General features: G+C 63.4%; 162 protein-coding genes and 4 tRNA genes (1 of these 166 only partly in view). 80 read left to right on the top strand and 86 right to left on the bottom strand.

Annotated features, from left to right (window positions below):
• Positions 1-81: 81 nt before the first annotated feature.
• From istB to DIC66_RS08010, 8 genes are all read right to left on the bottom strand, one after another.
• Entirely contained in the window at positions 82-912 is an 831-nt protein-coding gene (gene istB, locus DIC66_RS08040) for an IS21-like element helper ATPase IstB (protein ID WP_117175856.1), read from the bottom strand.
• Positions 905-2,428, bottom strand: coding sequence for an IS21 family transposase (gene istA / locus DIC66_RS08035; protein WP_117175934.1), 1,524 nt, complete (start codon positions 2,426-2,428; stop codon positions 905-907). The genes istB and istA overlap by 8 nt, the downstream gene beginning before the upstream one ends.
• 91 nt (positions 2,429-2,519) lie before the next feature.
• Positions 2,520-3,152 carry a hypothetical protein gene (locus tag DIC66_RS22885; RefSeq protein ID WP_147321268.1) on the bottom strand — a complete coding sequence of 211 codons (633 nt, stop codon included), beginning with the start codon at positions 3,150-3,152 and terminating at the stop codon, positions 2,520-2,522.
• 136 nt (positions 3,153-3,288) lie between these two features.
• Positions 3,289-4,251, bottom strand: coding sequence for a helix-turn-helix transcriptional regulator (locus DIC66_RS08030; protein ID WP_117175854.1), 963 nt, complete (start codon positions 4,249-4,251; stop codon positions 3,289-3,291).
• Between the two features lie 247 nt (positions 4,252-4,498).
• Complete coding sequence (locus tag DIC66_RS08025) at positions 4,499-5,767, bottom strand: type II toxin-antitoxin system HipA family toxin (RefSeq protein WP_117175852.1); 1,269 nt, start codon at positions 5,765-5,767, stop codon at positions 4,499-4,501.
• 3 nt (positions 5,768-5,770) lie between these two features.
• On the bottom strand, positions 5,771-6,244 hold the full coding sequence (locus DIC66_RS08020) for a helix-turn-helix domain-containing protein (protein ID WP_117175850.1): 474 nt from the start codon (positions 6,242-6,244) through the stop codon (positions 5,771-5,773).
• A gap of 116 nt (positions 6,245-6,360) precedes the next feature.
• Entirely contained in the window at positions 6,361-6,765 is a 405-nt protein-coding gene (locus tag DIC66_RS08015; protein ID WP_117175848.1) for a type II toxin-antitoxin system VapC family toxin, read from the bottom strand.
• A 9-nt stretch (positions 6,766-6,774) separates the two neighbouring features.
• Positions 6,775-7,068 carry a type II toxin-antitoxin system Phd/YefM family antitoxin gene (locus tag DIC66_RS08010; protein ID WP_158558869.1) on the bottom strand — a complete coding sequence of 98 codons (294 nt, stop codon included), beginning with the start codon at positions 7,066-7,068 and terminating at the stop codon, positions 6,775-6,777.
• A 25-nt stretch (positions 7,069-7,093) separates the two neighbouring features.
• Between DIC66_RS08010 and DIC66_RS08005 the strand changes: the two genes are divergently transcribed.
• Together DIC66_RS08005 and DIC66_RS08000 are read left to right on the top strand one after the other, a co-directional pair.
• Positions 7,094-7,240 carry a hypothetical protein gene (locus tag DIC66_RS08005; protein ID WP_233505828.1) on the top strand — a complete coding sequence of 49 codons (147 nt, stop codon included), beginning with the start codon at positions 7,094-7,096 and terminating at the stop codon, positions 7,238-7,240.
• A gap of 95 nt (positions 7,241-7,335) precedes the next feature.
• A complete protein-coding gene (locus DIC66_RS08000) occupies positions 7,336-7,998 on the top strand; it encodes a helix-turn-helix transcriptional regulator (RefSeq protein WP_117175844.1) in 663 nt (220 codons plus the stop codon).
• Positions 7,999-8,092: 94 nt separating this feature from the next.
• On the opposite strand, the gene DIC66_RS07995 is transcribed toward DIC66_RS08000, so the two are convergent.
• Positions 8,093-8,593, bottom strand: coding sequence for a GNAT family N-acetyltransferase (locus DIC66_RS07995; RefSeq protein WP_117175842.1), 501 nt, complete (start codon positions 8,591-8,593; stop codon positions 8,093-8,095).
• Complete coding sequence (locus DIC66_RS07990) at positions 8,586-8,855, bottom strand: type II toxin-antitoxin system TacA family antitoxin (protein WP_117175840.1); 270 nt, start codon at positions 8,853-8,855, stop codon at positions 8,586-8,588. Before DIC66_RS07990 ends, DIC66_RS07995 begins: the two co-directional genes overlap by 8 nt.
• Before the next feature lie 168 nt (positions 8,856-9,023).
• Between DIC66_RS07990 and mutS the strand changes: the two genes are divergently transcribed.
• The 4 genes from mutS (at position 9,024) to DIC66_RS07970 (ending at position 15,102) form a co-directional block, all read left to right on the top strand.
• The gene (mutS, locus tag DIC66_RS07985; RefSeq protein ID WP_199534683.1) at positions 9,024-11,627 is read left to right on the top strand and encodes a DNA mismatch repair protein MutS; all 2,604 of its coding nucleotides are present in this window, start codon (positions 9,024-9,026) and stop codon (positions 11,625-11,627) included.
• 97 nt (positions 11,628-11,724) lie between these two features.
• A complete protein-coding gene (locus tag DIC66_RS07980; RefSeq protein WP_117175836.1) occupies positions 11,725-13,374 on the top strand; it encodes a methyl-accepting chemotaxis protein in 1,650 nt (549 codons plus the stop codon).
• 76 nt (positions 13,375-13,450) lie between these two features.
• Complete coding sequence (locus DIC66_RS07975) at positions 13,451-14,278, top strand: proteasome-type protease (protein WP_117175834.1); 828 nt, start codon at positions 13,451-13,453, stop codon at positions 14,276-14,278.
• 23 nt (positions 14,279-14,301) lie between these two features.
• Positions 14,302-15,102, top strand: a complete 801-nt coding sequence (locus tag DIC66_RS07970) for an alpha/beta fold hydrolase (protein ID WP_117175932.1) — start codon at positions 14,302-14,304, stop codon at positions 15,100-15,102.
• Between the two features lie 7 nt (positions 15,103-15,109).
• On the opposite strand, the gene DIC66_RS07965 is transcribed toward DIC66_RS07970, so the two are convergent.
• From DIC66_RS07965 to DIC66_RS07945, 5 genes are all read right to left on the bottom strand, one after another.
• Positions 15,110-15,934 (bottom strand): undecaprenyl-diphosphate phosphatase, encoded by an 825-nt coding sequence (locus DIC66_RS07965; RefSeq protein WP_117175832.1) that lies wholly within the window; start codon positions 15,932-15,934, stop codon positions 15,110-15,112.
• A 29-nt stretch (positions 15,935-15,963) separates the two neighbouring features.
• Entirely contained in the window at positions 15,964-17,088 is a 1,125-nt protein-coding gene (locus tag DIC66_RS07960) for an ABC transporter permease (RefSeq protein ID WP_476705499.1), read from the bottom strand.
• 107 nt (positions 17,089-17,195) lie between these two features.
• Positions 17,196-17,945 (bottom strand): ABC transporter ATP-binding protein, encoded by a 750-nt coding sequence (locus DIC66_RS07955; RefSeq protein WP_117175828.1) that lies wholly within the window; start codon positions 17,943-17,945, stop codon positions 17,196-17,198.
• A gap of 6 nt (positions 17,946-17,951) precedes the next feature.
• A complete protein-coding gene (locus DIC66_RS07950) occupies positions 17,952-19,256 on the bottom strand; it encodes an efflux RND transporter periplasmic adaptor subunit (protein WP_117175826.1) in 1,305 nt (434 codons plus the stop codon).
• A 92-nt stretch (positions 19,257-19,348) separates the two neighbouring features.
• A complete protein-coding gene (locus DIC66_RS07945) occupies positions 19,349-19,798 on the bottom strand; it encodes a YidB family protein (RefSeq protein ID WP_117175930.1) in 450 nt (149 codons plus the stop codon).
• 188 nt (positions 19,799-19,986) lie between these two features.
• On the opposite strand from DIC66_RS07945, the gene DIC66_RS07940 reads away from it, so the two are divergent.
• From DIC66_RS07940 to DIC66_RS07930, 3 genes are all read left to right on the top strand, one after another.
• A complete protein-coding gene (locus DIC66_RS07940) occupies positions 19,987-20,577 on the top strand; it encodes a hypothetical protein (RefSeq protein WP_117175824.1) in 591 nt (196 codons plus the stop codon).
• A 208-nt stretch (positions 20,578-20,785) separates the two neighbouring features.
• Positions 20,786-21,979, top strand: a complete 1,194-nt coding sequence (locus DIC66_RS07935; RefSeq protein WP_117175822.1) for a branched-chain amino acid ABC transporter substrate-binding protein — start codon at positions 20,786-20,788, stop codon at positions 21,977-21,979.
• A gap of 79 nt (positions 21,980-22,058) precedes the next feature.
• Positions 22,059-22,298: a hypothetical protein gene (locus DIC66_RS07930; RefSeq protein WP_117175819.1), complete on the top strand. Its 240-nt coding sequence runs from the start codon at positions 22,059-22,061 to the stop codon at positions 22,296-22,298.
• 121 nt (positions 22,299-22,419) lie between these two features.
• Here the strand turns inward: DIC66_RS07930 and DIC66_RS07925 are convergent, their stop codons facing one another.
• A complete protein-coding gene (locus DIC66_RS07925; RefSeq protein ID WP_117175816.1) occupies positions 22,420-23,550 on the bottom strand; it encodes a DUF2157 domain-containing protein in 1,131 nt (376 codons plus the stop codon).
• Positions 23,551-23,617: 67 nt separating this feature from the next.
• Between DIC66_RS07925 and DIC66_RS07920 the strand changes: the two genes are divergently transcribed.
• The 8 genes from DIC66_RS07920 to DIC66_RS07885 all read left to right on the top strand — a co-directional run bounded on the left by DIC66_RS07920 (position 23,618) and on the right by DIC66_RS07885 (position 28,728).
• Complete coding sequence (locus tag DIC66_RS07920) at positions 23,618-24,571, top strand: glutaminase (RefSeq protein ID WP_117175813.1); 954 nt, start codon at positions 23,618-23,620, stop codon at positions 24,569-24,571.
• Positions 24,572-24,597: 26 nt separating this feature from the next.
• Positions 24,598-26,430, top strand: a complete 1,833-nt coding sequence (locus tag DIC66_RS07915; RefSeq protein ID WP_117175811.1) for a glutamine--tRNA ligase/YqeY domain fusion protein — start codon at positions 24,598-24,600, stop codon at positions 26,428-26,430.
• Positions 26,431-26,478: 48 nt separating this feature from the next.
• Positions 26,479-27,096, top strand: a complete 618-nt coding sequence (locus tag DIC66_RS07910) for a nucleotidyltransferase domain-containing protein (RefSeq protein ID WP_117175809.1) — start codon at positions 26,479-26,481, stop codon at positions 27,094-27,096.
• The gene (locus DIC66_RS07905) at positions 27,080-27,508 is read left to right on the top strand and encodes a hypothetical protein (protein WP_117175807.1); all 429 of its coding nucleotides are present in this window, start codon (positions 27,080-27,082) and stop codon (positions 27,506-27,508) included. The genes DIC66_RS07910 and DIC66_RS07905 overlap by 17 nt, the downstream gene beginning before the upstream one ends.
• A gap of 48 nt (positions 27,509-27,556) precedes the next feature.
• On the top strand, positions 27,557-27,754 hold the full coding sequence (locus tag DIC66_RS07900) for a DUF2283 domain-containing protein (protein WP_117175804.1): 198 nt from the start codon (positions 27,557-27,559) through the stop codon (positions 27,752-27,754).
• Positions 27,755-27,970: 216 nt separating this feature from the next.
• On the top strand, positions 27,971-28,204 hold the full coding sequence (locus tag DIC66_RS07895) for an addiction module protein (RefSeq protein ID WP_117175801.1): 234 nt from the start codon (positions 27,971-27,973) through the stop codon (positions 28,202-28,204).
• On the top strand, positions 28,201-28,497 hold the full coding sequence (locus DIC66_RS07890) for a type II toxin-antitoxin system RelE/ParE family toxin (RefSeq protein WP_117175798.1): 297 nt from the start codon (positions 28,201-28,203) through the stop codon (positions 28,495-28,497). The genes DIC66_RS07895 and DIC66_RS07890 overlap by 4 nt, the downstream gene beginning before the upstream one ends.
• 39 nt (positions 28,498-28,536) lie before the next feature.
• Positions 28,537-28,728 carry a DUF2283 domain-containing protein gene (locus DIC66_RS07885; protein WP_117175795.1) on the top strand — a complete coding sequence of 64 codons (192 nt, stop codon included), beginning with the start codon at positions 28,537-28,539 and terminating at the stop codon, positions 28,726-28,728.
• On the opposite strand, the gene DIC66_RS07880 is transcribed toward DIC66_RS07885, so the two are convergent.
• The gene (locus tag DIC66_RS07880) at positions 28,729-29,649 is read right to left on the bottom strand and encodes a M14 family metallopeptidase (RefSeq protein WP_117175792.1); all 921 of its coding nucleotides are present in this window, start codon (positions 29,647-29,649) and stop codon (positions 28,729-28,731) included.
• On the opposite strand from DIC66_RS07880, the gene DIC66_RS07875 reads away from it, so the two are divergent.
• The 3 genes from DIC66_RS07875 to DIC66_RS07865 all read left to right on the top strand — a co-directional run bounded on the left by DIC66_RS07875 (position 29,648) and on the right by DIC66_RS07865 (position 31,237).
• Positions 29,648-30,253 (top strand): DUF924 family protein, encoded by a 606-nt coding sequence (locus tag DIC66_RS07875; RefSeq protein WP_420820484.1) that lies wholly within the window; start codon positions 29,648-29,650, stop codon positions 30,251-30,253. The genes DIC66_RS07880 and DIC66_RS07875 overlap by 2 nt on opposite strands.
• Before the next feature lie 9 nt (positions 30,254-30,262).
• Positions 30,263-30,481, top strand: a complete 219-nt coding sequence (locus DIC66_RS07870; RefSeq protein WP_117175787.1) for a DUF3820 family protein — start codon at positions 30,263-30,265, stop codon at positions 30,479-30,481.
• A 114-nt stretch (positions 30,482-30,595) separates the two neighbouring features.
• Entirely contained in the window at positions 30,596-31,237 is a 642-nt protein-coding gene (locus DIC66_RS07865; RefSeq protein ID WP_117175784.1) for a phosphoribosyltransferase, read from the top strand.
• Between the two features lie 38 nt (positions 31,238-31,275).
• Here DIC66_RS07865 and DIC66_RS07860 read toward each other — a convergent pair.
• From DIC66_RS07860 to folC, 9 genes are all read right to left on the bottom strand, one after another.
• A tRNA-Asp gene (locus DIC66_RS07860) sits at positions 31,276-31,352 on the bottom strand.
• A gap of 93 nt (positions 31,353-31,445) precedes the next feature.
• Positions 31,446-31,521 (bottom strand) — tRNA-Glu (locus DIC66_RS07855).
• A 57-nt stretch (positions 31,522-31,578) separates the two neighbouring features.
• Positions 31,579-31,654: transfer RNA gene (locus tag DIC66_RS07850), tRNA-Ala, on the bottom strand.
• Between the two features lie 77 nt (positions 31,655-31,731).
• Complete coding sequence (gltX, locus tag DIC66_RS07845; protein ID WP_117175781.1) at positions 31,732-33,147, bottom strand: glutamate--tRNA ligase; 1,416 nt, start codon at positions 33,145-33,147, stop codon at positions 31,732-31,734.
• Between the two features lie 3 nt (positions 33,148-33,150).
• Positions 33,151-34,374: an O-succinylhomoserine sulfhydrylase gene (locus DIC66_RS07840; RefSeq protein WP_117175779.1), complete on the bottom strand. Its 1,224-nt coding sequence runs from the start codon at positions 34,372-34,374 to the stop codon at positions 33,151-33,153.
• Positions 34,375-34,417: 43 nt separating this feature from the next.
• Positions 34,418-35,920 carry an amidophosphoribosyltransferase gene (gene purF, locus DIC66_RS07835; protein WP_117175777.1) on the bottom strand — a complete coding sequence of 501 codons (1,503 nt, stop codon included), beginning with the start codon at positions 35,918-35,920 and terminating at the stop codon, positions 34,418-34,420.
• A 10-nt stretch (positions 35,921-35,930) separates the two neighbouring features.
• Entirely contained in the window at positions 35,931-36,434 is a 504-nt protein-coding gene (locus tag DIC66_RS07830; RefSeq protein ID WP_117175775.1) for a CvpA family protein, read from the bottom strand.
• Between the two features lie 3 nt (positions 36,435-36,437).
• Entirely contained in the window at positions 36,438-37,241 is an 804-nt protein-coding gene (locus DIC66_RS07825) for an SPOR domain-containing protein (RefSeq protein WP_117175773.1), read from the bottom strand.
• A 27-nt stretch (positions 37,242-37,268) separates the two neighbouring features.
• A complete protein-coding gene (folC, locus tag DIC66_RS07820; RefSeq protein ID WP_117175770.1) occupies positions 37,269-38,579 on the bottom strand; it encodes a bifunctional tetrahydrofolate synthase/dihydrofolate synthase in 1,311 nt (436 codons plus the stop codon).
• Between the two features lie 39 nt (positions 38,580-38,618).
• Between folC and DIC66_RS07815 the strand changes: the two genes are divergently transcribed.
• The gene (locus DIC66_RS07815; RefSeq protein WP_117175928.1) at positions 38,619-38,990 is read left to right on the top strand and encodes an arsenate reductase; all 372 of its coding nucleotides are present in this window, start codon (positions 38,619-38,621) and stop codon (positions 38,988-38,990) included.
• Here the strand turns inward: DIC66_RS07815 and DIC66_RS07810 are convergent.
• Together DIC66_RS07810 and DIC66_RS07805 are read right to left on the bottom strand one after the other, a co-directional pair.
• A complete protein-coding gene (locus tag DIC66_RS07810; RefSeq protein ID WP_117175767.1) occupies positions 38,981-39,409 on the bottom strand; it encodes a type II toxin-antitoxin system VapC family toxin in 429 nt (142 codons plus the stop codon). The two genes, DIC66_RS07815 and DIC66_RS07810, sit on opposite strands and share 10 nt — an antisense overlap.
• Positions 39,406-39,657 carry a type II toxin-antitoxin system Phd/YefM family antitoxin gene (locus DIC66_RS07805; protein WP_117175764.1) on the bottom strand — a complete coding sequence of 84 codons (252 nt, stop codon included), beginning with the start codon at positions 39,655-39,657 and terminating at the stop codon, positions 39,406-39,408. Before DIC66_RS07805 ends, DIC66_RS07810 begins: the two co-directional genes overlap by 4 nt.
• A 164-nt stretch (positions 39,658-39,821) precedes the next feature.
• On the opposite strand from DIC66_RS07805, the gene ppnP reads away from it, so the two are divergent.
• Together ppnP and argG are read left to right on the top strand one after the other, a co-directional pair.
• Positions 39,822-40,142 (top strand): pyrimidine/purine nucleoside phosphorylase, encoded by a 321-nt coding sequence (ppnP, locus tag DIC66_RS07800; RefSeq protein WP_117175761.1) that lies wholly within the window; start codon positions 39,822-39,824, stop codon positions 40,140-40,142.
• A 17-nt stretch (positions 40,143-40,159) separates the two neighbouring features.
• Positions 40,160-41,503 (top strand): argininosuccinate synthase, encoded by a 1,344-nt coding sequence (gene argG, locus DIC66_RS07795; RefSeq protein ID WP_117175758.1) that lies wholly within the window; start codon positions 40,160-40,162, stop codon positions 41,501-41,503.
• 7 nt (positions 41,504-41,510) lie between these two features.
• Here argG and DIC66_RS07790 read toward each other — a convergent pair whose 3' ends face one another.
• The 4 genes from DIC66_RS07790 to murB form a co-directional block, all read right to left on the bottom strand.
• A complete protein-coding gene (locus DIC66_RS07790) occupies positions 41,511-44,930 on the bottom strand; it encodes a response regulator (protein ID WP_147321267.1) in 3,420 nt (1,139 codons plus the stop codon).
• Between the two features lie 31 nt (positions 44,931-44,961).
• Positions 44,962-45,705, bottom strand: coding sequence for a substrate-binding periplasmic protein (locus DIC66_RS07785; RefSeq protein ID WP_117175753.1), 744 nt, complete (start codon positions 45,703-45,705; stop codon positions 44,962-44,964).
• 116 nt (positions 45,706-45,821) lie between these two features.
• Positions 45,822-46,796, bottom strand: a complete 975-nt coding sequence (locus DIC66_RS07780; RefSeq protein WP_117175750.1) for a complex I NDUFA9 subunit family protein — start codon at positions 46,794-46,796, stop codon at positions 45,822-45,824.
• Between the two features lie 17 nt (positions 46,797-46,813).
• Positions 46,814-47,887, bottom strand: a complete 1,074-nt coding sequence (gene murB / locus DIC66_RS07775; RefSeq protein WP_117175747.1) for a UDP-N-acetylmuramate dehydrogenase — start codon at positions 47,885-47,887, stop codon at positions 46,814-46,816.
• 36 nt (positions 47,888-47,923) lie between these two features.
• On the opposite strand from murB, the gene DIC66_RS07770 reads away from it, so the two are divergent.
• Genes DIC66_RS07770 through DIC66_RS07760 form a run of 3 tightly spaced genes read left to right on the top strand, consistent with a single transcriptional unit; the run spans position 47,924 to position 50,094 of the window.
• Positions 47,924-48,409 carry a YajQ family cyclic di-GMP-binding protein gene (locus DIC66_RS07770; RefSeq protein WP_117175745.1) on the top strand — a complete coding sequence of 162 codons (486 nt, stop codon included), beginning with the start codon at positions 47,924-47,926 and terminating at the stop codon, positions 48,407-48,409.
• Between the two features lie 9 nt (positions 48,410-48,418).
• Entirely contained in the window at positions 48,419-49,108 is a 690-nt protein-coding gene (locus DIC66_RS07765; protein ID WP_233505827.1) for a retropepsin-like aspartic protease family protein, read from the top strand.
• Between the two features lie 17 nt (positions 49,109-49,125).
• The gene (locus tag DIC66_RS07760; protein ID WP_233505826.1) at positions 49,126-50,094 is read left to right on the top strand and encodes an HD-GYP domain-containing protein; all 969 of its coding nucleotides are present in this window, start codon (positions 49,126-49,128) and stop codon (positions 50,092-50,094) included.
• Between the two features lie 41 nt (positions 50,095-50,135).
• Here the strand turns inward: DIC66_RS07760 and plsY are convergent, their stop codons facing one another.
• Genes plsY through DIC66_RS07745 form a run of 3 tightly spaced genes read right to left on the bottom strand, consistent with a single transcriptional unit; the run spans position 50,136 to position 52,409 of the window.
• Positions 50,136-50,771, bottom strand: a complete 636-nt coding sequence (plsY, locus tag DIC66_RS07755) for a glycerol-3-phosphate 1-O-acyltransferase PlsY (RefSeq protein WP_117175922.1) — start codon at positions 50,769-50,771, stop codon at positions 50,136-50,138.
• Between the two features lie 44 nt (positions 50,772-50,815).
• Positions 50,816-51,301, bottom strand: a complete 486-nt coding sequence (locus tag DIC66_RS07750) for an aminoacyl-tRNA deacylase (RefSeq protein ID WP_117175743.1) — start codon at positions 51,299-51,301, stop codon at positions 50,816-50,818.
• A 40-nt stretch (positions 51,302-51,341) separates the two neighbouring features.
• Positions 51,342-52,409 carry an aldo/keto reductase gene (locus tag DIC66_RS07745; protein ID WP_117175740.1) on the bottom strand — a complete coding sequence of 356 codons (1,068 nt, stop codon included), beginning with the start codon at positions 52,407-52,409 and terminating at the stop codon, positions 51,342-51,344.
• Positions 52,410-52,571: 162 nt separating this feature from the next.
• On the opposite strand from DIC66_RS07745, the gene DIC66_RS07740 reads away from it, so the two are divergent.
• The 6 genes from DIC66_RS07740 (at position 52,572) to DIC66_RS07715 (ending at position 61,071) form a co-directional block, all read left to right on the top strand.
• Positions 52,572-54,371, top strand: coding sequence for a methyl-accepting chemotaxis protein (locus tag DIC66_RS07740; RefSeq protein ID WP_117175737.1), 1,800 nt, complete (start codon positions 52,572-52,574; stop codon positions 54,369-54,371).
• Positions 54,372-54,449: 78 nt separating this feature from the next.
• Positions 54,450-55,970, top strand: a complete 1,521-nt coding sequence (locus DIC66_RS07735) for a DUF4118 domain-containing protein (protein ID WP_117175735.1) — start codon at positions 54,450-54,452, stop codon at positions 55,968-55,970.
• Positions 55,967-56,653, top strand: a complete 687-nt coding sequence (locus DIC66_RS07730) for a response regulator (RefSeq protein ID WP_117175732.1) — start codon at positions 55,967-55,969, stop codon at positions 56,651-56,653. Before DIC66_RS07735 ends, DIC66_RS07730 begins: the two co-directional genes overlap by 4 nt.
• A 105-nt stretch (positions 56,654-56,758) precedes the next feature.
• Positions 56,759-58,636, top strand: a complete 1,878-nt coding sequence (locus tag DIC66_RS07725) for a potassium transporter Kup (protein WP_117175729.1) — start codon at positions 56,759-56,761, stop codon at positions 58,634-58,636.
• Positions 58,637-58,721: 85 nt separating this feature from the next.
• Positions 58,722-58,955 (top strand): hypothetical protein, encoded by a 234-nt coding sequence (locus tag DIC66_RS07720; RefSeq protein ID WP_117175727.1) that lies wholly within the window; start codon positions 58,722-58,724, stop codon positions 58,953-58,955.
• 25 nt (positions 58,956-58,980) lie between these two features.
• A complete protein-coding gene (locus tag DIC66_RS07715) occupies positions 58,981-61,071 on the top strand; it encodes a putative bifunctional diguanylate cyclase/phosphodiesterase (RefSeq protein ID WP_199534682.1) in 2,091 nt (696 codons plus the stop codon).
• A gap of 19 nt (positions 61,072-61,090) precedes the next feature.
• On the opposite strand, the gene DIC66_RS07710 is transcribed toward DIC66_RS07715, so the two are convergent.
• The 8 genes from DIC66_RS07710 to DIC66_RS07675 form a co-directional block, all read right to left on the bottom strand.
• Complete coding sequence (locus DIC66_RS07710) at positions 61,091-61,600, bottom strand: ureidoglycolate lyase (protein WP_117175724.1); 510 nt, start codon at positions 61,598-61,600, stop codon at positions 61,091-61,093.
• A gap of 32 nt (positions 61,601-61,632) precedes the next feature.
• Positions 61,633-62,535 carry a MurR/RpiR family transcriptional regulator gene (locus DIC66_RS07705; protein ID WP_117175721.1) on the bottom strand — a complete coding sequence of 301 codons (903 nt, stop codon included), beginning with the start codon at positions 62,533-62,535 and terminating at the stop codon, positions 61,633-61,635.
• A gap of 27 nt (positions 62,536-62,562) precedes the next feature.
• A complete protein-coding gene (gene hydA / locus DIC66_RS07700; protein ID WP_117175719.1) occupies positions 62,563-63,981 on the bottom strand; it encodes a dihydropyrimidinase in 1,419 nt (472 codons plus the stop codon).
• Positions 63,978-65,219 carry a cysteine desulfurase-like protein gene (locus DIC66_RS07695; protein ID WP_117175716.1) on the bottom strand — a complete coding sequence of 414 codons (1,242 nt, stop codon included), beginning with the start codon at positions 65,217-65,219 and terminating at the stop codon, positions 63,978-63,980. The genes hydA and DIC66_RS07695 overlap by 4 nt, the downstream gene beginning before the upstream one ends.
• 6 nt (positions 65,220-65,225) lie before the next feature.
• A complete protein-coding gene (locus DIC66_RS07690) occupies positions 65,226-65,960 on the bottom strand; it encodes an amino acid ABC transporter ATP-binding protein (protein ID WP_117175714.1) in 735 nt (244 codons plus the stop codon).
• 80 nt (positions 65,961-66,040) lie between these two features.
• The gene (locus DIC66_RS07685) at positions 66,041-66,712 is read right to left on the bottom strand and encodes an amino acid ABC transporter permease (RefSeq protein ID WP_117175711.1); all 672 of its coding nucleotides are present in this window, start codon (positions 66,710-66,712) and stop codon (positions 66,041-66,043) included.
• 60 nt (positions 66,713-66,772) lie between these two features.
• Entirely contained in the window at positions 66,773-67,564 is a 792-nt protein-coding gene (locus tag DIC66_RS07680) for a transporter substrate-binding domain-containing protein (protein ID WP_117175710.1), read from the bottom strand.
• 223 nt (positions 67,565-67,787) lie between these two features.
• A complete protein-coding gene (locus DIC66_RS07675) occupies positions 67,788-68,687 on the bottom strand; it encodes a LysR family transcriptional regulator ArgP (protein WP_117175708.1) in 900 nt (299 codons plus the stop codon).
• 81 nt (positions 68,688-68,768) lie between these two features.
• Here DIC66_RS07675 and DIC66_RS07670 point away from each other — a divergent pair, with 81 nt between their 5' ends.
• Both DIC66_RS07670 and DIC66_RS07665 read left to right on the top strand, forming a co-directional pair.
• The gene (locus DIC66_RS07670) at positions 68,769-69,404 is read left to right on the top strand and encodes a LysE/ArgO family amino acid transporter (RefSeq protein ID WP_117175706.1); all 636 of its coding nucleotides are present in this window, start codon (positions 68,769-68,771) and stop codon (positions 69,402-69,404) included.
• A gap of 9 nt (positions 69,405-69,413) precedes the next feature.
• The gene (locus tag DIC66_RS07665; RefSeq protein WP_117175703.1) at positions 69,414-70,052 is read left to right on the top strand and encodes an FMN-binding negative transcriptional regulator; all 639 of its coding nucleotides are present in this window, start codon (positions 69,414-69,416) and stop codon (positions 70,050-70,052) included.
• Positions 70,053-70,120: 68 nt separating this feature from the next.
• Here DIC66_RS07665 and DIC66_RS07660 read toward each other — a convergent pair whose 3' ends face one another.
• On the bottom strand, positions 70,121-71,944 hold the full coding sequence (locus tag DIC66_RS07660; RefSeq protein ID WP_117175700.1) for an acetate--CoA ligase: 1,824 nt from the start codon (positions 71,942-71,944) through the stop codon (positions 70,121-70,123).
• Between the two features lie 25 nt (positions 71,945-71,969).
• Here DIC66_RS07660 and DIC66_RS07655 point away from each other — a divergent pair, with 25 nt between their 5' ends.
• Entirely contained in the window at positions 71,970-72,872 is a 903-nt protein-coding gene (locus DIC66_RS07655; protein WP_117175697.1) for an alpha/beta fold hydrolase, read from the top strand.
• 121 nt (positions 72,873-72,993) lie between these two features.
• Positions 72,994-74,049 (top strand): extracellular solute-binding protein, encoded by a 1,056-nt coding sequence (locus DIC66_RS07650; protein WP_117175694.1) that lies wholly within the window; start codon positions 72,994-72,996, stop codon positions 74,047-74,049.
• Positions 74,050-74,052: 3 nt separating this feature from the next.
• Here DIC66_RS07650 and DIC66_RS07645 read toward each other — a convergent pair whose 3' ends face one another.
• On the bottom strand, positions 74,053-75,711 hold the full coding sequence (locus DIC66_RS07645; RefSeq protein WP_233505825.1) for an ABC transporter permease: 1,659 nt from the start codon (positions 75,709-75,711) through the stop codon (positions 74,053-74,055).
• 84 nt (positions 75,712-75,795) lie between these two features.
• On the opposite strand from DIC66_RS07645, the gene DIC66_RS07640 reads away from it, so the two are divergent.
• The 11 genes from DIC66_RS07640 (at position 75,796) to DIC66_RS07585 (ending at position 86,899) form a co-directional block, all read left to right on the top strand.
• Complete coding sequence (locus DIC66_RS07640; protein ID WP_117175691.1) at positions 75,796-76,896, top strand: ABC transporter ATP-binding protein; 1,101 nt, start codon at positions 75,796-75,798, stop codon at positions 76,894-76,896.
• 35 nt (positions 76,897-76,931) lie between these two features.
• Positions 76,932-78,036, top strand: a protein-coding gene (prfB, locus tag DIC66_RS07635; RefSeq protein ID WP_117175688.1) for a peptide chain release factor 2 whose coding sequence is annotated in 2 segments (ribosomal slippage) — positions 76,932-77,012 and positions 77,014-78,036 — 1,104 coding nt in all. Because the reading frame shifts where the segments join, the coding sequence is not laid out codon by codon here.
• 97 nt (positions 78,037-78,133) lie between these two features.
• Positions 78,134-78,805, top strand: coding sequence for an HAD family hydrolase (locus DIC66_RS07625; RefSeq protein WP_117175685.1), 672 nt, complete (start codon positions 78,134-78,136; stop codon positions 78,803-78,805).
• On the top strand, positions 78,789-81,485 hold the full coding sequence (pepN, locus tag DIC66_RS07620) for an aminopeptidase N (RefSeq protein WP_117175682.1): 2,697 nt from the start codon (positions 78,789-78,791) through the stop codon (positions 81,483-81,485). The genes DIC66_RS07625 and pepN overlap by 17 nt, the downstream gene beginning before the upstream one ends.
• 136 nt (positions 81,486-81,621) lie before the next feature.
• A complete protein-coding gene (locus DIC66_RS07615) occupies positions 81,622-82,632 on the top strand; it encodes a class 1 fructose-bisphosphatase (RefSeq protein WP_117175679.1) in 1,011 nt (336 codons plus the stop codon).
• A gap of 13 nt (positions 82,633-82,645) precedes the next feature.
• Positions 82,646-82,721, top strand: a tRNA-Thr gene (locus DIC66_RS07610).
• Between the two features lie 114 nt (positions 82,722-82,835).
• The gene (locus DIC66_RS07605) at positions 82,836-83,057 is read left to right on the top strand and encodes a hypothetical protein (protein ID WP_117175676.1); all 222 of its coding nucleotides are present in this window, start codon (positions 82,836-82,838) and stop codon (positions 83,055-83,057) included.
• A 212-nt stretch (positions 83,058-83,269) separates the two neighbouring features.
• On the top strand, positions 83,270-84,274 hold the full coding sequence (locus DIC66_RS07600; protein ID WP_147321266.1) for a hypothetical protein: 1,005 nt from the start codon (positions 83,270-83,272) through the stop codon (positions 84,272-84,274).
• Complete coding sequence (locus DIC66_RS07595) at positions 84,244-85,530, top strand: hypothetical protein (RefSeq protein WP_158558866.1); 1,287 nt, start codon at positions 84,244-84,246, stop codon at positions 85,528-85,530. The genes DIC66_RS07600 and DIC66_RS07595 overlap by 31 nt, the downstream gene beginning before the upstream one ends.
• A gap of 25 nt (positions 85,531-85,555) precedes the next feature.
• Positions 85,556-86,311, top strand: a complete 756-nt coding sequence (locus DIC66_RS07590; RefSeq protein ID WP_117175668.1) for a hypothetical protein — start codon at positions 85,556-85,558, stop codon at positions 86,309-86,311.
• 60 nt (positions 86,312-86,371) lie between these two features.
• Positions 86,372-86,899: a GNAT family N-acetyltransferase gene (locus tag DIC66_RS07585; RefSeq protein ID WP_117175664.1), complete on the top strand. Its 528-nt coding sequence runs from the start codon at positions 86,372-86,374 to the stop codon at positions 86,897-86,899.
• 64 nt (positions 86,900-86,963) lie between these two features.
• On the opposite strand, the gene ybgC is transcribed toward DIC66_RS07585, so the two are convergent.
• Positions 86,964-87,377, bottom strand: coding sequence for a tol-pal system-associated acyl-CoA thioesterase (gene ybgC, locus DIC66_RS07580; protein ID WP_233505824.1), 414 nt, complete (start codon positions 87,375-87,377; stop codon positions 86,964-86,966).
• 76 nt (positions 87,378-87,453) lie between these two features.
• Between ybgC and DIC66_RS07575 the strand changes: the two genes are divergently transcribed.
• Positions 87,454-88,701 carry an MFS transporter gene (locus DIC66_RS07575; RefSeq protein WP_117175917.1) on the top strand — a complete coding sequence of 416 codons (1,248 nt, stop codon included), beginning with the start codon at positions 87,454-87,456 and terminating at the stop codon, positions 88,699-88,701.
• A 31-nt stretch (positions 88,702-88,732) separates the two neighbouring features.
• Here DIC66_RS07575 and DIC66_RS07570 read toward each other — a convergent pair whose 3' ends face one another.
• Positions 88,733-89,332, bottom strand: a complete 600-nt coding sequence (locus DIC66_RS07570) for a response regulator (RefSeq protein WP_233505823.1) — start codon at positions 89,330-89,332, stop codon at positions 88,733-88,735.
• 151 nt (positions 89,333-89,483) lie between these two features.
• On the opposite strand from DIC66_RS07570, the gene DIC66_RS07565 reads away from it, so the two are divergent.
• Positions 89,484-90,254 carry a YdcF family protein gene (locus DIC66_RS07565; protein WP_117175655.1) on the top strand — a complete coding sequence of 257 codons (771 nt, stop codon included), beginning with the start codon at positions 89,484-89,486 and terminating at the stop codon, positions 90,252-90,254.
• Here the strand turns inward: DIC66_RS07565 and DIC66_RS07560 are convergent.
• The gene (locus DIC66_RS07560; RefSeq protein ID WP_117175652.1) at positions 90,251-91,570 is read right to left on the bottom strand and encodes a hemolysin family protein; all 1,320 of its coding nucleotides are present in this window, start codon (positions 91,568-91,570) and stop codon (positions 90,251-90,253) included. The two genes, DIC66_RS07565 and DIC66_RS07560, sit on opposite strands and share 4 nt — an antisense overlap.
• A 24-nt stretch (positions 91,571-91,594) precedes the next feature.
• Between DIC66_RS07560 and DIC66_RS07555 the strand changes: the two genes are divergently transcribed.
• Positions 91,595-92,446, top strand: coding sequence for a symmetrical bis(5'-nucleosyl)-tetraphosphatase (locus DIC66_RS07555; protein WP_117175650.1), 852 nt, complete (start codon positions 91,595-91,597; stop codon positions 92,444-92,446).
• A gap of 56 nt (positions 92,447-92,502) precedes the next feature.
• Here DIC66_RS07555 and DIC66_RS07550 read toward each other — a convergent pair whose 3' ends face one another.
• The 13 genes from DIC66_RS07550 to DIC66_RS07490 form a co-directional block, all read right to left on the bottom strand.
• Positions 92,503-94,047: a DEAD/DEAH box helicase gene (locus tag DIC66_RS07550; protein ID WP_117175915.1), complete on the bottom strand. Its 1,545-nt coding sequence runs from the start codon at positions 94,045-94,047 to the stop codon at positions 92,503-92,505.
• Between the two features lie 211 nt (positions 94,048-94,258).
• Positions 94,259-95,164, bottom strand: a complete 906-nt coding sequence (gene ypfJ / locus DIC66_RS07545) for a KPN_02809 family neutral zinc metallopeptidase (RefSeq protein ID WP_117175648.1) — start codon at positions 95,162-95,164, stop codon at positions 94,259-94,261.
• A 129-nt stretch (positions 95,165-95,293) separates the two neighbouring features.
• Positions 95,294-95,866, bottom strand: a complete 573-nt coding sequence (gene dcd, locus DIC66_RS07540) for a dCTP deaminase (RefSeq protein WP_117175646.1) — start codon at positions 95,864-95,866, stop codon at positions 95,294-95,296.
• Positions 95,867-96,243: 377 nt separating this feature from the next.
• Positions 96,244-97,587 (bottom strand): guanine deaminase, encoded by a 1,344-nt coding sequence (guaD, locus tag DIC66_RS07535; RefSeq protein ID WP_117175643.1) that lies wholly within the window; start codon positions 97,585-97,587, stop codon positions 96,244-96,246.
• A 72-nt stretch (positions 97,588-97,659) separates the two neighbouring features.
• Positions 97,660-98,781 carry a BMP family ABC transporter substrate-binding protein gene (locus DIC66_RS07530; protein WP_117175640.1) on the bottom strand — a complete coding sequence of 374 codons (1,122 nt, stop codon included), beginning with the start codon at positions 98,779-98,781 and terminating at the stop codon, positions 97,660-97,662.
• A gap of 123 nt (positions 98,782-98,904) precedes the next feature.
• Entirely contained in the window at positions 98,905-102,393 is a 3,489-nt protein-coding gene (locus DIC66_RS23750; RefSeq protein WP_158558865.1) for a PAS domain S-box protein, read from the bottom strand.
• 190 nt (positions 102,394-102,583) lie between these two features.
• Positions 102,584-103,621 (bottom strand): adenosine deaminase, encoded by a 1,038-nt coding sequence (locus DIC66_RS07520; RefSeq protein ID WP_117175913.1) that lies wholly within the window; start codon positions 103,619-103,621, stop codon positions 102,584-102,586.
• 5 nt (positions 103,622-103,626) lie between these two features.
• The gene (locus tag DIC66_RS07515; RefSeq protein WP_117175634.1) at positions 103,627-104,631 is read right to left on the bottom strand and encodes an aromatic ring-hydroxylating dioxygenase subunit alpha; all 1,005 of its coding nucleotides are present in this window, start codon (positions 104,629-104,631) and stop codon (positions 103,627-103,629) included.
• An 84-nt stretch (positions 104,632-104,715) separates the two neighbouring features.
• Positions 104,716-105,870, bottom strand: coding sequence for a BMP family ABC transporter substrate-binding protein (locus DIC66_RS07510; RefSeq protein WP_117175632.1), 1,155 nt, complete (start codon positions 105,868-105,870; stop codon positions 104,716-104,718).
• A gap of 49 nt (positions 105,871-105,919) precedes the next feature.
• On the bottom strand, positions 105,920-106,843 hold the full coding sequence (locus tag DIC66_RS07505; protein WP_117175630.1) for an ABC transporter permease: 924 nt from the start codon (positions 106,841-106,843) through the stop codon (positions 105,920-105,922).
• The gene (locus DIC66_RS07500; protein WP_117175911.1) at positions 106,843-107,913 is read right to left on the bottom strand and encodes an ABC transporter permease; all 1,071 of its coding nucleotides are present in this window, start codon (positions 107,911-107,913) and stop codon (positions 106,843-106,845) included. Before DIC66_RS07500 ends, DIC66_RS07505 begins: the two co-directional genes overlap by 1 nt.
• A complete protein-coding gene (locus tag DIC66_RS07495; protein WP_420820483.1) occupies positions 107,906-109,528 on the bottom strand; it encodes an ABC transporter ATP-binding protein in 1,623 nt (540 codons plus the stop codon). The genes DIC66_RS07500 and DIC66_RS07495 overlap by 8 nt, the downstream gene beginning before the upstream one ends.
• Positions 109,529-109,544: 16 nt before the next feature.
• Positions 109,545-110,477: a LysR family transcriptional regulator gene (locus DIC66_RS07490; protein ID WP_117175628.1), complete on the bottom strand. Its 933-nt coding sequence runs from the start codon at positions 110,475-110,477 to the stop codon at positions 109,545-109,547.
• Between the two features lie 85 nt (positions 110,478-110,562).
• Here DIC66_RS07490 and xdhA point away from each other — a divergent pair, with 85 nt between their 5' ends.
• The 7 genes from xdhA to DIC66_RS07455 all read left to right on the top strand — a co-directional run bounded on the left by xdhA (position 110,563) and on the right by DIC66_RS07455 (position 121,125).
• On the top strand, positions 110,563-112,092 hold the full coding sequence (gene xdhA, locus DIC66_RS07485; RefSeq protein WP_117175625.1) for a xanthine dehydrogenase small subunit: 1,530 nt from the start codon (positions 110,563-110,565) through the stop codon (positions 112,090-112,092).
• Positions 112,089-114,428, top strand: coding sequence for a xanthine dehydrogenase molybdopterin binding subunit (gene xdhB / locus DIC66_RS07480; protein WP_117175624.1), 2,340 nt, complete (start codon positions 112,089-112,091; stop codon positions 114,426-114,428). Before xdhA ends, xdhB begins: the two co-directional genes overlap by 4 nt.
• Positions 114,429-114,529: 101 nt before the next feature.
• Positions 114,530-115,396: a response regulator gene (locus tag DIC66_RS07475; RefSeq protein ID WP_117175621.1), complete on the top strand. Its 867-nt coding sequence runs from the start codon at positions 114,530-114,532 to the stop codon at positions 115,394-115,396.
• A 14-nt stretch (positions 115,397-115,410) separates the two neighbouring features.
• Positions 115,411-116,136: an ATP-binding protein gene (locus DIC66_RS07470; RefSeq protein WP_117175617.1), complete on the top strand. Its 726-nt coding sequence runs from the start codon at positions 115,411-115,413 to the stop codon at positions 116,134-116,136.
• A 34-nt stretch (positions 116,137-116,170) separates the two neighbouring features.
• A complete protein-coding gene (locus DIC66_RS07465) occupies positions 116,171-116,737 on the top strand; it encodes a carboxymuconolactone decarboxylase family protein (protein ID WP_117175614.1) in 567 nt (188 codons plus the stop codon).
• Complete coding sequence (locus DIC66_RS07460) at positions 116,734-118,020, top strand: sensor histidine kinase (protein WP_117175611.1); 1,287 nt, start codon at positions 116,734-116,736, stop codon at positions 118,018-118,020. The genes DIC66_RS07465 and DIC66_RS07460 overlap by 4 nt, the downstream gene beginning before the upstream one ends.
• Positions 118,021-118,041: 21 nt before the next feature.
• A complete protein-coding gene (locus DIC66_RS07455) occupies positions 118,042-121,125 on the top strand; it encodes an ATP-binding protein (RefSeq protein ID WP_117175608.1) in 3,084 nt (1,027 codons plus the stop codon).
• 6 nt (positions 121,126-121,131) lie between these two features.
• Here the strand turns inward: DIC66_RS07455 and DIC66_RS07450 are convergent, their stop codons facing one another.
• Positions 121,132-121,794 (bottom strand): Crp/Fnr family transcriptional regulator, encoded by a 663-nt coding sequence (locus tag DIC66_RS07450; RefSeq protein ID WP_117175907.1) that lies wholly within the window; start codon positions 121,792-121,794, stop codon positions 121,132-121,134.
• A gap of 217 nt (positions 121,795-122,011) precedes the next feature.
• Here DIC66_RS07450 and DIC66_RS07445 point away from each other — a divergent pair, with 217 nt between their 5' ends.
• The 3 genes from DIC66_RS07445 to DIC66_RS07435 all read left to right on the top strand — a co-directional run bounded on the left by DIC66_RS07445 (position 122,012) and on the right by DIC66_RS07435 (position 124,409).
• Positions 122,012-123,448, top strand: coding sequence for an 8-oxoguanine deaminase (locus tag DIC66_RS07445; protein WP_117175606.1), 1,437 nt, complete (start codon positions 122,012-122,014; stop codon positions 123,446-123,448).
• Between the two features lie 328 nt (positions 123,449-123,776).
• Complete coding sequence (locus DIC66_RS07440) at positions 123,777-124,121, top strand: hypothetical protein (RefSeq protein ID WP_117175604.1); 345 nt, start codon at positions 123,777-123,779, stop codon at positions 124,119-124,121.
• A 36-nt stretch (positions 124,122-124,157) separates the two neighbouring features.
• Positions 124,158-124,409, top strand: coding sequence for a helix-turn-helix domain-containing protein (locus DIC66_RS07435; protein ID WP_117175602.1), 252 nt, complete (start codon positions 124,158-124,160; stop codon positions 124,407-124,409).
• Between the two features lie 39 nt (positions 124,410-124,448).
• On the opposite strand, the gene DIC66_RS07430 is transcribed toward DIC66_RS07435, so the two are convergent.
• Both DIC66_RS07430 and xdhC read right to left on the bottom strand, forming a co-directional pair.
• Positions 124,449-125,678 (bottom strand): urate hydroxylase PuuD, encoded by a 1,230-nt coding sequence (locus DIC66_RS07430; RefSeq protein WP_117175600.1) that lies wholly within the window; start codon positions 125,676-125,678, stop codon positions 124,449-124,451.
• Between the two features lie 42 nt (positions 125,679-125,720).
• Positions 125,721-126,503 (bottom strand): xanthine dehydrogenase accessory protein XdhC, encoded by a 783-nt coding sequence (gene xdhC, locus DIC66_RS07425; protein WP_233505822.1) that lies wholly within the window; start codon positions 126,501-126,503, stop codon positions 125,721-125,723.
• 183 nt (positions 126,504-126,686) lie between these two features.
• On the opposite strand from xdhC, the gene DIC66_RS07420 reads away from it, so the two are divergent.
• Positions 126,687-127,196: a hypothetical protein gene (locus DIC66_RS07420; RefSeq protein ID WP_117175598.1), complete on the top strand. Its 510-nt coding sequence runs from the start codon at positions 126,687-126,689 to the stop codon at positions 127,194-127,196.
• Positions 127,197-127,420: 224 nt separating this feature from the next.
• On the opposite strand, the gene uraH is transcribed toward DIC66_RS07420, so the two are convergent.
• Complete coding sequence (gene uraH, locus DIC66_RS07415) at positions 127,421-127,774, bottom strand: hydroxyisourate hydrolase (RefSeq protein ID WP_117175596.1); 354 nt, start codon at positions 127,772-127,774, stop codon at positions 127,421-127,423.
• 79 nt (positions 127,775-127,853) lie between these two features.
• Here uraH and DIC66_RS07410 point away from each other — a divergent pair, with 79 nt between their 5' ends.
• The 9 genes from DIC66_RS07410 to DIC66_RS07370 all read left to right on the top strand — a co-directional run bounded on the left by DIC66_RS07410 (position 127,854) and on the right by DIC66_RS07370 (position 137,531).
• The gene (locus DIC66_RS07410; protein WP_117175594.1) at positions 127,854-128,501 is read left to right on the top strand and encodes a GntR family transcriptional regulator; all 648 of its coding nucleotides are present in this window, start codon (positions 127,854-127,856) and stop codon (positions 128,499-128,501) included.
• Between the two features lie 22 nt (positions 128,502-128,523).
• Complete coding sequence (gene puuE, locus DIC66_RS07405; protein WP_117175591.1) at positions 128,524-129,474, top strand: allantoinase PuuE; 951 nt, start codon at positions 128,524-128,526, stop codon at positions 129,472-129,474.
• 21 nt (positions 129,475-129,495) lie between these two features.
• Entirely contained in the window at positions 129,496-131,268 is a 1,773-nt protein-coding gene (gene uraD, locus DIC66_RS07400; RefSeq protein WP_117175589.1) for a 2-oxo-4-hydroxy-4-carboxy-5-ureidoimidazoline decarboxylase, read from the top strand.
• A gap of 473 nt (positions 131,269-131,741) precedes the next feature.
• Positions 131,742-132,971: a M20 family metallopeptidase gene (locus DIC66_RS07395; protein WP_117175586.1), complete on the top strand. Its 1,230-nt coding sequence runs from the start codon at positions 131,742-131,744 to the stop codon at positions 132,969-132,971.
• A gap of 86 nt (positions 132,972-133,057) precedes the next feature.
• Positions 133,058-133,927, top strand: a complete 870-nt coding sequence (locus DIC66_RS07390) for an outer envelope protein (protein ID WP_117175584.1) — start codon at positions 133,058-133,060, stop codon at positions 133,925-133,927.
• A 132-nt stretch (positions 133,928-134,059) separates the two neighbouring features.
• Positions 134,060-135,091, top strand: a complete 1,032-nt coding sequence (locus tag DIC66_RS07385) for an ABC transporter substrate-binding protein (RefSeq protein ID WP_117175582.1) — start codon at positions 134,060-134,062, stop codon at positions 135,089-135,091.
• Positions 135,091-135,924, top strand: a complete 834-nt coding sequence (locus DIC66_RS07380; protein WP_117175580.1) for an ABC transporter ATP-binding protein — start codon at positions 135,091-135,093, stop codon at positions 135,922-135,924. The genes DIC66_RS07385 and DIC66_RS07380 overlap by 1 nt, the downstream gene beginning before the upstream one ends.
• A 9-nt stretch (positions 135,925-135,933) precedes the next feature.
• A complete protein-coding gene (locus DIC66_RS07375; protein WP_117175578.1) occupies positions 135,934-136,701 on the top strand; it encodes an ABC transporter permease in 768 nt (255 codons plus the stop codon).
• Positions 136,701-137,531 carry an urease accessory protein UreD gene (locus DIC66_RS07370; RefSeq protein ID WP_117175575.1) on the top strand — a complete coding sequence of 277 codons (831 nt, stop codon included), beginning with the start codon at positions 136,701-136,703 and terminating at the stop codon, positions 137,529-137,531. Before DIC66_RS07375 ends, DIC66_RS07370 begins: the two co-directional genes overlap by 1 nt.
• A 14-nt stretch (positions 137,532-137,545) precedes the next feature.
• Here the strand turns inward: DIC66_RS07370 and DIC66_RS07365 are convergent, their stop codons facing one another.
• The 10 genes from DIC66_RS07365 to DIC66_RS07320 form a co-directional block, all read right to left on the bottom strand.
• Entirely contained in the window at positions 137,546-137,968 is a 423-nt protein-coding gene (locus tag DIC66_RS07365; RefSeq protein ID WP_117175572.1) for a hypothetical protein, read from the bottom strand.
• A gap of 12 nt (positions 137,969-137,980) precedes the next feature.
• Positions 137,981-139,807, bottom strand: coding sequence for a putative bifunctional diguanylate cyclase/phosphodiesterase (locus DIC66_RS07360; RefSeq protein WP_147321265.1), 1,827 nt, complete (start codon positions 139,805-139,807; stop codon positions 137,981-137,983).
• Positions 139,785-140,270, bottom strand: a complete 486-nt coding sequence (locus tag DIC66_RS07355) for a chemotaxis protein CheW (RefSeq protein ID WP_117175568.1) — start codon at positions 140,268-140,270, stop codon at positions 139,785-139,787. Before DIC66_RS07355 ends, DIC66_RS07360 begins: the two co-directional genes overlap by 23 nt.
• Before the next feature lie 12 nt (positions 140,271-140,282).
• Positions 140,283-142,490, bottom strand: a complete 2,208-nt coding sequence (locus tag DIC66_RS07350) for a methyl-accepting chemotaxis protein (protein WP_117175566.1) — start codon at positions 142,488-142,490, stop codon at positions 140,283-140,285.
• Entirely contained in the window at positions 142,487-144,757 is a 2,271-nt protein-coding gene (locus DIC66_RS07345) for a chemotaxis protein CheA (RefSeq protein ID WP_233505820.1), read from the bottom strand. The genes DIC66_RS07350 and DIC66_RS07345 overlap by 4 nt, the downstream gene beginning before the upstream one ends.
• Positions 144,754-145,038 carry a hypothetical protein gene (locus DIC66_RS07340; protein ID WP_117175565.1) on the bottom strand — a complete coding sequence of 95 codons (285 nt, stop codon included), beginning with the start codon at positions 145,036-145,038 and terminating at the stop codon, positions 144,754-144,756. The genes DIC66_RS07345 and DIC66_RS07340 overlap by 4 nt, the downstream gene beginning before the upstream one ends.
• Before the next feature lie 30 nt (positions 145,039-145,068).
• A complete protein-coding gene (locus DIC66_RS07335) occupies positions 145,069-145,434 on the bottom strand; it encodes a response regulator (RefSeq protein ID WP_117175564.1) in 366 nt (121 codons plus the stop codon).
• Positions 145,431-145,841, bottom strand: a complete 411-nt coding sequence (locus tag DIC66_RS07330; protein ID WP_117175563.1) for a response regulator — start codon at positions 145,839-145,841, stop codon at positions 145,431-145,433. The genes DIC66_RS07335 and DIC66_RS07330 overlap by 4 nt, the downstream gene beginning before the upstream one ends.
• 105 nt (positions 145,842-145,946) lie before the next feature.
• A complete protein-coding gene (locus DIC66_RS07325) occupies positions 145,947-146,594 on the bottom strand; it encodes a response regulator (RefSeq protein WP_117175562.1) in 648 nt (215 codons plus the stop codon).
• Positions 146,591-148,426, bottom strand: a complete 1,836-nt coding sequence (locus DIC66_RS07320) for a PAS domain S-box protein (protein ID WP_147321264.1) — start codon at positions 148,424-148,426, stop codon at positions 146,591-146,593. Before DIC66_RS07320 ends, DIC66_RS07325 begins: the two co-directional genes overlap by 4 nt.
• 92 nt (positions 148,427-148,518) lie before the next feature.
• Here DIC66_RS07320 and DIC66_RS07315 point away from each other — a divergent pair, with 92 nt between their 5' ends.
• Complete coding sequence (locus tag DIC66_RS07315) at positions 148,519-150,813, top strand: sensor histidine kinase (protein ID WP_117175557.1); 2,295 nt, start codon at positions 148,519-148,521, stop codon at positions 150,811-150,813.
• A gap of 27 nt (positions 150,814-150,840) precedes the next feature.
• Here DIC66_RS07315 and DIC66_RS07310 read toward each other — a convergent pair whose 3' ends face one another.
• The gene (locus DIC66_RS07310; protein ID WP_233505819.1) at positions 150,841-154,383 is read right to left on the bottom strand and encodes an EAL domain-containing protein; all 3,543 of its coding nucleotides are present in this window, start codon (positions 154,381-154,383) and stop codon (positions 150,841-150,843) included.
• 130 nt (positions 154,384-154,513) lie between these two features.
• On the bottom strand, positions 154,514-155,032 hold the full coding sequence (locus DIC66_RS07305; protein WP_117175552.1) for a chorismate--pyruvate lyase family protein: 519 nt from the start codon (positions 155,030-155,032) through the stop codon (positions 154,514-154,516).
• Positions 155,033-155,103: 71 nt separating this feature from the next.
• On the opposite strand from DIC66_RS07305, the gene DIC66_RS07300 reads away from it, so the two are divergent.
• From DIC66_RS07300 to DIC66_RS07275, 6 genes are all read left to right on the top strand, one after another.
• A complete protein-coding gene (locus DIC66_RS07300) occupies positions 155,104-155,433 on the top strand; it encodes a plastocyanin/azurin family copper-binding protein (protein ID WP_117175550.1) in 330 nt (109 codons plus the stop codon).
• On the top strand, positions 155,430-155,879 hold the full coding sequence (locus tag DIC66_RS07295) for a c-type cytochrome (RefSeq protein ID WP_158558864.1): 450 nt from the start codon (positions 155,430-155,432) through the stop codon (positions 155,877-155,879). Before DIC66_RS07300 ends, DIC66_RS07295 begins: the two co-directional genes overlap by 4 nt.
• 20 nt (positions 155,880-155,899) lie before the next feature.
• A complete protein-coding gene (locus DIC66_RS07290; RefSeq protein WP_117175546.1) occupies positions 155,900-156,931 on the top strand; it encodes a cytochrome-c peroxidase in 1,032 nt (343 codons plus the stop codon).
• 10 nt (positions 156,932-156,941) lie between these two features.
• The gene (msrP, locus tag DIC66_RS07285) at positions 156,942-157,823 is read left to right on the top strand and encodes a protein-methionine-sulfoxide reductase catalytic subunit MsrP (protein WP_117175544.1); all 882 of its coding nucleotides are present in this window, start codon (positions 156,942-156,944) and stop codon (positions 157,821-157,823) included.
• A 66-nt stretch (positions 157,824-157,889) separates the two neighbouring features.
• Entirely contained in the window at positions 157,890-158,522 is a 633-nt protein-coding gene (locus DIC66_RS07280; protein WP_158558863.1) for a protein-methionine-sulfoxide reductase heme-binding subunit MsrQ, read from the top strand.
• Positions 158,519-160,111, top strand: a complete 1,593-nt coding sequence (locus DIC66_RS07275) for a methyl-accepting chemotaxis protein (protein WP_117175540.1) — start codon at positions 158,519-158,521, stop codon at positions 160,109-160,111. Before DIC66_RS07280 ends, DIC66_RS07275 begins: the two co-directional genes overlap by 4 nt.
• Here DIC66_RS07275 and urtE read toward each other — a convergent pair.
• The 5 genes from urtE to urtA all read right to left on the bottom strand — a co-directional run bounded on the left by urtE (position 160,104) and on the right by urtA (position 166,395).
• Entirely contained in the window at positions 160,104-160,796 is a 693-nt protein-coding gene (urtE, locus tag DIC66_RS07270; protein WP_117175538.1) for an urea ABC transporter ATP-binding subunit UrtE, read from the bottom strand. The genes DIC66_RS07275 and urtE overlap by 8 nt on opposite strands.
• 579 nt (positions 160,797-161,375) lie before the next feature.
• Entirely contained in the window at positions 161,376-162,257 is an 882-nt protein-coding gene (urtD, locus tag DIC66_RS07265) for an urea ABC transporter ATP-binding protein UrtD (protein WP_117175535.1), read from the bottom strand.
• Positions 162,254-163,360: an urea ABC transporter permease subunit UrtC gene (gene urtC, locus DIC66_RS07260; RefSeq protein ID WP_117175534.1), complete on the bottom strand. Its 1,107-nt coding sequence runs from the start codon at positions 163,358-163,360 to the stop codon at positions 162,254-162,256. The genes urtD and urtC overlap by 4 nt, the downstream gene beginning before the upstream one ends.
• Positions 163,357-164,919 (bottom strand): urea ABC transporter permease subunit UrtB, encoded by a 1,563-nt coding sequence (gene urtB / locus DIC66_RS07255; RefSeq protein ID WP_117175532.1) that lies wholly within the window; start codon positions 164,917-164,919, stop codon positions 163,357-163,359. The genes urtC and urtB overlap by 4 nt, the downstream gene beginning before the upstream one ends.
• Before the next feature lie 213 nt (positions 164,920-165,132).
• Positions 165,133-166,395 carry an urea ABC transporter substrate-binding protein gene (gene urtA, locus DIC66_RS07250; protein WP_117175530.1) on the bottom strand — a complete coding sequence of 421 codons (1,263 nt, stop codon included), beginning with the start codon at positions 166,393-166,395 and terminating at the stop codon, positions 165,133-165,135.
• A 235-nt stretch (positions 166,396-166,630) separates the two neighbouring features.
• On the opposite strand from urtA, the gene DIC66_RS07245 reads away from it, so the two are divergent.
• The 3 genes from DIC66_RS07245 to DIC66_RS07235 all read left to right on the top strand — a co-directional run bounded on the left by DIC66_RS07245 (position 166,631) and on the right by DIC66_RS07235 (position 169,274).
• Positions 166,631-168,169: a methyl-accepting chemotaxis protein gene (locus DIC66_RS07245; RefSeq protein ID WP_117175528.1), complete on the top strand. Its 1,539-nt coding sequence runs from the start codon at positions 166,631-166,633 to the stop codon at positions 168,167-168,169.
• Positions 168,170-168,537: 368 nt separating this feature from the next.
• Positions 168,538-168,948: a VOC family protein gene (locus DIC66_RS07240; RefSeq protein ID WP_117175526.1), complete on the top strand. Its 411-nt coding sequence runs from the start codon at positions 168,538-168,540 to the stop codon at positions 168,946-168,948.
• A gap of 113 nt (positions 168,949-169,061) precedes the next feature.
• Complete coding sequence (locus DIC66_RS07235; RefSeq protein ID WP_117175524.1) at positions 169,062-169,274, top strand: type II toxin-antitoxin system HicB family antitoxin; 213 nt, start codon at positions 169,062-169,064, stop codon at positions 169,272-169,274.
• A 73-nt stretch (positions 169,275-169,347) separates the two neighbouring features.
• On the opposite strand, the gene DIC66_RS07230 is transcribed toward DIC66_RS07235, so the two are convergent.
• The 4 genes from DIC66_RS07230 to DIC66_RS07215 form a co-directional block, all read right to left on the bottom strand.
• The gene (locus tag DIC66_RS07230; RefSeq protein ID WP_117175523.1) at positions 169,348-169,638 is read right to left on the bottom strand and encodes a VF530 family protein; all 291 of its coding nucleotides are present in this window, start codon (positions 169,636-169,638) and stop codon (positions 169,348-169,350) included.
• Positions 169,638-172,631: a methyl-accepting chemotaxis protein gene (locus DIC66_RS23745; protein WP_420820482.1), complete on the bottom strand. Its 2,994-nt coding sequence runs from the start codon at positions 172,629-172,631 to the stop codon at positions 169,638-169,640. Before DIC66_RS23745 ends, DIC66_RS07230 begins: the two co-directional genes overlap by 1 nt.
• A gap of 79 nt (positions 172,632-172,710) precedes the next feature.
• Complete coding sequence (locus DIC66_RS07220; protein ID WP_117175520.1) at positions 172,711-173,688, bottom strand: response regulator transcription factor; 978 nt, start codon at positions 173,686-173,688, stop codon at positions 172,711-172,713.
• Positions 173,672-176,901, bottom strand: partial view of a hybrid sensor histidine kinase/response regulator gene (locus tag DIC66_RS07215; RefSeq protein ID WP_117175900.1) — the 3' portion only. 148 nt of this gene lie beyond the right edge of the window; 3,230 of the gene's 3,378 nt are visible here — the last part of the coding sequence; its start codon lies off the right edge, out of view; its stop codon occupies positions 173,672-173,674. Before DIC66_RS07215 ends, DIC66_RS07220 begins: the two co-directional genes overlap by 17 nt.

Raw genomic sequence — 176,901 nt, 5'->3', positions numbered from 1 at the left:
GGCAAAAATACAGAAAGGGGAAGCTCCAGATGTAGACTTATCCACAATCGAGTAGCCAAAAATACCTTTAAACCGTGTGGCTCAAAATTCGACTGCAAACTGGCTCAGATTGACGCTGGAATCAACAGATCTGCGGGACTGTTCCCTTGATTTGATCTTGCCCTTGGCTTCTTTAGAGCTGTGTCGGAAGCGGTATGACTCATTGCCTGTCTCGACGATGTGGCAGTGATGGGTAAGCCTATCGAGCAATGCCGTAGTCATCTTTGCATCCCCGAACACGGCAGACCACTCCGCAAACGTCAGGTTGGTGGTGATCAGAACGCTGGTGTGTTCATAGAGCTTGGACAGCAGATGGAACAGCAAGGCGCCGCCCGCTTGGCTGAATGGCAAGTACCCCAACTCATCCAGAATGACCAAGTCCATGCGCATCAAACTCATGGCTATGCGTCCCGGAATGCCTTTGGCCTTTTCGTGCTCCAACGCATTGACCAGATCCACTGTCGAGTAGAACCGCACACGCTTTGAATGGTGGGTCAAGCCAGAGATTCCCAGTGCGGTTGCCAAGTGGGTCTTACCGGTGCCAGGTCCACCAATCAGTACAACGTTCTGCGCGTCCTCTGTGAAGGTCAGGTCTGCCAGCTTCTTGATGAGCGCCTTGTCGACTTGCGATACGTCGAAGTCGAAGCCCGCGAGGTCCCGATGGATCGGGAAGCGTGCAGACTTCATCTGGTGGGTAATGGAACGCATATGCCGGTCCACATCCTCTGCCTGGAGCAAATGCTCGACCAGCCAGCGTGAGCTCTGAATTGCTGAGCCACCATCTTGTTCCATGAGGTCGGCCCAGGCAGCGGCCATACCATTCAACCTCAGGGCCTTGAGTTCGCTCTGAACGTTTCGTTCTGAATCATGCATGGAAGACTCCTTGATCATCGTTATGGGTTGGGCGCAGGCGGTCGTAGCGTGCGGTATCGGCTATGGGAAGGTGGGTCAATTGCAGAGCAGTCTGTGCATGCTCCGGCACCGGTGGCGCATTCAGCCGCGCCAGTACATTGCGCACATGCTCGGCACTGACGCTCCCGTTGGGTGTGGCCCCTTCAAGCACCAGATCCACCGCCACCAGGACCGCATCCAATCCGGCTTGTGGGACGGTGGCCAGCACCTGTGCCATCGTGCGGTCCCCTCCGGGGTGTCGCAGCAGCGATTTGCGCAACCGCTGCAATGACGCAGGAAGATCCAGAAACGGTGCCCCGTTTCTCAATGCGCCGGGCTTGCGTTGCACCAATTCGATGTAGTGCTGCCAGTCGTATGTCGTCTGACCGCTGCCTGGAGTTCTGGCATGACTGGCGATGATGGTTTCCGCGCAGGCAACATCCACCCGGTTCGGATACAGCCGGGTGCTCACCAGGTGCCCCGCCCATTCGCAGGGAACGGAGTAACGGTTGCGTGCCACCGCAACCAAGCAGGTGCTGCTGACCCGCGCAGGCTTCTCCACATAGCCATCAAAGAGCACCGGTATAGACATGAGATGGGGGCGCTCGAGCTCCAGCATTTCTGCCACAGTGAATTGCTTGTGGATGGGATGCACCGTATCCGCCCAGATGGAGTGGCATCGTTCTCCGAGCCAGGCGTTGAGTTCAGCGAATGACCCAAAGCGTCTGGTGCCAGCCTCAATCCAGATCCGCCTGCGGCTGTCCTGAACGTTCTTCTCCACCACGCCCTTCTCCCAGCCTGACGCCACATTGCAGAAGTCCGGATCAAACAGGTAATGACTGCACATGGCAGAGAAGCGTGCATTGACAATGCGGCCCTTGCCCTTCTTGACCTTGTCCACCGCCGTCTTCATGTTGTCGTAGATGCCACGCCTGGCAATACCACCCAACGCATGGAATGATCGGGTATGCGCGTCGAACAGCATCTCGTGACCCTGGCCAGGGTATGCCACCAGCCAGAAGGCACGACTGGCACATAGCTTCAGATGGGCCACCTGCATCTTGTAAAACACCCCGCCAACCAGCAGACCCTCTTCACTCCAGTCGAACTGGAATGCCTCGCCGAGCTCGAAGCTCAGCGGAACAAAAGCCTTGGTGGGATCCTTGACACTTTCCTCTCGCCAAGCACGAATGAAGGCAGTAACTGCGCTGTAGCCGCCTCGGTAGCCCTGCGCCTGAATCTGCGCAAACAGCGCCTTGCCGCTGCGCCGTGCGTGCTTGGCCCTATGCGCATCCGTACGCAGCGCTTGCACCAGCACGGGCTCAAATGGCGTGAGCTTGCCATCCGCCTGCTTGCGTTGGTACTTCGGGGTTATGTCGCCGGGGGCTTTGAGCCACTTCTTGACCGTGTTTCTGGCCAGTCCCGTCCTTCTGCAAATCTCTCCGTCAGAGAGTTGGTCGCGCAACTTCATGCGCCGCACCTTGCCAATCATGTCCATGGTGATCACCTTTTACATCCCTGCTGAAAGTTTCAGCAGAGCAGTGGAACACCCCTGTCAATTTTGGATCGGCACTCTCAGTTTCAGACTGTCAATTTTCGGTCAGCGGCAACATGCCTCCATCAACAATTTCGGTAAAGTCTACAGTTAATGCCTCTCGTCCACTGCGAGAAGTTAGCGCGTCCTGAAACCTCTGAATATCCCAAATGTGGAATTCCGCAGGAATTCCTTCAATAGACACTGCAGGCCAGTCGCGAACACGATCACTCAGAATTGCATCAGTTGCGAGATAAAGTCGAAACCTCGATATAGATTGCTTATGATGCAATAAAATCGATGAAAAGTCAGTTGCGGGATCCTCGTCGGCAGGTAAATGGTCATCGTGTCCGGCCAAGGCTTCATCAATGAAATTTGTAAGTTTGGAGAATTCGATTTTCGCTGAGGTTTGAGTTAAAGTATCAGGCTCTGTGCGACCATAAAAATTCGCAATAATAATGCGGAATGACCCGTCTGCTTCATCAATTGAGTAACCGTCTATTCCAAGATTCCTACGTCGAGTGCCTATTCCACGATAAGGGCACGGTGTGAAATCGACAAATTCCTCCGCCTCTTCCAGCATACGCCCAACAATTGCAACAAATCCATTCTGACGATCGTCTTCCCCAAACTCACGCAGTGACTGTGAAACAACATCGTTTCTAAAAATCTGTAGACCTTGATCCAAAACAAACTCCTTTAACTTATAACATAATTTGCATTAATAATGTCGCAACTCGATTGCGAATAAAACTATGCGAAAATTATGAAAAATCCATTGATTTATTAACGAATAGATATTCATTCAAGACAAAAAGTAAATATCAAACATACTTCCCCACGGCCTCCAAAAACCCCTTCTGCACCTTGCTCCGCAACCCCTTGGGCTCCAGCACCTGCACATCCGCCCCAAAGCGCATGATGTCCCCCACCAGCTCGCGGTCATCGGCGTACGGAAACGACAGCAGGTAGCTGCCGTCCGCCTCAAACGAACTCTCCTGCAGCGGGTGCCAGGATTCACCGGCCACCCAGCGCGCACGCTCGGGGGTGAAGCGCAGCTTGGCCCAGTCTTGTGCGGCACCGTTGAAGATGCCATAGCCGCTGCCCAGGGCCTGGTCTATGTTTTTGGTGCTGACCTCTTTGGCGGCGGTGTCCAGCACTTCAATCTTCTGGATGGCGTCTATGCTGAAGCTGCGCACGTCGTCGCGCAGGTGGCACCAGGCGTCCAGGTACCAGTTGTCGCGGTAGTGCACCAGGCGCTGGGGCGAGACTTGTCGCTCGGTGGTGATGCCGTTCTGGCGGTTGAAGTGCCAGATCTTCAGGCGCTTGCGGGCCATGGTGGCGGCGGCCACCACTTCGAATGATTTGGCCTGTACCACGCGCTTGCCGGCGTGGACGATGCGTATGCGCTTGGCTACGTCCTGGCTGGCCAGGCCGTGCTTGTCCATGAGCTGGTTCAGGCGGCTTTGCAGGGGTTTGAGTTTGTTGCCCAAGAGGCCGGGCTCCAACTGCTCCAGCAGTTGCTGGATGGTGACCAGGGCCAGTATTTCTTCCTGGCTGAACCACAGGCCGGGCAGTTCGTTGTCGGTGTGGGCGTCTTCAAGCAGGTAGCCGCCCAGGTCGCGGTCAAAGCGGATGGGCACATGCAGCTGGTCGCGCAGCTTGGCGATGTCGCGCTTGAGGGTGGCGCGCGACACTTCCAGCGCGGCCATCAGCTCATTGGCAGACACAGCTGTGCGGCTGCCCAGCAGGCTTTTGTATCGGTATAACCGGACGACTTCACTCATGCCTCGCGTACCTTGCTTCTAATGGTTTTTTTTGCATCTTAATGCGTGCACATGACGCACGGCCCGGTGTGTATGGTGGGTGACGCACTGGCAGCTGCTGTGCGATGTATCAAAGTGGGGCAAGTTTGTGCCAAGGCGTGTGCGTGGCGTGGGCTTGGGGGCCTGTGCTTATGGCCAGCGATGCGGGGTTTGGGGAGGCGGGACGGGGCTCGTGTGGTGAGCCTGGGTGCGTCAGCTTCACCCGGCCCTATCCCGCCAACCCAAACGCTGGTGCCATGCGTTCCTGCTCGCTTGCGCTCAGGCCCAGGTGTGTAGCCAGCTTGGGCCACTGCTGAACGATGGCCCGGCTGTTTGCAACCACGGTCTTGGCCGCCTTTGCGCTTATGCGGAAATAGGGTGCCACGGAGAGTGCCAGGTCCAGATCCAACGCGTTGTCGGCTTCGCTGATGTTGAGCTTCAGGCCTTGTGAGCCGGGTACGGGGTTCATGTCATACGCACCGGACAGACGCCACCCTTTGCCTGACACCAGGATGCAGCCGTGGTTGCGCAAGTGGTCATCGGTATTGGACACAAGCTGGTTAAACACAATGCGCGACCACAACTCTCGCAGGTCGGCATCGGTCTGCGCGCCATGGTCCATCAGCACGCGGGCGATTTCCAGATAGCTGACACCGGTCGACTCGTCGTCACCGTCCTTGTGCCCGGTGAGTGTCATGGCGGATGCGAAGTGCAGGCGTCGGCCCTCTGCCGTGCGGTCAAAGCGCTTTACCAGGAAAGTATGGTGGCGGCTGGCAAAACGCCGCGCCATGGCGTCAGGCACACGCAGGCCGCAGGACTGGGCCAGTGTGTGCACCACCAGCTCCCAGGCGCCAACATCGTGGGTGTCATGCACGCTGGGAAACTTGGCGATCCACAGGTGGCCATCCGGGTCGACCACGCTGGCCTTTGGCCTTGCGCCGCCCAATGAGCCGCCAGGCGCCAGCAGCATGCGCAACCAGCTGTCGCCACCTGCCGCGGTGTTGTCTTCATCACGCTCCAGCGCCAGGCTTGCGGCTTCGAGTTCGCGCAACTGCACAAACGGCGGCGCGGCCACGCCGTGACGGTCGTCTACGAAATCGCCTGCGTCGTCCGGCCGCAGCCGCAGGGCACCTACGCGGAAGGCGTCATGCACGCCCAGCAGGTAATCTGATTCGTGCAGTCGCACGGCTTTGCCAACCAGCCCGGAACGCTGCTCACGTTCCAGGCGGCGGCGCATAAGCAGGCGACCCCAGCGGTCGGGGCTGGCATCCGCAAAGACGCCGAAGTTGGTATGGCCTTGGGGCGGGTGTTGTCGCCCCTGAAAGAGGCCGAGCCTGGGGTCAAGATACAGCTTGCTCAGGGCTGGATGCGAGAGAGCGGCCGCATCGAACGCAAACTCAAAGATTTCGCGGCCAGCACCGCGCTGCACGTGCAGCAAGCCCAGGCGAAGTGGTGCGGGCAAGTCGCTCCAGTCGGCATATACAGCAATGGTGCGCATGGCTTAGCGGCCTTTGGGCTTGGGTATTGGCGCGGGTGTGGGCACGTCTAAAAGCCCGGCCAGTGCCGCGGAACTGGAGAAGCCATTCTTTGCCACCCAGCTGTGTTCGGGTGGGGTGGGCTTGACGCGCTGTGACACTGCAGTTGTCTTTGCAACCGGGGGCGCAACGCTTGCGACCTTCTTGCGGGTGGCGGGCAAGCGTGCGTCCTGCAACTCCCGCCCTTGGGTGTCAGCATGGGCCAGCAGACCGAGATCGCTCTCAAGGCCAAGCACCTGCATGACAGACAAGTAGGCACCCATGGTCACGCCGGGGCCACCGCGCTCCAGGCTGCGCAAGGTCATGGGGGACATACCGGAGCGCTCAGCCACCTGCTTGGCTGTCAGCCGCCGCCGCTGCCGCGCCAGCCGCAAGCGTTCACCAAATTGCTGCAGCAGGTTGGCTGTGGAAGGAAGCAAGGGGGCGGTATTCTTGGCCATAGCGTCAATATTTTATCTATATTGAAAATAAATAGCCACTTTATTGACACTATTTGCCTGAGGACGCTTGCCGTGTGTGGACTCTGTCCGTCCCCTACGGCAGGGTGCATCGCCTCTCACTCAAACGGATTGACCACCTGTATGGCGCAGCCCACAAAGTCGCGCACATTGCGGGTGGCCAGCACCAGCTGATGCTCCAGGGCGGTAGCGGCTATGAGCATGTCGGGCGCGCTGCGAACGATGCCCTGGGCCTGGAATTGGCCACGCAAGACGCCCCCGCGCTGCGCAATCGAGGCCGTGACAGGGTAGACCGCGTGCATGCGTTCCACCATGGCATTGAAGAGCGCAAGCTTGCGCGTGTGGGGTTGCCAGGCCAGGCCAAAGTGCGCTTCCTCCAGGGTGATGGCGGAGATGGCCAGCAGCTCCACCGATTGCAGCCAGCGCATGACCTGCGCATCGGGTGTCTTTTTGACAAACTCGCTGATGACGTTGGTGTCAGCCAGAACGATGGTGGTAGCCATGCCGCGGCCTTAGCTCGGGTCTGCAAAGGCGTTGGCGCGCTGCCACGCGCTTGACCGCGTGCCTGCCTCGGCCCCGGCCAAGCCGGTGTCGTCTTCTGGCGCATAGGTCTGGCGCAGTTGCTCCAGCTGGCTGTAAAAGCTCTGGGCAGGCGGCTTGCCTGCGGCCTCGCTGTGCTGGAAGTAGTCGGCAGAAACAAGCACCGCCACCGCCTTGTTCCGGTTGGTGATGACCTGCGGCTGCTGCTGAGCGGCTGCAATCAGGGCGGACAGTTGCTGGCGGGTCTGGGCAATGGAGATAGACATAAACTTCCTTTTATGTACATGGAATATGTACATTTTAGGTTTTTATCGCAATTTCGTGCAGGACATAGAGCAGGAGCGCAGTTCCGGCAGCGTGCAGACCATGAACCGCATCTTCGGCATGCTGGGCCTGAAGCTGGGTGTGGCACGAACCTCGATAGATTCACCGACATGACAGGTCATTCGCGCAAAAAGGCAGCCTAAGGGCCTCCGGTGATATGACCAACAAAATGGACACTTTTATTATTAATTGTCCAATATAATGGACATATGAGCACCTACTCCGATACTTCCACCGTACTGGATCGCCAGTTGCTGCTGCAACTCGGCGCGAGGCTCAAACGCCTGCGCAAGCAGCAGGGATCATCCAGCGTAGCCATGGCCCAGCGCGTTGGCATATCGCGCACCACACTCGGTGCCGTGGAGGCAGGTGATCCCGCACCATCGATTGGCACCTACCTGCGTGTGATGTCGGCACTGGGTGTATCCGGCGAGCTGGCGTTATTGGGCAGTGGCGCACTTCAAACCGGGCAACCAGTAGCCAAGGCAACCTCCAAGCGCTCAGCGCCGCCGCTGTCCCTGGTCGTTAAGGCGGCTGATGGTGCACACGACGTTCAGGATCTGCAGAGCTTGATGCTGCACAAAGAGGCGGTTCGCCTGATCCAGAGTGATCCCGCGCTGCTTCAAAAGGCCACTGCCACCCTGGATAGGTGGCGCAGTTCACCAGACAAGCGCTCCCAATTTTTGTGGGACGAGTGGTCGGTGATATTGCACCGTCACGATTGGCGCCGCGCCTTGAGCAACTCCCGCCGTGCCAAGGAGCTTAGGCAGGCATCACCCTTGCCAAGCATTTTGCCGCCCGAAGTGCGCGAAAACGTTCTGGCGCAAGTGCGCTCGCTCAAGCAGGGTATGGAACTTGGTGGCCCAACATGAATCGGCAGTACGTGGAACGAGAGGCCATGCGCTTGGCCACACATTGGGCTCCCCCCAAGCCGACACCCTGGCCCCACTTCGCTGCGCGCTGCACCTACTGATTTGTCAGGCTCAAGCCTAGCGGCAAGTAAAGGGTCATGGGCGCATCCATACAAGGGATGAAACCGTATTGCTCGTAGAAGAACTTCGCTTCTTCATCTTTCGCATCCACCAGCAGCGCGTAGGCACCAACCAGGCTACGGGCATGCAAACACCTGTCAACGGCACAGCCAATCAGAATCTCGCCCAATCCGGCTCCACGACTTTCAATAGCGCGTGCCAGGCGCCCCATGCGAAAGCAAGGCACGGGGTAGCGGGGCAGCTTCTTGCGTTCGGTGTCACTGAGTTGTTGAACATCTATTTGTGCCGCACTGAGCGTGTAGAAACCCAGTATCTTGCTTGGCGCCGCGTCATCAACAATCACGAAGACGGTGTTGATGCCTTTTGAACTCTGCTGCGCTGCATATTTGTGCAAGAAATCATCGAGAGCCGACACCCCACAATGAAAGCTTGCGCGATCGTGCACCCTGACATCAAAAACCTGCTCTTCAAGCACGCTTGACCTTTGCCACTGCCTTCAGCGCACCCTGCAACGCCGGGTTAGGCTTGAACGCGCCATGGAGCGCTGCGTTGAAGGCAAGAAAATCTCTTTTGGAGAGCGTTACCCGAGACTCCTGCTCCAACAGGGTTTGAGCTTTCTCTTTGGCCGCACTGCGGACAAAGCCGGCCATCGTTGTGCCCATAAGGCTTGCCGCACGGGAGAGAAGGTCCTTGTCCTCGGCATCAAGCTTTAGATCAAAACGGGCAACTGTGGCCATGGCAACTCCAAAAAAATCATACGGTATTTTGCCGTATCAAATCAGGGTGGTCAACTTGAAGAAGCAGAGCGACTGCTTCGGACTTAAGCGCGCATTCGCCGCTGGGTAAAGATGCTGCGGGACCAGGGCTACGACATTCCAAGGGCGTGAGCGGATAGACTCCCTTTGATGACCGAAGACCTGAAGCAACACACACCCATGATGGCCCAGTACCTGGCCCTCAAGGCGGACTTTCCGGACACGCTGCTGTTCTACCGCATGGGTGACTTCTACGAGATGTTTTACACGGATGCCGAGAAGGCCGCGCGCCTCTTGGACATCACGCTGACCACGCGCGGCCAGTCGGCGGGCCAGCCCATCCAGATGGCCGGTGTGCCCTTTCATGCGATGGAGGGGTATCTGGCCAAGCTGATTCGCCAGGGCGAGTCGGTGGCGATTTGCGAGCAGATTGGCGAGGTGGGTGGCAAGGGGCCGGTGGAGCGCAAGGTGATGCGCGTGGTGACACCGGGCACGCTGACCGATGCCGAGCTGCTGAACGAAAAAACCGAGTCCATGCTGATGGCCGTGCACCAGGGCCCACGCAACCGCTGCGGCCTGGCCTGGCTGTCGGTGACGCAGGGGATCGTGTTCCTGGCCGAGTGCGCGCCCGACGCGCTGGGCGCGTGGATCAGCCGCATTGCGCCCAGCGAGCTGGCCTACAGCGCCACCGTCACCACCAGCTTTGAAGAACGCCTGAAGCGCCTGCGCATGGGCACTTCCGTATTCCTGACGGCCCGGCCCGAATGGCAGTTTGACAGTGCCCTGGGCCAGACCAAGCTGCTCTCCGCCCTGCAGGCTGCAAGCCTCACGAGCTGGAACGCACAAGACCTGCCGCTGGCCCATGCCGCAGCGGGCGCGCTGTTGGCCTATGCCGAGCACACGCAGGGCCGCACGCTCACCCACATCAGCAGCGTGCAGGTACAGCGCGACGATGCTTTGATAGACCTGCCTGCCACCACGCGGCGCAACCTGGAGCTCACACTCACCCTGCGCGGCGAGGACTCCCCTACCCTCTTCAGCCTGCTCGACACCTGCATGACCGGCATGGGCAGCCGCGCCTTGAAGCGCTGGCTGCTGGAGCCCAAACGCGAGCGCACCGAGGCCCGGCACCGCCTGCACGCCATTGCCACCCTGCACACCGGCCCCAACGCCAACCTGTGGCAGAGCCTGCGCCAGCAGCTCAAGGGCTGTGCCGATGTGGAGCGCATCACCGCCCGCCTGGCCCTGCGCCAGGTGCGCCCGCGCGAGCTGGTGGCGCTCTTGAACACACTGCAAAAAACCCAGGCGCTGTCGCAGCATCTGCAGGGCCTGGACGGCCAGCTGCAGGCCATTGCCACCGACCTGCTGACGCCCCCCGAATGCGCCAACCTGATTGCCGCCGGCATTGCCCCTGAGCCGGCCGCGATGGTGCGCGACGGCGGTGTGATTGCCAGCGGCTTTGATGCCGAGCTGGACGAGCTGCGCGGCATCCAGACCAACTGCGATGCCTTCCTGCTGGACCTGGAGGTGCGCGAAAAAGCGCGCAGCGGCATCCCCAATTTGCGTGTGCAGTTCAACCGTGTGCACGGCTTCTACATCGAAGTCAGCACAGGCCAAGCCAGCAAGGTGCCCGAGGACTACCGGCGCCGCCAGACCCTGAAAAACGCCGAGCGCTTCATCACCCCGGAGCTCAAGGCCTTCGAAGACAAAGCCCTGAGTGCGCAGGACCGCGCACTGGCGCGCGAGAAGTGGCTGTTCGAGCAGGTGCTGGACCAGCTGCAGGCCTTTGTGCCCATGCTGACCCGCACAGCGCAGGCCCTGGCCGCGCTGGATGCGCTGTGCGCACTGACCGAGCGCGCGCTGACGCTGGACTGGTGCGCACCGCAGTTTGTGGAGCAGCCCTGCATAGACATCACGCAGGGCCGCCACCCGGTGGTGCAGGCGCGGCTGGCCGAGTTGTCCAGCGGTAACTTCATCGCCAACGACACCCGACTGGGCGCCAAGCAGCGCATGCAGATGATCACCGGCCCCAACATGGGCGGCAAGTCCACCTACATGCGCCAGGTGGCCCTCATCGTGCTACTGGCCAGCATGGGCAGCCATGTGCCGGCCACGGCCTGCACGCTGGGGCCCATAGACGCCATCCACACCCGCATAGGCGCGGCCGATGACCTGGCCAATGCCCAGTCCACCTTCATGCTGGAGATGACCGAGGGTGCGCAGATCCTGCACGCGGCCACGCCACAAAGCCTGGTGCTGATGGACGAGATAGGCCGCGGCACCTCCACCTTTGACGGCCTGGCGCTGGCCTCGGCCATTGCCACGCAGCTGCATGACAAGACGCAGGCCTTCACCCTGTTTGCCACGCACTACTTCGAACTCACCGAATTCCCGGCCACGCACCACGCAGCGGTGAACGTGCATGTGAGCGCGGCCGAGGCCGGGCGCGACATTGTGTTCCTGCATGCGATTGAGCCCGGTCCGGCCAGCAAGAGCTATGGCGTGCAGGTGGCGCGCCTCGCCGGCATGCCTGCAGCCGTGCTCAACCAGGCACGCCACACGCTGGATGCGCTGGAGGCCAACGCCACCGCTTCGCAGCGCCAGGTGGATCTGTTTGCTGCGGCGCCGGTGGCTGAAGTAGCTTCGGTGTCAGCCGTTGAAGCAGCCGTGGCCGCACTCGACCCGGATGCCATGAGCCCGCGCGAAGCGATGGATGCGATCTACCAACTCAAGGCCCTGGTGCGCACCGTTTGAAGGCCTTGCTGCGCACGGATATGGGGCTGCTGTAGGGGCTGTCGTTGGCAGGCTGAAAAAAGGCGCTTTTTGCTGATGTGCGTCAATAACAGACCGTATGATGAAGTGGCGGTTCAGTCACTGGAAGCTGTACCGGCCACCTCCCCACATACATGCGACACAGAAAGAGGCTGCCATCAATACGCTCAACAACCTGAGAATTTCCACGCGCCTCACGGCCACCTTTGCCATGCTGGTGGCGGCCATGCTGGTCATTGCCGTGACCGGCGTATTCCAGATGGGCATGATGTGGCGCAACGCCGATGAGATATCCACTCTGTGGCTGCCCAAATCGGTATCGGTGAACAAGATGGGCTCGCAGCTGGCCAGCTACCGCATGGCCGAACTGCAGTTTGTGATGAGCACGGTGGACAGCGAGTCCGACGAACTGCAGAAAAAAATGGCCAAGGGCCTGGCGGCCTTCCAGGCAGACAGCAAGGCCTTTGGCGAGCGCATTACCGATGACAACGAGCGCAAGCTGTTTGACAGCTTCATGGCCGATTGGGCGGCCTACCTCAAGATCCACGAGCAGGTGGTGTCCCTCACCAAGCAGTTCCAGGCAGACCAAGGCAAGCGCCTGCTCAACACCACGGCCGAGAAGCTGTTCGTCAAGGCCACGGCCACACTCGACCAGTTGGTGGACATCAGCCAGAAGGGGGCCACCGACGAGGGCGCCAACATGGTGACCAGCTACAACACGGCGCGTGTGGCCATGCTGGTGATTGCCGCCCTGGGCGTGGGCCTGGCAGCAGTGGCGGCCACGGTGCTGATCCGCTCTATTACCAAGCCGCTGTCAGAAGCCGTGCAGGCCATTGAGCGCGTGGCTGGCGGTGACTTGAGCGTGGCCATCAACGCCACCACCAAAGACGAGGCAGGCCAGCTGCTCACCGCGCTGAACAACATGCAGCACGGCCTGATTGAGGTGGTGAGCAAGGTGCGCCACGGCTCGGAAAGCGTGTCTGCCGCCAGCGAAGAAATTGCCTCGGGCAACCAGGACCTGTCCAACCGCACCGAGCAGCAAGCCACCGACCTGGAGCAGACCAACGCGCACATGAACCGGCTCAGCGGTGCTGTGGCCGAGAACGCCGAGAACGCGCGCCAGGCCAACCAGCTGGCACAGGGCGCATCAAACCTGGCGGTGCGGGGTGGCGAAGTGGTGGGTCAGGTGGTGGAGACGATGAAGGGCATCAACGACTCTTCGCGCAAGATCTCCGACATCATCAGCGTGATTGACGGCATTGCTTTCCAGACCAACATCCTGGCGCTGAACGCCGCAGTGGAAGCAGCGCGTGCCGGCGAACAGGGGCGCGGCTTTGCGGTGGTGGCCAGCGAGGTGCGTTCCCTGGCCGGGCGCTCGGCCGACGCGGCCAAGGAGATCAAGAGCCTGATCAATGCCAGCGTGGAGCGCGTGGAGCACGGCAGCACCCAGGTGGGCCAGGCCGGGCAGACCATGACCGAACTGGTGGAGGCCATCAAGAAGGTGGCCAGCATCATGGGCGAAATCAGCGAGTCCAGCCGCGAGCAGGCCGCAGGCGTGCAGCAGCTGGGTGCATCCATGTCCAACATGGACCAGGCCACGCTGCAAAACGCGGCCATGGTGGAAGAAATTTCTGCCGCAGCCAACACGCTCAGGCACCAGGCCACCGATCTGGTGGAGGCGGTGTCGGTGTTCAAGGTGGGGCGCGGCGGCTACCTGGCGCTGGGTTAGGGCCAAGCCCCGTGGCCGTCAGGCGCTCGCCTGACGCGCTCGCCTAAAATCAGCGTTTTGTATACGAATCCGCTTCATGACTTATTGCGTCGCCATCAAACTCAACGCCGGCCTGGTGTTCCTCTCCGATTCCCGCACCAACGCGGGGCTGGACCAGATCAGCACCTTCCGCAAGATGATTGTTTACGAGAAGCCGGACGACCGTTTCATGGTGCTGCTGTCGGCGGGCAACCTGAGCATTTCGCAAAGCATCCGCGAAATTTTGCAGGTGGAGCGGCTCAAGGACCACGACGAAGACGAAGGCGTGACCATCTGGAACGCCAAGAGCATGTTTGATGCGGCCCGCGTGCTGGGGGCAGCCATCCGCAAGGTGCATGACCGCGATGCCGGCTCGCTGCAGCAGTCGGGGGTGGACTTCAATGTCTCGCTGATTTTTGGTGGCCAGATCAAGGGCGAAGGCATGCGCCTGTTCCAGGTGTATTCGGCCGGCAACTTCATTGAAGCCACGCCCGAGACACCCTACTTCCAGGTGGGTGAGTCCAAGTACGGCAAGCCGGTGCTGGACCGCGTGATCACCCCCACCACGCCGCTGGACGAGGCCGCCAAGTGCGCACTGGTGTCCATGGACTCCACGCTCAAGTCGAACCTGTCGGTGGGCCTGCCCATGGACATGGTGGTGTACGAGGCCAACAGCTTCCAGACCGACAAGGTGGTCTGCATTGACGAGAACAACCCCTACTTCAAGATGCTGCACGGCAGCTGGGGCCAGAAGCTGCGCGAGGTGTTTGACAGCATCGAAGACCCGACCTGGGACGGCGCACAGACCGAGGTGCCGCTGATGGTGCCCACGGCGCGCAGCCTGCCACTCAAGAAGATCACTACCCCTGACGAACGGCTGATCTAGACCTTGCAAGGGCGGGCGCAGTGATTGTTTTCTCCCACGCCAATAGTTTCCCGGCCAGCACCTACAAGGTGCTGTTCAAGAGCCTGCGCGGGCGCGGCTTTACCGTGCGGGCGCTGGAGAAGTTTGGCCATGACCCGCTCTACCCCGTCAGCAGCAACTGGCCGCATCTGGTGCGCCAGCTGTGCGCGTTCATGCAACAGGAGGCCGAGAAGACAAGCCAGCCGGTCTGGCTGGTGGGTCACTCGCTGGGCGGCTACCTGAGCTTCATGGCAGCGCTGCGCTTGCCGCAGCTGGTGCGGGGCGTGGTGCTGATTGACTCGCCCCTGCTGGGCGGCTGGAAATCCAGCCTGGTGGGGTTGGCCAAGCGCACGAACATGGTGGGCTCGTTCTCGCCCGGTGCGGTGAGCCAGCGCAGGCGCAACAGCTGGGCCAGCACGGATGAGGCCTTTGCCCACTTTCGCAGCAAAAAAGCCTTTGCCCACTGGGACGAGCAGGTGCTGCGCGATTACGTGAACTTTGGCACCGAAGAAAAAGGCGGCAAGCGGGTACTGGCCTTTGACCGCCTGGTGGAGACCGACATCTACAACGCCCTGCCCCACAACCTGGAGCGCCAGCTCAGGCGCCACCCGCTGCAGTGCCCGGTGCACTTCATTGGCGGAACCGATTCCGAAGAGCTGCGCCGCGTGGGCACCCGGCTCACGCAAAAGGTGACACAGGGCCGCATCAGCATGATCGAAGGCAGCCACCTGTTCCCCATGGAGAAGCCGGTGGAGACAGCGGCCGCCATCGAAGCTGCTATTCGCGCAATGGAAAACGCGGCTTAAAACAGGCTCATGCCGTCCACTGCACCGTGCCCGTCCAGGCCGTAGCCAGCACCACCAGGCCAAAGGCAATGCGGTAGTAGGCAAAGCCCACAAAGTCGTTGGTGGCGATGAACTTCAGCAGCCAGCGTATGCACAGCCAGGCCGAGGCAAAAGACACCAGCAAACCGACGCCAAACAGCGGCAGATCGGCCATGCTCAGGAGTGCGCGCTCCTTGTACAGGCTGTAGGCGCCCGCCCCCACCAGCGTGGGGATGGCCAGGAAGAAAGAGAACTCGGCTGCCACCTTGCGTGACAGGCCCAAGAGCATGCCGCCGATGATGGTGGCGCCGCTGCGGCTGGTGCCGGGAATCATGCCGATGCACTGCACCAAGCCTACCTTGAGGGCGTCCAGGCCGGACATGTCGTCGATGTCATGGATGCGCGGCACCGGCTTGGCCACCTTCTCCACCCACAGGATGATGAAGCCGCCCACGATGAAGGCACCGGCCACCACGGGCGGGTTGAACAAATGCTCCTTGATGACCTTGTACACGGTAAAGCCCACCACAGCGGCGGGCAGAAAACCGATGAACACATTGGCCGCAAAGCGCTGCGCCCGTTTGCTGTTGGGCAGTGTGACGATGGTGTTGCGGATCTTTTCCCAGTACACCAGGATGACCGCCAGAATGGCGCCGGTCTGGATGGCGATCTCGAACACCTTGGCCTTTTCGTCATGGAAGCCCAGCAGCGACCCGGTAAGAATCAGGTGGCCGGTGCTCGAGATGGGCAGGAACTCGGTGAGCCCCTCCACAACACCCATGATGGCGGCCTTGAACAGCAAAACAATATCCAAAATTCACTCCCTAAATAACCGGTAAAAAACTACTCGTAGCGCAAGGCCTGAATGGGCAGTAGTTTAGAGGCCCTGTGTGACGGGTAAAAACCGAAGAACACGCCCACACAGCCCGAGAAACCCACCGCCAGCAAGACCGAGCCCAAGCTCAGGCTCACCTGCCAGCCGGCAAAGGCACCCACACCCCAGGTAGCGGCCGCGCCCAGCGCCACGCCGATGGCGCCGCCAATCAGGCTGAGCGTGACCGCCTCAATCAGGAACTGCGCCAGGATGTCGCGCCCACGCGCACCCACAGCCATGCGCAGGCCGATCTCGCGGGTGCGCTCGGTCACGCTGACCAGCATGATGTTCATGATGCCAATGCCGCCAATCAAGAGGCTGATGCCGGCCACGGCGGCCAGCAGCAGGGTCATGACGTGGCTGGACTCTTCCTGGGCCTGCAGGATCTCGGTGAGGTTCTTCACCACAAACGGGGCATCGCCGCCGGGGGCCACCTTGAAACGCTGGCGCAGCAGGTCGGTGATGCTCTGCTCCACGGCCTTCATGTCCTGGCCGTCGCGCACCTTGACCGATATCGAGCCCACGCGCTTCAAGCGGATGCTGGCGTCACCGCCCCAGATGCGATTGCGCAGGGTGGACAGGGGAATCATGATGGCGTCGTCCTGGTCCTGGCCCATGGAGTTCTGGCCCTTGGGCGACAGCACGCCGATCACCGTCATGGGGATGTTGCGCACGCGCACCATCTTCTCCACCGGGTCTTCCTCGCCAAACAGTTCGCGTGCCACGGTGCTGCCTATCCAGGCCACCTTGGCCGAACCGGCCAGTTCGGCCGCATCAAAGGGGCGCCCGCTGGCCAGGGGCCAGTCACGCGCCTCCAGGTAGTCATTGGTCACACCGATGATGCTGGTGCTCCAGTTGGCATTGCCATAGACCAACTGGCCGTTGGCGCGCGAGGTGGGTGCTGCCACCTGCACCTCGGGGATCTCGAAGGCAATGGCCTGCGCGTCTTCCTCGGTGAGGCGCTGGCGTGTCTGCGCGCCCAGGCGCACCCCCGCCTGCGACACGCCACCGGGCATGACCAGCATGATGTTGGAGCCCAGGCCCTTCATCTGCTCCTGCACGCGGTCGGTGGCGCCGCGGCCCACGGCAATCATGGTGATGACTGCGGCCACGCCGATGATGATGCCCAGCATGGTGAGCACGCTGCGCAAGGCGTTGGCGGCCAGGGCGCGCAGGGCGCTGCGTAACGCAGCAAAGATGTTCACCCCCACGCTCCACCGCTGCGCGCTTCGCTGCAGACGTCCTGCACGATCTGCCCGTCCTTGAAGACCAGGCGGCGCCGGGCCCAGGCGGCAATGTCGGCCTCGTGGGTGACCAGCACCACGGTCATGCCCTGTTGGTTGAGCCCGGTGAGCAACTGCATGATGTCTTCACTGGTTTGCGAGTCGAGTGCCCCGGTGGGTTCGTCGGCCAGGATCAGCTGCGGCTGGTTCACCAGGGCACGGGCAATCGCCACGCGCTGCTGCTGGCCACCCGAGAGCTCGGCCGGTGTATGGCCCATGCGCTCACCCAGGCCCACGCGCTGCAGGGCCTGCTGCGCGCGCTCGCGCCGCTGGGCCGGTTTGATGCCGCTGTAGACCATGGGCAGTTCCACATTCTCCAGGGCCGAGGTGCGCGGCAGCAGGTTGAACTGTTGGAACACAAAGCCGATGCGCCGGTTGCGAATGGAAGCCAGCTGGTCCTGGCCCATGGCCTGGACCGCCTCACCGGCCAGGTGGTAGGTGCCGGAGCTGGGCAGGTCCAGACAGCCCAGGATATTCATCAGCGTGGACTTGCCCGAGCCCGAGGCGCCCATGATGGCCACGAAGTCACCCGCGGCAATGTCCAGCGACACATCGCGCAGGGCGTGCACCGTCTGGCCAACGCCTGCGCGCTGCTGCGCGGCCGTGCCCATGGTGTAGGTCTTGCTGAGGTGACGGGCCTGAATCAGCACGCTGTCGGGTGTAGCCATGGCCGCTTAAAACGGGGGCCGGGGGCCGCCCGGGCCTGCCGTGCGCGGTGCCGCGCCGCCCGCTGCAGACTTGGTGCCCACAATCACTTCAGCCCCTTCGGCCAGTTCTGCGGTGGCCCGGGGGTCGGCCAACAGCTCGGTCATGCTGCCGTCGCTCACACCCTGGCGCACGTTCAGGGCCTGGGGCTTGCCCTGGGCATCGAGCACATAGACGCGGGCACGGTTGGCGCTGCGCCCGGTCTCCGAGGCCTGCGCCTTGGGCGGCTCCACACCCGCAATGCGCATGCGCAGCGCGGCGTTGGGCACCTTGAGCACATCGGCGCGCTGTTCGGTGACGATGCGCACATTGGCCGTCATGCCGGGCAGCAGCAGGCCTTCGGGGTTGGAGAAGCCCACCACCGCCACATAGGTCACCACATTGGCCACGTTGCTGGCGGCCTTGCGCACCTGGCGGATCTGGCCGTCAAAGGTCTGGCCAGGATAGGCGTCCACAGTGAAGCTGGCTTTCTGGCCGGTGCGCAGGCGGCCCACATCGCTCTCGTCGATGGCCGCTTCCACCTGCATGTCGCGCAGGTTCTGGGCAATGATGAAGAGCTCGGGGGCCTGCAGGCTGGCGGCCACGGTCTGGCCACGCTCTATGGTGCGCTTGATGACAATGCCGTTCACCGGCGAGGTGATGCGGGTGCGCGCCAGGTCAATGCGCGCCTGGGCCAGGGCTGCTTCGCGCTGGGCCACGCCAGACTCGGCCGATTTGACGCCCGCCTGCGCCACGCCCACCTGCGCCTGCACGGCCTTGAGGGCCTCGCGGCTGGTGTTGACCAGGGCGCGCGCCTTGTCGGCCTCGCTCTGGGCGATGAACTGCTTCTCCACCAGGCTCTGCTTGCGGTCCAGGTCGCGCTGGGCTTCAGCCAGGTCCACCTGCGCGCGCGACACCTGCGTCAGCGCTGCCAGCAGGTTGGCCTGTGCGGTGGCCACGGCGGCGCGCGCAGCGTCCACATCGGCCTGGGCCGAACGCACGCGGTACTCGAAGGTTTCGGGGTCTATCTGGGCCAGCAACTGGCCGGCTTTGACTTCGGAGTTGAAGTCCACCAGCAGGTCGCGGATCTGGCCGCTGACCTGGCTGCCCACCGTGACCAGGGCCACCGGGTTGACGGCACCGCTGGAGGCCACGGTGGCCTGCAGGTTGCCGCGTTCAATTTTGGCGGTCCGGTAGGGGACTGCGTCGGACGCGGTGCGCTGCATCCACCAGGCCGCAGCGCCTCCTGCCAACGCGATCGCTACAAGGGCACCCAGCCAGACTCGTTTGTTCATGCCCGTATTGTAGAAACCGGCCCTTCGGCCCAGCGCCCGAAGGGCTACCCCGCAGTAAAGCCGGGGTAAAGGTCCATGGGCCCGTGGCGCGATCAGCCTTTGAGCAAACCGCCCAGCATGCCCATCAGGTCGCCACCGTTGCCCAGGCCTGCCGCCGGTGCCTGGCCATTGGGGGTGAGCTGATCCACCAGGCCTGGGAGCACGCCAGAGAGCTGTCCGGCCAGGGCACCAGGGTCCACACCAAATTTGCTGGCCAGACCCGAGAGCGCATCACTGCCCAGCACGCTGCTGAGTTGCTCACCCGAGATAGCCTGGTTGGCACCGGTGCCCACCCAGGAGGCCACGACGTCGCCCAGGCCTGCCTGCTGAAACTTGGCGATCAGGCCTTGCAGGCCCCCGTTTGCACCGTCATTGCCCAGCAGGCTGCTGGCCGCTTGCAGCAGCTCGGGCTGGTTGCCCAGCATGCCCAGCAGTCCGCCCAGGCCCTCGCCGCCCTGTTGCTGTCCACCCACTGCGCTCAACACGGAATCCAGTAAACCCATGGCCATACTCCTTCAAAAAAATAGGAGAAAACAGTGTGCCACAGCATTGTGTCAAAGGGTGTGCACCCCTGGGCACCCCTGGGCACCCCGTACGGTGCGGGCGCACTGTGGTGCCGCAAGGCCGGGCGGCAATGGGTTTAAAGTCGGGCCCATTGCAAACAGGACATTGAAGTCAGGAGAGCACCGACATGGCGATTCAATACACCAATATTTCCAATGTGCTGCCCGAAACCAAGCTGCGCATGTATCCCACCAAGGTGATCAACATCATCGGTGGGCCGGGTTGCGGCAAGTCCATGTTCTCGGCAGCAATCGTGTTGTATTTGCACCTGCACGGCAAGACGGTGGAGACCATTCCCGACCACGCAAAGGCCCTGGTGTGGCAGCGCAACTTTGAAGTGCTGAAGAACCAGTACTTCATTGCCCAGCGCCAGTTTGAAATGCTCAACCTGCTCGATGGCCAGGTGCAGTTTCTGGTGACCGAAAGCGCGCTGCCGCAGATGCTGTACTACAACGAAAACTACGAGCCCAACATCTGCGATGTGGCAAAGACCCGCACCCAGATGCTGGAGTGGCACCGCATGCATGACAACGTCAACATCCTGGTGGAGCGCGGCGACAAGCGCTACGTGCGGGCCGGACGCTTTCAGGAGGAAGAGCAGGCTGTGGCGATTGACCTGGGCATTCGCACCTTGCTGGACCGCGAGGCCATCCCCTACACCGCCCTGTCGCCAGACCTTGAGGCGATCAACGCGTTTGCGGCGACTTTGCTGGCCTGAGCGACTGCGGTGAACGCAGCGGCACCCGCATGGCATGCTTGTTGCGTTGATGTTTTCGGCCCATGGCCGGATGGGAATGCTGCTTATACTGCTGCTTTCGGGCTTGGACTAGGCTAAAGCCCTATACCCATGCGTGAAAAACTGCGTTAAGTTCCCTGCTGTGGACATGTAATTCACAATTTTGTATCAATTAAATACTGGAGTTTCTATGCAATTCAAAGTGAAAAGTGCTTTGACCGTTTTGGCAGCTGCTGCCCTGCTGGTGGCTTGTGGCAAAAAAGAAGAAGCCGCTGCGCCTGCAGCCGCTCCCGTTGCTGCTGCACCCGCAGCCAATGTTGTGAAGATCGGCCACGTTGGTCCTACCAGCGGCGCCATCGCCCACCTGGGCAAGGACAACGAAAACGGCGCGCGCATGGCTATTGAAGAACTCAATGCCGAAGGCGTGATGATCGACGGCAAGAAAGTCACTTTCGAGTTGATGGCTGAAGACGATGCTGCCGATCCCAAGCAAGGTACCGCAGTGGCCCAGAAGCTGGTCGATGCCAAGGTTGCCGGCGTGATCGGTCACCTGAATTCGGGCACCACCATCCCCGCTTCCTCGCTGTACAGCGCAGCAGGCATTCCCCAGATTTCCCCCTCTGCCACCAACCCCAAGTACACCCGCCAAGGTTTCAAGACCACCTTCCGCGTGGTGGCTGATGACACCCAGTTGGGTGGCACGCTCGGCAAGTACGCTGTGGGCACCCTGAAGGGCAAGTCCATCGCCGTGATTGATGACCGTACCGCTTACGGCCAGGGCGTTGCAGAAGAGTTTGCCAAGGCTGTGGAAGCCGCTGGCGGCAAAGTGGTAGCCAAGGAGTTCACCACCGACAAGGCGACCGACTTCAATTCCATCCTGACCACCATCAAGGGCAAGAAGCCTGATGTGGTGTTCTTCGGCGGTATGGACGCCGTGGCCGGCCCCATGCTCAAGCAAATGAAGTCGCTGGGTATCAAGGCGAAGTTCATGGGCGGCGACGGCATCTGCTCCTCAGAACTGGTCAAGCTCGGTGGTGACGCCATTGCTGACGACCAGGTCTTCTGTGCTGAAGCCGGTGGCGTTGAAGGTGAAGGCAAGGCCGGAATGGAAGAGTTCAAGACCAAGTTCAAGGCCAAGTTCGGTACCGAAGTGCAAGTGTATGCACCCTACGTGTATGACAGCCTGAAGCTCATGGTGGCTGCCATGGTCAAGGCCAACTCTTCTGACCCTGTGAAGTACCTGCCGGTTCTGGCAGCTACTGCCGATTACAAGGGCGTGACTGGCCCCATCAGCTTTGACGAAAAAGGCGACATCAAGAATGGCGCTTTGACTCTGAAGACCGTTCGCGGTGGCAAGCTGGAAACCCTGGCTGTGATTCGCTAATCCATTAGCCTTTCGCCAGAAAGAGAGCGCGCCTGACAAGGGCCCGCTCTCTTTTTTTTGGGGTTATATTTTCAAGACCATGAAGCACCACGTCATCCGTACCACACGCCTTTTTTGCCTGCTGGGGCTACTGCTTGCTGCCTGTGCGCAATTGCCCGCAGCCATCAAGGATTTGAACTGGAAAGACCGTTGGGGCGACCGGGGTGAACAGGTGTTGTCCAGGGACTATGCGATGTGCCAGGAACTCGTCGAACAAAGGCGCAGCCTTCTGTCTTCGTGCATGGCCGCACGCGGCTGGTACTGGGACGAGGCGCTCTAAAAAAAATGCCCTCAACCTCCTCGGCTTGAGAGCATTGAATCACTTTAGTCAGCATATATCGTACGCCTGATTGGCGGGCACTGCCATCAGTGTTTTCACATGCCCACCACGGCACTCCAACTCAGGCGGATGTGTGCCCCTTCAGGGGCAACAGGCGCCCCAGGCGTGCCTGAATATCGGCTTCATGGCGCTGCCACCACACGCCCAGGGCCACAAAGCCCAGACCCAGCAAAGTCAGTGCGAACGGAAACAGCAGGCTGTCCTGAAACACGCGGTGTGCCAGGTAGCCCAGATAACCCGCCACGCCCAAGGCACCCAGCACGGTGAACACGCGCCGCCCAATGACGGCTCCGCCAAAGACCAGCACCACATTCAGCAGGCAGTAGGCAAACTTGCCCCACTCGCTGTCCGAGTCGCGCAGGCTCAAAGAGCCCCAGAACATGATGGCGCCAAACAGGTAGAGCCAGAAGGCGAAGTCCTGCCGCGCCTCGGTGTCACGCGAGCGGCGGCTGCGCACATCCACCCACAGGGCCAGTGCGCAGGTAGCAATACCAAACACCAGCGACACATCGCGCGTGAACTGCCAGTCAAAGCCCTCGTTTTGCATCAAGGCGTTGGCCACGTCCATGCTCATGTACCAGACGGTGACCGCCAGCGGCATCACCATATAGGGCAACCGGTAACGCCACAGCATCACCGCGCCTGCCGCCAGCGTAGCGAACTCAAGTGTGAGCCAGCGCCAGTTGATGTGCGTGTGGTAGGCCGAAAAGCGGCTGTCACCCCCCGGCGGCCACAGGCCCAGAAGGTTTTGCACGCACCACACAATCAGTGGCACCAGCACCACCGCCAGCGTGGCCAGAATGCCGGCTGGCACCACCAGGCCGCGCACCTTGAAATGATCGGCCACTTTCAGGCAGGCGATGAGATAGGCCAGCGCAATGGCCAGCAGGCCACCCGCGCCCAAACGCTCAAACCCCAGCGTCATGAACAGCGACATGGCGCCTATGGCCACCAGGCCGCCGAAGTAATACAGCACGTTGGTGAAGCCGAAGGCAGGGCCGGTGGCCCACGGCGTGGCGCTTGCCGATGGCAGGGTGCCTTGTGTGGCGGCCCGGAGTTGCTGTTCGGCGGACCAGCGCTGCCACAGCGCCTGGGCCTGCGTGGTCGTTACCAGACCGTCGCTTGCGGCGTCCTGCAGGTCCTGCCAGCGCAGGTTCACCTGCTCTTGTGCTGAGGGGGTGGATTCAGTCATGTGCTTGGTGCATCGCTGCTGTGGTTCTGGCGCATGTGTACCACAGCGGCCCTCCTAGAATGCAATCATGCTTCCTGCCCACCTCGCGCCCACGCTGTCCGCCGCACTGGACCAGATCCACACCGAAGCACAGGCCCTGTTTGGCCAGGGCCACGTTGCCGACTACATTCCGGCCCTGGCGCGTGTGCCGCCGCGCCAGTTCGGCATGGCGGTGGCCCTGACCGATGGCAGCACCTTTGCCGTGGGTGATGCGCAGACGCCCTTCTCCATCCAGAGCATCTCCAAGCTGTTTACCTTTGTGCTGGCCCTCAAAACCCAAGGTGATGCGTTGTGGTCGCGTGTGGGCCGTGAGCCTTCGGGGGCGGCCTTCAATTCCATGGTGCAACTGGAAACCGAGCACGGCATACCGCGCAACCCCTTCATCAATGCGGGCGCGCTGGTCATCACAGACATTCTTACCACTGGCTACGCCCACCTGGACTACGCGCTGCTGGGCGCCATGCGCCGCCTGACCGACGACCCTGCCCTGAGCTGGAACGTGGCAGTGGCCCGGTCCGAGCGCGAGACCGGGCACCGCAATATGGCCCTGGCCTATTTCATGAAGAGCTATGGCAACTTTGTGAACCCGCCCGAGCTGGTGCTGGACAACTACTGCCGCCAGTGCGCCATTGAAATGAGCTGCGCCCAGCTGGCCCAGGCCACCATGTTTCTGGCCAACGGCGGCCGCGACCTGGGGCGCGACGGCAGCCCGGACGAACACATGCTGAGCCCGGCGGACACGCGCCGCGTCAACGCCCTGCTGCTGACCTGTGGCGCCTACGATGCCGCCGGCGACTTTGCCTACCGCATCGGCCTGCCCGTCAAAACCGGGGTGGGCGGCGGCATTGTGGCCATCGCACCCGGCATGGGCACGGTGGCCGTCTGGTCACCCGAACTCGACGCCAAGGGCAACTCGGTCTTGGGTGCTTTTGCGCTGGAGCGGCTGGTGCAACTGACAGGCTGGCACTACGCCAGCGCCTGAGCTTGGGGCACGTCTAAAATCAATGCATGAGTACGCCCCCCACCAACGCCAACACCGCAGCCGCTGCGGCCACTGAAACCGTCAAGCCGAGCAACTTCCTGCGCCAGATCATCGAGTCCGATCTGGAAAAAGGCACCTACGCCACACGCCGCTGGGCCGGCAGCCCCGGAGACGCCGCGCACCACGCCCAAGGCCAGCCAGACCCTGCCAAGATCCGCACCCGCTTCCCGCCCGAGCCCAATGGCTACCTGCACATAGGCCACGCCAAGAGCATCTGCATCAACTTCGGCCTGGCGCGTGACTACGGTGGTGTGTGCCACCTGCGCTTTGACGACACCAACCCCGAGAAGGAAGACACCGAGTACGTCAACAGCATCATCGACTCGGTGCGCTGGCTGGGCTTTGACTGGGTGCAGATCGGCCAGGCCGCAGGTACCGCCGCGCCCTACCAGGCCAGTGACTACTTCGGCTTTATGTACCGCGCCGCCGAGCACCTGATTGAAGCCGGCCTGGCCTATGTGGACGAGCAGACCCCTGAAGAGATGCGCCTGAACCGCGGCGACTTCGGCAGACCCGGCGTGGACAGTCCGTTTCGCAGCCGCACCCCTGCTGAGAACCTTGCACGCTTTCGCGAAATGCGTGACGGCCAGCACGCCGACGGCGCCATGGTGCTGCGCGCCAAAATCGACATGGCCAGCCCGAACATCAATATGCGCGACCCGGCCATCTACCGCATACGCCGCGCCACCCACCACAACACCGGCGACACCTGGTGCATCTACCCGATGTACACCTACGCGCACCCCATCGAAGACGCGCTGGAACAGATCACCCACAGCATCTGCACGCTGGAGTTTGAAGACCAGCGCCCGTTTTACGACTGGCTGATGGAGCGCCTCTGCGAAGGCGGCCTGCTCTCCAGCCCGCCACCCCGCCAGTACGAGTTTGCCCGCCTGAACCTCACCTATGTGATCACCAGCAAGCGCAAGCTGGCGCAACTGGTGTACGACCACAAGGTGAGCGGCTGGGACGACCCGCGCATGCCAACAATAGTCGGCCTGCGCCGGCGTGGCTACACGCCAGCAAGCGTGCAGCTGTTTGCCGAGCGCATTGGCGTGACCAAGAGCGACAGCTGGATTGACTACTCCACCCTGGAAGGCTGCCTGCGGGAAGACCTGGAAACCAAGGCCCACCGCGGCATGGCCGTGCTCAACCCGGTCAAGCTGGTGTTGACCAACTGGGACGAGGTCATGGGCGCCGGCCACCTGGAGCCCTGCACCCAGCCCGCCCTGCCCCACGCGGCGGAAGGCGTGGAAGTACCCACGCGCCACTTCACCATCGGCAAAGAGGTGTGGATTGAGCGCGAAGACTTTGAAGAAGTGCCCCCCAAGGGCTACAAGCGCCTGTTCCCGGGCAACAAGGTGCGCCTGAAGGGCGGCTATGTGATCGAGTGCACCGGCTGCACCAAGGACGCGTCCGGCACCATCACCGAAGTGCTGGCCACCGTGGTGCCCGACACCAAGAGTGGCACCCCCGGCAGCGACCTCGTCAAGGTCAAAGCCGCCATCACCTGGGTCGGCGTGGCCAATGGCGTAGCCGCCGAAGTGCGCATGTACGACCGCCTGTTCCTGGATGCGCAGCCCGATGCCGGCGGCAAGGACTTTATCGAGAGCCTGAACCCCAACAGCCTGAAGACCATCACCGCCATAGTGGAGCCCTCACTGGCAAATGCAGTGGCCGGGCAGCAGTTTCAGTTTGAGCGGCATGGGTACTTCGTGGCGGACCTGAAGGACCATGTGCAGGGGGCGAAGGCAGTGTTCAATTTGGCGGTGGGGTTGAAGGATTCGTGGGGGAAGTAACTTCCCAATAAAAACCCCAATTCAGGTATCATTAAACCTAATTTGGGTATGACTACCATTCCTCACGTTCAAACCACACCTGCCGACGCCCTCTTCCCCAAGGTCCGGCAACGGGTGCTGGCCGTGCTGTTTCTCTCACCAGACCGCAGCTTTTACGCCAACGAGATCATTGCTCTGGCTCAGTCTGGCACAGGGGCTGTGCAGCGCGAACTGGCTTCGCTGGTGGAGGCCGGGCTGGTCAGCGTGCGCAAGCAAGGCAACCAAAGACACTACCAAGCCGAGGCATCGGCGCCCGTGTTTGGCGAGTTGCGTGGGCTGGTGCTCAAAACCATGGGGCTGGCCGATGTGTTGCGCGCGGCCCTGACACCCATTGCCGGGCAGATCGCACAGGCCTTTGTGTTTGGCTCGATGGCCAAGCAGCAGGACACGGCGCAAAGCGATGTGGACGTATTGATCGTCAGCGCTAACCTGGGCTATGCCGAGGTGTTTGGCGCCTTGGAAAACGCCAGCACCACGCTGGGCCGCAAAATCAATCCTACGCTCTACACCCCCGATGACTTTGCGCGCAGGGTGGCGCAAGATAGTGCCTTCATCAGTCGCGTCATGCAGCAGCCAAAGATCTGGCTGATAGGCCAGGAGAAAGCGGACCATGAGCCAAGCCCTTGAGAATCTGTGTGGCCCCGGCAAACCATTGAAAGCCGAACCGCCCGATGCGCAGGAAGTTGCCGGTCTCATGCGCACCGGTGCCGCTCGGCTTGTCGATGCGCGCAACAGCGGCCTGGCAATCGAAAGTCGATTTGACCTGGCCTACAACGCCGCGCACGCCTTGTGTCTAGCCGCTTTGCGCCGCATGGGTTACCGGGCCAGCAATCGCTACATCGTGTTTCAGGTCTTGCCAGATACCTTGAATCTGGGACCGGAAGTCTGGCGGGTACTCGACCTGTGTCACAACCGGCGCAATCTGGGCGAATACGAGGGGCTTCTGGAAATTGATGAACGCTTGGTTAGCGATCTGATTGCGGCCACGCAACGGGTGGCAGATACCATTGGTAGCGCGAAGTCGCTGTCGCTGGATTGAAGAAGGCACAACGGTTCACAATGCCTTTCCAGGCCGGAGGTTCAAGCCATGAAGATCTCGTACGACAAAGCGACCGATTCGCTCTATATCCACCTCGCAGATCGGGCCTCGGTGGACTCCGATGAAGTGAAGGACGGCGTGATATTGGACTTTGGTGCCCAGGGCGCGCTGGTGGGGATTGATGTGCAACACGCCAGCCTGCGCGCTGACTTGCACGAACTCTCTCTCGAAAATACCGTTTGGTGAATTGACTGCTGCGTGAGCGTTGCGCATTTCAGCAGATCCTGGTGAGCGTGTGGCCAGCAGTAACGTTTCCCGGCTGGTTTGTAGAGCCCTTCGATAGCAGGGCCGCCGAAGCTTGGGTGCTGGAGCCGCGCGCCCTTGCGTGAGCCACCTAATTCGCAAACTGAAACTGCAGCGCTATAGTGGAGTTCATCTCTTCCCTATTTCACCGGAGTTCTCATGTCGCAAGCCGTTGAAGCATTGAGCGCCCAAGCCACCATGCTGCCCCCCGAAGAGCGCATGGAAGTGGTTGAGCGCATCCTGGACAGCTTGGTCCCGCCCGATGTATTGCTTGATGCGCTATGGGCTAAGGAGGCAGAAGACCGGCTTGCCGCCTATCGGCGCGGAGAAATCAAGGCGGTGACTTTGTCGGAAGTAATCGCCAAGTACCAAGTCAACGCCAAGCCTGCATGAGCGTCCGCCTTCTGGAGCCGGCGCAGGCCGAGCTTGACGAGGCCATCGACTGGTACGAGGTGCAAGCGCCGGGCTTGGGCGATGCCTTCCTGATCGAAACCCTCAAGACCATCCAGCTCATCGAACAGTTTCCAACGGCATGGCATCCACTCACAGCTCAGATTCGCCGATGCCGCCTGCGGCGATTTCCCTACAGCGTGATCTATACGCGCGATGGCTCTGAGCTATTGGTTTTAGCCATTGCGCACCAACGCCGCAAACCCAACTATTGGCAAGGCAGATTGAACGTTTGAAAGTGCCGGCTGCGCCTTGCACCACTGGGAGCCATCACCATGAACAGCATCTATTTTGAAAAGGACGACATCCTGCAAATCCGCGTGTCGGACAAGCCCCTCGTTCGAGAAGATTCGCAGGATTGGCACACCCATATCAGCTACGCCGAGGACGGCACAATTGTCGAAATTGTGCTGCTGGACGCAAAAAAAGAAGGCCTCATGCAGATGAAGTTTCGGCACGCACCCTGACTACGCCCTGGCCAACACAAACTCCAACCCCGCACACACCGCCGCCACCTGCGCCTGTATGCATTGCTCCGGCGTGGCGCGCGGGCTGTCGGGGTAAACCTCGGTGGTGCTGGTGTAGCGCGCACCGCTCACGCTGGCGCACAGGCCCAGTTCTTCCATTGCATAGCGAATCACGCCCTCGGCGAACAGCGGTGAGCCCAGAATTTCGTTCTGGCTGTCGGCAGGCGCAATGTGGGTAACGCGCTGCACTGCCTCCATGAGGGCCTGCTGGAATTCCGGCTGCGGGTTGCCAGTGTCGTCCACCAAATAGAAGCCATCAGGGATGGTGTCGGGCTCAAACGGTTTGCCGTCGCGTGCGGCTACTGCAGGGCGGTATTCGGATTCGTCGGTGTCGGTGGTTTCGTGCAGGTCGATGTGGGCTGCAAACTGGCCACGCAGAGGGGCCACCAGGCGCATCAGGGCGGCGGACTCCTGCGCCGGGCTGTCAGCGCGAAAGGAGCGGTTGGGATCTATGGCGTCAAAGTTCCAGCGCTGTATGCGTTCATACGACCAGGGACTCACGCACGGCGCCACCAGCAGATTGACCCGGCCCGCGAAGCGTGCGGCGTGCTCTTCCACAAAGCGCAGGGCACCGTGCACGCCGCTGGTCTCGTAGCCGTGCACTCCACCCGTCACCAAGACGGCGGGCAGGCCGGGCTGCCAGTTGCGGCTGCGGATGGCAAAGAGAGGGAAGCGTTCGTCCGCATAGACCACCTCACCGTAGGGCTCCACATCGAAGCGGCTGCGCAAGCCTTCCACGCGCTGCAGCACCTCGTCCGCATAGCTGCGCTGGCGCACTTGGCGTGCGCGCCACTGGGCCCGCTCTGCGTCGCCCCAGGGCTGGCCGGGCGTACCTATAGGGTAAAAGTGGGAATCGCTCATGGTGCTGCTAACAGGTGGTGGTGGAAGGGAACGGAGGCATTGCGAATCGGCTATTCTGCCTGCCATGCAGCCCCACGACATTCTCCATTTCTGGTTCGAGGCACTCAGCCCCAAACAGCACTTCAGCAAGGACACAGCACTGGACGCGCAGATCGCCGCGCGCTTCGGCTCAACGCTGGAAGCGGCCGCGCGCTGTGAGCTGTTTGCGTGGCGCACCAGCGCAGAGGGGCGTCTGGCAGAAATCATCGTGCTGGACCAGTTCTCCCGCAACATCCTCCGCGACACGGCTCACGCCTTTGCCCAGGACCCGTTGGCGTTGGCCCTGGCACAAGAGCTGGTCTGTAGCGGCCAGGACCACAGCCTGCCGCTCGCACAGCGCTCCTTTGCCTACATGCCCTATATGCACAGTGAGTCGGCGCTGGTGCACACGCAGGCCGTGCAGCTGCTGGCCCAGCCAGGCCTGGAAGACACGCTACGCTTTGAGTTGCTGCACCAATCCATCATCACGCGCTTTGGCCGCTATCCCCACCGCAATGCCGTTCTGGGGCGCGACTCGACGTCAGAAGAGTTGGCATTCCTGAGCGGACCCGGATCCTCCTTTTAAGACCTCTCCATGCAAGCTGAAGACCTGCAAAAACTCGTCATCATGGCCATGCCCTTTGGCAAGCACAAGGGCATGCTGCTGGCCGACCTGCCCGGCAACTACCTGACCTGGTTTGCCCGCGAAGGCTTCCCCAAGGGAGAGCTGGGCCGCCTGCTGGCCCTGATGCACGAGATTGACCACAACGGCCTGTCGGACCTGTTGAAGCCGCTGCGTGGGTCGGGTCGATAGCCTTGCGATGTCGGCATTGGCCAACCATAGGCTCGGCTCATTAACAGCAGGCAGTCGCTGGAAACATTTGACAATGCGCAACCCGTCAGCCTGGGTCGGACGCATAGTGCATGCATGTTCCGTGACCGCACCGAAGCCGCGCAATTGCTGCTGGAAGAGCTACAACCATACAAGGGTCTGAACCCGCTGGTGCTGGCCATTCCGCGTGGCGCCGTGCCCATGGGGCGGTGCATTGCCGAAGGCCTGGGCGGCACGCTGGATGTGGTGCTGGTGCGCAAGCTGCGCGCGCCTCTGCAGCCCGAGCTGGCCATAGGCGCCATCGACGAAAACGGCTGGACTTACCTCACCGAACATGCCACCCACCATGATGTGTCGGCCGACTACATCGCCCAGGAAAAGCTCATCCAGCTGCAAACCCTGCGCGCACGCCGCGCGCAGTACACGCCAGGACGTTTGCCGACTGCAGTCCAGCACCGCATCGTGATCGTGGTGGATGACGGCCTGGCCACCGGCGCCACCATGGTGGCAGCCTTGCATGGTTTGCGCGCCCAACGGCCAGCCAAGCTGGTGTGTGCGGTGCCTGTGGCGGCGCCCACAGCGGCCACAAAAGTCCGGCCGCTGGTGGATGCGTTGGTGTGCCTGAAGATCAGCCCGGACTTTCAGGCTGTGGGGCAGTTCTACAGAGACTTCCGGCAGGTGGAAGACGAAGAGGTGATCGCACTCTTGAATGGAACCCGACAGGCGCTGGACCAATGAAAAAGCCGCCTGTCTTGCGACAGGCGGCTTCTCAATTTTGGCGGAGCGGACGGGACTCGAACCCGCGACCCCCGGCGTGACAGGCCGGTATTCTAACCAACTGAACTACCACTCCTGGTAGTGGAAACTTCTGCTCTTGCGAGCCAAGAATCTTTCTTGCGAAAGACCGTTTCCAACTTGTGCCTTGCTATGCATTGCTGCACAAACCTGGCGACCCCACGGGGATTCGAACCCCGGTACCTACCGTGAAAGGGTAGTGTCCTAGGCCTCTAGACGATGGGGTCTTAACCTTGGACTTCCGAAACTTTACGCTCACGAAAATCAACTAACTCTCGAAAAATTGGTGGAGGTAAGCAGGATCGAACTGCTGACCTCTTGCATGCCATGCAAGCGCTCTCCCAGCTGAGCTATACCCCCCAAAAAACTTTCGTTTTTCTGCAAGAACTCTTTTGAAGTTTTCGCATTTCCCGAGCCTCGAATTATAGCGTGAAAAATTAGCCTGCTACAAGTTTCGCGATTACTTTTTGTTTTTCCAGCAATTCGATCACGGCATCGAGCGAGGGTGTCTGTGGCGTACCCAGCAAGAGCACGCGCACGGGCATGGCCAGTTGCGGCATCTTCAGTGCGCTGGCCGTCAGCACTTCCTTGATGGCAGCAGCAATGGAGGCCTTGTCCCACGCGCAGTCTGCAAGCTTGGTGGCCAGCAGTTGCAGCGCGGGTTTGACGGAGTCGGTTACGTGCTGCGCCAGCATGTCGGCCTCGGGCTGCACATCGACATAAAAACGCGCCACCCAGTCGGCCAGGGCCACGGTGGTGTCGCAGCGGTCTTTGAGCAGATCGCACAGGCGCGCCAGACGGGCGTCGGACGTGATGCCGCGCTTGGCCAAATGCACGTCCACCAAAGGCGCCAGTGCATCGCCGGCCATGGCCTTCATGTGCTGGGCATTCACCCAGCGCAGCTTGGCTTCGTCAAACTGCGCAGCACTCCGGCCCAGGTGGTCCAGGTTGAACCATTGCAGGAACTGTTCACGCGAAAAGATTTCGTCATCGCCGTGGCTCCAGCCCAGACGCGCCAGGTAGTTCACCATGGCATCGGGCAGATAGCCTTCTGCGGCGTATTGGGTCACGGGCTTGGCGCCGTTGCGCTTGCTCATCTTCTCGCCCTGCTCGTTGAGCACAGTGGGCAGGTGGGCATAGACCGGAGGCTCTTGGCCCAGCGCCCGGAAGATGTTGATCTGGCGCGGCGTGTTGTTCACATGGTCGTCACCACGGATCACGTGGGTGATCTGCATGTCCATGTCGTCCACCACCACGCAGAAGTTATAGGTGGGTGTGCCCACGGGCTCACCCTCGGCTGCCGGGCGGGCAATCACCAGGTCATCGAGTTCGTCGTTGCTGAACTCCACGCGGCCCTTGACCTTGTCGTCCCAGGCCACCACACCGCCCTGCGGGTTCTTGAAGCGCAGCACGGGGCGCACGCCCTCGGGAATGGCGGGCAGGGTCTTGCCGGGCTCGGGGCGCCAGGTGCCGTCGTAACGCGGTTTCTCTTTGTTCTCCATCTGCTTTTCGCGCAGGGCGTCGAGCTCGGCCATGGACATGTAGCAGGGGTAGACCAGGCCTTGGGCCTGCATCTGCAGCAGCACTTCCTTGTAGCGGTCCATGCGCTGCATTTGGTAGAACGGGCCTTCGTCGTGGTTCAGGCCCAGCCAGGCCATGCCCTCCAGGATGACGTCCACTGCAGCCTGCGTGGAGCGTTCCACATCGGTGTCTTCAATGCGCAGAATGAAATCGCCGCCGGTGGAGCGGGCAAAGGCCCAGGGGTAGAGTGCCGAGCGGATGTTGCCCAGGTGGATAAAGCCGGTGGGCGATGGCGCAAAGCGCGTGCGGGTCTTGGTGGCAGTAGTGGTCATGTCTTAAGCGAGGGTGGGCAGGCTGTTGAGCCCGCGCAGCAGGTCGGTCTTCAAATCTTCAATATGGTCCAGGCCCACGGCCAAGCGGATCAGGCCTTGGCCCACGCCTGCGGCCTGGCGCTGGGCTTCCGTGAGGCGCCCGTGCGAGGTGGTACCGGGATGGCAGATGGTGGTCTTGGTGTCGCCCAGGTTGGTGGTGATGGAGCAGACCTTGGTACTGTCAATCACGTGGAAGGCGCGCAGGCGTGCATCATCCGGGCCAGAGGCCTTCACATCAAAAGACACCACCGGGCCACCCAGGCCTGACTGCTGGCGCATGGCCAAGGCGTGCTGCGGGTGGCTCTTCAAGCCGGGGTAATAGACGCGCGCCACCTGCGGCTGCGCCTCCAGCCAGGTGGCCAGTGCCAGCGCATTGGCGCAGTGTGCCTGCATGCGGATGCCCAGCGTCTCCATGCCCTTGAGCACCACCCAGGCATTGAAGGGCGAGAGCACCATGCCAGCGGTGCGGGTGATGGGCAGAAAGACTTCGTCCTTGTGCTTCTGGCTGCAGCAGATGGCGCCGGCCATCACACGGCCCTGGCCATCCAGGTACTTGGTGCCCGAATGGATCACAAAGTCCGCACCCATGGTGGTGGGCTTTTGCAGCACCGGCGTGGCAAAGCAGTTGTCCACCGCCAGGAGCGCACCGGCTTTGTGGGCCACATCGGCCAGGGCCTGGATATCGCACACATCGGTGAGCGGGTTGGTGGGGGTTTCGGCAAACAGCAGTTTGGTGTTGGGTTTGACCGCAGCCGCCCAGGCTTCCACGTCGCCCTGTGGCACATAGGTGGTTTCCACACCGAACTTGCCGAACTCGCCACTGAACAGCCGGATGGTGGAGCCAAACACCGACTGCGAGCAGATCACGTGGTCGCCCGCGCGCAGCACGCCCATGCCCAACAGCAGGATGGCGGCCATGCCGGTGGCAGTGCCAATAGCGGCCTCGGTGCCTTCCAGGGCGGCCAGGCGCAGCTCCATGCTGCTGACCGTGGGGTTGCCCACGCGGGTGTAGGTGTAGCCCTCTTCTTCCATGGCAAAGCGGCGGGCTGCAGAGGCCGCGCTGGTCTGGATGAAGCTGCTGGTCAGAAACAGGGCTTCGGAGTTCTCGCCGTATTGGCTGGGCTCCAGTGCGGTGCGCAGGGCCAGGGTGTCGAGGTGCAGGCCTTCGGGCAGTTCTTTTTGCGTCATAACAGGGCTATCCGTAATGGGTCTTGGCTATCAGTCTTCGTGCTTAATTTTCATGGTTCGGCAGGGCCAGGCGCGAGTTGTCTTCCATGCCTTCTTCGCCGCCCACGCGGCTGGCACCCAGGCGGGTGATGTCGGCGTCGGTGATGTCGCCGGTGACGTACACGCCGTCAAAGCAGGAGGCATCAAAACCGGCCAGGTTTTTGTTCAGGGAGCCGATGGCTTTCTTCATGGCGTCCACGTCCTGGTAAATCAGGGCGTCGCAGCCGATGATTTCGCGGATCTCTTCCACCGTGCGGTTGTGCGCCACCAACTCATTGGGGGTGGGCATGTCGATGCCATACACGTTCGGAAAGCGCACCGGGGGCGCGGCGCTGGCCATGTAGACCTTGCGGGCACCGGCGTCGCGGGCCATCTGCACGATCTCGCGGCTGGTGGTTCCGCGCACGATGGAGTCGTCCACCAGCAGCACGTTGCGGCCCTTGAATTCGCTGGCAATCACATTGAGCTTCTGGCGTACCGACTTCTTGCGCACGGCCTGGCCCGGCATGATGAAGGTGCGGCCCACGTAGCGGTTTTTCACAAAGCCTTCGCGGTAGGGCAGGCCTAGCAGTTGGGCCAGTTGCGCGGCACTGGGGCGGCTGGATTCGGGGATGGGAATCACCACGTCGATTTCATTCGGCGGCACGGTGGAGACCACGCGCTTGGCCAGCGTCTCGCCCAGGTTCAGGCGCGCCTGGTAGACCGAGATGCCGTCCATCACCGAGTCCGGGCGGGCCAGGTAGACGAATTCAAAAATGCAGGGGTTGAGCGAGGGCGCGTCGGCGCACTGCTGTGCATGCACCTTGCCTTGCAGGTCGATGAACACCGCCTCACCCGGGTTGACGTTTCGGTCAAACAGATGGCCCGTGCCTTCCAGTGCCACCGACTCGCTGGCCACCACCACATTGCCTTCGTCATTGCGGCCCATGCACAGGGGGCGGATACCGAAGGGGTCGCGGAAAGCCAGCACGCCGTGGCCGGCAATCAGGGCAATCACCGCGTATGAGCCCTTGACGCGCTTGTGCACATTGCGCACGGCGTCAAACAGGTCTTGCGGCTGCAGGTCTGCACCACGCGTGGTGCGCTCAATTTCATGGGCCAGCACGTTGAGCAGCACCTCGGAGTCGCTCTCGGTGTTGATGTGGCGGTGGTCGGTAACGAACAGCTCGCTCTTGAGTGCGTGGGCATTGGTCAGGTTGCCGTTGTGCACCAGCACAATGCCAAAGGGCGCGTTCACGTAAAAAGGCTGCGCCTCTTCTTCGCTGAAGGCATTGCCCGCCGTGGGGTAGCGCACCTGGCCCAGGCCGCAGTTGCCGGGCAAGGAGCGCATGTCGCGGGTGCGAAACACATCGCGCACCATGCCCTTGGCCTTGTGCATGAAGAACTTGCGTTCCTGCTGCGTCACGATGCCGGCGGCATCCTGGCCACGGTGCTGCAACAGCAGCAAGGTGTCATAAATCAACTGGTTGACCGGTGCGTTGCTGACAACGCCGACTATTCCACACATGGTTTATTACTCAGGTAGTAGGTAAATATTTTCCGAACGCTTGCGGCAGCACGGGCTTGAGGACGCCCAGTGCGGCAGTGGCCCATTGGGCGCCAATTGATGCCTGCCAGGTGGGCGAGGTCTTGAAGGGGGTCATGCCCACCACCACGGTAGCCGCCAGTATCAGCACCACGCCGCGCAGCAGGCCAAACAGTGCGCCCAGCAGGCGGTTGATGGCGCCCAGCCCCACGGCCGAGAGCAGTTTGGAGACCACAAAGCCAATCAGCGCACCGGCAAACAGTGTGGCCACAAACACCAGCACAAAACCGGCGGCATAGCGTGCGGGCTCGGAGGCTTGTGCCATGGGCAAGAGGGCTGCGGCCTCCGGGGCAAACCATTGGGCCAGAATGAAGGCGGCAACCCAGGCGACCAGGGACATCACCTCCACCACCAAGCCGCGCCAGGCACCCACCAGCAGCGAGACCAGCAGGACCGCGAGACAGATCCAGTCCAGAGGCGCTAGAGCGGCAAGCACGGATCAGAGTCCCAGGATGGCTGCAGGCAGGTCAAGCTTCTTGATCTTCTCGGCGGCTTTTTCAGCGTCGCTGCGTTTCTCGAACGGACCCACGCGCACGCGGAATTTCTTGCCCTCGGGGCCTTCGACCACCTGTGCATACGTCTTGAGGCCGGTCTTTTCCACCTTCATGCGGGCCTCGTGGGCGCGGGCGGAATCGGTAAAGGCACCAAACTGCACGATGAAGCGGCCGGTGGCTGCGGCCTTGTCGCCAGCTTTGTCCGTGGACTTGTCGGCGGCCTTTTCGGCGGGCTTGGCCAGCACTTTGGGCTCGGGCTTTGGCTCAGACTTGGCAACCGGCTTGTCCTCTGCCTTGGCAGCTGAAGGCGCAGCAGCGGGCTTGGAGGAGGAGATGATGACCTCCTCCTTTTGCTGCTCCTTGGGCACGGGCTTGCTGTCCTTGGCTGCGGAAGTCACGGCACCGGCAACGGCACCAGCGGCACCACGCGAGGCATCTGCGCCCGGCGCAGCAGCCTGGGTCGATGCACCGGAGGCAGCCACCTCGGTTTGTTTGGCCTCTGTCACCGGGTTGCTGGCCACCAGGGGCTTGACCCGGGACTTGTCCGGAATGTCGATGGGAATATCCACCGCGATGGGGCGCGGCTGGTTGTCAAACAGCAGGGGAAAACCGACCACTGCGGCCAGCACCAGAATCGCCGCGCCCGCCAGGCGGTAGCGCGCGCGCCTGCGCATGGCGTCCACGCTCTCGGGGGCCGGAGCGCTTGCCTGGGATTCCCCGGCAGCTTTGCGAAGTTTGAAAAATGCCATGGATGCGCGACAAGCGGGATTGGTGGTTTATGAGCCCAAGTGGGTGGCATGCAGCCGGGGTATGCCCTCTTGCAAGATGCCGCCCACTGTGTAGAAGGACCCGAAGACGACGATTCTATCAGCGGGGTCTGCGGCAGCGATGGCCGCTTGCAGCGCCTCAGCGGGCGAATCAAAGGCCAGCGCCGTAGCGTCCTTGCGGGTGTTCTGGGCCTCCCAGGCGGCCTTGAGGGCCGCGCCGCTGGCAGCGCGTGCGGTGGGCAAATCGGTGAAGTACCAGCGGTCCAGCACTGGGCCAACCTTGGCCAGCATGGGAGCCAGGTCCTTGTCGGCCATGGCGCCGAACACCGCATGCGTGGTGGGGAAGAAACCCATGGCATCCAGGTTGGCCGCCAGGGCGGCTACCGAATGCGGGTTGTGCGCCACGTCCAGCACCAGGGTGGGCTGGCCCGGCACGATCTGGAAGCGCCCAGTCAGCTCCACAAAGGCCAGGCCGTTGCGCACCGCCTGGGCCGTCACCGGCAGGCGCTCCCGCAGGGCGGTGAGCGCGGCCAGCACACCGGCCGCGTTGACGAGTTGGTTGGCACCGCGCAGCGCCGGATAGGCCAGGCCGCTGTAACGCCTGCCGCGCCCGGCCCAGCCCCATTGCTGCTTGTCGCCGGAGATATTGAAGTCCTGCCCCACGCGCCACAGGTCAGCACCCACTTCCAGCGCGCGGTCCAGCACGCTTTGCGGCGGCATGGGGTCGCTCACCACCACCGGGCGGCCGGTGCGCATGATGCCGGCCTTCTCCAGGCCTATGGTCTCGCGGTCGTTGCCCAAGAGTTCCATGTGGTCCAGGTCGATGCTGGTGATGATGGCGCAGTCGGTATCGATGATGTTCACGGCGTCCAAGCGCCCGCCCAGGCCGACCTCCAGAATCGCCACATCCAGCTTGGCCAGGGACATCACATGGAAGATGGCCAGGGTGCTGAACTCGAAATAGGTGAGCGACACCACCTCCCCCTGCACCCGCGCCTGCTCCACCGCCGCAAAGCCCTCCACCAGCGCATCGGCCTGGACCGGCTCGCCGTTCAGGCGCAGCCGCTCTTCAAAGTGCACCAGGTGCGGCGAGCTGTAGACGCCGGTCTTGTAGCCCGCCTGGCCCAGGATGGAGGCCAGCATGGCGCAGGTGGACCCCTTGCCATTGGTGCCGGCCACGGTGATCACCGGGCAGTCAAAGCGCAGGCCCATGCGCTCGGCCACGGTGCGCACGCGCTCCAGCCCCATGTCGATGTTCTTGGGGTGCAGTTGTTCGCAGTAAGACAGCCACTCGGGCAAGGTGGTGAAGGTTTGAGTCATAGCCCGGAATTGTCGCCCACCGGCATGCGCAATGGCATGATGACGGCCATGAAAACCATTCAGCTCTACGGCATTCCCAATTGCGACACCGTCAAGAAGGCGCGCGACTGGCTGACCGCACAAGGCCAGGACTACACCTTCCACGACTACAAGAAACAGGGCGTGCCCCTGGACCTGCTGCCCGGCTGGCTCAAAGCCGTGGGCCGCGACACCCTGATCAACCGCAAGGGCCCGACCTGGCGCAAGCTGGATGCGGCCCTGCAGGCCTCGGTGGTGGACGACGCCTCGGCGATTGCCGTGATGCAGGCCAACAGCAGTGTGATCAAGCGGCCGGTGGTGGTGTGGAGCGACGGCGCCATCACGGTGGGCTTTAGCCCAGAGCTGTTTGCCCAGCGCCTGAATCAGGCCTGACCCGGCTCCCAGGGGTTGAGTAGGCTCAGCCCCAAGCCTGCGAAGTCCCGCACATTGCGGGTGACCAGCGTGAGGTTGTGGTGCAGCGCCGTGGCGGCCAGCAGGCTGTCAATGGCTGGCAATGGACGGCCCGCAAGGGCCAGCAGACAACCCCACCGATCTGCCACAGGCCCGTCCACGGCCAAGATCCTGCCCAGAAAAAACGTGGGCAAATCCACTTCCAGCCAGTCGCTCAGGGCCTGCCGCCGCGCGGCATCTACCTGACCCAGGCTGGCAATCCCCTTGCGGATTTCACCCAGGGTCAGCACGCTCAAAAAAAGGGACTGCGCGGACCGCGCGGCAAACCAGGCCACCACCCGTGGTTCGGGTTGCCTGCGCCGCAACTCGGAGAGCACATTGGTGTCCACCAGATAGCTCACAGGGCAAGCTCGCGCACCGGGCTGGTATCGCGCTCCAAATCGAGCTCATCGAGCCCCACCAAAGGAGAGGCTTGCATGAACTCCGCCAGGGAGCGGGCGTTGCCGCTCAGTTGATCAAACAGGTCACGAGAAACCACCACCGCCACCGATTTGCCGTGCACGGTGATGTTTTGCGGGCCGTCCTGCTTGGCGCTTCGCACCACGTCCGAGAAGCGCGCCTTTGCCGTCTGCATTTGCCAGGATTGCATGGAACCTCCAAATTCTGATCTGACAGGTCAGAATTTAACCGAAATAGGGCTGCCTGTGTTGCGCCTGCCTTGCACACCCTCCCTCACTGACTGATGCGCGATAGGCGCTGCCACGTGGACATAAAATGGTGGGCTATTCCCACCCTCTGTCTTCACCTTTCCCCATGACCACCACCACCCAATTCGACAACGTCTCCCTCACCACCAAAGCCAATGTGTACTTTGATGGCAAATGCGTCAGCCACAGCTTTACCCTGGCCGACGGCACCAAGAAATCCGTGGGCGTGGTGCTGGCCTCCAGCCTGACCTTTGGCACGGGCGCTGCCGAAATCATGGAATGCGTGGGCGGCGGCTGCGAATACAAGCTGGCTGGCACCGATGTCTGGGTCAAGCAGTCCGAGGGCGATCGTTTCAGCGTGCCGGGCAACTCCAAGTTCGACATCCGCGTGGCTGAGGCCTACCACTACATCTGCCATTACGCTTAAAGCAACACCGCACACCCATGTCCAACACCATTCTGCAAAACACCCCCGTCGGCCAAAAAGTCGGCATCGCCTTCTCTGGCGGGCTGGACACCAGCGCCGCCCTGCACTGGATGAAGCTCAAGGGCGCCCTGCCCTATGCCTACACCGCCAACCTGGGCCAGCCCGACGAGGCCGACTACGACGAGATCCCGCGCAAAGCCATGGAATACGGCGCCGAAAAGGCCCGCCTGGTGGACTGCCGCCCGCAGCTCGCTGCCGAAGGCCTGGCCGCGCTGCAAAGCGGCGCCTTCCATATCTCCACCGCCGGCGTCACCTACTTCAACACCACGCCGCTGGGCCGCGCTGTGACCGGCACCATGCTGGTCTCTGCGATGAAGCAGGACGATGTGAACATCTGGGGCGATGGCAGCACCTTCAAGGGCAATGACATCGAGCGCTTCTACCGCTATGGCCTGCTGACCAACCCGGCGCTCAAAATCTACAAGCCCTGGCTGGACCAGGCCTTTATTGACGAGTTGGGTGGCCGCGCCGAAATGTCGGCTTTCATGACCAGCCACGGCTTTGGCTACAAGATGTCGGCCGAAAAAGCTTATTCGACGGACAGCAACATGCTGGGCGCCACCCACGAGGCCAAGGACCTGGAAAACCTCAACAGCGGCATGAAGATCGTCAACCCCATCATGGGCGTGCCCTTCTGGAAAGACGACTGTATGGTCAAAGCCGAAGAGGTGTCCGTGCGCTTTGAAGAAGGCCGCCCCGTGGCCCTCAACGGCGTGGAATACCCCGACCTGGTGACGCTCATTCTGGAAGCCAACCGCATTGGCGGACGCCACGGCCTGGGCATGAGCGACCAGATCGAGAACCGCATCATCGAGGCCAAGAGCCGCGGCATTTACGAGGCCCCCGGCCTGGCCCTGCTGTTCATCGCCTACGAGCGCCTGGTTACCGGCATCCACAACGAAGACACCATCGAGCAGTACCGCGACTCCGGCCGCAAGCTCGGACGCCTGCTCTACCAGGGCCGCTGGTTTGACTCGCAGGCCATCATGCTGCGCGAAACCGCCCAGCGCTGGGTGGCGCGCGCCATCACCGGCACGGTGACGCTGGAACTGCGCCGCGGCAACGACTACTCCCTGTTGGACACCGAGTCCCCCAACCTGACCTACGCGCCCGAACGCCTGAGCATGGAAAAGGTGGAAGACGCGCCTTTCAGCCCGCTGGACCGCATTGGCCAGCTCACCATGCGCAACCTGGACATTACCGACACCCGTGCCAAGCTGGGTATTTACGCCAAGAGCGGCCTGCTCTCGCTGGGCCAGGACGGCGAGTTCCTCAAGCTGGGCGACGACCGCCAGCCGTAACGGCCACCTAGCCCTTCTCGGCAGCCAGCGCTGCCGGACCCGCCGCTGGCAGATCCCCGATGGCCTGTGCAATCAGGCCGTCGGCCTCGTCAAAATCAAACTGCTCCAGCGCCAATGACACCGCGCGCAGGGTGCTCTCCAGCACGGTGCCCTGCGCATGGGCCAGCAGTTGCACCGCCAGCTCACAGGCCTCGCCGTCGCTGGCTTGCACCTTGTCTTGCAAAGACTGCAGTTGCGGGCGCAACCTGTCCACACTCCACACGGTTGCAGCCGGGCCAGATGCTGCAGCCTGCAGCCGTGCCAAGCCCGTGGTGACGGTCTGCAGTTCCCGCAGCACTTGCGTCTGCACTGCCAGCAAATCCCCTGGCGCGTCACCGCGCTGGCAGGTGGCCTCCAGAGCGGCGGCCAGACGCTCCAGCGCCAGCGCGCCTATGGTTCCCGCCGTGCCCTTGAGCGTATGCGCCAGGCGGGTTGCACTTCCGTAGTCGCCGGCTTGCAGCGCATCCTGAAACTGCACCGCAAAGTGCGCATGGCTGTCCCGAAAACGCAGCAGCATTTTCAGGTACAGGTCGGCACGCCCGGCAGCCCGGGCCAGACCCGCAGCTTGGTCGATGCCGTCCAGCTCTTGCGGGCCCATGGGCTGCGGCGCCGCTGGCTGGAACAGGTCGGGCAACAGCTCGACCTCGGGCCTGCGCCCGGGGGTGACCCAGCGCGCAATCGTCTGGAACATATCGCTCACATGGATGGGTTTGGAAATGAAGTCGTTCATGCCGGCTTCCAGCACCTTTTCGCGGTCACCGGACATGGCGTTGGCTGTCATGGCAATCACGGGCAGCTGGGCCCAGGCCGGGTTTTGCCGCAGCAAGCGCGTAGCGGTGTAGCCATCCATTTCGGGCATCTGGCAGTCCATCAGCACGCCATCAAAGGCCGCGTCTTGCGCCAGCAGATCCAGCGCCTTTTGCCCGTTGTCAGCCACCACCACGCAGACACCGGCCAGGGTCAGCAGCTCCACCGCCAGCTCCTGGTTCATGAGGTTGTCTTCCACCAGCAGCAGGCGTGCGCCGCGCAGCTGCGACATGGCCTGTGGCGAACTTGGTACCGAGACCGATTGCACCCGGCTCACCAGTTCGTCCTTGTTCAGCGCCGCGCCCACGGCCTCCAGCAACGCCAGGGGCGTCAGCGGCTTGGTGGCAATCGCCGCCACGGCCACACCGGTCTGGGCACAGGCCCGGTCCACCTCTTCGCGTCCAAAGGCGCTCAGCACCAGCACGGGCGGGGCATCGGCCTGCTGGCTACGCATGCCTTGCACACAGGCCAGGGTGTCGGTGGCGGGCATTTTCCAGTCCATCACCAGCAGGTCAAACGGCCTGCCGTGGATACTGGCCTCCTGCACCCGGGCCAGGGCCACATCGGCCTCAGCCACTGTGCTCACCCACAGGCCGAGTTGCTCCAGCATGCCGGCGATGATGTCCTGCGCCACCGGGTTATCGTCCACCAGCAGCACGCGCAGGCCGGCCAGTGAGCGCGCCACCAGCGTGCGCGAAACGCTGGCACCGCGGGTCCGGCCAAAGGCCGCAGTGAAGTGAAAGGTAGAGCCCTGGCCCGGCGCACTCTCGACCCAGATGCGTCCGTCCATCATCTCCACCAGGTTCTTGGAAATCACCAGCCCCAGCCCGGTGCCGCCAAAGCGCCGGGTGGTGGAGGCATCGGCCTGGCTGAAGGACTGGAACAGGCGGGCGCATTGATCGGCACTCATGCCGATGCCCGAGTCCTGCACCGAGAAATGCAGGCGCACTTCGTCGCGGCTTTTGGACTCCAGCTCCACCCCCACCACCACGTTGCCTGCCTGCGTGAACTTGAGGGCGTTGTTGCCCAGGTTGATCAGTATCTGCCCCAGGCGCAGCGGGTCGCCCAGCAGTGCGGCAGGCAGCTTGGCGGGCATTCTGAAATGCAGCTCCAGGGCGGCGTCCGTCACCTTCAGGCTCAACAGGCTGGCCAACTGGGTCATCACGTCTTCGAGCCGGAATTCAATGCGCTCCATGGTCAGCTTGCCCGCCTCAATTTTGGAGAAGTCGAGGATGTCGTTGATGATGCCCAGCAGGTTGACCGCCGCGCGGTTGACCTTGTCCACATAGCCACGCTGGCGCGTATCCAGGTCGGTGCTCAGGGCCAGCTGGCTCATGCCAATGATGGCGTTCATGGGGGTGCGGATTTCGTGGCTCATATTGGCCAGGAAATCGCTCTTGGCGCGGGTGGCGTCTTCGGCCTTTTCCTTGGCGTCCAGCAGGGCCTGGGCCACCTGGCGCCGCTCAGACACATCCACCACCACACCCAACAGATTCACCAGCCGCCCGGATTCGTCGCGGATGGCAGTCACGGCCACATCCACCCACAGCACATGGCCCTGCCCGTCCAGGTAGCGCTTCTCCAGGCGGTAGCTGTCGAGTTCGGCCCGCAGCAGCTGCTTGCGGCACTCCGTCTCCTGGGGCAGATCCTGCGGGTGCGAAAAGTCCAGGTAATCGCAGGCCTGGCACTGCTGGGCACTGCGCCCCAGCATGTCAGTCAGGCGGGTGTTGAAGCGCAGTAGCCGTCCATCCAGATCGGCAAAGAAGATGCCGTTGCTGGCGTGCTCAAAAATGGTCTGGAGATGCGCCTGGTTTTCATTGAGCGCGCGGGTACGTTCCTGCACGCGTTGCTCCAGCCCGGCGTTTTGCCCGGCGATGACCCGCTGGCTGTGCGCGACTTGCTGCACCAGCTGGTTGAAGCCGCTTTGCAGGGTCAGCATCTCCAAGCTGGCCGCAGGGTCCATCTGGATCGGCCGGTCCACACCGCCCTGCACCATGGCCGACACCTTGCCCGCAAAGGCCGTCAGCGGCTTGACCATCAGCGACTGCACCAGCAGCAACACGATGCCGCCCAAAAAAACCATTTGCACTGCAATCGACACAACAATCCCCTGGCCCACCGAGACCAGGCGCCTGAGCACAATCGCCTGGCTGGAGGCCAGCTGCAAAGTGCCCACCTGCTGCTGCGCGCCGCCCGAGTTCTGGTGCGCAAGCGGCATGGTGGAAGACAGCGGCACGTAGCCCACCGACGGTGGCTCCAGGCGGCCCAGCTCCACTTCCACCTTGCCGTCTTCATCCAATATCTGGACAAAGGCCACGAAGGGATGCTCGCTCAGGCCCACGGCAATCGACTTCAGCAGGGGCCTCTGCACATCCCACAGCGCGGTCTCTGCACTGGGCGCCGAAGTCTTGACCAGATAGACCAGGGTGGACTGCACCTCCTCCCGGATGCGCCCGTACTCCACATGCAGTTGCAGGCCGGTCACCACGGCCACCAGCAGCAGGTAGGCCAGCAACAGGCGCTTGAGGAACAGCCGCCCCAAGGGCTGTGCGCCAGCTGCAGTGGGTGGATCAGGTGCCAAGGTTTCTGGGCTTTAAGCCAAAAAAACGGGGCTACTTCTTGCAACCCATGGGCTCAATCACGCCCACCTTGAAGCGCTGGAAAAAGTCGGGGCGCTGATACAGCTTGAAGAGGGCCTTGTCGAACTTCTGCGCCAGCGCACGGCCCTCCTCGTTGTCGTGAAAGGCCCAGTACACATCCTGGCGCGAAACCGGGCGCTTGTAGTCCACCTGCATGTCGGCAAAGGCATTTACGTTCTGAAAGGCGCGCGTGCCGGAGGCTTTCTCCACCACAAAGGCATCCAGGCGCCCCTTCATCAGCTTTTCCACGTTGGCCTCGTCGCTCAGCGCCATCTCGAAGCCAATGTCCTTGCGCTCCAGCACCTCCTTGACATACGGATAGCCCTGCGTCAAGCCCACCCGTTTGCCCTTGATCTCGTCCAGGGTGCGCCAGGCCGGCTTGCCTTTTTTGGTGAAGACAAAATCTTCCTTGCAGTTGAAGCTGCCCTTGGTGCGCACCACCGGGTGGTCGGGCGGAAAGAACACGTCGAGTGCGGGAAACAGCACCGTGCTCTTGCCCTGCATAAAGCCCTCAATGGCGCGCGGCGGGGGAGAGATTTGGATGTCGATATCGAGCTTTGCTTCCTTGGCAATGGCCAGGGTCAGCTCGACAAAGTGCCCCTTGGTGGGGCTCTCGATGTGGCCGGGTATGGGAAAGCCGGCCACGGATATTTGCGCCAGGGAAGCCTGTGCAATGCCCATCAGGAAGATGCCCAGAAAGCGGTTTTTGGCACGCATGGCTGACCTCTATGTATTATTGAGTGTGCAATTCTAGGCACGCCCACACATTTAAGTCAAAAGCCTGCAAGCGGCAGGCAGCCCGGGTTCAGCGCCCCGGGTTCAGCGGCTTTGCCTCAGCGCCAGTGGGAGCGCAGGCGCACACCCAGCAGGTCATGCCAGGGCGAGCCCTGTGCCAGGTAGTCACGGGCTATGGGCACCAGGGCTGCAGCCTGGATGCCCAAGGACTCCAACCCGGGCATGCCGGGTGTGGCCACGCTGGGCAACTGCATGGAGGCCAGGTTGTCGCGGCTCAGCAGGGGCTCGCCGGGTTTGAACTCCATCAGGCGGGCCTGCAAGGCACCGGCCCAACGCGGCAGGCCAATCACCGGGCGTCCGTGGCCGTGGTTCACGCCAGCCAGCCTGGCTGCGGTTTCCACCAGTTGCCTCAGGGTAAAGACGTCAGGGCCACAGGCCTCCAAGGTGAGCAGGCCCGCAGCTTGGCGCTCCAGGCTTTTCACCACGGCACTGGCCACATCTTCCACCCACACCGGCTGGAAGCGCGCCTCGGCTCCAGCCAGCGGCATGCAGGGGAACACCTTTTGCAGGCTGGCAAACATATTGAGGAATTTGTCCCCCTGGCCGAAGATCACACTGGGCCGCAGAATCGTCAGGGCCAGCTTGCTGCAGGTGGCCATGAGGACGGCCTCACCCATGCTCTTGCTGCGCAAATACATGGAGGGCAAGGCACCCGGCTTCTGCGGGTTGGCGCCCAGTGCGCTGAGGTGCACCAGTTGCCCCACACCGTTGCTGAAACAGGCATCGGCAATTTTTTGCGGCAACTGGGTATGCACTTTGTCGAAGGCCGCTTGGTTGCCATGCAGTATGGCCACCAGATTGACCACCGCATCATGGCCCGCCATGACCCGCGAAAGTGCAGCGAAGTCATGCACATCGAGTTCCCGCACGGTGAGGGAAGGAAGGTGCAGCAGGTTGCGCGCGTTGTTGCGGCGGCGCGTGGCCACCGTCACCGTCCAGCCCGCGCGAATCAGCTTTTCACAGACGTGGGAGCCAACAAAACCAGTGCCGCCAAGAACAAGAACGTTTTTCATAGCCGCACTGTAGTCGTTTACAGCACAACTGGCTCGGGTTCCAGCAATATCCCGAAACGCTCGTAGACGCTGGTCTGAATTGCCTTGGCGAGTGTCATCACTTCACCGCCCGTGGCGCCCAGGCCATTGCTGCCCGCACCGCGGTTGACCAGCACCAGGGCCTGCTTTTCATACACCCCGGCCTGCCCTACCGACTTGCCGCGCCAGCCGCAGGAATCAATCAACCAGCCCGCGGCCAGTTTGACGGCACCATCGGCCAGCAGGTAATGCACCACCTTGGGATCGCGCGCAATGATGTCGGCGCACTGCTCGGGGCTGACGGTGGGGTTTTTGAAGAAGCTGCCAGCATTGCCAATCACTGCCGGGTCCGGCAGCTTGGCGCGCCGTATGGCACAGACCCAGTCAAAAATCTGCTGCGCCGTGGGGTTGGGGCACTGCTGCTCGGCCATTTTCTTTTCCAGATCGGCATAGCCCAGCACCGGCTTCCAGACTTTGGGCAGGGCAAAACGCACCCGCAAAATCAGGGCCCGGCCCTTCAGGCCCAGCGCCTGGTGCGGGGCGTCACTGGCAACGCTGCTGGCGTGCTTGAACACCGAGTCACGGTAGCCAAAGGCGCACTGGGCCGCATTGAGCGTGAACACCTGGCCGGTTTCCAGGTCCATCGCGTCCAGGGATTCAAAGCGGTCCTGCAGTTCCACACCATAGGCACCCACGTTTTGCACAGGCGAGGCGCCCACGGTGCCCGGAATCATGGCCATGTTCTCCAGCCCGGGGTAACCCTGCTGAAGCGTCCAGGCCACGAAGTCGTGCCAGTTCTCGCCCGCACCGGCCTCCAGGATGAAGTGTCGGGCGGTCTCCTGCAGCAGGCGCCGGCCAGGAATTTCCACCTTCAGCACCAGCGGTTTGACATCACCGGTAAGCACGATGTTGCTGCCGCCGCCCAGTACAAACTTGGGTTGTGCCGCCCATTCGGGGTCGGCCAGCAGCGCCAGCAGGTCCGACTCCTCGCGAATGCGCACCAGGCTGTGGGCCTTGGCGACGATGTGGAAGGTATTGAGCGGCTGGAGTGGGACGTTTTTCTCGACTAACATGGCAGGATTGTCTCACCGCATTTTTTGAGTACCCCCATGCCCTCTTTTGACACCGTCTGCGAACCCGATTTGACCGAAGTAAAAAACGGCGTAGACAACACGACCAAGGAAATTGGCACCCGTTTTGACTTCAAAGGCACCTCCGCCAGCATCGAGCTCAAGGACAAGGAAATCACCTTGATTGGCGATGCCGACTTCCAGCTGCAGCAAATCCTGGAAGTGCTGCACAACAAGCTGACCAAACGCAATGTCGATGTGCGCTACCTGGACAAGGGCGATGTGCAAAAAATCGGTGGCGACAAGGTCAAGCAGGTCATCAAGATCCGCAACGGCATCGAGACCGAGATCTCCAAAAAAATCCAGCGCCTGCTCAAGGACAGCAAGATCAAGGTGCAGGCCGCCATCCAGGGCGATGCGGTGCGCGTCACCGGCGCCAAGCGCGACGACCTGCAGGCCGCCATGGCGCTGATCAAAAAAGATGTGGCCGATGTGCCGCTGAGCTTCAACAACTTCCGCGACTAGGGCACCTTGGTGAAAACACTTGCGCTGCTGGCCCTGATGCTGCTCATGCCGCAGGCCCGGGCGCAAGCGCAGGCGCAGGCACCTGTGCAGGCTGTGGTGCAGGTACCGACGCAGACCACCGTGAGCCTGGTCGGCATGCTCGGTGGCCGCGCCCTGCTGATTGTGGATGGCGCGCCGCCGAAGTCCGTGGCCACAGGTGGTGTGTACAAGGGTGTCAAGGTCATATCCACCGACGGCGATGGGGCCGTACTGGAAATTGCCGGCAAGCGCCGCAGCCTGCAGGTCGGTGACGCCCCGGCCAGCGTGGGCCCCAGCACCGACCCGGCCGCCGGCACCAAGGCGGTGCTGACGGCCAGCAGCGGCGGGCACTTCCTGGCCCAGGGCCAGATCAACGGCAAGGCCGTGCCCATGATGGTGGACACCGGGGCCTCGCTGGTGTCGCTGAGCGTGCAGGAAGCCCAGCGCCTGGGCATTGACTACAAGGCTGGCACACCCGCACAGGTGAGCACCGCCAATGGCGTGATCCCTGTGTGGCGTGTCAAGCTGAGCTCGGTGCGTGTGGGTGACGTGCTGGTGTACGACGTAGACTCGGTGGTGACCTCCGGCTCCATGCCCTATGTATTGCTGGGCAACAGCTTTTTGGCGCACTTCCAGATGACCCGAACCAATGACCAGATGGTGCTCGAAAAGCGCTACTGAACCATCCCGAATTTCCCATGTCTGCCATGCCCGTCAAGGACGAAAACGAATACGAAGACCTGTTGGCCGCCTGGTCCGACCTGGAGTCCGGCCTGGGCATTATTTTGGGCAGCCCCGAGAACACCCAGCAGTTTGCGCACCGCGTGCTGCAATACGACCGCTGGATGCAGGCCCTCATGCAGCGCGACCCGGATGCCGGCCTGTACCTGCTGTTCCAGCTGGCCAGCAATTCACCGGTGGGCTACAGCGCCTCCCACTCCCTGGTGTGCGCCGTGCTGTGTCATTTGATGGCCCGGGAATTGAACCTGCCCATCAAGGAACGCGAAAGCCTGGTGCACGCGGCACTGACCATGAACGTGTCCATGACCGCCATGCAGGACCTGCTGGCCAACCAGAGCGAGCGGCCCAGCGGCCAGCAGCAGGAACTGATCCGCGTGCACCCGGTCAAGAGCGCCATGCTCCTGGGCAACATGGGCGTGCGCGACGAGGACTGGCTTGAGATCGTGGGCGGCCACCATGACAACCGGGTGGATGCGGGGGACTTCCGAAGTGTTGCACCCGCCGTGCGCCTGACCCGCATTCTGAAGATGGTGGACCGCTACGCGGCCATGATCAGCCCGCGCCTGTCACGGGCCGGACGCAGCGCCACGGAATCGGCACGCACGGTGATGGCCAACACATCGGCCAAGAGTGATGAAATCGGACACGCCCTGATGCGCGTGGTGGGCCTGTGCCCACCCGGCACCTTTGTGCGCATGGACAGTGACGAACTCGGCGTGGTACTGCGCCGCAGCCCCAAGGCCAATATGCCCTTTGTAGCCATTGTGGGCGGGGCCGACGGCCACCTGCTGCCCACGCCGCGCCTGCATGCCACGGCCCAGGGCGCACCCAGCATCCGCTCGGCATTGCCCGCCTCCGGCGTGCGGGCCCAGCTCAACCACTACCAGATTCTGGGTCTGAGCCACCAGGCGACGTCGAACCTGTAGACACCTGAGAAGTGCGGCTTGCGCGCCGCACGCAGGTGCTCTCAGGCGCCCTTCTTCTTCTGGCCCAGGCGGGACTCGGTGCCCTTGAACAAACGGCTGATGTTCTCTGCATGGCGCCACACCAACAGGCCCGACATGAGTGCCATGGACAGCACCACGCGGTTGTCTGCATACCAGGCCACGCCATCGCCAAACACGTAGTACACCGGTGCAAACACCGCCGCCACCAATGAGGCAAGCGACGAGTAGCGGAAGAAGAAGGCCACGATCAGCCAGGTGGCGCCCACCGCCAGGCCCAGCCAGGGGTTGATGCCCACAATCACGCCCAGCGCCGTGGCCACGCCCTTGCCACCAATGAAGCGGAAGAACACCGGGTACAGATGGCCCAGAAACGCCGCCAGCCCCACCAGTGCCAGCGTGCCCTCCTGCAGGCCGTAGGGCGCGCCAACCCACTTCACCAGCACCACCGGCAGCCAGCCCTTCAGGGCGTCGAGCAGGAGCGTGATGATGGCCGCAGCCTTGCTGCCCGAGCGCAACACGTTGGTTGCACCGGGATTCTTGCTGCCAAAGGTGCGCGGGTCATTCAGGCCCATGGCGCGGCTGACAATCACGGCGAATGAGAGCGAACCCAGGGCGTAGGCCGCCAGGGTTGCCAAGAGGGGGTACACAAATGCAATCGATTCCAAACCAGGTTCTCCTGTAAGCCAGTGAAGTGCCGCCGCTAGTCGGCCAGCGCGCACTGTACCTTTTTTGCTGCGAGCAGTTCCAGGCAGACCTGCGGGTCGAGCCCGACCAGATAGCCGCGCCGCCCGCCGTTGATGAGGATGCGCGGCAGCTCCAGGATGCTTTCCTCAATGAACACCGGCATGGACTTGCGCGTGCCAAAGGGCGAGGTGCCGCCCACCAGATAACCACTGTGGCGATTGGCCACCTCGGGCGCACACGGCTCCACCGACTTGGCACCGATCTGGCGCGCCAGATTCTTGGTGGACACCTTGCGGTTGCCGTGCATCAGCACCACCAGGGGCTTGGCGTCCTGGTCCTGCATGATGAGGGTCTTGACCACCATGAAGGGGTCCATGCCCAACACCTCGGCACTGTGCTGGGCGCCGCCATGCTCCAGGTACTCATAGGGGTGCTCGGTGAACACCACTTTATTGGCCTTGAGAAGCTGGGTGGCCGGGGTTTCAGAGACGTGTTTTGCCATGCCCCTATTTTGCGGCCAATGGCCGCCCGGCAAGGCGCCTTCAGGCCGCCGGGTCGCGAATGTCCCAGCGCACTGCGTCAATCTTTTGCAGCAGTTCTTCGGGCAGCGTGGTGCCCCAGGCGTCCAGATCCTCATCGAGTTGCGCCAGTGAGGTCACGCCGATGATGGTGCTGCGCACCTGCCACTTGGTATAGCAAAAGGCCAGCGCCATCTGCGTGGGTGTGAGGCCGTAGGCACGGGCCAGGGCGTTGTAGCGGCGCGCTGCCTCCAGCGACTCGGCGCGGCCCCAACGCTGCTTGCGCACAGATTCGTATTTGGCAATGCGGCCCTGGGCCGGCGCATCCGGACCACTGGTGCCCGACACATCGTATTTGCCGGTCAGCAGGCCAAAGCCCAGGGGCGAATAGGCCAGCAGCGACACGTCCAGATGGTGCAGGGTTTCGTCCAGCGCGTTTTCCAGTGCGCGGCTGATCAGGCAGTACACGTTCTGCACCGTGGCAATGCGCGGCAGGCCGTGCTGCTCGGCCAGGCGCACAAACTCGTGCACGCCATAGGGGGTTTCGTTGGACACGCCAATGGCGCGTACCTTGCCGGCCTGCACCAGGGTCTGCAGGGCTTCCAGCTGCGCATGCATGGAGGTGAGCCCCGCATGGTCCTTGGACGGGTCGTAGTACAGGCCGCCAAACATGGGCACGTTGCGGGTGGGCCAATGAATCTGGTAGAGGTCGATCACATCGGTCTTGAGGCGCTTCAAGCTGCCCTCGCAGGCGGCAATGATGTCAGCGGCCGTCAGGTCGGGGCTTCCACCGCGAATCCAGGGCATGCCGCGCGAGGGGCCCGCCACCTTGGTGGCAAGCACCAACTTGTCACGCGCACCGGGGTTGTTGGCCAGCCAGCTGCCGACGATTTTTTCGGTGGCCTGAAAGGTCTCGGCCTTCGGAGGCACGGCATACATCTCGGCCGTGTCGATGAAGTTCACACCGCGCTCCAGCGAGCGGCTCAAGATGGCATGGCTGTCGGCTTCGTTGACCTGCTCACCAAAGGTCATGGTGCCCAGACAAATGGGGGTGACCAACAGGTCGCTTTGGCCAAGGGGAACAAGATTCATGGGAATGTGTGGATGGGTGTGAAAAATGCAGGGCTTTGCATGTCAGTATCCCATGCATAGCGGTGCTGTGCAGGGATAACCCTTGCTGGTCCATCGGCATAAACACATAGCATTAGTTCGTTGTTGCAACTATTTCCAAAAATACAGGAAGGCAGTCCCTCCGTGAATCTCTCCCATCTCAAAATCAGCTCCAAACTCGCCCTCGGGTTTGCCAGTGTGCTGGCCCTGACCCTGCTGCTGGGAGGCCTTGCACTCACCCAGCTGTCCAACCTGTCCGTCAAGACCGAACAGATCGCCACCAACAACCTGCCCAGCGTGCAGTACACCGCGGCCTTGAGTGGACTGCTCAATGGCATACGGCGCGCCGAGGCCTTGCACCTGTTGGCCTCCGACCCGGAAGTCAAGAAGCTTCAGGAAACCCAGATTGCCGGCATGCGCAAGCAGATGGATGTGCTGGATGCCAAGGCGGGGGCCGTCTTCAATGCGGATGTTGAAAAGAACGCCTTTGCCAGTTCCAAAAAGAACCGCGACGCCATGTTTGCCGCCGGCGAGAAAATGATGGAGCTGTCCCGCGTGAACAACGCCAGCATGGCCGAAGACATGTTCAAGGACCAGGTGGGCAAGCCCTTTGAGGCCGCTATGGCCGACATGGAAACCATACGTGACTTCAACTCCAGCGAAGCCGATCGCGTGTGGGCTGAAACCCAAAAAGTGGTGGCCACCGGCAAGATCACCGTGATTGCAGCACTGCTTGCTGCCCTGGCCATTGGCGCGGCGCTGGCCGTGCTGATTTCACGCGCGATCACCAAACCCATTAACGATGCCGTGCGTGCGGCCAAGGAAATCTCCAATGGCGACATGACGCACCCGCTGCATGCCAATGGAACCGATGAGGTGGCCGAGCTGCTGCAATCCCTGGAAGCCATGCGCCAAAACCTGTCCCGGGTGGTGACCCAGGTGCGCCTGGGCTCGGAGGGCGTGGAAGTGGCCAGCGCCGAAATTGCCCAGGGCAACCACGACCTGAGCGCACGCACCGAGCAACAGGCCAGCGCGCTGGAGCAGACGGCGGCCAGCATGGAAGAGCTCAGCGCCCAGGTCAAGCACAACGCCGACAGCGCACGCGAAGCCAACCAGTTGGCGGCCAACGCCTCCACCGTGGCCGCACGGGGTGGTGATGTGGTGGGCCGGGTGGTGGACACCATGAAGGAGATCAACACGTCTTCCCGCAAGATTTCGGACATCATTTCCGTGATCGACGGCATTGCCTTTCAGACCAACATCCTGGCGCTCAACGCGGCGGTGGAAGCCGCCCGTGCCGGTGAACAGGGGCGGGGCTTTGCGGTGGTGGCCTCCGAGGTGCGCTCACTGGCCGGACGCAGCGCCGAAGCGGCCAAGGAGATCAAGCAGCTGATCAATGCCAGTGTGGAGCGCGTGGAGCAAGGCACGGCTTTGGTGGACGAGGCCGGCTCCACCATGACCGAAGTGGTGGGCTCCATCCGCCATGTGACGGACATGATGGGCGATATCAGCTCCGCCAGCAACGAGCAGGCCCTGGGCGTGGCCCAGATCGGCGAGGCCATTACGCACATGGACCAGGCCACGCAGCAGAACGCCGCGCTGGTGGAACAGATTGCCGCAGCGGCCAGCAGCCTCAAGTCCCAGGCGGGCGAGCTGGTCAACACCGTATCGGTCTTCAAGCTCGATGCCACGCAGCAGCAGCAGTACAGAACTGCGCCGCACGCAGTGGCCCACACGCCACCCACTGCCCGACTCTCCCAGCCTGCGCGGGCGCACCAAATAGCGCCTCCGCGCGCCAAGCCCCGGGCAGTGGCAGCCGCCGCGCCCAGGGCTTTGCCCGCTGCAGCCAAAGCCCTGCCCAAGCCCGCCGCAGCGCCCAGCCGGGCCCCGGCCCCCGCCCCGGCCGCCAGCAAGGCCAACGACGACGAGTGGGAAACCTTTTAGACCACTTGGTCCCCTCAGGGCCTACAGGGCCAGCGCCCTGATGCAATCCTGATACGGCTGGTGCTACGCTGCGCCACCATGCCAGCACACACCCTGTCCGACCCGCACCGCCAAGCCCTGAAAACCTGGGGCTTGGTAATGGCCCTGATTGCTGCCGCCACCCTGGGTGGCTTTGCGCTGGACAGTCAGATATCGCTCACCAGCCAGGCCATGTTTTACGTGCTGGCCGTGGTGATTGCGGCCTACACCCTGAAGCCCCTGCCCTCGGTGGTCTGCGCCGTGGGTGCGGTAACCGCCTTCAACTTTTTCTTTGTGCCGCCACGCTGGACGTTTGCGGTGGACAGCCAGGAGCACCTGATTGCCCTGCTGACCATGCTGGTGGTGGCCCTGGTGATCAGCCGCCTGGCCTCCCGTCTGCGGCGCGAGGCCAGCCTGGCCCGGCAAAGCGCCCTGCGCTCCCAGCAACTGCAGGAGCTGGCCACGGCACTGGCCGTTACCAGCGCAAGTGCTGAGGTGGTCCAGCTGGGCCAACAGGCGCTGGACGCCAGCTATGACGGACCCAACACGCTGGGCATCCTGCGCCCCGATGGCTCGCTGGACACCGGCTTGAGCACCAGCGCCAAGCTGCAGGACGGCCTGCGCAGCTGCATCCGCGAGGCCGCCACCCTGGGCCCTGGCACCGGGCGCTGGCCCGGCCTGAACGCTTGGTACCTGCCCTTGGGCAGCGTGGGCCAGATGCAGGGCGCGGTGTGCATTGAAAACATCCATGCCGACGACACCGTGGGGCGCGAACATGCGCAGGCCCTGTGCGCCCTGCTGGCGCAAACGCTTTCGCGCATCAAGATGGCCGACGCCATGCAGGCCTCGCAGGCCGAGGTGCACAGGCAGCAGGTGCAAAGCACCTTTCTGGCGGCCATCTCGCACGACCTGCGCACGCCGCTGGCGGCAGTCGTGGGCGCAGCCTCGGCCCTGCAGAGCCAGGGTGACAAACTCCCGGCGGGCGAACGCGCGCGCCTGCTGGACAGCATTGCCAGCGAGGCGGCCTACCTCTCCCACATCACCGAGAACACCTTGCAATTGGTGCAGCTGAGCAATGCCGCCGCTCCCGTGCAGCGCGGCTGGGAGTCCATGGAAGAAATCGTGGGCGCCGTGCTGGGCCGCATGCGCCTGCGCGATACCAGCCACCGCATCAGTGCCAAGGTACCCAAGAACCTGCCCCTGATCGAGGTGGACCCGGTGCTTGTCGCCCAGCTGCTGAGCAACCTGCTGGACAACGCCATGCAGTACAGCCCCGGCCCCATCGACCTGCAGGTGCAGGCCTCTCCCCCAGAGTGTCCCACCCAGATGCAGGTGCTGGTGAAAGACCGCGGCACCGCCATACCCCAGGAGCAGCACGCGCAGCTGTTTCAGCCCTACGCCCGTGGCGACCAGGGCCACGCAGGTGGCCCACGCGGTGCCGGTCTGGGCCTGGCCCTGTGCCGCGCCATCGCCACCGTGCATGGCGGCACGCTCACACTCTTGGCCCGCCCGGGCGGCGGCAACTGCTTTACCTTCAGCCTGCCGGTGAATCCGCAACAACCTCTTGGAGATGTGCCATGACCCTGCGCCTCCTGGTGGTGGAAGACGACCGCGAGATCCGCGCCATGATGCAGTCCAGCCTGGCCGTGGAAGGCTTTGAGGTGCAGACCGCCGTCACTTTGAGCGAAGCCCGCGCCCTGTTGCAGCACAGCCTGCCCGATGTGGTGGTGCTGGACCTGGGCCTGCCCGATGGCGATGGTCTGGAGCTGGTGCAGCACATTCGGCGCCAGCACAGCCTGCCCATCCTGATCGTCTCGGCGCGCCACCAGGAGGCACAAAAAATCCGCCTGCTCGACGCCGGTGCCGATGACTACCTGACCAAGCCCTTTGCCGTGGGCGAATTGCTGGCCCGCATCCGCGTGGCCCTGCGCCACCGCGGCACCGCGCTGGCTGCCGCAGTAACCACCCACGACCTGGACGATCTGCACATCGACCTGGCCACGCGCACGGTGCAGGCCCAGGGCCAGTTGCTGCACCTCACGCCCACCGAGTTCAATCTGCTGGCACGCCTGGTGCGCAGTGCGGGCCGGGTGGTAACGCACCGGCAACTGCTGGCCGATGTGTGGGGGCCGGAGTACACCGAGCACACCCACTACCTGCGCCTCTACATGGGCCAGCTGCGCGCCAAGATCGAGCGCGACCCGGCCGAGCCGCGCCACCTGCTGACCGACACCGGCGTGGGCTACCGGCTGGCCATCAGCTGAATGCTGAAGGGTTTGGCCGGGTTTTGTTTTGCCCGGGACAGTCCTTATGTGTTCCTGATGCACCGGGCAGCACAGTCAAGGCTTCTTGACTTTGGGACAGCGGCTATGGGCACACAGGCACAGCGGGACAGCGTGGCGGCACTCACCTTGGGGGCGCTGGGGGTGGTGTATGGGGACATCGGCACCAGCCCGCTGTACACCATGAAGGAAGTCTTCAACCCGGCCATGGGCATTCCCCTGGACCCGTTGCACCTGATCGGCGTGGTGTCCACCATCTTCTGGGGCCTGATGATGGTGGTCACGCTCAAGTACGTGATGCTGATCCTGCGCGCCGACAACCGGGGTGAAGGCGGCATCATGGCGCTCACCGCACTGGCTGCACAGGCCGCTGGCAGCACCGCCACCAAGCGCACCATCCTGTTGCTGATCGGCGTGTTTGGCGCGGCCCTGTTTTATGGCGACAGCGTGATCACCCCGGCCATCTCGGTACTCAGCGCGGTGGAAGGCCTGGAGGTGGCCACTCCGGCCTTCAAGCCCTATGTGCTGCCCATCTGTGCGGCCGTGCTGGTGGCACTGTTTGGCATGCAGCGCTTTGGCACCGGCGTGGTGGGCAAGCTCTTTGGTCCCATCATCATGGTGTGGTTTGCCGTGCTCACGCTCACCGGCCTGCAGCAGATTGCGCAGCAACCGGCCATCCTGGCCGCGCTCAACCCGCTGGAGGCACTGCGTTTTCTATCCTCACAAGGCTGGCATATTTTTGTGGCCGTGGGTGCCATCGTGCTGGCCTTTACCGGGGCTGAGGCGCTGTACGCCGACATGGGCCACTTCGGCAAGCGCCCCATCCGCATGGCCTGGCTGGGCCTGGTGCTGCCGGCGTTGGCCATCCACTACATGGGCCAGGGCGCGCTGCTGATGCGTGACCCCGGCGCCCTGGAAAACCCCTTCTACCGCATGTTCCCACAGGCCTGGCTGCTGCCCGCTGTGGTGCTGGCCACGGTGGCCACGGTGATTGCTTCGCAGGCCGTGATCTCGGGCGCCTACTCCATGACCAAACAGGCCATGCAACTGGGCCTGCTGCCGCGCATGCAGGTGCACTTCACCTCCGCCAAGGAGGCCGGGCAGATCTACATGCCCGGTGTGAACTGGCTGCTGCTGGCAGCCGTGCTGCTGGCGGTATACGGCTTTGGCAGTTCTTCGGCCATGGCCTCGGCCTACGGCATTGCCGTCACCGTCACCATGCTGATCACCACCTTGCTGACCTTCTTTGTGGTGCGCCATGGCTGGCACTATCCCCTGCCGGTGGCGCTGGCAGCCACCAGCGTCTTTCTTGCGCTGGACCTGTTGCTGGTGGCCTCCTGCTCCATCAAGTTCTTCCAGGGCGGCTGGTTCCCGCTGCTGCTGGGCTTTGGCATCTTCACCGTCATGGCCACCTGGCGGCGTGGCCGCGCGTTGCTGATCGAGAGCATCCGCCACGACGACCCCGACCTGCTGCCCTTTGTGACCGCCCTGTCGCAGGACAGCGTGCACCGCGTGCCGCGCACGGCTGTCTATGCCGTGGCCAACCCCGGCACCGTGCCCCAGGCGCTGATGCACAACCTCAAGCACAACCAGGTGCTGCACGAGCGCAACCTCATCCTTACGGTGGTGTTCCATGACGTGCCCTGGATACCGTTCAACGAACGCGTGGAGGTGCACAGCCTGGTGCCGGGTTTCTGGACTGTGCAGGTGAACTACGGCTTCAAGAACACGCCCGACATCCCCAAGGCACTGGAGCTGTGCAAGGCGCACGGCCTGTCCATCAACCTGTTTGAGACCTCGTACTTCCTGAGCCGCGAGATTGTGGTACCCACCAAGGGCTCGGGCATGGCCCACTGGCGCGAGACCCTGTTCGCCCTGATGTCGCGCAATGCGGGCAGCGTGGCGGGCTTTTTCCGCCTGCCCAACAACTGCGTCGTGGAGTTGGGCACGCGGGTGCAGATCTAGCGCCCCCACAGCAAACAGGGTACGCCCCTGCTATGACCCGGAGTCGGCGACAATCAGCCTGCAGATTTTGCGAACAGGGAGACGCATGGTGGACTTCACAAACTTCAGTGCCGTAGTAAACACCCCGCTGGGATCGGCGCTAGCCTGCCTGCTATTGGTGCTTGTGGTCTTCTGGATCACCTACAAGGTCATCCGCGCGGCTGTGCGCGACGGCATCCGGGAAGCCGGCCTCTACTCCAACCGTGCCATGGCACAGACCGGGCGCAAGCAGCTGGACCCCAAGTACGATTTTGTGTACACGGAGCCCCGTCCAGAGTGAGCTCTTTGATTTAGGGGCGCCGACAGTGGAACAACTGCGCAATTTGCAGGACATTCTGGACGGAACGGGTGCGGGCACCTGGGACTGGGACGTCAACACGGGTGCGCTACAAGTCAATACCCGATGGGCCGAAATTCTGGGCCTGACGCGCGAGGCCATGCAACCCGTCACCTTTGACAAATGGAAAGCCCTGGTGCATCCGGATGACTTCCCCCTGACCGAAGCCGCCATTGCGGCCCACCTGGCCAAAGCCACAGTGCGCTACGACTGCGAATTCCGCATGCGCCATGCCAGCGGCCACTGGATCTGGATCCACTCCAGCGGCCAGATCAAGGCCTGGAACCCGGACGGCTCGGCGCGCAGAATGTTCGGCACCTACATGGACATCACCGAGCGCAAACAGGCCCAGCTTCAGCTCATCGAAAGCGAGCGGGCGCAACGCCGGCTATACGAGGCCACACCGGCCATGCTGTACTCCATCAACCGGTCCGGCCGGCTGCTCAGCGTGAGCAATCTGTTTGCCCAGACGCTGGGCTACAGCCGTGAGGAAATGCTGGGGCAAAAGCCCACCGCCTTCATGACACCCTCCTCGGCGCAGTTTGCGCAGGACACCGTCTTCCCGCACTTCCTGCAAAGTGGCTCCATCCGCGACGTTCCCTACCAGCTGCTGCGCCGCAACGGCGAGGTCATGGACGTGCTGGTGTCGGCCGAGCTGGAGCGCGATGCCCAGGGCGCGCCCGTGCGCAGCCTGTCGTGTGTGACCGACGTCAGCCAGATCAAGGCCCACCAGGCCGAGCTCGACCGCGTGGCCAATTTCGATGCGCTGACCAACCTGCCCAACCGGCGCCTGTTGTCCGACCGCCTGAAGCAGTCACTGCTGCGCTCGGACCGCACCGGCCAGACCACTGCCATCTGCTTTCTGGACCTGGACGGCTTCAAGGCCATCAACGACCAGTTCGGCCACAGCGTCGGCGACCTGGTTCTGGTGGGCGTGGCCCAGCATCTGGGCACCGTGCTGCGCGCCGATGACACGCTGGCGCGCCTGGGTGGCGACGAGTTTGTGCTGCTGCTCTCGGAAATCCACTCCACCAGCGAGTGCACCCAGATACTGGAGCGCGTGCTGGAGACCACGCGCCTGCCCATACAGGCCGAGGACCAGCAGATCAGCCTGTCGGCCAGTATTGGCGTGAGCCTCTACCCCAGCGACCGGGCCGACCCCGACATCCTGCTGCGCCATGCCGACATGGCCATGTACCAGGCCAAGCAGGCGGGCAAGAACCGCTACCAGCTGTTTGACACCGAGATGGACCGCGCCGCGCAAAGCAACCGGGCCTTTCTGGACGAGATGGAAGCGGCCCTGCAGAGCCGTGAATTTGTACTGTTCTACCAGCCCCAGGTGGACCTGCAGAGTGGTGAGGTCCTGGGGGCCGAGGCCCTGATACGCTGGCAGCACCCCACACGCGGGCTGCTGCCGCCCGGTGCATTCCTGGCCTGCCTGAATGGCAGCCACCTGGAGGCGCCCTTGGGCGAATGGGTCATGGAAACGGCGCTTACCCAGCTGCGCAACTGGCAGGCGCTGGGGCTGCACACCCGGGTCAGCGTGAACATCAGTGCCAACCACCTGCTGCGCGCCGACTTCTGCGAGCGCCTGGCCCAGACCCTGGCGCGCTACCCCGACGTGGCGGCCTCGCGACTGGAGCTGGAGGTGCTGGAAACCGCCGCCATTGGCGAGATGCGCCAGGCCGTTGACATCCTGCACAACTGCATGGAACTGGGCGTACGCTTTGCGCTCGATGACTTCGGCACCGGCTACTCGTCGCTGACCTACCTGCGCCAGCTGCCGGTGCACACGCTCAAGATTGACCAGAGCTTTGTGCGCGACATGCTGGTGGACCCGGACGACCGGGGCATTGTGCGCGGCATCATCGAACTGGCCAAAGCCTTTGACCGGCAGATAGTGGCCGAAGGCGTAGAGACCATGGCCCACGCGGTGGCGCTGCGCCAGCTGGGCTGCCACCACGTGCAGGGCTATGGCATTGCCCGGCCCATGCCAGCGGCGCAGTTCCCGGACTGGTGCGCGGAGTGGTTGCGCTCCGGTGCGTGGGCGCAGGGCTGAGCGGCATTCAGCGCCCGGCTCAGTTCCATACCCACAGCAGGGCGTTCTGCACATCGACCTCGTCCAGATTGGAGTGGCCCGCAGCGCCCGCGCGGTCCAGCACCAGAAAGTCGGACGGCCGCTCCAGCGCAATCAGCGGGTGGTGCCAAACACCTCTGGCGTAGTTGACGCCCTGCCCGGGCCCGGCCCGAAAGCAACGGATGGCGCCCAGATCCAGCACCGTATCAGGCGGCGCCACCACCACCAGAAACGGCAGCTCGCTCATGGCCACAAAGGCCTGGCTGCCCAGCGGGTGGCGCTCCATGATGCTTAAGCGCATGGGCAGGCTGCGCGGGCGCGCCTGGAAAATACTCACGCACACCGCCCCGCCCTCTTCGCCCACGTCCACACGTGCCAGGTCGTGAAAGCGCGTGGCAAAGCCCTGGTTGATGGCAAAGGTTTTTGCGTCCGCTCGTGCCGCAATGACATCGCCAAAGGGCGCAAAGGCCTCAGGCGTCAGGGGCTCAATGGGCAGGGTGCGTGGGGTCATAGGTGGGTTGGGGGCTAAAGGCGGCAGGGCATTCAGCAGTCAATGCTGCCCAGGTCCAGCGCCTCGGCCTCGGCCCGTGCTGCAGCCCCGGCCTTGCCGCGCGGCTTGCGCTTGCCAAAGGCAATGCCCATGGCCAGCGTCTGCACCAGGCAGAAGGCCGAGGTGAGCGAGCGAAAGCCCTTGAGCTCGGCGTCATTCACTTCCAGCACCAGGTCGGCATTCTTGGCCAGCGGGCTGAGCACGCCGTTGGTAATCACCAGCAATTTGGCGCCTTGCGCCTTGGCCTGGGCACAGACCGTGAGCGTGTCCGGGGCATAGGGCGGGAAGCTGATGGCCACCAGCACATCCTGCGCATTGGCCACAGCGGCCTGCTCGGCCACGCTGCCGCCCTGCGCGGTGATCTGCACCGCCGGCTGCTTCACGCGGTTTAAGGCGTAGGCCAGGTAGGCGGCCAGCGCGTAGGAGCGGCGCAGGCCGATCACATGCACCAGGCGCGCGCCCTGGATCAGGGCAATGGCTTTCTGGAGCGGCAGGGCTGCGGCATCGGCCTGCAGGTGCTGCAGCGAAACAATGTTGGCCTGGCTGAAGGCCTGCAGCACGGCCACCGGATTTTGCGGGTCGTCCAGCGAGAGCTCGCCGCCAAAGTGGCGGATACGCTCGCTGTGCGTGGGCTTGGCGGCCTGCTGGAGTGGCGCGCGAAACAGCCGCTGCAAGTCCGAGTAGCCCTCAAAGCCCAGCGCCTTGGCCAGGCGGATGAAGGCGGCCGGTGCGATGGCCGACTGCCTGGCCACAGAGGCAACCGGGTTGAGGGCGATGTCGTTGGGGTGCTCCATCGCGTAGTTGGCAGCATCGCGCATGCGCGGCGTGAGCTGTTCGCTCTGTTGGCCTATCAAGGCACGCAGGCCTTCCAGCGTGCTCGGTTTTGCTGTTTTCATGGACCGATGATAGGGGAGGCAAAGGGCTTAGAAGGCACGCACCTCGCCGCGCTTGACGAACTGGCCCATGCCCTCGCGCCCGTGCCAGTGCTCGCCGTCCACAATCAGGTTGCCGCGCAGAAACACTTTTTCGACCCGGCCCTGCAGGCTGCGGCCTTCGAGCAGGGTGTGGTCGCAGTTGCTGTGCAGGTGCTTGGCGTGGATGGTCTGCGACACGTTCGGGTTGAACAGCACGATGTCGGCGTCGCTGCCCACGGCCACTGTGCCCTTTTTGGGGAACAGGCCGAAGAGCTTGGCCGGTGTGGTGGAGGTCAGCTCCACAAAACGGTTGAGCGACAGTTTGCCCTGCATCACGCCGATGTCGAACAGGCTGACCAGGCGCGTCTCTATGCCCGGTGCGCCATTGGGAATCTCGGCAAAGTTCTTGGTGCCGCGCAGCTTGGAGCTGCGCAGGCCCAGATGGCCCTCCTTCATGCAGAAGGGGCAGTGGTCGGTGGCAATCACCTGCAGATCGTCATAGCGCAGGGCACGCCACAGGTGCTTCTGGTCGTCGGGCTTGCGCAGCGGCGGCGTCATCACGTATTTGGCGGTCTCGAAGTCGTCGTTGTCGTACACCGAGTCGTCAAACAGCAGGTAGTGCGGGCAGGTCTCGGCAAACACGGGGATGCCTTCGGCGCGCGCACTCACGATGTGCTTCAAGGCGTCGTTGCTGGACACATGCACAAAGTAGATGGGCGCCTGCGCCAGCTCGGCCAGGCGGATGCCGCGGTGCGTGGCCTCACCCTCCATCAGCGAGGGGCGGGTGAGCGCGTGGTAGCGCGGCGAGGTGTGGCCGGCCTCCAGCGCCTCCTTGATCAAGAGGTCAATCACCGTGCCGTTCTCGGCATGCAACGCGACCATGCCGCCGTCCGCGCCCACCTGGCGCAGCATGCGGAAGATGGAGGCATCGTCGGCCATCATCACGCCGGGGTAGGCCATGAACATCTTGAAGCTGGTCACGCCTTCAAAGTGCATGGCGTGGCGCACATCGCGCAGCACCTGCTCGTCCACGCGCTTGATGATCACGTGCAGGCTGTAGTCCACATTCACCTGCGACTCGGCCGAGCGTTGCGCCCGCGCAATCGCACCCAGTGGAGAATCCAGTTCGGTCTGCAGCGCAAAGTCCACGATGGTTGTGGTGCCGCCAAAGGCCGCGGCCTTGGTGCCGCTGGCAAAGGTGTCGGTGGTGATGGTCGGGCCAATCACGTTTTCCAGGTGCACATGGGTGTCCACGCCGCCGGGCAGCACATACAGGCCGCTGGCGTCGACCACGCGTACATCGGGCCCCACCTCAATGCCCTTGCCTATGGTGTGAACCTTGCCGTCCTGCAGCAGCACATCGGCCACGTAGTCGTCGCTGGCGGTGATGATGCGGCCGTTGCGGATCAGGGTGGTGGTGTGTGTCATGCGATGGCCTCCTCCAGGTGATGAATCAGGTGGGCAATTTCAGTCGTGGTGTTGTAGTGGGCAATCGACACGCGCACCACGCCGCCGCGGTCCTGCAGGCCCAGGAACTCAATCAGGCGCTTGGCATAGAAGTCACCAAAGCGGATGCCAATGCCAAAGCGGTCGGTGTGGCGCACCACCGCCTCGCTCTGCATGCCGTCCACCATGAAGCTGATGGTGGGCACACGCCGCCCACTCTTGGTGTCGGGCAGGCCGATGATGCGCACATTCTTCTTGCTGCGCAGATAGGTCAGCAGCTGCTCGGCCAGCAGGTCTTCCTGCTTTTCAAAGGCATCGAAGGCGGCCTGCATCTTGACGCGCGCACCGCCCACTGCCCCCAGGCGGGCACCTACGTCTTCCAGGTAGTCGCTGATGCCGATACAGCCATAGGACAGCTCATAGTTCACATTGCCGGGCTGCAGCTTGTAGGGGATGGTGTCATTGGAGATGAAGTAGTGGTTCAGGCTGGCCAGACTCAGCAGCAACTCGCGCCGGCCCCACAGCACGGCGAAGTGCGGCCCGAACACCTTGTAAAAACTGAACACATACAGGTCCGCCCCGCTGGCCTGCACATCCACCAGCCGGTGCGGCGCATAGGCCACGGCATCCACGCACAGGCGTGCGCCCACGCCATGCGCCAGCTCCGCCACCTGGGCCACGGGGTTGATGGTGCCAAGAATGTTGGAGGCATGCGTCATGGCCACCCACTTCACTTTGGGGGACAGCAGGGCCTGCAGGTCGGCCAGGTCCAACTCCAGGGTATCTGGGTTCACATTCCAGAAGCGCAGCACCGCACCGGCGCTTTGCAGTCGCAACCAGGCGCCGATATTGGATTCATGGTCGGTATTGGTGACGATGATCTCGTCGCCGGCCTGGATGCCGGGCAGGATGGCCTGCGTTACCTGGAACATCAGCGCCGTGGTGGCCGCACCCATCACCACCTCGTCGTCATGCGCCGCGTTGATGAGGGTGGCCACCGAGCGGCGCGCCGCCAGCACGCGTGCACCCGCATCCTGCGAGTGGGCGTAGCTGGCGCCCAGCTGCACGCTGCTGGTGAGCAGGTAGTCGCGCACGCGGTCGCCCACGCGGCGCAGCACCTGCGAGCCGCCTGCGTTGTCCAGGTAGGCAAAGCCGTTGGAGAGCGCCGGGAACTCGGCGCGCACATGGTCGAGGTTGAGGGGGATGGTGGTGGGCGTCATGCGGTTTCAGTGTTGGAGAATGGCCTTCAGGAAGGCCTGGGTGCGCGGCTCCTGCGGCGCGTTGAAAAAAGGTTCGGGGCTGGCCTGCTCGACAATGCGCCCAGCGTCCATGAAGATCACGCGGTCGGCCACGCGGCGGGCAAAGCCCATTTCGTGCGTGACCACCACCATGGTCACACCGCTCTTGGCCAGGGCCTGCATCACGTCCAGCACCTCGCCCACCATCTCGGGGTCCAGGGCCGAGGTGGGCTCGTCAAACAAAATCACCTTGGGCTCCATGGCCAGGGCGCGGGCAATGGCCACGCGCTGCTGCTGTCCGCCCGAGAGCTGGGCCGGAAACTTGTGCGCGTGGTCAGCCATGCCCACACGCGCCAGCAGCTCCTGCGCGGTGCGGTGGGACACCTCTTTGGACAGGTGCTTCACCCGCAGCGGCCCCAGGGCCACGTTGTCCTGCACCGTCAGGTGCGGGAACAGATTGAAACTCTGGAACACCATGCCCACCTCGGCGCGCACCTGCGCCAGCCCGGCGCCGCGCTGCACTGCGATGCCGTCCACCAGCACCACGCCGCCCTGGTATTCCTCCAGCAGGTTGATGCAGCGAATCAGCGTGGACTTGCCCGAGCCCGAAGGCCCGATCACCACCACCACCTCGCCGGCCTTTACTGACAGGTCTATGCCGTGCAGCACCTGGATGGCGCCGTAGGACTTGCACAGCCCCGTGATGTGGATAAGCGGATGCATGGTGTGCCCTGGGCCTGTGCGGTTGCGGTGTGATGGGAATGGGGTTGGGGTGTGCGGTGTGGCGCAGTGCTGCGGTGCGCTCAGCGCGTGCTCTTTCGGTGGCGGTCTTCGAAGTAGCTGACCAGCCGCACCAGCGGCAACAGCAGCAGCAGGTACAAGAACGCCGCGCCAATCAGCGGCGTGGGGTTGGCCGCCAGGGCCTGGGCCTGCGTGGCCTGCTTGAGCAGGTCCGGCATGGCCACCACCGAGGCCAGGGCCGTGTCCTTGAGCACGTTGATGCAGTTGCTGGTGAGCGGTGGCACCACGATGCGTATGGCCTGCGGCAACACCACATAGCGCATGCTGCTGAAAAAACCCAGGCCGATGGCGTCTGCCGCCTCGAACTGGCCCTTGGGGATGGCCTCAATGCCAGCCCGGAAAATTTCGGCCGTGTAGGCGCACGACACCAGCGTGATGGCCGTGGCCGCCGAGGTGAAGGAGGACAGGCGTATGCCCACAAAGGGCAAGGCGTAGTACACCAGCACCAGCAGCACCAGCAAAGGGATGGAGCGCAGCACATCGATGTAGATGCGCGCCACCACCTGCACCGGGGCAGGCCCATACAGCCGGGCCAGCGCCATCAACAGGCCCGACACCATGCCGGCTGCAATGCTCACCAGCCCCAGCAGCAGGGTTATCCACAACCCCTCCAGCAAAGCGGGCAGCGCGCCCACGAATACCGACCAGTTGAAGAAGGTCTCAATCAGGCTCATGGGGCGTTGGCGTGCTGGTGGTTGTGCGAATGCTGCGGACTATACGGATTGCTGGGGCAATCAGAGCTTGGGCACGTCCATCACCTTGACGCTGGAGGACGCGTCAGGCGGTGTGCTGCCAAACCACTTCTTGTGGGTGGCGGACACAAAGCCTTCCTTTTTGAGCGTGGTCAGGATGTCGTTGATCTTGGCAGCCTCGGCAAAATTCTTGGCAAACATGAAGGAGTAGCGCTCGTTGGTGGGGATGCGGGCCACCACCTTGTACTGGGGCTTGTCCTTGATGTAGTACTCCACCGCCGGGATGTCGCTGATGTAGCCATCAATACGACCGGCAGCCAGGTCCAGCATGGCGGGGGCCAGGCCTTCGTAGCGCGAGATCTTGGCAATCTTCAGCTTGGCCGTGTTCTCGGTGGCGTAGATGTCACCGGTGGAGGCGGTGTCCACACCCACGGTCTTGCCGGCCAGGTCTTCGAGCTTGTCGATCTTGGTGGTCTTCAGCACGGAGAGCGACTGGTCGCTGTCATAGTAGGGCTGGGCAAAGGCCAGGGACTCCAGGCGCTTGGGCGTGATGGTGATGGAGGACACGGCGATCTGGATGCGGCCGGACTGCACTGCGGGGAACAGGCCGTTGAAGGGGATGTTCTCGATCTGCACGGTCTTGCCCGCGCGCTTGGCCACTTCGTTGACCAGATCGATCTCGAACCCCACAAACTTGCCCGATGCGTCCTGGAACTCCCAGGGCACGTTGCCGATATTGGCACCCACCACCCAGTCGGCAGCGAGCGCGGAACCCGCGCCACCGACGGCGGCAACGGTTAGCACCAGATGTGCAGCAAGACTCTTGAACTTCATAGCGTTTACTCCCGATAACGTTGACAAAAGTGGCAGCGCCGGTGGCACCGGCGGCCTTGGACCATTGCATGCGCTGCAGGCGCGTGCCGCAGTGTCCTGAATGGATGCGCAACGATAGCAAAATGAAACGTTTAAATCAAGTAATTATTTTTTGAATCGTTTGCTCCAATGTGGTGCCAGCCGCACGGGCTGCGTGCGCCGTGCACCAGTTCTGCCCAGCCGCTCAATGGTGCAGCGCCTGCTGCGCCACTTTGGAGACGCTGCGCCACAGGGCATCGAGCTCGGGCAGCGGGATGCGGGCCTGCTGCCAGTACAGCGGCACATCCAGCCGGCGCTCGGGCACCAGTTCCACCAGCCGGCCGGACTGCAGGTGCGCCTGCACCAGTGCCAGCGGGTTGAGGCCCCAGCCAATACCGGCCAGGCTGGCATCCACAAAGGCCTGGGTGGAAGGCAGGCGGTGCACCGGCAGCGCCAGGTCACGCCGCAGCAGGCGCTTGACCCACTGCTCCTGCAGCCGGTCGTTGCGGTCAAACACCAGGCTGGGCGCCAGGGCCAAAGCCTCTGCGCTGACGCCCCTGGAAAACCAACGCCGCACAAAGGCCGGGCTGGCGGTGGCGCAGTAGCGCAGCAGGCCGAGCTTGCGGCTGCGGCAGCCCTGCACCGGCGTTGCCAGCGAGGTGACAGCGGCCAGCACATGGCCACGGCGCAGCCAGTCGCTGGTCTTGTCCTGGTCGTCCACCTGCAGGTCAATCAGCGGGTTATGGTCTTTTGCAAAGTCCGCGATGGCCGCCACAAACCAGGTGCCCAGGCTGTCGGCATTCACGGCAATGCGCAGGGTGGCATAGGTGCCGCTGGCGTCGTCGGCGGCGAGTGCGGGCAGGTCGCGGCGCAGGCCGTCCTCCAGCAGGGCCACAGTGTCGGCGTGGCGGCACAGGCGGGCACCGGCCTCGGTGGCGGTGCAGGGCTGGCCGCGCACCACCAGCACCGTGCCCACGCGCTCTTCAATCAGGCGGATGCGCTGCGACACCGCCGAGGGCGTGAGGTGCAGTGCGCGCGCTGCGCGCTCGAAGCTGCCTTCGCGCACCACCATGGCCACGGTGGCCAAAAGAGAACTGTCCAGCATGAAAGCCCCTCATGAAAGTTGCTGATTCCAAGTTAGCACAATTCATGCTGCTTGCGGCGTTGGTGCGGGGATACTCGCTGCATGGACATCTCTTTGGCCGGCACCTCCTTCTTCACCGGCCTGAGCCTGATGCTCTCGCTTATCGTCGCCATTGGCGCGCAAAACACCTTTGTGCTGCGCCAGGGCCTGCGCCGCGAGCATGTGCTGGCGGTGGTTCTGGCCTGCGCGGTGCTCGATGCGCTGCTGATGGTGCTGGGCGTGAGCGGCCTGGCGGCCTCTCTGGGCGATTCGCCGCGCCTGCTCAATGGCCTGGGCCTGGTGGGGGCGGTGGTGCTGGCGGTGTACGGTGTGCTGGCCCTGCGCCGCGCCATTGCGCCGCAGGTGCTGCTGGCCCACACCGACGGCCTGCCTGCGCCCCGGGGCCGCGTGGTGATGCAGGTGCTTTCGCTGAGCCTGCTCAACCCGCATGTATACCTGGACACGGTGGTGCTGGTGGGCGCCGTGGGGGCCCGGCAGCCCGCGGGCCTGCAGGGTGCGTTTTTGCTGGGCAGTTGCCTGGCCAGCCTGCTCTGGTTTGCCGCGCTGGGCTTTGGCGCGCGCCTGCTCACCCCGCTGTTTGCCCGCCCTGCCGCCTGGCGGGTGCTGGACCTGCTGGTGGCTGCGATGATGTGGGCTGTGGCCTGGCCGCTTGCCAGGCAAGGTTTGACCCTGTTTTAGGAACACCCCATGTACCTGCCTGCCCACTTTGCCGAAGAGCGCCCACAGGCGCTGCACGACCTGATTGCCACGCACCCGCTGGGGGCGCTGGTCACCCAGGGCCCAAGCGGGCTGGATGCCAACCACCTGCCCTTTGAGCTGGACCCGGCCGCAGGCAGCCACGGCTTGCTGCGGGCCCATGTGGCGCGCAACAACCCGCTGTGGCAGGAGCTGCAGGACGGCGCCGGGGTGCTGGTGGTGTTCCAGGCCGAGCAGGGCTACATCTCGCCCAACTGGTACCCCAGCAAGCACGAGACCCACAAACAGGTGCCTACCTGGAACTACCGCGTGGTGCATGTGCACGGGCGCCTCTGTATCCATGACGACGAACGCTATGTGCGCGGCCTGGTGGCGCGCCTGACGCGCGCACACGAGGCCCGCGCCCAGGAGCCGCGCCCCTGGAAGATGACGGACTCAGACAGCGGCTACATCGACGGCATGCTGAAATCCATCGTCGGCATCGAGGTGGAGATCAGCCGCATGGTGGGCAAGTTCAAGCTCAGCCAGAACAAGGAAATGCGCGACCGCCAGGGCATGGTGGAACAGTTGCAGGCGCGTGGCCAGGACGCTCTGGCAGAAGCGGCGCAGCAGACGCTGCCCAAGGGCTGAAGTAGCGCGGGGCGCGGAGACCGTGCCGCCACGCGCGTCCCTGCGCGCACGGTTGCGGGCGCCGGACTTCAGGCGTCGGGTTCGCCCCGCGCCCGCGCCTCTTCCTGCAGCCGCAGGACGCGGCGCTGCACTTTGCCGGTGGTGGTCATCGGCAGCGCGTCCACAAACTCGATTTCCTTGGGGTACTCATAGGGCGCCAGCATGCCCTTCACATGCGCCTGCAGCTCCTGTGTGAGCTGCGCCTGCAGGGCGGTGCGCGCCCGGGTGCTGTTGCCACACGCAGCCAACGCGTCAGGCGCCAGCACCACATAGGCCTTGACCAGGGAACCACGCCCGGCATCGGGCTTGGGCACCACGGCGGCATTGGCCACGGCCGGGTGCTTGACCAGGCAGTTCTCGATTTCGCCCGGGCCTATGCGGTAACCGGCAGACTTGAAGATGTCGTCCGAGCGGCCCTGGTACCACAGATAGCCCTCGGCATCACGCACGGCCAGGTCGCCGGTGCGGCACCAGTTGCCGGTGAACTTGTCTTGGGTAGCCGCCTCGTTCTTCCAGTAGCCCAGAAAGAAGATGGGGTCGGGGTCACCGTGTACATCAAAGCGGTTCAGCGCCACGTCTCCGGCCACACCGGTCGGGCACTCCACACCGTCCTCGTCAATCACCGCCACCCGGTGGCCGGGGTAGCCCATGCCCATGCTGCCGGGCCTGGGCGGCCAATGCAGGGCGCAATTGCCCACGATGTAGTTGATTTCCGTTTGGCCAAACATTTCATTGGGCGTGACACCGAGTTGCTGCTCGCAGTAGCCAAACACCGCGTCGCCCATGGCCTCGCCCGCGCTCATCAGGGCTTGCAGCTTCAGACCATATTGCTGCTGCACCGTCTTGCGCGCGGTGCCGGGGCAGGCCTTCATCATGGCCTTGATGGCCGTGGGGAACAGGAAGGTGTGGGTCACGCCGCAGCGTCCCAGCAGTTGCAGTGCGCCCTGCGGATCAAAGCGCTCGGCCTGGGCCACGATGGTGCAGCCAAAGTACAGCGTGGGCAGTAGCGCATCCATCAGGCCGCCGGTCCAGGCCCAGTCGGCCGGGCTCCAGAACACGGCCCGGGAGTCGGCATTGGCCCGACCGTCAAAGCCAAACCAGTTCTGGCTGCTGACAAAGCCGCTCAGGTTGCCAATCAGGGCGCGGTGGGCCAGCAGGGCACCCTTGGGGTTGCCGGTGGTGCCGCTGGTGTAGATGAGGATGGCCGGGTCATCGGCGGTGGTGGCTACCGGCAGGTACCGCGCCGACGAGCGGGCCAGTGCCTCGGCGTAGTTGACCTCGTCTACAGAGCGGGTGTTCTCGCGGCGCCCCACGCCAATCACGGTTTGCAGCTGCGGGCAATCGGCACGCAGCAGTTGCAGCGAGGGCAGCGCCGTCTGGTCGGCCAGGGCCAGCACGGCCTCGCTGTTTTGCAGGCGGTAGCCCAGGGCCTCGGGGCCGAACAGCATGGAAAGGGGCATGGCCACGGCGCCCATTTGCAGCACCGCCATGTAGGCCACGGCCGTCTCGAAGCGCTGCGGCATGACGATGGCCACCCGGTCCCCCCGGCGCACGCCCAGGGCCACCAGCAAATTCGACAGGCGGTTGGCCTGCTCCTGCAGTTCGGCATAGCTGTGGGCGCTTTGCAGGGCGCCGTCGGCATAGCAGCGGATGGCGACGCGCTGCGCGGTGTCCGGCGCCTCTGCCCAGCGCTGGCTGCAGACCTGGGCGATGTTGAAGACTTCGGGCACCTGCCAGCGAAACTGGCTGTGCAAACGCTGGTAGCCCGCAGGCAAGTTCCCTGTGTCGGACTTCACGGGCGTTGTGATGGAGGCTGGTGTATTGGCGTTGTCGCGGACGCTACGGGTGGGCATGGCGCTTCTCCTTATGATTGCCTGAATGTACCAAGTCCAAGTCTCTCCCAAGTCCGAATGTGTCCCCCTTCGCGGCCTCAACTACCACGTGCAGGTCTGGGGCACGCCCGCAGTCGGCCGCACACCACTGGTGATGGTGCACGGCTGGATGGATGTGGCCGCCAGCTACCAGTTCGTGGTGGACGCCCTGGCCGCCGACTACTACGTGATTGCCCCCGACTGGCGCGGCTTTGGCCTGACCGAGGTGCCGCTTGCCGACCATTTTGTGTTTGCCGACTACCTGGGGGATCTGGACTTTCTGCTGGACCACTATTGCCCGGAGCAGCCCGTGAACCTGGTGGGCCACAGCATGGGCGGCAACATCGCCATGCTGTACGCCGGCGTGCGGCCAGAGCGCGTACGCCGCCTCATCAACCTGGAGGGCTTTGGCATGCCGCGCACCGTGCCCGCCCAGGCGCCCGGACGCTATGCGCGCTGGATGGATGAGCTCAAAGGCCTGCACCAGGGCCAACGCGAGATGCGTGGCTACGCCAGCCTGGAGGATGTGGCCCACAGGCTGATGAAGACCAACCCGCGCCTGGACCCGGCCAAGGCCGAATGGCTGGCGGGCCACTGGGCACGCCAGAACGCTTCAGGCCAATGGCAGATCCTGGGCCACGCCGCACACCGCTTGAGCAGCGCCCAGCTCTACCGCGTGGACGAGACGCTGGAAATCTTCAAGGCCATCACCGCCCCCACCCTGTGCGTGGAGGCCACGGACAGCGACATGGGCGGCTTCTGGAAGGGCGCCTATTCGCTGCCCGAGTTCCATGAACGGCTCCAAGCCGTGCCGCAGTGCACGGTGGCGCAGATTGCCGAGGCGGGCCACATGCTGCACCACGACCAGCCAGAGCAGGTGGCTGCACTGATCGAGCAGTTCATCGCGTAGGCGCCACCCGGGTGCGTCCCCGGTGGCCCTGCATTCCATGGGGTTGATCGATCGAGGACGGGGATTTCATTACAATGAGAATCATTCTTATTTAAAACCCCTCGACCTTCACACCCGGAACATGAAAAGACTCTTCTCCAATGCGCTCGCAATCGGTGGCCTGCTGGTGGGCAGCGCCCTGCCCCTGTCCAGCCTGGCCCAGGACAAGGTACTCAATATCTACTCGGCACGCCACTACCCCGGCGATGCCCAGCTCTACGCAGGCTTTACCCAGGCCACCGGCATCCAGATCAAGCGTGTCGATGCCGATGACGCCGGCATCCTGCAGCGCCTCAAGGCCGAAGGCAGCGCCTCGCCCGCCGATGTGATCCTGCTGGTCGATGCCTCCCGCCTGTGGCGGGCCGAAATCGATGGTCTGTTCAGCCCGGTGCAGTCCAAGCTGCTCGACGCTGCCATACCGCAGCACCTGCGCGGCAAGGCCAGCCCCGAGGGCACACCCTGGTTTGGCTTCAGCACCCGCGCCCGCGTGGTGGTCTACAGCCGGGCGCGCGTGCCGCGTAACAACGTGGACACCTACGAGGAGCTGGCCGATCCGAAAAACAAGGGCCTGCTGTGCACCCGCTCGGGCTCGCACCCCTACAACCTGAGCCTGTTTGGCGCGGTGACCGAGCACCTGGGCGCCGCCGCGGCCGAAACCTGGCTGCAGGGGCTGGTCAACAACATGGCGCGCAAGCCGGTGGGCGGCGACACCGACCAGATCAAGGCCGTGGCCTCTGGCGAATGCGGCGTGGCACTCACTAACACCTACTACCTGGCGCGCCTGATGCGCAGCGACAAGCCCGAAGACCGCGCCGTAATGGACAAGGTGGGCGTGGTGTTTCCCAACCAGGCCAGCTGGGGCACGCACATGAACATCGCCGGCGGCGGTGTGGCGCGCTACGCGAAAAACAGCGGATACGCGGTGCAGTTCCTGGAATACCTGGCCAGCCCCCAGGCGCAGGCCTACTTTGCCGACGGCAACAACGAATGGCCGGTGGCCAAGGGCGTGAAGATGGGCAACCCGGTGCTCGAGAGCATGTCCGGCGGCGGCTTCAAGTCCGAAACCATTCCGGTCAGCGTGGTGGGCATGAACCAGGTCAAGGTACAGCAGATGCTGGACCGCGTGGGCTACAAATAAGCGCTACGACTTGCTGTTGAGCGCCCGGCTCAGCAGCACCACCGGAATCAGCCCCACCAGTACCAGCGCCAGGGCCGGCAGCGCGGCCTCGCCCAGGCGTTCGTCGCGGGCCAGCTGGTAGGCCACCACGGCCAGTGTGTCGTGGTCAAACGGGCGCAGCACCAGGGTGGCGGGCAGCTCCTTCATCACATCCACAAACACCAGCAGGGCGGCCACAATGGTGGAGCGCTGCAGCAGCGGCCGATGGATGCGCCACCACAGCCCCCAGCCGCCCACACCCAGCGTGCGGGCCGTGTCGTCCAGGCTGGCGGGCAACTGGCTGTAGCCGCTTTGCACCGTCTGCAGCGCCACCGCACTGAAGCGCACCAGGTAGGCCCAGGTAATGCCCAGCACCGTGGTGCTGATCCAGCTACCCACGCCCCACTGCGGATACTGGCCCTGCAGCCAGCCCACCGGTATCAGCAGCCCGACCACCACCACCGCGCCGGGTATGGCATAGCCCATGCCGGCAATCTGCACCACGCCACGGTTCAGGCGGTTCGGGCGGCGGCGCAGCGCAAACGCCAGCGCCAGCGCCAGCGCGGTGGCCAGCACGGCGGTGATGGCGGCGAGCTTGAAACTGTTGAAGCTCCAGTACAGAAAGCCGACCCACGGCAGCGGCGCATCCGGCTGCCCCCAGGCCAGCAGCAAGGGGCGCAGCATGCACAGCACCGGCAGCACAAAACCCAGCAGCACCGGCAGCACGCACAGGCCCTGCACCAGCCAGGCCCGGCCTCCCTGCAACACGATGGGGCGGGCCTCGGCCGAGCTCTGGCGTTGCCCGCGGCTGCTGGCAAAGCGCAGGCGCCGCCGGGCATGGCGCTCCAGCTGCAACAGGCCCGCCACCACCAGCAGCAGCATGGTGGCCAGCTGGGCTGCGGCAATGCGGCTGTCCAGCGCCAGCCAGGCCTTGTAAATGCCGGCGGTAAAGGTCTGGATGCCGAAGTAGCTCGACACGCCATAGTCGGCCAGGGTTTCCATCAGAGCCAGCGCAATGCCGGCCACAATGGCCGGGCGCGCCAGCGGCAGCGCCACCGACACGATGCGCCGCCGCTGCGAAGCCCCCAGCAGGCGCGCGGCCTCCATCAGGTGCGCAGCCCGCTGGTTCAGTGCCGCGCGTGCCAGCAGGTACACATAGGGGTAGAGCGTGAAGATAAAGACGAGTGCTGCGCCGCCCAGGCTGCGCACCTCGGGCAGCACCCGCCCCTGCAGCGACAGCACTGAGCGGATGGCGGTCTGCGCCGGCCCGCTGAACTGCAAAAAGTCGGTATAGGCATAGGCCACCACATACGCCGGCATGGCCAGCGGCAAGAGCAGCGCCCACTCCAGCACGCGCCGCCCCGGGAAGGCAAACAGCGTCACCGCGCACGCCGTGGCCGCACCCAGCAGGCCCACGCCCACGGCCACGGCCCCACACAGCACCAGCGTGGTCAGCGCGTACTCTGGCAGAACGGTGGCGACCATCTCGCCCAGCAGCTGGGCGCTGACAGCATCCCACTGCAGCACCGCCATGGCAATGGCCAGCACCGGCAGCACCACCAGAGCGGCAATCAGCAGCAGGGGCAGCGCCTGTAGCCATTGCCAGCAGGTGCCCAGGAGAGGCCGGGAGGGTATTGGGAACACGGGTGGGCTGACGGTTTATTCGAGGGTGCGCTTGGGTGGGGCTGCGGGCAGGCTGCGGCATTGTAAGCACCTACAATTTCTGCCATGTACCTTGAACTCCAGCAACTCCGTGTCCAGTACGCCGGACAGGCGCAGCCCGCTGTGCAAGACGTCAACTTTGGGCTCAAGGCCGGGCAGATCGGCGTGCTGATCGGCCCCTCGGGCTGCGGCAAGACCACGCTGCTGCGCGCCATTGCCGGGCTGGAGCCCATTGCAGGCGGCCATATTGCGCTGGGCGGCGCACACGTCAGCAGCCCGGGCAGCTCCGTTCCGCCCGAATTGCGCCACATGGGCATGGTGTTCCAGGACTACGCCCTGTTTCCCCACATGGATGTGGGCCAGAACGTGGCCTTTGGCATCCACCAGTGGCCCACCGCGCAGCGCCGGGCCCGGGTGGCCGATGTGCTGGACCTGGTGGGCCTGGATGCGCAGCGCAGGCGTTACCCGCATGAACTCTCGGGCGGACAGCAGCAGCGCGTGGCACTGGCCCGCGCGCTGGCGCCGCAGCCCAAGCTGCTGCTGCTCGATGAGCCCTTCTCCAACCTGGATGTGGATTTGCGCGAACGCCTGGCCCAGGAACTGCGCACCATCCTGAAAGAGGCCGGTGCCACCGCCCTGTTTGTCACCCACGACCAGCTGGAGGCGTTTGCGATTGGCGACCTCATTGGTGTGATGCACGAGGGCCAACTGCACCAGTGGGCCGACGCCTACACGCTCTACCACCGTCCGGCCACCCGCTTTGTTGCCGACTTCATCGGCCACGGCGTGTTCGCCCCGGCCCTGGTGGCGCTGCACGAAGAAAACGGCGTCACCCACAAGCACGTGGTCACCGCGTTGGGCGAACTGCATGGCATATCGCAGGACGAACAGGAGCGTCTGGCGCTTGGGCCCTGCGATGTGCTGCTGCGCGCCGATGACATCGTGCACGACGACCAGGCACCGACACAGGCCCGCATTGTCACCAAGGCGTTTCGCGGCAACGAATTCCTGTACACACTGCAACTGCGCACCGGCGAGACCCTAATGGCCCATGTGCCCAGCCACCACAACCACCAGCCCGGCGAGTGGATCGGCATCCGCCCAGAGGTGGACCACGTGGTGACATTTGCCAGCCAGTCCGCCAGCGGGGGCGGGCAACTAAAATAGCCAATTAACCCAGAATAATCTTTAGGAACCCGATCATGGAAGCAGAACGCATCAACCTCATTGGCACCACGCTGGCCAACCTCAGCTCCCGGGCCTCCGAGCTCCGGGGGTATCTTTGACTACGATGCCAAATCCGAACGCCTGCGCACTGTCAACGCCTCTCTAGAAGACCCCAGCGTCTGGAACGACCCCAAGCGCGCCCAGGAGCTGGGCAAGGAAAAGAAGATGCTCGACGGCGTGGTGGTCACGCTGGACCAGCTGGACAGCGAGCTGTCTGACAACACCGAGCTTTTTGAGATGAGCAAGGAAGATGGCGACGAGGCCGGCCTGATCACTATCGAGGGCGAGACCGCCAAGCTCGCGGAAATCATCCAGGGCCTGGAATTCCGCCGCATGTTCAACAACCCCGCAGATCCCCTGCCCTGCTTCCTGGACATCCAGGCTGGCGCCGGTGGTACCGAGGCCTGCGACTGGGCCAGCATGCTGCTGCGCCAGTACCTCAAATACGCCGAGCGCAAGGGCTTTACCGCCACCGTGGAAGACCTGACCGATGGCGACACCGCCGGCATCAAGGGTGCCACCATCAAGATCGAGGGCGAATACGCCTTTGGCCTGCTGCGCACCGAGACCGGCGTGCACCGCCTGGTGCGCAAGTCGCCCTTTGACTCATCGGGTGGCCGCCACACCAGCTTTGCCAGCGTGTTTGTGTACCCCGAGATTGACGACACGATCGAGATCGACATCAACCCGGCCGATGTGCGTGTGGACACCTTCCGCGCCAGCGGCGCCGGTGGCCAGCACATCAACAAGACCGACTCGGCCGTGCGCCTGACCCACATCCCCACCAACATCGTGGTGCAGTGCCAGGACGGACGCAGCCAGCACAGCAACCGCGACGTGGCCTGGAAGCGCCTGCGCTCGCGCCTGTACGACTTCGAGATGCGCAAGCGCCAGGCCGAGCAGCAAAAGCTCGAAGACACCAAGACCGACGTGGGCTGGGGCCACCAGATCCGCTCTTACGTGCTGGACAACAGCCGCATCAAGGACCTGCGCACCAACGTCGAAGTCTCAGCCACGCAAAAGGTGCTGGATGGGGACCTGGATGTGTTCATTGAAGCCTCGCTGAAGCAAGGGGTGTAGCCATGAGCGAACGATCGAGCACCGCCGGGCCGCCCCAAGGTGCGAGGGCCCCCTTGGGGGGCAGCGCAGTACACGCAGTGACAAGCGTGGGGGCCACATGATCCAGGCCTTGATCTTCGACATGGACGGCACCATGGTCGACTCCATGCCCTCGCATGCCGAAAGCTGGCTGGTGCTGGGCCAGCGCCACGGCATCCGCATTGACCTGCCCGAGCTGATGCGCCGCACCACCGGGCGCACCGGGCTGGAGTGCATCCGCATCCTGTTTGAGCGCGACATGGCCGATGCCGAGGCCCTGGCCTATGTGCACGAAAAAGAAACCATTTACCGCGAGCTGTTTGCGCCCAAGTTTGCCGAGGTACAGGGCTTCAGCGCCTTTGCCGAAGCCGCCCGCGCACGCGGCCTGCACATCGGTGTGGGCACAGCCGGGGACAAGCACAACATCGCCTTTGCCTACGCCAACCTGAAGCTGCGCCCCCTGCCCACGGTGGCCGTGGGTGGCGACGAAGGCCTGCCGGGCAAGCCCGAACCGGCCATCTTTCTGGAAGTGGCGCGCCGCCTGGGCGTGGCACCGGCCCACTGCATTGTGTTTGAAGACGCCCCGCTGGGCATTGAGGCCGCACGCCGCGCCGGCATGCATGCCGTGGGCATTGGCAGCGGCCACAGCGCCGAGGATTTGGCTGGCCCCCACGTGCTGGCCTATGCCCGCAATTTCACCGAACTGACCGATAACAATTTCCTGGAGAGACACCATGTTGCAAAGCTTTAAGGGCGACGGGGCCAACGCGCCCGTGGCCATTCAGCGCGAAGCCTACAGCGCACCGGCCTTCTGGATTGACACGGTGGACCTGTGCTTCGACCTGGACCCAGCCAAGACCCGCGTGCTCAACAAAATGACGCTGCGCCGCAACCCCGACGTGCCCGCGCAAGCCCTGCGCCTGGACGGCGAAGAGCTCAACCTGGCGCGCGTGCTGGTCAACGGCGCGGGCACCTCCTTCAAGATGGACGGCGACAAACTGGTGCTGGAAAACCTGCCCGAAGGCACTGAGCCCTTCGCGCTGGAAATCTTCACCACCTGCCTGCCTTCCAAGAACACCAAGCTGATGGGCCTGTACGTCAGCAACGACTCCTTCTTCACCCAGTGCGAGGCCGAGGGCTTCAGGCGCATCACCTACTTCCTGGACCGCCCGGATGTGATGGCCAGCTACACCGTCACCCTGCGTGCCGACAAGGCCAAGTTCCCGGTGCTGCTCTCCAACGGCAACCTGGTGGAGCAAGGCGAGTTGGAGGACGGCCGCCACTTTGCCAAGTGGGTGGACCCGCACAAAAAACCCTGTTATTTATTCGCCCTGGTGGCCGGGCAGCTGGTGTGCCGCGAGCAGCGCATCACCTCGCGCGCCGGACACGACCATTTGCTACAGGTCTATGTGCGCCCCGGCGACATGGACAAGACCGAGCACGCCATGAATTCGCTCATGGCCTCTGTGGCCTGGGACGAGGCCCGCTTTGGCCTGCCTTTGGACCTGGAGCGCTTCATGATCGTGGCCACCAGCGACTTCAACATGGGCGCCATGGAGAACAAGGGCCTGAACATCTTCAACACCAAGTACGTGCTGGCCAACCAGGCCACCGCCACCGATGTGGACTACAGCAACATCGAGAGCGTGGTGGGCCACGAGTACTTCCACAACTGGACCGGCAACCGCATCACCTGCCGCGACTGGTTCCAGCTCTCGCTCAAGGAAGGCCTGACGGTTTTCCGCGACCAGGAATTCAGCCAGGACCTGTGCGCTGAAGCCAGTGCCCGCGCCGTCAAGCGCATCGAAGACGTGCGCGTGCTGCGCACCGCGCAGTTCCCCGAAGACGCAGGCCCCATGGCCCACCCGGTGCGGCCCGACAGCTACATCGAGATCAACAACTTCTACACCGTCACGATCTACGAAAAAGGCGCCGAAGTTGTGCGCATGATGCAGACCCTGACCGGTCGTGCAGGCTTTGCACGTGGCATGAAGCTGTACTTCGCGCGCTTTGATGGCCAGGCCGTCACCTGCGACGACTTTGCCCAGTCCATTGCCGACGCCAACCCCGAGTCGCCCCTGGCCACTCTGCTGCCGCAGTTCAAGCGCTGGTACAGCCAGGCCGGCACACCGCGCGTGGCCGCGCGTGGCGAGTACAACGCTGACGCCCAAACCTACACCCTGCACCTCAGCCAGAGCTGTGCGGCCACACCGGGCCAGAGCGAGAAGCAGCCCTTTGTCATCCCCCTCAGCCTGGGGCTGGTGGGTGCTGCCAGTGGTGCCGCCCTGCCCCTGCATGGCACAGGCAGCGCCGGCGAAAACCATCTGTTTGTGCTGACTGAACAGAGCCAGTCCATCACCTTCGACAACGTGGCTGAGGAGCCCGTGCCCTCCATCCTGCGCGGCTTCTCGGCCCCGGTGGTGCTGGACTTTGACTACAGCGACGCGCAACTGCTCACCCTGCTGGCCCACGACACGGATGCCTTCAACCGCTGGGAAGCCGGGCAGCGCCTGGCCCTGCGCAGCGCCACTGCCGCCCTGGCTTCGGGCACAAACGGCCCGGTGCTGAATGCCGCCTATGTAGAGGCCATGCGCGCCGTGCTGCGCCACCCCACGCTGGATGCGGCCTTCAAGGAGCTGGTGCTCACCCTGCCCTCCGAGACCTATATAGCCGAGCAGATCACGCTGGTGGAGCCGCAACGCATCCACACTGTCCGTGAAAGCATGCGCTTGCAACTGGCCAGCGAACTGCATGCCGACTGGGAGCAAACCTTTGCCGACCACCAGGACAACGGCGCCTACAGCCCGGACCCGCTCAGTAGTGGCCGCCGCGCACTGGCCGGCATGGCACTGAACTTCCTGTGCCTGGCCGCCGTGGCATCGGGTGATGCACTGTGGCCCGGCAAGACGCTGCAGCGCTTCAAGGATGCTGGCAACATGACCGACCGCTTCAACGCCCTGCAGGCCCTGGTGGGCAGCGGCCACGAACTGGCAGCCCCGGCGCTGGCGCGCTTTCACAGCCTGTTCAAAGACGAGGCCCTGGTGCTGGACAAATGGTTTGCGCTGCAGGCCGGTGCGCCCGACCGCGGCGGCAATGTGCTGCCCGCCGTGCGCCAGCTTCTGGCCCATCCGGACTTCAACCTGCGCAACCCCAACCGCGCGCGCAGCGTGATCTTCAGCTACTGCAGCGGCAACCCCGGCGGCTTCCACCGGGCGGACGCCGCAGGCTATGTGTTCTGGAGCGAGCGCGTGATGGAGCTAGACAGCTTCAACCCGCAAGTAGCCGCCCGCCTGGCCCGCGCCATGGACCGTTGGAAGCGGCTGGCCGAGCCCTACCGCAGCGCCGCCTGCGAAGCCCTCAAACGCGTGGCCGCCAAGCCCGACCTCAGCAACGATGTGCGCGAAGTAGTCGAGCGCGCATTGGCGGATTAATGCCCCCACGCTTGTCGCTTCGCGTACTACGCTGCCCCCCAAGGGGGCGCGTTTTGCCGTTCGGCGCTGGCCGCCAAGCGGTCCAGAAGCCTTGGGGCGGCCCGGCGGCAAAACCTATCTAACTTAAGGGAATTTCATGTCACCCAAAATTTCACTCACCCGCTACCTCGTCGAAGAACAACGCAAGGACGGCGCCATCCCCGCGCAGCTGCGCCTGCTGCTGGAGGTGGTGGCGCGCGCCTGCAAGAGCATCAGCCTGGCCGTCAACAAGGGCGCCCTGGGGGGCGTGCTGGGCGTGTCCGAGGCCTCCAGCGAAAACATCCAGGGCGAGATCCAGAAGAAGCTCGACATCATCGCCAACGACGTGCTGATCGAAGCCAACGAGTGGGGCGGCCACCTGGCGGCCATGGCCAGCGAGGAAATGGAAGGCATCCACGTGGTGCCCAACCGTTACCCGCAGGGCGAATACCTGTTGCTGTTTGATCCCCTGGACGGCTCCAGCAACATCGACGTGAACGTGAGCATCGGCACCATCTTCAGCGTGCTCAAGAAGCCCGAAGGTGCGGGCGTGTCCGAGCAGGACTTCCTGCAGGCCGGCGCCAAGCAGGTGGCCGCGGGCTACTGCATTTACGGCCCGCAAACCACCCTGGTGCTGACCGTGGGCAACGGTGTGTCATTGTTCACCCTGGACCGCGAGCAGGGTTCGTTTGTGCTGACCCAGCGTGACCTGAGCATTCCGGAAGACACCAAGGAATTTGCCATCAACATGAGCAATATGCGGCACTGGGACGAGCCGGTGAAGCGCTACATCGACGAATGCCTGCAAGGCAAAGAGGGCCCGCGCGGCAAGGACTTCAACATGCGCTGGATTGCCAGCATGGTGGCCGACGTGCACCGCATCCTGACCCGCGGCGGCGTGTTCCTGTACCCCTGGGACAAGCGCGAACCCAACAAGCCCGGCAAGCTGCGCCTGATGTACGAAGCCAACCCCATGGGCTGGATCGTCGAGCAGGCCGGTGGTGCCGCCAGCACCGGACGCGAGCGCATCCTGGACCTGCAGCCCAAGCAACTGCACGAACGCGTCAGCGTGATCCTGGGTTCCAAGAACGAGGTGGAGCGCGCAGCCAGTTATTTCACGCCGGTATAATCGCTGGCTTAGTGCCGCTTTAGCTCAGTTGGTAGAGCAGCTCCTTCGTAAGGAGAAGGTCGACAGTTCGATTCCGTCAAGCGGCACCATCAGACACAAGGGCTCACTGCTATTTATTTGGCAGTGAGCCCTTTCTCTTTGGGGCACACGCGGGCCATGCGCTTTACAAAGACAGCGTCAAGTTGTCACATCCACCCCGAATAATGAAGCCATCCAACGCAAAACCAAAGAACAAGATGGCCACGAAAAACATAGCAATCGACCTGACCAAGCACCTCATCGCCTGCGGCGTAAAAATCATCGCGCTGCCGGGCGGTTTTGTGCAGTTGATGGGCAAGTACGGCAGTGTCTTTCTGACGCATGACATCACCACGCTGGGGCCCCGGCAACTGGAACAACTTTGCGGGGATGTTGCGGTTAGCTGATGGAGGGGCTGCTTCTGGCAGGGCCCAAGCCACTGCCCGCTCTCGAATCTCTTCCAGCCTGCGCACCAGCCTGATGGCGCGGCTTGGCGGGAATGCCGCCTGGCAGCCATAGCCACACCCAACACGCTCTTCACAGCATTGCGAAGCGTTGCCGCTCCCCTGAAGCAGCATCGGCTTGCCTGTAGACTGCTACCCAATAGCAGATACCAAAAATGAAAAGAATCAGATTGATTGCCCCCTTGGCGGGCGCTCGCGGGTCTCGACCCACCGTCTTTTCCAGGCTTGTTGCCAGTGCAATGGCCACGTTTGCAGCCATTCCCTTTGCAGCATCGGCCATCACGTTTTCAGAACCCGCGTCCGTGGGCTGGACTTGGATGGAAGATGTGGAGTCGGGTTGTGTTGCCAAGCTGGAAGCGCACAACAAAATCTACGTGGGCAATTGCGCCAACCGCATTCCCCATGGCAGAGGTGTTTACTTTGAGAACACCAAGCTGCTCTCTGCGCGGCTGAACAACGGCAAGCTCTACAAGACGGAGCCCTACCAGCCCAACGATCCCGACCTGGCGCGCTTCCTGGATAAGGCCCAGTACATCGCGTCGTTTCATTCCATTTTTCTAGTCGGAGATGAATTCCAGAACCTGTTGCCTGGCCCGCAGGACTCGGCCGTCTACAAGCTGGCAACCCGGTTCATCGGGCAATACCAGACCACCGCCCAGAACGACGATCTGGCACAGGCCAGGTTGAAACAAGAGTCCGCCAAACAGAATGGCTTTGCCCGTGCCTACGCAACGGTGAGCAATCAGCAGGAATCCGCTTTGGCGGCCCGGATGTTGCAGGACTGGCAGGGGCAATTGACCGCGGAGCAAGCGGAACAAGTCAAAACACTGCGGTCAAACTTCGAAAGACAGGAGCAGTTGGCCCGGGACAAGCGTGCACGGGAGGACGCCGAATACGCCAAGCGGCGCGCACAGGAGGAGGAGCAGCGACTGGCCTATCGCCAAAGCCGTATCAAGACAGCTTGCAACGGTTTCTACCCTGGTTACGTAGCGCGCTACAACCGCGGAGGCTTTCTGGGTACGCCGGATCGCTATGTGGTGCGCTACCTCAATGCTGCAAGAAGCGCCGTCACCATCGAAGGGACCGACTCGGGTAACTCCCTGGCTTACGGACAGATGTTGGAGTTGTCATGCATCGATTTACTGGAAAGAACCGAATGAAATTTGCAAGGTATTGGCTTGGCGTATTGATTGCCGTGTTGATGGCACTTCCCGGAGCGGGGCATGCCTACGACCTCGTCTTGCCGGGCTGCAAACCGGTGGGTGACTGGAAGCCTGTTTTTGGCAAATGTGATGCCAATGGCGTACTCACGGGAACCGGCGGCGCACTGTTTTTCAATATGTTCGTCAAGGGCCAGTTTCTGGACGGCCTGCCGGACGGGAAGCATGACTTCTATCTGGGAAGCTCCACCTTTTTGTCCGAGCTGAACAAGTCGGCCAGTAGCGAGATTGCGAACTGGGATGCCTTGCTGCTCAAGAATCCGCGTATTGCCGAGGTCAGTGGCAATGCTCCGTCCAACAAAACGGAGTGCCCAAGCAATACGGAATGGGGCCTGAGCAACTGTGCGGCGCAAATGGGACGGAATACGTTTTGCACGATCCATTTCGCAAAAGGCGAACTTGTCGCCAAAGCCATCGCCTGCAACCTGAGCAAGCCAGACGTCAATGCGTACGGCAGCGAGAGTTTGAACTTCACGATAACGCCCTTTGACGGCAAGCTGCGCATCCAACTCTATGACCAACAAAGAGACCCCTTGAGTGCCCGTAGAGACAAAGACGTCATGATTGTGGCGGACGTCCCCACCCTTTCCATTACCTATCGAAAAGGTGAGGGTGCGCGGGCGAAGATGGTGGCACGCTACAAGGGAAATGCAGATTCGGTCGAGATCGGGCGCAACTTGTCCATCAAGGGCTTTCTTGGCGACTATGAGGAAGAGAAATTTGAGCCCAAAGGCAAACTGGGTCAGACCGTAAACTCCGTGTCCCAAGGGGCAGAGGCAATCAACGGCTATTTCAATGTGAGCTGCGTGGGCTTGGACAATTGCCGTTTGGACCTCCTGCTCTACAAGCCGACAGGAGCATCTGTGGATAACCGATACCTCACGACCCACACCCTGGACGGCAAGAAATTCCAATACGTAATGACCGAAAACGCAGGCCGCGGTGCCAAAGGCATGGGGAGTCTTTCAAATGGATACGTCTACTACTTCAAATCCCCTGACGGCATGGAGTTCGACGGATCAGTGGGTGCCTGCCCAGGCGGCGGCAAAGCATCGATGAAAAGTATCGGAGCCAGCGTGAGCGCCGGCACTGCCGCCTATCTGGACATTCGCCCCGTGTGCGGAAAAGTAACCGCGCCCAATGGACAGAGTTTCACCGGAAAATTCAACGACGAAGGAAAACCGGTTTTAAATTGATGTCCCGAAGCGCATCGAAACCCGCATGCAACACACACCCCCTCCCTGGATAGCCCTCTGTGCCCTGTGCTGTCTGCTCGCCCTGCCCGGCTGCAGCACGCAAGCGCCAAGAGCCGACGCAGCCCGTGCACCTGCCAGTGCCGAAGCCCCTGCGCCAGACCTGGATGCGGTCTACGGCCCCTTGATTGGCAACGCAGATGCGCGGGTCTACCGGCTCAACCCGGAAGCTTCTGTGGTGCGCATCTACGCCTTTCGCGGAGGCGGCGCGCGCCAGTTCGGCCACAACCATGTGCTGTCAGCGCCCTTGGCCAAGGGCTTTGTGGCGCTGGCACAACCCGGGCGGGATGACGCACGCTTTGACCTGGAGTTCCGCCTGGAGGACATGGAAGTGGACAAGCCCGAGCAGCGCAGCGCCTTGGGCGAGGCCTTTGCCTCGGCCATAGGTCCAGCCATGGTGGCGAGCACGCGCGAGAACATGCTGGGAGAGTTCGGCCTGCAGGCCGGGCGCTATCCGCTGGTGCACGTGGCTTCGCTGCGGGTGGTGGGTGAGATGCCCAAGCTGTCGGCGCAGATTGCCGTGGACTTGCATGGCCAGCGCCACACGCAATGGGTGGCGCTGACGGTGGCACAGACGCCCACGGGCCTGCAGGTGCAGGGTGCCCTGGTGCTGCTGCAAACCGATTTCGGCCTGCGCCCCTTTTCCATGCTGGGCGGGCTGCTGGCGGTGCAAGACCCGCTGGTGCTGGAGTTTGTGCTGCAGGCCGTGCCGGTGCGCCCTTGAGCCGCTCCGCCGCGCTCACGGCATGTGCCACCTCAAGGGCATGACGCATACTGATCAACCATGACCAACCCCCAATTCATCCTCGCTGATGCAGCGCTGCATCGCAAGCAGCTCATTGAACTCAACATCGAATACCTGGGTTGGGTGCTCGATGGCTTCGGGAAGATCACGGGCAAGTCCGGCGTAGACATGCTGGGTATGGACGTAGCGTCGTATGTGGAGAGCACGGTGAACAAGGTGTGCGGTGATGCACCACCGCGCGGGGCCTTTTATTTGGTGGAATTCGATGGCGCACTGGCTGGTATGGGCGGTTTGCGCTTTGTCCGCGATGGCGTGGCCGAGGTCAAACGCATTTATGTGCGCCCGGCCTTTCGGGGCAAGCGCCTGGGTGACGCCATATTGCAGCGCATCCTCAGCGATGCAAAGTCGTATGGCTACCAGCGCATGGTTCTGGACACGGCGCCTTTCATGCAATCCGCTCAGCGCGTCTATGAGCAGCACGGTTTCCTGGACCGCCCGCCCTATGACGAAGTGGAGGCCCCCAAGGAATTGCATCCCTTCATCCGGTTCATGGAAAAGTCCTTGTAGGCACTTATTGCCAGCGCCAGGGATTGCCACAGGCGCTTGCAGCCGCGTGGCAATCGCCCATGCTTCACAAGCGGGCGCTGAGCTGCTCCGGTATGCGGCAAGGCTTGAGTGTGGAGGCCCGCACGCAGCCCACACGCACCTGCCCCTCGGCCAGCAAGGTGTCGCCGCGCCAGGCCTGCTGCTGCAGTTGCAATGAGGCGCGGCCCCGCTCGGTGACCTTGACGGTGATGGTGAGCAGGTCATCCAGCCGGGCCGGTGCCAGATAGCGCAGCTGCACCTCGGCCACCACGAAGATGCAATCGGCCTGGGCCTGCAAGGCACTTTGCTCCAGGCCTAATGCGCGCAGCCACTCGGTGCGGGCGCGCTCAAAAAATTTGAGGTAGTTGGCGTAATACACCACGCCGCCTGCATCGGTGTCTTCCCAGTACACGCGCACGCTGTGGGGAGTGGTCTGCGAAGTATTGCCTGTGTCTGTCACGGTAATGGCCTGCCTTTCAAAGGCCTCCATTATTTGCCAGCGCCAGCCGCTGCAGCGATGCGATACTGGCCAGCCCATGCCAGATAGCCAACCCCTGCCTCCCACTGCCGACAGCGCATCAGCACACGCCACGCCCGGCGTGCTGCAGTTCGCCACCATTGCCGGGCTGGAGGCGCTGGTGCGGGGCTCCACCCTGGCTGTCTTTCCGCTGCTGATGTACCGCGCCTGGGGTGATGCGCAGGTGGTGTCGGAGCTGTACTTTGTGGTGGGTGTGCTGTCGCTGCTCACGGCTCTGGGTGTGCCCCTGCTGGCGCAGCGCCTGCAGCGCCGCTGGGTGTATTGCGGCGGGCTGTGCCTGTATGTGCTGTCGGCCGCCTTTGGCATGCTGGGCGGCAAGTGGATGGCCGTGGCCCTGCTGTGCAACACCATGGCGGCGGCCACCTCCTTTGTCTGCTTCAACGCCTATGTGCTGGACCATGTGGCCAAGACCGAGTTCGCGCGGCTGGAATCGCTGCGCATGTTTTATGGCGGCCTGGGCTGGGTGCTGGGGCCTGCCCTGGGTGTGCAGCTGCTGCCGCTGTGGCATGGCTCGCCGTTTCTCATGGCGGGGCTGGGTGCCAGTGCCATCCTGTTCTACATCTGGAAGATCCGTCTGGGCAACGGCCGTGTGATGCTGCGCCAGGCGCGGGGTGCGGCGCACCCCTGGGTTTACCTGCGACGCTTCTTCCGGCAGCCGCGCCTGATTGGCGGCTGGCTGTTTGCGGTGATGCGCTCCTGCGGCTGGTGGTTTTACTTTGTCTATGTGGGCATCTTTGCGGTGGAGCACGGGCTGGGGGACAACGTGGGCGGCATTGCCACCTCGCTGGCCAATATGGGCCTGTTCGCAGCCCCCCTGCTGTTTCACTGGGTGCGGCGCCATTCCCTGCGCCGGGCTATGCGCACCGGCTTTTTGCTGGGCGGAGTGTGCTTCATCCTGGCCACGCTGCTCTCGCCGCTGCCCTGGGCCACCATAGGGGTGCTGCTGCTGGGGTCCTATTGCCTGGTGCTGCTGGACGTGTGTGCAGGCCTGCCGTTCCTGATGTCGGTAAAGCCCTCCGAGCGCACGGAAATGTCAGCGGTGTACTCCAGCTTCCGGGACGTGTCGGGCATTCTCTCGCCGGGGTTGGCCTGGCTGGTGTTGCAGTTTGCCGGCGTGTCGGCGGTATTTGCGGCCGGCGGATGTGCCCTGCTGCTGGCCTGGATCATTGCGGGGCAGTTGCATCCGCAGCTCGGCGTTCCGGGCACCCAGCGGGTGCGTGCCGGGCGCCCCGGGCAGGGCGGCTAAACCGTCAACCAGCGTCGCCGCAGTCGGCCACTCAGGCGCCCGCCAGGCGTTGCAGGCGGTCGCTGAAGTATTTGTGCACCAGCGTCTCCAGCTTGACGTAGTTGACCGGCTTGTGGAAACAGGTCACGCCCTCTGGCAGGCCGCCACGGGCCTCGATGTCTTCGCTGCTCAGGGCCGAGATAACCAGCAGCTTGAGGTTGCCAAAGCCGGAGCCGGGTTTCTTGAGGGCGCGCAGCATCTCGAAGCCGTCCATGCCGGGCATGACCAGATCGGACACCACGATGTCGGGGCGCATTTCACCAATGCGCACCAGCCCTTCAAAACCGTTGGTGGCGGTAAACAGCTCCACCGGAAAATCCCAGGATGCCACCACGCCGTGAAACAGACGCAGCAGCACCGGATCATCTTCGACCAGCAAAAGTCTGAGTGCAGGATGTGTGGGAGTGGTGGTGGCGGTGCCCAGAGGGACCAGATCGTTCTGGCGCTCGGCCATCAGCTTGTCAACGGCACTGCGGGCAATACGCCTGTGGCCCCCGGCCGTACGCCAGGCTGGCAGCACACCGGCTTCAACCCAGAGTTGCACGGTTCGAACCGCAACACCCAAGGCCTCACCCGCTTCGCGGGTTGTCATGACATCTGCATTGGCAGGAGTTTTGCGCATAAACCGTTTCTATTGATTTGTTCCGATTTTATCGGCAGCCCGGGCCAGGGGTGACAGGAGACTGCATCGAGGCAGCGGATCGGACTTGCGTGGCTGCTAGCATCGCTGCAAAGGCCTCTTCATGCAACTGCTTTCCAAGTTACTCAATCTGCTGGCCCAGCCCCTGAACGCGGTGCTGGCCCTTTTGCTGCTGTCCCTGCTGGTGGCCAGGTGGCGCCCGGCCTGGGCGCGCCGCGCCAGCCTGGCGGCCATGGGCCTGCTGTTGCTGCTGGGCCTGCAGCCTGTGCCCGACGCGCTGCTGGGCCAGCTCGAAACTCAATACGCCGAGATGGCGCCCGATGCCGATCTGCGAGCCTACGCTGGCGTGATTGTTCTGGGTGGCGCCCTGGAGTCCGGGCGTGTCAGCCAGTACCACACACAGCCCTTGCTCAACGGCAGTGCCGAGCGCCTGACCATGGCCGTGTCACTTTGGCGACGCAACCCGGGTCTGCACCTGGTGTTTACCGGCGGCGAGGGCGAGTTGTTTGGCAGCGGCCCCAGCGAGGCCGAACGGGCATTGCAGTTTTTTGACAGCATGGGTATTCCCCGGCAAGCGCTGACGCTGGAGTCACGCTCCCACAACACCTATGAGAATGCCGTCTTCACGCGCGAGTTGCCGGGTGTGGATGCCAGCAAGTCCTGGCTGCTGATGACCTCGGCCTGGCACATGCCACGCTCCATGGCCACGTTTCAAAAAGCCGGCTGGGACGTCACGCCCTACCCGGTGGACTTTCGCACCGGAGGCAGCACACCGTGGACCAGCTACTCCCTGAGCGCTGGCGCAGACCGTTGGGAGATGCTGCTGCACGAATGGCTGGGCATTGCCGCCTACCGCCTCAGCGGGCGCCTTTAGGCAGCGGGGTCGCCCGGGGGCGGCTTGAGCGCCAGCGCCTGCACCTTGTCAATGCGCCTGCCCTCCAGAGCGGTGACCTCGAACTGCCAGTGCGCACAAGTGACTTTTTCACCGCGCTCGGGCATGCGACCGGACACTGTCATCAGCAGACCGGCCAGCGTGCTGTAGCGGCCACGGTCTTCCTGCGGCAGTTCCTGCTCAATGCCCAGCCGGGCCTTGAGTTCGGCCACCGGCATTTGCCCCTCCAACAGCCAGCTGCCGTCGGCCTGGTGGATGGCCCAGGCCTGGTCGTGTTGATCGGGTTTGAGTTCGCCAGTAATGGCTTCGAGCACATCCAGCGGCGTGATCAGGCCCTGCACCACGCCGTATTCGTCCACCACCATCACCATGCGCGCGGCCTTGGTGCGGAACTGCTCGATCAGCTCCATACCTGTCAGGGTTTCCGGCACAAACACGGCGGGCTCCACCAGTGCGCCCACCCCATAGGGATAGCGCACACCGCGCTCCAGCAGACGGGCCACGCTGACCACACCCACCACATCATCGAGTGAGCCGCGGCACACCGGGTACCAGGAGTGCGCACCCTTGTCTCCGGTGCCACTGGCCTGCTGCAGGGCATCGGCCACGGTGCTGTTGGCGTCCAGCCAGGCCATGTCGGCGCGCGGCAGCATCATGGAGGTCAGGGTGCGGTCATCCAGATGGAACACATTGCGCACCATCTGGTGCTCGTGCACCTCAATGATGCCGGCGTCCACACCGTCTTCCAGGCTGGCGGAAATCTCGGCTTCGGTCACCACGCGGTTGTCGCTGGTGTCGATCTGCAGCAGGCGCAGCATGCCGTGGGTGCACAGCGACAGCAGCCGCACAAAGGGCTTGGCCACCAGGGCCACCCACTGCATGGGGCGCGACACCAGGCGCGCCACCGCCTCGGGGTAGAGCTGGCCTATGCGCTTTGGCACCAGCTCGCCAAACAGGATGGTGATGAAGGTGATGCCAGTCACCACCAGCGCGGTGGCGCTGGCACCCGCGGCCTTGTGTGAAATATCGAATGACTTCTCCAGAAACGCCGCCAGCCCATCACCAAAGGCCGCTTCACCCACCACCGCGTTGAGCATGCCAATGCTGGTAATGCCCACCTGGACAACCGACAAGAATTGCGTGGGGTTGCCCAGCAGATCCAGTGCGGCCTGCGCGCCCTTGTCGCCTTCTTCGGCCATGGTCTGCAGCCGCACCTTCTTGCTGGCGGTGAGTGCCAGCTCCGACATGGCAAAGGCGCCGTTGAGCAGCGTGAGAATCAGAATAACCAGAAAGTCCATGCACCCTTAAGTGAAAATGCGTTCATGTCACTTTACCTTATCGGCGATCTGCAGGGTTGCGATGCGCCCCTGCAGCGTCTGCTGCAAACCATTGCCTTCTCACCCAGCCGTGACACCCTGTATTTTTTGGGCGATCTGGTCAACCGCGGCCCCGCATCGGATGCCGTGCTGCGCCGCCTGATGGGCTATGGCGCCTCGGCCCGCTGCCTGCTGGGCAACCACGACCTGCATTTGCTGGCCGTCTCGTATGGGGTGCGCAAGCCCGGGCGCCGGGACACGCTGCAAGGCATTCTGGACGCGCCCGACCGCCACGCCATGCTGGAGTGGCTGCGCCACCAGAACATGGCCATCCAGGAGCGCTGGGGCGGCCAGGACCTGTTGATGGTGCACGCCGGTGTGCTGCCCGCCTGGACTGCCGACCAGACGGTGCAACTGGCGCGCGAGGTGGAGGCCGCCCTGCGCTCTGCCGATGTGGCCGCCTTCTTCGCCACCATGTATGGCAATGCTCCCGACGCCTGGGATGACCGCCTGCAGGGGCCCGAGCGCCTGCGCGTCATCGTCAATGCCCTCACCCGCATGCGTGTGTGCACTGCTGACGGCCACATGGAGTTTGCCTTCAGCGGCAAGCCCGAGGCCGCACCGGCTGGGTACCTGCCCTGGTTTGAAGTGCCGGGCCGCCAGACGGCCCATACCACCGTGGCCTTTGGCCATTGGTCCACGCTGGGCTGGCTGGGCCGCACGGACGTGCTGTCCCTGGATACCGGTTGTGTATGGGGTGGTGCCTTGAGTGCGCTCTGCATTGCGCCGCGTGCACAGGGCTGGGACAGCGAACTGATCCAAGTGCAGTGCGAACAGGCACAAGCCCCCGGCGACTGAAAGCAAAAACGGACCTTGCGGTCCGTTCTCTGGCAACGGGCTGGACGCCCGTTTGCTTATTCCGCCTTGAAGAGTGCTGCCACCTTGCGCTTGGGCTTGATGTTGGCCGAAATGCTGCGTGTGGCCGTCTTGGCCGATGCTTCCCAGGAGGGTGCCGCGTCGGCAGCAGCGCTGGGCTCGTAGGGCTTGTCAAAGAAGGGGTCGCGCGAGGCGGGCACCGGGCGTGCATATTCTCGGCGGCCTTCGTTGCCACCTTCGCGGCGGCCATCCCCCCGGCCGCTGCTGCGGGACTCGCCACGCGCATCACCACGCGAGTCGCCTCGGCCTTCGCCGCGCGGCTCATTGCGTGAACCGCTGCGGGGTGCGCTGCGGCCGTTGTCGCCACCTTCGCTGCCGCCGTCTTCGTGGTACATGCGGCGGCCGTCGTTGATGCGGCCCTGCTTGCGGATGTCGGGCTGGTCTTCGTCAAACTCCATCGCCTCGATCTCGATCTTGGTCTTGATCAGCTTCTCGATGTCGGCCACCAGGCGGGCGTCGTTGCCGCCACCCACAAAGCTCACCGCCAGGCCAGACGCTCCGGCGCGGCCGGTGCGGCCGATGCGGTGCACATAGTCTTCGGCGTTGAAGGGCACATCGAAGTTGAACACTGCCGGCACGTCCTTGATGTCCAGGCCGCGCGCGGCCACATCGGTACACACCAGCAGGTCGACTTCGCCCTTCTTGAAGGACTCCAGGGCTTTGAGGCGCTCGTCCTGGCTCTTGTCGCCATGCAGGGCAGCAGTCTTCAGACCTTCGCGCTCCAGCGAGCGGGCCAGTCGGGCACAACCGAGCTTGCTGTTCACAAACACAAAGGCCTGCTTCATGCCGCGCGTCTTCAATATTTGATGCAGGGCGTGGCGCTTGCCGTCTTCATTGACGCTGTAGAAATGCTGCTCCACGGTGGAGGCCGTGGCGTTGGAGCGCGCCACCTCGATCGTCACCGGGTTTTGCAGGTAGCTGCTGGCCAGGCGCTTGATCTCGGGAGAGAAGGTGGCCGAGAACAGCAGGGTAATGCGCTGCTTGGGCAGGTAGGACAGGATGCGCTGCAGGTCCGGCAGAAAGCCGATGTCGAGCATGCGGTCGGCCTCGTCCAGTACCACGTACTCCACCTGGTTCAGGACAGCAGTCTTGGCTTCGATATGGTCCAGCAGGCGGCCCGGTGTGGCCACCAGCACCTCGACCCCGGCCTTGAGCTCCAGGGTTTGCGGCTTCATGTCCATGCCGCCAAACACCACGGCGCTGCGCAGGTTGGTGTACTTGGCATACAGCTTGACCTGCTGCGCCACCTGGTCAGCCAGTTCGCGTGTGGGCAGCAGCACCAGGGCGCGCACCGGGTGGCGTGCGGGCGAGGTGGAGGGGTTCTCGTGCTTCATCATGCGCTGCAACAGCGGCAATGCGAAGGCAGCAGTCTTGCCGGTGCCGGTCTGGGCGGCGCCCATGACGTCACGGCCGGACAGCACCACGGGAATGGCCTGGGCCTGGATGGGGGTCATGGACTCGTAGCCCATTTCCGCCACGGCGCGGGCCAGGGGGGCTGCCAGCTGAAGCTGGGCAAAGGCCATGACCGGGGTTTCGGTGGTCAGGTCGTTGCTGGTGGCGCTGGGGGTGACGGCGGTCTCGGCAACTGCAGGGGCTGCGGGAGTGGCGGTCTCAGGGGGGGAATTCAGTTCAGTATTCAAGTCGGTACGGCATAGCCAAACGTTGCGCTATCCATCCGATAGCAGGGCGCCCCAAGGGTCTGGGGCAAACCCTTATTATCCGCCATTGCGCGCTTTACAGGTTGCGACTGGCGAAAGTGTCGCAGTTTTTCACGGTGCCGCTCTGCAGTCCGGCATCAAACCAGTGTTGGCGTTGGGCGCTGGTGCCGTGGGTAAAACTCTCGGGCACCACGCGTCCGCCACCTGCGCCCTGCAGGGCGTCGTCGCCAATTTTGGCAGCGGCATTCATGGCCTCGGCCACGTCCCCCGCGTCGAGCAACTGGCGTGCAGACTGGGCATGGTTTGCCCAGACGCCGGCCAGGCAGTCGGCCTGCAGTTCCAGGCGCACGCTCAGGGCGTTGTACTTTTCCGGGCTCACCTTGCTGCGCATTTGCTCCATCTTGGCGCTGATGCCCATCAGGTTTTGCACGTGGTGGCCGATCTCGTGTGCAATGACATAGGCCTGGGCAAAGTCGCCGGGCGCGCCCAACTGGTTCTTCAGGGTTTCGTAAAAGCCCAGGTCGATATAGACCTTGTGGTCGGCCGGGCAGTAAAACGGCCCCATGGCCGACTCGCCCTGGCCGCAGCCCGTGGCCCTCGCTCCGCGGAACAGCACCAGATGCGGCTTCTCGTAGGTCTTGCCGGACTTGGCGAACACATCGGTCCAGACGTCTTCGGTATCGGCCAGCACGGTGGACACAAAGGCAGCCATGCGGTCATCGGCCGGTGGGCGCTGCGCGGGTTGCTGGCTGACCTGCCCGGCCGGCATGCTGCCGCCGTCGAGCATGCCCAGCAGGGTCAGCGGGTTGATGCCCAGCGCCCAGCCACCCAGCAAAGCCACCACCACCACGCCCATGCGCAGGCGACCACCCAGCAGCGCGCCGAGCAGGTTGCCGCCGCCTCCGCCGCCCATGCCACCCCCACCGCCGTCCGAGCGGCGGTCTTCCACGTTGTCAGACTGGCGGTTGCCTTCCCATTTCATGGAATTCCTTTAGAAGCCAATTGGTTCAGCTTGATGAAAAGGTTTTCCCGCCGGGCCGCCCCAAGGGAAAATGCGCCCCCCCGGGGGGCAGCGACCCACACAACGTGGGGAAGCGTGGGGGCAAACATCCTAGGCCTTGGGCAAGGTCACGCCGACCTGGCCCTGGTATTTGCCGCCGCGGTCCTTGTAGGAGACTTCGCAGACGTCGTCCTTGTCGCTCTCGAAGAACAACACCTGGGCGCAGCCTTCACCGGCGTAGATCTTGGCGGGCAGCGGTGTGGTGTTGGAAAACTCCAGCGTCACATAGCCTTCCCACTCGGGCTCGAAGGGGGTGACGTTGACGATGATGCCGCAGCGCGCGTAGGTGCTTTTGCCCAGGCAGATGGTGAGCACATTGCGCGGGATGCGGAAGTACTCCAGGGTGCGGGCCAGCGCAAAGCTGTTGGGCGGGATGATGCAGACGTCGTCATGGAAGTCGACAAAGCTCTTCTCGTCGAAGTTCTTGGGGTCGACCACGGTGCTGTGGATGTTGGTGAAGACCTTGAATTCCGGGGCGCAGCGGATGTCGTATCCATAGCTGCTGGTGCCATAGGAGATGATTTTGTTGCCGTCACGTTGACGGACCTGGCCCGACTCAAACGGTTCAATCATTCCGGTGGTTTCGGCCATATGGCGTATCCACTTGTCGCTCTTGATGCTCATGGGGCTCAACTCCTAAGTTGGAGTCGATTGTAAGCACCGGGTGCGGGTGAGAAGCCCTTGCTCTGGCCTGCACCTGGCGGCAGGGGCGCGGGGTGTCTGCGCGGCCTCATACTGCGGGTACGCACAAATCGGCCGCGCAGACACCCCACACCCCTGCAAGAAGTGGCGTGGTCGAACAAGTGAATCATGCAGGGAAATGGCGGACGCTTGAAGTGGCTTGGTTTTGGGGGGTTAAAAACTCCCCCTCACCGCTGTACCACTGCTCGCCGGTGTGGGGATTGCCGGGGGCCGATTTGTGCGTACTCGCAGTATGAGGCCCCCGGCAGTCCCCACACCGGCAGGCCCACCCAGCAACGGTAGCCCAAACAATGGCAGCGTTAAGAGGACAGACCCTGCGAAATAACCGTGCGCTCCACCAGCCGGTCATCCCCCAACACAATCATGGAGAACAGCAGCTCATCCAGGCTGGCAGCAACCGAAGTCTTGCGCGCCAACAAAGGCGTGGCCTGGGGGTTGAGGACAACAAAGTCCGCCTCGCAGCCTGGCAACAGATTGCCCACCAGCGCCTGGCCGTCCGCGCCCTTGACACCCAGCACCGCACCGGCACCGGCAGTGTGCTGCCACCACAGTTGCTGCGGTGACAGCGACAGGCCCTGCTTGGTCTGGCCCTCGCGGCCCACGTAGTAGGCCGCCAGCATGGTGTGAAACGGGCTGAAGCTGGTGCCCCCGCCCACATCGCTGGCCAAACCGTAGGTAAAGCCCGCGCGGTCGGCACCGGCGTAGTCAAAGAAGCCGCTGCCCAGAAACAGATTGCTGGTCGGGCTGACCGCCGCACTGGCGCCGGTGTCGCGCATCAGGGCGCGGTCATCGTCGTCGAAGTGGATGCAGTGAGCGTAGACGGCTCGCTTACGCATCAGGCCGAAGTCGGCATAGGTGGCCAGGTAGCTGCGCGACTGGGGAAAGAGTTCGCGCGCCCAGGCAATCTCGTCCTTGTTTTCGGCCACGTGCGACTGGATCCACACATCACCATGACGCGCGGCCAGTTCGCCTGCGCCGCGCAATTGCGCGTCGGTACTGGTGGGCGCAAAGCGTGGCGTGATGGCGTAGCCCAGGCGGCCCTGGCCGTGCCAGCGCTGGATCAGGGCTTCGCTGTCCAGCAGGCTTTGCTCGGTGGCATCCACCCGGCTGCCAGAAGCAGGCTGGTTCAGCAGGTCGGCGGGGGCATGGCGGTCCATCAGGCACAGGCCGGTGATGAGGCGCAGGCTGCGTCTTTGCGCTTCTGAAAACAGCGCATTGACCGAGGTGCTGTGCGAGGTGGCAAAGGCCAGTGCAGTGGTCACGCCATTGCGCAGCAGTTCATCCACAAAGAAGGTGGCGGACTCGGCGCTGTACTCGTTTGAAGCAAAACGCTTCTCTTCAGGAAAGGTGTAGTTCTCCAGCCAGGGCAAGAGGCCGCTGGCGGGTGAGCCGATGACGTTGGTCTGGGGGAAGTGCACATGCAAATCCACAAAGCCCGGGGCGATGATGCGCCCGAGCAGGTGCTCGGTCGGCACCTGGGCAAAGCGCTCTGAGAGTGCGCGCCAGCTGCCAATGGCCTGCACCACCTGCAATCCAGTGGAGTCAGGGCCCACCACCAGCAGGCCGTCTTTTTCAAACAGGGCTTTGGCTGGCCCTTCGCTGTGGGGGGCAAACCAGAGGAGGGAGGCGCGGTAGGCTTTCATGGTGTCAACTTTAATGGCAGTTGGGCCCCGCGCCATAGTGGGCTTTGTATATTGCTTATGCAAAGCATCTGGTCAGTGGCTGAGCTTGCCCTGCACACCGGCCACCAGCCAGTTCATGCCCAGAATCTTCTCGTCGCTCAGGGTCTGGCCACGGGCAATGACTTCGTGGCCCTCGTTGTCGCGGATGGCCTCTCTGGCATGGAAGGGCTGCAACTTGCCTTGGGCCATGGCCTTTTGCGCAGCGAGCACCTCGGCGCGCACGGCCTGGGGCACCTTGGGGCCGAAGTCGCCCACGCGGATCATGCCCTCCTTCACGCCACCCCAGACTGCACCGGGCTTCCACGTGCCGTCCAGCACGGCCCGGGCGCGGGCTGTGTAGTAGGCACCCCACTGGTGGGTGACGGCGGCAATCTGTGCGTCGGGCGCGATGCTGCGCATGTCGGAGTGGTAGGCAATGGCCATCTTGCCGCGCTCTTGGGCTGCCACCATGACGGCGTTGGAGCCGGTGTGGAAGGTCACCACATCCACGTTCTGGTTGAACAGGGTCATGGCGGCGTCGCGCTCGCGCGTGGGGTCAAACCAGGCATTGAGCCAGACCACCTTGACCTCCGCTTTGGGGTTGACGGAGCGCATGCCCAATGTGAAGGCGTTGATGCCCTGCAGCACCTCGGGGATGGGGAAGCCCGCCACATAGCCCGCCAGGTTGGTGCGCGTCATGCGCCCGGCGGCGATGCCGGCCAGGTAGCGGCCCTCGTAGTAGCGGGCATTGGCCACCGACACATTGGCCGCCGTCTTGTAGCCGGTGATGGACTCGAACCGGACGCCCGGAAACTCCTGCGCTACCTTGAGCGTGGGCTCCATGTAGCCAAAGCTGGGGGTGAAGATCAGGGTATTGCCCTGTTGGGCCAGGTCGCGGATCACGCGCTCGGCGTCCGGCCCCTCGGCCACGTCTTCCACATAGGTGGTTTGCACGCGGGTACCCAGGGTGGCCTGCACGGCTTTGCGCCCTTCTTCGTGCTGGCGCACCCAGCCCATGTCGGTGAGCGGCGCGACATAGACAAAGCCGATTTTCAGCGGCGCCTTGTCAGCGCTGCCGGGGGCAGTGGCTGGGGATGTGGTTTGGGAAAAAGCACCCAGGGGTGCGAGTGCAATGCAACAAGCGGCCACGGCTGTGGCTGCGAGGTTTTTAAACATGGTAGTCCTCTACATGGCTCCGAAGTACAAAAGGCAAGGCCCGCCGGAGCAGCGGGCCTTGTAGCGATTTTAACCCCGCAGTGCGGGGCCCGAAGCCGGGTTCAGTTGCGGCTCAGGCCCAGCTCAGGCAACTTGCTGCTCCGACAACTCCAGCGCTGCATTCAGGGCCAGCATGAACTCGTCCACCTTGATGGGCTTGGTCAGGTAGCGCAGGAAGCCCGCCTCCTGCCCCTTCTTGATGTCGCGTTGCATGGCGTTGGCACTGATCGCCAAGGCCGGGATGTGGCGGGTCATGGGGTCTTCGCGCAGCAGCTTGAGGGTCTCGAAGCCGCTGATGCCGGGCAGGTTGATGTCCAGCAGAATCACGTCCGGCAAGGCCGCACGGGCCAGGGCGATGCCTTTGAGCCCGTCGGTAGCCGTCAGCAGGCGGATCGAGGGGTAACGCTCCACAATCTTCTGCACCAAAGTCATATTGGCAGGGTTGTCTTCCACATAGAGCAGGGTGCGTGCCTTGGCTTGACCGGGCGCAGGCGGCAAGGACAGCGTCACCTGGCTGCTGTCGAGCAGCATCACAGGCGCGTCCACACAGGGCAGCTCAAACCAGAACACACTGCCCACACCCACGGTGCTTTGCACGCCAATGGCGCCGCCCATCAGCTCCACCAGCTGCTTGGCCACCACCAGGCCGATGCCGGTGCCTTCCACGCCGCTGGCCTCCTGGCCCAGGCGGTTGAAGGCCTGGAACAGCTGGGCCTGCTGGTCTTCCCGCAGGCCCAGGCCGGTGTCGCCAATGCTCACGCGCACAAAGCCGTTGGGCTGCATCACACAGCTGACCTCCACCCTGCCCTGTGCCAGGTTGTACTTGATGGCATTGGTCAGCAGATTGATGAACACCTGCTTGAGCCGGGTGTTGTCGGCCATGACATAGGGCGACACATCGGCCGAGGGAAACACCATGCCAATGCCGCGCTGCTGGGCCATGGGCTCGAACATGCTGCGGCATTCCGCCAGCACCGAAGCCAGCAGCACCGGCTCACTGGACAGCTGGATGTGGCCGGACTCGATCTTGGTCAGGTCCAGGATTTCGTTGATGAGCTTGAGCAGGTGCCAACCCGCGCGCAGGATTTGCGAGATGCTGGCCAGCTGCCGCTCGCTGGGCGGCGGCGACTCGGACTCCATCAGCTGGGCAAAGCCCAGAATGGCATTGAGCGGGCTGCGCAGCTCGTGGCTCATGCTGGACAAAAAGTCCGACTTGGCCAGGTTGGCTTTTTCAGCCAGCGAACGGGCGCTCTCCAGCTCCACCGTCTTCTCCTGCAGCACGCGGTCGAACTCCTTGCGCTCGGTGACATCGCGGGCCGCGGCGAACACGCCTTGCAGGGTGCGCTCGCGGTCATAAAACGTGGTGGCGTTGTACGACACCACGGTCTCGCGGCCATCGCGCGAGCGTGCCGTGAGCTCGTAGTTGCTGAGCTGCTTTTCGCTCAGCACCCGGTTGATGCCCGCCTCGGCCCGCTCGGGGTCGGTGAAGTGGCTCTTGAAGGGCGCGCCTATCAACTCATCGCGGGTGCAGCCGGTGAGCACTTCCATCTGCTTGTTGACGTCGGTGATGATGCCCTGCGGATCGGTGGTCATGATCGGGTCCACATTCGACTCGAACAGCGAACGGGTGTAGTACTGCTGGTCGCGCAGGCGCTGGGCCAGCAACCTCTGCTCGGCCTCGATCTGCTTGCGCGCGGTGTTGTCGGTGCCGATCAGCAGGTAGCCAATGATGGCACCCTGGGCATCGCGCAAGGCGGTTACCGACACCATGGCGGGCAGGCGGCTGCCGTCCTTGCGGATGTAGGTGAGCTCGTAAATGTCCTCGATGCCGCGCGAGGCCTTGAACACCAGGGCCTCAAAGCCGGGGGCAATCGGTGTACCCAGCTCGGTGCTCAGGGTCTTGGCACGGGCAACCACCTCCAGCGGGTCGGAAATTTCTGCCGGGGTGATCTTGTTCACCACGTCGGCTGCGGCATAGCCCAGCATGCGCTCGGCCCCTACGTTGAAAATCTGGATCACACCCTGGGCATCGGTGGCAATGCTGGAGAAGTTGGCGCTGTTGAAGATGGCCGCCTGCAAGGCGCCGGAGCTGCGCAAGGCGTCATCAGCCATCTTGCGCGCCGTGAGGTCGCGCAGGATGCCGGTGTAATGCAGCTCGCCACCCAGCCACATTTCCCTGAGCGACATTTCCAGAGCAATCGGGCTGCCATCCTTGCGCCGCCCCTGTGCTTCGTGCAGCGTGGCCGCAAGCGGTGCGGGCTCGCTGCCATCTTCCGCCGGGCCGCTCAGGGGGACATCGCATGCAGGCGCCGCGAATGCCGGAATCAGATCCCGCACGCTGCGCCCGACCATCTCTTCTGCGGTGTAGCCAAACAGCTGCTCGATCGAGGGGTTGACCGTCTCCAGCTGGCCGCTTTGCGCCTGCATGGTGAAGATGCCGTCACCCACCGTGTTGAGTATGGTTTGCAGCAGGGCTTCGCTGTCGCGCGTGGCCTGCTGCAGGGCGTATTCGGTGGTGACATCGCGAAACACCAGCACCGCACCGATCACTTCCCCATTGCGCGTCCGTATCGGCGCGCAGCTGTCGGCAATATCGTATTCACGGCCATCGCGTGCAATCAGCACCGTGTGGTTGGCCAGCCCCTGCACCGTGCCGTGCAGCAAGGCGTCCAGCACCGGGTTGGTTACCTGCAGGCGGGTGGTCTTGTTGACGATTTTCAGGATGGTCTCGATCTTCTGCCCGCGGGCCTCGGCCAGGGGCCAGCCGGTCAGCTGTTCAGCCAGCGGATTCAGGCTGGTCACGCAGGACTGTGCATCGGTGGTGATGACGCCGTCGCCAATGGAATTCAGTGTCACCGAGAGCTGCTCTTCGCTGATCTGCAAGGTCTGGTTGGCGGACTGCAGCTGCAGGTTCAGCCGCTCCTGCTCCTGCAGCAACTGCTGGGTCTGGCGCTGCAGGAACTGGCGGTACACCAGATAGGCCAGGCTCAGTGCCGCCAACAGGCCCAGTACGCTGCCTGCCACGATCAGCGCAAACATGCGGCGCAGGCTTTGCTGGTACTGCGCGTCATGCTCCGCCAGGGCCGCGTCTTCTATCTGGTTCAAGGTCCGCATGTGGCCGCGGATCGCATCCATCAGCCGCTTGCCTTCGCCGTTGGAGATCAGCGCCAGCACCTCGGCATTCTTGTGTGCGCGCCGCAACGCAATGCCCTGCTTCAACAGGGCCAGCTTGGCGTCCACCAAGGGCGGCAAGGCCTGGACTTCCGTCAAGGCCGTGTCCACCAGCACCAATTGCTGCAACAGCTGCAGTTGCGCATCCAGGCCATCCCGCACCGCCAGATAGGGCTGCAAAAAGGACTCATCGCCGGTGAGCAAAAAGCCGCGCTGCCCGGTCTCGGCATCCTTGAGGGCGGAGAGGAAATCGTCGCCGGCCGACATCACGGCCAGGGTGTGTTTCTCGGCCTGCGCAGTGACGCCAATCTGCTGGTACACCCAGAACGACAGCGCGATGCCCGAGCACAGCAGCAGAGCGGTGGACAGCAGCGCCGCCCACAGGGTTTTGGTGAGTTTCATGGCGCGGTGCGGTGGGGGTGGTGAGTCATTGCTGACCTCTGAATTGCGCGAAAACGCAAGACCGCATCGCGCTGCCGTCGGTGCAGGGCGCACCTTTGCAGCAAGGTCCATCATCACACAACCGCGGCACCCGGGCCCACAATAGTTTTGTGCGCCCGGGTGTGCAAGGCCTCAGGCGCCGTGCACTGGCCTAAAAAGTCTCAAACAGCGCGTCCAGCTTGTCCATCTGCAGCGCCCGCTCGGCAGCGCCAATAAAGCTGGCCTCAAAGCTGTTGCGCGCCAGCTGGTAAGCCTGCTGGCTGCCCAGCTGCAGGGCAGCAAAGGTCTGGGTGAAGTTCTCGTTCATGTAGCCGCCAAAGTAGGCCGGGTCATCCGAGTTGATGGTGGCCACCATGCCGGCTTCCAGCATGCGGCCAATGCTGTGCTGGGTCAGTGACGGATAGACGCGCAGCTTCAGGTTGGAGAGCGGACACACCGTGAGCGGTATGCGGTCCTGCGCCAGGCGCTGCATGAGCGCGGCATCGGTCATGGCCTGCACGCCGTGGTCTATGCGCTCGACCTTGAGCACATCGAGCGCACTCCAGATGTAGGCCGCAGGTCCCTCCTCGCCTGCGTGCGCCACCAGGCGGTAACCCAGCTGGCCGGCGCGGGCAAACACCCGTGCAAACTTTTCCGGCGGGTGGCCCACCTCGCTGCTGGCCAGGCCTATGCCCACAATTTTGTCGCCCAGGGGCAGCACCTGCTCCAGGCATTCAAAGGCTTCCGCTTCGCTGAGGTGGCGCAGGAAGCACAGGATGAGGGAGGCCGTCATGCCGAATTGGGCGGGCGCGTCCATGCAGGCACGGTGCAGGCCATTGACCACGGTCTCGGCGCTCAGACCGTGGCCGGTGTGGGTCTGGGTGTCGAAGAACAGCTCGGCATGCGTCACGTTGTCAGCCTGCGCGCGCTGCAGGTAGGCGCAGGCCATGTCGTAGAAGTCCTGCTCGGTCTTGAGCACCAGGGTGCCGGCATGGTAGATGTCCAGAAAGCTCTGCAGGTTGTCGAACACATAGGCCTCGCGCACGGCCTGCGCGCTGGGCCAGGCCAGGGGCACGCGGTTGCGCTGGGCGAAGGCAAACATCTGCTCGGGCTCCAGCGAGCCCTCGATGTGCATGTGCAGCTCGGCCTTGGGCATGGCACGCAGCAGCGCGGGCATGCGCTCAAGGGGTACGGGTTTGACGGTGCGCACGGGCTTCATGGGATGACTCCAAAGGTAATGGCTTGTTGGCTGAGATAGCGGCGGTAGGCGGATGACGCCTTGTCGGCAGCGGTGTGTACTTCGGCGCGCAGGTCCAGCGGCAGGCGCTTAGGCGCTTGCGACTCCAGCACCGGCTGGTCCTGGGTGAAGATGGTGTGCTGGAAGTCGCGCAGGGTCTGGTCGGGCGAGGCAAAGTCTGCCACGGCCAGGCGGAACCAGACACGGCTGCGCTCGGGCCCTAAAGGGCAGATGAAAAGGGCAATGGATTCGCGGTAGCCGGCTGCCCCCACACTGGCGGGCAGGCTGGACGGGTCGGGTATCTTGGTGAGCACCGCCGCATAGGGCGCGGTGACCTCGTAGGTGTACTCCACCTGCGCGGCTGTGGTGGAGTGCAGGTTGCTCTTGGGCTGCATGGCCCTGCAGCCGGTGGCACGGATGCCGGTGGGTGTGTTTTGCACCTGGTAGTCGGCCATCTGCGCCGCATCGCGGCTGCCCAGCCAGTGCTCGTGCACAAAGCCGAAGTGCGCCATGTCCAGAAAATTTTCCACAAGGCGCGGGGCACTGGTGGCTACATCGTATGGGCCGCAGTTGAGCTTGCGCAGCTGGGCATCGGCCTCGGCCGCAAAGGCCGGGAAGGTGGGTGCATGGGCGGCGTGCGAGGCGGCCATGCGCACCCACACCAGCCCATACTGCTCCAGGCACACATAGGTGCGGGCGGCGTGGCTGGCCGGGGGCACAAAGTCGGGCAGCGCGGGCACATGCACGCACTGGCCGCGGGTATCAAACTGCCAGCCGTGGTAGGGGCACTCCAGCCGTCCCTCACAGACCCGGCCCAGCGACAGACGGGCACCGCGGTGCGGGCATTGGTCGGCCCAGGCCTGCACCGCGCCCAGGCGGTCGCGCCAGAGCACCAGGGGCTGCTCCAGCAGTTCGACGGCCAGGGGCGCGTCCGCAACGGACGCACAGAGGGCCACCGGATGCCAGTGTTCTTTTTCAATCATGGGTGAAGAATAGCTGCGCTGGGAAAGAATGGACGAAATTGAAAAGGGCCGCTCGAGGCGGCCCTGCGTCACTCACCGGCTGGCTTATTTGCCGCCAGGGATCTTGCCTTCCACGCCCTTGACGTAGAAGTTCAGGCCACCGAGGAACTTGTCATCGGCGGCTTCGTCCTTCTTGATCTGGACCTTGCCGGTGTTGTCGGTGATGGGGCCCTTCCAAATGACGAAGGTTCCGTCCTTCAGACCGGCCTTGACTTCATCCACTTTGGCCTTGGTTTCAGCGGGCACGTCTTCGGCAATCGACACGATATCAATCGCGCCTTCCTTCACGCCCCACCAGCTTTGGCCGGTGGCCCAGGTGCCATCGAGCGCGTCCTTGGTGGCCTTGATGTAGTACGGGCCCCAGTTGATGACGGCAGAGGCCAGGTGGGCCTTGGGGCCGTAGGCGGTCATGTCGGAGTCCCAGCCAAAGGCGCGCTTGCCCTTGTCCTGCGCGGTCTTGAGCACGGCGGGCGAATCGGTGTTCTGGAACAGCACGTCCGCACCACCGTTGATCAGGCTGGTGGCGGCTTCGGTTTCCTTGGGTGGGTTGAACCACTCGTTGACCCACACCACCTTGGTCTTGACCTTGGGGTTGGAGCTTTGCGCGCCCAGGGTGAAGCTGTTGATGTTGCGGATGACTTCAGGGATTGGCACCGAAGCCACCACACCCAGCACATTGCTCTTGGTCATCTTGCCGGCAATCACGCCGGCCATGTACGCGCCCTCATAGGTGCGGCTGTCATAGGTGCGCATGTTGTCGGCGGTCTTGTAGCCGGTGGCGTGTTCAAACTTCACGTCCTTGAAATCGGGGGCAACCTTGAGCATGGTTTCCATGTAGCCAAAGGTGGTGCCGAAAATCAGCTTGTTGCCCTGGCCTGCCATGTCGCGGATGACGCGCTCGGCATCAGCCGACTCGGGCACGTTTTCCACAAAGGAAGTGGCGATCTTGTCGCCGAATTCTTTTTCCAGCGCCTTGCGGGCAGAGTCGTGCGCATAAGTCCAGCCACCGTCGCCCACCGGGCCGACGTAGGCGAAGGCGATCTTGAGAGGTTCGGGCTTGGGCGCCGGAGCGGAGGCCGCCGGTGCGGGAGCAGCCACGGGTGCGGGCTCTTCCTTCTTGCCGCAACCCACCAGGGCAGCACTGGCCACGGCGGTCAGGGCTGCCAGCTTCATCAACGAACGTTTCTGCAAATCTGTCATGGGATTTCCTTCTGAAAAATAAAACGGAGGGGGGTAACGGTGAAAAAAATCAGGAGCCCGGGTAGAACGGCTTGCCAATGGCAGCGGGCATGTTAATACGAATCCAGCGCGGGTTGCGTGATATCAGCGCCAACACCACGATGGTGGCCAGGTAGGGCAGCATGCTGAGCAACTGACTGGGGATATCCACCCCAATGCCCTGCAGGTGGAACTGCAGCATGGTCACGCCGCCAAACAGGTAGGCGCCCAGCAGCACGCGCGCCGGGCGCCAGGTGGCAAAGGTGGTCAGGGCCAACGCAATCCAGCCCTTGCCGGCCACCATGCCCTCCACCCACAGCGGCGTGTAAATAATCGAAATATAGGCACCGGCCAGGCCGCACAGGGCCCCACCCACCATCACCGCGCCCAGGCGGATCCAGCGCACCGGGTAGCCCAGCGCGTGGGCCGACTCGGGGCTTTCGCCCACGCTGCGCAGAATCAAGCCGGCGCGGGTGCGGTAGAAAAACCAGACCAGGGCACCGGCAAACACCACCGTCAGGTACACCAGCGGATGTTGGCGAAACAGGGCCGGGCCAAAGAAGGGGATGTCGGTCAGGAAAGGAATCTCGAACTGCGGCCGCTCGGGCATTTTTTCCTGCACGTACGTGATGCCGGCAAAGGCCGAGAAGCCCGCGCCAAACAGGCTGAGCGCCAGGCCGGTGGCGTACTGGTTGGTATTGAGCCAGATCACCAGCACCCCAAAAATGGCGGCCATGAAGGCGCCTGCGGCAATGCCGGCCATGAAGCCCATGACATCGCTGCCCGTGGCCACCACCGTGGCAAAGCCGGCAATGGCTGCGCACAGCATCATGCCCTCGGCACCCAGGTTCACAATGCCGGCCTTTTCGTTGATGAGCAGGCCCAGCGAGGCAATCGCCAGCACCGTGCCCGCGTTCAGCGTGGCGGCGATCAACAGGGCGTAGGACGCGTCCATTATTTGGCTCCTGCGGTGTGCTTCCACACCAGTCGGTAATTCACCAGCGTGTCACAGCCCAAGAGCGTGAACAGCAGCAGGCCCTGGAACACGCCGGTAAGGGACTTCGGCAGCCCCAGGCGCGACTGCGCCAGCTCACCACCGATATAGAACATGCTCATCAGAATGGCCGAGAACATCATGCCCACCGGATGCAGCCGGCCCACATAGGCCACGATGATGGCGGCAAAGCCGTAGCCCGCGGGCACATAGGGGGTGAGCTGGCCAATCGGGCCGGCCACTTCCAGGGCCCCTGCCAGACCGGCCAGACCGCCAGAAATCAAGAACGCCGTCCACAGCGCACCGCGCGAAGAGAACCCGGCATAGCGCGCCGCCGCCGGTGCCAGGCCACCCACCTGCTGGGCAAAGCCGGCACGGGTGCGAAACAGAAATACCCACATGCCCGCCACGCCCAACAGGGCAAAGAGCACGCCAATACTCATGCGCGAGCCGGTAAACAGGCGCGGGATGCGGGTGATGGCCTCAAAGTTCTTGGTCTGCGGGAAGTTGTAGCCGTTGGGGTCTTTCCAGGGGCCATACACCATGTAGCCCAGCACCTGGATGGCCACATAGACCAGCATCAGGCTGACCAGGATTTCGTTGGTGTTGAAGCGGTCTTTCAAGAACGCCGCAATGCCGGCCCAGAACATGCCGCCCAGAATGCCCGCCATCAGGATGGGGATGACGATAAGCGTGCTGCCATCCTTCTCGGCCAGCAGGGCCACGCCGCTGGCGGCAATGGCGCCCAGCAGGTACTGGCCTTCGGCACCGATGTTCCACACATTGGAGCGGTAGCACACGGCCAGGCCTAGCGCAATCAGCAAAAGCGGCGTGGCCTTGACCACCAGCTCGCCCAGGGCGTAGCCGCTTTTGAGCGGCTCCCAGAAGAAGATGAGCAGGCCGCGGACCGGGTCCTTGCCCAGCAGCATAAACAGAATGACGCCAATGACCACCGTGCACAGCAGGGCCAGCAAGGGTGAGCCGTAGCTCCAGAATTTGGAGGGTTGGGGGCGGGCTTCGAGCTTAAACATGGTGCTGTTGCCCCCCACGCTGCGCCGCTGCGCGGGTCGCTGCCCCCCCGGGGGGGGCTGCCCCGCCTTGGGGCGGCCCGGCGTCGGGGCCCTGCTCTTCTTCCCACAGGCCGCTCATCCATTCGCCAATCTTTTCCACCGTGGCCTCAGCCATGGGCACCGAGGGCGAGAGCTTGCCGCGTGCGATCACGTGCAGGCGGTCGCTCACCTCGAACAGTTCTTCCAACTCCTCACTCACCACCAGCACGGCGCAACCAGCGTCGCGAAGGGCCAGGATCTCGCCGCGGATCTGGGCCGATGCGCCCACGTCCACACCCCATGTGGGTTGCGAGACGATGAACAGCGTGGGCTTGGCATCGATCTCGCGCCCGACAATGAATTTCTGCAAATTACCCCCGGAGAGCGAGCGGGCCACCGCGTTGGGTCCACCGGCCTTCACATTGAAGGACTTGATGATGCGCGCGGCATGGGCCTCGAGCTTGCCGACCTGGATCCAGCCACCGGCAAACTTCGGATACGAAATGGAGCCGGTGCGCGTGAGCAGCAGGTTGTGCGCCAGGCTGAGCGTGGGCACGGCGCCGCGCCCCAGGCGCTCCTCGGGCACAAAGTGCAGGCCCAGCTTGCGCCGGCTGCCCGGGTGCAGGGCCGACACATCCCGCTCGCCCATGCGGATGCTGCCCACAGGCGCGCGGCAGTCTTCCCCCGAGAGGGCATAGAGCAATTCTTTCTGGCCGTTGCCCGACACCCCGGCTATGCCCACCACCTCACCGGCGCGCACCTCCAGGCTGATGCCGTCCAGGTCCACGCCGAACTGGTCTTCGCGTTCCAGGCGCAGGTTGCGCACGCTCAGGCGGCTCTCACCCGCCTTTTGCTTGCGGTGCTCCAGCTGCGGCGGCTCGGCACCAATCATCAGACGCGACAGCGACGCATTGCTTTCTTCCTGCGGGTTGCACACACCGGTGACTTTGCCCCCGCGCAGCACGGTGCAGGCGGTGCAGAGTTCGCGGATTTCATGCAGCTTGTGCGAGATGTAGAGAATGCTGCAGCCCTCGGAGGCCAGCTTTTTGAGGACCACGAACAGCTTTTCCACCGCCTGCGGCGTCAGCACCGAGGTGGGCTCGTCCAAAATCAGCAGCTCCGGGCGGGTGAGCAGGGCGCGGATGATTTCCACGCGCTGCATCTCGCCCACGCTTAAAGTGTGTACCGGGCGGGCCGGGTCAATGTCCAGACCGTACTCCTCGGCCTTGGCGAGGATGCTGGCCGTGACCTGCTCCAGCGACTCGCGCGCCAGACCCAGCCAGACGTTCTCGGCCACGGTCATGGTATCAAACAGGTTGAAGTGCTGGAACACCATGCTGATGCCGTTGGCGCGCGCCTCCTTGGGGTTGCGGATCACCACCGGCTGGCCGTTCAGCAGCATCTGGCCGGCATCGGGCTTGATGGAGCCGTAGATGATCTTCATCAGCGTGGACTTGCCCGCGCCGTTTTCGCCCAGCACGGCATGGGTCTCGCCAGGCATCACGGTAAGCGACACATTGCTGTTGGCCACCACGCCGGGGTAGGCCTTGGTGATGCCGGTGAGCTGCAGTCTGGCGTGGGGCGCGTGCATTGTCATCGTGTTCGGTGTCCCGTTATTGTTTCTTCAGAGAAGCTGCGGCGGACTTTACACGCTCGCGCAGCCAGCGGACTGACTCGGAGGTGTGGCTGCGTTCATGCCAGAGCTGGTAGTACATCATCTTTGGAAAAGCAATCGGACTGGGCAATATCGTGACCGGCAGGGTTGGCACAAAGCGCTCGCAATACTGGCGGCTGGTGGTCAGCACCAGCAAGGTTGATGCCACCATGGCCGGAATCAGCCCAAAGTACGGACAGCGCGCCGCGATGCGGCGCTGCAGGCCCAGGGTGGCCAGGTGTGCGTCAATAAAACCCTTGGCCCCGGGATGGGTCGCGCCGGGCGCGATATGTTCCACCTCCAGCCAGGACGCCTGGTCCCAGCCGCGGCGCACCGCCGGGTGTTTGTTCGATACCAGGCTCACCACCTCGTCGCCAAACAGCGCACCCAGGTGCAGGTCCTGCGGCGGGGCGAGCCAGTTGCCAATCACCACGTCCACCTCGCCCTGGGCGAGCTGGGTGCGGTAGTCGGTGGCCGGGGACAGGGGGTGGATTTCGATCTCGCACAGCGGGGCCTGCGCCTTGATCTCGGAGACCAGCTGGGGCAGGAAGAGTGGATCGAGGTAATCAGAGGCCGCCACGCGGAACACATCACGTGCCTTGGCCGGCTCAAAGCCACGTGCATCGGCGAACAGCATCTGGGCGGCACGCAAAATGCTGGCTGAGGGTTCCAGCATGCGCAGACCAGCCACGGTAGGCACCATGCCGGAGCCGGAGCGCACCAAAAGCGGGTCTCCGGCAAAGTCGCGCAGACGTTTGAGCGCACTGCTCACGGCGGGCTGGTGCATGCCCAGCCGTATGGCTGCCCTGGAAACGCTGCGTTCGGTCAACACGGTATGGAGAACCCTTATCAGATGAAGGTCTATCTTGTCGAAAAGGTTTTGGTCTCTCATACAGGGGCTGCGATGTGTGCCATATGCTAATGCGTATGGCCCAGGCCAAGCTCCCGATTTACCCTCCCGCACGAGGAACCCCAGCATGAACACCCAACCCTTGCGATTTTTTCGACGCGGCAAGCCCGTCACCCTGAGCGTGGAAACCAACCGCACCCTGCTGGACTTGCTGCGCGAGGACCTGCACTGCACCGGCACCAAGGAGGGCTGCGGCGAAGGCGACTGCGGTGCCTGCACCGTGGTGGTGGGCCAGGAGGTGCGCGGTCAGCTGGAGCTGCGCGCCATCAATAGCTGCATACGCCTGGCGCACTCGATTGACGGTATGGCGCTGTGGACGGTGGAAGACCTGGCTGGAGCGGACGTCAACCTCAAGCCGGTGGACACCCCACAGCCCGCCTGCCAGAACACCCTGCATCCGGTGCAACAGGCCATGGTGCAGTGCCACGGCTCGCAGTGCGGCTTTTGCACGCCGGGCTTTGTGATGAGCCTGTTTGCCCAGTATGAACAGCACGGGGCCCAAGGCCTGTCGCGCCAGCAGGCGCAGGCCGCGCTGTCGGGCAACCTGTGCCGCTGCACCGGCTACCGCCCCATATTGGATGCGGCCCAGGCGATGCAGGAACTGCCCCAAGTAAAGTTGGACGAGGCAGCGGTGCTCAGGGGCTTGCGCCAGCTGGCCAAACCCGCCAAGGCACAGACAAGCAAGACCACGCCCGCGCCAGCGGATGCCACTGACATCAGTTACCTCAGCCCCAGCACCCTGCAGGACCTGCTGACCCTGCGCGCTCGCTACCCCGAGGCCCAGCTGGTAGCCGGTTGCACCGATGTGGGCCTGTGGGTCACCAAGATGCACATGCAATTCCCCCGCATCCTGGACACCACGCAGGTCAAAGAGCTGCGACGCATCGAGCGCTACAAGCACCATATCGCCATAGGCGCGGCCGTCACCCTCACCGACGCCTTTGCCGCGCTGGTGGCCGACCGGCCGCAACTGGCCAGCTTTGCCCACCGCTTTGCCGGAATGCCGGTGCGCAACTCCGGAACCCTGGGCGGCAATGTGGCCAATGGCTCGCCGATTGGCGACTCCATGCCGCTCCTGATTGCCCTGGGCGCCAACGTGGTGCTGATGAGCACACGGGGCCACCGCGAGCTGCGCCTGGAAGAGCTCTACACCGGTTACCGCAAGAACGTGATGGCCCGGGACGAAGTGCTGGCCTGGATCAAGATTCCCAAGGCGGTGCCACAAGAGTTCTCGCGCGTCTACAAAATTTCCAAGCGGTTTGAAGACGATATTTCTGCGGTGTGCCTGGCCGTGAACCTGCGGCTTGAAAAGGGCGTGGTGCGCCATGCGTCCATCGGGGTGGGCGGAGTGGCTGCCACACCGGTGCGTGCCCGCCAGACCGAGGCCGCACTGCTGGGCCAAGCCTGGAGCCAGACCTTGGTGACTGAGGCCATGCAGCGGCTGCGCCAGGAGTTCAGCCCCATCAGTGATATGCGGGCATCGGCTGCCTATCGCTCCGAGGTGCTGGGCAACCTGCTGCAGCGCTTCTGGCTGGAGAGCCAGGGGGCATCCGACACCTCGCTGCAGACCCTGGTGCTGGAAGGAGCCGCAGCATGAGCAAAAAGCCCGCATCCCCTGCCCTGCCCGTCACGCCTGTAACGCCTGCCGCAGGCAGCTCGCTGGCCCACGAAAGTGCCGCCGCCCAGGTAGCCGGTGCCGTGCACTACATCGACGACCTGCCCGAGGTGCGTGGCACCCTGCACGCCGCACCCATCCTGTCCACCCAGGCCCATGGCAAGCTGCGCGCAGTGGACGCCAGTGCCGCATTGGCCATGCCCGGCGTGGTGGCTGTGATCCTGGCGCGCGACATTCCGGGCGACCCCATGCTGGCCGCCTTTGCCGGCGACGAGCCGGTGTTTGCCATGGACACGGTGCAGTTCATAGGCCAGGTGATTGGCGTGGTGATTGCCAAAACCACCATGCAGGCGCGCCACGCGGCACGCAAGGTCAAACTGGACATTGAGCCCTTGCCCGCCATCCTGAGCGTGAAGGACGCGCTGGCCGCCCAGAGCTATGTGCTCCCTCCTGTGCACGTGCGCCGGGGCGATGCGCAAGCAGCCCTGAAGACCGCCACGCACACCCTCAGCGGCACGCTGGAGGTGGGTGGCCAGGAGCACTTTTACCTGGAGGGCCAGATTGCCTACGTCATCCCCATGGAGCAGAACCAGTGGACGGTGTACAGCAGCACCCAGCACCCCGGCGAGGTGCAGCACTGGGTGGCGCATGCGCTGGGCATCGACAACCACGCCGTGCGCGTGGAGTGCCGCCGCATGGGCGGAGGCTTTGGCGGCAAGGAAACGCAGGCCGGGCATCTGGCGGTGTGGGCGGCGGTGGCCGCAGCCAAGCTGGGCCAGGCCGTGAAACTCAGGCTGGACCGCGATGACGACTTCATGGTCACCGGCAAGCGCCACCCCTTTGCCTACGAATACACCGCGGGCTTTGATGCCAGCGGACGCCTGACCGCCCTGCAACTGATGATGGCGGCCAACTGCGGCTTCAGCGCCGACCTGTCCGGCCCGGTGGCCGACCGCGCCATCTTCCACAGCGACAACGCCTACTACCTCGAAGCCGTGGAGATCGCCTCCTACCGCTGCAAGACCAACACGCAAAGCCATACCGCCTTTCGCGGCTTTGGCGGCCCGCAGGGCGTGATCCTGATCGAGGCCATCATGGGCGACATCGCCCGTCATCTCAACATGGACCCGCTGGATGTGCGCCTGTGCAACCTCTACAGCGATGAGCCGCTGGCAGATGGCAGCGGCAAGCGCGACACCACGCACTACCAGATGCGGGTGGAAGACAACATCCTGCAGCCCCTCATCACCACGCTGGAGCAGAGCAGCAACTACCGGGCACGCCGCGCCGAGATTGCGGCGTGGAACGAGAAGAGCAGCGTCATCAAGCGCGGCGTGGCGCTCACGCCCGTCAAATTCGGCATCAGCTTTACCGCCACGCTCTTCAACCAGGCCGGTGCGCTGGTGCATGTGTATACCGATGGCAGCGTGCAGGTGAACCACGGCGGCACCGAGATGGGCCAGGGCCTGCACACCAAGGTGGCGCAGATCGTGGCCGATGAGCTGGGCATCCCCTTCCACAAGGTGCTTGCCACGGCCAGCGACACCAGCAAGGTGGCCAATGCCTCGGCCACTGCCGCCTCTGCGGGAACCGACCTGAATGGCCGCGCCGCCCAGTTTGCCGCCCGCCATGTGCGTGACAACCTGGCCGCCTTTGTCTGCGGCCTGGATGGCTGCGGCGCAGGCGCCATCCGCTTTGCCGGTGGCCAGGTGCATTCGCCCACCACCACACGCAGTTTTGATGACGTGGTGAAAATGGCCTATGCCAACCGCATCCAGCTCTGGAGCGACGGCTTTTACCGCACGCCCAAGATCCACTACGACAAGCACACCCTGAGTGGCCGCCCCTTCTACTACTTTGCCTATGGCGCAGCCTGCAGCGAGGTGGCCATCGACACCCTCACCGGCGAGAGCCGCGTGCTCAAGGTGGACATCCTGCACGACGTGGGTCGCAGCATCAACCCGGCCATCGACATCGGCCAGATCGAGGGCGGCTTTGTGCAGGGCATGGGCTGGCTCACCACGGAGCAGCTGGTGTGGAACGACAAAGGCTATCTCAGCACCCACGCCCCGAGCACCTACAAGATTCCCACCGCCGGCGATGTGCCAGAGCACCTCAAGGTGGCGCTCTGGCACGAGGCCAACCGCGAAGACAACGTGTTTGGCAGCAAGGCCGTGGGCGAGCCGCCCTTCATGCTGGGCATCAGCGTGTTTGAAGCGCTGCGCGATGCGGTGGCGCAGGCGCGCGGGGGGCTAGCCCCGGTGCAGCTGGTGGCCCCCGCTACTGCGGAGAACGTACTCAAAGCCCTGAAAAGCTAAGTCTTTTTGCGTGCCGCTGCCGGGTGCTTGCATAAGCCGGCAATTTGCCTATAGTCGCCTCATTCGTACATTTATATAAATGACTTTCAGGGCGCGTCCATATGGCAGAAGGCACAGATTCGGGTTCAACGCATGTCGACAATACGGTCTGGAAGATTCTGGTTGTCGATGACGAACCTGCCATACACCAGGTCACCAAGCTGGCCCTGCGCAACCTCACGGTGCTGGGCCGCCCCAGCCAGCTGATCAACGCCCTCTCCGCCAAAGACGCCCGCGAACAGCTGGCCAAACACCCCGACATTGCCGTGATCCTGCTGGACGTGGTGATGGAGACCGAGGACGCCGGGCTGGAATTCATCAAACACATCCGCGAGCGGGCAGGCAACGCACTGGTGCGCATCATCCTGCGCACCGGCCAGCCCGGACAGGCGCCCGAGCGCCAGGTCATGGTGGACTACGACATCAACGACTACAAGGAAAAAACCGAGCTCACCGCCAGCAAGCTGTTCACCACGGTGATGTCCAGCATTCGCACTTTCAGCCACTTGCAAACCATGCAGGGCTGCCACCGCGCCGTCGAAGTGCTGGGCCACCTCAACACCACCCTGTTTGCCGCCCGCAACAGCACCGAACTGGCCCATGCTTTGCTGGCCCAGTTGGTCCAGCTGGAACTGTTCAACGCAGTGGCGGCCTGGTCGGATGTGGAGGCTGAGGCGCCGGCATGCGCCCAGGGCACACCGGGCAGCCCGGATGAGCAACGTACGGTATTGCATTGGGCATTGGCTGCACCGGGCACGTTGATGGTCCAGGACAGCCTGTATGCCGCCGCGCTGCGGCTTGCCGACGGCACGCCGCTGGCCGTCTGCATGGCCGCAGACCAGGCCTTGCCACCGGCTTCCTGCGAGCTCCTGGAAATGTGGCTGCAAAGCGCACGCGCAGCCTTGGCCCACTGGACAGCAACACCCTGAAGGCATGAACCGCCATGAGTGACACCACTACCCCGCCCGACCTGCGCCTGCGGCGTCTGGTGCATGAGCTCAACACACCGGTTGGTGTGTGCGCCATGGCGGCCTCCATGCTGCCCGCACTCACCGACTGCATTCTGGGTGAGCTCGACGATGCCACGCAGCAACGCATTGGCCCCCAAGTCGACGAATGGCGGGAGACCGTGGCCCTGGTGCAATCGGGCCTGCAGCTCTGCGTGCAGGTGCTGGGCAACAGCACGCGCGCATCGGCCGCAGGCGGCACGGAATTGCTGCCGCTTATCGATCTGCACGCCACGCTGCAACAGGCGGTGACCATCAATCTGGCCCGCCGCCCCGAGCTGCAGGTGAGCTGCCATATGCACCTGTCGGCCCCGCTGCTGGTGCATGGGGACAGCGGCAACTGGCAACAGGTGGTGGGCAATCTGGTGGCCAACTCCCTGGCGCATGGCTTTGACGGGCGCAGCCAGGGGACGATACAGATTGCCGCAACCCGTTTGCCCGGCAACCGCCTGCTGCTGCACTACTACGACGACGGCGTGGGCCTGAGCACAGAGGCCCATGCACGCCTGTTTGAAGACGGCTTCAGCACCCGCATCGGTCTGGGTGGGCACGGCCTGGGCATGGGCATCGTGCAGGACCTGGTTCACAACAAGATGGGCGGTCGCCTGGAGGTCCACAAGCCCGCAAAGGGAGTCCACATCAGCATCGAGGCACCGTGCTGATTTTTTCTGATGTATCAACCCAAGGAGAGAGCACATGCAACGTTATGTTTTGACCAGCTATGAGCAGTCGCGTGGTGGAACCCGTGAGGTGTACGACGAATTCCTGCGCCTGAGCGGCGCGGCCGAACCGCCCATCTGGATGACCAGCCTGGGCCACAACCCGACCCTTATTCGGGCCTATTGGGAAAAGACCCGCGGCTGCCTGCTCGAAGGGGAGCTGCCCCATGTGCTCAAGGAAATGGTGGTTTTCGTGGTCTCGCGGGTCAACGGTGCCGAATACTGCAGCGCCTGTCATGCACATTCGGCCCTGCAACTCGACCCCACACTGACCTACCACGACCTGGTGTCCATCCTGGACCCCAAGAGCACCGTGCCCCTGCCGGCCTCGCACCGCATGGCCTTGCAGTTTGCCGACAAGATGGCACGCGACGCCAACGCCGTGGGAGATGAGGAGTTTGAGAAACTGCTCAAGGCCGGCTTTACCGAAAGCGAGATCAAGGAACTGCTGGGCGTGATTGACCTGGCCATGATGTTCAACTGCTACACCAGCGGCATGCGCCTGCCGCTCGATCCGCAGTACAAGGCCCTGCTGGAGTCATGACCCAGGGCGACTGCTTCACACCGATTGCGCAAGAGGCATCCGGCGCCGCGCCGGGCGAGCGCCTGCTGGATGCGCACCGTGCCGTGCGCTACGACGGGCTGCTGCAATTGATTGATGAAGTACAGCGCCGACGCTCGATTGAAGACGTTGCCCGCATCGTTGCCGCACGCTGGAAGCACTGCTCCAGCGTCAACAACTGGCGCTTGTTGTGCGTGTATGCGGGGCACTGTGCGCTGGTGGTGGCCCAGGGCAACCAGGCCAGCGTGAGCGAGCTGGAGCTGGCGCAACTGGAGGCCTTCGATGCGGCCATGTGGGACAAACGCATTCCACACCACTGGAGCGCTGATGCACTGGCCGCCGAGCGCACCGGCCTGCCTGCGGAACTGGCTGACCCACAGGGCGTGGCCTTGAGCATTCTGCCGGTGCAGCAGGGCACGGCCACCATTGGCATCCTGAGTGTGCTGTCGTGTGAGAAGGCCTTTGACAACCTGGACCGCAAGTTCAACGCCCTGGTGGCCGGTGCCATGGCCGCGCGCATCCTGGCAATCCTCACCGAGCAAAGCCTGACGGCCGAGCTGATGCGCGCCCAGCGGCAAATTCTGGAGCAGCGCCAGGCCGGCATCATGGGCCGCCTGGTCAATGGCGTGGCCCACGAGATCAACACCCCGCTGGGGGTGCAGATTGCCTCCTGTGACGCGCTGGCTTCCATGGTGGCCGACACTGACTCAGTGGAGGAGTATGCGCAGGACATCCAGGACACCATCCGACTGATTGACCAGCAGGCCCGCCGCGCCGCCCGCATCGTCAAACGCCTGAAGCAGATATCGGCAGCGGCAGTCGCCGGCCCCAAGGTCAGCACACCCTTGCTGGAGGAGCTCAGCCTGATAGCCGAGTCGCATCCGGACCTGGACATACAGACCCAATGCCCGGCGCATTTGTCGCTGACCCTGGACCGCACGGCACTGGGCACGGTGCTGGGCGAATTGCTGGACAACGCGCGCGCGCACGGCGGCTGCGCCGGCGGTGCTGCGCCCATCCTGATATCGGCCGAAGAAGGGGAGGCGCAGATTGCCATCCGGGTCACGGACCACGGCGCTGGCTTCAGCCCGGAGCAGGCAGAACACTTCTTTGATCCCTTCTTCACCAGCAAGCTCAACCAGGGGCATATTGGCATTGGTGGCTACATTGCGCAGAATGTGGCAAGGGATGCGCTGGCTGCATCGCTGGAACTGCAGACGGCCCCGGGCCAGACAACGGTGGCGCTTCATTTCTCCAAAGCCTGACGCTTTTCAACAGCCCTTTCCATGAATTCCAATGCCGATTACCGTGGACTGCTGGAACTCTCGCCCGATGGCGTGATCGTAGTGCGTGGCGACTGCAGCATCCTGGCTGTCAACAGCAATCTGGAACACATCTTTGGCTACAGCGCCGCCGACCTGGTGGGCGTGCCGCTGGAGATCCTGCTGCCCGCAGCCTGCAATGCCGTGCGCGATGTGCTGGATGGAGACACTGACAGCCACCCCGCCACGCAGCATGTGCCGCTGGAGTACTGGGTGCAAAACGCCGATGGCAACACCCTGGCCGTGGATGTCACCCTGGCCGGTGTCAACGCCCACGACACGCCCGAGCCACTGGTTTGCCTGTCGGTGCGCGACGCCACCCGGCGCAAAAAGACCGAACAGGCGCTTGAAGAGGCCCGCATCAAAAGCGAGCGCTTTCAAAGCGATTTGCTGCACCTCTCCAACACCTTGCCGTTGGCCATCTTCCAGTGGGAAAGCGATGACGCTGGGGCCATCAAATACACCTTCGTGAGTGAACGCGTGCTGGAAGTGCTGGGCGTTGCTGCAGAGTGGATCATGGCCGAGCCACCATTGTTTTTTTCCAACCTGGTCGAGGAGGATGCGCAGATCCTGGCCGGCCGCATGGCAGATGTCAGGACGCAGGTGCAGGCGGGCGCGAAGCAGGCCTCCTTCTCGCTGGCCCTGCGCGCGCGCGTGCGGGGCGCGCAGCACTGGTTGCGTATCTCCACGGTATATGGAGGGCGCCGGGTGGACGGGCGCAGCATCTGGAACGGCTATCTGGAAGACATCACCCGTCGCAAGAAGACCGAAGAAGACAAGGAGCTGGCCACCTTCCAGTTCAAGACCCTGTGGGAGAAATCTCCCCACACCTATCTGTTCCTGGGGCCGCAGGGGGTGCTGTCGTGCAACGCGTCCGCGCTGAACCTGTTTGGCATCCAGCACCCGGACGATCTGCTGGACCACTCACTGGCAGACCCGCGCTTCTCACCGGCACTGCAGCCCGGCGGACAACCCAGCGCCCCGCTGTTCGCCCGCATTCTGGAATACGCCACAGCCCTGTCGCGCGATGGCGCCGAGGCCGCCAGTGCACCGGAGGGTCTGGCGCTGCGCCAGGTACGCGGCTCCGTCAAGTTCGAATGGCTGTTACTGCGCCAGGCCAGCACGGCGTTTCTGGCCGACATCGTGGTCACACCCATGCAGATTGACTCGCATGACGGCTACCTGCTGATTTGCCAGGACATCAGCCTGCAGCGCCAGGCACAGGTCGAACTGCTCAACGCCAAGCTGGCCGCCGAAGACACGGCCCGCACCAAGGCCGACTTCCTGGCCAATATGAGCCACGAAATCCGCACCCCCATGAATGCCATTGTGGGACTCTCGCATCTGGTGCTGCAGACCGAGCTGAACCGCACGCAGCGTGACTTCCTGGGCAAGATCCAGGACTCGGGGCAACACCTGCTGGGCATCATCAATGACATCCTGGATTTTTCCAAGATGGAGGCCGGCAAGCTCACCGTGGAGCAACGCGATTTCGAGCTGACCCAGGTGCTGGACAACCTCACCAACCTCATCGGTGAGAAGGCCCGCAGCAAAGAACTCGAACTCGTCTTCGACGTAGACCCCTGCGTGCCCGATGCGCTGCACGGCGACGCCCTGCGGCTGGGCCAGATCCTCATCAACTACGCCAACAACGCGATCAAGTTCACGCACCACGGCGAGATCTGCGTGGCCGTGCTGCCCCTGCCAAGCCAGGGCGAGCAGGTCAACCTGCGCTTTGAGGTGCGCGATACCGGCATTGGCCTGAGCACCGAACAAATGGAGCGCCTGTTCCAGAGCTTTCAGCAGGCCGACACCTCCACCACCCGCAAATATGGCGGCACCGGGCTGGGCCTGGCCATCTGCAAGAGCCTGGCCGAGCTGATGCATGGCACGGTGGGCGTGGAGTCGGTGCTGGGCAAAGGCTCCACCTTCTGGTTCACCACCCAGCTCGAAAAAGCCAAGAAGAAAATTACACACAGCCCGGTAGCGCAGGAAGTTGCACGCAACGCAGGCAGTCCTGCGCAGCGACTTGCCGGCATCCACGGCGCACGGATACTGCTGGTGGAGGATAACGACCTCAACCAGTTGGTGGCCAGCGAGCTGATGACGGGCGCCGGTCTGGAAGTCGATGTGGCAGACAACGGCCGCATCGCCGTGGAGCGCATCCTGCGCTCACCCACGCATTGGGACCTGGTGCTAATGGACATGCAGATGCCGGTCCTGGACGGGGTGTCCGCCACGCGGGAAGTTCGCGAGGCGCTGGGTGTGAATCTGCCCGTGATCGTGGCCATGACGGCCAATGCCATGCCCCAGCACCGCCAAGCGTGCCTTGAAGCGGGCATGCAGGACTTCATTACCAAGCCGATCGACCCCCACCAACTTTGGGACACCCTGCTGCGCTGGATTGCACCCCGCAAAGGCGGTGTCCCCGCCACCGCGACTCTGGACTCCACCCTGTCCCCAGGGTCCACCAGCACCCTGGCCTTACCGCAGGGCATTGCCGGTCTGGACGTCGAACAGGGGCTGCGGCGGGTTCTGGGCAAGGAGGCGGTCTACACAAAAATGCTGCGCAAATTCATGGGTGGCCAGCACGATGCGGTGGCGCAGATCAAGTGGGCACTGGCCTCCGGAGATTGGGAGGACGCTGAACGTCTGGCGCACACCCTCAAGGGCGTTGCCGGCAATCTGGGCGCCACAGTGGTTCAGTCAGATGCGGCGGCACTGGAAGCGGCGCTGCAAAAGCGGGCGACGCTCGAGGACATAGAAGCCCTGATGAGTGCAACCGAGCTTTCCCTATCGGAACTCATGGCTGCGCTGCAGGCCCAGGTGCCAGAGCCTGCGCGAGTGGATGCATCGGATGCAGAAGTCAGCCGCCTTGGGAGCGTGGTTGAAGAGCTCAGGTCCCTGCTTGAAAATGACGATGCAGCCGCAGTGGACGTGTTTGGCGATAACACAGCCTTGTTGAAGTTTGCTTACCCTTCCAGTTTTGCTGCATTGGAAGCGGCACTGGCGGAATACGATTTCCCCAAGGCGCTGGAGTACCTGTAGGGCCTGCTAGACGCCTGCCAGAGAGCGCAAGCCGCCCGGGTCCACCAAATTGACAATGCGGCCCGAACCGCTGATGAGGCTGCGCTCGCGCAGGTGCCGCAAGACGCGCGAAAGGGTTTCTGGTGCGATGCCCAGTTGCGCGGCAATCAGGCGCTTGCGCAACTGCAGCTTGACCGAACACACACCCTTGTCACTGGACTCGGCGTGGCGCAGCAGCCATTCGGCACAGCGCGCCTCCGCGTCCTTGGACAGGCGGCTGACGGCAAGCTCCATCTGCTGCCGATGGGCGCGCGCCATGTCGGTCAGTACGGCCAACGCCGCTGCAGACCCGCCCGACAAGGCCAGGCGAAATGCTTCCAAGGGCACACTACGCAACACCACCGAAGTCTCAGCCACCGCATCCACGGCGCTGGGCAGGTTCAGCACAGCAGCATTGGCCTCAAGCCACGCAGGCCCTTCGACCATGCCCAACTGGTGGTCCATCACGGGAGTGGCATGCCCATCCGCATCGGCAAGGGTTGACTCGGCTGCCACTACACCCAAGGCCACGCGGCCAGACTCTATAAACAAGGCTCCCCCAGCCGGCACAGAGCGACGCAACAGAACGGCACCCGGTGGCACCGACTGGGTCGGGTAATCGGCGATGAATGCATATTGACTGGCGGGCATGGGCGCACTGTGCCGCTTTGGTCTGCCTTCCACTTTGAGGAAGATCAAACATAGCCGTGAAAGCAATCCGGGCTCTGGGGGCGACCCTGGTGGCGCTATCATGGCCCTGCACAGCCCGGTACGCACGGCAACGCGGCGCTCGCCTCTGAAAACATGCAGTTTCTCAGCGGGATTCGGCCACGGTTTTTTCGTCAACCTAACGATTGAAGGCGAAGCCATGGCCACACTCCTGATTCATAACGCCCACACCATTGCCACCCAGGACAACGCGCGCAGCGAGCTGCGAGACGCCTCCATCTATATCCGCGACAACACCATCGCCTACATCGGCAGCAGCGAGGACCTGCCAGCGCAGGCCCTGCAAGCCGACCAGGTGATCGATGCACGCCAGCACCTGGTCACGCCCGGTCTGGTGAACACCCACCACCACATGTACCAAAGCCTCACAAGGGCCATCCCCTCGGTGCAGAACGCCGAGCTGTTTGGCTGGCTGCGCGGGCTGTATCCGATCTGGTCCGGGCTGACGCCCGACATGGTGCATGTGTCCACCCAGGTGGCCATGGCCGAGCTGCTGCTCTCGGGCTGCACCACCAGCAGCGACCACCTCTACATCTACCCCAATGGTGTGCGTCTGGACGACAGCATTGAAGCAGCACGTCAGATCGGCATGCGCTTTGTGGCCACACGCGGCAGCATGAGCGTGGGCCAGAGCCAGGGTGGTCTGCCGCCTGACCGCGTGGTGGAGAACGAGGCCTTCATCCTGAAGGACACGCAGCGCGTGATCGAGGCTTTTCATGACGCCTCCTTTGGTGCCATGACCCAGGTGGCCGTGGCGCCCTGCTCGCCCTTCAGTGTCAGCCGCGACCTGATGCGCCTGTCGGCCGAGCTGGCGCGCACACACCAGGTGCGGCTGCACACCCATCTGGCCGAGAACGACCACGACCTGGCCTACTCGCGCGAGAAGTTTGGCTGCACCCCCACGCAATACGCGCAGGACCTGGGCTGGCTGGGCCCGGACGTGTGGCACGCCCACTGCGTGAAGCTTGACGCAGAGGGCATCAGCCTGTTTGCCGCCACGCGGACCGGCGTGGCGCACTGCCCGTGCAGCAATATGCGCCTGTCCAGTGGCATAGCACCCATACGCCGCATGCTGGACGCCGGTGTGGCCGTGGGCCTGGGGGTGGATGGCAGCGCCAGCAACGATGCCGCCCACATGGTCAATGAGGCACGCCAGGCGCTGCTACTGGCGCGCGTGGGCCGCGCCATGCAGGCACCTGAGGAACGCACCTTGCCCTCTGGCGAGCGCAAGACTTTTTTTGGTTGTGACCTGGGGCCGGCCGAAATGACCGCGCGGGATGCGCTGCACCTCGCCACCCGCGGTGGCGCACAGGTGCTGGGCCGCACGGACATCGGCCACCTGGCCATTGGCATGTGCGCAGACCTGGTGCTTTTTGATCTGAATACCCTGTCCTTTGCCGGTGGTGCGGTGCATGACCCGGTGGGTGCCCTGCTGCTGTGCGGCAGCCCGCACACCGATTACGCCATCGTCAATGGTCGGGTGGTGGTGCAGCAGGGCGAGTTGGTCACACTGGAGTTGGGCCCGCTGCTGGAGCGGCACAACAGCTTGGCCTGGCAGCTGGCGCAAAGCGCATAGGGCTTGCCAGGCTTTGCGAACACGCAGTGCACCTTGTGCAAGCGTGTCACTGCGCAGTGGGAACTTCACCCGACCAAAGCCAGGGCCAAAGCCTCAGGCTGCAGCAAATAAAACTACGATTTTGGTCAGATTAAAAAGAGCAATTCGGCGCCCCTTTTTTATATATTTAATTGCCATAGATCAATTCAGCATCCCTTGAAATAGCTGCCTCTTTATCAACCAATCCAATCAAATTTATTAAATATTTATAAGGGAAAACGCTTTAAATTTCTTATTGACTTTTTGTAACAAGGTTTCCAAAATGTGCACTATGTCATACATCAGAACAATGGAAGTCGACAAAGCCGCAACGGTAAAGCAATTGGCAAATGCCAATTCGGCAAGACCATTGCCTTATAGCGGTGATGACGAACAAGGACGCAGTTGGCTGGGCCATATCAAGGGCGCAAGGCTCTTGGATATTCAACTGCTAACACCATCCACCATGCGGCAGCTCATGGCGGTTTCCGGCAGAACCGAGCTCAGCGTGGTCAGCCACTTCTACCATCTCCGAGACAAGCACGGCCTCGAAATCAAGGAAATCGATGGCCTCTACCGCTTGCGGGTTTCCGAGTGTGTACCGCTCAACGACTATGTCTACAGAATGATTCGCGTAGGAGTCACGGGCCTATAGGTATTCCGGCCATTTCCTTATGCACGCTGCAAAGCCATGAAAGCCATGAAACCCCAACGTATGCTCACGCTGTTCAGCAAAAATGTCCTCCGGCTCAGGCAGGAGGCGGGAATGACACAGGAAGCACTGGCCAAGCGTTGCACCAAATACAAAAGACAAATTCCCAAAATAGAAAATGGCACGGCCGAGGTCAATTTGTCCATGATTTTTACGCTGGCCCAAGCCCTGGAGGTAGACCCCGCCACGCTGCTCAAGGAATCACCCGTATCCGGATACCATAACCGCTGATCTGCGGCGGCAAATGCTGCCACCGCAACCGGTGCCACATCAATCCACGTGCGCACCCGACTCAAACCACTGCTTGATCACCGCGCGTTCAGCGTCACTGATACCGGTGGCATTGTTCATGGGCATGATGCGGGTCACCACGGCTTGCTGGTACAGCATCTGCGCATGGCTGGCTACAGCCTCAGCCGAATCCAGCCGCACGTTCTTCATCTGCACCGCAGGTCCGTGGCACATGTAGCAGCGCTGGGCCAGAATGGGCTGCAGGGTCTTGTAGCTGATAGGGCCGCCCACTGCGCCCACCGCCGTGGTGGTGGCAGGAGCCACGGCAGCATTCGCGGCATCGGTCGGCTTCAGCCAGACCAGCACCCCCACAATCGCCACCACACCGGCGGCGGCATAGGGCCAGGGGTGCGCATTGCGCCCCAGCTTGAAACCATGGCGCATGACAAAAAACTGGCGAATGGCAGCACCGGCGAACATCATCAACACCAGCACCAGCCAGTTTTGCGGATGGGTGTAGGTAAAGCTGTAGTGGTTGCTCAGCATGGCAAACAGCACCGGCAGGGTGAAGTAGGTGTTGTGCACACTGCGCTGCTTGCCGCGCTTGCCGTGTATGGGGTCTACCGGCTGCCCGGCCGTGATGCTCGCCACCATGGCGCGCTGCCCCGGGATGATCCAGAAGAACACATTGGCACTCATGCTGGTGGCGAGCATGGCGCCCATCAACAAAAAGGCCGCGCGGCCCGCAAACCAGTGGCAGGCCAGCCAGGCCGCAAAACAGACCAGCACCAGCACCAGGGCGCCCACAATGGCATCGCCGTTCTTGCGCTGCGCAAAGGCGCGGCAAATACCGTCATAGGCCAGCCAGAACACTGCCAAAAAGCCCAGCGCCGCGCCTACTGCAGCCATGGGTGACCAGTCCATGACCGATTTGTCTATCAGGTAGGTGCCCGCACTCCACAGGTAAGACACGGTGAACAGGGAAAACCCGGTAAGCCAGGTGCTGTAGCTCTCCCAGTAAAACCAGTGCAGGTGGTCCGGCAGTTTGGGCGGGGAGAGTGCGAACTTGACCGGATGGTAGAAGCCGCCGCCATGCACGGCCCAGAGCTCACCGCTCACACCCTGGCGCTTGAGGTCTTCATCCACCGGTGGCGTGAGGCTGCTGTCCAGGAAGACAAAGTAGAAGGAGGACCCCACCCAGGCGATGGCCGTGATCACATGGACCCAGCGCAGCAGCAGATTGGCCCAGTCAAGTAAGTAGCTTTCCATTGCGTCGGATCTCCTGCCAAAAATTGTATACAGTTTTACAGACTATGCCTGTTTCTGCAAGAGCAAGAGTTGGGCCGCCACGGCGATGGCAATCGCTTCGGGCCGCTTGTCGGCAATGCCGGACACACCAATCGGACAGGTCACGTGGTCCATTTCCGGTTCCGTAAAACCGCGCGCCCTGAGCCGCGAGCGAAACGTCGCCCATTTGGTCTTGCTGCCTATCAGGCCCACGTAGGGCAGATCGCCATGCAAGCGCTGGCGCTTGAGGCAGGCCATCACAATGTCCAGGTCTTCTGCGTGGCTGAAGCTCATGATCAGTACCCGGCTGCCGCTGGCCAGGTCAGGCACTGCGGCCTGTACCGGGTCACTGTGTTCGCAATGCACCGTGTCGGCCACGTCTTGCGGGAACACTTCATCACGGCTGTCAATCCAGTGGATGGGCATGGCCAGCGTGGACAGCACCTGCACCAGGGCGTGGCCCACATGGCCACCGCCAAACAGTGCCACGCCGGGCTGCACCGGGGTCAGGCGGGTGCGCAAGTAGGCTGCATCTGTGGCCGTGACATACTCAAATTGCAGCTGCACTTCTCCGCCACAGCACTGCCCCAGACTGGGGCCCAGGCGGAACAGTGCTTGCTGCACGCCGGTGCGGTCCGCAAGCGGCTCCTGTGCCGCTTGCACTAACATCGCCTGGGCATGCTGAATCGCATCCCACTCCAATCGGCCACCGCCTATGGTGCCAAGCACCCCTTTGGAGAAGACCGCCATCCAGGCGCCTACCTCACGCGGCACCGAGCCGCGTGCTGACTGCACACTGATTAACACTGTGTGTGTTTCAGTGAGCAGACGGGACAAAAATAGCGACAGCGTATTCACAAACGGATACCTTTTACGACAGCGGCAAGAACAAAAACGAACAAAATCCAAGCACAGTATGCCAACGCCAATATCAAGGAGAACACCGTGACGAATCCCAGCAGCCCCGTGCGCAATCTTGCCAGTCTTGCAATGCGCCCTTCGCGTTTGCGCGCATGGATGGCAGCCGGCACCGCGGTATTGATCGCTGCCTGTGCCACGGCACCGGAACCCGTCGCCAAATTGCCGCCACCGCCGCCGCCCGCACCAGCGCCGGCCCCCGTGGTGCAGGCTCCACAGCCGCTGCCCTTTTTGGGCAAGGTGTCCAACGCCCCCACGCCCAGGGACTACCGGCGCGACGCGGCCTCCCACCTGTACGGCAAGAATGTGGGCCGCATTTACGCGGGCAAAATGCCACCCCTGCTGTACGCCGTGGGCGTGCTGCAGGTGGACATCGACGGCCGTGGGAATGTGACGGATATTCGCTGGATGCGTGCGCCCACCCAGGCGCCAGAAGTGATGGCCGATATTGAGCGCTCGGTGCGCAGTGCAGCACCCTTCCCGGCCCCGGTGAAGATGGGCCGCGTGACCTACACCGACACCTGGCTGTGGCACAAGAGCGGCCGCTTCCAACTGGATACGCTGACCGAAGGCCAAATGTAGGGTATTGCCCCCACGGTTGCCCACTGCGTGTGGCGCCCTGCCCCCTCAGGGGGCGCGTTCCGCCTTGGGGCTGCCCGGCGGCGGAACGGTTGCCCCCACGGTTGCCCACTGCGTGTGGGTCGCTGCCCCCCCGAGGGGGCCGCGTCTCGCCTTGGGGCTGCCCGGCGGCGAGACATTGCCCCCACGCTTCTCGCTTCGCGTAGTGCGCGGCCCCAAGCCGTCTTCTACGAACCGCGGTAGGTGGAATAGCTCCAGGGGCTCACCAACAGTGGCACGTGGTAGTGCTGGTCCACATGGGCCACGCCGAAGTCCAGGCTGACCTGGTTCAAAAAATTGGGCTCGGGCAGCGCCACGCCGCGGGCCTTGAAATAACCGGCCACATCAAACACCAGGCGGTAGGTGCCGGCCTTCAGGCTGGCGTTGTCATACAGCAGGCCGTCCGGGTTACGGCCGTCGCTGTTGAGGGTGAACTGCTTCACCAGCGTGGCCTCCTGGCCCTGTGTGGTGTAGAGCGCCACCTGCATGCCAGCCGCTGGTGTGCCGTGCATGGTGTCCAACACATGTGTACTCAGGCCCATGGATAACTCCTGCTTTTTGCGTCGTTAAAGTGTGCCGCAAAGTGTATACACTTTTCATGCCAACCGCTATCATTGCCGCATGGACTCCACCGCCACCAGCTTCATTGTCGAGTCGCTCACGCGGGCGATTGTGGAGCACCGCCTGCAGCCCGGCGCCAAGCTGGTGGAGCAAAAGCTGGCCGACCAGTACGGTGTGTCGCGCACGCTGGTGCGCCAAGCCCTGTACCGGCTCTCGCAAAACCGGCTGATCAAGATAGAGCCCGCGCGCGGCGCCTTTGTAGCTGCGCCTTCGGCCGCAGAGGCCAAGCAAGTGTTCGAGGTGCGCCGCATGCTGGAGTCGGGCATGGTGCGCGCCTTTGTGGCCCAGGCCAAGGCAGCGGACATCAAGTCCCTGCAGACCCACATCGCCCAGGAAAAGCTGGCCGTACAGGGTGACGATGTGCCGGGCCGCACCGAGTTGCTGGGCGACTTCCATGTACGCATGGCACAACTCCTGCATAACGATGTGCTGGCCCAGATGCTGACCGACCTGATTTCCCGCAGTGCCCTGATCACCCTGATGTACCAGACCTCCAGCGCCGCAGCGCACTCGCACGAAGAGCATGAAGCCATCGTCAAAGCCATCAAGGCCCGCGACGCGGAGGCTGCCGTGGCACTGCTGGATGCACACCTGTGCAATGTCGAGCAGGCCCTGAATTTCAAACAGCACAACGCCCTGAACCCTTAAGCCCCAACCCCAGGCCCACACCATGAAGCATTACGACAGCACCCTGCCCTATCCGCGTGACCTGGTCGGCTACGGCCCCAAGCCGCCGCACGCGCAGTGGCCGGGGCAGGCCCGCGTAGCGGTACAGTTTGTGCTGAACTACGAAGAGGGCGGCGAGAACAGCGTGCTGCATGGCGATGCAGGCTCCGAGCAGTTTCTGTCGGAGATGTTCAACCCGGCCAGCTACCCCGAGCGCCACATCAGCATGGAGGGCATTTACGAATACGGCTCGCGCGTTGGGGTTTGGCGCATCCTGCGCGAGTTTGAAAACCGCGGCCTGCCGCTCACCGTGTTTGGCGTGGGCATGGCGCTGGAACGCCACCCCGAGCTGTGCGCCGCCTTGGGCGAACTGGGCCACGAGATTGCCTGCCACGGCTGGCGCTGGATCCACTACCAGAACCTGAGCGAAGAAGTGGAGCGCGAGCACATGCAGCGCGGCATGGACATCCTCACCCGCCTCACCGGCAACCGCCCGCTGGGCTGGTACACCGGGCGCGACAGCCCCAACACGCGCCGCCTGGTGGCCGACTATGGTGGCTTTGAATACGACAGTGACTACTACGGCGAAGACCTGCCCTTCTGGATGCAGGTACAAAAAACCGACGGCACCACAGTGCCCCAGCTCATCGTGCCCTACACCCTGGACTGCAACGACATGCGCTTTGCCCTGCCCCAGGGTTACTCGCATGCCGACCCGTTCTTCCAGTACCTCAAAGACACCTTCGACACCCTGTATGCCGAAGGCGACCCGAACGGCCTGAACCAGCCCGCCATGATGAGCATCGGCATGCACTGCCGCCTGCTGGGCCGGCCCGGGCGCATCACCGCGCTGCAGCGTTTTCTGGACCACATCCAGAACCATGACAAGGTCTGGGTCTGCAAGCGGCTGGACATCGCGCGCCACTGGAAAGCCACCCACCCCTTTGCCGCGTAAAGCGCACCAAAGCCACCCGCCATGATCACCCTGGACCAACTCAATACCGCCACGCTGGACGAAGCCTGCGCGCTGCTCGACGGCCTGTACGAACACTCGCCCTGGATTGCCCGTGCCGCCCTGCAGCAGCGCCCCTTTGCAACGCTTGCGCAACTCAAGGCGGCCCTGGCGCGGGTGGTGAGCGATGCGAGCAAGGACGCACAACTCGCCCTCCTGCGTGCCCACCCCGAACTGGCAGGCAAGGCCATGGTGGACAAGAGCCTCACGGCCGAGTCCACCAACGAGCAGAACACCGCGGGCCTGACCCGCTGCACCCCGGCCGAGTTTGAAAAAATCCAGGCCCTCAACGCCGCCTACAACGCACGCTTCGGCTTTCCCTTCATCGTGGCCGTGCGCGGGCCGCGCGGCACGGGCCTGCAAAAGGCGCAGATCATCGCCACGCTGGAGCGCCGCCTGCAAGGCCACCCGGACTACGAGCTACAGGAGTGTTTGCGCAATGTGCACCGCATTGCCGAGATTCGTCTGACTGACAAATTTGGCGCCACGGTTGAACGCGGCAACCAGGTCTGGGACTGGCAGGAAAGCCTGGCGCAATTCAGCGACCCCGGCTTCGCCGAACAAGGCCAGCTCACCGTCACCTACCTGACCGACGCACACCGCGCTTGTGCTGCGCGCATACGCCAGGACATGCTGGACGCTGGTTGCGACACGGCAGCCATCGACGCAGTGGGCAACGTGGTGGGCATTTACAAAGGCACGGGCGCATCGGCCAAGGCCCTGATGACCGGCAGCCACTATGACACCGTGCGCAACGGCGGCAAGTACGACGGACGGTTGGGCATTTATGTGCCGCTGGCCTGTGTGCAGCAGCTCAAAAAGGCGGGCCAACGCCTGCCCTTTGATCTGGAAATCATCGGCTTTGCCGAGGAAGAAGGCCAGCGCTACCGCGCCACTTTTTTGGGCTCGGGTGCGCTCATTGGCGACTTCAAGCCCGAGTGGCTGGACCAGGTGGATGCAGACGGCATCTCCATGCGCGCGGCCATGCACAGCGCCGGGCTGAACATCGCCGATATCCCCGCCCTGCAACGCCGCGCTGACGACTACCTGGGCTTTGTGGAGGTGCACATCGAGCAGGGCCCGGTGCTCAATGAAATGAATCTGCCGCTGGGCATCGTCACCTCCATCAACGCCAGCGTCCGCTACACCGGCGAGATGCTGGGCACCTCCTGCCATGCGGGCACCACCCCCATGAGCATGCGCCGCGACGCCGCCACCGGTGTGGCCGAACTGCTGCTGTATGTGGAGCAACGCGCAGCCGCCGATGGCGATTCGGTGGGCACGGTGGGCATGCTGCAGGTGCCCAATGGCTCCATCAATGTGGTGCCGGGGCGCTGTACCTTTTCATTGGACCTGCGCGCACCGACCGACACCCAGCGCGACGCTTTGGCGCGTGATGTGTTGAAGAAGGCTGCCACGGTGGCCGAGGCGCGTGGCCTGCACTGCACGCTGACCGAGACCATGCGTGCCAGTGCTGCGCCCAGTGCGCCGGTCTGGCAGCAACGGTGGGAATCAGCCGTGTCATCCCTTGGGCTGCCGCTGTTTCGCATGCCCAGCGGGGCGGGACATGACGCCATGAAATTGCATGAGCTGCTGCCGCAGGCCATGCTGTTTGTGCGGGGGGAGAACGCGGGCATCAGCCACAACCCCCTGGAGTCGACTACCAGTGATGACATGCAGCTGGCGGTTGAGGCGTTTGACCACTTGCTTCTGCAACTGGCTGCTGAGCTTTCCTGAACTGGGTTGGCTATGGCTTATTTTGGTTTTGGTTTTTGGGGGGAGGTTGCTGCCTGCGGGGCTTTTGTATTCCCCCCCTTACCCCCCCGCCCCTTTCACCCCCGCCGGGGTGAAAGGGGAGCTAAATCGGACAGCCGATTTGGTTGCGTCGCTTCGGCTGCGGCCTTACAGGCGCAGCGTTCAATTTCCATTCACTTGTTTAAAGTTTCACTTGCCGCTTTTGCGTTTCCGGCGCTCGGAACTTCGGGCGTGAGCCCTCGGCCAGCAAGGACGGTGGCGGCCTCACTGCATTATTTCCGTAGCCGGTGCGACGCAACCAAATCGGCTGTCCGCATTGGCTCCCCTTTCGCCCCGGCGGGGGCGAAAGGGGCGGGGGGGGGATAGGGGGGGCCTACAAAAGCCCCGCAGGGAAGAACCTCAGCCCAACGCAATTCCACACCAGCACATAAACAAACACCACAACACAAACCACCATGAACCACTACGAACAACTGGACAACTGGATCGACGCCCACTTTGACGAGCAGGTGAAGTTCCTGCAGCAGCTCATCCAGATCCCCACCGACACCCCTCCCGGCAACAACACGCCGCATGCCGAGCGCGCAGCCGATCTGCTCGACGCCATGGGCCTGGCCACTGAGCGCCACGTTGTGCCCGCTGAGCTGGTGAAAGCCGCTGGCCTGCAGACCATCACCAACCTCATCACCCGCCGCCGCTACGGCCCCGGAAAAACCATCGCCCTCAATGCCCACGGCGATGTGGTGCCTCCGGGTGAAGGCTGGGTGCATGCACCTTACGGTGGCGAGATCGACAACGGCAAGATTTACGGCCGCGCCGCAGCAGTCAGTAAATGCGATTTTTCAACGTATGCCTTTGCGGTGCGCGCCTTGGAGTCACTGGGCATTCCGCTGAACGGCGCGGTGGAACTGCTGTTCACCTACGACGAAGAATTTGGCGGCGAGGTCGGCCCAGCCTGGCTGCTGCAAAACAAGCTCACCAAGCCGGACCTGATGATTGCCGCGGGCTTCTCCTACCAGGTCATCACCGCGCACAACGGCTGCCTGCAAATGGAAGTCACGGTGCACGGCAAGATGGCCCATGCCGCCATTCCCAGCAGTGGCATCGACGCGCTGCAGGGTGCCACCAAAATCCTCACGGCCCTGTATGCACAGAACACGCTGTACCAGAGCATTACCTCGCAGGTGGAAGGCATCACGCACCCCTACCTCAACGTGGGCATGATTGAAGGCGGCACCAACACCAATGTGGTGCCCGGGCGCGTCACGCTCAAGCTCGACCGGCGCATGATCCCGGAAGAAAACCCCACCGAGGTGGAAGCCAACATCAGCCAGGTGATTGCCGATGCTGCCGCGCTCACACCCGGTATCACGGTGGACGTGAAACGCATTTTGCTGGCCAATGCCTTGAAGCCCCTGCCCGGCAACAAACCGCTGGTGGATGCGCTGCAAAAGCATGGCAGTGCGGTGTTTGGCGAGTCCATCCCCGCGCTGGGTACGCCGCTGTATACCGACGTGCGCATCTTCTGCGAGGCCGGCATTCCCGGTGTGATTTACGGCGCGGGTCCACGCACGGTGCTCGAATCGAATGCCAAGCGCGCCGATGAAAACCTGGACCTGAACGACCTGCGCCGTGCTACCAAGGTCATTGCACGGTCTCTGCTGGACTTGCTTACAACAGCCTGAAGGCATATGAACAACTCACCCTAGGTGGCCTGTTATTTGCTGGTTGGCACAAGTGCATGTGCACGCTACCAAATAAAGGATTTGTCATGAGCTTTGTGAGTTGGAAACACGCCTCGGTATTGCTGGCCATTGCAGGCTGCAGCGCAACAGCACAGGCTGCAGACTGGAGCGACACCTCCATAGGCTACCGCTACGGCACAGACTTTGCCGAGCCCAGGAACGCGAACAAGATCAGCAAAGACATTCTGAACCTGACCCACGCCAGCGGCTACAAATACGGCAGCAATTTCTTCAATGTCGACATGCTGCTCTCGGATGACAAAGACCCTGCCGGTGATGGCTCCGGCAATGGCGCGCAGGAAATCTATGTGGTGTACCGCCATACCCTGGACCTGGGCAAAGTGACGGGTTCCCCGATCAAGTTTGGCCCGGTCAAGGGTGTGGGCGTGGTCGCAGGCTTTGACTTCAATACCAAGACCGATGCTGGCTACAACTCCAAAAAGCGCATGCTGGTTGCCGGCCCGAGCCTGATGCTGGATGTGCCCGGCTTCCTGAACGTCGCCCTGTTGGCACTGTGGGAGAGCAATGCACCCTACAACACCGCTACCAAGGTCTCCACGCCGCGTTATGCCTACGAAGCACATCCCATGCTGAGCGTGACCTGGGGTATTCCGGTCATGTCAGGCGCAGTCCCCCTGTCCTTCGAGGGCTATGCCAACTTCATTGCCTCCAAGGGCAAGAGCGAGTTCAACGGCGACACCGCAGGCGAGACGAATATTGACATGATGGCCATGTTTGACGTCAGCGGCCTGATGGGCGCCAAGCCGAAGACCTTCCGGGCCGGTCTGGAATACCAGTACTGGGAAAACAAGTTCGGTAACAACAACGCCAACCCCTTCTACAAAGGCGGCGCCACGGCGAACACGACCATGGCGCGGGTGGAATACCACTTCTGATGGTTGCACCTCCATGGACCGCACGCGACACCCCCCTGCTGTCAGCGGGTAGCGTGTGTGGTCCTGCCGTGCACAGGCCCTGTCCCACTTTTGCCTTAGACTGAATCACCGATTCAATTACCACCGCCCACCATGAACAAACGAAATTTCTTGCAGGCTTCTGTCCTGTCTGCCGCCCTGCTGCTCGCTGCTACCGCTTCGGCCCAGAGCACGCCCATCAAGTTCCAGCTGGACTGGCGCTTTGAGGGCCCGGCCGCCCTGTTCCTGACCCCGGCTGCCAAGGGTTATTACAAGGATGCCAAGCTCGATGTGTCGATTGATGCAGGCAATGGTTCGGGCGCTGCGGTCACCCGTGTGGCCTCGGGCGCCTATGACATGGGCTTCGCCGACCTGGCCGCGCTCATGGAGTTCCATGCCAACAACCCCGACGCGCCCAACAAGCCCGTGGCGGTGATGATGGTCTACAACAACACGCCGGCTTCTGTCATGGCGCTCAAGAAATCCGGCATCAAAAGCCCTAAGGACCTGAACGGCAAGAAGCTGGGAGCACCTGTGTTTGACGCAGGCCGCAAGGCCTTCCCGGTGTTTGCCAAGGCCAACGGCATCAGCGGCTTTCAGTGGACGTCCATGGACCCGCCGCTGCGCGAAACCATGCTGGCGCGCGGCGATGTGGATGCCATCACCGGCTTCACCTTCACCTCGGTGCTCAACCTGGAGGCGCGCGGCGTCAAGGCGGCCGATGTGGTGGTCATGCCCTACCCCGACTTTGGCGTGAAGCTGTATGGCAATGCCATCATCGCCAGCCCCAAGCTGATCAAGGAACATCCTGAAGTCATCAAGGCCTTCCTGGTGGCCACTGCCAAGGGCATGAAGGACGCCATGGCCAAGCCGGCCGAGTCGATTGAATTTGTGAAGCAGCGCGACGGCATCATCAATGTGGAGCTGGAAACCCGCCGCTTCCAGATGGCCATTGACAGCGCCATCAACAGCCCCGACGCGCGCGCCGAGGGCTTTGGCCAAGTGAAGGGCCCGCGCCTGGCACTGATGGCCAGCCAGGTGTCGGATGCCTTTGCCACCAAGACGCGCGTCAGCGCGGACGCGGTGTGGAACGGCAGCTTCCTGCCCACAGCGGCCGAGCTCAACGTGCTGCCCGCCAAGAAATAATGGCTGACACCACAACGGACAAGGATGCGGCCTTTGTCGATTTCAAGAACGTCTGGCTGGCCTACAACGCCGAGCTGGAGGCCCAGAACCACTTCGCGGTGGAAGCCATCGACCTGCAGGTGCGACGCGGCGAGTTCATCGCCATCGTCGGGCCTTCGGGCTGCGGCAAGTCCACCTTCATGAAGCTGGCCACCGGGCTGAAGATGCCCTCGCGCGGCAGCATCCATATCGATGGCCAGTCTGTGACCGGGCCTCTGAAAATTTCCGGCATGGCATTCCAGGCGCCGTCTCTCTTGCCCTGGCGCACCACGGTGGACAACGTATTGTTGCCGCTGGAGATTGTGGAGCCCTACCGCAGCCAGTTCAAGGCCAAACGCGCCGAGTACGAGCAGCGCGCCCGCAAGCTCTTGCAAAAGGTGGGCCTGGCCGGGTATGAGGACAAGTTCCCCTGGCAGCTCTCAGGCGGCATGCAGCAGCGCGCCAGCATCTGCCGCGCCCTGATCCACGAACCCAAAATGCTCCTGCTCGACGAGCCCTTTGGCGCGCTCGACGCCTTCACCCGCGAAGACCTGTGGTGCATCCTGCGCGACCTGTGGACCGAGCAGCAGTTCAACGTGATTCTGGTAACGCATGACCTGCGCGAGAGCGTGTTCCTGGCCGACACGGTGTACGTGATGGGCAACAGCCCGGGCCGCTTCGTGGTGAAGAAGCACATAGCTCTGCCGCGCCCGCGCGACCTGGAGCTGACCTACACCCCGGCCTTTACCGACATCGTGCACGAGCTGCGCAGCCACATCGGCGCGCACCGCACGGCCGCAACCCAGAGTGCATAGACCCCCACCATGAACAGCAAACAACTACAAACCTGGTCCCCCTGGATTCTGCTGGTGGCCCTGGTGCTGCTGTGGCAGCTGGCCTGCACGGTGTTTGAGGTCTCGGAGTTCATCTTCCCCAGCCCTACCCGCATTGCCGCGCAGTTCTGGGAATACAAGGTGCTGATTGCAGGGCATGCCTGGCGCACCTTCTGGGTCACCATGACCGGCTTTGGCCTGGCTATTGTGGTGGGCGTGCTGCTGGGCTTTGTGATTGGCAGCTCGCGTCTGGCCTATGCCGCCGTGTACCCGCTGATGACCGGCTTCAACGCCCTGCCCAAGGCGGCCTTTGTGCCCATCCTGGTGGTCTGGTTTGGCATTGGTGTGGGGCCGGCCATCCTCACCGCGTTCCTGATCAGCTTCTTTCCCATCATGGTGAACATAGCCACCGGTCTGGCCACGCTGGAGCCTGAACTGGAAGACGTGCTGCGCGTGCTGGGCGCCAAGCGCTGGGACGTACTGATCAAGGTGGGCCTGCCGCGCTCCCTGCCCTACTTTTATGCATCACTGAAAGTCGCCATCACCCTGGCCTTTGTCGGCACCACCGTGTCAGAAATGACAGCTGCCAACGAGGGTATTGGCTACCTGCTGATCTCGGCCGGTTCAGCCATGCAGATGGGCCTGGCGTTTGCCGGCCTGTTGGTGGTGGGCGCCATGGCCATGGTGATGTACGAGATCTTCAGCGTGCTGGAGCGCCACACCACGGCCTGGGCCCACCGCGGCGCGCACAACAGCTGATGGCCTGGCAGGCCAACCTGAACCTGGCCTACACGCGCTCGGGCGAGCGCGTGGTGGCCCGGCACGAACACAGCGGGCCGCTGCGTATTCTGCAAAGCCTGTACCCGGAAGGCGACAGCATCTGCCACAACGTGCTGGTGCACCCGCCCGGCGGACTGGTGGGCGGCGACACGCTGGACATTGCGGTGCAAGCCGCAAGTGGCACGCACGGCCTGATTACCACACCGGGTGCCACGCGCTTTTACCGCTCGGACGGCCCCCTGGCCCTGCAGACCACACGCATCACACTGCAGCCCGAAGCCCGTCTGGAATGGTTGCCGCTTGAAGCCCTGTGCTACAGCGACTGCCATGCCGAAAACCGCCTCGTCATGGATGTGCTGCCCGGCGCCGAGCTGCTGGGCTGGGACGTCACCGCCTTCGGTTTGCCGCAGGCCCATCTGCCCTTTGTGCAGGGCAGCTTTGCGCAGCACATCGAGGTGCCCGGCGTGTGGCTGGAGCGTGGACGGATCGACGCCAGTGATGCGCGGCTCATGGATGGCAGCGCCGGCATGAACGGTGCGCGCTGCATGGCCAGCCTGTTTTTTGTGACAGGCGCCGTGCTGGACCGCAAGCGCCGGCAACTGGCGCTGGACATCGCCCGCGACCTCATTGCCGGCCACCCCTTGGCAGCTACGGCCGGGGCCACCAGCCCCAACAGCCAGGTCATCGTGCTGCGCGCGCTGGCGCCGCTGGTGGAGCCCGCCATGGGGCTGCTGCGCGCGGTGCGCAATGCATGGCGCCAGGAGCTGTGGCAATTGCCCGAATGCAACCCGCGCATCTGGGCCATGTAGGTCTGGATGCGGGTCTAAAAAAGCTCCAGATCCTGGGCGCCGCCGTGCCCATCGCCCGGCTGCGTGCGCCGCAGCTCGGGGATGGGGCAATGCGCCTCGAAGCGGGCCAACCAGGCCTCCATGTCGAATGCTGTGGCCTGCCCGGCCGGGAGCCTGTCGGCGGCCTGCAGATCTGCCTGCAGCAGCTCCAGCATCTGGCGCTGCCTGTCCTGGTACTGCAGGCCTTCGTTCAGGCGCGCGAGCAAGTCACGGGCCGCGGGCGTGAGCTCCGGCTCTGCCGCCCATTCGGCCAGCACCTGTGACATGTCGTCCACGGCGCGCCCGGTCTGGCCCAGACACAGGCCCAGGATGCGGCTCCAGTGCGCCAGCAGCGCGCGTGGCAGATGGCTGTCGGCGGGAGCGGCAGGGCCCGCAGGTTTGGTCGTTTGGCTGGACATGGCGGGTGCGTCCTAAGCTGCGGCCAGGCAACTCAGATCGAACGCCCCGCGCTGCAGCAGCTCGCCCAGGGCCTGGGCAGAAATCGGGCGCGACAGCCAGTAGCCCTGCACAAAGTCGCAACCCGCGTCCTTGAGCAATGCAAACTGCTCCGGCGTCTCCACACCCTCGGCCACCACCTGCAGGCCCAGCGCATGCGACATGGCGATGATGGCCTGCGAAATCGCCAGGTCACTCGAACCTGGTGCCAGGTTGCGGGTGAAGGACTGGTCAATCTTCAGGAAGTCGATGTCAAAGCGCTTGAGGTAGCTCAGCGACGAGTAGCCCGTGCCAAAGTCGTCAATGGCCACCTGAATACCGGCATCGCGGTAGCGCAGCAAGGTGGTCTTCACCTCGCTGTTAGGGTCCACCAGCAGGCTTTCGGTGATCTCCATGGTCACCGCGCTGCCGGGCAGGCCGTGCTGCTTGAGCTTGTCTATCCAGGTGCCCGGATGGCCCTTGTCGCGGCTGAACTGCACGGCCGACTTGTTGATGCTGACCTGGAAGTCCGCGCAGTGCTCGGCGCGCAATTGCTTGACCCGGCTGACGGCCTCCAGAAACACCCAGTCGCCAATGTCAATGATCAGGCCGGTTTCTTCGGCCAGGGGAATGAACTCGGCGGGCGACACCAGCCCCAGGCGCGGATGCTGCCAGCGCACCAGCGCCTCGGCCTTGCGCACCTGCCCGGTGTGCACATCCACAATCGGCTGGTACACCAGGAAGAACTGGCCCTGCAGCAGCGCCGTGCGCAGCTCGGCCACCAGCTCCATGCGGCGCAGGGCCGCAACCTCCAGTTCGCGCGTGAAGTAGCTGCACTGGTTGCGCCCACGCGCCTTGCTCACGTACATGGCCTGGTCGGCGTTCTTGAACAGGCCCTCTATGACCTGTGCGTCTTGCGGGTACAGGGTGATGCCGATGCTGCCCGAGATCACCGCTTCCACCGTGCAAAGGTCAAAGGGCTGCGCCAGCTGGTCGAGAATGCTGTGCGCCACATCGCTGGCCATGCGCGGGTCGGCAAGCTCGCTGAGCACCACCACGAACTCGTCACCACCCAGGCGGGCCACGGTGTCGCTGGGGCGCACGCAGTCGCGGATGCGCCGGGCCGCTTCCACCAGCAGCACGTCACCCTTGTCATGGCCCAGGGTGTCGTTGACTTCCTTGAACTTGTCCAGGTCGATGAACATCACCGCCAGCTTGTAGCCACTGCGCTCGGCCTTGATCATTTCCTGGTTCAGCCGGTCCTGCAGCATGGCGCGGTTGGGCAGGCCGGTGAGGGCATCGAAGTTGGCCTGGTTCCAGATCAGCTGCTCGCTTCTCTTGCGCCGTGTGATGTCATGCCACTGCAGAACCACGCAGTCGAGCCGGTCAAACAGGAAGCGCTCGGACACATGGCACTCCAGCACCCGCCCATCGAGCAGCTGCAGCTCATCGTGCATGCCCGGCAGCAGCGCCTGCCCGGGGTCGCAGCGGGCACTGTCCGGCATCAGCCGGTCGGCACAGTGCTGCCACAGCCCGCCTTGGCGGGCCTGCTCCAGGCTGGCCTCATCGAACCCCCACAGCGTGACAAAGCGCTGGTTGTAGCTCACCAGGGCGCCCTGCAGGCTGATGGCGGCGATGGCATCGGGCGAGGCCTCCAGCGTGGCATTGAGCAAGGCCTGGGCCTGGCACTGGGCCAGCGTTGCAAGCCTGTGGTTGGCATCCCTGTGCTCGACATGGGACGCCTGGCGCAGCGTGCTGCGCATGGGCTCGGTTGGAATGTGCAGGGCCATGGCCATGTCGTCAGGCAGAAGCTTCGTGCTCAACCATCTGGGTCAGCACATCCATATCGAAGGCGTGCGACGGCTTGAGGATGACCAGAAAGCTGTCGTTGACCCGGGCCATGCCCTCGATCAGATCCGGGCCTATGGGGGTACCGAACTGGGGCGGTGGCTCGATGTCAGTGGCGGCAATCTCGATCACCTCGCTGACCGAGTCCACCATCAGCCCGAGCTGCGTGGGGCCGGCCGCGTTGTGCGAGTCGATGATCACAATGCAGGTGTACTGGCTGACCACCGCTGCGGGCCAGCCAAAGCGGCTCTGCATGTCAATCACCGGCACCACCGCGCCGCGCAGGTTCAGGATGCCGCGTATGAAGACCGGCGTCATGGGCACTTTGGTCATTCCCCCGGAGGGGATGATCTCGCGCACCATGTCGATGTTGGTGGCAAACAGGCTGTCCCCCAGGGTGAAGGTCAGGTACTGCGCGGGCTCGCCGTTGCTGGACATGGGGGGCCTCGCTTAGAAGGGGCGGAAGTTGCCGGCGCCATTGGTGCCGCTGTGGCCACCACGCACCGGGGCTGTGCCCACCAGCTTGGCCATGGGTGCGCGCCGCTCCGGGCTGGGCGCATCAAAGCGGCCGCGCGCGGGCTTGGGTGCCTCATCGCCCAGGTTGAAGAAGGCCACCGAGTGCTGCAGCTGCTCGGCCTGGCCGGAGAGCTCTTCGCTGGTGGCGGCCAGCTCTTCCGAGGCCGAGGCGTTCTGCTGCGTGGCCTTGCTCAGTTGCCCCATGGCGCTGCCGATCTGGCTTACCGATTCGCTTTGTTCGGCACTGGCCGCAGCAATTTCCTGCACCAGTTCGCTGGTGCTCTGGATGCTGGGCACGATCTCGTCGAGCAGCTTGCCCGCACGCTCGGCAGTGGACACGCTGTTGACCGCCAGGTCGCCAATTTCCTTGGCCGCCTTCTGGCTGCGCTCGGCCAGCTTGCGCACCTCGGCGGCCACCACGGCAAAGCCCTTGCCGTGCTCGCCGGCACGCGCCGCCTCGATGGCCGCGTTGAGCGCCAGCAGATTGGTCTGGTAGGCAATGTCGTTGACGATGCCGATCTTGGTGGCAATCTGCTTCATGGCCGTCACGGTCTGGCTCACTGCGCCACCGCCTTCTGCGGCCTCCTGGCTGGCCTTGGTGGCCATGCTGTTGGTGACCTTGGCGTTGTCGCTGTTCTGGCTGATGGAGGCCGACATCACGTCAATGCTGGCGGTGGTTTCCTCCACGCTGGCCGCCTGCTCGCTGGCCGCCTGCGACAGCGACTGCGCAGTGGCGCTGACCTGGTTGGCCGCACCGGTGAGTGCGTCCGAGGCGCCACGCACTTCCTGGATGATGCTGGCGAGCTTTTCGCTGGTGCTGTTGGCGTCGTTCTTGACCTGCTCGAAGATGCCCTCGGCATGGCGCTCAATGCGCTGGGTCAGGTCACCTGCAGCCAGGCCGCTGAAGATGCGGCCCACGTCCTCGATCACGCCAGAGAGCGCCTGGCTGGTAGCGTTGGCGTCATCCTTCACCCGGCCAAACACGCCGCTGTAGTCGCGGGTGATGCGCTGCGACAGGTCGCCCACCGAGAGCGCGCCAAACACGCGGCCCACGTCGCTGAAGATCACCGAGGTGGTCTCCATCAGGGTGTTGACCCCCTCGCACAGCACGCCGATGGCACCGGTCTTGCCTTCGAGCGGGATGCGCTGGGTGAGGTCGCCGTCACGGGCGGCGGAGGTGACCTTCTGGGCCTGCTCCACGGCTTCCTTGAGCATGGTGGTGGCCTTGACCTGTTCGGTGACGTCGGTGGCGATCTTGACGATCTTCACCGGGCGGCCCATTTCATCGCTGACGGGTGCGTACACCGCCTGGATCCAGACCTCGCGCCCGCTCTTGGTGATGCGTTTGAACACCTCGCTTTGCGCCCGGCCTTCGTTGAGGTCGCGCCAGAACTGGGCATAGGCGGGCAGGGCCGCCTGGGCCGGGTCCACAAAGATGCGGTGGTGCTTGCCCACCACCTCGTCGGACACGTACTCCAGCAGCGTCAGGAAGTTCTTGTTGGCACTGAGCACCCGGCCGGTGAGGTCGAATTCGATGTAGGCATAGGCGCTGTCGATGGCGGCCAGGATGCCGCGCGCATTGTGGCGCTCCAGCTCGGCCTCCGTGATGTCGTAGCGCACGCCCAGGTACTTCATGGGCTTGCCGTTCTCGCCCAGGATGGGGGCCACCACCGCGTCCACATAGTAGGGCGTGCCGTCCTTGGCGCGGTTCTTGATGATGCCGCGGAAGATGTCGCCCCGCCCGATGGTGGACCACAGCTGCTTGAAGGTCTCCTTGGGCATGTCGGGGTGGCGCGTGGTGTTGTGCGGCCGGCCGATGAGCTCGTTCTTGGCGTACTTGGAGACTTCAATGAACTTCTCGTTGACCGACAGGATGTCGCCCTTCTTGTCGGACTCGGAGACGATGCTGGTGAGGTTCATGATGTCGGTGCGCACGCGCAGCTCGGACTCCACCTCGGCCAGTCGGGCCCGGGTGGATGCCAGCTCGGCTTCGGCAGCGGCGCGGGCCGCGCCCTGTGCAGCCAGCTCGCTCTCGGCGCTGCGGCGCGCGGCCTGCTGCGACTCCAGCGCCAGCTGTGAGCTGTCCAGCGCGGTTCCGGCGACAAGCCGCGTAAGCCATGAGGCTTGGGTGGTGGTGGTCATGCTGCTTCTCCTATTGAACGGGTGTGACGGATGTCTCGGGGTGTACGTGAAAATTCGGAAACCGGCGGGCTGCGCGCAGGTGGCGCGGAGGCGAGCTGGCCAAGCGAGGGCACATCAATAATCAATGCCACCTCGCCACTGCCCAGGATGGCCGAGCCCGAGAGGCCGCGCACGGTCTTGAACAGCTCGCCCAGCGGCTTGATGACGGTCTGGTGCTGGCCCAGCAGCGCCTCCACCTCGATGCCGTACTGCCGGGTGCCGGACTGCACCACCACAATGCTGACGCGCTCGGTGGGCTCGGCGTCCATGCCGTAGAGGGACTTGAGCCGCAGCACCGGCAACACCGCGCCGCGCAATTCCACGCAGTGGCGCCCGGCCTGATCGACCGGGCCGCTCTGGTCTTCGGACTCGATCACCTCCACCACCGACTGCAGCGGCAGCACGAATTTGGCATCGCCCACACCAACCAGGAAGCCGTCGATGATGGCCAACGTCAGCGGCAGGCGGATGTCCACCGTGAGGCCCCGTCCGGGGCGGCTGTCCAGGCGCAGCGTGCCGCGCAGGGCCTCGATATTGCTGCGCACCACATCCATGCCCACACCACGGCCCGACAGGTTGGTGACCTGTTCGGCCGTGGAAAAGCCGGGCTCGAAGATCAGCATGTTGATGGCGTCATCGCCGGGCACCACACCCGGCTCGACCAGGCCCTTGTCCCAGGCGCGCTGCAGCACGCGATCGCGGTTGATGCCGCGGCCATCGTCCTCGATGCGGATCAGGATGGAGCCGGCCTCGTGGCGGGCGCTCAACGTGAGGTGGCCCAGCGCCGGCTTGCCTGCCGCAATACGGCTGGCGGGCGTCTCCAGCCCGTGGTCCAGGGAATTGCGCACCAGATGCATCAGCGGGTCGGCAATTTTTTCGACCATGGATTTGTCCAGCTCGGTCTCGCCGCCCACGATGTCGAACTGCACCTCCTTGCCCAGGCTGGAGGCGGTGTCGCGCACCACGCGCTTGAAGCGGGTAAAGGTCTCGCCCACCGGCACCATGCGCAGGCCCAAGGTGCTGTTGCGGATCTCTTCGATCAGGCGGTTCATGTTCTGGTTGGACTCGATCAGCGTCTCCAGGAGCGTCTGCAGCGCATCGGGCTCCAGGTTCTCAAAGGCCGAAAGTGCGGCGCCAGAGCCGGCACCGGCTATCACCAGTTCACCCAGCAGGTTGATCACCGTGTCCAGGCGCTCGGCCTGCACGCGGATGAAGCGCCCTTCGTCGGCGCTGTGCTTGTCACGGATTTTTTGCTGCTTGCCCAGGGCTGCGTCCACATGCGCCCGGTCCACCCCGGCCTGCTCCACCAAGAGCGCGCCCAGCCGGTGCAGGCCGGGCTCGGCGCCCTCGGCCTGGGCGCGGGCCTGGGTCTGCAACACGGCATGCAGATCGGTCTGCGAGACGGCCCCTGCGGCCATGAGCAGGTCACCCAGGCGCGGCACCTCGGACAGGTCCTCGATGTTGCGCTGGATTTTTTCGTGCGCGCTCTCCTCTGCCTGTACGCGGAACTCGCAGTCGTCCTCGACAAAACTGAAGGCCTCTTCCAGATCCGCCTGGCTGGCGCCGCTTTGCAGCTGCAGGGCAAAGCTGATGTAGCAGCTGTCATGCACCAGTGCGTCAATGGGCGGCACGCGTTCCATATTCCATTGCATGTCCAGCACCTGGCCCAGGGTGCCCAGGTAGCGCGCCACGGCCATGGGGTCCATGCCGCCGCGAAAGGTATCGGGGCCGAAGTGGGCGCTGATGCGCCACACCGCCTGCTCCTGGGCCGGCACTGCAGGCACGGGGACCGCAACCACAGTGGGCGCGGCTTCATGGGGCGAGCACAGCGCCTTCAGGCGCAGCACCAGAGCCAAGCGCAGGGCCTGCTGTTCGGCCGTGTCGGCCTCGTCGTCAAAGCCCATCTCGATCAGGAAGCGGATCTGGTCATTGCACTCCAGCAACAGGGTGCCAATGGCCTGGTTGAACACAATGCGGCCTTCGCGCATATGGTCCAGCAGGGTCTCCACATGGTGGGTGAATTCCACCACCCGGTCCAGCCCGAACAGGCCGGCCGAGCCCTTGACCGTGTGGGCGCAGCGGAACAGGGAATTGAGCAGCTCCCGGTCATTTGGCGACTCTTCGATTTCCAGCAGCAGCGCCTCGATGGCCTCGGTCTGCTCGGCCGCCTCGCTGATGAAGGCAGGCAGCGCGTCCATGAATTCGCTGCGTGCGTTGTCGCGGCTCACAGCACGGCTCCCGCTTCCAGCCAGGCGCTGTTGCCGGTCACCGTGCAGGCCTCGGCAAACTTGCGGCTGGCATCCACAATGCGCAGGCGGTAGCCGCTATTGCGCAGCGAGGCCAGCAGCTGCAGGCCGGTGCCGTCCATCTCCGCCACGCGGGCCGCCGATATGTCAATCAGCGCCGCCTCTTCCAGCTGGGCCTGGGCCAACCACACCCTGAGCGACTCCAGCGTCTCCTCGGCGTGGTAGACATTGAAGTCCTCGGGCAATTCAAAGCAGTGGTTCATATCCGGCCTCCGTTTGCGGCAGCCATGCGCCTAGACACTGAGCTTGGTGACGGCGCTGAGCAGCTGCGCACCCGAGAAGGGCTTGAGCATCCAGGCCTTGGCTCCGGCCTCCTTGCCCTGTGCCTTTTTGGAGTCGTCGTTGTCGGTGGTGAGCATCAGCACCGGCATGTATTTGTAGGCCGGCAGGGTCTTGGCTGCGCGTATGAATTCGATGCCGTTCATATTGGGCATGTTGAGGTCGCAGATGGTCATGTGGATGGTGCGTCCATCCAGCAGGCCCAGGGCGATCTTGCCGTCGGCTGCCTCGATCACCGTGTGCCCGGCGCCGGTCAGGGTGGTTTTCAGCACCTGGCGCATGCTGGAGGAATCATCCACCACCAGAATCGTCTTGCTCATGGGTTTGCCTCTTTCTGTTGCCGTTGTTGCCTCTCCGAGATCAGCGATTCCAGCAGGGGAACCAGCTCGGCCATGAAGTTGTCCTTGTTCACGAAAGCCGCTGCACCGGCGCGCTGGGCCGCCTGGCGGTAAGCGTCGGAGTCGTGCATCGAGAGAATGATGATGGTGGGGGGTGTGGGCAGTGCCACCAGCCGGGTGGCCAGCTCCAGCCCGCCCAGGCGGGGCATGGACAGGTCCAGCAAAACCAGTTCGGGGCGCAGGTTGAACACCAGCTCCAGCGCCTCCAGCCCGTCTTTGGCGCAACCCACCACCTGGACCCCGACGACCTGCTTGAGCACACCGAACACGGTGTTCAGGAAGGTGGTGTTGTCATCCACCAGCAGGGTGGAAATGTCCGTGGTTTGCATGGAGTCCACTGTAGGCGGCAGGGGCCAATTACTCCATCAGGTAGACACCCGGGTTTGCCGACTAAGACACCTGAGTGGTGCACTCAGGCGGATCCTTTGTGTGGATCAGGGTGCGATGATGCCCTTGCGCAGGGCGTAGCGCACCAGGCCCGTGACCTCATGGATGTCGAGCTGCTTCATCAGCAGGGTGCGGTGGCTCTCCACGGTCTTGACCGAGAGCTCCAGGCGCTGGGCGATTTCCTTGGTGCTCAGGCCCTCCGCAATCAGCTGCAGCACCTCGCGCTGGCGCGGCGAGAGCGGTACCTCCTGCACCTCCTCGTTGCGCAGCCTTTGCGCGTAGTCCGACATCACGCCCTTGGTGATGGCCGGGCTCAGATAGGTGTCGCCACGCACCACGGCCTGTATGGCCAGCTGCAGCTCCAGCGGCGCCGAGTCCTTGAGCAGGTAGCCGCGCGCGCCACTGCGAAGGGCATGGCGCACGTACTGGTCCTCCTGGTGCATGGACAGGATGATGACCTTGGTGTCGGGCGCGCTCTGCTGCAGGCGCGCTGCCGCCTCCAGGCCGTTGAGGCCGGGCATGGCAATGTCCAGCAGCACCAGGTGCGGCTTATGCTGCGCGGCCAGGGCCAGCAGCTGCAGGCCGTCACTGGCCTCGCCCACCACCGTCACCTCGGGCATGGATTCGAGCAGCTTGACCAGGCCGGCACGCACCAGGGCGTGGTCATCGGCCAGCACAATACGGATGTTGTTCATGCCTGTGCCAGTGCCAGGTGCAGTGGGCATTCCAGGGTCAGGCGGCTGCCGCTGCCCGGGCTGGACTCCAGGTTCAGCACACCGCCAATCAGGCTGGCGCGCTCCTGCATGCCCAGCAGGCCCAGGCTGTTGCCGCCGCGCGCACGCTGCAGGGTGGCATTCACATCAAAGCCGCGGCCATCGTCCTGTATGGTCAGCAGCAGGCTGTCCTGGCGCAGCTCCAGGCGTATGTCCACCTGGCGGCAGGCCGCGTGGCGCAGTATGTTGGTCAGTGCCTCCTGGGCAATGCGAAAGCAGGCGGTCTCGATTTCGGGCAGCAGCCGCACATCGGCAATCTGGCTGTCGCAGCGGATGGCAATCTGGCCACGTGCGGCGTTCTGCTCGGCCATCCAGTTCAGCGCGGGCACCAGGCCCAGGTCATCAAGCACCGAGGGGCGCAGGGCTGCGGCCAGACGGCGCACCTGGTGGATGGCGTCTTCCACGATCTTGATATTGCCCTCATTGCGGGCCGTGGCCGACACCTCGCTGAGCGCCTGGCTGGTCTGCAGGTTGATCTTGATGGCGGTGAGGTACTGGCCCAGCTCGTCGTGCAGCTCGTGGGCCACGCGGCGGCGCTCGGTTTCCTGCGCGGCCAGCACGCGGCGCGACAGGCTTTGTAGCTGGTGCATATGCTCCTGCTGCGCGGCCTGCGCCTCCTTGCGCTCGGTGACGTCACGCATGATGCCCACGTACTGGCTGATAGCACCGTTCTCATCCACCACGGGGGTGATGCTGAGCTCGTTCCAAAAGGTGCTGCCGTCACGCCGGTAGTTCAGCAGCTCACCCTGGAAGTCCTGCCCGGTGTGCATGGCCAGCCCGATGCGGCGTATGGTGTCGGCGTCGCTCAGCGGGCCCTGCAAAATCTTGCAGGTGCGCCCAACGATGTCGGCTCGCTGCAGCCCGGTGATCCTGAGAAAGGCATCGTTGACCTGCAACACTTTCAGGTGCGGCCCGGAGATGACCACGCCCTGCGACACCGCCGACAGGATGTGGTCGCTGACCCGGCGCTGCTGGAACGAGAGGCGTCGCTCAGTGATGTCGCGGGCCACGCTGAGCATCATGGTGATGCGGCCATCGCCATCGCGCATGGGGGCGGCGTGCGCGTCCATCCAGCGCCGGGTGCCGCCCAGGCCCACGATTTCAAACTCCAGCACGCCCGACTCGCCCGCCATCACGCGCTGACGCAGGGCCAAGAAGTCCTGCCGATAGGCCGGTGCAATCAGGTCCGGCAGGCGGTACGCCTGCAGTTGCTGCAGCGACTCGGCCTCGAACATGCGCAGGCCCGCTGTGTTGATCTGCAGCAGCTCGCCCATGCTGTCAAACACCTGCACGCATTCGGGCTCGGCCTCGAAGATGGTGCGGAACTGCTGCTCGCTCTTGCGCAGCCGGGCATCGGTGGCGCTGCGGTACAGGGCCATCTCGATGACGGTACGCAGCTCGCGCGCCGAGAAGGGTTTGAGGATGTAGCCAAAGGGCTCGGTCAGCTGGGCCCGCGCCAGCATGTCGTCGGCCTCGAAGGCGGTGAGAAACACCACCGGGATGGCCTGTGCCGAACGGATGGCCTGGGCGGCGGTAATGCCGTCCATGGCGCCCCCGAGCTGGATGTCCATCAGCACCAGGTCCGGGCGCAGGTCACGTGCCAGCAGAATGGCAACCTCGGCGCGGCTGCTGTGGCCCACCGGCTCATAGCCCAGCTGCACCAGCTGCTGCTGGATGTCGAGTGCCACGATGGCCTCGTCCTCCACCACCAGGATTCTGGGCTTGCGGGCCGCACCGTCTGACTTTATTTGCATGGAACGCATCTTAGTCGGACTGGCCTGGCGCGCGGCAGCAGGGGCTTAGCCGCTACTATCGGTGCCAGCCCATCCCCAAAAATAAGCACCCCATGACGACTGCCCTGCGCCTTGCTGAACAGCACCCCACCGCCAAGCGCTGGCTGAGCTTTGTGCTGCTGGTGGCCCTGGGCCTCTTGGGCAACTATGCGCACTTTCCGATTTTCCTGAACATCGACTTCCTGTTCGGCAGCATATTTGCCATGCTGGCCCTGCAGCTGTTGGGCCTGCGCCTGGGGGTGCTGGCCGCAGCCCTGATCGGCAGCTACACCCTGGTGCTGTGGAACCACCCCTACGCCACGCTGATCGTCACCGGCGAGGCGCTCTTTGTGGGCCTGTTGTACCAGCGTCGCCAGGTAGGCCTGGTGCTGGCCGATGCGCTGTACTGGGTGCTGGTCGGCATGCCCGCGACCTATGTGCTGTACGGGCTGGTGATGGATGTGCCCATGGGCAATATCCAGCTGGTGGTGGTCAAGCAAAGCATCAATGGCATTGCCAATGCCCTGGTGGCACGGCTGCTGTTTTCGGCCTACCTGCTGAACCGGCGCACCGCCCTGGTGGGGCTGCGCGACATGTCCTACAACCTGCTGGCGTTTTTTGCCCTGTGCCCGGCGCTGGTGCTGCTGGCCATTGCCAGCCACCACGATGTGGCCGAGGCCGACCGGCACCTGCGCTCCGAGCTGGTCCAGGACGACTTGCGTCTGCGCGCCTTGCTGGAACACTGGCTGCAGGAGCGTACCGATTCCGTCGTGCAGCTCAGCCGCATGGCCGCCAGCCTGCCCAGCAGCCAGATGCAGGGCCCGCTGGACCAGGCGCGCCTGTCAGACGACAACTTCCTTCGCGCGGGGCTGCTGGACAGCCGGGGCACCGTGCTGCAGTACTCGCCGCTGGTGGATGAACGGGGTGTATCCACCGTGGGCCAGAGCTTTGCCGACCGCCCCTACTACGAAAGCATCCAGACGGCCCAGGGGCCCATGCTGTCGGAAGTGGTGATGGGGCGCATGGGCCCACCCAGCCCCATCGTTACCTTGCTGGCGCCGGTACGGCGCAATGGCGTTTTCACCGGCTACATCTCCGGGGTGCTGAGCCTGGAGCACCTGCGCACCTACCTGGAAAGAAGCCTGGGCAAAACCAACCAGCGCTATCTGGTGCTGGACAAAAATGGCGCGGTGATTCTGGGCAACCGGCCTGAACAAAAGACCATGGCCATCTTCCACCGGCCCGAAGGGGTACGCACCGCCTATTCCGATGGCAGTTTTCGCTGGACCCCCTTGCTGGTCAACGGACGCCCGACCATGGAACAGTGGCAGCATTCCTGGTATGTGACCGAGTCGTGCGTGGGCAGCCTGGGGGAATGGCGCCTGGTGCTGGAACAGCCGGTGGAGCCCATACAGAAGGCCCTGGCTACGCGCTACACCCGGTTGCTGGGCACCCTGTTGCTGACGTTGTTGGCAGCCCTGCTGCTGGCCGAGTGGATCAGCCGCAGAACACTGGCCACCCTGGGCCAGCTCAACGAGCTGACCTACCAGTTGCCGGCCAAGCTGGCGCAGCACAGCGTGCAGGTGGAGTGGCCCCGCAGCGGCATCGCAGAGACACGGGCGCTCATACGCAACTTCAAGGTCATGGCGGCCTCGCTGTCGGACCTGCTGACACGGGAGCGCCAGATCAATGAGCGGCTGGATGCGCAGGTGGCCGAGCGCACCGCAGCCCTCTCGCACTCCCTGCTGGAGAAAGACGCCTTGCTGCGAGAGGTGCACCACCGGGTGAAGAACAACCTGCAGGTGATCACCAGCATGCTGCGCCTGGAGAGCGGGCGCAGCGAGCACCCCGCCAGCCGCAGCGTGCTGCAGGACATGCAGGACCGGGTGCGCTCCATGGCGCTGCTGCACGAAACCATTTACCGCGTGGGGACCTTCTCCGCCATTGACCTGGGGGACTACCTGCGCCAGGTCGCCACCCAGGCCTTGCGTGCCCTGCAGAGTGGCACCGAAGGCATACAGCTGCGCCTGGACCTGGGCCATCTCATGGCCGGACTGGATCAGGCCACACCCTGCGGGCTGCTGGTCAACGAGCTGCTCTCCAACAGCTTCAAGCACGGTTTTCCTGCGGGCCAGGGTGGCGAGGTCTGGGTCAGCTTGCAGCCCATCAACGAGGACTACCAGTGGCGCCTGCAGGTACGTGACAGCGGTGTGGGCCTGCCGCCGGACTTTGCGGCGCGGCGCCAGAGCGGCCTGGGCCTGAAGCTGGTGGAAGGCCTGGCGGACCAGATTGGCGGGCGCCTGGAGGTGGGCCCCGGGGCCACGTTTACCGTGGTGTTTCGCTGCGCCCCCGCCGCCCTGGCAACATAGCCCCTGCCGCACACGCGGCTGGCTGGTTTACAGGCTGCGCCACAAGCCGGCCGTGAGCCAGTCGGTGCACCATTGCGGCAGCTGCGCGGCCGGCATGGGCCTGGCAATGCCGTAACCCTGCACCAGGCGGCAACCCATGGAGCGCAACATAGCGCCGTGCTCCAGGGTTTCCACACCTTCGGCCACTACCTGGCGGTTGAAGACATTGGCCAACTCGATGATGCCGCGCACGATGCCCATATCGTCCGGGTCGCTCAGCATGTCGCGCACAAAGCTCTGGTCAATCTTGAGCGTGTCCACCGGCAACTTGCGCAAGTAGGTGAGCGAGGAGTAGCCGGTACCGAAGTCATCCAGCGAGAAGCGCACGCCCAGCTCCATGCAGCGCTCCAGGATTTCCACCCCCTGCTGCATGTCGCCCAGCGCCGCCGTCTCCAGCACCTCCAGCTCCAGACAGGCCGGGGCAATGTCCGGGTAGCTGGCCAGGGCCTGGCCGAGCCGATCGCAAAAGTCCACTTGCAGCAAGTGGTTGGCGCTGATGTTGACGCTGACCCGGGCATCCAGCCCCTGTGCACGCCAGACGCGCATCTGCGCGAGTGCGGTGCGGATGACCCATTCGCCAAACAGGCCCTCCAGGTGGCTGCCGTTGAGGTGCGGCAGAAATTCCGCGGGTGCAAGCAGGCCACGCTGCGGCGACTGCCAGCGGATCAGGGCTTCGGCACCGATCACCGCGCCGCTCACCAGGTCCACCTTGGGCTGGTAGAACAACACAAACTCTTCGGCCTGCAATGCGGCCTGCAGCTGCACCAGGGTTTCGCGATGGTTCTGGGCCTGGCGGTCGGTCTCCGGGTCAAACAGCTGGTAGCGGTTTTTGCCCGCCTGCTTGGCCAGGTACATGGCCTGGTCGGCGTGGCGCAGCAGGATGTCCGGGTCGGCGTTGTCAGAGGGATACAGGCTCACGCCAATGCTGGCGGAAACAAGCACCAGATGTTCAGCTGCATTCACCGGCATGCGGGCCGCGTCCAGCATGCGTTCCAGGATCAGTGTGCACTCCTCGGCCGTGGCCACTTCCGAGAGCAGCACCACAAACTCGTCACCGCCCAGGCGCGCCAGGGTGTCTTCTGCACGCAAAATGCCGGTCAGATTTTTCGCAATGGCGATCAGCACCTGGTCGCCTGCGTCATGGCCAAACTGGTCGTTGACCAGCTTGAAACCGTCCAGGTCCAGAAAGCAGATGGCGCAGGATTTCCCGGTGCGGTCCGCGCGCAGCAGGGCCTGCTGCAGACGGTCCGAGAGCAGACGGCGGTTGGGCAGGTGGGTGAGTGAATCGTAGTTGGCCACGCGGTCAAGTTCGGCCTCGTGGGCCTTGATCTGGCTGATGTCGGCGAACACGCTCACGTAGTTGAGCACCCGCCCCTTTTCATCGCGTACCACCGCCACCGACTGCAGCACGGCAAACACATCGCCGTTCTTGCGGCGGTTCCAGATTTCGCCACGCCAGAAGTCGCGGGTATTCAAGGCGCTCCAGAATTCCTGGAAGAAGCGGTCGTCATGCCGGCCGGAAGCCAGCATGTGCGGCGACTGGCCGGTTACCTCGTCCTGGGTGTAGCCGGTGATGCGGGTGAAGGCTGCGTTCACCCGGGTGATGCGTGCCTCGGCGTTGACCACCATGATGGCTTCGTAGCTGTTCTCGAACACGGCTGCGGCTTCGCGCTGCAGCAGCTCGAACTGCTTGCGCGCGGAAATATCGGTGTGGGTGCCCGACATCACCAGCGGTGTGCCGTCGGGTGCGCGTTGCACGATGCGCCCACGCGTGAGGATCCAGCGCCAGCCACCCTCACGGGAGCGTACGCGCATCTCCACCTCATGGCTGGGCGCCTGGCCCTGCATGTGGCGTTCAATCGAGACCATGACCTCGGGCAGGTCTTCCGGGTGCACCAGCTGGGGCCAGTTCTCGGTGGCCACATGCATCTCGCCGGGCCGGTAGCCCAGCATGGTCTCCCAGCGGGGGCTGACCTGGAACACATTGGTTTGCAGATTCCAGTCCCAGTAGCCCTGGTCCGCGCCTTCGAGCACGCGCTCCAGGCGCTGCTCGCTGGCGCGCAGCGCAGTCTCGGTGCGTACGCGATCCGAGATGTCGGTGCCCAGAACGTAATAGCCGACGACGCGGTCCTGCGCGTCGTGCTTGGGCAGGTAGTTGATGAGTTGCCAGACGCCGGGGTAAGGCTGCCAGTCGTAGCTTTGGGGCTGGCCTTGCAGGGTCTGGCGGATCAGCGGCCCGGCCACTGCATAACGCTCCGGCCCCAGCACCTCCTGCACCGTCAAGCCCACCAAGTCGGAGCGCTGCGACGCAAAGCGCTGGTGGTACTGGCGGTTGACATAAACATAGCGCTGCTCTGCATCCACATAGGCAATCAGGGCCGGTACGCTGTTGATCACGCTGCGCAGATGCGCTTCGCTGGCCATCAACTGGGCCGAGCGCTCCTGCACGCGCTGCTCCAGCAACGCGTTCTGCTCGCGGATGCCCTGCTTGAGCTGGCGCGCCGCTGTCTCGTCCCGGAACACGATGACCACACCCACCGTGGCACCGGCCAGATTACGTATGGGAGCCGCGCTGTCGGCAATCGGGCGTTCGCTGCCGTCACGTGCGATCAGCACGGTGTGGTTGGCCAGCTCATGCACCACGCCGGTGGCCAGCACTTTGGCCACCGGGACCTCTGCGGGCTCACGCGTTTCCTCATGGATGATGCAGAAAACATCCTCCACCGAGCGCCCCCGGGCATCGGCAATGGTCCAACCGGTCAGCGTTTCAGCCACCGGGTTCATGCGCGTCACGCAACCCTGTGCATCGGTGGCCATGACCGCATCGCCTATGGAATACAGGGTGATGGCCAGGCTTTCTTCGCTGGTGGCCAGTGCCTGCTGGCTTTGCCGGGTCTGACGCAACTGGCGGCGCACCACCACATTGGCCGCTGCCAGCAGGAGCATCAGCGACAGCGCGGTGAGCGCACCAAAGCCCACCATGCGCTGGCGTGCCCGCAGCTGCTCGGCAGTGCGCTGCGCCAACAGCGTGCGCTCCTCCTGGTCCATGGCCTGCAGGATTTCGTAGGTACGGGTACGGGTTTGCTCCAGCGGGGCTGTGGCCACGAAGGCATTGGCGGCCTCGGTGCCCTGGGTCTTGCGCAAGCGCTCAACCTCCCGGGAAATCTGCAGCCGCGCTTCAATGACGCGGCGCAATTCGCTGTACCGCAGCTGTTGGGCCGGGTTGTTGGAGGTGAGCTGCCCGATATTGCGCAGCAGGGCTTCCCGGTTGGCAACGGCGGCGTCGCGCTGCACCAGTTGCACAGGGTTGCCCGATATGCGGAAGGTCTGGGTAGCCAGTTCGACTTGCAGCGTATCGGCGCGCACCCGCGCCAGGCTGGTGATGACCTCGTGGGTGTGCGTCACCCACCGCGCGGCTTCGTCGGCATCGTTGGCAACCTTCCAGGTCAGCAAGGTCAACAGCACTACACCGGCCAGGGCCACGCCACCAACGGCCAGCACCACGGTCTCGAAACCAGTCCGCAATTTCACAAAGAACCTTTCATTTCGTTGAAGGCTGATCAGGCTCCCGGCGCCATTCTGCATGGCCTTGAAGTGCATTCAGGGCTAATGTTCGTAAAGTACGCAGGGAGGGTTGATGGACGCACCCTGATTCACACTTTCAGAGCTTGAGTTTGCAAACCCAGGGCGAAAACGCCTCCATCACCCGCAGGCCATGGCCCTGGTGGAGGAACACCGAACTGCGGGCCCAGCGGGGAATGCCGGCCTGTGGGGTGTACTGCTCCAGGCCCAGCCACTGGCGCCGCACATGGCGCTCCAGGCCGCCACCCAGGGCCAGCTGTTGCGCCTGCAAAGGCGTTCTCTCCACATGGCGCTGGGCAAACAGCAACTCGGCCAGGGGCCGCGTGCCCAGCCCCTGCATGGCGCGCCAGGGGCCCTTGATGGCCGACAGCGACGTGGCACTGCGCGCCCATACGGCCGGGCGGCCGTCGAGCAACAGCACCACCTCGCGCACATAGCCGCTGTGCTGCTGCAGGTCAGCACATTCGCGCGGCCACAGTGGCATGGCGCCGTGCTGCTGGAGCTGGACCTGCACGGCCCCAAAACGGCGCAGCCGTGCGGTCAGGGAGCCGTCGGCCTGCAGCCAGTGCCGCAGGGTTGGATCAGGGGGAGCAATCAATGGAAGAAACCTCGACTAACGAAAAAATGTATGGCACAGTGTTCAAAAATACATTGCAAGGAGCGAAGAACATGCAGCCACTGGTCCGCACATCCACTCTGGTCTACGCCCTGCTGTGGGCCATTTGCGCAGACACCCATGCTACCGAACTTCTCATTGACCAGAAGGACAAGCAGTTCAGCAAGAAGTCGGTGAAGATCAAGGTGGGCGACGTGGTGGAGTTCCGCAACTCCGACCCGTTTGCCCACAACATCTTTTCATTGTCCGACGCCAAATCCTTCGATTTGGGCTCCTACCCCCAAGGCCAGTCAAAAAAGGTCAGCTTCGACAAGCCGGGCCGGGTAGAGGTGGAATGCTCCATCCATCCCGGTATGCAGATGGTGGTCGAGGTGGAGAAATGACGTCCACCCTGTCTGCCCGCCTGGCCTGTGCCTGTGTCTTGGCCACCGGTATGTCCACCGCCCTGGCACAGGAAGGCAAACACCCGGATGCCGAGGCCGTCACGCGGGTCTGCACCGGCACCATCACGGACGAGTGCATTGTGCGCAACTTCAAGGACACCCTGGAGGCATCGGTCATACGCGGGCGTCTGGCTTTCCAGAACTACTGCGTGCTGTGCCACGGCCCGGAGGGCCGGGGTGACGGCCGCGCTGCAAAGCTGCACACGCCGCGCCCCTTCAACCTCACCACGTCCACCGCACCGCGCTACTACATCGCCGACATGGTGCGCAAAGGCGGCGAAGCCATGGGCCGCGGCAAAGGCATGCCGCCCTGGGGCGAACAGCTCACCGATGAGCAGGTCCAGGACGTGCTGAACTTTCTATTCACCCTCAGAGCCAGCCAATAAATCACCACCAGGAGCACACCATGAAAAAGACGTCCACCTGTATCGCCATCACCCTGTTGGCAAGTTTGGGCCTGCACACCGCGCAAGCGGAAGTGACCTTCAAAGCGGGCGACCCCAGTCTGGCGGAGTTTTTGCTGGGTGCCGTGCCGCACCCGGCGGACAACCAGCCCACTACCGCGCGGGTAGAACTGGGGCAAAAGCTGTTCTTTGACCCGCGCATGTCGGGCGACGGCAATATGTCCTGCGCCACCTGCCACAACCCGGCCATGGGCTGGTCGGACGGACTGCCCACAGCGCGCGGGGTCAAGAGCTCGGTGCTGGGCCGCGCCTCACCCACCATATTCAACACCGCCTACAACGGCATCCAGATGTGGGACGGGCGCAAAAAATCACTAGAAGACCAGGCCATGGGCCCCATGCAGGCCAATGTGGAAATGAACATGGACATTGGCAAACTGTTCCAGTGGATTGGCAACAGCGCGGGCTACAAGGTGCTGTTTGCCCGGGCCTATCCGGGTGAGCCCATCAACGAGAGCACCCTGTCGCGTGCCATTGCCAGCTTCGAGCGCACCGTAGTCAGCCAGGACTCGCCCTTTGACCGCTGGGTGCGCGGCGACGCAAAAGCCCTGGGCCCCCAACAGGTGGAGGGTTTCAAGGTCTTTCTGGGCAAGGGCAATTGCGTGGCCTGCCACAGTGGCCCGAACTTCACTGACAACGGCTTCCACAACCTGGGCCTGGCCTCGTGGGGCATGGCCGAGCCCGACATGGGCCGCTACGCCCAGAAGCCGGTGAACGCCATGAAGGGCGCCTTCAAGACACCCACCGTGCGGGAGGTGGCACGCACCGCACCCTACTTCCATGATGGCTCGGCCAAGACCCTGATGGACGTGGTGGAACACTATGACCGCGGCGGCGATGTCAAAACCAATCTGTCACCCAACATCAAACCACTGGGCCTGAGCCTTGCGGAGAAGCAGGCCCTGGTGGCCTTTCTGGAGAGCCTGTCCTCCCCCTTCCTGACGGTGACCGTGCCGGAACTGCCTGCACGGTAGGCCAGCTTCCATGCACAGCCTTCGCAAGACGCTGCTGCGCGACTGCGACGTCACGCCGCAGGCGCTCTGGTTGCAGCGCCGCCAGCTGCTGGCCCTGGCCGGTGCGGGCCTGGGCCTGCCTGCCGCTGCGGCAGAGGGTGAGAACCCCAGCGCCCTGGCAGACATTGCCTCCTACAACAACTACTACGAGTTCTCCACCGACAAAAAAGCCGTCAAGGTCCTGGCACAGGCCCTGACCCTCAAGCCCTGGACGGTGAGTGTGGAAGGCGAGGTGGAAAAGCCTTACACGGTCGACGCCGATGATCTGGCGCGCCTGTTTGGTGTTGAGGAGCGCATCTACCGCCTGCGCTGCGTGGAGGGCTGGTCCATGGTGGTGCCCTGGTCGGGCTTTGCCCTGTCCAAACTGATTGAGCGTGCCCGGCCCACCAGCCGCGCCCGCTTTGTGGCTTTTGAGAGCCTGCAGCGCAGCAGCGAAATGATTGGCCAGCGTGGTGGCTCGCTCCCCTGGCCCTACCGCGAGGGACTGCGCATCGACGAAGCCATGCACCCACTGGCCTTTGCGGTAACCGGCCTCTACGGCCAGAGCCTGCCCAAGCAGAATGGCGCGCCGCTGCGCCTGGCCCTGCCCTGGAAATACGGCTTCAAAAGCCCCAAGGCCATCACCCGCATCCGCCTGGTGAACGAGCAGCCACCCACCAGCTGGAGCCAGCTTTCGCCCTCTGAATACGGCTTCTATGGCAATGTGAATCCGCAGGTCGCCCATCCGCGCTGGAGCCAGGCGCGGGAGAACCGGCTGGGTGAACTGCAAAAGCGCCCCACCCTGCCCTTCAACGGCTATGCCGAATCGGTGGCAGCGCTGTACCAGGGACAAGACCCCAAGGCCTTGTACTGACCCATGCTTGCCGCCTGGCTCAAAAACCATTTTCAAAGTGTGTGGCGTTGCTGCTTCTCTGCCTGCATGCTGCCCGCACTGGCGCTGCTGGCCCGGGTGCTGAGCAGCGATCTGGGGCCCAACCCGCTGGCCCTGCTGCTGCACACCACCGGGCGCAGCGCCCTGGTGCTGCTGACGGCCACGCTGGCCATCACACCGCTGCGGCGCTGGCTGACCAACCTCTCGGCCTATACCCACCAGCGCTACGGCAAGCGCCTGTCGGACTGGAACTGGCTGGTGCGCCTGCGCCGCCTGCTGGGCCTGTCGTGCTTTGCCTACGCGCTGGCCCATGCGTGGATCTTTGCCGCCTTTGATCTGGGCTACGACTGGTCTGCCGCCCTGAGCGAGGTGCAGGAAAAGCCCTACGTGCTGGCCGGCCTGCTGGCCCTGCTGATCCTGGCGCCGCTAGCCGCCACCTCCACGCAGTCCATGGTGCGCAGGCTGGGGCGGCACTGGCGCCGCTTGCACCGGCTGAGCTACGCCGCGGCCGTGCTGGGCCTGCTGCACTTCTGGTGGCTGACCAAGCCAGGATTGATCAGCCCCTGGCCCGACACCGCTGCCCTGACCCTGCTGCTGGGCTACCGTGCTGCACTCTACAGTGGCCTGCTGGAACGCTGGGACGGCTTTGACGGCAAGGAAAGCCTGGTGAGGCCGACATGATCACCACACGCTGGCACCGCATCACAAGCGCACTGGGCAGCGGCGTGGCCTTCAGGCTGTCGGGCGGCTACGTGGTGTTGATGGCGATGATCCTGGTGGTCGCCACCCTTGGCCTCACGCAGATCGGAAAAATCCGCACCACCTATGACCAGGTGCTCGATGAACGCATTCCGCGCATCGCGTCCCTGCAGGCCATACAGGAGCGCCTCTCGGGCCTGAACGTCAGCGCGCGCGACGCCCTGCTCACCACCGAACCGGCCCAGCTGGAGCAGGTGTTTGCCGCCATCGACAGCGGGCGCAGCCAGACCGGGGAACAGCTCGAGGCGCTGCAGAAGGCCTTGCAGGCCGAGGGCACGCCGGAGTCCATGCAGGTTGCCACACAGGTGGCCGACGATGCCTCGGGCATGCTGGTGGGCTTGGTGAAGTTCTCGCGCTACATCAAGGCCGGCAAGCGCGAGCAGGCCCTGAGCACCCTGCATGACACCGTCCAGCCCCAGCTCAGCCAGCTGTCCGGGCATATCTCGGCCTACCAGCAACAGCAGATGGGCACGCTGGCCGCGGTGAAGCAGGAAGTGGCCACGAAAGAGGCCGAGGTGTTGCGCCAAACCCTGCTGCTGGCTGCGGCGTCGCTGTTGGTGTCGGGCGGCTTTGCCTTCTGGGTGGTGCGCTCGGTGGTCAACCCGCTGCGCGATACCCGCGAGGTGGCCGGGCATATGGCCAAGGGCGATTTCTCCCACCTGCTGCAGGCCCGGCGCATGGACGAAGTGGGTCAGGTCATCAGCGCCTTCAACCGCATATCGGACGGCCTGAGCGCGCTGGTGTCCAGCATCCGGGGCAGCGCCAGCCAGGTGAATTACGTGACCGAGAACATCGCCCAGCGCACCCACGACCTGGAGGGACGCGCGGCCGCGCAGACGGGCGCACTCAACAAGGTCATGGAACTGATAGACGGCGCGCAACAGGCCAATGCCGACAACGCGTCCGTGGCCACCAAGGCAGCAGGCATGGCCACCACCATGGAAAGCGTGGCACAACGCAGCACCCAGAAGGTGGATGACGCGGTGCATGAGATGGAGATGGTGCGCCAGTCGTCGCAGCGCATTACCGACATCATTTCGCTGATCGACGGCATTGCCTTCCAGACCAACATCCTGGCCCTCAATGCCGCCGTGGAAGCCGCACGCGCCGGTGAGCAGGGCCGCGGCTTTGCGGTGGTGGCAGCCGAAGTGCGCAACCTGGCCGGGCGCAGCGCCGCGGCATCACGGGAGATCAAGCAGCTGATTCTGGCCTCCCAGGTGCGGGTGGACAGCGGCACCGAGCGGGTGCAGTCGATTGCCGCGATCATGGTGGAGGTGTCCAGCACGGCGGGAGACCTCAAGCAGTTGGTGGAAACCATTTCGTCCGGTGCCAAGGTGCAGAGCCAGCACATGGACGACATGGTGGAGTCGGTTGGCACCCTGCTGAGCGGCAACAACAGCAACGTGCAGATCGTGGGCGGCCTGCGTCAGGCCCTCAATGAGCTGCGGGACATGTCGCAGTCATTGACTGGACAGGTCGCTGAGTTCAAGACCGTAGGCAGCGCTAGATAGCCACCATGGAGCGCACGCCGTCGACTTCCATATTCGGCCCCTTGCCGTGGGCCAACACAGCGCCGCGCTCCATCACCACGTAGTCATCGGCCAGTTCCTGGGCGAAGTCGTAGTACTGCTCTACCAGCACGATGGCCATGTCGCCCCGGTCGGCCAGCATGCGGATGACGCGGCCAATGTCCTTGATGATGCTGGGCTGAATGCCCTCGGTGGGCTCATCCAGGATCAGCACTTTGGGTCCGGCGGCCAGGGCGCGGGCAATGGCGAGCTGCTGCTGTTGTCCGCCGGAGAGGTCACCGCCACGGCGGCCCAGCATTTGCTTGAGCACAGGAAAGAGTTCAAACAGTTCGGGTGGAATGGGCGTGCCGGCCTTTTTGTAGGCCAGGCCCATGTGCAGGTTTTCCTGCACGGTGAGGCGGGCGAAGATTTCGCGTCCCTGGGGGACGAAGCCTATGCCGGCTCTGGCCCGCTCGTAAGGGGTGTTGCTCTGGATGGGCTTGCCTGCGAGTTCGATGGAGCCGTTTTTGATGGGCACCAGGCCCATCATGGATTTGAGCAGCGTGGTTTTGCCTACGCCGTTGCGGCCGAGGATGACGGTGACTTTGCCGAGTTCGGCTTTGAGGCTGACATCGCGAAGAATGTGGGAGCCACCGTAGTACTGGTTGACGTTTTTGACTTCTAGCATTTTCTTTGGCTTCTTATGTGAGGTTGCTTTATGCGTGGCAAGCCGGGTCTCGGCCCGGCGGCCGACTCACTTTCTCTTGCTTCGCCAAGAGAAAGTGAGCAAAGAGAAGGCGAGCCAAAGTCCGTGCCGCTTCGCGGTTCCCTGCGCTGCTCGCGTCAGGCGGGGTCTGGCTAAACTCGCTTCGCTCAAACAACGCCAGCCCTGATCCGCCCGCCGCTGCGCTGCTCGGCACGGCCTCAATGGCGAGGGAGAACGGACTACCGCTCGCTCCAATAGTCGCTCCGACGCGCGTGTTTTCGGTATTGGTATCGCTCCCCCACTCCCGTGTGGCTGCGCCGAGCAGCGCAGCGGAGCGCGGAAAAAACGGGACGCTTGTTTGAGCCCGCAGGGCGAGTTTGCGGCACGCCCGCGCTTCGCGAGCAGCGCAGGTTGCCCCGTAGCGCAGCGAAGGGGTCGCAGACACCCGGGTCGCCTTTTCTTTGGTTCGTTTCTTTTGGCGAAGCAAAAGAAATGAACTCGGCCGCCGGGCCGAGACCCGGCTAGCCACGAAAGCAACCCCAACACTGAAAGAGCAGTAGTTCATCGCCCCAAATAAACCTCAATCACCCGCTCATCACTTTGCACCTGCGCCAACGTCCCCTGCGCCAAAACCGACCCATCACACAAAACAGTCACGATGTCAGAAATGGTGTTGATGAAGCTCATGTCATGCTCGACCACCATCAGCGAATGCTTGCCCTTCAAAGACAAGAACAACTCCGCCGTGCGCTCAGTCTCTTCATCCGTCATGCCGGCAACCGGCTCGTCAAGAAGCAGTAGCTTGGGGTCCTGCATCAACAGCATGCCAATCTCCAGCCACTGCTTCTGCCCATGGCTCAGGTTGCCCGCCTGGCGGGAAACACTGTCGGCCAAATGGATGGTGTGCAGCATCTCCGCCAGCCGGTCACTCTGCGCGGAAGACAACTTGAAAAACACCGAGGCCGGCACCCGCTTGTCCATCTTCAAGGCCAGCTCCAGGTTCTCGAACACCGTGAGCTGCTCGAACACCGTGGGCTTCTGGAACTTGCGGCCTATGCCGAGCTGCGCAATCTGCGGCTCCTTGTAGCGCAGCAGATCGATGGTGCTGCCAAAGAACACGGTGCCACTGTCGGGCCGGGTCTTGCCGGTGATGATGTCCATCATCGTGGTCTTGCCCGCGCCGTTGGGGCCGATGATGCAGCGCAACTCACCCGGCGCAATGTCCAGGGAGAGGTTGTTGATGGCCTTGAAGCCGTCAAAGCTGACGTTCACGCCCTCCAGATACAAAATGCGTCCGTGCGTGACGTCCACTTCGTCATCGAGCTTGAGCCGACCCAAGCCAGCACTGCGGCCACCCGATTCGGTGTTGACCGTCTGGCTTGCCAGCGCCGCCATGCGGGCCTCGACGCGCTTGGCGCCTTGTTCCAACAGATCGGGAGTCATTTCGAAGCACCCCGCAACTTCTTCCACAAGCCCACCACCCCATCGGGCAGGAACAGTGTCACGCCAATGAACAGCGCACCCAAAAAGTACAACCAGAACTCCGGATAGGTCACCGTCAGCCAGCTCTTGGCGCCGTTGACGATGAAGGCGCCCAGGATGGGGCCGATCAAGGTGGCGCGTCCGCCCACGGCCGCCCAGATGGCGATCTCGATGGAGTTGGCCGGGCTCATCTCACTGGGGTTGATGATGCCCACCTGCGGCACATAGAGCGCTCCGGCCACACCGCACATCATGGCCGACAGCACCCAGATGCTGAGCTTGTAGCCCAGGGGCGAGTAGCCGCTGAACATGACGCGGGTTTCGGCATCGCGTATGGCCTGCAGCACGCGGCCGTACTTGCTGCCCACCAGCCAGCGCGCCAGCAGGAAGAAGCCCAAGAGGGTGAGCGAGGTCAGCACAAACAAGGTCATGCGCATGCTGGGCGTGGCAATTGGAATATCGAGAATGCGCTTGAAATCGGTAAAGCCGTTGTTGCCACCAAAGCCGGTCTCGTTGCGGAAGAACAGCAGCATGGCGGCAAAGGTGAGCGCCTGTGTGATGATGGAGAAGTACACGCCCTTGATGCGCGAGCGGAAGGCAAAGTAGCCAAACACCAGGGCCACCACGCCGGGTGCCACCACCACCAGAAGCAAGGTGGAGAAGAAGCTGCCGCTGAGCAGCCAGTGCCAGGGCAGTGTCTTCCAGTCCAGAAACACCATGAAGTCCGGCAGCTCGCTTTTGTAGTTGCCGTCCAGGCCGATCTGGCGCATCAGGTACATGCCCATGGCATAGCCGCCCAGCGCAAAGAACAGGCCGTGGCCCAGCGACAAAATGCCGGTGTAGCCCCAGATCAAGTCCATGGCCAGGGCGCAGATGGCGTAGCACATGATCTTGGCAATCAGACCCACGGCAAAGTCGCTCATGTGGAAAGCGCTGTCGGCGGGAATCACCAGATTGAGCAGGGGCACCAGGCCGCACAGCACGATCAGGGCCACCAGCCACGCGGTCCAGCCGCGTGCATTGAGCAGGGGGGCCTTGGCAGGCAATTGGATGGCGGGGTTCATGCCTCACGTCCCTTCATCGCAAAGATTCCTTGGGGTCTTTTCTGGATAAACACGATGATGAAAATCAGCACCGCGATCTTGGCCAGCACCGCACCGGTCCAGCCCTCCAGAAACTTGTTCAAGATGCCCAGGCCCAGCGCCGCATACACGGTGCCGGCCAACTGGCCCACGCCGCCCAGCACCACCACCATGAAGGCATCCACGATGTAACCCTGGCCCAGGTCGGGGCCCACATTGCCCACCTGGCTCAGGGCACAACCGGCCAGCCCGGCAATGCCCGAACCCAGGGCAAAGGCATAGGTGTCAATGCGCGCGGTGTTCACGCCCATGCAGGACGCAATGGCGCGGTTTTGCGTGACGCCACGCACAAACAATCCCAGACGTGTCTTGCTGATCAAAAAGGACACTGCGCCCAACACAAACAGGGCAAAGCCGACAATCACCAGCCGGTTGTAGGGCAGCGAGAGGTTGCCCATGAGCTGCACGCCGCCGCTCATCCAACTGGGGTTTTCCACGCCCACGTTTTGCGCGCCGAAGATCGTGCGCACGGCCTGCATCAGCACCAGGCTGATGCCCCAGGTGGCCAGCAGGGTTTCCAGCGGGCGGCCATAGAGGAAGCGGATGACACTGCGCTCCAGCGCCGCACCCACCAGGGCCGAGGCCAGAAAGGCCACCGGCACCGAGGCCAGCAGATACCAGTCAAAGGCGCCGGGGAAATAGGTCCGGAAGATGCCCTGCACCACGTAGGTGGCGTAGGCGCCAATCATCATCAGCTCGCCGTGGGCCATGTTGATTACGCCCATCAGGCCATAGGTAATGGCCAGGCCCAGCGCCACCAGCAGCAGGATGGACCCCAGGCTGATGCCGCTAAATATCGCCCCCAGGCGGTCGCCCCAGGCCAGGCGCGATTCGAGCTTGCCCAGGCTGAACTGCAGGGCACCCTTGACGTCGGGTTCGGTCTCTACGGCCAGGCGTTCCACCAACAGGGTTTTGGTGGCGGCCAGGGTGCTTTGGCCCAACAGGGCTGCGGCTTCCAGGCGTTTGGCCTTGTCGCTGCTGCCCAGCAGGGCGGCCGCACGCAACAGGCCGAGCTGGTCTTTCAGATCGGCCACAGACTCCTGCGCAAAGGCCTTGTCCAGCAGCGGCAGGCTGGCCTCGTCCACATTGCCCTGCAGGGTCTTGATGGCGGCGCGGCGCACGGCCTCATCGATAGATAACAGTTTGAGTGTGGCCAGCGCGTTGTCGAGTTCACCGCGCATGCGGTTGTTGTTCATCACGTCTTCAGCGGTATCGGGCAGGGCCACGGACACACCGCTTGCGGGGTCTTGCCCCTTGTCACCCACCACGATGACGGGCTTGCCCGCCACCAGCTTGACGGCGTCGTCTGAGAGCGCCTGGATAAAGGCCACCGTCTTCTCGTCGGGCTTGGCGACCGCTGCACGCAGCGCCTCGATCCGCGCATCACCCTCGCCCACGGCAATGGCCTGCGCTTCGTCAGCGGTCAGTGCGTGGGCACTGGCGCAGAGCAGCAAGGCGGCGATGGCTAATATGTTTCGCATGGGATGTTCGTTCGTTTTCTGTGGTCTCAGGAGACTTCGCAAGAGACATGCCAGCCGCGTAAAGCGGCTGGCATTTCGACCCACCGCCACTTCGCAAGAAGTGAGGTGATAGCCGTAGCGAGCGGGTCGAGGCGGGGTTCGAAGCGCGGAACCGTACCCGTGTACGGTGAGCACTGCAGAGCCCCAGATCGGCCCGCGCAGTAGGCTAGCGCCTTACTTCGCCACAGGCTCGTCGGGCTTCTTGTCGTTGCCTTCGATGTACGGAGACCATGGCTTGGCCTTCACCGGGCCCGGTGTCTTCCACACCACGCCGAACTGGCCGTCCGCCTTGACTTCGCCGATGAACACCGACTTGTGCAGGTGGTGGTTCTTCTCATCCATCTTGCTCACAATGCCGCTGGGTGCCTTGAAGGTCTGGCCGGCCATGGCAGCAATCACCTTGTCGGTGTCGGTGGACTTGGCCTTCTCAACGGCCTGCTTCCACATGTTGATACCGATGTAGGTGGCTTCCATCGGGTCGTTGGTCAGAGGCTTGTCCTTGTGGCCGGCAATGCCCTTGGCCTTGGCGTAGTCAGACCACTTCTTGATGAACTCGGTGTTGGTCGGGTTCTTGATGGACATGAAGTAGTTCCAGGCGGCCAGGTGGCCCACCAGCGGCTTGGTGTCCACGCCGCGCAGCTCTTCTTCACCCACGGAGAAGGCCACCACGGGCACGTCTTTGGCCTTCAGGCCGGCGTTGCCCAGTTCCTTGTAAAAGGGCACGTTGGAGTCACCATTGATGGTGGAAACCACGGCGGTCTTGCCACCGGCGGAGAACTTCTTCACGTCAGCCACGATGGTCTGGTAATCAGAGTGGCCAAACGGTGTGTACTTCTCGTCGATGTCGGTGTCTTTGACGCCCTTGCTCTTCAGGTAAGCGCGCAGGATCTTGTTGGTGGTGCGGGGGTACACATAGTCAGTGCCCAAGAGCACCCAACGCTTGGCGCCGCCGCCTTCTTTGCTCATCAGGTAGTCCACCGCGGGGATGGCTTGCTGGTTGGGCGCAGCACCGGTGTAGAACACGTTCTTGGACAGCTCTTCACCTTCGTACTGCACGGGGTAGAACAGCAGGCCGTTGAGTTCTTCCACCACAGGCAGAACCGACTTGCGCGAAACCGAGGTCCAGCAGCCGAAGATCACGGCCACTTTGTCTTGGGTCAGCAGCTGCTTGGTTTTTTCGGCAAACAGGGGCCAGTTGGAGGCGGGGTCCACCACCACGGGCTCGAGCTTCTTGCCCAGCACGCCACCCTTGGCGTTGATTTCGTCAATAGCCATCAGGACGGTGTCTTTCAACACGGTTTCCGAGATAGCCATGGTGCCAGACAAGCTGTGCAGGATACCGACCTTGATGGTGTCGGCGGCAAACGCTGGCACGGCAGTCAGCGTGGTGAGGGCGACGGCAGCGGTAAGTGCCTTCAGGGTAAAGCGACGTTGCATATAGTGTGCTCCGGGTTAAAAAACAGGTGGGTGGTCGCCAGACCTCTGCGTGACAGCACAGGCCTGGCGATGGGTCCACTGTAAAAACACCGGCGCTATTCGGGAATACGCTAAGTGGCGTATGCCGCGCTGGCAAGCCGGGCAGCAGCCAAACCTCCGGAAACCAGCCTGCAAGTGCGATACTTGCGACAAACAAACGCCAAAGTTGGCGGGCTGCATCGAGGAACCTTCTTGTATGACACACACCACCCAGTCTAGGATTTGGATGCAACTGCTGGCCACGATTGCCGCAGCCCTGGTGGTGGTGTGGGCCGGGGTGATCGTGTGGCAGGGCTATGTGTCGCGCAAGGCGGCACTGGAGCAGGCGCAGGACTTCTCTTTGAGCATGCACGATGCCACCATGGCGGGGCTTACCGGCATGATGGTCACCGGCACCGTGGCCCAGCGTGATGTGTTCCTGGACCAGGTCAAGCAGTTGGGTTCGATTCGCGATGTGCGCGTCCTGCGTGGCGAAAACGTCAGCAAACTGTTCGGCCCGGGCAATGCCAAAAACGAAGCCACGCCCGATGCCCAGGAGACTGCGGTGCTGCAAAGTGGCAAGGAGGCCATCGATGTGCAGAGCGACGCCAGCGGCGAGTACCTGCGCGCCATCCGCCCGGTGATTGCCCTGAAGAACTCCCTGGGCAAGGACTGCACCAGCTGCCATGCCGTGCCCGAAGGCACGGTGCTGGGCGCGGTCAGCATGAAGGTGTCGCTGGACAAGGTGAACGCCGGCCTGGCCGACCAGCGCTGGAAGTCGATTCTGGCAGCCATCCTGACCAGCATCCCGGTGCTGATCCTGATCTACCCCTTTATCCACCGCGTGGTAACCGACCCCCTGAGCCGTGGCGTGCAGGTAGCACGTGGCATTGCCGCGGGCGACCTGAGCCAGACCATTGTGGTGGACTCCAACAACGAAGTGGGTGAACTGCAGCGCGCCTTGCAGGAGATGAACCAGGGCCTCATACGCATCGTGCGGCAGGTGCGCCAGGGCACCGACACCATTTTCAGTGCGGCACGCGACATTGCCAACGGCAACATGGACCTGTCACAGCGCACCGAGGCCCAGGCCGGCACACTGGAGACCACCACCTCCTCCATGCAGGCGTTGACCGAGGCGGTCAACACCAATGCAGATGATGCGCGCCGGGCCAACCTGCTGGCGCAATCGGCCTCTGCCGTGGCCGTACGCGGTGGCGCCGTGGTGTCCGAGGTGGTGAACACCATGGAGTCCATCAACCATTCTTCCCGCAAGATTGTGGACATCATTGGCGTGATTGACGGCATTGCCTTCCAGACCAACATCCTGGCGCTCAACGCCGCCGTGGAAGCGGCCCGCGCCGGTGAACAGGGCCGTGGCTTTGCCGTGGTGGCCGCCGAGGTGCGCAGCCTGGCCCAGCGCTCGGCCGGTGCAGCCAAGGAAATCAAGACGCTGATCGACGACTCGGTCTCCAAGGTGGATGCGGGTGGTGCCCTGGTGCAACAGGCCGGCATCACCATGACCGAGATTGTGGAGAGCATCCGCGATGTGACCCACATCATGGGCAACATTGCCGACGCCAGCAAGGTGCAGACCGAAGGCATCGCCCGCGTCAACCAGGCCATAGGCGACATGAACCAGGTGACCCAGCAAAATGCGGCCCTGGTCGAGCAGGCGGCAGCGGCGGCCCAATCCCTGCAGGACCAGGCCGCTCACCTTGAAGACGTGGTGAGTATTTTCAAGACCGGGGCTTGAGGCTGTTTCTGGCGTGAGGCTCTTTTGGCGCGCTGCGCGGGCAGGGCCTACGCCGGGCGCCTCATGGTGCGAGCACAAATCGTTGCCCGGCGCAGGCCCTGCCCGCGCGGACTATTGCAAACGTCACACTTCAAAGCGAAGTAGAGGCCAATGAAATTCAGATAAAGTGCCCGCCGACTTTGTCGGTTTTTTTATACCTGCGTATGCGTACAGCCCAACCTGGTAAATGCCTGATGTCAAACGTTTTTTTGCAAATGTCACAAACCTGTTATCCGACTGCGTGCCGGAGGTATCCGGTAGTTTGCGGGATACATCGAATTTAGGCGTCACAAACACATTGCTCTTTCTTTCCCCGCAGAAAACCCAGAATGCCTCAGCATCTCGGCCTCATCTCCGTTGTCGTTCGCGACTACGACGAAGCAATTGCCTTCTACGTCGGGAAGCTCGGTTTCGCACTGGTCGAAGACAGGTATCAACCTGCCCAAGACAAGCGTTGGGTCGTCGTTTCACCGCCGGGCGCCAGAGAGTGCTGCCTACTGCTGGCGCGCGCAACTAGCGACCATCAGACTTCTCGGGTGGGCGACCAAACGGGAGGAAGAGTCTTCCTGTTCCTGTACACAGATGATTTTTGGAGAGACTTCAACGCGTACAAGGCCAATGGAGTCACCTTCGTCCGAGAGCCAAGGACTGAAAACTACGGAACTGTGGCGGTCTTCCTGGACGTCAACGGAAATCAATGGGACTTGGTGCAGCCCACCGTTGTCCATGCTCCCGGGTGAAGCCTGAGCCCTCGCTCAAGCCCAACGGCAAGCCACCGTCAGTTTTATCACCCCAGAAAACCGGGACCTGCTACGGTGTCGGGTAAACCCAGTGTCGAGGGTTCGCTCGGAACATTGAAACGGGCGCCTCCAGTTTTGGCGCTTACGTTCCGGATTTGCCAGGCTGTATGGCTGTAGGGGAAACACGCGACGAGGTGACGAAGTTGATTCGCGAGGCCATCGCGTTTCCTATTGAAGGATTGCTGCAAGACGGTCTGACCGTTCCATTGCCCCACCCCGCAGCGCTTGGGCTATGCCGGGTGACGATTTGTGGTACTCCACCATGAGGAGCCCGGCATGGCCCAAGCGCTGCAGCGAGAGAAGAAACGCCCGCAACAAGCCTGACCCAAGGCCTATCCGCTAAAACCCGTTGCGCCTGTGCTCACGCAGCATGAAGAGGTAAAGCCCCTCCACCTTCTCCCGCGCCCAGGGCGTTTTGCGCAGGAACTTCAGGCTGGAACCCACACTCGGCTCCAGGCTGAAGCAGCGCACCGGGATGCGTTGGGCCAGGCCCTCCCAGCCGTAGCCTTCCACCAGCGCCGTGACAATGAACTCCAGCGTCTTGCCATGCAGCGGGTTGTGCGGCTGGGCCTTGGGTGGCACCACTGCGGGCAGTGGCGCTGCCGGGTTGTCTGGCAGCGTGTCGGCCATCAATAGGGTTTGAAGTTGCCATTCCCGCCACCGCGCACAGCGGCTGGTGTCAGCGTGCTGGTCAGGCGCGGCGCGCTGGCGCGGCGCTCCTGGCCCAGGCTCGCGCGGCTGATGGCTTGCGCGGGTGCGCTGGCACTGTCGCCGGTCTTGAAGAAGGCAATGCTTTGCTGCAGCTGCTCGGCCTGGGCCGAGAGCTCTTCGCTGGTGGCCGCCAGCTCTTCCGAGGCCGAGGCATTTTGCTGCGTGGCCTGGCTGAGCTGGCCCATGGCGCCGCCGATCTGGATGACCGACTCGCTCTGCTCGCTGCTGGCTGCTGCAATCTCCTGCACCAGCTCGCTGGTCTTCTGGATACTGGGCACGATCTCGTCGAGCAACTTGCCCGCACGCTCGGCGGTGGACACGCTGCTGCTGGCCAGGTCGCCAATTTCCTTGGCTGCGAGCTGGCTGCGCTCGGCCAGCTTGCGCACCTCGGCGGCCACCACGGCAAAGCCCTTGCCGTGCTCGCCGGCACGGGCCGCTTCAATGGCGGCGTTCAAAGCCAACAGATTGGTCTGGTAGGCGATGTCGTCCACGATGCCGATCTTGGAGGCAATCTGCTTCATGGCGCCCACTGTCTGGCCGACCGCGCCGCCGCCGTCTATGGCTTCTTTGCTGGCTTTGCTGGCCATGCCGTCGGTCACGCGGGCGTTGTCGCTGTTCTGGCTGATGGAGGCCGACATCACATCAATGCTGGCGGTGGTCTGCTCCACGCTGGCAGCCTGTTGGCTGGCTGCCTGTGACAAAGACTGGGCGGTGGCGCTGACCTGGCCGGCCGCACCGGTGAGAGCGTTTGATGCGTCACGCACCTCGCCAATGACCCGCGTGAGGTTCTCGGAGGTGGAGTTGGCGCTGGCCTTGACCTGGCCAAACAGGCCGGCGTAGTCGCGGGTGATGCGGTGGGTGAGGTCGCCATCGGCCAGGGCGGCCAGGGCCTGCGCGGTGTCATTCATGACGCCTTCGCTGACCTCAAGCAGCTGGTTCATGGCCGTAGACAGGTTGCCAAAAAAGCCGGTCTTGCCCTGCATGTCCACGCGCCCGCTCAGGTCGCCGTTGGCGGCTGCAGCGACGATGGAAGACACCTCCTGCTCGGAGGCGATTTCGTCGGTACGGTCCAGCCACTGCGTGATGCGGCCCATGGGCTTGCCCGCGTCGTCATGCACAGGGCGGGCCAGCAGGCGCAGCTTGCGGCCCTGGATTTCCATGTCCACGGTCTCGCCTGAGCGCACGGCCTGGTCGAAGGTGGCCGCGTCCTGCGGGCTCTTGAACAGCGTGCTGAGCTTGTTGCCATAGAACGCATCGGTATCAAAGGACGCGCCGCCAAACAGCTTGAGCAGTTCCTTGGCGGGCGGTGTGGCGTGCACCAGCAGGGCATCGGCGTTGGACACCGTCACACACACCGGCAGACTGTCGAGCGACAGGCGTATGCGCTGGTTGAAGGTGGCGGCCACGGCGGCCTGCTCCATTTGGGCTTTGGCCGCGTTGACCACTTCGGTAATGCGGCGCTTCTGGCCGGGCAGCGCTTCCATGCTTTGCTCGAAGCGGCCGTGGGCGTATTGGTCCATCAGGTCGACCGCGCGCGCGTTCAGGTCCAGGTGCGACTTGACCATGGCGTTGACACCCTGGGCCAGCACGCCGTAGCTGCCGGGCAGCGTGTCAGCGGGCATGGTGTGGGAGATTTCTCCGGCATCGTGCTTTCTGGCCATCTCGGTCTGCGCGCTCTGGAAGTTGTCCAGCACGCCATGCACCGTGATCAGGGAGTTGAGCACCTGGGCGGTTTCATCGCTGCCAAAGGGCTGGGCCGGTGCGTTGCTGAGGTCGCCCTCGGCGAGTTCCTGCAAATGGCCCTTGATGGCGTTGAGGCCATTGCTGGTGACCAGATAGAAGCTGTAGAACAGGTAGCCTGCTACCAGCAACACCAGCAGCACGGCAATGCCGGCCCACTTCATCTTTTGCTGAAGCGCATCGATGCGCGCAGCCAGCATTCCGTCCAGCGTGGGCAGTGCCTTGTCATAAAAGCCCTGCAGCCGGTCGATGGCCAATTGGCCTTGCTTGTAGAACTGGGCCGCCGTCTGTTTGTCATCTTTTTGCACGACCAGCACGTCCGCTGCGGAGTCACGGAAGGCCGCCACGGCATCAAACATGCCCATGTCCAGCTTGGCCTGGGCGTCTGGATTGGCGGAAAACACCTTGTCCAGGTAGCCCTTGGCTGTGTCCAGGCCGGTCTTGGCGTTGGCACTCCAGACCGCGTAGCGCATCACATCGTTGGCCTCCAGCTCCTTCTTGCTGCCCTGGTAGCGGGCCATCGAAAAGGCTCCCCAGGCCCAGACCTGTCCCAGGTTTTCCCGGATCTGCGGCAGGGTGTTGATGGTGCTGAACAGGTAGTAGCTGTCGATGTCCGGATCCAGCGCCAGGTTGGAGTTGTCGCCGATGCTGCCGATGAGTTTGACCAGGCTGTCATTGACAGGGCCAAACGCGCTGCGCCCCTGCGCGTCCAGGCCCCCCGTGGACTGGGCTGCCTGGCTCCAGGAGGCCTTGAGTGCGTCCAGGTCTTTGCGAAGTGCCAGCGCATCGGACGAGTCAACAACATACTGCTCGAAGTCTTTCAGGGACTTGTCAACGCTGTCTTTCGCGGCTTTGAATTCGGCTGCACCGTCATAACCGCCCGCCATGGCACGCGTGACGTTGCGCGTCAGAATGACGCTCTTGGCCAGGGGCAAAACCTTCCCAAACGCCTCGACGCCCAGATGCTCCTTGGCGCTGAAGGCAATCTGGTCTTTCTGTGCCGAGACGAAAAAATAGCCCAGAAGGGCTACGGGCAAAAGAAAAATCAGGGAGATGATGAGCGCTTTGACCGGGAAATTCACACGCCCCATCAACCTGGCACCAGGAGCCCACAGGGCCGGGAAGCTTGCCGTGTCGGGCATGGTTTTGCGCGCATCCTGATTTAACGACATGTTTTGCACCTGTATTTGTATTGCATCGTTTATATCAAATGCAGCGTCTGCTTCAGGCCAAAGCGCGTGCATCGGATCATCAAATTTCGAATTGGGGCTGCAAAAGGCGTATGCGCCCCATGGCCATGCCAGCCGCCGCGGTGCGGGTTTCCACGCCCAGCTTCACGAACACCCGCTCCAGGTGTTTCTTCACCGTCATGGGGCTGCTGCCCAGGATGTCGCCGATGTCCTTGTTGGTCTTGCCCTTGACCACCCAGTACAGCACCTCGGCCTCCTTGGGGGTGAGCTTGAACGACAGGCCAATGGCCTCGATGACGGCGGTGTCTGACACCTCGCGCATGACGATCAGCCAGTCGCCCTGCGCGTCCACATCGCCAATCTGCTGGTGCAGCCGGAAGCCCAGGCGCGCAGCACCCCGCTCCAGCGTCAGGCGCGGCGGCTCACCGGGCTGGTCCAGTCTGGACAGGCATTGCTGCAGCCAGGCCACGACCTCCTGCGGCGTCTCTGGCGCCTGCGTGCCGCAGTAGCGCAACAGCAGTTCGCGCGCCAGCGGGGTTTGCCACAGGAGCGCGCCGTCCGACGCCCGCACGGTGATGGTGGCGTAGCCAAAGGCGTCCAGCGCATTGCGGGTCTGCCTGCGCTCGCGTGCGCCGGCCAGATGCACACCCATGCGGGCCAGAACTTCCTTGGGCTTGATGGGCTTGGTGACGTAGTCCACCGCACCGCATTCGAGTGCGGCCACCAGGTGTTCGGTTTCGGTGAGGCCGGTCATGAAAATGATGGGGATGTGGGCGGTCTCGGCCTGCGCCTTGAGGCGCCGGGCAACCTCGAAGCCGTCCATGCCGGGCATCATGGCGTCCAGCAGCACCACATCGGGCAGCGCTTGCAGGGCGCGCTTGAGGGCCGCCTCGCCGCTGGTGGCGATCAGCACGGTGTAGCCGGACTCATCCAGCGCGTCGTGCAGCACCGACAGGTTGTCGGGCACGTCATCGACGATGAGCACCACGTCGCTGTTGCCGCGGTCCAGGGCGCTGGCGATGTCAATAGACGGGTTCATCCAGCGCTTTCTGCAATTGCATCAACATGGTCTCGAACTGGTATTGGCGCGCCAGTGTATCCAGTGGGGTGAGCAGGCCCGCGCATTGCGGGTGGGCCTGCGCCAGGGCGGCCAGCTTGTTGGTGATGCCACGGAAGTAGCCCAGTTGCACCAGGCCCAGCAGCGCCAGCAGTTCCTCGCGCGGCAGCCTCGCTGTTGTTGCAGGGGCCACTGCCGCGGGCCGCACTTCTGCGGGCGCGCTGCTGACCCAGACCAGTTGCAGGCGCCGCTCCAACCAGTCCAGCAGTTCGCTGTGGCGCACCGGCTTGACGATGAAGTCTTCCGTGGCAATGCCCAGTCCGTGGTCCAGGGCGCGATCAAACGCGTTGGCCGAGACGATGGCCACGGCAGGCTGCGGCCCATCCAGCGCGCGGATGCGGCGCAGGGTTTCCCAGCCATCAATGCCGGGCATGGCCAGGTCCAGCAGGATCACATCAGGGTTCAGTCCGGCGGCCAGCAGGTCCAGGCAGTCATGGCCGCTGGCGGCCTGGCGCAACTCGAAGCCCAGCGGCTCCAGTACCTGCGTGAGCAGTGCACGGTCGGCGGCCTCGTTGTCCACCACCAGAATCTTGCGCCGCGCACCCGCATAGCCACTGCGGCTGGCACGTTCAACGCGCCTGGCTTCCAGCTGCTGCACGCCATCGGGTGGCAGGTGCATTTGCGGCAGGAACAGGCGCACGGCAAACACCGAACCCTGGCCCGGCACGCTACGCACCTGCATCTCGCCACCCATCAGGTCGGTGAGCATCTTGGCAATGGTGAGGCCCAGGCCAGAGCCACCCGCACCCTGCGCGCTGGCGCCGCGCACAAAGGGCTCGTAGACGCGCTCCACCTCGGCGGCCGTCATGCCCGGGCCGGTGTCGTGGATCTCGATGTGGGCCATCTCACGCGCATAGCGCACCTGCAGCACCACCCCGCCCTGCTGCGTGAACTTGATGGCATTGCCCAGGAGGTTGAAGCAGATCTGGCGCAGGCGCTTGTCATCGGCCTTGACCCAGGCTGGCAGGCTGCCCTGCACCTCGTAGCGGAAGGACAGCCCCTTGTCGGAAGCCTGCAGCTCAAACATGTCGGCCACATCGGCCATGGCGGCTTCAAACTGCAGCGGCTTGGGCGCGAGCATCAGCTTGCCGGACTCGATCTGCGCCATCTCCAGCGTGCCCTCCATCAGCGAGAGCAGGTGCTCACCGCCACGCAGGATGACGCTCACCGCTTGCTTGCGGTGCGGTGGTATGCCGCTGTCCTGCCCCATCAGTTGCGCGTAGCCCAGGATGCTGTTGAGAGGGGTGCGCAGCTCGTGGCTGATGGCACTGATGTAGCGGCTCTTGGCGGCGTTGGCCTGCTCGGCCTGCTTGCGCGCCACCTCAGCCACGGCGCGGGCGTCCTGCAGGGCCCGGTCGGTCTGGCGGTGCAGCTCAATCTCGCGCATCAGCAAATGGGTCTGGCGGTTGGATTCTTCTTGGGCCACCTGGCGGCTCTTGTGCGCCAGCACCAACCACCAGGCCACGATGCCCGAGAGCAGCAAGAGTGCTGCAAAGGCCTTGCTGAAGCCCGACAGCAGGGCCGCGCGCAGGGCGGCCTGACTCTCTGCCATGTCGGCAAAGGCGGACAGCTCCTGGCGGTAGAACATGGCAAACACGGTAACCAGCAGCGGCACGATCACACCCATCAGCAGCACAAAGTGCGAGAGGCCCGTGTCCAGGTACGGCCAGGTGGCGCGGGGCAGCAGCCAGCGCAGTGCGCCAGACCATTGCACGGCCAGGCTGGCGTGGGGCTTGCAGGCATCGCCACAGCGCGCATCCAGCGTGCAGCACAGCGAGCAGATGGGCCCTTGGTAGGCCGGGCAGTGCGCCATGTCCGGGCCTTCGTAAGTGCGTTCGCAGATGACGCAGCGGCTGGGTGTCAGGCGCGAGTAGCCGCCTTGCTCCTTGGCCGAGTCTCTTGCAATGTAATAGCGGCCTTTGGTGAGCCAGGCCAGCAACGGTGAAGCGATCAGCGCAGTGACCAACGCCACCACGGCCGAAAACGCCTGCGCCGTGGGCCCGAACAACCCCAGGTAGGCGGCTATCGACAAGAGTGAGGCCAGTGCCATGGCGCCCACGCCCACCGGGTTGATGTCATACAGATGGGCACGCTTGAACTCGATGCCCTTGGGCGACAGGCCCAACGGCTTGTTGATCACCAGATCGGCCACCACCGCCATGATCCAGGCGATGGCGATGTTGGAGTACAGGCCCAGCACATCGCCCAGGGCCTGGAACACATCCATCTCCATCAGCATGAAGGCAATCAGGCTGTTGAACACCACCCAGACCACGCGCCCGGGATGGCTGTGCGTCAGGCGCGAAAAAAAGTTGCTCCAGGCCAGCGAACCCGCATAGGCATTGGTGACATTGATCTTGAGCTGCGAGAGCACCACAAACAAGGCCGTAGCCGCCACCGCCCAGCCCAGGGTGGGGAACACATACTCATAGGCCGCCAGGTACATCTGGTTGGGGTCTACCGCGCGCTCGGCAGGCACGCTGTGGCTGATGGCCAGATACGCCAGAAAGGCGCCGCCCAGCATTTTCAGCACACCCAGCACCACCCAACCGGGGCCGCCCACCAGCACCGCGAACCACCAGCGTTTGCGGTTGTGTGCGGTCTGCTGCGGCATGAAGCGCAGGTAGTCGGCCTGCTCGCCCATTTGCGTGATCAGGGCAATGCCCACCGTCAGCGCAGCACCAAATAAATGCACATCGAACACGCCACCCGTGCCCAATTCACCAGCGTAGTGCGTGATTCCCGCAAAAGCCGCGGGCTCGCGCACCAAAACATAGCCAAAGGGGACGACCAGCATCAACAACCAGATGGGCTGGGTCCAGAGCTGCAATTTGCTGATGGTGGACACCCCGTGGGTGACCAACGGGATCACCACCAACGCGCAGATCAGGTAACCCCAGGTGGGCGGAATATCGAGTGCCAGCTCCAGCGCATAGGCCATAACGGCCGCTTCGAGCGCAAAGAAGATGAAGGTGAACGAGGCATAGATCAGCGAGGTGATGGTGGAGCCGATGTAGCCAAAGCCCGCCCCGCGCGTGAGCAGGTCCATGTCCACGCCGTAGCGTGCCGCGTACACGCTGATGGGCAGGCCGGCCAGGAAGATCACCAGGCCGGTGACCAGAATCGCCCAGAAGG

Origin of the sequence: Rhodoferax lacus (genome assembly GCF_003415675.1) — a bacterium.
GTDB classification, from domain to species: Bacteria; Pseudomonadota; Gammaproteobacteria; order Burkholderiales; family Burkholderiaceae_C; genus Allorhodoferax; species Allorhodoferax lacus.
This window is presented reverse-complemented; position numbering and strand designations above follow the sequence as displayed.

Excerpts from the sequence above, each read along its gene's own strand:
- DIC66_RS07875 (WP_420820484.1), top strand. The coding sequence starts at position 29,648 with ATGGTGCTGCTAACAGGTGGTGGTGGAAGGGAACGGAGGCATTGCGAA.
- DIC66_RS07465 (WP_117175614.1), top strand. The coding sequence starts at position 116,171 with ATGCAACGTTATGTTTTGACCAGCTATGAGCAGTCGCGTGGTGGAACC.
- DIC66_RS07350 (WP_117175566.1), bottom strand. The coding sequence starts at position 142,490 with ATGACCACCACCACCCAAGCCTCATGGCTTACGCGGCTTGTCGCCGGA.
- DIC66_RS23745 (WP_420820482.1), bottom strand. The coding sequence starts at position 172,631 with ATGTCGTTAAATCAGGATGCGCGCAAAACCATGCCCGACACGGCAAGC.
- DIC66_RS07720 (WP_117175727.1), top strand. The coding sequence starts at position 58,722 with ATGGTGGACTTCACAAACTTCAGTGCCGTAGTAAACACCCCGCTGGGA.
- argG (WP_117175758.1), top strand. The coding sequence starts at position 40,160 with ATGTCCAACACCATTCTGCAAAACACCCCCGTCGGCCAAAAAGTCGGC.
- DIC66_RS07815 (WP_117175928.1), top strand. The coding sequence starts at position 38,619 with ATGACGGCCATGAAAACCATTCAGCTCTACGGCATTCCCAATTGCGAC.
- DIC66_RS07455 (WP_117175608.1), top strand. The coding sequence starts at position 118,042 with ATGAATTCCAATGCCGATTACCGTGGACTGCTGGAACTCTCGCCCGAT.
- DIC66_RS07990 (WP_117175840.1), bottom strand. The coding sequence starts at position 8,855 with ATGGCCACAGTTGCCCGTTTTGATCTAAAGCTTGATGCCGAGGACAAG.
- istA (WP_117175934.1), bottom strand. The coding sequence starts at position 2,428 with ATGGACATGATTGGCAAGGTGCGGCGCATGAAGTTGCGCGACCAACTC.
- DIC66_RS08015 (WP_117175848.1), bottom strand. The coding sequence starts at position 6,765 with ATGGCTACCACCATCGTTCTGGCTGACACCAACGTCATCAGCGAGTTT.
- DIC66_RS07680 (WP_117175710.1), bottom strand. The coding sequence starts at position 67,564 with ATGAAGTTCAAGAGTCTTGCTGCACATCTGGTGCTAACCGTTGCCGCC.
- DIC66_RS07565 (WP_117175655.1), top strand. The coding sequence starts at position 89,484 with ATGCAACTGCTTTCCAAGTTACTCAATCTGCTGGCCCAGCCCCTGAAC.
- DIC66_RS07675 (WP_117175708.1), bottom strand. The coding sequence starts at position 68,687 with ATGCTGGACAGTTCTCTTTTGGCCACCGTGGCCATGGTGGTGCGCGAA.
- DIC66_RS07560 (WP_117175652.1), bottom strand. The coding sequence starts at position 91,570 with ATGGACTTTCTGGTTATTCTGATTCTCACGCTGCTCAACGGCGCCTTT.
- DIC66_RS23750 (WP_158558865.1), bottom strand. The coding sequence starts at position 102,393 with ATGAAACTCACCAAAACCCTGTGGGCGGCGCTGCTGTCCACCGCTCTG.
- guaD (WP_117175643.1), bottom strand. The coding sequence starts at position 97,587 with ATGAAAGCCTACCGCGCCTCCCTCCTCTGGTTTGCCCCCCACAGCGAA.
- DIC66_RS07655 (WP_117175697.1), top strand. The coding sequence starts at position 71,970 with ATGTACCAAGTCCAAGTCTCTCCCAAGTCCGAATGTGTCCCCCTTCGC.
- DIC66_RS07905 (WP_117175807.1), top strand. The coding sequence starts at position 27,080 with ATGAGCCAAGCCCTTGAGAATCTGTGTGGCCCCGGCAAACCATTGAAA.
- DIC66_RS07390 (WP_117175584.1), top strand. The coding sequence starts at position 133,058 with ATGAGCTTTGTGAGTTGGAAACACGCCTCGGTATTGCTGGCCATTGCA.
- DIC66_RS07825 (WP_117175773.1), bottom strand. The coding sequence starts at position 37,241 with ATGGCATTTTTCAAACTTCGCAAAGCTGCCGGGGAATCCCAGGCAAGC.
- DIC66_RS07335 (WP_117175564.1), bottom strand. The coding sequence starts at position 145,434 with ATGAGCAAGACGATTCTGGTGGTGGATGATTCCTCCAGCATGCGCCAG.
- DIC66_RS07275 (WP_117175540.1), top strand. The coding sequence starts at position 158,519 with ATGATCACCACACGCTGGCACCGCATCACAAGCGCACTGGGCAGCGGC.
- msrP (WP_117175544.1), top strand. The coding sequence starts at position 156,942 with ATGCACAGCCTTCGCAAGACGCTGCTGCGCGACTGCGACGTCACGCCG.
- DIC66_RS07550 (WP_117175915.1), bottom strand. The coding sequence starts at position 94,047 with ATGGCCTTTGCCCAGCTTCAGCTGGCAGCCCCCCTGGCCCGCGCCGTG.
- DIC66_RS07320 (WP_147321264.1), bottom strand. The coding sequence starts at position 148,426 with ATGCAAATAAAGTCAGACGGTGCGGCCCGCAAGCCCAGAATCCTGGTG.
- DIC66_RS07435 (WP_117175602.1), top strand. The coding sequence starts at position 124,158 with ATGAAAGCCATGAAACCCCAACGTATGCTCACGCTGTTCAGCAAAAAT.
- DIC66_RS07220 (WP_117175520.1), bottom strand. The coding sequence starts at position 173,688 with ATGAACCCGTCTATTGACATCGCCAGCGCCCTGGACCGCGGCAACAGC.
- DIC66_RS07685 (WP_117175711.1), bottom strand. The coding sequence starts at position 66,712 with ATGAGCCTGATTGAGACCTTCTTCAACTGGTCGGTATTCGTGGGCGCG.
- DIC66_RS07785 (WP_117175753.1), bottom strand. The coding sequence starts at position 45,705 with ATGCGTGCCAAAAACCGCTTTCTGGGCATCTTCCTGATGGGCATTGCA.
- DIC66_RS07960 (WP_476705499.1), bottom strand. The coding sequence starts at position 17,088 with ATGATTGCCGTGGGCCGCGGCGCCACCGACCGCGTGCAGGAGCAGATG.
- dcd (WP_117175646.1), bottom strand. The coding sequence starts at position 95,866 with ATGAGCATCAAGAGCGACAAGTGGATACGCCATATGGCCGAAACCACC.
- DIC66_RS07980 (WP_117175836.1), top strand. The coding sequence starts at position 11,725 with ATGATGAAGTGGCGGTTCAGTCACTGGAAGCTGTACCGGCCACCTCCC.
- uraH (WP_117175596.1), bottom strand. The coding sequence starts at position 127,774 with ATGGGCCTGAGTACACATGTGTTGGACACCATGCACGGCACACCAGCG.
- DIC66_RS07590 (WP_117175668.1), top strand. The coding sequence starts at position 85,556 with ATGCAACACACACCCCCTCCCTGGATAGCCCTCTGTGCCCTGTGCTGT.
- DIC66_RS07870 (WP_117175787.1), top strand. The coding sequence starts at position 30,263 with ATGCAAGCTGAAGACCTGCAAAAACTCGTCATCATGGCCATGCCCTTT.
- urtB (WP_117175532.1), bottom strand. The coding sequence starts at position 164,919 with ATGCGAAACATATTAGCCATCGCCGCCTTGCTGCTCTGCGCCAGTGCC.
- DIC66_RS07890 (WP_117175798.1), top strand. The coding sequence starts at position 28,201 with ATGAGCGTCCGCCTTCTGGAGCCGGCGCAGGCCGAGCTTGACGAGGCC.
- DIC66_RS07375 (WP_117175578.1), top strand. The coding sequence starts at position 135,934 with ATGAACAGCAAACAACTACAAACCTGGTCCCCCTGGATTCTGCTGGTG.
- DIC66_RS07760 (WP_233505826.1), top strand. The coding sequence starts at position 49,126 with ATGTCTGCCATGCCCGTCAAGGACGAAAACGAATACGAAGACCTGTTG.
- DIC66_RS07280 (WP_158558863.1), top strand. The coding sequence starts at position 157,890 with ATGCTGCCCGCACTGGCGCTGCTGGCCCGGGTGCTGAGCAGCGATCTG.
- DIC66_RS07570 (WP_233505823.1), bottom strand. The coding sequence starts at position 89,332 with ATGACAACCCGCGAAGCGGGTGAGGCCTTGGGTGTTGCGGTTCGAACC.
- urtA (WP_117175530.1), bottom strand. The coding sequence starts at position 166,395 with ATGCAACGTCGCTTTACCCTGAAGGCACTTACCGCTGCCGTCGCCCTC.
- DIC66_RS07910 (WP_117175809.1), top strand. The coding sequence starts at position 26,479 with ATGACTACCATTCCTCACGTTCAAACCACACCTGCCGACGCCCTCTTC.
- DIC66_RS07920 (WP_117175813.1), top strand. The coding sequence starts at position 23,618 with ATGCTTCCTGCCCACCTCGCGCCCACGCTGTCCGCCGCACTGGACCAG.
- DIC66_RS07900 (WP_117175804.1), top strand. The coding sequence starts at position 27,557 with ATGAAGATCTCGTACGACAAAGCGACCGATTCGCTCTATATCCACCTC.
- DIC66_RS07325 (WP_117175562.1), bottom strand. The coding sequence starts at position 146,594 with ATGAACAACATCCGTATTGTGCTGGCCGATGACCACGCCCTGGTGCGT.
- DIC66_RS07490 (WP_117175628.1), bottom strand. The coding sequence starts at position 110,477 with ATGAGAGACCAAAACCTTTTCGACAAGATAGACCTTCATCTGATAAGG.
- DIC66_RS07945 (WP_117175930.1), bottom strand. The coding sequence starts at position 19,798 with ATGGGTTTACTGGATTCCGTGTTGAGCGCAGTGGGTGGACAGCAACAG.
- DIC66_RS07660 (WP_117175700.1), bottom strand. The coding sequence starts at position 71,944 with ATGCCCACCCGTAGCGTCCGCGACAACGCCAATACACCAGCCTCCATC.
- DIC66_RS07245 (WP_117175528.1), top strand. The coding sequence starts at position 166,631 with ATGACACACACCACCCAGTCTAGGATTTGGATGCAACTGCTGGCCACG.
- DIC66_RS07385 (WP_117175582.1), top strand. The coding sequence starts at position 134,060 with ATGAACAAACGAAATTTCTTGCAGGCTTCTGTCCTGTCTGCCGCCCTG.
- DIC66_RS07595 (WP_158558866.1), top strand. The coding sequence starts at position 84,244 with ATGCATCGATTTACTGGAAAGAACCGAATGAAATTTGCAAGGTATTGG.
- urtD (WP_117175535.1), bottom strand. The coding sequence starts at position 162,257 with ATGACTCCCGATCTGTTGGAACAAGGCGCCAAGCGCGTCGAGGCCCGC.
- DIC66_RS07695 (WP_117175716.1), bottom strand. The coding sequence starts at position 65,219 with ATGACGCCCACCACCATCCCCCTCAACCTCGACCATGTGCGCGCCGAG.
- DIC66_RS07240 (WP_117175526.1), top strand. The coding sequence starts at position 168,538 with ATGCCTCAGCATCTCGGCCTCATCTCCGTTGTCGTTCGCGACTACGAC.
- DIC66_RS07605 (WP_117175676.1), top strand. The coding sequence starts at position 82,836 with ATGAAGCCATCCAACGCAAAACCAAAGAACAAGATGGCCACGAAAAAC.
- DIC66_RS07515 (WP_117175634.1), bottom strand. The coding sequence starts at position 104,631 with ATGATTGAAAAAGAACACTGGCATCCGGTGGCCCTCTGTGCGTCCGTT.
- DIC66_RS07935 (WP_117175822.1), top strand. The coding sequence starts at position 20,786 with ATGCAATTCAAAGTGAAAAGTGCTTTGACCGTTTTGGCAGCTGCTGCC.
- DIC66_RS08005 (WP_233505828.1), top strand. The coding sequence starts at position 7,094 with ATGTACATTTTAGGTTTTTATCGCAATTTCGTGCAGGACATAGAGCAG.
- DIC66_RS07555 (WP_117175650.1), top strand. The coding sequence starts at position 91,595 with ATGTCACTTTACCTTATCGGCGATCTGCAGGGTTGCGATGCGCCCCTG.
- DIC66_RS07355 (WP_117175568.1), bottom strand. The coding sequence starts at position 140,270 with ATGTCCAGCAACGGCGAGCCCGCGCAGTACCTGACCTTCACCCTGGGG.
- DIC66_RS07915 (WP_117175811.1), top strand. The coding sequence starts at position 24,598 with ATGAGTACGCCCCCCACCAACGCCAACACCGCAGCCGCTGCGGCCACT.
- DIC66_RS07475 (WP_117175621.1), top strand. The coding sequence starts at position 114,530 with ATGGCAGAAGGCACAGATTCGGGTTCAACGCATGTCGACAATACGGTC.
- DIC66_RS07930 (WP_117175819.1), top strand. The coding sequence starts at position 22,059 with ATGAAGCACCACGTCATCCGTACCACACGCCTTTTTTGCCTGCTGGGG.
- DIC66_RS07670 (WP_117175706.1), top strand. The coding sequence starts at position 68,769 with ATGGACATCTCTTTGGCCGGCACCTCCTTCTTCACCGGCCTGAGCCTG.
- DIC66_RS08025 (WP_117175852.1), bottom strand. The coding sequence starts at position 5,767 with ATGCGCACCATTGCTGTATATGCCGACTGGAGCGACTTGCCCGCACCA.
- DIC66_RS07745 (WP_117175740.1), bottom strand. The coding sequence starts at position 52,409 with ATGAATCTTGTTCCCCTTGGCCAAAGCGACCTGTTGGTCACCCCCATT.
- ypfJ (WP_117175648.1), bottom strand. The coding sequence starts at position 95,164 with ATGAAATGGGAAGGCAACCGCCAGTCTGACAACGTGGAAGACCGCCGC.
- DIC66_RS07315 (WP_117175557.1), top strand. The coding sequence starts at position 148,519 with ATGACGACTGCCCTGCGCCTTGCTGAACAGCACCCCACCGCCAAGCGC.
- DIC66_RS07365 (WP_117175572.1), bottom strand. The coding sequence starts at position 137,968 with ATGTCCAGCCAAACGACCAAACCTGCGGGCCCTGCCGCTCCCGCCGAC.
- DIC66_RS07500 (WP_117175911.1), bottom strand. The coding sequence starts at position 107,913 with ATGTTTAAGCTCGAAGCCCGCCCCCAACCCTCCAAATTCTGGAGCTAC.
- DIC66_RS07230 (WP_117175523.1), bottom strand. The coding sequence starts at position 169,638 with ATGGCCGACACGCTGCCAGACAACCCGGCAGCGCCACTGCCCGCAGTG.
- DIC66_RS07505 (WP_117175630.1), bottom strand. The coding sequence starts at position 106,843 with ATGGACGCGTCCTACGCCCTGTTGATCGCCGCCACGCTGAACGCGGGC.
- DIC66_RS07460 (WP_117175611.1), top strand. The coding sequence starts at position 116,734 with ATGACCCAGGGCGACTGCTTCACACCGATTGCGCAAGAGGCATCCGGC.
- DIC66_RS07690 (WP_117175714.1), bottom strand. The coding sequence starts at position 65,960 with ATGCATCCGCTTATCCACATCACGGGGCTGTGCAAGTCCTACGGCGCC.
- puuE (WP_117175591.1), top strand. The coding sequence starts at position 128,524 with ATGAAGCATTACGACAGCACCCTGCCCTATCCGCGTGACCTGGTCGGC.
- DIC66_RS08030 (WP_117175854.1), bottom strand. The coding sequence starts at position 4,251 with ATGAGTGAAGTCGTCCGGTTATACCGATACAAAAGCCTGCTGGGCAGC.
- DIC66_RS07725 (WP_117175729.1), top strand. The coding sequence starts at position 56,759 with ATGGGCACACAGGCACAGCGGGACAGCGTGGCGGCACTCACCTTGGGG.
- DIC66_RS07575 (WP_117175917.1), top strand. The coding sequence starts at position 87,454 with ATGCCAGATAGCCAACCCCTGCCTCCCACTGCCGACAGCGCATCAGCA.
- urtC (WP_117175534.1), bottom strand. The coding sequence starts at position 163,360 with ATGAACCCCGCCATCCAATTGCCTGCCAAGGCCCCCCTGCTCAATGCA.
- DIC66_RS07615 (WP_117175679.1), top strand. The coding sequence starts at position 81,622 with ATGTCACCCAAAATTTCACTCACCCGCTACCTCGTCGAAGAACAACGC.
- DIC66_RS07665 (WP_117175703.1), top strand. The coding sequence starts at position 69,414 with ATGTACCTGCCTGCCCACTTTGCCGAAGAGCGCCCACAGGCGCTGCAC.
- DIC66_RS07735 (WP_117175735.1), top strand. The coding sequence starts at position 54,450 with ATGCCAGCACACACCCTGTCCGACCCGCACCGCCAAGCCCTGAAAACC.
- DIC66_RS07710 (WP_117175724.1), bottom strand. The coding sequence starts at position 61,600 with ATGACCCCACGCACCCTGCCCATTGAGCCCCTGACGCCTGAGGCCTTT.
- DIC66_RS07380 (WP_117175580.1), top strand. The coding sequence starts at position 135,091 with ATGGCTGACACCACAACGGACAAGGATGCGGCCTTTGTCGATTTCAAG.
- mutS (WP_199534683.1), top strand. The coding sequence starts at position 9,024 with ATGACCGAAGACCTGAAGCAACACACACCCATGATGGCCCAGTACCTG.
- hydA (WP_117175719.1), bottom strand. The coding sequence starts at position 63,981 with ATGACACACACCACCACCCTGATCCGCAACGGCCGCATCATCACCGCC.
- DIC66_RS07750 (WP_117175743.1), bottom strand. The coding sequence starts at position 51,301 with ATGGCAAAACACGTCTCTGAAACCCCGGCCACCCAGCTTCTCAAGGCC.
- DIC66_RS07805 (WP_117175764.1), bottom strand. The coding sequence starts at position 39,657 with ATGCAATCCTGGCAAATGCAGACGGCAAAGGCGCGCTTCTCGGACGTG.
- DIC66_RS07975 (WP_117175834.1), top strand. The coding sequence starts at position 13,451 with ATGACTTATTGCGTCGCCATCAAACTCAACGCCGGCCTGGTGTTCCTC.
- DIC66_RS07295 (WP_158558864.1), top strand. The coding sequence starts at position 155,430 with ATGACGTCCACCCTGTCTGCCCGCCTGGCCTGTGCCTGTGTCTTGGCC.
- DIC66_RS07895 (WP_117175801.1), top strand. The coding sequence starts at position 27,971 with ATGTCGCAAGCCGTTGAAGCATTGAGCGCCCAAGCCACCATGCTGCCC.
- gltX (WP_117175781.1), bottom strand. The coding sequence starts at position 33,147 with ATGACCACTACTGCCACCAAGACCCGCACGCGCTTTGCGCCATCGCCC.
- DIC66_RS07495 (WP_420820483.1), bottom strand. The coding sequence starts at position 109,528 with ATGACAATGCACGCGCCCCACGCCAGACTGCAGCTCACCGGCATCACC.
- uraD (WP_117175589.1), top strand. The coding sequence starts at position 129,496 with ATGATCACCCTGGACCAACTCAATACCGCCACGCTGGACGAAGCCTGC.
- DIC66_RS07470 (WP_117175617.1), top strand. The coding sequence starts at position 115,411 with ATGAGTGACACCACTACCCCGCCCGACCTGCGCCTGCGGCGTCTGGTG.
- DIC66_RS07770 (WP_117175745.1), top strand. The coding sequence starts at position 47,924 with ATGCCCTCTTTTGACACCGTCTGCGAACCCGATTTGACCGAAGTAAAA.
- DIC66_RS07705 (WP_117175721.1), bottom strand. The coding sequence starts at position 62,535 with ATGAAAACAGCAAAACCGAGCACGCTGGAAGGCCTGCGTGCCTTGATA.
- DIC66_RS07730 (WP_117175732.1), top strand. The coding sequence starts at position 55,967 with ATGACCCTGCGCCTCCTGGTGGTGGAAGACGACCGCGAGATCCGCGCC.
- istB (WP_117175856.1), bottom strand. The coding sequence starts at position 912 with ATGCATGATTCAGAACGAAACGTTCAGAGCGAACTCAAGGCCCTGAGG.
- DIC66_RS07600 (WP_147321266.1), top strand. The coding sequence starts at position 83,270 with ATGAAAAGAATCAGATTGATTGCCCCCTTGGCGGGCGCTCGCGGGTCT.
- DIC66_RS07530 (WP_117175640.1), bottom strand. The coding sequence starts at position 98,781 with ATGTTTAAAAACCTCGCAGCCACAGCCGTGGCCGCTTGTTGCATTGCA.
- DIC66_RS07925 (WP_117175816.1), bottom strand. The coding sequence starts at position 23,550 with ATGACTGAATCCACCCCCTCAGCACAAGAGCAGGTGAACCTGCGCTGG.
- xdhA (WP_117175625.1), top strand. The coding sequence starts at position 110,563 with ATGAACACCCAACCCTTGCGATTTTTTCGACGCGGCAAGCCCGTCACC.
- DIC66_RS07640 (WP_117175691.1), top strand. The coding sequence starts at position 75,796 with ATGTACCTTGAACTCCAGCAACTCCGTGTCCAGTACGCCGGACAGGCG.
- DIC66_RS07510 (WP_117175632.1), bottom strand. The coding sequence starts at position 105,870 with ATGACAGATTTGCAGAAACGTTCGTTGATGAAGCTGGCAGCCCTGACC.
- DIC66_RS07950 (WP_117175826.1), bottom strand. The coding sequence starts at position 19,256 with ATGAACAAACGAGTCTGGCTGGGTGCCCTTGTAGCGATCGCGTTGGCA.
- DIC66_RS07395 (WP_117175586.1), top strand. The coding sequence starts at position 131,742 with ATGAACCACTACGAACAACTGGACAACTGGATCGACGCCCACTTTGAC.
- ppnP (WP_117175761.1), top strand. The coding sequence starts at position 39,822 with ATGACCACCACCACCCAATTCGACAACGTCTCCCTCACCACCAAAGCC.
- DIC66_RS07450 (WP_117175907.1), bottom strand. The coding sequence starts at position 121,794 with ATGCCCGCCAGTCAATATGCATTCATCGCCGATTACCCGACCCAGTCG.
- DIC66_RS08020 (WP_117175850.1), bottom strand. The coding sequence starts at position 6,244 with ATGGCCAAGAATACCGCCCCCTTGCTTCCTTCCACAGCCAACCTGCTG.
- DIC66_RS07410 (WP_117175594.1), top strand. The coding sequence starts at position 127,854 with ATGGACTCCACCGCCACCAGCTTCATTGTCGAGTCGCTCACGCGGGCG.
- DIC66_RS07625 (WP_117175685.1), top strand. The coding sequence starts at position 78,134 with ATGATCCAGGCCTTGATCTTCGACATGGACGGCACCATGGTCGACTCC.
- DIC66_RS08010 (WP_158558869.1), bottom strand. The coding sequence starts at position 7,068 with ATGTCTATCTCCATTGCCCAGACCCGCCAGCAACTGTCCGCCCTGATT.
- DIC66_RS07445 (WP_117175606.1), top strand. The coding sequence starts at position 122,012 with ATGGCCACACTCCTGATTCATAACGCCCACACCATTGCCACCCAGGAC.
- purF (WP_117175777.1), bottom strand. The coding sequence starts at position 35,920 with ATGTGTGGAATAGTCGGCGTTGTCAGCAACGCACCGGTCAACCAGTTG.
- folC (WP_117175770.1), bottom strand. The coding sequence starts at position 38,579 with ATGACTCAAACCTTCACCACCTTGCCCGAGTGGCTGTCTTACTGCGAA.
- DIC66_RS07440 (WP_117175604.1), top strand. The coding sequence starts at position 123,777 with ATGGAAGTCGACAAAGCCGCAACGGTAAAGCAATTGGCAAATGCCAAT.
- DIC66_RS07780 (WP_117175750.1), bottom strand. The coding sequence starts at position 46,796 with ATGAAAAACGTTCTTGTTCTTGGCGGCACTGGTTTTGTTGGCTCCCAC.
- DIC66_RS07940 (WP_117175824.1), top strand. The coding sequence starts at position 19,987 with ATGGCGATTCAATACACCAATATTTCCAATGTGCTGCCCGAAACCAAG.
- xdhB (WP_117175624.1), top strand. The coding sequence starts at position 112,089 with ATGAGCAAAAAGCCCGCATCCCCTGCCCTGCCCGTCACGCCTGTAACG.
- DIC66_RS07650 (WP_117175694.1), top strand. The coding sequence starts at position 72,994 with ATGAAAAGACTCTTCTCCAATGCGCTCGCAATCGGTGGCCTGCTGGTG.
- DIC66_RS07420 (WP_117175598.1), top strand. The coding sequence starts at position 126,687 with ATGCGCCCTTCGCGTTTGCGCGCATGGATGGCAGCCGGCACCGCGGTA.
- DIC66_RS07430 (WP_117175600.1), bottom strand. The coding sequence starts at position 125,678 with ATGGAAAGCTACTTACTTGACTGGGCCAATCTGCTGCTGCGCTGGGTC.
- DIC66_RS07840 (WP_117175779.1), bottom strand. The coding sequence starts at position 34,374 with ATGACGCAAAAAGAACTGCCCGAAGGCCTGCACCTCGACACCCTGGCC.
- DIC66_RS07330 (WP_117175563.1), bottom strand. The coding sequence starts at position 145,841 with ATGCAAACCACGGACATTTCCACCCTGCTGGTGGATGACAACACCACC.
- murB (WP_117175747.1), bottom strand. The coding sequence starts at position 47,887 with ATGTTAGTCGAGAAAAACGTCCCACTCCAGCCGCTCAATACCTTCCAC.
- DIC66_RS08000 (WP_117175844.1), top strand. The coding sequence starts at position 7,336 with ATGAGCACCTACTCCGATACTTCCACCGTACTGGATCGCCAGTTGCTG.
- pepN (WP_117175682.1), top strand. The coding sequence starts at position 78,789 with ATGTTGCAAAGCTTTAAGGGCGACGGGGCCAACGCGCCCGTGGCCATT.
- DIC66_RS07370 (WP_117175575.1), top strand. The coding sequence starts at position 136,701 with ATGGCCTGGCAGGCCAACCTGAACCTGGCCTACACGCGCTCGGGCGAG.
- DIC66_RS07340 (WP_117175565.1), bottom strand. The coding sequence starts at position 145,038 with ATGAACCACTGCTTTGAATTGCCCGAGGACTTCAATGTCTACCACGCC.
- DIC66_RS07585 (WP_117175664.1), top strand. The coding sequence starts at position 86,372 with ATGACCAACCCCCAATTCATCCTCGCTGATGCAGCGCTGCATCGCAAG.
- urtE (WP_117175538.1), bottom strand. The coding sequence starts at position 160,796 with ATGCTAGAAGTCAAAAACGTCAACCAGTACTACGGTGGCTCCCACATT.
- DIC66_RS07865 (WP_117175784.1), top strand. The coding sequence starts at position 30,596 with ATGTTCCGTGACCGCACCGAAGCCGCGCAATTGCTGCTGGAAGAGCTA.
- DIC66_RS07955 (WP_117175828.1), bottom strand. The coding sequence starts at position 17,945 with ATGGCTACACCCGACAGCGTGCTGATTCAGGCCCGTCACCTCAGCAAG.
- DIC66_RS07300 (WP_117175550.1), top strand. The coding sequence starts at position 155,104 with ATGCAGCCACTGGTCCGCACATCCACTCTGGTCTACGCCCTGCTGTGG.
- DIC66_RS07290 (WP_117175546.1), top strand. The coding sequence starts at position 155,900 with ATGAAAAAGACGTCCACCTGTATCGCCATCACCCTGTTGGCAAGTTTG.
- DIC66_RS07885 (WP_117175795.1), top strand. The coding sequence starts at position 28,537 with ATGAACAGCATCTATTTTGAAAAGGACGACATCCTGCAAATCCGCGTG.
- DIC66_RS07880 (WP_117175792.1), bottom strand. The coding sequence starts at position 29,649 with ATGAGCGATTCCCACTTTTACCCTATAGGTACGCCCGGCCAGCCCTGG.